The sequence below is a fragment of the Pseudomonas sp. genome, assembly GCF_033723075.1.
Classification (GTDB): Bacteria; Pseudomonadota; Gammaproteobacteria; order Pseudomonadales; family Pseudomonadaceae; genus Aquipseudomonas.
Window position 1 is genome coordinate 1 of record NZ_JAWVXU010000009.1, and the last position, 226975, is coordinate 226975.

A 226975-nucleotide genomic window follows, 5' to 3' on the forward strand; every position below is an offset into this window, starting at 1 on the left:
CGACTTCGCCAAGAAGACCCTGCTGGTCACCACCGGCTCCGAGGCGGTGGAGAACGCGGTGAAGATCGCCCGCGCCGCCACCGGCCGGGCCGGGGTGATCGCCTTCACCGGCGGCTACCACGGCCGCACCATGATGACCCTGAGTCTGACCGGCAAGGTCAATCCCTACTCGGCCGGCATGGGCCTGATGCCCGGCGGCGTGTTCCGCGCCCAGTACCCGTGCGAGCTGCACGGGGTCAGCGTCGATGACGCCATCGCCAGCATCGAGCGGGTGTTCAAGAACGACGCCGAACCGCGCGATATCGCCGCGATCATCATCGAGCCGGTGCAGGGCGAGGGCGGTTTCTATGTGGCGCCGAAAGAATTCATGCAGCGTTTGCGCGCCCTGTGCGATCAGCACGGCATCCTCCTGATCGCCGACGAAGTGCAGACTGGTGCCGGGCGTACCGGCACCTTCTTCGCCATGGAGCAGATGGGCGTAGCCGCCGACCTGACCACCTTCGCCAAGTCCATCGCCGGCGGCTTCCCGGTGGCGGGCGTGTGCGGCAAGGCCGAGTACATGGACGCCATCGCCCCGGGCGGCCTGGGCGGCACCTACGCCGGCAGCCCGATCGCCTGCGCTGCGGCCCTGGCGGTGATGCAGGTGTTCGAGGAAGAAAACCTGCTGGAGCGCTGCAAGGCGGTCGGCGAGCGGCTGGTCACGGGCCTCAAGGCCATCCAGGCCAAGCACAAGGCGATCGGCGAAGTGCGCGCCCTCGGTGCCATGATCGCCATGGAGCTGTGCGAGGACGGCGATCTGCACAAGCCGAACGCCGCGCTGACCGGCCAGATCGTCGCCAAGGCCCGCGACAAGGGCCTGATCCTGCTGTCCTGCGGCACCTACGGCAACGTGTTGCGGGTGCTGGTGCCGCTGACCGCCGAAGACGAGTTGCTCGACAGGGGCCTGGCGATCATCGCCGAGTGCTTCGCCGAACTGGCGTAAACCAGGCTGGAAAAAAGACCCGCTTTGGCGGGTCTTTTTTTGGAATTTTTTCGTCGGGCGAGCAGGCGGGAAGGCTTGACCTCCGCAGGTCGGCACCAGCTTGCGGCGCCCCGGTGATTATGGCGCCTGCCGAGGCGGTGCCGCGCCGTTAACGGCCGTGCAGGGTGCGAAGGAAAATCAGGGTGCCGACGCCCCAGGCGCCATTGAGCAGGAAACCGATCAGAAAGCGCCCCGGCAATAGCGCCGGATCAAAGCCCATGCCCTTGAGCGGGAACACCACCAGCAGCGCCACCGTGGTCAGGGCGATGCCGCCGAACAGCAGGCCCTTGAGCCAGGGCACCGGGTTACCGTCCTGCCAGCGTAATGCGGCAATCATCAGCATCCCCCAGAGACCACCCCAAAAGCACGCCGACAGCCAGGCAGGCACTTGCAGCGGCGCAGTGGCAGCGATGGAGAAGGGCGCGAAGGGCACCAGGCCGTAGGCATGCAACAGGCCGAGCAGTGGTTGATGAAAGCAGATCACCGCGAGAAAACCGGCGATAAAGGCCAATACCCAGCGTTTCATGGACGTCTTCTCCTGTGAGTGATGGAGCGCGACTAATTTGGCGTCACGCCGCCGTAGTGACCAGTCTTGGCTGCCCAGTGAATGTCCGTGCATAAGCACGGCTGGCAAGGGCCGCGCCGGGTACTATAGTGCGTCATCACGTGCGGCGCCTTGTAACGCCGGCTTCGCTCGGCACTCTAATCAAGCAGGACCACGCCACCGGCATTCGCCCAAGGAGACTCGCTGTGCATGCCATGCTGCCTCTGCTCGACCAACTGGCCTTTCCGGCGATTCGCCGCGGCCACCTGGAAGCCCTGCAGATCAACCTGACCTATCGCTGCAACCAGCGTTGCCTGCACTGCCACGTCAACGCCGGGCCGACCCGCAGCGAGGCGATGACCGACGAGAGCCTGGCGCTGCTGCATCAGGTGATCGATGCCCATCCGGTGCACACCCTGGATCTCACCGGCGGCGCGCCGGAGATGCACCCGCGTTTTCGTGAGATCGTTGAGCATGCGCGGCGCGAAGGCTTGCGGGTGATCGACCGCTGCAACCTGACCATTTTGAGCGAGCCTGGTTATGAGGATCTGGCCGTCTTTCTCGCCGAGCAGGGCGTGGAAGTCAGCGCTTCCTTGCCCTGTTATTCGCGCGATAACGTCGACAAGCAGCGTGGCGATGGCGTTTTCGATGCCAGCATCAAGGGCCTGCAACAGCTCAATGCCCTGGGTTACGGCCAGCCCGGCAGTGGCTTGCTGCTCAATCTGGTGTACAACCCGCAAGGCCCGAGCCTACCGCCGCCGCAAGCCGCGCTGGAAGCCGACTACAAACGCCATCTGGCCGAAGACTTCGGCATTCAGTTCAACCACTTGCTGTGCATCACCAATCAGCCGATCGCCCGTTTCGGCAGCACCCTGGTCAGCAAGGGGCAGTTCAATACCTACATGCAGTTGCTGCGCGACAGCTACCGCCCGGAAAATGTCGAACCGCTGATGTGCCGCAGCCTGGTCAGTGTCGATTGGCAGGGTTACCTGTACGACTGCGATTTCAATCAGATGCTCGATTTGCCCCTTGAACTGCAGGGCCGCGTGATCGGCCGTCAGCGGCCGCACCTGCGCGACCTGCTTGGCGCCAATCTGGATGGCAACCCCATCGTCACCCGCGATCACTGTTTCGCCTGCACCGCCGGACAGGGCTCCAGCTGTGGCGGCGCGCTTAATGACTAGCGCGGGTAGGGTGCGCCGTGCGCACCAAGAATCCGCGGTCTGCCCTGGTGCGCACGGCGCACCCTACGGTGTCAGGCTGAATCACACCCACGCGCCCCTGAACATTAACTAAGGATCGGTCCATGCAACCCACCAGCATCACCGGGCTGTTTTTCTGGGGTTTTCTGCTGGTCTACGGCGTATTGATGCTGGCGCTGGCGCCGCGTGCCGTGACCCTCGGCGGTTTCTTCAATGGCGAGGACAGCCAGGGCCGTAGCGCCGCACCCTGGCTGCTCACCTCGAGCATCTTTATCAGCTGGATCTTCGCCAAGTCGGTGACCAACGCCGCCAACCTGGGCGCCAGTTACGGCCTGGTCGGCGGTCTGGCCTACGCCATGTACTGGCTGTCGATCCCGCTTACCGGCTTCGTCATCTACCGCCTGCGCCGACGCTTCGCCGCCACCGGGCTGGTGAGTTTTCTCAGCAGCCACTACGGCCGTGGCGCCGCCCTGGCGTTTTCCGCGGCGATTCTGATTCGCCTGTTCAACGAGGTGTGGAGCAACACCGCGGTGGTCGGCGGCTACTATGGCGATTCCGGCAGCCTTGAATTCATCGGCGCCGCGTTGCTGTTCACCGCCGTGACCCTGGCCTACAGCCTGCGCGGCGGCCTGCGCAGCTCGATCCTCACCGATGCGGCGCAGGCGGCGATCTTTATTGTCGCGCTGGTCTGGGTGCTCGGCCTGGTGCTGCCGCAGCATTCGCCTGCCGAGCTGGCCAGCACCAGCCACTGGGCGCTGAATGGCGGCGTCGATCTGCTCCTGGTCGCCGGCCTGCAAGCCTTCAGCTACGGTTTTCACGACCCGGTGCTCACCGACCGCGGCTTTATCAGCGAAGAGAAGACCATGCGCCGCTCCTTCGTCATCGCCGGGGTGCTGGGTTTTATTGCCATCCTCGCCTTCAGCCTGATTGGCGTGCATGCCCAGCTCAGCGGCCTGGCCGCCTCGGACAACGTGCCGGCGGCCCTGGCCAAGACCATGGGCATAGGCGCGCTGCTGGTGATGACGGTGGTGATGGTCTCGGCCGCCGGTTCGACCCTGGACTCGACCTTCTCCAGCCTGGCCAAGCTGGCCGGCCGTGAACTGCCGAAGCTGGCCGGGCGCGATCTGGGGCAGAAGGCGATTGGCGTGGGTATGGCGGTGATGGTGGTCTTCGCCCTGCTCGGCAACCTGCCGATGATCGCCGGCACCGACATCCTCAAGGCCACCACCATCAGCGGCACCATGGTCATCGGCCTGGCGCCGGTGTTTATTCTGCATGGCCTTACCGTGCCGACCCGGTTGGGCTTCCACCTGAGTTTCTGGACCGGCCTGGGCCTGGGCGTGGCCCTGACCTTGGGCTGGATTCCGCAGGGCTGGGCCATCGGCGACGGCAAGTACGCTCTGCTGCTGGGCACTAACCTGTATGGCCTGGGACTCTGTGTGCTCGGTTATCTGATTCCCGGCTGGCTGCGGGGCAGAGCCTGATGCGCGCCGGTCGCGATTGTCCGCTGGATTACCGCCTGCCCGCCGATGCCTTTGCCGGCGAACCGCTGTTCGACTGCCAGGTCCTGTATGTGGTCGGCGGCCTCTATGGCAATCGCCAGGCCCTGGCGGCGCTGGAACAACGCCTGGCCGCCGAACCCCAGGCGCGCGTGGTATTCAATGGCGATGCCCACTGGTTCGACCGCGATCCGGCCATTTTTCAGGAAATAGAGCAGGGTCTGAGTGCGCACCTGGCGCTGCGCGGCAATGTCGAAACCGAACTCGGGCGTGCGCATCACAGTGGCGCCGGTTGCGGTTGTGCTTACCCGGCAAGCGTCGATGACACCCTGGTCGAGCGCTCCAATGCGATCCAGGCCGAGCTGAACAGAACCGTACAAGCCTTGCCGGGCGTGGCCGCGCGCCTGGCCGCACGGCCGGCCACGGCCCTGGTCAGTGTCGGCGGCCGGCGCGTGGCGATCAGTCACGGCGACGAACATTCCCTGGCCGGCTGGAACTGCGCCCGCGCAGCGTTGGCCGAGCCCGGACGTCAGCAGCAACTGGATCGCTGGCTGGCGGCCAACCGGGTCAGCGTACTGGCCACCAGTCACACCTGCACGGCAGTGGCGTTGAACTTGCACCACGCTGCGTTGATCAATAACGGCGCGGCCGGCTTGCCGAATTTCGCCGGCGGCCGTTATGGGCTGCTCAGCCGTATCGCCACCACGGCCCATCCGGCAGCGCTGTATCGCTGCCAGCGCGAGGGTCTGTCTATCGAGGCACTGCCGTTGAACTACGCTCACGATGCTTTTCTTGCCGACTTCGACCGTCAGTGGCCAACCGGCAGCCCGGCGGCGCAGTCTTATCGCTCACGCATTCTCGGCACCTGCGCGGATCAACCGCGGCAGGCTGTTTTGGCCGGCTTCAGCCTGTGCCAAAGCCTCTGCGCACTGGAGGCGCTTGATCTATGAATAGCCGCAAACTCGCCTTGATGGGCCTGATCCTGGCCTTGCTCGGCAGCTTCTTCGTCTTCGACCTTGGCCAGTACCTCAACCTGGAAGCGCTCAAGGCGCAGCAGGCGGCGCTGAACGCCCAGGTCGCGAGCAACCCCTGGCAGGCGGCCGGGCTGTTCTTCCTCGCCTATGTCGCCGTCACCGCCTTGTCGCTGCCCGGCGCGGCATTGATGACCCTGCTGGGCGGTGCGCTGTTCGGTCTGCTCGAAGGCTTGCTGCTGGTGTCCTTCGCCTCGACCCTGGGCGCGAGTCTGGCCATGCTCAGCAGCCGCTTCCTGCTGCGCGACTGGGTGCGGCTGCGTTTCGGTCAACGCCTGGCCGGCATTGATGCCGGGGTCGAGCGCGAAGGCGCCTTCTACCTGTTTGCCCTGCGCCTGGTGCCGGTGTTCCCGTTCTTCCTGATCAACCTGGCCATGGGCCTGACCCGCCTGCCGCTACGCACCTACTGGTGGGTCAGCCAGCTCGGCATGCTGCCGGGCACCCTGGTCTATGTGAACGCCGGCCGCGAGCTGGGCCAGCTGGAATCCCTGGCCGGGATCCTCTCGCCGGGGCTGCTTGGCGCCTTCGTCCTGCTCGGCCTGTTCCCCCTGCTGGCGCGCAAGCTGCTCGGCCTGGTGCAGGCGCGGCGGCTGTATGCCGGCTGGCTCAAGCCCGATTCTTTCGACCGTAACCTGCTGGTGATCGGTGCCGGTGCCGGCGGCCTGGTCAGCGCCTACATCGCCGCGGCGGTGAAGGCCAAGGTCAGCCTGATCGAAAAGCACCAGATGGGCGGCGACTGCCTGAACACCGGCTGCGTACCATCCAAGGCGCTGCTGCGTTCGGCAAGGCTGGCCCATGAATTGAAGCAGGGCGAGGCGCTGGGCTTCACCGGCGTGTGCGCCGCCGTGGATTTTCCCGCGGTGATGCAGCGTATCCAGCGGGTGATTGCCGACATCGCCCCGCACGACTCGGTCGAGCGCTACAGCGGTTTAGGCGTCGAGGTGATCCAGGGCGAAGCCCGGCTGACCTCGCCCTGGACGGTGGAGGTGAACGGCCAGAGCCTGAGCAGCCGCAGCATCATCATCGCCGCCGGGGCGCGCCCGCTGGTGCCGAAGATTCCCGGTATAGAGCAGGTGCAGGGCTACACCTCGGACACCATCTGGAGCCTGCGCGAGCAGCCGCGCTGGCTGCTGGTACTGGGCGGCGGACCGATCGGCTGCGAGCTGGCCCAGGCCTTTCAGCGTCTCGGCAGCCAGGTGATCCAGGTCGAATTGGCCGAGCGCCTGCTGCCGCGCGAGGATGCCGACGCCAGCGAACTGGTACTGGCCAGCCTGCAGGCCGACGGCGTCGATGTGCGCCTGCAGCACCGCGCCGAGCGCTTCGAGCTGGTCGATGGCGAGCAGCGCATGATTGCCCGCCGCCTCGACACCGGCGAGGAAGTGACCATCGCCTTCGACTGCCTGTTGCTGGCCCTCGGCCGGGTGGCCAATGTCAGCGGCTACGGGGTCGAGGAGCTGGGCCTGGTGGTGCGCCCCAACGGCACCCTGGAAACCGACGAATACCTGGCCACGCGCCTGCCCAACATCTATGCGGTGGGCGATGTCACCGGCCCTTATCAATTCACCCATGTCGCCGCGCATCAGGCCTGGTACGCCGCGGTCAACGCGCTGTTCAGTGGCTTCAAACGCTTCAAGGCGGACTACCGGGTGATTCCCTACTGCACCTTCACCGACCCGGAAGTGGCGCGGGTCGGCCTCTCCGAAGGCGAGGCCGGGGCGCAGAACATCGCCTATGAAGTGACCCGCTACGGCATCGACGACCTCGATCGGGCCATCGCCGACGAGGCCGCCCATGGCTACGTCAAGGTGCTGAGCGTGCCGGGCAAGGACAAGATTCTCGGCGTGTGCATCGTCGGCGAACACGCCGGCGAGCTGCTCGCCGAATACGTGCTGGCGATGAAGCACAACCTCGGCCTGAACAAGATTCTCGGCACCATCCACAGTTACCCGACTATGGCCGAGGCCAACAAGTTCGCGGCCGGCGAATGGAAGCGCGCCCATGCGCCGCAAGGGCTATTACGTTGGGTCGAGCGCTTCCACGCCTGGCGCAGAGGCTGATGCGCGCGCTCATGCTCGGCCTGGCGCTGCTGGCACCCCTGGCCCAGGCGCAGAATGCGCTGACGCCCTGGACCGCCGGGCCGCCGCAAGGCGAGTGGTCGGAACCCTGGCGCCTGGCGGATATCCCCAAGCTCAAGCCTTCGGCGCGCACTCTGGTCGAGCAGCAAGGCCGCCGCGTCTTGCGTATCCAGGCCGACGCGGCAGCCGGCGGCTTGCTGCATCCGCTCGACCTGCCCGGCGACCAGCCCTGGCAACTGAGCTGGCAGTGGCGCACCGAGCAACGCCTGGAGCAGGCACGCTTCGCCACCCGCGAGGGCGACGACTATGCCGCCAGGGTCTATGTACTGTTGGATTACCCGTTGGCCAGCCTGCCATTCCTGACCCGGCAGAAGCTGCGCCTGGCGCGCGCCTTCTTCGACCCCGACCTGCCGGCGGCGACCCTGAGCTACGTCTGGGATAACCGCGCGGCGCCCGGCAGCCATGCCCGCAGCGCCTACACCGAGACGGTGGAGATGCGCGTGCTGCGGGGCCCGGAAGCGCCGCTGGGGCAATGGCTGACGGAGCGCCGCGATCTGCGCGCCGACGCCATCGCCGCCTTCGGCAGCGCGCCGCGGCGCATCCTCGGGGTGGTCTTCGCCGCCGACAGCGACAACACCGGCGAGTCGGTTACCTGCTACTTCGCCGCGCCGCAGCTAGTCGAGAAACGTTAAAGCTCGCGCATCTCGAAATCGGCCTTGCTCACCCCGCAATCCGGACACAACCAGTCGTCCGGCACCTCGCTCCAGGGCGTGCCGGCGGCGATGCCCTCGTCCGGCCAGCCGGCGCTTTCGTCATAGATCAGTCCGCAGACGATGCAGATCCAGGTCTTCATGCCGGTACCTCGTTGTGCAGGGGGTGAAGGAGGCGGTCGAAGTCGGCCAGCGCCGGCATCGCCAGGAGCGGCAGGTGGTCCAGATTCGCCAGATAGTCGCGATAGTCGTCGAGTAGCTGCTGGCGCGCCGCCGCGTCGATATAGGGCACGTGGTAGGCGGCGAACGGCGGCAGCACGCCGAGGCCGACATAGGCCAGGGTGCCGCGCAGCAGCGGGCGTAGCAGCAACTCCAGCTCGCCGTGAACAGCCTGCTCGCCAGCGAACATATGCGCCTGGCCGCCGAGGGTGAAACTCAGCAGCGCGCGCTTGCCGACCAGGCCGCCGCGGTCGTAGAAGCGCCGGCCGCCGTAACAGGCGCCGGAGACCAGCACCCGGTCGACCCAGCCCTTGAGCATGGCCGGCAGCGAGCACCAGTACAGCGGGAAGTTGAGGATCAGCAGGTCGGCCCAGAGCAGCTTGTCCAGTTCGCTGGCGATATCCGCAGCCAAGGCTTGGCGAGCGTGGGCGTGGCGCTGCTCCAGGGCGTACACCAGGTAGTCGGGGTCGCTGCGTTCGGTGAAGTCGGCGGCCGTGGCCACGGGATTCCACTGCATCGCGTAGAGGTCGGAGCACTGCACGGCATGGCCGGCGGCGCCGAGGCTGGTGACGGCCAGGTCCTTCATGGCGCTGCAGAACGACTGGGGTTCGGGGTGGGCGTGGACGATCAGGACGTTCATCAGCGAGTTCGCATAAGAGTCGGGGAAGGGCGCGGCCGCTTTCAGGCGGTCTGCGACTGCGCCGCCGGCTGCTCCTGGGCCACGCGGGTCCAGCGGTTAGCGCGGGCAAAGGTGCCAAAGTCGTTGAAGCGCACGCCTGCTTCGCGCATCACCTGGTGGGCGAAGGGCACGCTGAGCTGGCGGATGTAGAAGGGCTCCTTGACCACGAAGTGGTGGATCGCGTGGCTGCTGCCGAAGTTGAAGCAGAAGGCCTGCAGCGGCCACAACCACCAGGGGTTGAGCACCTGGGTCTGCTGGATCACGTTGCCCGGCTCGACGTCGCCGTAGTAGTGCATGTTGGAGCTGACGAAGTGCAGGCAGAAGGTGCGCAGCACGTTGGGCCCGACCAGTACCACCACGGCGATATTGACGATGTGCATGGCCGCGAGGGTGCTGGCCGACCAGGCGATCGGTGCGCCCAGGGCGCCGCCAACGAAGTCGATCAGGTGGAAGCCGAGGAACACATACCAGGTGCCCCAGTTGAGCAGCGCCAGCGGTGCATAGACGCGCAGGGTGCGCCACAGGATGGCGCGCTTGTGCGCCCAGGTCTTCGCCCGCAGCGTGCGGATCAGCGAGGCCATGACGTTGTCGCCGACCATCAGCAGACGGGCGATACCCCAGGGTTCGCCGTTGGTGATGGCGCGCTCCTCCAGATCCTGCTCGCTGCCGGAGACCTTGTGGTGGTTGAGGTGCAGGTGACGGCGGATCCAAGGGTTGATGGTGCTCGGGCGCGCCAGCCAGACCAGCGCCAGCATCAGGTTGTGTGGCACCCGGCGCTTGCGGAAATACATCGAGTGGATCAGGTCGTGCTCCAGCTCGTGGGTCAGCGAGGCGAAGAAGGCATTCAGCAGCAGGCAGGCCCACCAGGCCAGATGGCCGCCAAGATACAGCGCCGCAGAGCCGAGCATGCCGGCCAGGGCCAAGGCCAGGATGCCGGCACCGAGGACATCCTGATGCTTGAGCAGGGGGAAACGTTGGCGCAATTCGACGCCATGGGCCATCACCTGTTGGCGAATATGCGCCGATCGCTGTTGATCATTCATCTGGGCAACACTTGTGGGAGAAAGGGACATGCCTGCATCCTCTGCTTGAACATGCTGCTACTGTGCCGCGAGAGTCGGCCCGCCGCCTGACCCTGAACGCCAACCTGTTGACCGGACACGCCAACCTGCATGACAGCCGAACCCACCACTCTGGCCAGCTGGACCCGCGCCCTGCGCAAGCAGCTCGACGCCTTGGGCCTGGACAGCGCCGCGCTGTGCCGCCAGGCCGGGCTGGATCCGCGCCTGCTCGACGACCCCAATGCCCGCTGCCCGCTGTCGGCCACCACGCGCCTGTGGCAGCTGGCGGTGGCGGCCAGCGGCGATCCGGCGCTGGGCTTGAAGACCTCGCAGTACGTCAGCGCCACCACCTTCCACGCCCTCGGTTATGCGCTGAACGCCAGCAGCAGCCTGCGCGAGGTGTTCGAGCGCATCGAGCGCTACCATCGGGTGGTCAGCGACGCCCTGGTGCTGGAACTGCGCGAAAGCGCCGACTGCTACGAGTTCCGCTTCCGCGTGCCGGCCGATAGCCCGCCCCCGGCACCCGAGGCGCTGGATGCCTTCGCGGCGATCTACGTGCGCAGCTGCCGCAGCCGCCTGGGCCGCGCGTTCGCCCCGCTGGCGGTGTACCTGCAGCGCCCCGAGCCGGCCGACCCGGCACCCTGGCATGCGGTGTTTCGCGCGCCGCTGTACTTCGCCGCGGCGGAGAACCTGCTGCGTTTCCCACGCGCGGCGCTGGAGCAGTACCTCGACGACGGCAACCCGGAACTGGCCGAACTCAACGAGGCGGTGCTGGAGCGCAACCTCGCCCAGCTGCAGGCGGCGACCTGGGCGCAAAAGGTGCGCGCCTGCCTGACCGCGCAGCTGCCGGACGGCGAGCCCTCGGCCGAACGCGTGGCGCAGAGCCTGCATCTGAGCCTGCGCAGCCTGCAGCGTCATCTGGCCGACGAGCAGTGCAGCTACGAGGGCCTGCTGGCTGACACCCGCCACAACCTGGCACTGCAGCATATGCGCGACCCGCGCTGCTCGATCAGCGAGATCGCCTACCTGCTCGGCTTCGCCGACACCAGCAGTTTCAGCCGCGCCTTCAAGCGCTGGACCGGGCAGACGCCTAGCCATTACCGCGACGGACTCAAACAGCCATGAGCCACTACGATTTAATCCTGATCGGTGCCGGCCATGCCCACCTGGGCGTATTGCGCCGCTGGGCACGGATCGAGCGACCGCCTGGACGGATTGCCCTGCTCAGTGCCGGGCACGAGGCGTGGTATTCCGGGATGTTGCCGGGCCTGCTGGCCGGTCGCTACAGTGCGGCGGATTGCCAGATCGAACTGGCGCCGCTGTGCCGGGCGGCCAAGGTCGAGCTGCTTGTCGGCCAGGCCGAGGCGCTGTCGGCCGTGCAGCAACAGCTGCAACTGGCCGATGGCCGCGGCCTGAATGCCGATTGGCTGTCGCTGAATGTCGGCGGTCAGGTGGCCTGCCCACCGCAGCAGGGGACCGGCATGCAGGTGCTGGCGGTGAAGCCCTTCGCCGACTTTCTCGCCGGTTGGCAGAACTGGCAGGCGGATCCGCGGCCCATGGCAATTCTCGGTGGGGGGGCGGCCGGGGTCGAGCTGGCCCTGGCCCTGGCCGACCAGGTGCCGGCGCTGGCGCTGTTCTGCCGCGGCCCCTTGCTGGCCGGGCATTCGGCCGGTCTGCGCATGCGCGCTCTCGGCCTTTTGCGCCAGCGCGGCGTGCGGGTGCGCGAGGACTGCCCGATCAGCCGCATCGACGACGACTGCCTGATCAGCGGGGCGGCGCCGGTCTGGCGGGGCCAGCGTCTGCTCCTGGCCAGTGGCGCACAGGCCTTGCCCTGGCTGGCGCAGAGCGGTTTGGCTTGCGATGCAGAGGGCTTCGTGCAGGTCGCCACGACCCTGCAAAGCCTTTCCCACCCGCACATCTTCGCCGTCGGCGATTGCGCCAGCCTGCCCGGTGCACGCAAGAGCGGGGTCTATTCGGTGCGCCAGGCACCGGTGCTGGCAGCCAATCTCAACGCGGCGCTGCGTGGCTTGGCGCTGCGCGACTATCGCGCACAACGGCAGAGTCTGGCGCTGCTCGCCACCGGCGACGGCGGCGCCTTGCTCAGTTGGCGCGACTGCAGCGCTGGTGGGAAGTTGTTCGGCCGCTGGAAGGATTACCTCGACCGCGGTTTTATCCAGCGCCACCGCCTTTCCGGCTAGCCGTGTGCGACCAAAGTGCCATGGTCTAATCCGGCATTGAATGATCGAATCAACTTCCGCTGTGCAAGATGGTGCCGGGGTAGGCCGATGTCCGTCTACAGTTAGTCAAATACCTGCCGATTCAGTGAATAAGCGAGCGATTCGCCTACATCGCGCGCACGGCTCAGCGGCTTGAGCAGCAGGTGCGCGAGCTGCGTGAGTAAGGATGCCATTGACCCTGGTTTCGCCAGAATAAAAACTATGAGGTCCGTCATGCGCTCTGCCGTTACCCGCTTCCCCACTGCCTGCGTGCTGCACGTGCTCGGGCTGGTCGCCCTGATCGTCGCCGCCGGGCAATTCCAGTTGCCCGGCTACCTGAGCATTGCCCTGTTGCTGCTGCTGGCCCTGTGGCCCTGGTTAGGTCCCTGGCGGCGCGGGGACGACGACGCTGCGGCGGTCAACCGTGCGGCAGGCGCCGAGTTCACCGAGCTGAGCCAAAGCCTGTCCCAGCACACCTGCCATAACGCCTTGTCCGCCGCCCAGGTGGCGCATGCGGTGCAGCAACTGGCCGATAAGCTGAAGTCGCAGTTGCTCGCGGTCGAGCAGATCAGCCAGGGTGCCAATGCCATCACCCACACCGAGCAGGACAGCGCCCGGCGTGCCGAACAGACCCTGAAGTCTGCGCAGACCGTGCGCCAGAGCAGTGCCGACGGCCAGCAGGCGTTGCACCAGGCGATTGCCCGCATGCAGCGCCTGAGCGCGCAGACGGCGGCCAGTCGCGAATTGATCGACGGCCTGAGCAGCCGTACCGAACAGATCGAACAGGTCACCCAGGTGATCCAGTCGATCGCCAGCCAGACCAACCTGCTGGCGCTCAATGCCGCCATCGAAGCGGCGCGCGCCGGCGAGCAGGGTCGCGGTTTCGCGGTGGTTGCCGACGAGGTGCGCAACCTCGCCGCTCGCACCGCCACGGCCACCGAAGAAGTCGGCCAGATGGTCAACGATATCCGCCAGCAGAGTTCGGCGGTGGTGGCGCATATCCAAGAACAGGCCAGCGAGCTGGATCAAGCCGCCCGGCAGATCGAGGAGACCGGCGGGCAGTTGCACGGCATCGCCGACCTGGCCGTGGATGTGGAAGATCAGGTGGCGCAGATCAGCGCCGGCTCGGCGAGCAATCACGAGCGCCTGGCCAGCCTGTTTGTCGCCGTCGAGCAATTGCGCGGCGACGTGCATGCCAGCGAGGCGCAAACCCGTCAACTGGGCGAGGCCGCCGGACAACTGGTCGGTCAGGCGGAAACCGTCAGCGAACAGCTCGCCGAAGTGGGCCTGGACGATTATCACCAGCGCATCTATGACCTCGCCCGCGAGGGCGCCGCGAACATCGCCGCACAGTTCGAGGCCGATATCCAGGCCGGTCGGGTCGGCCTCGATGACCTCTTCGACCGTAACTATCAGCCGATTCCCGGCAGCTTTCCGGCCAAGTACAAGACCCGCTTCGACAGTTATGCCGATCAGGTCTTGCCGACGCTGCAGGAACCGCTGCTGGCTCGTCACGAAGGGCTGGTGTTCGCCATCGTCAGCACCCCGGAAGGCTACGTGCCGACCCACAACAGCGCCTTCAACCACCCGCCCAGCGGCGACCGCGTGCGCGACACGGCGAAGAGTCGCAGCAAGCGCCTGTTCAATGATCGCACCGGCATCCGCTGCGGCAGTCATCAGCAGCGCTTGCTGCTGCAAACCTACATGCGCGATACCGGCGAACTGATGCACGACCTGTCCGTGCCCATTCGGGTGCAGGGCCGCCATTGGGGTGGCCTGCGCCTGGGCTACAAGCCTGAGAGCCTGTGAAAAAACACGCGCCTACTGCGCCGCCCCCTGCATCCGGGGGCTATGCCTTGGCTCTTTGGCAGTTCTGCGGCCGCATCAGCAACAGCCTGGTCCGCGCCGCGTCTGACGGTCGTATGTTTAGCCAAAGCATAACTGACTGTGTGAAAAGTCAGATTTAACCCCAGCTCGCCAGCATGCGAGTCTCAGCCCATGAGTTCACCCCTGAGTTGTCTGGTTCGCCCCCTGTTCTTCCCGTCTCGACGGGAACGCAAGTTCTTTGGCGCCGATCGGATCAACCCATTGTTGCCAGAAACCCTCGCGTTCTGGGCGTTATGGCATTGCCGTCATGCCCGCCCACCGGATAGTGCTTTCGTTCTAGTCTGAATAAGTCGGCTGCACCCGCGTGCAGCCCTTCCGATGATTGTGTCCTGCCGCCGCCCTCGCGGTGTTGCAGGCTGGACGTGCGCCCCTCGGCGCTAACGAGAGCCCCATGCCATTCGCCTCCGTGCAAGATGCCCAGGAATTCCTGGCGCAAAACCCCGATATCGAACTGTTCGAGCTGTTTATCCTCGATGCCAACGGCGTGCCGCGCGGCAAATTGCTCCACCGTGATGAGCTACTTGCCGTCTATGCCAGCGGCCGACCGCTGCCGAGCACTATCCTTGGCCTGAGCATCAACGGCGACGATGTCGAGGACACCGGGCTGGTCTGGGAGGTCGGCGACATCGATTGCCGCGCCTATCCCTTGGCTGGCAGCCTGACCCGCATGCCCTGGCGGCAGATTCCCACTGCCGCGGTACAGGTCAGCATGCACCCCAGCGAGGGCATGCCGGCCACCGTTGCCGACCCGCGGCATCTGCTGGTGCAGGTGATAGACAAGCTCAAGGCCGAGGGTTACCACCCGGTGATGGCCTGCGAGCTGGAGTTCTACCTGCTCGACCAGCAGCGCGACAGCCAGGGTCGCCCGCAGCCGGCACTCGACCGTGACGGCGGCCGTCCGCGCAGCACCCAGGTCTATGGCCTGCGCGAGCTGGAGCAGATCGAGCCGTTCCTCGCCGATCTCTACGCTGCCTGCAAGCTGCAAGGCATCCCGGCGCGCACGGCGATTTCCGAATACGCCCCGGGTCAGGTGGAAATCACCCTGGAGCATGGCGATGCGCTGCTGGCCATGGACCAGGCGGTACGCTACAAGCGCTTGGTCAAGGGCGTGGCGCACAAGCACGGGATGCAGGCCTGTTTCATGGCCAAGCCGTTCGATCATCTGGCCGGTACCGGCATGCACATGCACGTCAGTCTGGCCGATGCGCAGGGCCACAACCTGTTCGCCAGCGAGCAGCCGGCCGGTACGCCGCTGCTGGGCCAGGCGGTTGCGGGCATGCTGGCGAGCCTGCTCGACTCCTTGCTGCTGTTCTGCCCCAACGCCAACTCCTACCGGCGCTTCCAGGCCAACAGCTACGCGCCGCTGGCACCGACCTGGGGCGTGGACAACCGCACCGTGAGCCTGCGCGTGCCCGGCGGGCCGGCCAATACCCGGCATATCGAGCACCGCATCTGCGGCGCCGATGCCAACCCTTATCTGGCGGCGGCTGCCATCCTCGCCGGTATCCACCGCGGCATCCGCGAGCAGCTCGATCCGGGTGCCCCGATCGAGGGCAACGGCTATGCCCAGGCCAAGGAGTTGCTGCCTACCGACTGGCTGACCTCGATCCAGGCGCTGGAGCAGTCCACCTGGGCGCGTGAAGCCCTGGGGCAGGAGTTTCTCAAGGTCTATCTGGCGATCAAGCGCGCCGAGTACCGCCAGTTCATGGCCGAGGTCGGCGAGCAGGATTGGCGCTGGTACCTGACCCAGGCCTGAGCCGCCCCACCAAGCTTCGCGGCTAAAGCCCCTCCCACAGGAACGCTGGGATCCGGGGGAGGGGCTTCAGCCGCGAAACAATCGAGCAGGCAGCCGTGCGGACCTTTGCCGGATCGCATCCGGGCCACGCCTGAGACTCACCGAATTTCGTGGAGGGAAACGCTGCGCGGTTCCCTCCCTGGATACAAGGAACATTGCCCATGACCGCCGCTATCAATGCCGTCATCCCCGCAGCCGAGCGCTGCCCGTCGTACTACAGCGCCAGCCTCAACCAGGAAACCGACTACCCGACCCTCAAGGGTGTGGTGAATGTCGATGTGGTCATTATCGGTGGCGGTTTCACCGGGGTCGCCAGCGCCGTCGAACTGGCCGAACGTGGCCTCAAGGTGGCCATCGTCGAGGCCCACAAGATCGGCTGGGGCGCCACCGGGCGCAACGGCGGCCAGGTCACCGGCAGCCTGTCGGGTGATGCGGCCATGACCAAGCAGATGCGCAAAACCCTGGGTGAGGAGGTGGATGACTTCATCTGGCACCTGCGCTGGCGCGGACACGCCATCATCAAGAGTCGGGTCGAGAAGTACGCCATCGCCTGTGACCTCAAGCACGGCCACCTGCATGCGGCGATGAAACCGGTGCATATGCACGAACTGGAAGCGTCCTATGCCGAAGCCGTGCGCCATGGCATGGCCGGCGACGTGACCCTGCTCGATCGCGCCGGGGTGCAGAGCCATCTGGCCAGCGACCTCTACTGCGGCGCGCTGAAGAACACCCGCAACATGCACCTGCATCCGCTCAACCTGTGCATCGGCGAAGCCAGGGCCGCGGCGAGCCTGGGCGCGCTGATCTTCGAGCATTCGCCGGTGCTGGATATCGTCCACGGCGCCAACCCGGCGGTGGTCACCGCCGAAGGTCGGATCAACGCCAAGCAGGTGCTGCTGGCCGGCGATGTCTACCACAAGCTGGAGGCGAAAAAGCTCAAGGGCCTGATCTTCCCGGCCATGGGCGGCATCGTCACCACCGCCCCGCTGGGCGAGCTGGCCGAGCAGCTCAACCCGCAGGACCTGGCGGTCTACGACTGCCGCTTCGTCCTCGACTACTACCGCCTGACCGCCGACAAGCGCCTGCTGTTCGGCGGCGGCTGCAACTATTCGGGGCGCGACTCGCGTGATATCGCGGCCGAGTTGCGCCCGGGCATCGAGCAGACTTTCCCGCAGCTCAAAGGGGTGGCGATCGACTTCCAGTGGAGCTGCGCCATGGGCATCGTGATCAACCGCATTCCCCAGCTGGGCAAGCTCTCCAGCAACGTCTGGTATTGCCAGGGCTACTCCGGCCACGGCATCGCCACCAGCCACATCATGGGCGAGATCATGGCCAACGCCCTGACCGGCACGCTGCAGCAGTTCGACACTTTCGCCGCCTGCAAGCAGATCAAGGTGCCGCTCGGCGACCTGTTCGGCAACCCGATGCTGGCCGCCGGCATGTGGTACTACCAGATGCTGGAGAAGCTGCGCTAGCAGGCCGTTCGCGAAGCCGCCCTACATGCTAGGGCGTCTCGGCTGCGGTGATCTGGTCCGCTGCCGGTGCTTCCCGTTCGCCGCCGAAGGCCACTGGCGGCGAACCATCGGCGTTGTGCTGGAGGATTTCGCAGGGCTGGCCCTGCTCGTTGAAGAACACCTGGCCGATGCCGGCAGCGTTCCACAGGCGCTCGCCAGCCTTGCTGCGTGACGGGATACGTGGCTCAACCTGCATGCGTCGGCGCTTGGTCAGCCAGTTGAGCGGCGACCAGGGGGCATAGAGCCAGCGATTGAGGCGGTCGAACCAGTCGAGCAAGCGCGGCGGAAATTCGTTCTTCAAACCGCTGCTGGTGATCTGCCAGATGTGCGGCCCGCGCTTGCGCTGGCGGATCAGCACCTCGTAGACGAACGAGTAGTGCACATCCCCGGAGAGAATCACGTAGTTGCCCGGTGTGCGCGAGTGGCGAAAGATGTTGAGGATCACCTGGGCCGCGCCGCGATGGGCCATCCAGTTTTCCGCATCGACCATCAAGGGCTGCCCGACCCAGCTGAACAGCTTCTGCACGCCTTCGATCAGCTTGACCCCGAAGATCGGCGCCGGCGAGACGATGATCGCCGAAGGATGGTCGAGCAGTGCTTGTTGCAGCTCGCACAGCGCTTCCCAGTCCATCAGGCCGGAGGGCCGCTTGAGGTTGCGCTCGCTGCGCCAGCGTCGGGTGCGGGTGTTGAGCACCACCAGGGCGGGGCTGCTGGGCAGCTCATAGTGCCAGTGGTGAAAATGCAGCAGTTGATCGATCAGCCCATCCTGGGCAGCACTGTCCAGATGGTTGTTGCCGTCGCGGCCGCGGCTCATCGCCTGGATCTGTCGCAGCTGTTCGGTGAACACGTCTGGATTGTTGCCCCAGCCCTGGCACAGCAGGTAGGCGATCAGCGCATTGCCGATGATGCGCTTGGAAAACGGGTGGCCGTAGGCGGTTTGTTCCCACTGCGCGGAGAGGTTCCAGTCGTCGGTGACATCGTGGTCATCGAAGATCATCAGGGTCGGCAGGTGGGCCAGGGCGCGGGCGACCCGGCCAAGCCCGGCGCGGAACGCGTCGATGGGTACGCGTTCCCGTTGATAGCGCGCAGCCTGTTCCGCGCTGAGTGCCGGCATGTCAGTGGCGAGCAGCGTCCAGGGCGTTGGCGACCAGACCAGCAGATACATCGCCAGCACCTCGGCCAGGGTGACCAGATGATTGTCGGCGCTGTTGCTGGTGAAAATGGGCTTCTCCACGCCACCGAAGAATTTCTCGCGCAGGGTGTCGTTGTTCGCCAGCGCCGGCAGCAGGTCGGCGCGCTGGTAGTAGCTGGCCGGATGCACATAGAGCGCGTCGCTGTCGTCGACCACTGCACCTTCGAGGCGCTCGCCGAACAACCCCAGGCGTTCGATCAGCTGATGGATGGCGCGCAGCATCGGTCCGCTGACGTCGTCGGCGTACACCTGATCGCCGCTCATCAGCAGCAAGGCCGGGCGCTGGCTGGGGCTATGGGGGCGCGCCAGCAGCCGGTCGACGCAGAGCAGGCCATCTGCCGCCGCGTGGTGCGGTTTGCGGCAAGAGCCATGGAGTAACTGATCGATGCGCGAGCGCAGGACGAAATTCGGTCGCTGGGCGTTGCCATACAGCAGGTGCACGGCCCACTGCGCGATGCCTTGTGGCGGCTGGCCATCGGTGGCGATCAACAGGTCGTAGTCGATCTGCACATCGCAGGGGAGCGGGTTTTGCAGTGGCAGGTCGATCAGGTGCAGAAAGGCCCGTTCGCCAATCTGCAGCACGTGGCAGTATTCGTCCGTCAGCGGGTAGTCGCGACTTGTCGGCACGCCCTCTGCGGTAAACGCCAGTTGCAGGGTCAGCGGCAGCGGCTGTGAACCGACCAGCCAGAGCAACAGCCGATCAGGTTGCAAACGGCGTAATAGCGGCCCGGCCAGTACCTGGGGCAGGGTGGCAGTGTTGCTCAGGGTTGAGGTTACGGGCATCGGGGCATTGGGCTCTGGCTATCGGGAAGGAGGCGTACTCGGTGCAGAGGGTGGACCCTGACAGCGGGCCAGTAGTTCTGTTGCAGCCGCGACGATTATCGCGTGTTCTGGGCAGGTTGAGTCGCGTGCCGTCTACATCGCCGCCTGGCGCAGGCGCGGTAGATCGAGGATCTCGATCTCGCCGTAGGTCAGGCGCACGATGCCCTGGGCTTGCAGTTCCTGGAGGATCTGGTTGGTGGTTTGCCGGGAGATCGCCAGCATCAGCGCCAGCTGTTCCTGGGCCAGGTGGATCACCCGGCGCGGTTCGCCCTCGCCGTAGTTCTCGGCAATCATAAGCAGCCGGCGGGCCAGGCGCGGGGCGGCGGGCAGCAGGCTCATCTGCTCCAGGGCGATAAACGCCAGGCGCAGCTTGTGGCTCATCAGCAGGGCGAAATCGCGCCAGTACTGCGGCTGACGCTCAAGCAGTGTGAGCAGGGCGGCCTGGGGTACCAGCAGCAGGGTGCTGGCCCCTTCGGCGAAGGCATCGTGGGTGCGCGGCTGGCCGTCGAACAGGGAGACTTCGCCGAACCAGTAGGGCGCCTCGATCAGGGTCAGCAACGCCTCCTTGCCGCTGGCACTGACCGCGCCGATACGCATGGCGCCCTCGACCACCGCGTACAGCCCGCTGGGCGGATCGCCGCGGCGGAACAGCCGTTGGCCGGCGTCCAGTCGTTGTACCTGGGCCGTCTCGAGCAGCGCATCCTGCAGGGCTACGGGCAGGGCGCTGAACCAGTGCCCGCCCTGTAGGCAGGCACGGTAGACGCGTGGGTCTTGCATGGGCTTCTCCAGAGTTTGTCGGCTAGCTGACAGAGTGTGCCGGTGCGGCTGTTCCACCATGCACAGGCCTGCCTCGCATGAGAACGATCATAGTGAAAACCCTTGTCGATCACCTCGCCCAGTACGCCGCCTATCACCGCGACCGGCGCAATATACTCAGTCACTTCATCGGCATTCCGCTGATCGTGCTGGCCGTCGCCGTGCTGCTGTCGCGTCCAGGTCTGGAGTTGGCCGGTCTGTGGCTGTCGCCCGCGACCTTGAGCGCGTTGGCCGCCGCTGCGTTCTACCTGCGGCTCGATCTGCGTTTCGGTCTGCTGATGGCCGCGCTGCTGTGGCTCTGCCTGTGGGCGGGCGCGCTGCTGGCGCTGCAGTCGACGGCGCTGTGGCTGAGCAGCGGCCTGGCGCTGTTCATCATCGGCTGGATTATCCAGTTCGTCGGCCACTACTACGAGGGGCGCAAACCGGCGTTCGTCGATGATGTCATGGGATTGCTCATCGGCCCGTTGTTCGTTGCCGCCGAAGCGGCGTTCCTGCTGGGCCTGCGCAAGGAGGTCGAGCAGGCAGTGGTGCAGCGTGCCGGGCCGACCTGCATTCGCTGAGCGGGCTCGTTGCGCCGATTCCGTTCGGCGAGTGGTCCCGCCGAGCTACTGTATCGCCATCCACTGCTGGGTCAGCGAGCGGGTGTGGCGATACACGGTAATAGGCGCAAAGGCCCGGCCGGAGACGCTTTGCAGGGCGCTGCTCTGGCTGTTCAGGTCTTTTAGCGCGGCTTTCAGGTACTCCCAGCGGACCTTCAGCTTGCTCAAGTCGGTGGCAGCCAGGGTGGCCAGTTCGCCATCGATGGAGGGCACCAGCTTGCGTTCGTCCTGACCGAGGTAGGTATCGACCTGCTCGCGGGCGATTTCGAAGTTGCCGAGATAGGCGCGGCTCAGGTACTGCACGGAGAGGTATTCGAGCTTGGCGGCCAGCTCGCTGTCACCCTCTGGCGACAGCTGACGGGCTTCATGCAGAACGCCCAGCAGCGCCTTGCTCAGCTCTTCCGGATAGCGCCAGGGCATGTTTGCTTCGTCCGGGCCAAAGGCCACGCCCTGGCGGATCTGCAGCACCAGTTGCTGGTGCGCACTGCGCAGGGAATCGCTGCCTTGCGGCAGGCTTTGTATCGCGCCGGACAGTGCCTGCAGGTCGGCTTCGAGGGTGTTCAGGTGTTTCTTTTGGAAACCTTCTCCGCGCAACAGCATCAGGCTGCTGGTCGCCCGGCTGGCCTGAACCTGGACTTGCTCTTGCTGGCTGACCGCTTCGGCGAAGGCCAGCGGTGCGAGGCAGGCGAGGGTGCCGAACAGGCAGAGAAAAACGTGACGAAATAACGGCGTGTTGCGCATTCCGGGGTGCTCCTTGTTGTTTTTTTGAGCAATGCGGAGACAGTGGGCATATCCATCAACGGCAAGAGGGTACTGCGCCTGTGACCTGCAGGCATGCCTCGAAAGAGTGATTTCGTCGGAAATGTGCCGTCAAGGATTGGGAGCCAGGAGCCAGGAGCCAGGAGCCAGGAGCTGACTGAGCCCCGTGCAAAACGTCCGCCTGCTGCGAACGCCTGGGGGGCGGTCTCGTGACGGCGCTCGCTATGGTCAAAACCGCTGAGCCGCTGCGCTCAATCGGACGCCAGCAGCGAGACGGATTTTATCTGCACCCACAGCGCCTGCTGGGCGTGGATACCCAGCTTGTCGAAGGAATAGCGGGTGATGCGGGCGATCATCCGCTCATCGCCAACCCGCAGGCTGACCAGCATCTGCGCCTGGTTCGCCAGCGTCAGCCAGTGTTCGACCCGGGCCGGCAGCAGGTTGAGCAGGCTGGTGTCCCGGGCCTTGTCCAGACTCAGGCTCACGTCCCGCGCCTTGACCTTGACCCGCACCGGCTTGCCCGCGGCCAGAGGCGCATGGGTCAGCTGCAGCATGGCGTCGGTGCCGCCCAGGCGGATGCTCAGCAGCCGATAGTCCGGCTCGTAGTGGCTGACGATGCCATCGACCACGGCCTCGGCATCGTCCTCGAACAGGAAGGGCAGATCGCTTCTGAGCAGGGTTTCCTTGAGTGGCCCGCTGGCCTGCACCTGACCGTCTTCGAGCAGCACCAGGTGATCGGCCAGGCGCGCGACCTCATCCGGGGAATGGCTAACGTAGACAATCGGAATCTCCAGTTCCTCGTGCAGCCGCTCCAGATAGGGCAGCACTTCCTGTTTGCGCTTGAGGTCGAGAGAGGCCAGCGGCTCATCCAGCAGCAGCAGGCGCGGGCTGGTCAGCAAGGCCCGGGCGATGCCGATGCGCTGCTGCTCACCACCGGACAGGTTGCCCGGCAAACGCTGCAGCAGATGGCCAATGCCGAGCAGGTCCACCGCCTGCTCCAGGGCAATCCGTCGCTGCGCCGCGGGGATGCGTTTGAGCCCGTACTCCAGATTGCGCCGCACCGACAGGTGGGCAAACAGGTTGGCGTCCTGGAACACGTAACCCACGGCGCGTTGATGCGCCGGCACGAAGATGCCCTGGGCGCTGTCCTGCCACAGCTCGCCATTGACCTGCAGATAGCCCTCGGACGGCTGATCGAGCCCGGCGAAGCAGCGCAGGCAGCTGGTCTTGCCCGAGCCGGAATGGCCGAACAGGGCACTGACCCCGCGCCCGGGCAGGTTCAGCTCGACATCCAGGGTGAAACCGGCATGTTCAACCTTGAAACGCGCCTGGATTTCGCCCGCCCCCGCGACTGTGCGAATTGCCGCATTGCGGCGCTGCAACGGCCAGATCATTGCCACACCCGCTTGCTGCTACGCCCGGAATAGAGCGCGAGCAGCACGATAAAGGAAAACAACACCATTCCCCCGGCCAGCCAGTGGGCCTGGGCATAATTCATGGATTCCACATGGTTGTAGATCTGTACAGAGGCCACCTGGGTCTTGCCGGGGATATTGCCGCCAATCATCAGCACCACGCCGAACTCGCCCACGGTATGGGCAAAACCGAGAATCGCCGCGGTCATGAAGCCTGGTTTGGCCAATGGCAGCACCACGCTGAAAAACGCATCCCAGGGCCCGGCGCGCAGGGTTGCCGCGGCCTCCAGCGGGCCACGGCCAATCGCCTCGAAGGCGTTCTGCAGTGGCTGCACGACAAAGGGCAGGGAATAGAACACCGAGCCGATCACCAGCCCGGTGAAGGTAAACGTCAGGGTGCCCAGGCCGAGGCTCTGGGTCAGCTGGCCGATAAAGCCATGGGGCCCCATGCTCACCAGCAGGTAGAAACCGATCACCGTTGGTGGCAACACCAGCGGCAGGGCGACGATGGCGCCGATCGGCTGCTTCAACCGGGAGCGGGTGCGCGCCAGCCACCAGGCGATGGGCGTGCCGATCAGCAACAGCAGCAGGGTGGTCAGCGAAGCCAGCTCAAGGGTCAGCAGGACGGCGTCGAAGTCGGCTTGGGTGAGTGGCATCGCGACGACCTTTGTTTACAGCTGGTAACCATGGGATTTGATGATTTCAGCCGCTTTCGGGCCTTTCAGGTACTCGACCAGCGCAGTGGCCGCGGGGTTGTTCCCGCCCTGCCTGAGCAGCAGCGCGTCCTGTCTGATCGGCTCATGCAGCTCACCAGGCACCAGCCAAGCCGAGCCGCTGCTGAGCTGGCCATCCTTATACACTTGCGACAGTGCGACGAACCCTAGCTCGGCATTGCCGGTCGACACGAACTGCAGCGTCTGGGTAATGCTCTGCCCCTCGACGAGCTTGCCCCGTAGCGACTCGCTCAAACCGAGTTTAGCCAGCACCTGGGTCGCGGCCAGGCCGTAAGGCGCGGCTTTCGGGTTGGCAATGGCCAGATGCTGGAACCGGTTCGCCTTGAGCACCGCATCGCTGCCGTCGATGTAGTCGGCCTTGGCCGACCACAGCACCAGGCTGCCAATCGCATAGGTAAAGCGCGAACCGACAACCCCGTGGCCTGCGTTTTCCAGCCTGGCCGGGGTGCTGTCGTCAGCGGCGAGGAACACCTCGAAAGGCGCGCCGTTTTGAATCTGTGCATACAACTGACCGGTGGCGCCAAACGCAGCAACCAGTGTGTGGCCGGTATCTTTTGCAAATTCGCGGGCAATCGCCTGCAGCGGCGCGGTGAAGTTGGCGGCCACGGCTACCTGCACTTGCTCGGCCAGCACGCTGGCACTGCAGGTCAGGCCGGCAAGCAGTGTCAGCCAGGTGCGGGGGATACGGCAATCCATCCAATGACTCCTTGATCCATGGTTGGCGGGCAACGTCTGGGCGGTGTACGCGTGGCCTGGGTACTTTAGCCTGGGTCTAGCGCTATATATACAGAAATATAGCGCCTGGCGTCGAGCTGGCCGACGCCGTTCCGCCGTTAGCCATCAGCGCCTGTCGAAGCCAGTTGCCCAATGCGCTACAAAAAACTGCTGCTCACTTGGCTTAAGTGAGCAGCAGTACGGCGGCAGGGGAGCGCTTTTTCACCGGCGCTCAGGATTGCCGCGCGACCTCAGGCCGCCCGCTGCAGTTCGGCGCGGCTGGTCAGGCGCCGGCTCAAGGGGCTGGCCGGGCGCACGGCCAGGCGTTCGTTGCACAGCGCTGTGGCCAGATCCTTTTGCCCGGCGCGCAAGGCTGCCTCGATCAGGGTCAGGTCGAGCAGGTCGCGCTGCGCATGGCTGCCGCCGAAGCGCTGGGAGATATTGCGCACGGGTCGCAGCAGACGCACGGTTTCGCCATAGTTGCCGTCGCCGAAGGCGAAGATCGCCTTGCTCACCGGGTGGCCAACTTCGGCGGTGAAACGCGCATTGTCTGCGCCACCCCGCATGGTCTGCTGCTGGGTTTCGAGTAGCGCGCGGGCAGCCTGTGGCCGGTTGGCGCCGACCAGGGCCATCATCGCGTGGGCGTCGTTGAAGGCATAGTTGCCGGCATTGGCCAGCGGCTGCCAATGGTCGGCGACCGCCTGCCAGCGGTTGCCCAGTTCGATGCCCTGCAGGTGCAGACGCCAGAGCAGCGCCGCGGCATCGACCAGATCCATCACCACGCCGGACTGCGCGCCATAGACGGGCCCGTCGAACAGCGCCAGCACCTCGTCGATCTCGCCCAGCTCCAGGTGGTAGAGCGCCAGGTGCCACCAGTTGTGCACCTGGAAGAAGCTGTCCGCCGCCCAGGCTTGCGGGCTGGCGCGCATCCAGGCGATGCCCTCGTGCTGACGGCACTGCATCTCCAGCACATGTGCCACCGCATGCTGCGCCCAGCCGTCGTGCGGTTCGAGCTCCACCGCGCGGCGTCCGGCCGCTTCGGCCGCCGCATAGTCGGCGGTTTCCTCCAGGCCGAAGGCATGCATGCCGAGCACCGCGTGATAAGCGGGCATGCCTGCGCTCCATGCCGGCAGGGCGCGGGCGATGCGGTCGCGCAGCATGCGTGAATTGCCGCTGAAGAAGTCCACCTGATGCCCGGCTTGCAGGGCCAGGATATCGCGTGGCTGGGCGATGGACAGGTCTTCCAGGGTTTGCCCGGCGCGCCGCCAATAGCCGTCGATCAACTGGCCCACGGCCGCGATATGGCCGCGCTCCTGGGCATTGGCCGGCAGGTCCAGGGCGTTGGCGTGGCAGGCCCGTGCGACTGCCAGCCCATCCGGCTCGGTGCCGAGCAGGTGCAGGTAGGCCTTGAGTACATGGGCCATGACCAAGGTTGGGCAGGCCGTGATGGCGGCGTCGACGCTGGCCACGGGGTCGCCGACATAACACTGGAACTGGCGCAGGGCTTTCTCGTAATGCGCCAGGCTGAAGGCATCGGCCCCGGAAAGTGCAAGGCCCTGCATGTCTCTTATTGTCATTTACTCGTCTCCTGAGCTAAAACGAATGATGCAGGCGCTGCGGACTGCGCGGCAGTGGCGTGGCAGGACGTTGAAACATGTGGCGAGCGACGGTTAGGCGGGAGCGCACAGGCGAGTGCCAGGCGAAGTAACAGCTGCGCTGGTCAATCAACCGTAACCGAGGCTCGCGCGGCGTTTTTCAACGGCTTGCGCGGGCCGCCGCGAGCGTCTGACCAGCGCTAAGGTAGTCAGGTAGGTGTCCGGCGAATATGTCCAAGCCGCCGGCACTGTTGATGCAGCCGCCATCGATGCGAAGCCAAGCCCATGGACGCCCTTTCAGACGTGCTCGCCGCCGTCCGTTTTTCCGCGGTGGTCTTTCTCCACGCCGAGTTCACCGCCCCCTGGTGCATCACCGCCAAGGTGGAGCCGGAGGACTGTCGGCTGCTCGGTGCCGTGCCCGCGCATATCATTGCCTATCACTATGTGGTCGACGGCGAGCTGTTTCTCGAACTCGCCGGGGAGCCACCGCTGCGGCTGGGCGCGGGCGATATCGTGCTGCTGCCACGCAACGATGCCCACCGTCTGGCCAGCGCCTTGAAGCTGCACCCGGTGGTGGTGGACGACCTGATCCAACCGGCCGTCTGCCCCGGTCTCGCCCGGTTGCATTACGGTGGCGGTGGCGAATCGACGCATGTCATCTGCGGCTTTCTCGGCTGCGAGGTGGCGGATAATCCGCTGCTGGCGACGTTGCCCCCAGCCTTGCGTCTCCGGCTTAGCGAGGGCCTGGCCGGGGCCTGGGTCGAGCAGTCGTTTCGCCTGGCCGCGGCGGAATTCGCTACCGACACCAGCGGTTCGGCGGCCCTGCTCAACAAACTGGCCGAACTGCTGTTCATCGAGGCGGTGCGTCGTTACCTGGCGACCCTGCCGGCCGAGCAGAACGGCTGGCTGGCCGCGCTGCGCGATCCCTTCGTCGGCAAGGCCCTGGCCCTGTTGCACAGCCGCTTGGCCGAGCCCTGGACCACCGAGGTATTGGCGCGTGAAGTCGGCCTGTCGCGTTCCGCCTTCGCCGAGCGCTTCAGCCGGCTGCTCGGCCAGCCGCCGATGACCTATCTGGGCCATTGGCGCCTGCAGCTGGCGGCTACGCGGCTGTGTGATGGCGGTGTTTCGCTGGCGCAGATCGCCTACGCCATCGGCTATGAATCGGAGGCCGCGTTCAACCGTGCCTTCAAGCGCGAGTTCGGCCTGCCGCCGGCGACCTGGCGCAAACAGCATTCGGCAGGTTGACCTGTGTAGGGGACGCGGGGCCGCCTAGGCCGTGTGCACCACTGGCCAGCGTGCGCAGATTAAATTTCTATATATAAAACAACGGGTTATTTATTTTTTGATAAGAACGGCCTAGGGCCGGCGCCAGACGCTGGCCAGCCAGGGCTGTTGCGCGCGCGGCAAACCGGGCGGGCGGTAGTAGTGTTGCAGTTCGACGAAGCCGGCGGCGCTCAGCAGCACATGCCAATTGGCCAGGTCGTAGTAGGCGCCATAGCGCTCGCCGTTCCAGCCCTCCTGGTTCTCCCCGCGCGGGTTGGAGCTGAACAGCACACCGCCCGGTTTCAACGTGGCGAACAACTGATCCAGCACCCGTGGCAGTGCCTGGCTGGGGATATGGAACAGCACGGCGTTGGCGAAGATACCGTCGAACTGCGCGGTGGGCAGGTCGAGGGCGAGAAAGTCCTGCTGCCAGACCTCGCAGCCACTGTCTGCGCGGGCCATCTCGACGAAGCGCGGGCAACCGTCCAGACCGATGGCCGTATGGCCGAGGGCCTTGAAGGTGCGCAGGTCGCGGCCCGGGCCGCAGCCGAAATCGAGGATCCGGTAGGGCGGCTCGGCCTGGATATGCCCGAGCAGGGCGACGATGTTCTGGCTGACATCGTGATCGCGGGTGCCCTCGCGGAATTCTTCGGCGCACTGCTGATAGTGCTGCAGGGTGAGGGCGCTGATCCGGGCGAGTTCGTCGGCAGTTAGAGGCATCTGGGAAAACCTTGGGCGAAAGCAGAGCACTATTAAAACCTATCTGTCGGGTCGCAGTGGGTGGGAGTTTTTCCACGCGCGCTCAGTCCGTCAGCGCTGCGCGTTATAGTGCGCCAGCCCTTTCAACCCGAGTGGACACCCCTGCGATGCCTACGCCGCAAACCGAGCACGACAGCCCGCCACCCGTCAGCCTGGCCGAGGCTTTTCTGTTCTGGCTCAAGCTCGGGTTGATCAGCTTTGGCGGCCCGGCCGGGCAGATTTCGATCATGCATCAGGAACTGGTGGAGAAGCGCCGCTGGCTGTCCGAGCGGCGTTTCCTGCATGCGCTGAACTACTGCATGCTGCTGCCCGGCCCCGAGGCCCAGCAGTTGGCCACCTATATCGGCTGGCTGATGCACCGCACCTGGGGCGGGGTGATCGCCGGGGCGCTGTTCGTGTTGCCGTCGCTGTTCATCCTGATCGCCCTGTCCTGGGTGTATATCGCCTTCGGCGACGTGCCGCTGGTGGCGGGAATCTTCTACGGGATCAAACCGGCGGTCACCGCCATCGTCATGCAGGCCGCCTGGCGCATCGGTTCGCGGGCGCTGAAGAACAACTGGCTGTGGGGCATCGCCGCGGCGTCCTTCGTCGCCATATTCGCCCTCAATGTGCCGTTCCCGCTGATCGTGCTCGGCGCAGCGCTGCTCGGTTATATCGGCGGGCGCCTGCTGCCGGAACAGTTCAGCATCGGCGGTGGCCATGCGGCGGCGGACAAATCCTTCGGCCCGGCGCTGATTGATGATCACACCCCGACACCCGCCCATGCGCGGTTTCGCGCCTCGCGCCTAGCCCTGATCGTGGCGGCCGGCGCCGTGCTCTGGCTGGTGCCGATGGGCCTGCTGACCTGGCTGTACGGCTGGGAGGGCACCCTGACCCAGATGGGCTGGTTTTTCACCAAGGCGGCGTTGCTGACCTTCGGCGGCGCCTATGCGGTGCTGCCCTATGTCTACCAGGGCGCAATCGGCCATTACGCCTGGCTGACGCCAACCCAGATGATCGACGGCCTGGCGCTAGGCGAGACCACGCCGGGACCGCTGATCATGGTGGTGGCGTTCGTCGCCTTCGTCGGCGCCTATGTGCAGCAGGTGTTCGGCCCCGAGCAGGTGTTTGTCGCCGGCGCCCTGGCGGCGACTCTGGTCACCTGGTTCACCTTCCTGCCGTCATTCCTGTTCATTCTCGCCGGTGGACCGCTGGTGGAGTCGACCCATGGCGAGCTGAAGTTCACCGCGCCGCTGACCGGCATCACTGCGGCGGTGGTCGGAGTGATCCTCAACCTGGCGCTGTTCTTCGGCTACCACGTGCTCTGGCCGCAAGGCTTTGCCGGCACCTTCGACTGGCCCTCGGCGCTGATCGCGCTGGCGGCGGCGCTGGCGTTGTTCAGGTTCAAGCGCGGGGTGATCGAGGTGATCGGTGCCTGCGCGTTGCTGGGCCTGCTGGTGCATCTGTTGTTGAACTGAATGGGAGGTGTGCGATGAGCCGTATCTCGATGTGCGAACTGGCGGAATGGCAAGCGGCGGGCAGGTGTTTCACCTTGCTGGATGTCCGCCGGGCGCCTGTGCGCTTGGCCGACGCCGCAGAAATTGCGGGGGCGCAGTGGCGCGATCCACAAGCCGTGTTCGACTGGAAGGATCAGGTGCCACGGGACCGACCGGCAATCCTGTATTGCGCCCAGGGCCACGAGATCAGCCAGGGCTGCGCCGCCACGCTGCAGGCGATGGGGCTCGATGCGCGCTACCTGATCGACGGTTTCGCCGGCTGGCGCAGCGCCGGCCTGCCCATCCAGGGCCTGTCCGGCGCAACGGCCTGCTAGAGGAACCAGCGGTACTCCCGAGCGCTCAGGTCATGCATGAAGGCCAGGTGATCCTGGCGCTTGTTCTCGCAGTAGACCATGACGAACTCGCTGCCCAGGCCCTGGTTGACCACGGGGTGGTCGCGCATCGCCGCCACGGCGCTGAGCATGTCCTGGGGGAAGTCGATGCCGCTCTGGCGATTCTCGTTGAGCGGGGCGATGGGCTCGCGCTGGGCATCCAGGCCGTGCTCCAGGCCGGTGAGGATGGCGGCCAGCACCAGATAGGGGTTGGCGTCGGCGCCGGCCAGGCGGTGTTCGATGCGCAGGTTGCGGCCGTCCGACTCGGGGATGCGGATGCACGCGTCGCGGTCCTCATAACCCCAGCTGGCGCGGCTGGCGGCGTTGACCATGGCGCCATAGCGGCGGTAGGCGTTGTGGTTGGCGGCGAAGATCGGCATGCAGTGCGGCAGCAGTTCCAGGCAGCCGGCCACGGCATGCCGTAGCGGGCGCTGCTCATCCGCCGCCAGCAGGTTGTTACCCGCCGCGTCGTACAGGCTGACATGCACGTGCATGCCGCTGCCCGGCGCCTGCAGATAGGGTTTGCTCATGAAGCTGGCGCGCTGGCCGTGCTTGAGCGCCACGCCACGGGTGCTGCGGCAGAACAGGGCGGCCCAGTCGGCGGCGCGCAGGCCGTCGTCGCAGTGGCCGAAGTTGATCTCGAACTGACCGGGGCCGAGTTCGGCGGTGATCACGTTGGCGTCCACGCCTTGCTCGTTGGCCGCCTCGACGATCTCGTGGAGCACGTCGGAGAAGCGCGACAGGCGTTCGATGTGCATGTTCGGCTGGTCGTCGGCATCGCCGCACAACGGGTCGCGGGGGAATTGCGGCAGGCCGTCCTTGAGTGCGCGGTCGAACAGGTAGAACTCCAGCTCGAAGGCCACCACCGGGCGGATGTCGCGCGCCTCCAGGCGCTGTAATACCCGTGCGAGCACCTCGCGCGGCTCGAATTCGATCGGCGCGGCGGTGCCGTCCGAGCTGATCAGCATCTGCCCCAGCGGTTGGCTTTCCCAGCGCACCGGTTTGAGCGTACCGGGGATCAAGCGGCGCGGCGCGTCCGGGTCGCCGTCGTTGAAGCAGTAGTCGCCGATCGGGTGCAGACCGCCCTGGGCGCCGAGCAGCACGCAGTTCTGCGGGATCTTCAGCGGGCTGCCGGCGGCGACTTTTTCCAGCATCTCGACCGGGTAGCGCTTGCCGTAGAAATGCCCGGGAATGTCCAGGCTGATCAGGTCGACGTAGCGCACCGCCGGATTCTGGGCGCGGAAGGCGCGTACTTCGCTGAGCAGATCGGGTGTTGAGATTGTCATGTTCTTGTCCTTGATCTTCATAAATGCTGGGCGTGATCAGATCAAAACCGTAGCGAGCGAAGGACAGGCAAGGCGAAAGCAGGCGAGGACGCGGAGTGTACAAGTGGTACATGAGCAGTCCGAGCCTGCTTTCAACGCAGCATGGTCGAGCGCAGTAGGTTTTGGCTGAATCATCTGAACACCCAGAGCACCCGTGTCGGTTGCTCGGTGAGGTTGGCGTAACGGAACTGACTGTGTGGCGGCAATTGAAAACTGTCGTTGGGGCCCAGGGTCACGGCTTGCGGGTCGTCGCCTAGCCAGATGCTCAGCTCGCCCTCGAGGACGAAGCCACCTTGCTCGGAACTGTCGTCCAGGTGCCCTTCGCCGCTGCTGGCGCCGGGCGCCAGATGGCTTTCGAGCATGGAGAAGCCGGCCGACATGCTCGGCGACACCAGCACGTCGGTGATCCCGCCGGCATAGTAGAGCGTGCGTCGCTCGCCGGGGCGGGTCACCCAGCGCAGTGCGCGCGGCTTGCTCAGGCTGTAGAAATAGGTGGTCGGCACGCCCAGGGTTTCGCTGATCGCGGTGAGATCGGCCACGGTGGGGCGGGACAGGCCGCGCTCGACCTGGGAGAGAAAGCCCACCGAGCGGCCGATGCGCTCGGCCAGTTCGCCGAGGGTGAGGTTCTTGTGCTTGCGCAGGTCGCGAATCAGTATCGCCAGACCTTCGACTTCATCCTGCATATCCATGTTGAGTTCCTGTGAGGCTGTTGTAGGGCGGATGGCGCTTTTCCCATCCACCGGCCGTTGTCGGAAAACGCTTCGCAGTATTCCAGCCTGAGGATTCAGACGATATCGCGCAGCCGGTACCAGGCCTTGCCGGCGGCCTCCAGCGGTGCGGCGAGCAGCGCGCCACCGGGGAAGCGCGGGTTGCCAATGGCCTGGTACAGCGCCAGCAGTTCGTCGTCGCCGAGAATCGCGTCGCTCACGGCGCGGGCACCGGCCAGGGTTGGCAGCACGCCGTGGCCGGAGAAGCCCTGCAGCCAGTAGCGCTGGCCCTGGCGGCCGATATCCGGGGTGCGTTTCATGCTGACGTCGATGTGCCCGCCCCAGGCGAATTCCAGTTCGACCCCGCGCAGTTGCGGGAATACCCGCTCCAGGTAGGGCCGGGTGGCACTGGCCACGTCCCTGGGAATGCCGCCCAGGTAGGTGCAACCGCCACCGAACAGCAAACGCTGGTCCGGCGTCAGGCGGAAATAATCGGGCACGAACTGGTTGTCGATCACGCAACTGTTGCGCGGCAGCAGCGAGCGCGCCAGCTCGGGGTCGAGCGCCGCCGTGGCGACCTGGTAGGAACCGACCGGCAGCAGGCGGCTGGCCAGCTGGCGATCGAGCCCATCGATGTAGGCGTTGCAGGCCAGCACCAGCACATCGCTGGCTACTTCGCCCTGGGCGGTGCGGGCGACGAAGCCTGCGCTGGTTTCGTGATACTCCAGCACCTGGCTCTGTTCGAAGATCTGCCCGCCGGCCTGCTCGATGGCATCGGCCAGGCCCTGGGCCAGTTTCAGCGGGTTGAGGTGGGCGGCTTCGGGGTCATAGAGTGCGGCCAGGTAACGCGGGCTGGCGATCCACTCGGGCAGTTCCTCGCCCTCGATAAGGCGCATGTGTGGGTAGCCCCACTTCTCCACGGCGTCGTGCTGCGCCTCGCGAAGTTGCGCGATGCGCCGCTGTTGCACCGCAGCCCACAGGCTGCCGACCCGGTAGTCGACGTCGAAGCCATGGCGCCCGGGCAGTTCGCGCAGCTCCGCGGCGGCCCAGCGCATGCTGTCCCACAGCCGGCGGGTGCGTTCCTGGCCCAGGGCCTGCTCCAGCGGCGGCATATCGCAGGACCAGCCGAGCAGCGCCTGGCCGCCATTGCGCCCGGAGGCGGCCCAGGCCACCCGGCTGGCTTCCAGCAGGATCACCCGCTTGCCGGCCAGGGCCAGGCGCAAGGCCGTGTGCAGGCCGCTGAAGCCGCCGCCGACGATCAGGACGTCGCAGTTCAGCCGGTCGTGCAGGGTTGGCCGCAAGGCAAGCGGGCCGGGAAAGGTGCGGGCGTAGTAGCTGGCGACATGCTGGGCGGATTGTTTGAACACGGCGCGCCTCATGAAATTAATAATATTAAATTTCATGAAAAAATACGCTATTTAATTCATAAAGCCAAGCCGCAATTCACCACGCCGATTAGCGGCTGTGAAAATATCGAGCGCAACACCGCGGCGGGCGTTTGGCGACGGCCGCAGTAGGTAAGCGCTTTTTCACGGCCTCTCAGCCATGTGCCGACAGCGGGGCCCCATGAGTGCTCTTGGACAGGCCCAGAAGGAATTGGCTGCGGGCATAACGCCGCTTGCGTCGTCTCGACCTGCTACTCGGTCAGGATTGGCTGACCTGGTTGCGGCCGCCGTGTTTGGCCTCGTAGAGCGCGCGATCGGCCCGCTCAAGCAGTTCGTCGGCATCCTGTGCACCCTGTTCGGTCGAGGCGATACCGGCGCTCAGGGTGACCGAGAACTCGCTGTCGCCAGCGATGAAGTGCAGCTCGGCAAAGCGTTGACGTATTTCGTCGAGCACCCACAGGGCCTGGTCGGCCGGGCAGTCGGGCAGCACCACGAGAAACTCTTCGCCGCCATAGCGGCCCAGGCTGTCGACCCGGCGCAGGCGCTGGCGCAGCAGGTTGGCCAGGGCGCGGATCACGTTGTCGCCGGCGACGTGGCCGTAGCTATCGTTGACCTGCTTGAAGAAGTCGATATCCAGCATCGCCACGCTGGCCGGTTTGCCGCTGCGTTGTGCGCGCTCGAGTTCGATGCCGACCTGCTCCTTGATGTCGGCATGCTTGAGCAGGCCGGTCAGGCTGTCGCGTGACAGGGCGATGCTCAGCAGGCGGGCGCGCTGGGCGCGGGAGAACACGGTGGTGACCAGGGCGTTGTCGGCGATGGGTTTGCTGACGAAGTCGTCGCCGGCCTTGATCAGGGCGTTCATCTGCCGGGTGATGTCGGTTTCCGCCGACAGGTAGATGATCGGCACCCGCAGCCAGTCGTCGTTGAAGCGGATGATCTGCGCCAGTTCGGGACCGGTGCAGTCCGGCATGTTGACGTCGAGCAGCACCACCTCCGGGTTGAAACGGCTCATGGCCTCGAAGATCCCCGACGGCGCGTCGAGCACTTCGACCAGCATGTTGGCGCCGCGCAGGATCAGGCTGTAGCGGCTGGCCAGGTGCTGGTCGTCATCGACGATCAGCACCCGGTATGGTTCGCCCTGCTGCTGGGCGAAGCAGCGCTCCAGACGGTTTTCCAGCTGGGGAATGTCCACCGGTTTGGTGAAGTAACCCATGGCACCGACCCGTACCGCGTCCAGGTGGGTGGCGAAATCGTCCTCGGTGGTGATCACCAGCAACGGCAGCGGTTGTGCCAGGCGCTGTTGCAGGGCGGCGGCATAGGCCAGGCCGGTTTGCTCGCTGTCGCCGAGGTTGACGTCGATGATCAGGGCATCGGGCAGGCGCTGTAGCAGCGCCGCGTCGAGCTCGGTGATACGACTGAAGTGCTCGGCGTGGTAGCCGAAATTGCCCAGGGTCAGGCGCATGTTCTCGCCGGTGCTGATCTCGTCCTCGAGGATGTAGATGCAGTGGGTGTCCGTATCGGCTTTCAGGCTGGCTTGCGGGCGAGCGGGGCTGTTCGGCGCCGGTTCGCTCTGCACGCATTGCCTGGCGAACTGCTGCAGTTGCTGGATGAACTCCTCCAGGCCCTGATCCTTCAGGCGCAGGCTCTCCAGCCAGTGGATGGCCTGCTGTTCGAGTTCATGGGCGCGCTGGCCGATGCTGGCGAAGCCGAAGGTGCCGGCCGCGCCTGCCAGTTTGTGCAACTGATCGCGCAGGCTGCGCAGCTGTTGCAGTTGCGCCTGGTGGTCGCCGGCTTGCAGCAGTTCGGCCTTGTTGGCCAGTTCGGGCAGTTCCTGCTCCAGGCGCTCGGCGAATTGTTCGCTGAGCAGCTGCAAATGGCGCTGCAGTTCGCTGGTCGGGGTGTGCTGTTCAGCCATGAACACTGCTCCATATCGTTCGAACCTGGGCGGCCAGCTGCATCGGGTCGAAGGGTTTGATGATTACATCGCGGGCGCCCAGGCCGCGGTAATGCTCGATCTCGGCGGGTTGTACCTTGGCGGTCATGAACGCCACAGGGATCTGGCCGATATCCACCAGCTGGGCGATTTTCGCCAGGGTCTGCGGGCCATCCATGCCCGGCATCATCACATCCAGCAGGATGAAGTCGGGGGCGAAGCCCTGTACCTGATCCAGTGCATCCTGGCCGCACGAGCAACTCAGTACCCTGAAACCGCCGACGGCCTCCAGGGCAACCTTGGCCACCGCCTGGATCGAAGGGTCGTCTTCCACATGCAGGATGCGCGACAGTTCAGGCATTGCAGAGCTCCTTGGCGGGCAGCAGGCGCGCGCAAATAGTGAGGGCGTGTTGCATGTCCATGGGCGATCTGGCCGATGCGGCGTCCACCAGACTGAGCTGTTCGCCGGGCAGCTCCGAGCAAGAGAGTACCATCACCGGCAGGCTCGGATGCAGCTGGCGGAGTTCCTCGAGCCGCTCCGGACCGTTGCCGGCGGGTTGGCTGGGATTCCGCAGGATCAGGTCGACGCGGCCGTGGGCCAGGCCAGCAGGTCGGGGCGCGGTAACAGTTTTGAGGCACCGGTGGCGCGCGGGTCATAGCTCGGTACCGTCCGCCAGCGGCAGCTCGAACCAGAAGGTCGCCCCCTGACCTGCAACCGAGTCGAAGCCGATCTGTCCGCCCATGCGCTCGATCAGTTCCTTGCTGATGGCCAGACCCAGACCGGTGCCGCCTTTCTGCCGGCTGTCGCTGGCGTCGGCCTGGGAAAACTTGCTGAAGATACTGGCCTTGAACGCCTCGGGAATACCCGGCCCCTGGTCGCGCACGCTGATCCGTACCTGGTCGCCACGCTGTTGCACGGCGACCTCGACGACCTGTCCGGCTGGGGAGAACTTGGCCGCATTGGACAGCAGGTTGGCCATGACCTGGGCCAGGCGCTGGCTGTCGACTCGTACCCGGATCGCCGGCATGGGGTCGAGCAGTTGCAGGTTCACCCGATACTGGCTGGCATATGGCTGATTCTGCGCGATGGCCTGGGCGAGCAGCGGCTGCAGGGGGGATTCGCTCAGCTCGATCGGCATCTTGCCGGCCACCAGTTTGTCCATGTCCAGCAGGTCGTTGATCAGCTGGCTGAGGTGCTGGCTGTTGTCCTGGGCGATCGTCAGCATCTGTTGCATGCTCGCCGGCACCGCGCCGAGCACGCCGCCATTGATCAGGCCGAGGGAGCCGGCGATGGCGGTCAGCGGGGTACGCAGTTCGTGGCTGATGGTGGAGACGAACTCGTTTTTCATCTGCTCGACGCGCTTGCGCTCGCTGATGTCGCGGATCACCGCGATGAAGCGCCGCTGGCCCTGGTGGCTGATCTGCGACACGGCCAGTTCCATGGCAAAGGATTCGCCATTGCGGCGCAGGCCGGTGAGCTCGCGCACCGTGCCGATCAGCCGGGCTTCTCCGGTTTGCCGGTAACGCGCCAGGTAGCCATCGTGGGCCGACCGTACTGGCTCGGGCATCAGCTGTTTGACGTTGTGCCCTGCCACTTGGGCCAGGTTGTAGCCGAACAGTTTTTCCGCCGCATGGTTGAAGGTCTCGATACAGCCTCGCTCATCGATGGTGATGATGGCGTCCAGCACGTTGTCCAGCAGGGTGTGCAGGTAGTGCTCGCGCTCGCGGATGGCCCGCTCGGCCGCGACCCGCTCGCTGAAGTCCTGAATCTGGGCGACGAAGTGCACCGGCCGGCCCTGGCCATCGCGCACCAGCGATACGCTGAGCAGTACCCAGATGATCCGACCCTGGCTGTCCAGGTAGCGCTTCTCCATCTGGTAGCCGTTGATTCGTCCGGCCAGCAGCGCCTCGACATTCGCCAGGTCGGCGGCCAGGTCATCGGGATGGGTGATCGACTGAAAGTCGCTGGCCAACAGTTGCGCGCGGCGGTAGCCGAGCATGCGGCAGAGTTCGTCGTTGACGGCCAGCCAGCACCCCTCTGGACTGACCAGGGCCATGCCCTGGGGCGCCGTGTTGAAGGCATTGCTGAACAGTTGCTGGCTGAGTTTGAGTTCGTCTTCGATCTGCTTGCGTTCGCTGATGTCCCAGATGAAACCGTCCAGCCACAGCAGCTTGCCCTGGCTGTCGTATTCGCCGCGACCTTTTTCCCGCACCCAGACGCTGTGGCCGTTGGCATGCTGCAGGCGATAGGTCAGCTCGAACACCTGCCTGCGCGCGATTTGCGCCTGAATGGCGTAGGTGCTGGCGCGGTCGTCCGGATGGATCACGCTGGCATAGCTGCGCACCCGGTTGTCGATGAAGTCGCTGGCCGGGTAGCCGCTCAGGTGCTCCATTTCATCGCCCATGAAGCGCATGGTCCAGTCGGTGTCGTGGTGGCAGCGGTAGACCACCCCGGGCAGGTTGGCGACCATGCCGCGGAAGCGACTTTCGCTCTTTTGCAGGGCGCGGGTGGCCTGCTGCAAGGCGCTGACATCGGTGGCGATGCCCAGGTAGCCGTGGATACTGTCGTGCTCGTTGCGGATGGCGCTGAGTGTCAGGTTGACGAGGCGCGGCTCGCCGTCCTTGCGCAGATAGGTCCACTGCCGGGTTTGCGCCTCCCCGCCCTGGATAGTGGCGACGAACACCTCGAAGCCGTGGACTTCGCGGCCCAGTTCGCGGCTCAGTGCAAGGCCACGGGCACGCACTTCTTCGGGCTGGTGAAACAGCATCGGCGAGTGCTGGCCGATCACCTCGTCGGCCCGATAACCGAGGAGGCGTTCGGCGCCAGGGTTGAACAGGCTGATCACGCCGCAGGTATCGGTGGCGATGATGGAGACCCCGGTGGCCGAGTCGAGCACGGCCTGGAGGAAGGCGCGGGCTTCGTGCATCTGCTCTTCGCGCTGTTTGACCTCGCTGACGTCCTGCACGGTGCCGGCCAGCAGGGTCATGCGCCCCTGTGCGTCGGGTTGCAGGCGCGCCAGCTCATGCACCCAGCGGATCTCGCCGTCGGGCCGCACAATGCGATGCACCACGTCGTGCAAGCCGCCCGCCAGCACCCGTTGTTCGCTGGCCTCGACCAGCGCCAGGTCTGCGGGGTGCACGCAACCCTTGAACGCCTCGACGTTCGGGGCAAATACCTCGGCGTCATAGCCGAAAATGTCGAAGATGGTGCTCGACCAGTACAGCTCGCCGGTCTGCAGATTGGCCTGCCAGTGGCCCAGGCGGGCGATTCGCTGGGCCTGGTCCAGGCGCTCCAGCAGGGTCTGGCGGGTCTGCTCCTGCTGCTGGCGTTCCAGGGTCGCGCCGACCCAGCGGGCGAACAGGCGGAGGAATTCGCGGTCGGCCTCGTCGAATGGCTGGGTGCGCGCCTCGGGCGAGGCGAAGCACAGGGTGCCGAAACGCCGGCCAGCGACCCAGATGGCGATGCCGATATAGGTTTCCAGGCTAAACAGCGGGTAGCAGGGGTGGGCGGCGTGAAGCGATTGGCCCATGTGCTCGATGGCCAGGACTTCATCGCTGTGCAGGGTGAGGCTGCAGTAGGTGTCGCCCAGGGGGAAGTGCAGGCCGTCACTCAGGGCGCCCGCTGGCGAGACCTGGACCCGTACCTGGTAATCACTGCCCTCGATCTGGCTGATGATGGCCAATGGCGTCTGATAGAAGCTGGCACCCAGTTGCAGAGCCTGGCGCAGCTGCTCCTGACTGCTCAGGGTGGGCAGGGCGGCAATCTCGTTGAGCACGCGCAGGGCCGCCTGCTGGCGCTGCAGGTGCTGCTGAGCCTGCTCGCGTTGCACGTCGCGGCGCAGCGCCTCGATCACCTGGCCGAGGGTGGCGAGCAAGGGTTGTAGCTGCTCGGCCAGGGCCTGCGGATAACCGTCTGTGCGGTTGGCCAGGCCGAGCATGCCCACCAGGTGGCCATGGGCATGAATGGGCAGGCCGGCGAAGGCCAGCAGCGGCGGATGCCCCTCGGGTAAGCCACCGCTGTGCGGATGCTGCGCAGGCGCATTACTGATCAGCGCCTCGCCGCTGCGCAGGACCTGGCCGAACAGGGTGTCCAGATTGCGGAATTCCATGCCCTGGGTCAGGCGCTCGGCATAGAGCGCGGCACTGGCGCTGTCCCAGGCAATATTGCTGATGCTGTAGGTGTGCAGGTAGGGCGCACCCTGTTCATCCACGAGCACTTCGCCGATAAAACCGAATTGGCTGGCGGTCAGGTCGAGGATGCGCTCGAGCAGCGCATCGAAGGCCTCGAGCTGGTTCTGTGCGGTGATATAGGCGGCCTGGGCCTGGGCAATGACGGCCAGTAATTGTCGCGACTGCTCGCTCTGCTGGTGCTTGTGCTGCAGTTCGTCGCGGTGGCGACTGATCAGTGTCTGGCTGGCGCGGCGGGTGCTCAGCAGCAATAACAGGAGCAGGGCCTCGGCGCCGAGCCAGGCTAGCAGCCATTTGCCAAGCAGCCAGCGCTGGTCGTTGCGGTGCCGGGCGAACTGTTCGCTGACGTCGCGCCAGGTCAGGGCGACGGCCGAGGTGCTGTGGCCGGCCGTGTGCGCTGAGCGATAGTCCGGCAGTACCACTTGGGTGAGCAGGTAGGTGCGGCCCTGATCTTCGAGCAGCTTGAGGGTGTCGCCGGCGGCGGGGGCGGGCAGCAGCCGGCGGACCTGCCAGTTCTGCACCTGGACGCGCGAGTAGCCTTCCAGGTGCCAGTAGCCGGATGCGTCGCTCGGGCCGCGCAGCCCCCCGGCGCTGAACGGCTGCTGCTCGCTGCGCTCGAGCCGCAGGGCGACCCCGGCATCCAGCTCCTGATCCAGCTGTTGCAGGTCGATGAGCATTCCCTGGGTGACTTCCAGGGCGCCGATGGTCACGGGCTTGAGCGTGCCATCCACCCGCAGCGGGGTGATGGCGCGCATCACCAGACCCTCGGCGCCGAGGTCCAGGCCGGCCTTGCCCTGCTCATCCTGGAGGACATCGAGCAGCATCGGCCGCTGCGCATCGGGGCGGTCGCCGAAGCGTTCGGGCTGGTGCACGCGCAGCAGGACTTCGCTGGTGGGCGCGAGGTGGATATACAGCTTGAACGGGTGACTGTTCTGCAGGTTGCGCCAGCGCGGGGCCAGGCGGGTGTAAAGCTGGTTGCGGATGGCGTTCGCGGCAGCCTGATCCGGCTTGCCGCTGTTGTGCAGGGCATAGGCCTGGCGCACCAGTTCGATGGCCCAGGAGTCGGCGGCAATGCTTTCGGCCAGTAGCTGAACCTGATCCCGCTGGCGCCGTTGCGTGCTGTGCAGGGCCAGGCGCTGCAGATCGGCCTGTTTGCTTATCTGCAGTTGCCAGAAGGTTTCCCGTTCGCTCAGGGCCAGCCAACCCAGCGCGGCAAAGAACAGTGCCAGGCCGAGGCTGCCGAGGCCGACTATCCAGCGGATTGCCGAGGATTTACCCCCGCCGTTCATTGACGACATGCTGAGCGAGCTGTTTGCATTCAGGCCAGCCCGGCGAGGCGACGCAGGCGCGCCTGATCGTTGCTGTTGGGAGTGGGGGCCAGCTCACAGGCAGCCAGGCGCATGAGCACTGCCGCGCGTTTGACGCTGTTGTTGGGCAGGGCATAGCAGGCGCCAATCAGTTCGCGCAGGGCCATGGGCAACTGCCAGCGCGCCTTGATCGCAATCGCGAAGGGGGAACTGAATTGGCCAAGGGCTTGCATTACCTGTTCTTCGCTGAGGTTATGGCCGCGCTTCTCCCAGGCCTGGGCCAGATAGAGCACGCAAAGCTCGCCCATGCGGTGCAGCAGCGCCGCGCTATGGAAGGGTGCCGGGTCCAGATTGCACTGGCGGGCCAGGGCCATGCTGGTTTCGGCCAGCCGTTCGCTGGCATCCAGATGCACCTCGGCGAGCGTGCGCAAGAGCGGGTTATCCAGTGCACTGGGCTGGCGCAGCGCCAGGCCCATGGCCAGGTTGAGGCTGGTCGCCGCACCGAGTTTCTGCAGCGCTTCGGTCAGGCTTATGCACGGGCGTCCGGCACCGTTGTAGGCACTGCTGTTGGCCACGGTCAGCAGCCGGGCATTCAGGGCCGGGTCGTGGCGCCAGTCTTCGGCCAGCTCGCGCAGGCTCAGTTGCTCGCCCTTGAAACTTTGCAGCAGACGATCGCGGATGCCCTTGCTCAGGGGCAGGTCCAGTTCGCTGGCGGGCAGTTTTTCCAGGTAGGCAACTAAGTCTTCGTCGCTGACGGCGCGGGCCGGCTGATGCTCTGTTGCAACCGCAGGTAGCAACTTGTCCAGGCTGGCGGCTACGCGCGAGGCCTGGAAGGGTTTGCTGATGAAGGCGCTGATGCCCAGTGCGCGCACTTCCACCACGCTGTTGCGGTCGGTGCGGCCGCTGATCATTACCAGCGGCACCTCGCGGTTTTGCTGGCGCACCTGTCTGAGCAGCTGAGTGCCTTCGCCGTCCGGCAGGTTCCAGTCGCTGATCAGCAGATCGCTGGGCTGTTGTTGCCAGTCCGTCAGGGCCTCGGCGACGCTACCCAGGCAGACGATTTCGGCATGCGGGCGCAGGCTCAGCACGATCTGCTTGAGCAGATCGGCGATCCAGTGATCGTCTTCGAGAATCATTACCCGCATAGGTGTCGGCTATTCCTAGGTTCTGTTGCGCATGATGCTTGATTGATCAGGACGCCGCTACGGCTGGTGTTGGCTCTGGCTCGACCGGTTGTGGCCGGCCGAACAGATAGCCTTGGCCATAGTCGCAGCCGATCTGGCGGAGGAACTCCATCTGCTCCGGCCGTTCGATGCCTTCGGCCAGTACCTTGAGGTCCAGGCTGTGCCCCAGGGCCACCACTGCGCGGGTAATGGCGACATCGTCGCTGTCGTGGGGCAGGCCGCGGACGAAACTTATGTCGAGCTTGAGTTTGTGCACGGGCAGGCGCTTGAGTCGGGCCAGGGAGCTGTAGCCGGTGCCGAAGTCGTCGATCGCCAGGCGTACACCCAGTGCCCGCAGGCGCTCGAGCAGCGTCAGGGCCGCATCCGGGTTGTCCATTACCGCGCTTTCGGTGACCTCCAGTTCCAGGCAGGTGGGGTCCAGGCCGGTGTCGGCCAGCACCCGGGCCACCTGCAGGTCCAGCCCGCCGCGGCTGAATAGCCGGCTGGAGACGTTGACGGCGACGAAGCGCGGCGCGTGCGCCTGATTTTTCCAGAGCACCATCTGCCGGCAGGCCTGTTGCAGGACCCAGGCGTCGATGGCGCCGATCAGACCGCTGTCTTCGGCGATCGGGATGAACTCCCCGGGTGCTACCAGGCCGCGCTGCGGATGCTGCCAGCGCACCAGCGCCTCGGCGCCGATCAGTTCGCCGCTGGCCAGGTCGTGCAGCGGCTGGTAGTAGACGCGCAGTTCCTGATGATCCAGGGCATGGTGCAAGGCGCTGACCAGGTCGATGCGGTGGCGGGCGAACTCGGTCAGCTCCTGGGTATAGAAGGCATAGCCTTCGCGGCCGCTGCTCTTGGCCTTGGACAGCGCCGAGTCGGCGTTGCGCAGGACCTGCTCGAGGTTTTCGGCATCGCCGGGGAACAGGCTGATGCCGATGCTGGCGCTCATGTAGAACTCGTGTTTTTCGAGGTTGAACGGTGCCCCCAGGCTGTTCAGCAGTTGCTGGGCCAGGCTGGCGGCCTGGGGGGCATCCAGGCAGTTTTCGCAGAGCAGACCGAACTCGTCACCGCCCAGGCGCGCCAGGGTCATGCCTTCGCCCAGTTGTGCGCCCAGCCGCTCGCCGACCGCCTTGAGCAACAGGTCGCCGATGTTGTGGCCCAGGCTTTCGTTGATGTGTTTGAAATGATCGAGGTCGATCAGCAGCACCGCGCCCTGCTGTGCGGACTTGGCGCGTTTGATGGCGTTTTCGACCCGCTCGGTGAATAGCAGACGGTTGGGCAGACCGCTCAGCGGATCATGGTGGGCCAGGTGGTCCAGTTCGCTCTGCGAGCGCTTCAAGGCGCTGATGTCGGAGAACACCGCGACGTAGTGGCTGAGCTCGCCTTTGTCGTCGTGGATGGCGCGGATGCGCTGCCACTGTGGGTAGATTTCGCCGTTCTTGCGCCGGTTCCAGATTTCTCCGCTCCAGCTGCCCCGGGCTGCCAGCGCGTGCCACAGGCGTCGGTAGAACGCCTGGTCGTGGCGACCCGAGCTCAGGTGGTTGGGTCGACGGCCGATGATTTCCTCGGGATTGTAGCCGGTGATGCGGGTAAAGGCCGGATTGACGTGGACGATGTGCTGTTTGCTGTCGGTGACCAGCACCCCGTCCTGGGTCGCGTCGAATACGGCGGCGGCCTGGCGCAGGCTGTGTTCATTGGCCCGCTGCTGGCTGATGTCGCTGGCGGTGCCGATAATGCGCTCCGCTCGGTCCCAGGCGTCGAGCTGCAACTGCCCGCGTGACTGGATCCAGCGGTAGTTGCCATCCTGGTGGCGCATGCGCAGGGTCACCTCGAATGGCTCCTGGCTGGCAGTGCCCAGGATATCGGCGATGGTTTGCTCGTAATGGGCGAGGTCGTCGGGGTGCAGTTGTTGCAGCCAGCGCATCCGGCTGTTGCCCAAATCATCGGGTTGCAGGCCGAGCAGGGTGGCGTAGCCCTCCGAGAAGAACACCTTGTCGCTACCCAGATCCCAGTCCCACAGGCCTTCCCTGGCCGACTCCAGGGCCAGGTTCAGGCGATCTTCGCTGGCGCGCAGAGTCCTGCGCATGCGTGCCTGCTGGCGCACGTGCGAGCACAGAATCAGGTACAGCAGAACACTGCTGAGTAAAACAAAGCACAACCCCTTGAGCACCTGCACCTGTTCGGCACGTTCGGCAGGCAGGTGCAGCCAGGCCAGCAGGGCGTCACTGAAGATGACCCAGAGTCCGGCGGCCAGCAGGTAGATCAGGGTCAGGCGTACCGCTCCTTGGTGTAGGCTCATAAGGCGTCCATAGGCTCTCGAAGTGGGCACTGTGATAATAGTGTAGGCAGCGGCTCGGCATTGTTATCTAAAAGACCAACTGGTTTTATGATCCATGTCGGTGATAATGCACTGCGGTTCGAGTCTCTCAAACTCGCCGCGTTTTATTTTCAAGAGGCTCTCGGCTCATGTGGTACAACGGATTTCTTGACCTGTCGGTCTGGCAGTTGATTGCTGCTGTCCTGGTGATGACGCACATCACCATTGTCGGCGTCACGGTGTACCTGCACCGTTATTCTGCCCATCGCGCCCTGGAGCTGCATCCGGCGCTGAAACACTTCTTTCGTTTCTGGCTGTGGTTGACCACGGGGCAGAACACCCGCGAATGGACCGCCATCCACCGCAAGCACCACGCCAAGTGCGAAACCGTCGACGACCCCCATAGCCCGGTGATCAAGGGCCTGGGCACGGTACTGCGCACCGGCGCCGAGCTGTATCAGCAAGAGGCGAAGAACCCGGACACCCTGCGCATCTACGGCAAGAACTGCCCGGACGACTGGATCGAGCGCAACCTATATTCGCGCTATACCTTCGGCGGTGTGACCCTGATGGCGCTTATCGATCTCGCCCTGTTCGGCGTGATCGGCATCAGCGTCTGGGCGATCCAGATGATGTGGATTCCATTCTGGGCGGCCGGGGTGATCAACGGTCTCGGTCATGCCGTCGGCTACCGCAATTTCGAATGCCGCGACGCCGCGACCAACCTGCTGCCGTGGGGCATCCTGATCGGCGGTGAAGAACTGCACAACAACCACCACACCTATCCGAACTCGGCCAAGCTGTCGGTGCGCAAGTGGGAGTTCGACATGGGCTGGGCCTGGATCCAGCTGTTCAGCCTGCTTGGCCTGGCCAAGGTGCAGCGCGTGGCGCCGATTGCCCATCGCATCGAGGGCAAGCGCCACCTGGACATGGACACCGCCATGGCGATCCTCAACAACCGTTTCCAGATCATGGCGCAGTACCGCAAGCTGGTGATCGGCCCGCTGGTCAAGCAGGAACTGGCCAAGGCCGACGCCTCGGTGCGCCATCAGTTTCACCGCGCCAAGCGCCTGCTGGGCCGCGAGCCGAGCCTGCTGCACGACCAGCAGCAGGTGTGTATCGACGCCATGCTGGCGCAGAGTCAGGCGCTCAAGGTGATCTACGAGAAGCGCCTGGCGCTGCAGCAGATCTGGCTCAAGACCAGCTCCAATGGCCACGAAATGCTCGAGGCGATCAAGCAGTGGGTCCACGAAGCCGAGGCCAGTGGTATCCAGTCGCTGCGCGATTTTGCCGTACAGCTGAAAACCTATTCGCTGCGCCCGGCCGCTGTCGCCTGAGCGCGGCTGATCGGCTGCCCAAGCCCGCCGTTCGGCGGGCTTTTTGTTTTCTGCGCTGCCAACCTTCTATGCTGCGCTTATAGCTCAAACCCCCACCAGGATGGCGGTTGTTATGGACGAACACAGCAACGCTCCACTCGAACTGGAAGACCTGACCCTGGCACTGCTGCACAGTCGCGCCGAAGTCACGCGCCTGCGTGAGCGCGAGCGGCTCTTCAGCACCCTGCTCGGCAGCGTCAATGCGGTGCTCTGGGCGTTCGACTGGCAGGCGCAGCGGGTGATCTACGTCAGCCCGGCCTACGAGCGGATTTTCGGTCGCTCCGCCGCCTTGCTGCTGGCCGATTATGGCGAGTGGCGCAACAGCATCTACCCGGATGACCTCGACTACGCCGCCGAGAGCCTGGCCAAGGTGCTGGAAACCGGTGCGGTGGAAGCGCGCGAGTACCGCATCCTTCGCGCCGACGGGCAGTTGCGCTGGCTCAGCGACAAATGCTTTATCAGTCGCGCGAGTGAGGCTGGGCAAGCGCAGATCATTGTCGGTATCGCCGAAGACATCACCGAGAAGAAGCAGCTGGAAGGCGAGTTGCATCGCCTGGCGACCACCGACGTGCTGACCCAGAGCAGCAACCGCCGGCACTTCTTCGAGTGCGCCCAGCGCGAGTTCGAGCATGCCCGCCAGTTCGGCACTCCCTTGGCCTTTCTCCTGCTCGACATCGACGACTTCAAGCAAATCAACGACAAATACGGTCACCAGATGGGCGACCAGGTGCTGCAGCGCCTGGCCAGCTGTGGCGCGTCGGTATTGCGCCGTGGCGATCTGTTCGGGCGCATCGGCGGTGAAGAATTCGCCGCGCTGTTTCCGGGCTGCGAGCCGGCCCTGGCCGAACAAATCGCCGAGCGCTTGCAGCGGGAGGTGCAGCGTTTGAGCTTCAGTCACGCAGGGGTGTCGTTCGGCGTCACGGTGAGCCAGGGCCTGACCAGCCTGCGCGGGGGCGACTCGATCCTGGATATGCTGTTCGCCCGCGCCGATGCGGCGATGTATCAGGCCAAACGGCAGGGCAAGAACCAGATCGTGCTCGACTGACTGGCAGGGCGCGATTGGCGAAAATCCGCCGGGAGCGCTCTTGCGCTCGGCGAAAATCCGCCTGTTCATCCTTCTCCCAACGCCGCAATGGAATCCGTGATCTTGCGCCAAAGTAGCGAGCCAGAGGTGTTGCTGCTCGGCGCTGGGCGACTGGCACGGTATCTGCTCAAGGCTCTTCGACGCACAGACCGACCTGCAGGGCCGGCACACAATAAAAACGAAGAGAGCCGCCGATGAACTTCTTCCACCTGGCTGACGATCCGCCTATTCCCGTTCCCTTGACGTTTACTCGGTGCGGCACCGCGCACCCCTGATTTCTATTCGCCCCACGTTGGCCCGCTCGCTCTGGCGCCTGTTCGGCTGCCCGATTGGCGAGGTCCGCGGGGTGAATCAACGAATTCGGCGCGTGCCTGTTTCTTCGTGGTCGAAGCCTGCGCCCGTGCCGATGTGTCACCCATAACAACACTGGAGAAAACCATAATGAGAAAGACCTCCCTGGCGCTGGCCGTAGTCGCCGGCACCCTGGGCTTGAGCCTGAGCCAAGTCGCCAACGCCGAGTTCATCAAGGACAGCAAGGCCAGTCTGGAAGCGCGCAACTTCTACTTCAATCGAGATTTCCGCCAGGAAGGCGCCAGCCAGGCCAAGCAGGAAGAGTGGGCGCAGGGTTTCATCCTGCGCATGAACTCCGGCTATACCGAGGGCACCGTGGGCTTCGGTGTCGACACCATCGGCATGCTCGGTTTCAAACTGGACTCCGGTGGCGGCACCGCCGGCAGCGGTCTGCTGGTGCCCGACCGTTCGGGTGGCTCCCAGGACTACTCTTCCGATCTGGCGGTGGCCGGCAAGGCCAAGTTGTCCAAGAGCACCCTGCGCGTGGGCAGCATGCAGTACAAGAACATGGCCATCGCCTCCAGCGACAGCCGCTTGACCCCGCAGGTGTTCCTGGGCGGTCACCTGCTTTCCCAGGAAATCGACGGCCTGACCCTGGATGGCGGTTACGTGCGCGAGGTCAACCACCGCAACTCGGGCGATTTCGAGGACCTGTCGATGACCGCCGGTGGCCGGCGCGGCATTACCTTTACCGACGGCAATCAGACCGATTCCTTCCAGTTCCTCGGCGGCACCTACCAGCTCAGCAAGGAACTGACTGGCGCCTATTATTACTCCAACCTGGAGGACCTGTATAAGCAGAGCTCCTTCAACCTGGTGCATGTGCTGCCGTTGGGCGAAGGGCAGAGCCTGAAAACCGACCTGCGCTACACGCGCTCCACCGACGATGGCCACAGCAACGTCGACAACCAGGCGCTGGGGGCGATGCTCACCTATGGCCTGGCTGGCCACAAGTTCGGCCTCGGCTATCAGAAGATGAGCGGCGACACCGGCGCCGCCTATCTCGGCGGCACCGACCCGTACCTGGTCAACTATGTGCAGATCAGTGACTTCGCCAACAAGGACGAGACCTCCTGGCAGGCGCGCTACGACTTCAACTTCGCCAGCATCGGCATTCCCGGTCTGACCTTCATGACCCGCTACCTGACCGGCGACAACGTCGACCTGGGTGCTGCCGGCGACGGCAAGGAGTGGGAGCGCGACACCGAGCTGATGTATGTGTTCCAGGAAGGCACCCTGAAGAACTTCGGCGTGCGCTGGCGCAATGCCATGGTGCGGTCCAACTTCACCAACGACATCGACGAAAACCGCCTGATCCTCAGCTACACCCTGCCGCTGTTCTGACCGGCGCCCCGTGGTTAACGGGGCTGCCGAGCATGGCTGATCAGTTGCATCCTGTTCAGCCATGAATCATCAAAAGCCCGGACTCTGTTCCGGGCTTTTTCATGGGCTGTAACCGTTAACGTTGCATAGCGCGGCCTGGGCGAGCGCCCGCGAAATCCGGGAGTGTGTTCCTGCGGCCACCGATCGATCGTCGATGGGTATCGCTGCGCTCAAACCTACGCGGCCCGCCACATCCTACGAGAGCTGGCGTGCAATGCGCAGCACCTCTGGCGGCTGGCATCACGAGCCCGCTCTTGTCAGGAGAGCGATGGGCTGAATTCTGCTTGCATAATAATATATAAAAAAATATATTGTTTTTAGGTTAACTGAAGGCTCGCCCCATGAATGCTCCCGAACAGACACTCAATATCCAGCAGTTGCGCGCCAACGCCGATGCGGCCGGGCAGTTGCTCAAGACCCTGGCCAATCGCGACCGCCTGCTGCTGCTCTGTCAGCTCTCGCAAGGCGAGCGCAATGTCAGTGAGCTGGAAAGCCTGCTCGGCATCCAGCAGCCGACGCTGTCCCAGCAGTTGGCGGTATTGCGCCGTGAGGGGCTGGTGGAAACCCGCCGCGAAGGCAAGCAGATCCACTACCGGATCAGCAGCCCGGCCGCCTTGGCGGTGATCAATACGCTGTACCAGTTGTTCTGCACAGGAGAAACCTCATGAGTATCGACGGGGTCGCCATCGACGGGGTCGCCATCGACTGGTTGAATTTCACGCCCTGGAGCTCTCTGGCGGGCGGGGCGTTGATCGGCCTGGCCGCCAGCCTGTTCGTATTGTTCAACGGCCGCATCGCCGGCATCAGTGGCTTGCTCGGCTCGGTTCTGGAAGGTGGCGAGGGTCGGGCTGAGAAGGGCATGTTCCTCCTCGGCCTGCTGCTGGCACCGCTGCTCTGGGGGCTGTTTGCCGTGCTACCGACGATCGAGTTCCAGAGTGGCTGGCTGGGCTTGCTGGTGGCCGGCCTGCTGGTCGGTGTGGGTACCCGCTACGGTTCCGGTTGCACCAGCGGCCATGGTGTCTGCGGTGTTTCCCGGCTGTCGCCGCGTTCGCTGGTGGCGACGTTCGCCTTTATGGCCGCCGGTTTCGGCACTGTCTTTGTTCTACGTCATCTTGTGGGGAGCTGAACATGCGCAAACTGACTGCGTTGCTGGCCGGCTTGCTGTTTGGCATAGGTCTGTTGCTGGCCGGCATGGCCAATCCGACCAAGGTATTGGGCTTTCTCGATCTGGCGGGTGCCTGGGATCCGTCGTTGGCGCTGGTGATGGTGGGTGCCATCGTGGTCGCCGCAGCGCCGCTGGCCTGGGCCAAGCGCCGCGCGCAGTCGTTGCTCGGCGCGCCGATGCAGCTGCCGACCAAGCGCGAGCTGGATCCGCGCCTGATCGGTGGCAGCCTGGTCTTCGGCATCGGTTGGGGCATTGCCGGGATCTGCCCGGGGCCGGCACTGGCGATTCTGCTCAGCGGTCATTGGCAGGTCATCGTTTTCGTTCTGGCCATGCTGGCCGGGATGCTGTTGTTCACCGCGCTGGAACGCCGGCGCAGCCATTAAATCTGGAGATCATCATGAAAACCAACGTTGGCACCATCGACCGCAGCCTGCGCATCGCCGTCGGTCTGATTCTGATTGGCTTGAGCCTGAGCAGTACCATCGGCCTGTGGGGCTGGATCGGCGTCGTGCCGCTGGCCACCGGCCTGTTTCGCATGTGCCCGGCGTATTCGCTGCTGGGCATCAATACCTGCAAGCGCTCCTGAATCGGTTGGCCAATGTGGACATGACGGGCGCCTCTATGGCGCCTGTTGTCGTTCGTGAGGGGGAGGGCGTGGGCGCGGTATAGGGCGGGGCGGAAGAAGCCAAGGACTTCATATGAATAATAGTTCTAAGCATAGAACCAAAAAACAGTTACGCTAATCCTTAATTAAGTACCCCCAGGGGTATATCAAAAGAGGACCGTCACCATGCAAGCGCACGTAGAAGCTTTTTTTGATCCCGCCACCTTCACCTACAGCTATGTGGTCAGCGACCCGGCGACCCAGCGCTGCGCCATCGTCGACTCGGTGCTCGACTACGATCCGGCCGCCGGCCGCACCTCGCACAACAGCGCCGACCGCCTGATTGCCTATGTGCGCGAGCAGGACCTGAAGGTCGACTGGCTGCTGGAAACCCATGTGCACGCCGACCACCTGTCCGCCGCGCTCTACCTCAAGCGCGAGCTGGGTGGCCAGCTGGCCATCGGCGAACAGATCACCGTGGTGCAGAACACCTTCGGCAAGCTGTTCAATGCCGGACCCGAGTTCGCCACCGATGGCCGCCAGTTCGACCGCCTGTTCGCCGACGGTGAGCGCTTCCAGGTGGGCAACATCGAAGCCCGCGTCATCCATACGCCCGGGCATACCCCGGCCTGCCTGACCTATGTGATCGGCGATGCTGCCTTCGTTGGCGACACCCTGTTCATGCCCGATTACGGCACCGCCCGCTGCGACTTTCCCGGTGGCGATGCGCGGGTGCTGTTCCGCTCGATCCGCAAGCTGTTCGACCTGCCGGCGCAGACCCGCCTGTTCATGTGCCATGACTACAAGGCGCCGGGACGCGAGGAGTTTCTCAACGAAACCACGGTGGCCGAGGAGCGCGCGCACAACGTGCATGTGCACGAGGGGGTCAGCGAGGACGACTTCGTCGCCATGCGCAGCGCACGTGATGCCACCCTGGGCATGCCTACCCTGATCCTGCCATCGGTACAGGTGAACATGCGCGCCGGCCAGCTACCGCCGGCGGAAGACAACGGCACCCGCTACCTGAAAATCCCCCTCGACGTGCTTTGAGGAGACGCTCATGGATTCGCTCAAGCGCTTGACGCCGTTCATTGCCGTGGCGGCCCAGTTGCAACCCGGCGACATGGGTACCCTGGCAGCGGCCGGCTTTCGCAGTGTGATCAATAACCGTCCGGACGGCGAAGGCGAAGGTCAGCCCTGCTCGGCCGAGATGGAAGCCGCGGCCCGCGCCAGCGGCCTGGACTATCACTACCAGCCGGTAATCTCCGGGCAGATCGGCGAGGAGGATGTGGCGGCCTTTGCCGAGTTGCTCGAGCAGGTGCGCGGCCCGGTCCTGGCCTTCTGTCGTACCGGCACCCGCTCAAGCAGCCTGTGGGCGCTGAGCGAGGCCCGCCATCTCGACCCCGAAGTCCTGTTGGCCACCGCCAAGGACGCCGGCTATGACCTGTCCGGCCTGCTGCCCCGCATGCAGCAGCGCTGGCAGCAGGCGCCCCAGGCTGCCGCCGACACGGCCCCGCTGGCGCCGACCCAGCGCTACGACGTGCTGGTGGTGGGCGGCGGCGCAGCCGGCTGTGCGGTGACCGCCAGCCTGCTGCGGCGCAATCCGCAGCTGCGTATCGCGCTGATCGAGCCGCGCGAGCAGCACTACTACCAGCCGGGCTGGACCCTGGTCGGGGCCGGGGTGTTCGACCGCGCGCAGACCGAACGGCCGATGGCCCGCTGCATTCCCCATGGTGCGCAGTGGCTGCACGCGGCGGTGGCGGGCTTCGAGCCGGAGCAGCAGCGCGTGGTGCTGGAAGACGGCAACCGCGTTGGCTATCGCGCCCTGATCGTCTGCCCGGGCCTCAGTCTTGACTGGGATGGCATTGAAGGACTGAGGGACACCCTGGGCAAGCATGGCGTGACCTCCAACTACCAGTTCGAGTTGGCCCCCTACACCTGGCAGCTGGTGCAGAGCCTGCGTCGCGGTCGTGCGCTGTTCACCCAGCCGCCGATGCCGATCAAGTGTGCCGGCGCGCCACAGAAGGCCATGTACCTGTCCTGCGACTGGTGGCAGAAACAAGGCGTGCTGAAGGATATCGAGGTGGAGTTCTGCACGGCCGGAGCCGTGCTGTTCGGCGTCGCCGACTTCGTCCCGCCGCTGATGCAGTACGTCGAGCGCTATGGCGCGCAGCTCAACTTCAACAACACCCTGACCGCAGTCGATGGCCCGGGGCACAAGGCCTGGTTCAAGCAGGTGGATGCCGAGGGCAAGGCCAGCGTGGTGGAAAAAGACTTCGATTTCCTCCATGTGGTACCACCGCAGCGGGCGCCCGAATTCATTCGCCAGAGCCCGCTGGCGAATGCCGACGGCTGGCTCGAGGCCGACCATGAAACTCTGCGCCACCCGCGCTTCGGCAATATCTTCAGCCTCGGCGATGTGTGCGCCGCGCCCAATGCCAAGACCGCCGCAGCGGTGCGCAAACAGGCGCCAGTGGTGGCCGAGAACGTCCTCGCGGTGCTCGCCGGGCGTGGCCCGCGTGCGCTCTACGATGGCTATGGTTCCTGCCCGCTGACGGTGGAGCGGGGCAAGGTGGTACTGGCCGAGTTCGGTTATGGCGGCAAGTTGCTGCCGACTTTTCCCCTCGATCCCACCGTGCCGCGCTGGCTGGCCTGGGAACTGAAGGTCAAGCTGATGCCGCGCATCTATTTCGACCTGATGCTGCGGGGCCACGAGTGGCTGGCCGCGCCCAAGCGCCTGCCGCATGATCCCTTGCCGGTGGACGCGCCGGCCGCCTGCAACTTCGAACAGGAGAAAAATAAATGAGCCTGCGCCGCTGGCTGCCCTGCCTCGACTGGGGGCGGCGTTACAACCGCGCCACCGCCGCGCAGGATGGTCTGGCGGCGCTGATCGTCACCCTGATGCTGATTCCGCAGAGCCTGGCCTACGCCATGCTCGCCGGCCTGCCGCCGGTGGCCGGGTTGTATGCCAGCATCCTGCCGCTGCTGGCCTATGCCCTGTTCGGCTCCAGCCGCACCTTGGCAGTCGGCCCGGTGGCGGTGGTGTCGCTGATGACCGCTGCCGCCCTGGGGCCGTTGTTCCCCGCCGGCAGCGCCGAGTATGTCGGCGCCGCCATGCTGCTGGCGCTGCTGTCCGGACTGCTGCTCGCCGGCATGGCCCTGCTGCGTCTGGGCTTCGTCGCCAACTTCCTCAGCCATCCGGTGATCTCCGGCTTTATCAGCGCCTCCGGGATTCTTATCGCGGTGGGCCAGCTCAAGCATATCCTCGGCATTTCCGCCTCCGGCGAGAACCTCCAGCAACTGCTGCCGGCGCTGCTGCACAACCTGCCGGCGGTGCACGGGCCGACCCTGCTGATCGGCGCCTGCAGCCTGTTGTTTCTCTGGTGGGTGCGGGGCCAGCTCAAGCCCTTGCTCATGCGTCTGGGGCTGGGCGCCACCATGGCCGGCAACCTGGCCAAGGCCGGACCGGTGCTGGCGATCATCGTCTCGATTCTGGTAGTCAGCCTGCTGGGCCTGGAGCAGGCCGGGGTCAAGGTCGTCGGTGCCGTGCCCCAGGGCTTGCCGGGGCTGAGCCTGCCAACCCTGGACTACAGTCTGGCCCTGCAGTTGTTGCCGGCGGCGCTGTTGATCAGCCTGGTCGGTTTCGTCGAGTCGGTGTCGGTGGCGCAGACCCTGGCGGCCAAGCGTCGTCAGCGCATCGAGCCGGATAACGAACTGCTCGGTCTGGGCGGCGCCAACCTGGCGGCGGCCTTCAGCGGCGGTTTTCCGGTCACCGGTGGTTTCGCCCGCTCGGTGGTCAACTTCGATGCCGGGGCGCAGACTCCGATGGCCGGTGTGCTGACCGCCGGCGGTATAGCCCTCAGCGTGCTGCTGTTGACTCCGCTGCTGCACAACCTGCCGCAGGCGGTGCTGGCCGCGACCATCATAGTCGCGGTGCTCAGCCTGGTCGACCTCAAGGCCCTGGGCCGCACCTGGCGCTATTCCCGTCAGGACGGCGCAGCCCAGGCGGCGACCCTCGGCGGGGTGCTGCTGCTCGGTGTCGAAGCGGGCATCCTGATGGGCGTCGGCCTGTCGCTGCTGCTGTTCCTCTGGCGCACCAGCCGCCCGCATGTGGCGGTGGTCGGCCAGGTGCCGGGCAGCGAGCACTTTCGCAACATCGAACGCTTCGCCGTGGTGGAGAGCCCCAGCGTGCTGTCGCTGCGGGTCGACGAGAGCCTGTATTTTCCCAACGCGCGCTTTCTCGAAGAACGCATCGGCGAGCTGATCGCGGCGCGCCCGCAGGTGCGCCATCTGGTGCTGATGTGCCCGGGGGTCAACCTGATCGATGCCAGCGCCCTGGAAAGTCTGGAAGCCATCGTCGAGCGCCTGCATGCGGCCGGGGTGCAACTGCATCTGTCGGAAGTGAAGGGGCCGGTGATGGATCAGCTGCGCCGTTCGGATTTCCTCGAGCACTTCGGCGGCCAGGTATTCGTCAGCCAGTACGAGGCACTGCGCGTACTCGACCCGCTGAGCACGCGGCGCGCCCTGGCGCGAGGGTAGCAGGCCGTTGAAAATGTAGGCGAGGCAGGCAAGACAAGGCAAAAACGGCCGAGGAAGCGGAGTTTACTGGCTGTAAAAGAGCATTACTCGCTTCGCTCGCCCTTCGGGCCGCGCTAAAGCGCGTTAGCCGCAAGCGGCTTACCGAGGCCGTTTTTAACGCAGTATTGCCAACGCAGGTAGTTTTTCAACGGCCTGCTAGTGCGGCGCTCCGCCAGTTACAGCAACAGCAGCGTAGCCAGGCCGAGGAAGGCGAAGAAGCCGACGACATCGGTCACCGTGGTCAGGATCACGCTGCCGGCCAGCGCCGGGTCGATGCCCATGCGCTCGAGCAGCAGCGGGATGCCCCAGCCGGCCAGGGCCGCGCACAGCAGGTTGACCAGGATGGCGGCGCCGAGCACTGCACCTATGCCCCAGTCGCCGAACCAGAGCACGGCGAGCAAGGCGATCACCACCGACCAGAGCAGGCCGTTGAGGATGGAGATGCCCAGCTCGCGGTTGAGCAGGATGCGGATGTTGCCTTTCTGCACCTGGCCCAGGGCCAGGCCGCGGATCACCAGGGTCAGGGTCTGGCTGCCGGCGATACCGCCCATGCTCGCCACGATCGGCATCAGCACGGCGAGGGCCACCAGTTGCTCGAGGGTCGCCTGAAACAGGCCGATCACCCAGGCGGCGCTGAAGGCGGTGATCAGGTTGATGCCCAGCCATACTGCGCGGCGGCGTGAGCTGACCAGCACCGGGGCGAACATGTCGGCTTCGTCGTCGAGGCCGGCCATCTGCATCAGTGCGCGATCCGAGTCTTCGCGAATCAGGTCGACCACGTCGTCGATGGTGATCCGCCCGATCACCCGGTTGTGCTCATCCACCACGGGGGCCGAGAGCAGGTCGAGGTCCTGGAACAGCCGGGCGACGTCGCTGTCTTCGTCCGTCACCGCGATGCCGGCGATGTCGCGGTCGATCAGCTCGGCCACCGGGCGGCCCAAGTCGGCGGTGACCAGGCTGCTCAGGCGCAGGCCGCCCTGGTAGTGGCCTTTGCGGTCGACCACCATCAGCATGTCGGTCTGCGGCGGCAGTTTTTCCAGCAGGCGCAGATAGCGCAGCACCGTGCTGACTTTGACATCGGCACGGATCTGGATAGCGTCGGCGTTCATCAAGCCGCCGGCCGAGTCCTCGGGATAGGACAGCATCGACTCGAGCTGCTTGCGCTGGCTGGCGCTGCTGGCGAACAACAGTTTGTTGCCCAGTTCGCCGGGCAAGGTCTGGATCAGGTCGACCCGGTCATCGAGCTCCAGGTGTTCGGCCGAGGCGATCAGTTCCTCGAGATCCAGGTCGAGAGCCAGGGCGCCGCGTATTTCATCGTGCAGGTAGGTCAGGACTTTGCCGGCCCGCTCGGTGTCGACCATGCTCCAGACGCTACGGCGTTCCTGGGGCGGTAGCGCTTCGAGCAGCCCGGCGATCTTGGCCGGGTGCATGCGGTGCAGAATCTTGCCGACGCGCTTGAGTTTCTTCAGGTTCAACGCTTCGCGCACGGCTTCCAGGTGGTTGACTGTGCTTTGTGCGTGTTGCTGTTCCGGTCTGGCGTAGGTCGTATCCGCCGAGTCGCCAGCCAACTGGCCGATCAGTTCGAGGCTGAGGTGGGGCAGGATGCGCTCTTCGAGCGAGGGATCGATCTGCTGCCACAGTGCCATGCGTTGCTCGGCGTCGAGCATCTCGAGCATGGCGGCGATCTTGGCCGGGTGCATGCGGCTCAGCAGCTTGCGCACACGCTTGTTCTTGCCGGTGTTGAGGGCCTGAACGATATGTGCGCTCTCGGTCCGAGTGTGGCTCTCGTCGTTGAGGCTGGGGTCTGGTTTGCTCGAATTCATGGGCGCCAGAGTAACACCGGCGCAGCTGTTACCGGGTGACTAACCCTCGTCTGCCCCTCGCCTGTGTACGGGCAGACGAGGGGCATGCACGCGCCGGTCAGGCGTGTTGCGGTGCCGGCTGCTGCTGGGTGATGCAGTGGATGTTGCCACCGCCGAGCAGGATCTCGCGGCCGGGTACCATCACCACCCGGTGCTCGGGGAACAGGCGCTGGAGGATCACGCGGGCTTGCTCGTCCAGCGGATCGTCGAAGCTCGGCGCGATAATGCCGCCGTTGACGATCAGGAAGTTCACGTAGGAGCCGGCCAGGCGCACGTCCGGGCTGCGTTGCTGGCTGCCGGCGACCAGGTCGACCCCGGCGCATTCTTCTGCCGTGGCATGCAGCGGACCGGGGATCGGCATCTTGTGCACGATCAGTTGCCGGCCCTTGGCGTCGCGCGCCTGTTGCAGCACCTGCAGGGCCGCCTGGCAGCGCGGGTAATTGGGGTTTTGCGGGTCGTCGGTCCAGGCCAGCAGCACTTCACCAGGGCGTACATAGCAGCAGAAGTTGTCGACGTGGCCGTCGGTCTCGTCGTTGAACAGGCCGTCCGGCAGCCAGATCACCGTATCGATGCTCAGGTGCTCGCGCAGCATCTGCTCGATCGCCTCGCGGTCCAGGTGCGGGTTGCGATTGCGGTTGAGCAGGCATTCCTCGGTGGTGATCAGGGTGCCTTCGCCGTCGACGTGGATCGAGCCGCCTTCCAGCACGAACCCCTCGCTGCGGTAGCGCGCGCAGCGCTCGATCTCGAGGATCTTGCCGGCCACCTGGTCGTCGCGCTGCCACGGGAAGTACAGGCCGCCGTCGAGGCCGCCCCAGGCATTGAAGGTCCAGTCGACGCCGCGCACTTCGCCGTGCGGGTTGCTGACGAAGGTCGGCCCGGTGTCGCGTACCCAGGCATCGTCGCTACTGACCTCGAGCACGCGGATAGCCTCGTGGTCGAGACGGGCGCGGGCGTTCTCGTACTGCCCGGCGGAGACGCAGACGGTCACCGGCTCGAACGCGGCGATGGCCTTGGCCACCGCGGTGAAGGCGGTCTGCGCCGGCTTGCCGCCGAGGCGCCAGTTGTCCGGGCGCTCGGGCCAGACCATCCAGGTCTGGCTGTGGGTTTCCCACTCGGCCGGCATGCGGAAACCGTCGGCGCGGGGTGTGCTGGTCAGGGTGCTCATCGTATCTACCTGCATGGCGTAGGGTGCGCCGCGCGCACCAATTGCGTGGGGGCGGTGCGCACGGCCTGGGCGGCCCGGCGCACCCTACTCGATTCAGGATTCCAGCTGGCCGTCGAGGGTCTTGATCGGTCCGTAGAGGTTCGGCCGGCGGTCGCGGAAGCTGCCCCAGGCGCTGCGGATATGCTCGAGCTGGTCGAGGTCGAAGCTGTGCAGCAGCACGCCTTCCTCGGTTTCGTTGAGCTCTTCGACCTTGGCGCCGAACTGGTCGGCGATAAACGACGAGCCATAGAAGTTGATGTGGTAATCGCCCTGGTCTTCGCGACCGATGCGGTTGCTCGCCACCAGCGGCATCAGGTTGGCACCGGCGTGGCCCTGTTGCACGCGCTGCCAATGGTCGCGCGAGCTGATGGTCGGGTCGTGCGGCTCGGTGCCGATGGCAGTCGGGTAGAACAGGATCTCGGCACCGAGCAGGGCCATGCTGCGTGCGCACTCGGGGAACCACTGGTCCCAGCAGATACCCACGCCGATCTTGGCATAGCGCGTGTCCCATACCTTGAAGCCGGTGTCGCCCGGGTTGAAGTAGTACTTCTCGTGGTAGCCGGGACCGTCCGGGATGTGGCTTTTCCGATAAATCCCCAGGTTGCTGCCGTCGGCATCGATGATCGCGATGCTGTTGAAGCGCGCGCGCCCGGCCAGCTCGAAGAAGCTTATCGGCAGCACCACCTGCAGTTCCTTGGCGACTTTCTGGAAGTGGGCGATGGCCTCGTTGGCTTCCACAGTGGTGGCCAGCTGCAGGTAGTCCGGGTTGGGCTTCTGGCAGAAGTACGGGGTCTCGAACAGTTCCTGGATCAGAATGATCTGCGCGCCCTGGGCCGCGGCTTGGCGCACCAGCTTCTCGGCGTTGGCGATATTGCCGGCACGATCCCAGGAACAGGCCATCTGGGTAGCGGCGACGGTGACGATGCGGGACATGGAACACCTCGTAGGAGCAATGGACGGTGGTCGTTACACGCTAGCAGACGACCGATGACGACGCCGTGTCGGCGAGCGGATACGTGACTTTATAGTCGATAAAAATCCGTGTTTAAAGCTTTATTTTTCTATCCTGTGGTTTTTATCAGCTAAATAGCAGATAAAAATCCATGTTAGTGGCTGTGGTCACGGCCCGGCTAGGCGCCCCCGCCGCTTTTTAGCCCTGCGAGGCTGACGTATGGGCGTAGGCGTTACGCCAGCGCGGCGGCACGTTTCGGCAGATAGGGCGGCAGGTACAGGCCCAGGTAGGCGTCGAACACGCGCATGCCTTCTTCGGCCAGGCGCGGGGTGATGTTGCCGTACAGTTGCACCGAGCGGGCATAGACGCGGTCGCCCAGTTCCATGGCCAGGGCGAACACATCGACATCGTCCGGCAGTGGCGGCAGCTCGAAATGCCGTTCGAACAGCGCCTGCATCAGCCGGCCCAGTTCGAGGTCGTGCTGACGGTCGGCCTGGGTTATCTCGCTCAGGCCGTGTTGGGCCAGGATAAGCTGGCGCGCCGCGGGATCGGCCGCGTAGATCGCCAACATGCGTTGCTCGACGATGCGTGAGAGGTCGCGCCAGTCGCGCAGTTCGGCATGGGCGATGGGCGCCTGCAGGCTGGCGCGAAAGGCGGCATGGATGTCGGCGGTCAAGCCCTCGAGCAACGCCGGCACGCTGGCGAAGAAATGGTAGATCGAGGAAGCGGGAATGGCTGCGCGTTCGGCCACGCTGTAGATCGACAGATTGGCCACGCCCTGCTCGGCGAGCAGCGCACGGGCGGCAGCGAGGATCACGGTAATCCGTGCCTGGCTGCTGGCGCGGGGTTTGCGGGCGGTGGCGGTGCGCTGCATGGCGATCATCTCGGCAAGGGATGCGCTATTGGACGCCAGCCGGTGGTGCACAGGCAAGTCGGCAGGGCTTTATACGATCGCCGCACAGGCTGGGGCGGGCGGTGTTTCGTTTCAGACCGCCACTACCCTCGGTGGGCTGAAGCCCTCCCTACTGCGACGGGGCGCCGTCACGAAAGCCCGGCCATACCCGGTCGCGGGCCTGCCTGTGCTTGTCCGGAAACGCCTCCAGGGCATGCAGGCGACGCTTGGTCACGGCGTCCGGGTAGAGACCGGGCTGATCGCGTAGCGCCGCGTCGAGAAACCCCCTGGCGTCAGCGTTGCCGCTGGGGTAGAGGGTTTCCGTGGTGATCAGCGCGGCGACCTCGGGCTGCATCAGGTAGTCGATGAAACGGTGAGCCAGGTCGGCGCGGCGGGCGTTGTGCGGGATCACCAGGTTGTCGATGAACAGCACCGAACCCTCCTCCGGCACCAGGAAGCGCACCGGCTGGCCGGCATCGGCAGCAGCCAGGGCGTCGCCGACCCAGGCCATGGCGACACACAGACGGCCGTTGTTGAGGTCATCGATATAGCGTTCGCTGTCGACGTAGCGCAGGTTGGGGCGCAGGCCGGCGAGCACGCTGCCGGCGCGCTCGATGCGGCTCGCGGCGCTGCGGGTCAGGTTGCGGCCCTGATAGTTGAGCAGCAGCGACAGGGTTTCGTCCGGCGCATCCAGCACGCTGATGCCGCAACTGGCCAGGCGCGCGCTCTGTTCGGGGTCGAACAGCAGGCTCCAGCTGTCGGGCAACGAACCGCCGAACGCGGCTTCGGCCTGCGGCGTGTTGATCGCCAGGCCGACTGCGCCCCATAGGTAGGGCACCGCGTAGCGATTGCCCGGATCGACCGCGGCGAGCTTGCTCAGCAGCTGCTGGTCCAGGTGGCGGCGGTTGGGCAGGCGGCTGAAATCCAGGGGTTGCAGCAGGCCGGCCTCGATCAGGCGCGGCAAGTCGTTGTGCGAGGGCACGATGATGTCGATGGCCTCGCTGCTCGCGAGCGCCGCATGCATGTCCTCGGCACTGCTGAAGGTGTGGTATTCGATGCCGATTCCGGTGTCGGCCTCGAAGCGCTTGAGTACCTGCGGCGCGATGTAGTCGTTCCAGTTGTATACGCGCAGGCTGTCCTCGGTTTTTTCCAGCGCATCTTGCGGTGCGCCGTGAACCAGTACCGGCAGCAGCACGAGCAGTAGCGAAGCGAACAGGCGCAACATGGGTTTCTCCTTGGCGGTGCCTCCACGCCAGCTGGCGCGGCCGTTGGATTGAGTGGCGCAGGCATCCTTGACTGAAATGCACGCAGCACTGTCCCGCCGCAGGCTGGCGCGTGCGGCTAAAAGATCGTGGGTAGATTCGCCGATTAAAACGACGCCGGCATTAAGCCGGCGTCGGGTAGCGCTTACACGGTGTGCAGGTACCAGTTGTACTCGAGGTCGGAAATCGAGTTCTCGAACTCGGCCAACTCGCTTTCCTTGCAGGCGACGAAGATATCGATGTATTTCGGGTCGATATAGCGCGCCAGAATCTCGCTGTCGTCCAGCTCGCGCAGGGCATCGCGCAGGTTGTTCGGCAGGCTCTGCTCGTTCTGCTCGTAGGAGTTGCCTTCCACCGGAGCGGCCGGCTCGATCTTGTTGGTCAGGCCGTGGTGCACGCCTGCCAGCACGGCCGAGAGCAGCAAGTAGGGGTTGGCATCCGCGCCCGCGACCCGGTGTTCGATACGCACGGCATCGGCGGTATCGTTCGGCACGCGCAGGGCCACGGTACGGTTGTCGATGCCCCAGCACGGCGAGTTCGGCACGTAGTACTGCGCGCCGAAGCGGCGGTACGAGTTGACGTTCGGGCAGAGGAAGGCCATCGAAGCCGGCATGGTTTCCAGCACGCCGCCGATGGCATGGCGCAGGGCGTCGTTCTGTTCGGGATCTTCGCAGGCAAAAATATTCTTGCCGTCCTTGTCGAGGATCGAGATGTGCACGTGCAGCCCGTTGCCCGCCTGGTTCGGGTACGGCTTGGCCATGAAGGTGGTATCCATCTCATGGTCGTAGGCGATGTTCTTCACCAGGCGCTTGAGCAGCAGCGCGTAGTCGCAGGCCTTGATCGGGTCGGCAACGTGGTGCAGGTTGACCTCGAACTGCGCCGGGGCGCTTTCCTTGACGATGGCGTCGGCCGGGATGCCTTGCTCCTTGGCGCCCTCGAGAATGTCTTGCAGGCATTCGGCGTATTCGTCGAGGTCGTCGATCAGGTAGACCTGGGTCGAATGCGGACGCTTGCCCGACAGCGGCGACAGCGGCGGCTGCGGGCGACCGTTCACGTTGGCCTGGTCGATCAGGTAGAACTCGAGTTCGAAAGCGGCACAGATGGTAAGGCCCAGTTCGTCGAACTTCGCAACCACCTGGCGCAACACTTCCCGTGGGTCGGCAAAGAACGGCTCGCCTTCCATTTCGTGCATGGTCATCAACAGTTGCGCGGTAGGGCGCTTCTGCCAAGGTTCATTGCACAGGGTGTTGGGGATGGGGTAGCAGATACGGTCGGCATCGCCGATATCCAGGCCCAGGCCAGTGCTTTCCACTGTCGAGCCGTTGATATCCAGAGCGAATAAAGACGCCGGGAGATTGATGCCGCGTTCGTAAACCTTGTGCAGGCTCGCACGCTCGATGCGCTTGCCGCGCACCACTCCATTCATATCTGCAATGAGAAGGTCGACGAACAGGACCTCAGGGTGTTTCTTAAGGAACGCGTTCGCTTCGTTAAGCTGAACGGCACGCGGGGGTACCGACATGATGCAACACCTTTGTTGTTAAAAATATCAATCATTAAACTGCAATGAGCAGAGTCAATCTTAAACCTTGAGACCTGTCAAGGGTGATTTATTTTGCCCTAAAAAAGCGCGTCGTGGCCATTTTTAGGGCGTTTCAGGGCAGTGAAACCCCCGTCTGAGTCAAGCCTGGCGCGGTGCTCATCGGGGTGTGTTTAATTTTTTACATGGCTATTGTGTAAAAAAATGAACAAGGCTAAGCTCGGTTTCAACCCACTAACAGTAATAAAACGGGTGTCACATGTCGCTTCTGCCGTTAATCGGCGTTACCGCCTGTACTAAACAGGTCGGTCTGCATCTTCACCATATAACCGGTGACAAATACGTTCGTGCCGTAGCCATTGGAGCCGGCGGCTTGCCGCTGATCATTCCGGCGCTGGGCGAACTGATCGATCGGCCGACCCTGCTCGATAACTTGCACGGGTTGCTGTTCACCGGCTCACCGTCGAATGTCGAGCCCCATCATTATAGCGGCTCGCCCAGCGAGGCCGGTACTGCACACGATCCCGAGCGCGATCGCACCACCTTGCCACTGATCCGCCAGGCCATCGCGGCCGGCATCCCCGTGCTTGGCATCTGTCGCGGCTTTCAGGAGATGAACGTGGCCTTCGGCGGCACCCTGCACCAGAAGGTGCACGAGGTCGCCGGCATGCTCGATCACCGCGAGCAGGCCGATGAACCGCTCGAGGTGCAGTATGCCCAGCGCCACCCCCTGCGGGTGCAGCCGGGGGGCGTGCTCGCCGGCCTCGGTTTGCCCGACGAGTTTGCCGTCAATTCCATTCACGGTCAGGGCGTTGAGCGTCTGGCGCCGGGCCTTCGTGTCGAAGCACTGGCGCCTGACGGGCTGGTCGAAGCCTTCTCCGTCGAAGGCGCGCCGAGTTTCGCGCTCGGGGTGCAATGGCACCCCGAATGGCAGGTAGGATCCAACCCGAATTATCTCGCCATCTTCCAGGCCTTTGGTGAGGCTTGCAGGAAGAGGGCGGGGCAGCGCAGAGCCGACTATATATAAGTTGGCTCTCATCAACCCTGAGGTCTCTATGAGCACCAAACTGGACCAGCTTTCGAGCTGGCTGAAAGAACGCAAAATCACCGAAGTTGAATGCTTGATAAGCGATCTTACCGGCATTGCCCGCGGCAAGATTTCGCCGACCAACAAGTTCCTCGGCGAGAAGGGCATGCGCCTCCCCGAGAGTGTGCTGCTGCAGACCGTGACTGGCGACTACGTCGAGGACGACATTTATTACGCCCTGCTCGACGAAGCGGACATCGACATGTTCTGTCGGCCCGACGAGAACGCGGTGTTCCTGGTGCCGTGGGCCATCGAACCGACCGCCATGGTCATCCACGATACCTTCGACAAACAGGGCAATCCGATCGAGTTGTCGCCGCGCAACATTCTCAAGAATGTGCTCAAGCTGTATGCCGACAAGGGCTGGAAGCCCATCGTTGCGCCGGAGATGGAGTTCTACCTGACCAAGCGCTGCAGCGACCCGGACTTCCCGCTGGAAGCGCCGATGGGCCGTTCCGGTCGGCCGGAAGTCGGTCGTCAGTCGTTTTCCATCGATGCGGCCAACGAATTCGACCCGCTGTTTGAAGATGTCTATGACTGGTGTGAAATCCAGGGGCTGGATCTCGATACCCTGATCCACGAAGACGGCCCGGCCCAGATGGAGATCAACTTCCGGCATGGCGAGGCCTTGCACCTGGCCGACCAGATCACCGTGTTCAAGCGCACCATGCGCGAGGCGGCGCTCAAGCATGACGTGGCGGCGACCTTCATGGCCAAGCCGATCACCGACCAGCCGGGCAGTGCCATGCACATTCACCAGAGTGTGGTGGACATCAAGACCGGACAGAACCTGTTTTCCAATGACGACGGCAGCATGAGCGAACTGTTTATGCAGCACATTGGCGGCTTGCAGAAATACATCCCCGAATTGCTGCCGCTGTTCGCCCCCAACGTCAACTCCTTCCGCCGCTTCCTGCCGGATACTTCGGCGCCGGTGAACGTCGAGTGGGGCGAAGAGAACCGCACGGTCGGCCTGCGCGTACCGGAAGCCACACCGCAGAACCGGCGGGTGGAAAACCGCCTGGCCGGCGCCGATGCCAACCCCTATCTGGTGCTGGCCGCCTCGCTGCTGTGCGGTTACATGGGCATGGTGGAGCAGCTCGAACCTGGCGCGCCCGTCAAGGGCCGGGGTTACGAGCGGCGCAATCTGCGCCTGCCGATCACCATCGAGCACGCTCTGGAGCGGATGGAGGCCTGCAAGGCGGCGGAAGAATACCTGGGCGAAAAATTCATCCGTGGCTACGTGGCGGTCAAGCGTGCCGAGCATGAAAACTACAAGCGCGTAATCAGTTCCTGGGAGCGCGAGTTCCTGCTGCTCTCGGTTTGAGCGAACGGGTGTCAGGGCGCGAGACCCGCGGCACCCGCTGATGGCGTACATTTTTGAGGTGGATATGACTAAACAAGCAAGCAACCCGCAAACCCTTGAGTGGCAGGCCATGAGCCGTGACCACCACCTGGCACCGTTCAGCGACTATCAGCAGCTGAGCGAGGTTGGCCCGCGGATCATCGTCAAGGGTGAAGGCGTGTACGTGTGGGACAGCGAAGGCAACAAGATCCTCGACGGTATGGCCGGCCTGTGGTGCGCCGCCATCGGCTACGGTCGTCATGAACTGGCCGACGCCGCCAGCAAGCAGATGAAAGAGCTGCCGTTCTACAACACCTTCTTCATGACGGCTCACCCGCCGGTTCTCGAGTTGGCCAAGGCCCTCGCCGACATCGCGCCGGAAGGCATGAACCACGTGTTCTTCACCGGGTCGGGCTCGGAAGGCAACGACACCATGCTGCGCTTGGTCCGCCACTATTGGGCGGTAAAGGGCCAGCCCGAGAAGCAGGTGATCATCAGCCGCATCAACGGCTACCACGGTTCCACCGTGGCCGGGGCCAGCCTCGGCGGCATGGCTGGCATGCACGCCCAGGGCGGCATGATCCCGGGTATCGAGCATATCCCGCAGCCGTACTGGTTCGGCGAGGGTGGCGACATGAGCCCGGACGAGTTCGGTATCTGGGCCGCCGAGCAGCTGGAGAAGAAGATCCTCGAAGTCGGCGTGGACAAGGTCGCCGCCTTTATCGCCGAGCCGATCCAGGGCGCCGGCGGCGTCATCGTGCCGCCGGACAGCTACTGGCCGAAGGTCCGCGAGATCCTCGGTAAATACGACATTTTGTTTGTCGCCGATGAAGTGATCTGTGGCTTCGGTCGTACCGGGGAGTGGTTCGGTAGCGATTACTACGGCAACAAGCCGGACCTGATGACCATCGCCAAGGGCCTGACCTCCGGCTACATCCCCATGGGTGGCCTGATCGTCAGCGACAAGGTATTCGAGGTGATCAGCCGCGGTGGTGACTTCAACCACGGCTTCACCTATTCCGGGCACCCGGTGGCCGCCGCCGTGGCACTGGAAAACATCCGCATTCTGCGCGACGAAAAAATCATCGAACGGGTCAAGGCAGAAACGGCACCCTATTTGCAGCAGCGTCTGCGTGAACTGGCCGACCATCCGTTGGTGGGCGAGGTGCGCGGTGTCGGCATGCTCGGTGCGATCGAGCTGGTGAAGAACAAGGCCACTCGTGAGCGTTATCCGAGCGAAATGGGCGTAGGCATGATTTGCCGTGGCCATTGTTTTGCCAATGGTCTGATCATGCGGGCCGTCGGTGACACCATGATCATTTCGCCACCCTTGGTCATCAGCAAGGCCGAGATCGACGAACTGGTAGACAAGGCGCGTCGCTGTCTCGATCTGACGGCCGCGCAGGTGCTGGGTTAATCCACCGCGATTTATTGTTTTTGGGCTGTTATGTCTGAAAGTTGTAAAGAGTGACGCGACCTTGCCAGACTGGGCCAGTGCGTTGGCTAGGCTCACCGGAAGGTGCTGCAGCCGGGCTGCGCATCTTCCGGAACACTAAAAAAATACGACAACAGGAGCTGTACGCATGAAAATTTTCAGCAAAACCCTTCTCGCGTTGTCCCTTGCCGGGGCTGTGGCGGGCGCCGCGCAGGCTCAGGATAAAGTGCTGCATGTCTACAACTGGTCGGACTACATTGCCGAAGACACCCTGGAGAATTTCCAGAAAGAAACCGGCATCAAGGTGGTGTACGACGTCTTTGACAGCAACGAAACCCTGGAAGCCAAGCTGCTTTCCGGCGGTTCGGGCTACGACGTGGTGGTGCCGTCCAACCAGTTCCTCGCCAAGCAGATCAAGGCCGGGGTGTTCCAGAAGCTGGACATGTCGAAACTGCCGAACTGGAAGCACCTCAACCCCGACCTGATGAAGGCCCTGGAAACCGCCGACCCGGGTAACCAGTACGCCTTCCCCTACCTGTGGGGCACCACCGGCATCGGTTACAACCCGGAGAAGGTCAAGGCCGCGCTGGGCGTCGACACCATCGACTCCTGGGACGTGCTGTTCAAACCGGAAAACATGGAGAAGCTCAAGGCCTGTGGCGTCGCCATGCTCGACGCGCCGGATGAGGTCTACGCCGCTGCGCTGCATTACCAGGGCATGAGCCCCAACCCGACCAGCGTCGAGGACGTGAAGAAGGCCGAAGAATTGCTGATGAAGGTGCGTCCTTACATCACCTACTTCCACTCGTCCAAGTACATCTCCGACCTGGCCAACGGCAACATCTGCGTAGCGCTGGGTTGGTCCGGCGACGTGTTCCAGGCCCAGGCGCGTGCCGAGGAAGCGAAGAACAACGTACCGGTCGCCTATGCGATTCCGAAAGAGGGCGCTGCCTCGTTCTTCGACATGATGGCCATTCCGGCCGATGCCAAGAACGTCGAAGAGGCGCATATCTTCCTCAACTACATCCTCACTCCGGAAGTGATCGCGCCGATTTCCGACTATGTCGCCTATCCGAACGGCAACGCCACCGCCACGCCGCTGGTAGCCGAGGAAATTCGCAACAACCCGGGCATCTACCCGACCGAAGCAGCCTCGAAGAAGCTCTACACCTTCGCCGAGCTGAATCCGAAGGTGCAGCGTGCCGTGACCCGCAGCTGGACCAAGGTGAAATCGGGCCGTTAAGCCATACGCAATACCCCGTTTCTGGTGGGGCCACCCGCCAGAAACCCTAACAATAAGAAGGAAGGTTGCATGCGTTGTACAACTCTATTGGCCGCCACCGCGAGCGTGCCATGTGGCGTCTCCCAAGCATCGGTCAGATGGCTGAAGAGCACGATCCTGCCCTGTCGTCCCGGTTGGTTGGCCGCGTCGCGCTGAACGAGTATGGACTTTTCCGCTAGAAAGCCGGCCCTGTCCCGGGCCGCCCGACAAGAGAGAATTCTCGCATGCGTATTTCTTTAGCAACCAGCCTGACCGCCGGCGCCCTGAGCCTCGGCCTGGTTGCCGTGGCCCAGGCTGAGTCGACCGTACATATCTACAACTGGAGCGATTACATCGGCGAAACCACCCTGGAGGATTTCGAGCAAGCCAGTGGTATCAAGCCGATCTACGACGTCTTCGATTCCAACGAGACCCTGGAAGGCAAACTGCTCGCCGGCCGCTCCGGCTATGACCTGGTGGTGCCGTCCAATCACTTCCTCGGCAAGCAGATCAAGGCGGGGGCCTTCCAGAAGCTCGACCGCGCCCAGTTGCCAAATTGGCAGAACCTCGACCCGGCGCTGCTCAAGCAGCTGCAGAACAACGATCCGGGCAACCAGTATGCGGTGCCTTACCTGTGGGGCACCAACGGCATCGGCTACAACGCCGAGAAGGTCAAGGCGGCGCTCGGTGTCGACAAGATCGATTCCTGGGCCACGGTCTTCGAGCCGGCCAATATGCAGAAGCTCGCTAGCTGTGGCGTTAGCTTCCTCGACTCGGCCGACGAGATGATCCCGGCGGTGCTCAACTACCTGGGCCTGGATCCCAACAGCACCAACCCGGATGACTATCAGCAGGCCGAAGCCAAGTTGCTGGCCGTGCGCCCCTATGTCACCTACTTCCACTCCTCCAAGTACATCGGCGATTTGGCCAACGGCAATATCTGCGTGGCCGTGGGCTTCTCCGGCGATGTCTTGCAGGCCGCCGATCGCGCCGAGGAAGCCGGCAAGGGCATCGAGATCGCCTACGTGATCCCCAAGGAGGGCGCCAACCTGTGGTTCGACATGCTCGCCATTCCGGCGGACGCAGCGAACGTCAAGGAAGCCCATGCCTTTATCAACTACCTGCTGGAGCCGGCAGTCATCGCGGAGGTCAGCGATTACGTCGGCTACGCCAATCCTAATCCCAAGGCCGGCGAGCTGATGGATCAGGACGTGCGCAATGACGAGGCGGTGTACCCGCCGCAAGCAGTTTTGGACAAGTTATACATCTCGGCGGAGTTGCCGACCAAGGTACAGCGGCGGATGACCCGGAGTTGGACGCGGGTTAAATCAGGCCAGTAATTTAAAACGCCCGGCCGTCGGGGTTGGGCGCTACTTTTGCGGGAGTTTTGGTAATGGCAGTTGCTTCCAGTGCCTATAAAAAGGTTCTTGAGGGAGATCAGCAACCGAAAGAGGTGTTGGTCAAAATCGATCGTGTGACGAAGAAGTTCGATGAAACCATCGCCGTCGACGATGTCTCTCTGACCATCAACAAAGGCGAAATATTCGCGTTGCTCGGCGGCTCGGGCTCGGGCAAGTCAACCCTGCTGCGCATGCTCGCCGGCTTCGAGCGGCCGACCGAGGGGCGCATCTACCTCGACGGCGAGGACATCACCGACCTGCCGCCCTACGAGCGGCCGATCAACATGATGTTCCAGTCCTACGCGCTGTTCCCGCACATGAGCGTGGCTGACAACATCGCCTTCGGCCTCAAGCAGGACAAGATGTCCCGGGCCGAAATCGACGCGCGGGTCGCCGAGATGCTCAAGCTGGTGCAGATGAGCCAGTACGCCAAGCGCAAGCCGCACCAGCTGTCCGGCGGCCAGCGCCAGCGTGTGGCCCTGGCCCGTTCCCTGGCCAAGAGCCCGAAGCTGCTGCTGCTCGACGAGCCGATGGGCGCGCTGGACAAGAAACTGCGTTCGCACATGCAGCTCGAGCTGGTCGAGATCATCGAGCGGGTCGGTGTGACCTGCGTGATGGTGACCCACGACCAGGAAGAGGCCATGACCATGGCCCAGCGCATCGCCATCATGCACCTCGGCTGGATCGCCCAGATCGGCAGCCCGGTGGACATCTACGAGACGCCGACCAGTCGTCTGGTCTGCGAATTCATCGGCAACGTCAACCTGTTCGACGGCCAGGTGGTCGAGGACATGGAAGGTCATGCGCTGATCGATAGCCCGGATCTGGAGCGCAACATCTACGTCGGCCACGGCGTCAGCACCTCGGTGCAGGACAAGAGCATCACCTACGCCATCCGCCCGGAGAAGCTGCTGGTCACCACCGAGCAGCCGACCTGCGAGTACAACTGGTCGCGCGGCATCGTGCACGACATCGCCTACCTCGGCGGTCATTCGGTGTTCCACGTGCAGTTGCCCAGCGGCAAGATCGTCCAGTCCTTCGTCGCCAACGCCGAACGCCGTGGCGCGCGGCCGACATGGGACGACCAGGTCTATGTGTGGTGGGAGGATGACAGCGGGGTGGCATTGCGCTCATGAACATTTCCCGAAGCATCAGCCGCCGCCTGCCCAGGGGCCGGCACTTCGTCATCGGAGTGCCCTTCATCTGGTTGTTCATGTTCTTCCTGCTGCCCTTCATCATCGTCCTGAAGATCAGCTTTGCCGAAGCCGAAGTTTCTATTCCGCCGTACACCGACGTGTACACCTGGGCGGAGGACAAGCTCTCGGTGGTGATCAACCTGGGCAACTACATCTTCCTCAGCGAGGACGATCTGTACCTGGCCGCCTACCTCGGCTCGTTGCAGATGGCCTTCTTCAGCACCCTCCTGTGTTTGCTGCTCGGCTATCCGATGGCCTATGCCATCGCCCGCGCCGACAAGGAAATGCAACTGGTGTTCCTGCTGCTGATCATGATGCCGACCTGGACGGCGATCCTGATCCGCGTGTACGCCTGGATGGGTATTCTCAGCAACAACGGCCTGCTCAACGGCTTCCTGCAGAGCATGGGGCTGATCGACACGCCGCTGCAGATCCTCAACACCAACGTCGCGGTGTATATCGGGGTTGTGTACTCGTATTTGCCGTTCATGGTGCTGCCGCTCTTCGCCAACCTGGTCAAGCACGACCAGAGCCTGCTGGAGGCTGCGGCCGACCTGGGCTCGAGCACCTACAACAGCTTCTGGAAGATCACCGTACCGCTGTCGAAGAACGGCATCATCGCCGGTTGCATGCTGGTGTTCATCCCGGTGGTCGGCGAGTTCGTGATTCCCGAACTGCTCGGCGGCCCGGAGACCCTGATGATCGGCAAGGTGCTCTGGCAGGAATTCTTCAACAACCGTGACTGGCCGGTGGCCTCCGCCCTGGCGGTGGTGATGCTGGCGATCCTGATGATCCCGATCATCCTGTTCAATCGTAACCAAGCCAAAGAGATGGAGGGTCGACCATGAGACGTTACAGTTTCTCCACCATCATGCTGTGGGTCGGCCTGCTGTTCATCTACCTGCCGATGTTGATCCTGGTGATCTACTCGTTCAACGGCTCGCGCCTGGTCACGGTATGGGGCGGCTGGTCGCTGAAGTGGTACATCGGCCTGCTCGACAACACCCAGTTGATGAGCGCAGTGATGCGCTCCCTGGAAATCGCCTGCTACACCGCGGTGGCGGCGGTGGCGCTGGGTACCCTGGCGGCCTTCGTGCTGACCCGGGTCACTCACTTCAAGGGTCGTACCCTGTTCGGTGGCCTGGTCACCGCGCCGCTGGTAATGCCCGAAGTGATCACCGGTCTGTCGTTGCTGCTGCTGTTCGTGGCCATGGCGCAACTGATCGGCTGGCCGGCCGAGCGCGGTATCCTGACCATCTGGATCGCCCACACCACCTTCTGTTCCGCCTATGTGGCGGTGGTGGTGTCATCGCGCCTGCGTGAGCTGGACCTGTCCATCGAGGAGGCGGCCATGGACCTGGGCGCCAAACCGTGGAAGGTGTTCTTCCTGATCACCATCCCGATGATTGCGCCTTCGCTGGCGGCCGGCGGCATGATGTCCTTCGCCCTGTCGCTGGACGACCTGGTTCTGGCCAGCTTCGTCTCCGGTCCCGGCTCCACCACCCTGCCGATGGAAGTGTTCTCCGCCGTGCGCCTGGGCGTGAAGCCGGAAATCAACGCCATCGCCAGCCTGATCCTGCTGGCGGTGTCGCTGATGACCTTCATCATCTGGTTCATCGCCCGCCGCGCCGAAGACAAGCGCAAGAAATCGATCCAGCAAGCCATGGACGAAACCACCGGCACCCGGGATCAACTGGGCCCGGACAGCCGCCGCGACCCGTCGCAGGTCCACGCGACTGTTTAGCTAGCGGTTTGAGTGAACGAAAAAGGGTCACTGCGGTGACCCTTTTTCGTGGGGCTTCCCTCGGGTAGGGTGCGCCGTGCGCACCGGCTACTCCCGCCGGTCGCTGCGGGCTGGCGTTGCGATAGCGTACCCGGACGGCGTCCCGTTCGCAGTGACATTAACTGTACATCCATACAGATTAAGCTTGCCTGAGCCCGCGCCACTGCGCATGCTGTGCGCCATCGCGACAAGGAATCGATGATGGCGGCCATGCGGCTCTTCCTCTGTGAAAAACCTTCCCAGGCCAAGGACATCGCCAAGGTGCTCGGGGCCACCCGACGCGGCGATGGCTGCTGGCTGGGCAGCAACCTGACGGTGACCTGGTGCATCGGTCACCTGCTGGAGACCGCACCGCCGGACGCCTATGACCCCCGCTACAAGCGCTGGGTGCTGGCCGACCTGCCGATCATCCCCGAACGCTGGAAGATGCTGGTCAAGCCCAAGACCGCCGGCCAGTTCAAGGCGGTCAAGCGCCTGCTCGGCGAGGCTGACGAACTGGTCATCGCCACCGACGCCGACCGCGAGGGTGAGATGATCGCCCGCGAGCTGGTCGAGCATTGCCGCTATCGTGGGCCGATCCAGCGCCTGTGGCTGTCGGCCCTGGACGATGCCTCGATCCGCAAGGCCCTGGCTGCGCTCAAGCCCGGCGCCGAAACCTTCAGCCTCTACCATTCGGCACTGGGCCGCTCGCGCGCCGACTGGCTGATCGGCATGAACATGAGCCGGCTGTTCACCCTGCTCGGTCAGCAGTCCGGTTACCAGGGCGTGCTGCCGGTGGGTCGGGTACAGACCCCGACCCTGCGCCTGGTGGTCGACCGCGACCGCAGCATCGCCGCCTTCGTGCCGCTGCCGTACTGGGCCATCGAGGTGCCGCTGCTGGCCGACGGCACCGCGTTCTGCGCCCAGTGGCGCGCCGCGGCAGAGGTCTGCGACGAACAGGGCCGCTGCCTCAACCAGGCGTTGGCGCAGAAGGCGGCGACGGCCATGGCCAACGCCGCCAGCGCCCGGGTGGTGAAACTGCGCACCGAGCGCATGCGCGAGGCGCCGCCCCTGCCGTTCGATCTCGGTACCCTGCAGGAAGTCTGCTCGAAGAAGCTCGGCCTCGGCGCCCAGGAAACCCTGGATATCGCCCAGGCGCTCTACGAAACCCACAAGCTGATCACCTACCCGCGCAGCGATTGCGGCTACCTGCCGCTCAGCCAGCATGGCGAGGCGCCGGCCATCCTCGCCGCCCTGGGCCGGGCCGATCCTGCTCTGGCCGGCCTGCTCGAACACTTGCAGGCGCAGCGCCGTTCGCGGGCCTGGAACGACGCCAAGGTCAGCGCCCACCACGGCATCATCCCGACCGCCGCCGCGCAGAACCTGGAACGCCTGGTCGGCAAGCCGCGGGCGGTCTATAGCCTGATTCGCGCGCGCTACCTGGCGCAGTTCCTGCCCAACCACGAATACGACCGCACCCAGGCCGACTTCGACTGCGCCGGCCAGGCCCTGCGCGCGGTCGGCAAGGTGATAGTCGAACCCGGCTGGCGCCGCGCCCTGCCCGAGGCCCTGACGCCCGCCAAAGGCCGCGAAGCGCCGGTTGCACAAGCCCTGCCGGCCCTGCGCGAAGGGCAGGACTGCACAGTGACCGGCGTAACCCTCAAGGACCTCTGGACCCAGCCACCGAAACCCTTCACCGAGGGCGACCTGATCAAGGCGATGAAGAACGTCGCCAAGCTGGTCGACGACCCGCGCCTCAAACAGAAGCTCAAGGACACCACCGGCATCGGCACCGAAGCGACCCGCGCCGGCATCATCCAGGGCCTGCTCGACCGCGGCTACCTGCTCAAGCAGGGCAAGGCCCTGGCCGCCACCCCGGCCGCATTCAGCCTGATCGACGCCGTCCCCCGCGCCATCGCCGACCCCGGCACCACGGCGATCTGGGAACAGGCGCTGGACATGGTGCAGAGTGGCGAAATGAGCCTGGACGAATTCGTCGCCAAACAGTCGGCCTGGATGAGCAAGCAGGTGCAACGCTGCGCCGGCCTGCGCCTGACCATCAGCGGCCCCGCCAGCCCGGCCGCCGCCGCGTCCTGGAAGGGCAAACGCAAGCCCGGCAAGCGCAAGGCGGCGGGGAGCAAACGGGTGGGCAAACCGGTTGAGCGGGGGTGAGCGGGGTAGGGCGGGAGTAGTCTAGCGCTCACTACCATGCGAAAACACGCCAGTCTGTTTAACCCCTGTTAGGGCGCAGGGCGGATGTCGAGGTAAAAATATGAAGGTAATGCGCATCGTATCCAACACCGAAGTCTCAGACCTCAAGCAGGCTGAGGCATTTTATCGAGACGTTTTGGGCCTTGACCTCATCATGGATCACGGGTGGTTCCAAACCTATGGTTCGGACGCGAAAATGACGGTTCAAATCGGCTTTGGATCTGAGGGAGGCTCAGGCACTTCAGTGCCGAACTTGTCGATTGAAGTCGATGATCTGGAGGCAGCATTGGCAAAAGTCGAAAAGGCGAACATCCCCATCGAGTACGGGCCGGTCAGTGAGCCTTGGGGCGTTCGGAGATTCTATGTTCGCGACCCGTTCGGCAAACTGATCAACATCTTGCAACATGAGTGAGGCGGTGCGGCGCAAACATCGTTCCGGCCGCAAAACGCGGCCGCCACTGGATTCGCCAGCGTTCGCCGTTTAGCGGAGCGTTAGGCGCATTGTGAGCTGATTCGCAATGAAACAGAGCGACACGAAGTCTCGGTTCAAAGCAAAACTGCTGCGTCCGGCCACGTCGGGCGGCGTTACTCTGTGGGCTTTTGTAATTTTGCCCGAGAGCGCGAGCGCAAAGCTTCCTAGGCGGGGCAGGACGACGGTAGAGGGCCGCATCAACGGTCATGGTTTCCGGGCCACGCTCGAGCCGGATGGCCAATTGGGCCATTGGCTGCGGGTTGACGAGGGCCTACTCGAAATCGCCGGCGTGAACATGGGCGACATTGTCACGTTTGAGATCATGCCAGTGGCGCAAGAACCAGAACCTGAGATGCCCTCCGACCTGCAAGAAGCCCTGGCGGCTGCTCCCGAGGCTCGAGCCGTTTGGGACGATACAACCACCATCGCACGCCTGGACTGGATACATTGGATTACTTCCGCCAAGCAGTCCAAGACCCGGGCGAAACGGGTTATTGATGCGTGTGACATGCTTGCTTCTGGAAAGCGGCGGGTTTGCTGTTTCGATCCTTCCGGCTACTACAGCAAAGCCTTCAGCGCGCCCAAAGCGGCAGATTAGGGCGATCGTTTTTTGTGTTTTGACAGGAGTATTCGGGGGGCATGATTAACGCTTGAACCTGCGTAGTCGATAGTCGCCTGTCTCCTAATGTCCTGCGCGGGATATCTGCCTCCGGAGTTTACTTCTGGCGAACCCGGCCCACCCGCGGTGGTCTAAAAAACGATGGGATCGCGACCGATCAAGGCTTCTCGCCCGGGTTGAGCCAATAGCCGTTGAGGCTGAAACAGCGGATACGGCTAGGGAAACGGCATCTCCAACCTTGCAGTGGTTCATGCGGCTAATCCTTGGCGTGTTCATCCGGTCGGTGATGGTGCGAATCCAGACAAGGGTAAGGTCGCCCAGGCTTTTGCATGTGTGGAAGACGGTCGCATGACCTGCAGATGAAGCTCCGCTATGGAGCCTGTCTCACCGGTCGCCTGTATTCGTCTGCCTCATATGCCTTCGCGTGATGCTTGCCCTGCACCGCACTCACTGCCAAGGAACTTCACTTATGGTTACTCACTACAAGGTTGCCGGACATCTCGCCTGCGGCAGCCATGGCGACAATCTCCCCGCCACCACCGACCTTGCCCGGGTTAAATGTCGCAACTGCCGTGGCACCGATGCGTTCAAGGAGGCCCGGAGAGAGGCGCGCAACGCGGCGCGCAGAGCCGCGCGCAAAGCCAAGGTCGCCCACGCCGCGAATGACTGGCGCGCAGCCTGGCTGGAGAAACTTACCAACCTGCCGGGGCTGCAGCGACTGCCAAGGGGCTTCAGCGGCCAGCCCTATGTCTAGCCACACGCAACGGTATTGACCGGGATCCCGGGCTGCTGCGTGCTGCGCGAGTTGCCCACGGATCGCTGGATGATTTTTGACGTGCGCTTCGAACCGACCTCTGCCGATTATCAGTGGCAGAGGCTGACTCAGGCCTGCGGGTTGCCTCAGAGCGATGCGCTGCGTCGAATGTAGCCAAGCTTCTCTTCCGACAGGCCCGCCAGTTGCGCCTCCTGGGCGCGTCCTTCACGAATCAGCTGGCCGAACACGAAGAGCAGCTGCGAGTACCTATAGTCGTATTTGCGGTCGATCTCGCGCCGCTTGCGCTCCAGGTACTCCTCGATCGGCCACATTTCGTGTGGCTCCGTGATGGCGGCAGCTTTTGCTTTGAAATCGGCCATGATCTCGGCCAGCTCAGCTGTGAGCGCCGCCTCGAACACGCGGTGGGCGAGCTTTTTCTCGGCGGCGGACCACTTGAGGTTGTGCATGGGTGCTCCTGACAGGCGCGCTGGGCCTGTGTGGAATACGGAATACTCGGGGCGGGTCGCACTATTGCTCCTGCCCCGGCTTCAGTTCGATTAAAGCCCTCACTGCCCGGCGGTTCAATCCGGTCCGCGTCCTTGCGCCGGAATATCCAGGGGTCTTGGTTCGACTCGGCTGCTTGTCCTGCGCCTCAGGCCCCGCAGGAATCCCCGGCGCCTTGACCTAGCGTGCCGGCAACAGCGTCAGGGTGCTGCGGGTATGAGTCGCCACATCCGCTTCGCTCAGATGCTGCGGCTGGTACTGGCCGGCGATGTAGGCGGCGGCCTGGTCGCTGAAGTGGGCGTCGAAGGGCACGCCGCTCTGGCCGAGTGGGTTGCTGCCCAGGGCTGTGCTGGCGTCGGCGAGGTCGATCAGGCGCCGGGTCGAGGGGCCGTAGAGCACCGGCCAGGGCGCCGGGCCGATACGGTGCGACAGGTTGTTCGGGGTTTCGTGGCTGCCGGGAGCGGCGAAGGGGCCGACGTTGAACAGCTGATCGAGCGGCTGTTGCTGGCCCAGCGGGTGGCTGTGGGTGAGGGTGTGGGTGTTGGCCCAGGTCCAGGCGCTCGGGTCCGCGCCGAAGTTGTCCTGCAGGTGCTGCAGGCTGGCGCGCCAGGCGGCGGCGACCGTATCCGCGCGGCTTTCCACGGCCGGGGTGGTGCGGTCGTCCCACCAGGGTGAGGCGGCATCGGCGCTCAGGCGCGGCAGGGCGGCGTCCAGCACGCGGGTCGACAGCAGGTTGTCGAACTGGGCGGCGCCCAGGTCATCGGCCATGGCCCGTTCACTGAGCTGATAGAGCAATTGGTTGAACAGGGTGGCGGCGCTCGAGTCGAGGTCATGGTCGCCGTTCCAGGTGGCCAGTTGCTCGACCAGGGCGCGCTCTTGCGCGGTCGTCGCGGCGCGGCGCAGTTCCCCGAGGATCGGCGCCAGCAGGCGCAGGGCATAGCCGTTGCCGGGGTCGAGTTGCAGCGCCTGGCTGTTGTTCAGGTCCCACTTCACGCGGTTGTCGGCCAGGCGCTGGTCGAGGCGCTGGCCGCGATCGGCGAGGTTGTAGTAGCCAGGTATCTCGATGCCGCTGGTCGCCTGCGGCTGGTAGTTGGCCGAGACTATGTAGCCGCGCGCCGGGTTTTCTTCCTGAGGGTTGGCGCTGAAAGGGTGGAAACCGTGCTTCTCGGCTTCGCCATTGGCGCCGTCGAGGATGAAGCCCGGGTTGACCCCGGCCGGGCGGCGCGCCAGCTTGGCCGCGGCCCACCAGCCGATGTCGCCGCTGGCATTGGCCCAGACCACGTTGAGCCCCGGTGCTTCGATCTTCTCCACGGCGGCGCGGGCCTTGTCCAGGCTGTCGGCGCGGTTGAGCTGGTAGAAACCGTCGAGGATCGGGTTGTCGGTTTGCAGAAAGGCCCACCACATGGCAATGGGCGTGGCGCCGACGCGGTTACCCAGGGCGTCGTTGATCAGCGGGCCGTGGGGCGAGTGGCGCAGGGTCAGGGTGACGGGCGCGCCATCCTTGACTGCGATCACCTCCTCGCGACTGTGCAGGTCGACCCATTGACCGCGGTGCCGGACCTGGTTGGGGTTGTCCGGGTTGAGGGTTTCGGCGATCAGGTCGAGGTCGTCGTTCTGGAACATGGTCAGGCTCCAGGCGAAGTCGCGGTTGTGGCCCAGGGAGGCGAGCGGATTGAGCGCCTGGTGATGGCCGTACAGCTCGAAGCCGGGATAGCTCAGGTGCGCCTCGTACCACACCGCCGGCACGGCGAAGCGGATGTGCGGGTCGCCGGCCAGCAGCGGTTTGCCGCTGGCGGTGCGGCTGCCGGACACCGCCCAGGCATTGCTGCCCTCGAACTGCGGCAGACCGGCATCCTCCAGCGCGGCCTGGCTGAGCCGGGCGATGGCGTTGAGGTCCTGCCAGTCGCCGGCCGCCAGGGGCTGGCCGACCACGCCCCGGGGGTGCCAGTCGAGGTCGAAGATCTTCAGGTATGCGGCGCCCAGTTGGTCGCGCACATGGGTCAGCAGCGGCTCGGTGCGCAGGGCGGCGGCGAAGCTGTAGGCCATGTAACCGGCGACGCTGATGGTGTCGGCCACACTGAACGGCCGCTTCTGGATGCCCAGCAGGTCGAACTCCAGCGGCGCCGGGTGGCTGGCCTGGAACTGGTTGATGCCGTCCAGGTAGGCCAGCAGGGCCTGACTCGCTGGGCGCTGCAGGTCCAGCTTCTGTGCGTAGGCGTCGGCATAGGCGCGGATGCCCAGGGTGCGGAACAGCCGGTCGGTGTCGATCAGTTTGGCGCCGAGCACTTCGGCCAGCTCGCCACGGGCCAGACGGCGCAGCATCTCCATCTGGAACAGCCGATCCTGGGCATGCACGAAGCCGAGGGCGCGGTACATATCGGCCTCATGCGCGGCCTGGATATGCGGCACGCCGCGCTCGTCGTAGCGCACCGTGACCGGCGCCTGCAGGCCACCGAGCGCCAGCTCGCCGCCACGCCGCGGCTGCTTGCTGTCGACGTGCCAGGCGCCGCCGATGGCGACGGCAGCGAGGAGCAGCACGAGGAGGATGAGGCTGCGTTTCACGAAATTTTCCTTGGTAAGGCGGCGCCCGCCAGAGCGGGTTGCGCCATCATGTAGTTGCTGCGCGGCATCAGTCGCCAGGCTCCGTTGGCCACTGGCAGAAGCAGCCCACCGCCATGGTATTGCTGGCGTTGACCGGACGTCCGGCGTTCAGGGCTTCGAGGATCGGTTCGATGAAGCTGTTGCTCGAGTTGCAGGTGAGGCCTTCGCTGTAGGGGCCGAAATAGGCCAGTTGACCCTGCTGGTCCCAGATCGCCACCGCCGGGCTGGCCGGTATGCCGGCGCTGCCGGGGAGCGGGGCGAGGGCCTGCATGGCGCTCAGGGTGGCCGGTAGTTGCCCCTTGCTGCCAGGCTTCTGCACGGCATGGAAGCTTACGCCCAGGGGGCCGAAATGCTCGATCAGTTCGGCCAGGTGTTGCTGGTTGCCGACGTTGCACGGGCAGGCCGGGTCCCAGAAATGCACCAGGCGAATCGGTCCGGGGCCGGCCAGTTCGGCGGGCAGGCGCAGTTCGGCGCCGGCGAACAGCGCGGCTTGCTGGTCGAAGCTGCGCACATAGCGCGCCTCGAACCACCAGAAGGCGGCGAGCATGGCGGCTATCCAGAGCAGTGCGACGAGGCTGACGAGCAGGGTCTTGCGGCTGGGGCGGGACATGGCACGATCGGCAGGTAAACGGACGCATAGCTTGCCATGACCTGCCGGGCAGCAGAATATCTTTAACCGGCCGTGTGGTTGCCTATGCCTCGCGGGAAGTCCGCCTGATTTGATGGAAAGCTTTATGCCAGAACGTTTTCAGCCCGCCGACCTGGTCGCCAACCTGCGACCCTTGGCCGCAGCGACGGCGACCCTGCCGCATGAGCAGGCGTACCGGCGTTTCTACGGTTTCGAGGGGCTACCGACCGAGGGCAGTCTGCTGGGCTATTTTCAGGTCGGCGCTTACCGGATTGCCGCCCAGGTCTGGTGGCCGCGGGAGCCGCGGGGCACCTTGCTGTTGCTGCATGGCTATTACGATCACAGCGGCCTGTTTCGTCACGTGATCGAGTGGGCGCTCGGCATGGGGTTTGCCGTGCTGGCGGTCGACTTGCCGGGACACGGCCTGTCCAGCGGTGCGCGCGCCAGCATTGACGACTTCGCCGAGTATCAGCTGGTGCTGCAGGGCGCGCTGGAGCAGGCCGCAGCCCTCGATTTGCCGCAGCCCTGGCACCTGTGTGGGCAAAGCACCGGCGGTGCCATCCTGATCGACTACCTGTTGACCGGCAACCCCGCGCCCGAGGTGGGCGAAGCGATTCTGCTGGCGCCGCTGGTGCGTCCGCGGGCCTGGGCCTGGTCGCAGTTGAGCTATCGCCTGTTGAAGCCCTTTGTCCGCGAGATTCCGCGGCGCTTCAGCGACAACTCGAGCGACCCCGAGTTTATCGACTTCGTCCACAACCGCGACCCGTTGCAGGCGCGCAGCCTGCCAACCGCCTGGGTCGGCGCCTTGAGTCAGTGGGTGCCACGGATCGAGGGCGCGCGCCGCAGCACGCGCAGCCCGCTGATCGTCCAGGGCGAAGCGGACATGACCGTGGACTGGCCGCACAACCTGGAAATCTTGCAGGACAAGTTCGCCGCGCCGGAGATTTTGCGTCTGGCCGAGGCGCGCCATCACCTGGCCAACGAATCACCGGCCCTGCGCCAGCGCTATTTCGACTTTCTCCGCGAGCGTCTGGCCTGATCGGTCGGCTGGGCGTAGCTCCGTAGGTTGGGTTAGCGGCGCATGCAGCTGTTTGGCAGGTGCCACCGCTGTCGAGCGCCGGGTAACCCAGCGCAACGTCATCGGCCGCGGCGTGAGATCCCGTCAGATCCCCTGGGGTGGCGGCGCCAGGTTGGCGGTGCTCTGGCCTACTGCCAGGCCGGCGCGGATTGCCGCCAGGGCCGCCTGGTAGTAGGCCTGGCCTTCTGTCGATTGGGCGAAGCTGACGAATTCCTCCAGCTCCGGGTCGGACAGTTCGCGGTAGACGTGCAGCAGGGTGTTGTCCAGATCCGCGCCGATCTGCTCCATCAGGCGCTGGCGCTGGGTGTTGAGCAAACTCTGTGCACTATCGCCGCCGAACAGGCCGGGGAGCATCTGACTGAGGCTGTCGGCAGCGACCCCGGCCAGGGCCAGGCTGACTTCGGCGCCGGCCTCCTTGGCCGGCAGCGCCTGGGCCAGGTGGCGGATCAGCAAACGACGGGTGGCGCTGGCTTCGATACGCGGCAAACCATCGGTATACAGTGCCAGCTGGTCGCGGCGGGTGGAGCGTTGCTCGGCGGCGACCACCTTGCGCCCCAGTTCCGACTGGAAAAACTGCAGGGCGGGCTGCGGGTCGACGAGGTTTTGCCGCAGGCTCTGCTGGGCGCGTTGGTCGATCGCCAGCGGGGCAAAGCGCTGGTTGCTGTTGTTCACCAGCGCCTCATACACCGCTGGCGGCAGGCTGCTGCGATAGCGCGCCTGCGCGGCGCTCAGGGCATCGTTGAAATGCACGCGTTGCTGTGGCCAGCCGGCTGCCTGATAAAGCTGGATTTGCGCATCTGCCAGGCTCGGCAGGCTGAGGAACAACAGTAAAACGATGGATAAGACGCGCATACAGACTCCTGTCTAGGGCGACTATTTTCGATGGCTTGGCGGCGCTTGTCGAGGCATAGCCTGCAGGCTGATAGAATCGCCGGCATGCCTATTTCAACCGATTCCGCACCGTTAAAACGCATCGTCGACGATCTGGCCGAGCAAGGCTGGTCGTTGCAGCCCGTGTTCGCTCCTCAGACTCTGACCCTCGAACTGGCCGATGAGTGCCGCAAACGTGCCGCACAGGGTGATTTAACCCCCGCCAGCATCGGCCGTGGCGCTGGCCAGGAGGTACGCGAAGGGGTGCGTGGCGACCGTATTCAATGGCTGGATACCGGCTTGTCGCCGGCTTGCGACCACTATCTGGCGCTGATGGACGGGCTGCGTCAGGCGCTCAATCGTGAGCTCTATCTGGGCCTGGACGATTACGAGTGCCATTTCGCTCTGTATCCGCCCGGCGCCTTCTATCAGAAACATCTCGATCGCTTCCGCGATGACGACCGCCGTGCGGTGTCGGCCGTGTTCTATCTCAACCCGGATTGGCAGCCCGAGCAAGGTGGCGTTTTGCGCCTGTACCTGGCAGACGAGACGACGCGCGATGTGCAGCCGCAGGCCGGCAGCCTGCTGGTGTTCCTTTCCGCCGACATGCCCCATGAAGTGCTGCCGGCCAGCCGTGAGCGCTTGTCGCTGACCGGCTGGTTCCGGCGCCGCGGCGACGGCCCGTTGTAGAGCAAGTGGTAGCAGGCTGTGCCCTTCAAGCCACGGCCCCGGAGGATATATGCAGAAGATTCTGGTCAGTCGCTGTCTGCTCGGCCACCGCGTGCGTTATGACGGCGGCGCCCACGGCCCCTTCGCTCTGCTCCAGCGCTGGCAGGCGGAGGGCCGGGTGGTGGCGCTCTGCCCGGAAGTCGCCGGCGGCTTGCCAACGCCACGGCCGGCGGCGGAAATCCCCTCAGGCCAGGGCGCGCAGGTGCTCGACGGCCGGCTGCCGGTGCTGACCATCGAGGGCGAGGACGTCACGGCGGCCTTTGTCGCCGGCGCCGAACAGGCCCTGGCCCTGGTCCGCCAGCACGGCATCCGCCTGGCGCTGCTCAAGGCGCGCAGCCCGTCGTGCGGCAATCTGGAAAACTACGACGGTAGTTTCACCGGCCGCAAGGTTGCAGGTGAGGGCGTGACGGCGGCCCTGCTCAAGCGTGCGGGCGTGCAGGTGTTCAGCGAGGAGCAGTTGCCCGCTGCCGCGTTGGCCCTGGCGAGGCTGGAAAGCGCCGACGGTGGAACGATCAAGTCAGGCTAAGGTCGACTTCAGGGACTTTTTACCTGAGGGATCTACGATGAAAGCATTACGGACTGGCTTCGGACTTGTTGCTGCGCTGTTAAGCGCCCCAGGCTTTACCCTGGCGGCCGTGCCGTACACTGCAGCGCCCGTCGGAGCGGCGGTTTACTTTATCGAGCCTGCCGACGGCGCTACGGTCGGCCAGACGTTCACCGTCAAGTTCGGCCTCAAGGGCATGGGGGTGGCGCCGGCAGGTATTGACGCGCCGGCCACTGGGCATCATCACCTGCTGATTGACCTGGAGGATGCCCCGGCGATGAGTCAGCCGCTGGCGATGACCGACAGCCTGCGGCATTTTGGTAAGGGCCAGACCGAGACCGAGCTCAGCCTGCCGCCTGGCACACACACCTTGCAGTTGCTGGTGGGCGACAAGAACCATGTGCCGCTTGCCCCGCCGGTGATCTCGAAGAAAATCACGGTGACCGTGCAATAACATCGCAGGTATGAAAAAGGGAGGCCAAATGGCCTCCCTTTTTCGTTACCGGGCAGCGTTTAGAACAGCACGCGGCTACGGATGGTGCCGTTGACCTGTTGCAACTTCTCCAGCGCCAGGTCGGAGTAGTCGGCGTCGACGTCGATCACCACGTAGCCGACCTTGTCGTTGGTCTGCAGGAACTGGCCGGAGATGTTGATGCCGTTTTCGGCGAACACCTTGTTGATCTCGCTCATCACGCCCGGCACGTTCTGGTGGATGTGCAGCAGGCGGTGCTTGCCCGGGTGCGCCGGCAGGGCGACTTCGGGGAAGTTGACCGAGGACACCGAGGTGCCGTTGTCGCTGTACTTGACCAGTTTTTCCGCCACTTCCAGGCCGATATTGGCCTGGGCTTCGGCGGTGGAGCCGCCGATGTGCGGAGTCAGGATCACTCGATCCAGGCCACGCAGCGGGCTTTCGAACTCTTCGTCGTTGGACTTGGGCTCGACCGGGAACACGTCGATGGCTGCGCCGATCAGGTGTTCGTCCTTGATCGCGGCGGCCAGGTGATCAAGTTCGACCACGGTGCCGCGGGCGGCGTTGATCAGGATGCCGCCCTTCTTCATGGCGCGGATTTCCTTCTCGCCGATCATCCACTGGGTCGACGGCAGTTCCGGCACGTGCAGCGAGATGATGTCGCACAGGCCCAGCAGGTCGTGCAGCTTGGCGATCTGGGTGGCGTTGCCCAGCGGCAGCTTGGTCACGGTGTCGTAGAAGAACACCTGCATGCCGAGGGCTTCGGCGAGTACCGAAAGCTGGGTGCCGATCGAGCCGTAGCCGACGATGCCGAGCTTCTTGCCGCGGATCTCGAAGGAGTTGGCCGCCGACTTGATCCAGCCGCCACGGTGGCAGGCGGCGTTCTTCTCCGGAATACCGCGCAGCAGCAGGATGGCCTGGGCCAATACCAGCTCGGCCACCGAACGGGTGTTCGAGTAGGGTGCGTTGAAGACCGCGATACCGCGCTCGCGGGCGGCGTCCAGGTTGACCTGGTTGGTACCGATGCAGAAGCAGCCGACGGCGACCAGCTTGTTCGCGCAGTCGAAGACATCGGCGGTCAGCTGGGTGCGTGAGCGAATGCCGATGAAGTGCGCGTCGGCGATCTTTTCTTTCAGCTCACCGTCGGACAGTGCGCCCTTGTGGTACTCGATGTTGGTGTAGCCGGCAGCCTTCAGGGTGTCCACGGCATTCTGGTGGACGCCTTCGAGAAGAAGGAACTTGATCTTGCTCTTGTCGAGAGAGGTCTTGCTCATCGGAGTACCTGTTGTCCCACAAATAGTGATCAGGGAAAGGGCCAGCGGCGTTGCTGACGGGGCCCCGCAGATCGGCGCGGGAGCACGATTAACGGGGGGCGTATGCTAGCATAAGCGCCCCGCGAAACACCCACCCCTGGCAGATGAAGCGTGCTCAGGGTGACCATGAATCGTTTGAGAGTTCCGTAGATGACCAACCCTGCGCTGATCGAAGAGCTGAAGACCCTGGTTGAGCCCGGCAAGGTGCTGACCGATGCCGATTCCCTCAACGCCTACGGCAAGGATTGGACCAAGCATTTCGCCCCGGCCCCTTGCGCCATCGTCTTTCCCAAGAGCATCGAGCAGGTTCAGGCCATCGTCCGCTGGGCCAACCAGCATCGGGTCGCCCTGGTGCCCTCGGGCGGGCGCACCGGGCTGTCGGCCGCCGCCGTTGCGGCCAACGGCGAAGTGGTGGTGGCCTTCGACTATATGAACCAGATTCTCGCCTTCAACGAGTTCGACCGCAGCGTGGCCTGCCAGCCCGGCGTGGTGACCAAGCAGTTGCAGCTGTTCGCCGAAGAACAGGGGCTGTATTACCCGGTGGATTTCGCCTCCAGCGGCTCTAGCCAGTTGGGTGGCAATATCGGCACCAATGCCGGTGGGATCAAGGTGATTCGCTACGGCATGACCCGCAACTGGGTCGCCGGCCTCAAGGTCGTCACCGGCACCGGCGAACTGCTGGAGCTGAACAAGGACCTGATCAAGAACGCCACCGGCTACGACCTGCGCCAGTTGTTCATCGGCGCCGAAGGTACGCTGGGCTTCGTGGTGGAAGCGACCATGCGCCTCGACCGCGCGCCGCAGAACCTCACCGCCATGGTCCTCGGCGCGGCCGATTTCGACTCGATCATGCCGGTGCTGCACGCCTTCCAGAACAAGCTCGACCTGACCGCCTTCGAGTTCTTCTCCGACAAGGCCCTGGCCAAGGTCATGGCCCGCGGCGACGTGCCGGCACCGTTCGAGACCGAGTGCCCGTTCTATGCGCTGCTGGAATTCGAAGCGACCAGCGAGGCGGTGGCCGAAGCGGCCCTGGCCACCTTCGAGCATTGCGTCGAGCAGGGCTGGGTGCTCGATGGGGTAATGAGCCAGAGCGAGCAGCAGTTGCAGAACCTGTGGAAGCTGCGCGAATACATCTCCGAGACCATCAGCCACTGGACCCCGTATAAGAACGACATCTCGGTCACGGTATCGAAAGTGCCGGCCTTCCTCCACGATATCGACGCCATCGTCGGCGAACACTACCCGGACTTCGAGATCGTCTGGTTCGGCCACATCGGCGACGGCAACCTGCACCTGAATATCCTCAAGCCGGAGGATCTGTCCAAGGACGAGTTCTTCGCCAAGTGCGCCACGGTCAACCAGTGGGTGTTCGAGACCGTGCAGAAGTACAACGGCTCGATCAGCGCCGAACACGGCGTCGGCATGACCAAGCGCGATTACCTGCATTACAGTCGCTCCGAGGCGGAGATCGGCTATATGAAGGCGATCAAGGCGGTGTTCGATCCGAACGGGATCATGAACCCTGGCAAAATCTTTCCCTGAAAGCTGCTGCGGGCTTCGCGCACCATGCTGCGTTGGCGCAGCCGGAAAAATGCTCATTGGCAGCAGCGAACTCCGCTTTTTTCCGGATATGCCGCCTTGCCTGGCCTTCGCTCGTAAGGCTTCAGGCATGTAGGGTGGAAAACCGCGCAGCGTTTTCCACCATTGCTCTATTCAGGAGTCGCCCATGAGTTACCAGATCGTAGGGCGGGTGCAACCCGCCACCTGACAACGGCGGGTTGCACCCGCCCTACACGGCACGCTCCCACAAAGAGCCGCGCACCGCATTCCCATAAGGAGTTTGTGATGAGTTACCAGCACCAGTATGTCGACGGCACCCATATCCACTTTCCAATGGGCAAGGTGGTGTGCATCGGCCGTAACTACGCCGAGCACGCCAAGGAACTGAACAACCCGGTGCCCAGCGAGCCGCTGCTGTTCATCAAGGCCGGCAGCTGTGTGGTGCCGCTGGATGATGGCTTCGCCATTCCCGCCGAGCGTGGTGCGGTGCATTACGAGGCGGAGATCGCCGTGCTGATCGGCAAGCCGTTGTCGCGCACACCGAATGCCGAAGAAGTCATGGACGCCATTTCCGGCTTCGCCCCGGCCCTCGACCTGACCCTGCGCGACCTGCAGGCCAAGCTCAAGGAGAAGGGCTACCCCTGGGAAATCGCCAAGTCCTTCGACGGTGCCTGCGTGCTGGCGCCTTTCGTGCCGGGCGATGCGGTGGAGGATCTGTGCGACATCGGCATTCGCCTCTCGATCAACGGCGAAGTGCGTCAGGATGGCAACAGCCGCGACATGCTCAACCCGATCCTGCCGATGATCCAGCACATCGCCGGTCACTTCAGCCTGCAACCGGGCGATGTGATCCTCACCGGCACGCCGGTCGGGGTCGGGCCGTTGCACAAGGGTGACGAGCTGGTGCTGGAGCTGGTCGGCCACTCATGCTTCGCCAGCCGCGTGCTGTAACCGGCTAGGCTAGTCGTGTACGGGGCTCCTGGAGGCGCCCCCATCGGTAATCGAACCTTAAGCTTTGGTCGCTAGTCTGCCGGCCATGGTTTTCCCGAGTCGTGCCGATGCCTGCCAAACGCTTTCGTTTCATGCGCCCGCTCCATTTGCTCCTGCTATCCCTGGTCGTTGCCACGGCGCTGCTGGTCGACATTCTGCGCCTGGATGAACGCGCCTGGTTCTGGCTCGAGGAAGGTCGGCGCAGTGTTGCCGAACAGCAGGCGAGCATCTGGCTGCCGGGCTATCGAGTGGTCGTGCAGGGCAGGGCACTGGCCGGTCTGGAGCGGGACGAAACCTCAGGGCTGACCTATAACCCCGCCAGCGACACCCTGTTCGCCGTCACCGGCAAGAACCCGCAACTGGTCGAGTTGTCGCTGGCCGGCGAGGTGCTGCGGCGTATCCCGCTCAGCGGCTTTTCCGATCCAGAGGGTGTCGAGGTCATTTCCGGCGGGCGTCTGGCGATCATCGACGAGCGTCGGCGCAGCTTGACGGCAGTCAGAATAGACGCCGACACGCGGAGCCTGGATGCCGGGGATTACCCGTCGTTCGACCTGGGCTTTGCCGACTCCGGCAACAAGGGCTTCGAGGGCATTGCCTGGGACTCGCTCAATCAGCGTGTGTTGCTCGGCAAGGAGCGCGGTCCGTTGGGGCTGTTCAGCTTGCCGTTTCCCGGCGAGGACGGCGCCGCCGGTACGCTGCAGGCGTTGCCCTCGAAGCGCGCGTTCGTGCGTGATATATCGTCGTTGAGTTTCGATGCGCGTACCGGTCACTCCCTGGTGCTTTCCGACGAGTCGCGTCTGCTCCTGGAGCTGGATGCCCAGGGCCAGCCGGTCAGCTTCATCAGCCTGATCGGCGGTCTCAACGGTCTGCACCAGAGCATCAAGCAGGCCGAAGGCGTGACCATGGATGCGGCAGGCAATATCTACATCGTCGGCGAACCCAACCTGCTCTATGTGTTCAGCAAGGAGGCGCCGGTGGTGCTGCCCGAGCAGGTCGATTAGGCGCCCCGGCGCCCTCGAACAACCCGCAATTCGTGTCACTCGCCGCAGGCTGTGCAGCGTGGTTCATCGGCACCGCGCAACTTCGGCAGGCTGTCGCTGCGAACGGATCGGCGCATTGAAGTGGCCGAGCTGCGAGGGCGCGCGCGGGGTGCCGGTTAAGTTTGGCTTCAGCCCGGATTAAGCCTGGCTTCAGCCATGCTCGCTATTCTGCCCGAGTCATTTACCGATTAGCGAGATACGCCATGAAGCGTTGCACACTTGTTCTGCTGCTTGCCCCACTGTTCTCCGCCGCTGCCTTGGCCGAAGGTTATACCGGCCCCGGTGCCATCACTCAGGTCAGCACGGTGGCTGCTGCGCTGGACGCGGCCGACGATACCCCGGTTGTCTTGCAGGGCCAGATCGTCAAGCGCCTGCAAGACGAACTCTACGAGTTCAAGGATGCCACCGGCACCCTCCAGGTTGAAATCGACAATGAGGATTGGCCGGCGCAGGCTGTATCCGAAAAGGCCATGGTCAAACTGACCGGCGAGGTCGATCGTGACCTGACCAGCCGCGAAATCGATGTCGATATCGTCGAACTGATTAACTGAAAACCAGCCGCGCCGTGCGGCCGACCCGCACAACCACGCCAGCCCGGGGCTTCTGCTTCGGGCTGGCGTGGTTGTGCGCTGAGCAATCTGTGAGTGAAAACGCGATGCGCCCTATGGTTACCCTCAAACGTCTGGCTCTGGGGTTGTTGCTGGCGGTGCTGCTGGTGCTGGGTCTGCTGGCCCAGGACTACCGTCTGTTCGAGCGCGCCTGGTTCAATGCGCAGCAATGGCGACATGTGGCGCAATGGCAGGATAACTCGATCTGGCTGACGGATTACCGGGTGGCGATCGAGGCGCAGCCGATCATCGGCCTGGATGACGATGTCTCGGCGCTGACCTACGACCCGGATCGGCGCAGCCTGTTTACCGTCACCAACCAGAACTCGGAATTGATCGAACTGTCGCTCGACGGTCGCGTCCTGCGCCGGGTCAAGCTGATCGGTTTTGGCGATGCCGAGGCGGTCGAATACATCAGTCGCGGCCTTTATGTGATCACCGACGAGCGCCGACAGCGCCTGATCAAGGTGCGCCTGGACGAGGACACCCGCGAGCTCGACGCGGCCAACGCCCAGCAACTGTCGCTGGGCATAGAGCTGAGCGGCAACAAGGGCTTCGAGGGGTTGGCTTACGACTCGCTCGGCCAGCGCCTGTTTGTCGCCAAGGAGCGCGATCCGCTGCGGATCTACGAGATACATGGCTTTCCGCACAGCGATCCGGGTCAGCCGTTTGCCGTGCATGTGCTGGACGACCTGACGCGCGACGCCGGGCTGTTCGTGCGCGACCTGTCCAGCTTGCAGTACGACCAGCGCACCGGGCATCTGCTGGCTTTGTCCGATGAGTCGCGCCTGGTGCTGGAGCTGAACGTCGCCGGCAAGCCGATCAGCAGCCTGTCGCTGCTGGCCGGGCAGCAGGGGCTCAAGGCCTCGGTGCCGCAGGCGGAAGGGGTGGCCATGGACCACGACGGCAACCTGTACCTGATCAGCGAGCCGAATCTGTTCTATCTGTTCAAGAAGAACGCTGAGAGGCTGTGAAAAACACTCGCTACGGCGCTCGATATTTTCACAACCTCTGAGTGATTACCCGGCCTTCGCCTGCCGGGACCTCAGCTTTCGTCGTGCAGAGTCGCCGTCGGCGCATTCTTCTTCACCGACTCGACGCCGTTCTGGCAGCTGGCTTCGCTGGCATATAGCTGGCTCTGGCCGACTACCTGGCCATTGGTGGCTTTGAGCACGAAGTGAAACTTGCCGCTGGCTGCGGGTTTGACCTCGAAGGCACCCTCGCGCTGCGCGTTTTTCTGCACCGATTCGATGCCGTTGAGGGCCGAGGGTTTGCTCTTGTACAGCTCGCTGGTGAGAATGATCTCGCCGTTGCCGGCGAGCAGGTTGAAGTGAAACTGACCGTCCTTGGCTGTCTTCAGGTGAAATTTGCTGGCCATGCTGAGCTCCTGAACCTGGGGGGTACCCCAGCAAGCCTAGCTCTGATTGCGTAACTGGCCAGTGCTCAGCGGGTCAGCGTTTTTACCCCGTCGGCGGTGCCGAGCAGCAGCAAGTCCGCCGGGCGGGCAGCGAACAGGCCATTGGTGACCACGCCGACGATATTGTTGATCTGCGCTTCCAGTTCGCGTGGGTTGACGATCGACAGGTTGTGCACGTCGAGGATCTGGTTGCCGTTGTCGGTGGTCACCCCCTCGCGGTACACCGGGTCGCCACCGAGCTTGACCAGTTCGCGGGCGACATGGCTGCGCGCCATCGGAATCACTTCCACCGGCAGCGGGTAGGCGCCGAGTACCGGCACCAATTTGCTGGCGTCGGCGATGCAGATAAAGGTCTTGGCCACGGCCGCGACTATCTTCTCGCGGGTCAGGGCGGCGCCACCGCCCTTGATCAGGTTGAGGTGCTCGTCGCTTTCGTCGGCACCGTCGATATAGAACTCCAGGTCGCTGACCGTATTCAGCTCGTACACCGGAATGCCGTGGCCCTTGAGGCGCGCGGCAGTGGCGTCGGAACTGGCCACGGCGCCGTCGAACTCGGCCTTGTGCCGGGCCAGGGCATCGATGAAACAGTTGGCGGTGGAGCCGGTGCCGACCCCGACGACGCTCTTGGCGTCGAGCTGGGGGAGGATGAAGTCGACGGCAGCCTGGGCGACTGCTTGCTTGAGTTGATCCTGGTTCATCGCGGTTTGCGCCTGGGTGGAGTCGGGAGACGTTAATTATAGCCGCATGTGCGGCAAAACCTCGCCTGGCATCGGCCCTTCCGCGATTTCGTCGCCGGCAAAACCCCCTGCTTCGTATGGTCGTTCGGCGCGAGCCTGGGGTAGACTCGCTGACTCCCTCGAAAAGCCGCCTGCGATAACGCCATGCTCGAACAGTACGTCAAGATGATCCTCACCTCGCGCGTCTACGACGTCGCGGTGGAAACCCCGCTGCAAGCCGCCAGTCAATTGTCCGAGCGTCTGGGCAACCAGATTCTGCTCAAGCGCGAAGACCTGCAGCCGGTGTACTCGTTCAAGATTCGCGGCGCCTACAACAAGCTGGCGCAGCTCTCGGCCGAGGAACGGGCGGGTGGAGTGGTCACCGCCTCCGCCGGCAACCATGCCCAGGGCCTGGCCCTGGCGGCCAAGGTGCTGGGGGTCAAGGCGACCATCGTGATGCCCAAGACCACCCCGGAGATCAAGGTCCAGGGCGTGCGTTCGCGCGGTGGCAAGGTGGTGCTGCACGGCGACAGCTTCCCCGAGGCGCTGGCCTATTCACTGAAGCTGGTGGAGGAGAAGGGCTACATCTATATCCATCCCTATGACGATCCGCACACCATCGCCGGCCAGGGCACGGTGGCCATGGAAATCCTCCGCCAGCAGCCGGGCCAGCTGGACGCGATCTTCGTCCCGGTCGGTGGCGGCGGCCTGATCGCCGGGATCGCCGCCTATGTCAAATACCTGCGCCCGGAAATCAAGATCATCGGCGTCGAGCCGGACGATTCCAACTGCCTGCAGGCGGCCATGGCCGCCGGCGAGCGGGTGGTATTGCCGCAGGTCGGGCTGTTCGCCGACGGCGTCGCGGTGGCGCAGATCGGCCAGTACACCTTCGATGTCTGCCGCCAGCATGTCGACGAGGTGATCACCGTCAGCACCGACGAGATCTGCGCGGCGATCAAGGACATCTACGACGACACCCGCTCGATCACCGAGCCGGCTGGCGCCCTGAGCGTCGCCGGGATCAAGAAGTACGTCGAGCGTGAGGGCTGCCGCGGCCAGGTGCTGGTAGGCATCGACTCGGGCGCCAACGTCAACTTCGACCGTCTGCGCCATGTCGCCGAACGCTCCGAGCTGGGCGAGAAACGCGAGGCGATCATTGCCGTGACCATCCCCGAGCAGCCGGGCAGCTTCAAGGCCTTCTGCGAGGCGATCGGCAAGCGCCAGATCACCGAGTTCAACTACCGCTACCACAGCGACAAGGAAGCGCACATCTTCGTCGGCGTGCAGACCCACCCGGAAAACGACCCGCGTGCCGCCCTGGTGGAAAACCTGCGAGGCCAGGGCTTCCCGGTGGTCGACCTGACCGATAACGAGCTGGCCAAACTGCATATCCGCCATATGGTCGGCGGCCATGCGGCGCGGGTGCGCGACGAGGTGGTGTTCCGCTTCGAGTTCCCCGAGCGGCCGGGCGCCCTGTTCAACTTCCTGCAGAAACTCGGCGGGCGCTGGAATATCTCGATGTTCCACTACCGTAACCACGGCGCCGCCGATGGGCGGGTGGTTGCCGGCCTGCAGGTGCCGGAGGCCGAGCGCCATCTGGTGGCGGCGGCGCTGGACGCGATCGGCTATCCCTACTGGGACGAAAGCGACAACCCGGCTTACACACTTTTTCTGGGCTAATCGAGCGGTGGGACTGCAATGTAGGCGGCCGTACGGCGTTGCATTCTGCCCCGTCCGGCCTATGCCACTGCTCAACGACCTATTGCGTCGATAATCCGACAGGGAACACAGCCGTTATGGATTCATACCTGCTACTGCGAATCGCCCACAGCCTGCCCGCCATCCTCCTGCTGCTCGGCGTGCTGGTCCATGTCTTCATGCTGTGGAAGGCCCGGCGCGGTGGCGATGCGGCCATCCTGCAGCGCAAGCTGCGGCGTACCCGGATGATCAGTCTGCCGCTGCTGGGCCTGCTGGCGTTGAGCTTGCCGGTCAGTGGCTGGGGTCTGGTGAACATGGTCGGTTGGCCGCTGGGGCAGACCTGGCTGCTGTTCGGCAGCATCCTGTTCGCGCTGATGATGCTCTTCGGCCTGTTGCTCGCCGGTCGCCTGGCCGCCTGGCAGGCGCTCGGCGAAACGCCGGCGTCCAGTCGCCTGCTGGGATTTACCGCCGCCTATGCCGGGCTGATCGTCCTGCTGTTGCTGGTGATCATGGGCCTGATGGGCGCCAAACCGGCCTGACAGGGCAGGCGCTCATGTAGATCCGTGTATGCGCAGACCCGCTGGGTGTAGGAGCGGGCCATGCCCGCGATGCTTTTTGCCGTCCCGTAGCCCGGATGCAATCCGGGGCGGTTGTTGGAGAGCTCCCGGGATTTCATCCGGGCTACAACGGCGAGCGCGCAACATTCTTGTAGGTGGCGTGCCCGCGGCGATTGCAGCGGGCAGGGCTGTGCTCGGTCGCGGTTCAGGCTCAGCGCAGGGAAATGATCGGCCAGCCGCGTTTCTCGGCTTCGGCGCGCAGCTTCGGGTCGGGGTCGACCGCCACCGGGTGGCTGACCTGTTCCAGCAGCGCCAGGTCGTTCATCGAGTCGCTGTAGAAGCAGCTGTCGGCCAGGCTGAATCCGCTTTCCGTCAGCCAGCGGTTGAGGCGGGTGACCTTGCCTTCCTTGAAGCAGGGCACGTCGGTGGTACGCCCGGTGTAGCGGCCGTCGGCCATTTCACATTCGGTGGCCAGCAGGGTGTCGACGCCCAGGCGTGCGGCAATCGGCGCGGTGACGAAGCGGTTGGTGGCGGTGATGATCAACAGCTTGTCGCCGGCGGCGCGGTGTTCATCGAGCAGGGCTTCGCCCTTGGCCAGGATGATCGGCTCGACGCAATCGCGCATGAATTCGCGATGCCACTGCTCGAGTTGCGCCATCTCGCTGCGGCCGAGGATCGCCAGGCTGAAGTTCAGGTAGTCGCGGATATCCAGGCGACCGGCCAGGTAGTCCTGGTAGAACTCATCGTTGCGCGCCTTGTAGGCGACACCATCGAGGATGCCGCGCTCGCACAGGTAATCGCCCCAGGCGTGATCGCTGTCGCCGCCGAGCAGGGTGTTGTCGAGATCGAATAAAGCCAGACGCACAGGGCACCTTTCATCAAAACTTTAGAAGGGCCGTCAGGATAGCGACTTTTATAAGAGCTGCCCATTCGGGCGCCTGCGTTGCTGCTGTCGCGACCTTTGTGGAACAATGCCGAAACATGCGTTTACGAGGTTGTGCGCCGTGATCGATCCTGATGGTTTTCGCCCCAATGTCGGCATCATTCTGACCAATGATGTCGGCCAGGTGCTCTGGGCGCGTCGGATAAACCAGGACGCCTGGCAGTTCCCGCAAGGCGGGATCAACGACTATGAGTCACCGGAAGAAGCGCTCTACCGCGAACTCAACGAGGAAGTCGGCCTGGAGCAGCAGGATGTGAAAATTCTCGCCTGCACCCGGGGTTGGTTGAGGTATCGTCTGCCTCAGCGTCTGGTTCGCACCCACAGTCAACCGCTGTGCATCGGCCAGAAACAGAAGTGGTTCCTGCTGCGTCTGACGTCGGACGAGCAGCGGGTACGCATGGACCTGACCGGCAAGCCCGAGTTCGATGGCTGGCGCTGGGTCAGTTACTGGTACCCGTTGGGCCAGGTGGTTACATTCAAGCGCGAGGTTTATCGCCGCGCCCTCAAGGAACTCGCTCCGCGCCTGTTGGCGCGGGACTGATACGGACTAGAGCCGAGCCATGCTCAATACGCTGCGCAAGATCGTCCAGGAAGTTAATGCCGCCAAGGATCTAAAGGCGGCCTTGGGCATCATCGTACAGCGGGTCAAGGAGGCCATGGGCAGCCAGGTCTGCTCGGTCTATCTGCTTGACCCGGAGACCAACCGCTTCGTGCTGATGGCCACCGATGGCCTGAACAAGCGCTCCATCGGCAAGGTCAGCATGGCGTCCAACGAGGGCCTGGTCGGTCTGGTCGGCACCCGCGAGGAGCCGCTCAACCTGGAAGACGCCGCTGCTCACCCGCGCTACCGCTACTTCGCCGAAACCGGCGAGGAGCGTTATGCCTCCTTCCTTGGTTCGCCGATCATCCACCACCGCAAGGTGATGGGCGTGCTGGTGATCCAGCAAAAGGAACGGCGCCAGTTCGACGAGGGCGAAGAAGCCTTTCTGGTGACCATGAGCGCCCAGCTCGCCGGGGTTATCGCGCACGCCGAGGCGACCGGTTCGATCCGCGGCCTGGGCAGGCAGGGCAAGGGCATCCAGGAGGCCAAGTTCGTCGGCGTGCCGGGTTCGCCCGGTGCCGCGGTGGGCACGGCCGTGGTGGTGCTGCCTGCGGCCGATCTGGAAGTGGTACCGGACAAGCAGGTCGAGGACATCGCCGCCGAGTTGCTGCTGTTCAGCTCCGCCCTGGAAGGCGTGCGCACCGACATGCGCGCCTTGTCGGCGAAGATGGCCAGCCAGCTGCGTCCGGAAGAGCGCGCGCTGTTCGACGTCTACCTGATGATGCTGGAAGACGCCGCCCTGGGTAACGAGGTGGTCAAGCTCATCAAGACCGGACAGTGGGCCCAGGGCGCCTTGCGCCAGGTGATCAGCGAACATATCAATCGCTTCGAACTGATGGACGACGCCTACCTGCGTGAGCGCGCCTCCGACGTCAAGGACCTCGGCCGGCGCTTGCTCGCCTACCTGCAGCAGGCACGTCAGCAGACCCTGGTGTATCCCGAGAACTGCATCCTGGTCAGCGAGGAGCTGTCGCCGGCCATGCTCGGCGAAGTGCCGGAAGGCAAGCTGGTCGGCCTGGTTTCGGTGCAGGGCTCGGGCAACTCGCATGTGGCGATCTTCGCCCGGGCCATGGGTATTCCCACGGTGATGGGGGTGGTCGATCTGCCCTACTCGAAGATCGACGGCATCCAGCTGATCGTCGACGGCTACCACGGCGAGGTGTTCACCAACCCCAGCGAGCTGCTGCGCAAGCAGTATGCCGAAGTGGTCGAGGAAGAGCGCCAGCTGACCCAGGGCCTCGATGCCTTGCGTGGCTTGCCGTGCGAGACGCTGGACGGTTACCACATGCCGCTGTGGGTCAACACCGGGCTGCTGGCCGATGTGAAGCGCGCCCAGGAACGCGGCGCCGAGGGCGTGGGCCTGTACCGCACCGAAGTGCCCTTCATGATCAAGGAGCGCTTCCCCAGCGAAAAGGAGCAGCTGGCCATCTATCGCGAACAGCTGGTCGCCTTCCATCCGTTGCCGGTGACCATGCGCAGCCTGGATATCGGCGGCGACAAGTCGCTGAGCTATTTCCCGATCAAGGAAGAAAACCCCTTCCTCGGCTGGCGCGGTATCCGCGTTACCCTCGACCACCCGGAAATCTTCCTGGTGCAGACCCGCGCCATGCTCAAGGCCAGCGAAGGCCTGGATAACCTGCGCATCCTGTTGCCGATGATTTCCGGGATTCAGGAGCTGGAAGAAGCGCTGCACCTGATTCACCGTTCCTGGGGCGAAGTGCGCGACGAAGGCGTCGACATCCCGATGCCGCCGGTGGGGGTGATGATCGAAATCCCCGCCGCGGTCTATCAGGTGCGTGAGCTGGCGCGTCAGGTCGACTTCCTCTCGGTCGGCTCCAACGACCTGACCCAGTACCTGCTGGCGGTGGATCGCAACAATCCGCGGGTCGCCGACCTCTACGACTTCCTCCATCCGGCGGTGCTGCAAGCGCTGTGCAAGGTGGTCGAGGGCGCCCATGCCGAAGGCAAGCCGGTGAGCATCTGTGGCGAAATGGCCGGCGATCCGGCGGCGGCGGTGCTGCTGATGGCGATGGGCTTCGACAGCCTGTCGATGAACGCCACCAACCTGCCCAAGGTCAAGTGGCTGCTGCGTCAGATCAGCCTGGGCAAGGCCAAGGAGCTGCTGGCTCAGGTGATGACCATCGACAACCCACAGGTGATCCACAGCACCCTGCAGCTGGCCCTGCGCAACCTTGGCCTGGGCCGCATGATCAATCCGGCGTCGAATATCCAGGCCTGAATCCCAGGCGGGAGGCGCCTAGCGCTCGATCCACACCTCGTTCAGGCGTGCGCCAAAGGGCCCGTAGCTGCGCTCGACCAGGGTGCTCGAACCGTCGGCATTGACCAGCAGCACAGTGCTGGCGCGGGTGCCATAGCTGTGGGTGGCGATGAATATGCTCGAGAGTACGCGCTCGGTATTCAGGCCGACGCCGGTGTCGGGCAGGCGCGCATCCTCGACTTGTTGCCCGTCATGCAGCAGGTCCAGCAGGGACGGTATCTGCGGTGCTGCCAGGCATTCGCCGAGCAGGGCTTTGCCCTTTTCGACCTTGGGCCAGGGCGTGTCCAGATAGGCGTTGGACAGCCCGTAGAGCCCTGCAGTCAGTTGCTGTGGCATGCCCGTGCGCGAATTCAACAACCACAGTTGCTCGCGGTCGCCGAGCAACAGATTGAAGCCCGAGTAATCTCCGGCGCGCTGGGCCAGGTCGCGCAAGAACGCCTCGGGGCCGAGCGAGCCGCACAGGAATTGCACCGGCAGTTCACCGCGCGAGCGGCCTCGCGGTGGCTGGCGCGGGTCACGGATATTGGTCAGCGCGGCGAAGCGTGCGTGTGGGCCGATACCCAGCCAGGTGCCGCCGGCTTCCAGGTCCCGCCCGGCATACAGCCCCGGCGCATCTTCCCACTCGGCCAGTGGCAGGCTGGGGCGAGCATAGAACTCGTCGCGGTTGGCGGCCATGACCAGCGGCAGATCATGGCCGGGACGCCAGGCAAATACGATCAGGCACATGGGAATCCTTTCGGGGCAGGTAGCTTCAGTCCTAAGATTGAAGCGCAGCTGCCCGATTGCGCAAGTGGAGGATGCGGCTTCGCGCTTCCCGCATGCGCCTGCGACGATTACCATTGCGCTTTGTTTTCGGGGGTGGTGATGGAGCTCTTGCTGTATTTAGTGCTGGGCGCCGCAGCGGGAGTGCTGGCCGGGATGTTCGGCGTCGGTGGCGGGATCATCATAGTGCCGGTGCTGGTGTTCAGTTTCGCCGCCCAGGGCTTCGACCCGAACGTGCTGACCCACCTGGCGGTGGGGACTTCGCTGGCGACCATCGTCTTCACCTCGATCAACTCGGTCCTGGAGCACCAGCGCAAAGGCGCGGTGCGCTGGCCGGTGTTCGTCTGGATGACCCTGGGAATCTTGCTTGGGGCTGCCCTGGGGGCCATGACCGCCGCCGCGATCCAGGGGCCGCTGCTGCAGAAAATCATCGGCGTGTTCGCCATCGTCATCGCCCTGCAGATGGCCCTGGAATTGCAACCCAAGGCCAGCAGCGTTGTCCCAGGCAAGCTGGGTCTGACCGTGGCCGGCGGCTTTATTGGCTGGGCCTCGGCGATCTTCGGGATTGGCGGCGGTTCGCTCAACGTGCCCTTCTTGATGTGGCGCAGCGTGCCCATCCAGCAGGCGGTGGCGACCTCGGCCGCCTGCGGCCTGCCGATTGCCGTGGCCGGCGCGCTGACCTTCATGTGGCTGGGCTGGGACAGCCCGCAACTGCCGGACTGGAGCCTGGGTTTCGTCTATCTGCCAGCGATGGCCGGGATTGCCTTCACCAGCATGTTCTTCGCCCGTTTCGGCGCACGCCTGGCGCATCGTCTGTCGCCACGCCTGCTCAAGCGCCTGTTCGCCCTGCTGCTGTTCAGCGTGGGCCTGAGTTTTTTGATTTGAGGAGTTGAAATGCTGCCTTACCCGCAGATAGATCCGGTGGCGATTGCCCTGGGCCCGCTGAAAATTCACTGGTACGGCCTGATGTACCTGATCGGTATCGGTGGCGCCTGGTGGCTGGCATCGCGCCGGTTGAGCACCTTCGAGCCGAACTGGAGCAAGGAAAAACTCTCCGATCTGGTGTTCTGGGTGGCCATGGGGGTGATCCTCGGCGGTCGCCTGGGCTATGTGCTGTTCTACGACCTGGCGGCCTATATCGACCAGCCGAGCCTGATCCTGCAGGTGTGGAAGGGTGGCATGTCGTTCCACGGCGGCTTTATCGGCGTGATGCTGGCGAGCTGGTGGTTCGGCCAGCGCAACGGCAAGAGCTTCTTCCAGTTGATGGATTTCATCGCGCCGCTGGTACCGATCGGCCTGGGTGCCGGGCGTATCGGCAACTTCATCAACGCCGAACTGTGGGGCAAGGCCACCGACCTGCCCTGGGCCATGGTCTTCCCCACCGACCCCGAGCAACTGGCGCGCCATCCGTCGCAGCTCTATCAGTTCGCCCTGGAAGGCGTGGCGCTGTTCGCCATTCTCTGGTTCTACTCGCGCAAACCGCGGCCGACCATGGCGGTGTCGGGCATGTTCGCCGCCTGTTACGGGCTGTTCCGCTTTATCGTCGAATTCGTCCGGGTGCCGGATCAGCAGCTCGGCTACCTGGCCTGGAACTGGCTGACCATGGGTCAGGTGCTCAGTCTGCCGATGATTCTTCTCGGGGTGGGTCTGATCTGGTTCGCCTACCACCGCCAAGCCGTCCAGGGAGCCGCCCGATGAAACAGTACCTCGAGCTGATGCGCCTGGTGCGCGACACCGGCACCTTCAAGAGCGACCGCACCGGCACCGGCACCTACAGCCTGTTTGCCCACCAGATGCGCTTCGACCTGGCCGAGGGTTTTCCCCTGGTCACCACCAAGAAGTGCCACCTGAAATCCATCATCCACGAGCTGTTGTGGTTCCTTCAGGGCGACACCAATATCAAGTACCTGAAGGACCACGGCGTGCGCATCTGGGACGAGTGGGCCGACGAGAACGGCGACCTCGGTCCGGTCTACGGCTACCAGTGGCGCAACTGGCCGGCGCCGAACGGCGAGTCGATCGACCAGATCGCCAAGCTGATCGACATGATCAAGAGCAACCCGGATTCGCGGCGCCTGCTGGTCACCGCCTGGAACCCCGCACTGGTCGAGCAGATGGCCCTGCCGCCGTGCCACGCGCTGTTCCAGTTCTACGTCGCCGACGGCAAGCTCAGCTGCCAGCTCTACCAGCGCTCGGCCGACATCTTCCTCGGCGTGCCCTTCAATATCGCCAGCTACGCCCTGCTGACCCTGATGGTCGCCCAGGTCTGCGACCTGCAACCGGGCGAATTCATCTGGACCGGCGGCGACTGTCACTTGTACGCCAACCACCTCGAACAGGCCGATCTGCAACTGAGCCGCGAGCCGCTGCCACTGCCGGTGATGAAGCTCAACCCCGAAGTGAAGGACATCTTCGCCTTCAAGTTCGAGGACTTCGAGCTGCTCGGTTATCAGGCCCATCCGCACATCGCCGCGCCGGTGGCCGTCTAACAGACTAGGCCGTCAGGCTGCTGCGAAAGCGTCGCAGCGCCAGGCCGAAGAACACCAGGCCGATCGCCGTCAGCGCCGCCAGCTCGGGCCAGAGCACGCCCGGGCCGGCGTCGCGGAACAGGATCGAGGTGCTCAGGCTCAGGTAATGGGTCGACGGCGAGAGCTGCATCAGCCACTGCAGCCACACCGGCATGCTCTCCATCGGCGTGCTGCCGCCGGAGAGCATCAGCATCGGGATAATCACCGGGATCGCCAGCAGGCCGAATTGCGGGATCGAGCGCGCCAGGGTGGCGAGGAAGATGCCCAGTGCGGTGCTGGCGAACAGGTAGAGTGCGGTCACCGCGAGGAACAAGGCCAGCGAGCCGGCCAGCGGCACGCCGAGTGCACCCTTGACCACCAGTTCCAGCGAAAGCCAGGTACAGATCACCACCACCAGGGCGTTGCTCCAGATCTTCGCCAGCATGATCTCCAGTGCGGTCAGCGGCAGCACCAGCAGGTGGTCGAGGGTGCCGTGCTCGCGTTCGCGCAGCAGCGCGGTGCCGGTCAGCAACACGGCCAGGATGGTGATGTGGTTGACGATCTGCAGCAGCGCGAGGAACCAGCCGCCCTGCAGGTTGGCGTTGAACAACGCGCGGCTGGTCAGCCCGACCGGCGCCTGTGCGGCGGCGTCCGGATGGGCGTAGTCGACTAGCTCGCGCTGCAGAATCCGTCCCAGATCGCGCGCGCCCATGAACGCCTGGCTCATGGCGGTGGCGTCGACATTGACCTGCAGGGCCGGCTGGCGCCCGGCCAGCAGATCGACCTGGAAGTTCGCCGGAATGTCGATGACGAAGGTGAAGCGGCCGCTGTCCATCGCTGCGTCCAGCTGGTCGTAGGGCAGCAGCTCGGGGATCTGGAATTCCGGCGGCTGCAGCACCTCGGCCAGGCGCCGCGACAGCGGGCTGCGGTCCTCGTCGACCATGGCCACGCTGGCATGGTGCACGCCTATCACCGAGCCGGTGGCCGGCATGTAGACGGCCACGCTGAAGGCATACAGCAGGAACAGCAGCAGCACGCTGTCGTGGCGCAGGCTGGTCAGCTCCTTGAGGCCGAGGCGGAAGATATGCGCCAGCTTGTTCACCCTAGACCTCCTGCTTTTTCAGCAGCCACACGCTGAGCGCGCTGGCGACGAGGAAGAAGCCCAGCAGCGCCAGGCATTGCGGCCACAGGCTGCGCAGGTCGAGGGCCTTGGTGAAGGTACCGACGGCGATGTCGAGGAAGTGCCCGGCCGGGAACACATGGCCCATCAGCGCCGAGCCGCCTGCCAGCGAGGAGCGCGGCACGATCAGCCCGGAGTACTGGACGGTCGGCAGGGTGGTGATGATCACCGTGCCGAGGATCGCGGCGATCTGGGTACGGGTGAAGGCCGAGATCAGCAGGCCCAGGCTGGTGGTGGCGAGCAGGTAGAGCAGGCCGCCGAGGGCCAGGGTCAGGCCGCTGCCCTTGAACGGCACGCCGAACAGCAGGCGGTTGAGCGCCACCAGCATGGCCAGGTTGAGCAGGCTGATGACCAGGTACGGCAGCTGCTTGCCGAGGAGGAACTCCAGGCGGGTCAGCGGCGTGGCGTAGAAGTTGCTGATCGAGCCCAGCTCCTTCTCCCGCACCACGCCCAGGGCGGTGAGCATGGCCGGGATGAAGGCCAGGATCAGCGCCATCACCCCGGGGCCGATGGCGTGCACGCTGACCACGTCCTGGTTGTAGCGAAAGCGCGTCTCCAGGCTCGCCACGGCCGGTGCGGCGAGGGCCGGGCTGCTCTCCCGGGCCAGGCGCTCGAGGTTGGCCAGGTGCACGGCCTCGACGTAGTTGCGGCTGGTCTCGGCGCGAAACGGCATGCCGCCATCGAGCCAGGCGGCCACCTGCGGCTGGCGCCCGGCCAGCAGGTCGCGGCCGAAGCCCGGCGGGATCTGCAACGCCAGCTTCAGCTCCGAGCGTTGCAGGCGCCGGTGCAGTTCGCCGGCATCGCCGATAGGCGCGCGCTCGTCGAAATAGCGCGAGCTGCGGAAGGCCTCCAGGTAGGCGCGGCTGTGCGGCGACTGGTCCTGGTCGAGGGCGGCGAAGGCGATGTGTTCCACGTCCAGGGAGATGCCGTAGCCGAAGATCACCATCATGAACAGCGCGCCGAACAGGGCGAAGGCCAGGCGCACCCGGTCGCGCAGCAGCTCCATGCTCTCGCGCACGGCCAGGGCGCGCAGGCGGCGCAGGCTGAAGCCGGGCTGCAGCGGTGACGGGCCGGAGGTCGCAACGGCAACGGCAACAGCCGCTGGCGGCGGCGCGGGGCTGTCGCCCTGGGCCTGCTCCAGACAGCGGACGAAGGCCTGCTCCAGGTCCTGCGCGGCGAACTGCAGCTGCAGCGCGGCCGGCGTGTCGCAGGCCAGCACCCGGCCGGCATGCATCAGCGAGATGCGGTCGCAGCGCTCGGCCTCGTTCATGAAGTGGGTGGAGAGGAAGATGGTCACCCCCTGCTCGCGTGACAGCTCCAGCAGCAGGCGCCAGAAGTCGTCGCGCGCCGCCGGGTCGACGCCGGAGGTGGGTTCGTCGAGGATCAGCACCTCCGGGCCATGGATCACCGCCACCGCCAGCGACAGCCGTTGGCGCAGGCCCAGGGGCAACTCGCCGGCCGCGTCGCCGGCGTGTTCGGCCAGGCCGAAACGCTCGATCAGCGCCTGGCTGCGTGCGCGGCCCTCGGCCGCCGGCAGGTCGAACAGGCGCGCGTGCAGCTCCAGGTTCTGCCGCACCGACAGCTCGCCGTACAGCGAGAAGCTCTGCGACATGAAGCCGACCCGCTTGCGCGTGGCCAGGTCGCCGGCGTCCACCGGCTGGCCGAGCAACCGGGCGCTGCCGGCGCTGGCCGGCAGCAGGCCGGTGAGCACCTTCATGGTGGTGGTCTTGCCGCAGCCGTTGGAGCCGAGGAAGCCGAAGATCTCGCCGCGGCGGATGGCGAAGCTGACCTTGTCCACCGCGGTGAAGTCGCCGAAGCGCAGGCTCAGTTCGCGGGCCTCAATGGCGATCTCGGCGGACTGCGCGGGCAAGGGCGGGATCAGCAGCGCCTGGCGCGGCGCCGCGCCGCCCTGGAAGTGGGTGAAGGCCGCTTCTAGCCGACCGCTGGCGGTGACCCTGGCCAGCTCGGCGGTACGGCCCGCGGCGATCAGCCGGCCGCGGTCGAGCATCAGGCAGTGTTCGAACTGCTCGGCCTCCTCCATGTAGGCGGTGGCCACCAGCAGGGTCAGCTGCGGCCGGCCGCCACGCACCTGCTCGACCAGTTCCCAGAAGCGCCGGCGCGACAAGGGGTCGACCCCGGTGGTCGGCTCGTCCAGGACCAGCAGGTCCGGCTCGTGGATCAGCGCGCAGCACAGCCCGAGCTTCTGCTTCATGCCGCCGGACAGCTTGCCGGCCGGGCGTTCGGCGAAGGCGGTCAGGTCGGTGGCCGCCAGCAGGTTGGCCATGCGCGCCTGGCGCTCGGCGCGGCTCAGGCCGAACAGGGTGGCGAAGAAGTGGATGTTCTCGGCGATCGACAAGTCGGGGTAGAGGTTGTGCCCCAGGCCCTGGGGCATGAAGGCGATGCGCGGGTACAGGCTGGTGCGGTGGCGGCGCTGCTCGATCGGCCCGCCGAGCACCTCCAGGCGGCCGCGCTGCAGCTTCTTCACTCCGGCGATCAGGCCCAGCAGGCTGGACTTGCCGGCGCCGTCCGGGCCGATCAGGGCGCAGCGCGCACCGACCGCCAGCTCGAAGTCGATGCCGTCCAGCGCCAGCTGTTTGCCGTAGCCATGCTGCAGGCCTTCGGCGCGGATCGCCCAGGCGCTCATTGCAGCTCGGCCGGCCAGGCGACCTCGGCGCTGCGCACATAACCGACGCCGGGCATGCCCGGCTTGGCCTGGGGCACGGCGGCCGGCTCGCTCAGGCGCAGCTTGACCCGGAACACCAGCTTCTGCCGCTCGTCGCGGGTCTCCACCTCCTTGGGGGTGAACTGCGCCTTGGCGGCCACATAGGCGATCCTGGCCGGCAGCGGCCGCTCGGGCAGGGCGTCGAGCAGCACCCGCGCCTCGTCGCCCTGGGTCAGGCGGCCGGCGACGGCGGCGGGCAGGTAGAGGTTCATGTACTGCTCGCCGGGGTCGATCAGCAGCAGCACCCGGCCGCCGGCGCCGAGCACCTCGCCGGGCTCGGCTAGGCGCAGCTGGACCAGGCCGTCGAGCGGCGCGCGCAGGCTGCTGTCGTCGATCTCGCTGCTCAGCTGGGCGACCAGGGCCTTGGCCGCGCCGATCGCCGCGCGGGCCGCCGAGACCTGGGCCTCGGCCGCCTGCAGTGCGGCGCCGGCGGTGTCGAAGCGCGCCTGCTGCTGGTCGAGTTGCTGGCGGCTGGTGTGGCCGCGCTGGAACAGCTCGCGAAAGCGCTTGAGGTCCTGCTCGGCCAGCCGCCGCTCGCTCTCGCGCAGGCGCACATTGGCCTGGCTGGCGGCCAGGTTCTGCTCGGCGCGGCGCACCTCGGCCTCGGCCTGGGCGCGCTGGGCCTCCAGGGTGCGGGTGTCCAGGCGGGCGAGCAGCTGGCCCCGGGTCACCCGGTCGCCTTCCTGCACCGTTACTTCGGCCAGACGGCCCGGGTACTTGCTGGCGATCTGCACCTCGGTGGCCTCCAGGCGCCCGTTGCCCATGGCCAGGCCTTCGGGCAGGCGCTCCCTGAGCGACAACCAATAGCCGAACACCCCGGCGGCGAGCAGGCCCAGCAGCAGGGGCACGACGAACAGGCGGGAAGGGCGGAGGTCGCTGGACATGAAGCGCATCCTGCAGAGTGACGCGGCCAGTGTGGCAGCGCTGTCGGCGCGGATCTTGACCCGCATCAAACGGGGCGCCTGCAACCCAGGATAGTCCGCGAGCCAGGCCGTGGCCGGGCGCGGGCGGTCATTTTTGCTACCCTGGCGTTTTGCCGATAGGGAAGGAGCGTGCCAGTGCCGAGGATTCTGATCAGTCTGTTGTTGTGTCTGCTGGGGTGGCCTGCCGCAGCGCAGGAGTCGAACGCGCCGGTCTTGCGGGTAGGCATCAACGAAGTGCCGCCCTTTGTCATTCAGGAGCCGGACGGCAGCTGGCGCGGCATCAGCATCGATCTGTGGCAGGCCGTCGCCGAGCAGGCGGGTTACCGCTACGAGCTGCTGCCGATGCCGTTCGAACGTCTGCTGCCGAGCCTGGAGGACGGCCAGCTGGATGCGGTGGTCGGCGCGCTGACCATGACCGCCGAGCGCGAGGCGCGTTTCGACTTCACCCATCCGTTCTACCGCACCGGCCTGGCCATAGGCGTGCCGCACGGCGGCGAGGGTGGCGGCTGGGCCGCGGTCAAGGGCTTGCTGTCCTGGCAGTTCGTCAGCCTGATCCTCGGCCTGGCGGTCCTGATGCTGCTGGTCGGCGGGCTGCTCTGGCTGTTCGAGCGGCGGCACAATCAGCCGCAGTTCGGCGGCTCCCCGGCGCAGGGCCTGGGCTCCAGCTTCTGGTGGGCGGCGGTGACCATGACCACCGTCGGCTACGGCGACAAGGCACCGGTGACCCTGGGCGGACGCCTGATCGCCCTGGTGTGGATGTTCACCGGGCTGGTCATGGTCTCGACCTTCACCGCGGCAGTGACCAGCGCGCTCACCGTGGGCAACCTGCAGGGCGGCATCCAGGGCGTCGACGACCTGCGCCGCGCCCATGTGGCGAGCATCGACAAGACCGTCAGCGCCCGCTACCTGGACAGCCAGCGGATTCGCCGCAGCGACTACCCCAACCTGCTCGAGGCCATGCGCGCGGTGCAGCAGGGCGAGGCCGACGCGGTGGTCTACGACCTGCCGATCATGCAGTACCGCAACGGCGAGCTGGGCGGCGGCGGCCTGCGCCTGCTGCCCGGTACCTTCGACAACCAGTCCTATGCCTTCGCCCTGGCCGACGGCAGCCCCTACCGCGAACGGATCAGCCAGGAGGTGCTGCGGGTCACCGGCGGCGACGACTGGGACAAGGTGCTGGAGCTGTATCTGGGAAGGCCCTGAGAAGAGGTGAAAAAAATCTTCGTCTAATGCGGGCGTCTCCGGCAGCCCGCTGCTGATAATGCGCTATGCAAAAAATGGAGAACGGCAGCTAAATAACAGGGGGACAGGCCCTGGTTTCAGCACCGAGAATCTGGCCGGAAACCGTGGTCCCCCATTACTTTGTAGGACGGGGTGATTGAAACGATGCCCATCTTGTTTTCAGGTGGATCAAGGTGTTTAGCCGAGCTGCATGGGTATCACTGCGCTCGACCCATCCTACGAGCTGTCTATGCACAGCATTAGTCTGCCAATGATATTTCGACGCGATGATTGTGTTCATTAGTGTTAAAGGCGAAAATTCAGGGGCAGGGAAACGGCGTCTACACGCTAGCCAGGTGAGGTCGCTTTTGGGCGACTACTGCCATCTCTGTAAAACGAAGTCGGCCATCCGTTGACGGTCACTCAGAAGTTTTCCAGATATGGAGTGAGCTAGTGCTTAGCCCTGCAGAACTGAAACAAGCTAAAATGATATTTGGGTTGATCAGAGAAGCCAGCAGTCTCGAAGTCGTTCGTGATTTTTTGCGAGACCGAAAAGTCCCTATTACCGCGCCCAACTGGGATGAACTCTACAATCAAAGAATTCTGCCAGCATTAGAATCAAAAAAGCTCGCTATCGAAGACTTGTCAGTCCTGCTCCGGCAAGTGGAAGAGTATGGCAAACAGCACATCTTTCTCTTCAAGAGCGACCCAGCCGACGCGGTAAAAATCCTAGCAAGAGCCCGGGTAGAATCGGTGGCAACCGATCTAGGTGTTTTCGAGCGTATGTCTATTCCCTTACATCTCGAAATGCCAGAAGCTCCAGAAATAGTTGATATACGGCTGGAAGAGGCCTCAAATGGCTCTGGCCCAATCTCCCTAACGGTGAAGATCTGCGAGACTCGGGAAAGCAGCAAACTTGTAGAAGATAATTTGGATGCTGCAACAAGCCGGCGTATCAAAACTTATCAGATAACTAAAAAGAGGGCGATTAGTATCGCTCACTTGGACCGAGAAGGGCTTCTACAGATACGCATTGCCTCAAGAGATACTTCAACAAAATACCACGAGCAATTATCTACCGTTATAAACATGATTCTCAAGTTTGTGCCGACTGGTGTCTTCGAATCTGTGTCTCTGAGTAAAGCCAAAGACACTTTATATAGCAAACAAGAAGATCTCGCCGGCATCATTCGCTATAGTACAACTACAGCGATGAATGATTTCGGAATATCGATGAACCTCGCTTCACCAAACGTGTCTAAAAACCTTTCGGAGGACGGAGGCTCCTCGGCCGCAATGAAGGGTTTCATGGCGGAAAAAGGTTTTGTTACTGGTTCTAACATTTGGTTTATAATGCCAAGTGATGCGAGTCGGCAAATACACGTATATTTGAGCGGCGAGCGGAACGAGTTTGCAATAACCGCAACTTGCACGCCTGGAGAATATTCTTATGTTATCGAAAAGATTCTCTCCCTTAATTGAAGAAAATCCGCAAATTGCAGATGCTCTGGTTAGGGTCGCTGAGCACTTTGAAGATATCGAAAAGGCCAGCGGCGCAAAAGTTTATGATGTGACTATGAACATCAATCGCTTGTTTGATATTTCTCAAGCAGGAAGTTCTGCTCGCTTTGCGAAAGTTACAGCCGTGCTAATACAGGCAGGAATCATGGAGCGGCGGTTGGTTATCAGATCTCCGCTAGGTCCTGAAATAATGCAAGTAGATAGCTGGTATGACTGCCCCTCGCTTGTTTTCGACACTTTAAGGGGGGTCGAAATGGAAGTCAGTGATAGCGATCTTGAAATCATGTATAGCGTGGCAAAAGATGAACTCCACTGAAGTAATACAGCTGGTTCAGACGTTGTGGACTGCGACCGACCCCAAACAAAGAAAAGAAGTATTTAGTTTAGTACGATCAACTATTCCTGAAGAGCACAAGCTGCTATTCGATGGGCTCGTAGATAATAAGCGTAGTGGCATTCGCGACAGCGCAGACTCGAAAATATTGGTTCTTATCCATGGAATTCGTACGGATGGGGCCTGGCAGCGGCAGGTCCAACAAGAACTCCATGGCGTGGCGAACTTGCAAGTTCATGACTTAGGCTATGACGTAGTTACTGGAATGCAGTTAGCTGGCCCGTTCCGCTCAGGGCCTGTTAATAAGATTGTGCGTGATATTAGACGATTGAAAGATGAGGAGCCGCTGGCTCGAATATCAGTTATTGCGCACAGCTTTGGTACGTACATAGTAAGCAGAGTTCTAGAAGAGCATCCAGACATTAGCTTTGAAAAAATTGTGCTAAGCGGTTGTCTGATTAAGCGTAATTATCCTTGGGATCGTAACGCCCGAGGGATGCGGAAGAGTTCAATTATTAATGACGTTGGCGTCCGAGATATCTGGCCACTGATAGCAAGCTGCTCTACATGGGGATATGGAAGTACCGGCCGTGTCGGTTTTAAGAGCGCGACCGTAACGGACAGATATTTCGATTACTCTCATAGCGAGTTTTTTGAAAACAATGGAGTGCACATCAAGAAATACTGGCGCCCTCTATTTGAATGCGACACAATTGTTCAGTCTGATTGGGAGCTAAATCCTGAGCGTGCTAAAACTGGTTTTCTTACTCTGTTCGCTGCCCATCAGAAAACCGGCCTCGCGGGAATAATTCTTGTATCTACTGCAGTGATTTTATATTTTTCCTTTTTCTAGTTACCAGCTATAAACCTCTGTTGTTTAGCCTACTGCGACGGGAAGCAGCATTAAGGGGTCGGAGTGAATAAGAACAAATCACTCCGCCCCCTTTAACGACATTGGTATAACCTCATGATTCCGCATCTCAGGGTCGGACCCACGTAACTGATTGTCTGAAAAGGAAAACATTACCGGATAATGGCCAAGTAACCGCTTATACAGCCAATTTCGGCATCGAAAGTCATACTTTAAGCGAAGAAGGGAGGCCTGCCGGCCAGATAATTCTCAGACTTATTTATAGGGTAGACCGGCCGCTCCTAGCCGTCTCCTGCCTGTCGCGACCATCCCGTTCTGGCCGATTTCTGCCGGTGACCAAGGCCTGCTACCGGTCGGAAACCGTCCGCCGGCCATGCTCGCTAATGGCCGGCATCAACCCCCTCTGACTTGCTGCCATCGATGAGATTGAGGCCATCTGTGCTCGCGCTATATCCATCTTTCCGCCCACCGGACGCCGAGCAAGGGCCCGTCGCTCAACAAGCCGGCGCCCATTGCAGCAACAGTCCATCTACGGCTGCAAACCGGGGCGGACTGTATGGGCACGTCCCCGGCTTCTATCCGGTTAGGATGCTGTCAGCGTCGCGCTCAGCACCTCGACCTGCGCCTGGCGCTCCAGCTGTTGCAGGCGCGCGCCGGGGTTGAGGGAGGACCATTCGGGGTGGGCGCGGGCTTTGTGCAGGGCGTCGGGCAGTTTGCCTTCGCGCCATAGCGCCTCCTGCGGCGCGGGCAGCTGGATGGCCTGCACCGCCGCGTGGCCGCGGGTTTCCAGGGCTTGCAGCAACAGTTGCTGGCGCAGGGCGAGCAGGCGCAGCACGGCGTCGTCCACGGTCAGCTCGCGCTGGCCCTTGAGTTTGCCTTTCAGGCGGGCGCCGTAGCCGCGCAGGGTCTGCGCGCCGCCGCCGATCAGGGCGCCGAGGGCGGCCGCGGCGCCGAGGGTGACGCCGCCCACCAGCAGGTCGATGCCGACCCCGGTGGCCGCGCCGGCGGCCATGCCGCCGCCGAGCTTGACCCCGAGCTGTTTGAGGGTTTCCGGGTTGAACAGGTCGTCGCCCCAGCGGCCGTCGAGCAGGGGCACGGCTTCGGCCTTGGCGTCGTCCTGGCGGAAGGCATACAGGCGCAGCAAGGCTTCGACGCAACGCTGTTCGCGCTGGCGGATGGTTTCGCGCAGTTCGCGGATCGCGCCTTGTTCCAGGGTTGGCTGGGCCGCCACGCTGCGTCGGCAGGCGGCGCAGTCGATCAGCAGTTCGGCGATCAGCCGGGTGCCGCTGTGGCGGCGGGCCTGGCGTTGCAGTTCATGGTCGTCGATCAGCCGTTGCAGCTGCGGCCGGGCCTTTTCCTGCAGCAGGGCCAGGCTCTCGTAGAGCCGGCGTTCGCCATCCAGCGGCGGCGCCACGCTGTCGAAGGCGACCCGCGCATGCAGGCCGAGGCGAGCCAGGGCCTGGTACCAGTCGTCTTCGCGGTGCTGGCGGCCGGCGACGAAGTTCAGCACCGGCAGCAAGGGTCGGCCGCACATGGTGAGGATCGCCAGTTCGTCGCGGTACTTGGCCAGCACCGGCTCGCGGGCATCGATCACGTAGAGGCCGGCGTCCGAGGCGAGCAATTGGCGCAGCACCTTGGCCTCCTGCTCGAAACGCTGGCGCGCCTCGCTGCCATCGAGAAAGCGCGCCAGGCGTGCCGGGCCGTCCAGGCGTTCGCCGGGGCGCTCCAGGCGTTCCAGGTAGTCGAGCAGGGCGATGGCGTCTTCCAGGCCGGGGGTGTCGTACAGCTCGAGCAGCGCCTGGCCATCCACCGACAGGCGCGCGCCCTCGACATGGCGGGTGGTGCTGGGGCGATGCGAGACCTCGCCGAAACCGACGTCGCGGGTCAGGGTGCGCAGCAGCGAGGTCTTGCCGACATTGGTGTGGCCGACCACGGCGAGCTTCAGCGGTTGGCTCATAGTAGGCTCCGTAGGGTGGATGACGCTTTACCCATCCACCACCAACAACGATGGTGGATGAAAAAGGCGTCATCCACCCTACCCAGCTCGCGTAGCCTGGATTGAACGATGTCACTCATGGCCGCTCTCCAGCCAGCGCAGCGGGGCGCTGTCGCTGTGTGCCAGCTGCAACTGGTCCAGGGCGCTATGCCAGTCGTCGAGGCGTTCGCTGTCCAGGGCTTCGCCGGGTTGCGCCGGCAGCAGCCAGATGCGTGTGGCTGCCGCCGTGCGGGCCAGTTCGCCGAGCAGCGCCAGGCTGCCGCGATCCGGCGAGCGGCGCGGGTCGCAGGCGATCGCCAGGCGCGCCGGGGGAAAGCGGGTGAGTTGTTCGAGCAGGCGCTGGCGCTGTTCGCGGCTGTCGATCACCCCGGCGTCGCTGATGCCCTTGGCCAAGGCCGGCGGCCAGGGCCGTCGCTCGTCCAGTTCGATGGCCACCAGTACGGCGCCCTGGCTGTCTTGCGGGTTGCTGCCGGCGGTTGGCTGGGGCCACTGTGCGGGCGCCGCATCGCACACGCCGAGGCGTTCGCTGCTTGGTTGCAGGCGCTCGCGCAGCAGACTGTAGCCGGGCAGGCCGACCTCCAGGCGCAGGGCGGCGCAGCCCCGGCGCCAGCGCCACAGGCAGAACGCCCCCAGCAGCAGGCGCGGCAGCAGGCCGTAGACCAGCAGCACGCCGACCAGCCAGCCGGCCCAGGCGTGGCGCGCGGCTTCGCTGGCCAGGGCGCTGTCGCCGCTGGCGCGGATCAGCTCGGCGTCCGGCAGGCTGAAACCGAGCAGCGCCGGCAGCGCACCGAGGGCCTGGGTCAGGGCGATAAAGGTTTCGCCGCCGAGAATGGTGCTTTCCCAGACGAAGCCGTAGCGGCGGGTGGCGAGCAGCGTCAGCAGGCTCAGCAGCGCCGCCAGCAGGGCCAGCAGCCACAGGCCGTGAACCAGCACGCCCAGGCCCCAGCGGCCGAGGCGTTGGCGTTGCAGCAGCACCAGTAGCGCCGGCGCCAGTTGCGCGGCCTGGGCGTCGCGGGCGAGTTTTTCGCTGAGCCACAACCACAGCCGGCCGAGGGCGCCGGTGCTGTCGCGCGCCAGCAGCAGGCCCAGGGCCCAGCCGAGCAGCATCAGCAGGTTGAGGCCGAGCAGGCTGCCCAGGGCCCAGAACACATTGACCGGGCGCTGGCCGTCGCCAAGCGCCGCAACCGCCAGGCCGATGCCGCTGAGCAGGGCCAACAGCAGCAGCGCCGCGAGGGCCAGGCGTGCGCCCTGCAGCCAGTGGCGCAGCGCCTGCAGCTGACCGTCACGCGCGGCGAGCAGCAGGGCGCGGGCCTGGATGCGTTCGGCGAGATCGCCGCCGCCGGCCTGGGCCCGGCGATTGGCTTCGCGGTCTTCCAGCGGGCCGGCGTGCTCTTCGCGCAGGCGAATCGCTTCGCTGAGCCAGAGGCGCTGGAGTTTGTTCGGAGCAGGGTCGGTGGTCACGCGGTGTCTCGTTGGCCAGATCGAGACTGAGCATAACCCTTGGCGTGGGGTTGGGAGAAACCCTGATCCTGCTGGCGCTTCAGTCTGCGCGGTCCTCGCCGGTCGAGGGCTCCTCGCGCAAGCGCACGGCAATATCCGGCTGGTCGATAAACAGGCCGTCGATTCCGGCGTCGAGGAAGGCGCGAATTTCCGTCGCTATATCGCCCCTGGCCTGCGGGTCATCGTTGCTGCGCAGGGCGGTCGGCAGAAAGCTGTTTTCCGCGCGGAAGGTGTAAGGGTGCACCTTGAGCCCGGCGGCGTGGGCGTCCCGCACCAGGGTCGTGGCGCTGCCCAGATTGCCGTTGGCGTCGCGGGGGATGACCTGGCCCTTTTCCGGGCCGATGCCGGCAGCATAGCGGGCAATGGCGGTGAGGCCGGCGGGCGTGGTCATCTGCGCGTAACTCAGGTCGCTGCCCAGCACCTGCTGGTCATAGGGCTGGCCTTCGACCCAGAGCAGCTGCACCAGGCGTAGCGGCGTCATGCGGCGCAGGGTCTTGAGGTTCTCGACCTCGAATGACTGGATATACACCGGTGCCTGGGCGCTGTTGTAGCCGTTCTTCTTCAATAGCCTGACCAGCGGTCTTTCCAGGCCCAGGCCGAGCTGCTGGAAGTGGGTCGGGTGCTTGGTTTCCGGGTACAGTCCGACCATCCGCTGCTGGCTGAGTTGCAGGGTTTTCACCAGGTCGATGATTTCCTGCAGGGTCGGGATGGTGAAACTGCCGTCCAGACGGGCGTTGCCCGGACGAATATGCGGGATCCGCTCGATGGCGCGCAGGGTCTTGAGTTCGGCGAGGGTAAAGTCTTCGCTGAACCAGCCGTTGAGGCTGACCCCGTCGACGCTCTGGCTGCGCTGGCGGTCGGCGAATTCGGGGCGCTGGGCGACGTCGGTGGTCAGTCCCAGTTCGTTGTCGTGGCGGGCGACCAGTTGGCCGTCTTTCGTCATCACCAGGTCCGGCTCGATGTAATCGGCGCCTTGCAGAATGGCCAGGGCATAGGCGGCCAGGGTGTGCTCGGGCACATAACCGCTGGCGCCGCGGTGGGCGATGATCAGCGGCTTGGCGTCGCCCCTGGGCTTGCCGTTGTGGGTTTGCGGCTGCTGCCTGGCCCAATCGATGGCGGCCTGTACGCCGTCGGCCTGGGCCGGGGCGGCAATGGCCAGCAGCGGGGCCAGCAAGCTGGCGCAGAACAGGGTGCGGAGGGTGAGGAACATGGCGGCGTCTCCTTGCGCGGGGGGAAGTACTAGTCTGCCTGGGCAGCGGTGACGGTTCGACGACGACCTGGAAACAACTGGGTGAACGCGCTGCAGTTTGTGGCTGGGTTGGCAATGCCACAGGTGGGCTGCGACGGGCCTCGCCCCTCTGCTATGCTCGCTGCCATGAAAAATTCCCTGCCTCTCTGCCTGATCGCCGCCCTCGCGCAGAACCGCGTGATCGGCCGCGACAACCAACTGCCCTGGCATCTGCCGGCCGACCTCAAGCATTTCAAGGCGCTGACCCTGGGCAAGCCGATCATCATGGGCCGCAAGACCTGGGATTCGCTCGGCCGGCCCCTGCCGGGCCGGCTCAACCTGGTGGTCAGCCGCCAGCCCGGCTTGCAGCTCGAGGGCGCCGAAGTCTTCGCCTCGCTCGAGGCGGCCATCGTCCGCGCCGATGAATGGGCGCGGCAGCAGGGCGCCAGCGAACTGATGCTGATCGGTGGCGCGCAGCTTTACCAGCAGGCGCTGCCATTGGCCGCGCAGTTGTACCTGACCCGGGTCGAGCTGAGTCCCGAGGGCGATGCCTGGTTTCCCGCGTTCAGCGAGGCCGACTGGCAGCGTGATGCCCTCGAGGCACACCCGGCCACGGCGCAGACGCCGGCCTATGCCTTCGAGACCTGGTCGTGCAGGTGATTAGCGCTTTCTTGATCTGGACCAATTCGCTTGAGTGGTTATTGGTCTAGCTTTTCTGACTCGCCCATTGCACCTGCAGGTTTGCACCATGGCTGAAGTCAAATCCGATAGTCAGCAGATCGACACCCTGGCTGCGATCATGCGTCATCCGCTGTGGGAAGATGCCCTGGCCCTGCTGATGGGCACCGCCATGGTCGCTCTGGGCATCGCCCTCTATGCCCATGCAGGGCTGCTGACCGGCGGCACCGTCGGTGTCGCTTTTCTGCTCAAGTACCTGCTCGGCTGGTCATTCGGCTGGTCATTCTTCCTGATCAACCTGCCCTTCTATGCCCTGGCCATCTGGCAGATGGGCTGGCAGTTCACCCTGCGCACCTTCTGCGCGGTCGGCCTGGTGTCGCTGCTGGCCGAACTGACCCCGCAGTGGATCGGTTTCACCCAGTTGAATGTGCTCTATGCGGCCCTGTTCGGCGGCTTCGCCATGGGCCTGGGCCTGCTCATGCTGTTCCGGCACCGCGCCAGCCTGGGCGGGGTGAATATCCTCGCGCTGTTCCTGCAGGAGCGCTTCGGCCTGCGCGCGGGCAAGGTGCAGATGGGCATCGATGTGGCGATCGTGCTGACGGCGGTGTTCATCGTGCCGCTGGACAAGGTCGTGTTGTCGATCCTCGGTGCGGTGGCGCTGAACCTGGTGCTGGCGATCAATCACCGCGCCGGGCGTTATATGGGCGTGAGCTGAGAGGCGTGTTCGACCGGTCGTGCATGCATTGCCCAGTGCGCGCGGCGCACCCTACGGGGGTTGACCGGTAGAACGCAAAAGCCCGGCACTAGGCCGGGCTTCTGGGTGTGCGTGACGTATCAGGGCACCAGTTTGTCCAGCAGCGCCTTGTCGCGCACCGCGCCCTTGTCGGCGCTGGTGGCGAGCAGTGCGTAGGCCTTGAGTGCCGTGGTAACTTTGCGCGGGCGGTTCTCCACCGGCTTCCAGCCCTTCTTGTCCTGTTCCACCCGGCGTGCGGCCAGCTCTTCATCGCTGATCAGCAGGTTGATCGAGCGCTCGTGGATGTTGATCAGGATCTTGTCGCCTGCGCGCACCAGGCCGATGGCGCCGCCGGCGGCGGCTTCCGGCGAGGCGTGGCCGATCGACAGGCCCGAGGTGCCGCCGGAGAAGCGGCCGTCGGTGAGCAGGGCGCAGGCCTTGCCCAGTCCTTTGGACTTCAGATAAGAAGTCGGATAGAGCATTTCCTGCATGCCCGGGCCGCCTTTCGGGCCTTCGTAGCGGATGATGACGATATCGCCTTCCTGCACTTCGTCGTTGAGGATGCCGCGTACCGCGCTGTCCTGGCTCTCGAAGATCTTCGCGTTGCCTTCGAAGATATGGATGGACTCGTCCACCCCGGCGGTCTTCACCACGCAGCCGTCGACGGCGATATTGCCGTAGAGCACCGCGAGCCCGCCTTCTTGCGAGTACGCATGCTCGACGCTACGGATGCAGCCGTTCTCCCGGTCGTCATCGACCGTGTCCCAGCGGGTGCTCTGGCTGAACGCGGTCTGGGTCGGGATGCCGGCCGGGCCGGCGCGGAAGAAGGTGTGCACGGCTTCGTCGTCAGTCTGGGTGATATCCCACTTGGCGATGGCCTCGCTCATGCTCTTGCTGTGTACGGTCGGCAGGTCGGTGTGCAGCAGGCCGCCGCGGGCCAGGGAGCCGAGGATGCTGAAGATACCGCCGGCGCGATGGACGTCTTCCATGTGGTACTTCTGGATGTTCGGCGCGACCTTGCACAGCTGCGGCACCTTGCGCGACAGGCGATCGATGTCGCGCAGGTCGAAGTCGATCTCGCCTTCCTGGGCTGCGGCCAGCAGGTGCAGGATGGTGTTGGTCGAGCCGCCCATGGCGATGTCCAGGCTCATGGCGTTTTCGAACGCCTTGAAGTTGGCGACGTTGCGCGGCAGCACCGAGTCGTCGTTGTCCTGGTAATAGCGTTTGCACAGTTCCACTGCGGTGCGCCCGGCCTGCAGGAACAGCTGTTCGCGGTCGCTGTGGGTGGCCAGGGTCGAACCGTTGCCCGGCAGGGCGAGCCCTAAGGCTTCCATCAGGCAGTTCATCGAGTTGGCGGTGAACATGCCGGAGCAGCTGCCGCAGGTCGGGCAGGCGCTGCGCTCGTACTCGGCGACCTTCTCGTCGCTGGCCGAGTCGTCGGCGGCGATGACCATGGCGTCGACCAGGTCCAGGCCGTGGCTGGCCAGCTTGGTCTTGCCGGCTTCCATCGGCCCGCCGGAGACGAAGATCACCGGGATGTTCAGGCGCAGGGCGGCCATCAGCATGCCGGGGGTGATCTTGTCGCAGTTGCTGATGCAGACGATGGCGTCGGCGCAGTGGGCGTTGACCATGTACTCGACCGAGTCGGCGATGATCTCGCGGCTCGGCAGCGAATAGAGCATGCCGTCGTGGCCCATGGCGATGCCGTCGTCGACCGCGATGGTATTGAATTCCTTGGCCACGCCGCCGGCGCGTTCGATTTCGCGGGCGACCAGTTGGCCCATGTCCTTCAGGTGCACGTGGCCGGGCACGAACTGGGTGAAGGAGTTGGCGATGGCGATGATCGGCTTCTTGAAGTCCTCGTCCTTCATCCCGGTGGCGCGCCACAGGGCGCGGGCGCCGGCCATGTTGCGGCCGTGGGTGGAGGTTTTCGAGCGGTAATCAGGCATGGCGATAAGTCCTGCAAAGGCTGTTCAGGTCACGCATTCGCTGGCAGTCGCCTGGGCGAGGGCCGCGTGCGCGCAACGGGCTGTTGGGGCGTATGTTGAGCCGGGTTCAGGCCCAAGGCAAACGGAAGTGACCGATTGCAGGGCTGGGGCGGAGGTTGGCGCGGGGTCTGCGCTGGCTCGGCCTGGTACACGTCCGCCTGGGTGCGGCAGCAAAGGGACGATTCTAAGCCCAGGCGGTGTGGTGGCGAAAGCGCAGAGCGCTTAGTTAAAGCGCGGAGCGCTCAGTTAGCCAACGCGGGAGCGGGTTATTCGATCAGTTCGACGCCGCGCAGGCGCTCGGAACGCCGCCGCAGCAGTTCGAGGGTGACCAGCAAGGCGATGGACACCAGGATCAGCAGGGTGGCGATGGCCAGGATGCTCGGGTTGATCTGCTCGCGCAGGCCCGAGAACATCTGCCGGGGGATGGTGCGTTGCTGGGGGCCGGCCATGAACAGGATCACCACCACCTCGTCGAACGAGGTGATGAAGGCGAACAGCGCGCCGGAAATCACCCCGGGACGGATCAGCGGCATGATGATGTCGAAGAACACCCGCAGCGGCGTGGCGCCGAGGTTCAGCGCCGCACGCGCCAGGCTGTAGTCGAAACCGGTCAGGGTCGCGGTCACGGTGATGATCACGAAGGGCGTGCCCAGGGCGGCGTGGGCCAGGATCACCCCCAGGTAGCTGCCGGCCAGACCCAGGTTGGAATAGAAGAAGAACATCCCGGCGGCGGTGATGATCAGCGGCACGATCATCGGCGACAGCAGCAGGGCGGTGATGAAACGCCGGTAGGGCATGTCGTCGCGGGCCAGGCCGACGGCGGCGCAGGTGCCCAGCACGGTGGCGAGCACGGTGGCGAAGATGCCGATCAGGAAGCTGTTCTGGATCGCCAGGATCCATTTCGGGTCGTTGAAGATTTCCCGGTACCAGCGCAGCGAATAGGCCTCCGGCTGCAGGGTCAGCATGCCTTCGGTAAAGCTGAAGAACGGCTCGACGTTGAACGACAGCGGGATGATCACCAGGATCGGCATGATCAGGAACAGCAGCACCAGCCAGGAGCTGGTTTTCAACAGCCAGGTGCCGAAGTGGTGCCAGAAACCAAAGTAGCTGGGGATTTTCATGTCTGCTTTATCCCAGTTTGATATTGCTGGCGCCGACGAATCGGTCGTACAGCCAGTACAGCAGGAGAATCAGGCCGAGCAGCAAGGAGCCCAGCGCGGCGGCCAGTTCCCAGTTGTTCGAGCGCTGCATATGGAAGGCGATGATGTTGCTGATCATCTGTCCGTCGGTGCCGCCGACCAGCGCCGGGGTGATGTAGTAGCCCACGGAAATGATGAACACCAGCAGGGCGCCGGCACTCAGGCCCGGCAGGGTCATCGGGAAGTAGATCCGGGCGAACGCCGGAATCGGCTTGGCGCCGAGTGACATGGCCGCACGCAGGTAGCTGGGGTCGATGCCGCGCATCACGCTGTACAGCGGCAGAATCATGAACGGCAGGAGAATATGGGTCATGGCGATGATGGTGGCGAACGAGGTGTAGAGCATCTCCAGCGGCTGACCGATCAGGCCGGTGCTGAGCAGGAAGGAGTTGATCACGCCGTTGGTCTGCAGCAGGGCGATCCAGGCGGTGGTCCGCACCAGCAGAGAGGTCCAGAAGGGTAGCAGTACCAGCACCAGCAACAGGTTGGCGCGGTTTGCCGGCAGACCGGCCAGGTAGTAGGCCAGCGGGTAACCGAGCAGGGCGCAGAACAGGGTGATGACCAGCGCCATGTACAGGGTCTTGCCGAACAGCTGCAGGTAGATCTGCGTGTCTTCACGCATCTGGATACCCTGCTCCGGGTGCATTTCCAGGTCCAGGGCGGTCAGGTAGTAGTCGTAGGTGTAGACCGCGCCCGCGCGCTGGATGGCATACCAGACTTCGGGTTTGCGCCAGTTGCCGTGGGCCTTGAGCAGGGTCTCGGCGCCTTGGGTTGCCAGCTGTTCGGCTTCGATTCGGGCGATTCGTCGGGCGGTGGATTTGACCACGCTGGACATGCCGGTATAGGCGCGGTTGAGTTCCTCGGACAGCTTGCCGGACAGGCGCTCCTTGGCCAGGCCACGCAACTCCAGGGCAAAGACGTTCAGGGTCGTTTCATCGGGTACTGCTTTGCCGTCCCAGCGTTGCAGCTCCACCAGGGTCAGCGGGATCAGTTCGGCCACGGCCGGGTGGTTCACGCTGCGCCAGAGCATGCTGCCGATGGGCGCAACGAAGGTCAGCAGAATGAAGGCCAGCAACGGCACCACGAATAGAAAGGCGGTCAGGCGTTTCTTGCCGCGGGCACTGGCGGCTTGGCCGGCTTCGGTAGTGGTAAGTGAGGACAAGGTGTTACTCCGCTAATCCTGGTGAGGCCGATACCCTCACCCCAACCCCTCTCCCGGAGGGAGAGGGGCTATTACGGGTTACTTCAACAGCCACTCATTGAACTTCTCGCCGAGGGACTCGCCGTAGTCGGCCCAGAAATCCGAGCTGGCCTGGATACCTTTATCCAGGTGGGCGGTGGGCAGGTGCGGTGCGGCGGTCGGATCGGCCAGCGGCATAGAGGACTTGCGGGTCGGGCCGTAGGCGACGTCCGGCATGCCGGCCAATGGCTTGGAACCGGTGGCGTAGGAGATGAACTTGAGTGCCAGATCCTTCTTCTGCGTGCCCTTGACGATGGCCCAGGCGTCGAGGTCGTAGACGTGACCGTCCCAGACTATGACGAAGGGCTTGTTTTCCTGGCGGATGGCGTCGTAGAAGCGTCCGTTGGCCGACTGCACCAGCACTGCGCCGCCGTCATTGAGCAGTTGCGGGGCCTGCGACCAGGAGTCGAACCAGACGATGTCGTCCTTGATTGTGGCCAGTTTGTCGAAGGCGCGTTGCTGGCCTTCCGGGGTGGACAGCACGTCATAGACGTCTTTGGGCGCTACGCCGTCGGCCAGCAGGGCCCACTCCATGTTGACCTGTGGGCGTTTGCGCATGGCGCGCTTGCCGGGGACCTTGGCCGTGTCGAAGAAGTCATTGATGCTCGCCGCCTTGGTGTCGCCGATGGTCTTCTCGTTGTAGGCGAAGACCACCGACCAGACGATGTTGCCGACCGCGCATTCGCTGGCCAGGGCTTCGGGAATGAAGTCTTCTGCGGCCGGGGTGCCGTCCACGCCGGCTGGCAAGGTCTCATGCGGGATGACTTCGAGCAGGCCTTCGGAGCAGGCGCGCTCGAGGTCGATCACCTCGAAGTCGACCACGTCCCACTGGATATTGCCGGACTCGACCTGGGCCTTGATTTCGGCCACGCCGCCGGAATAGTCCTCGAACAGGACCTTGACGCCGGTGTCTTTCTGGAACGGGTCGATGACGTGCTTCTGCTGCGCCGCGCCATAGGCGCCCCCCCAGGACACGACGGTCAGACTGTCCTCGGCGCTGGCGGCGAAGCTGGTCGTGCCTAACGCTGCAGCCAAAGCGAATGCGGAAAAGCGGGTAGTCAGTGATCTAGCCATTGCTGTGCTCCATTTGCTTTTAGTTGTGGGGTTATAGCGTAGTCGCGGCGACAGGGCGGTCCAGCGCCTGGCTGTCTTCGGCCAGCCAGGCCAGAGCAACCTCGTCGCTGTTGCTGAACTGCGGAGCCGAGCTGTCGTTCATGTTCTTCACCACCAGTTCGGTGCCGTCGGCGGTCTCGAAATGGTAGCGGATGTATTCGCCGACATAGTGGCGGGTCACGAAGCGCGCCTTGACCCGGTTGCCGGCACTGCCGAGGCGGTCGGTGAAGGTGAGTTTTTCCGGGCGGATCGACACGGTGGTCGGCAGGCCGACTTCGCAACAGTTGGCCTTCAGGCTACTGACCAGGCCGCCGTCTTCCAGGCGCACATCGACGGTGTCGTCGCCGACCGACTCGATGGTGCCCTTGAGCTTGTTGCTCTCGCCGATGAAGTCGGCGACGAACAGGTTGGCCGGGCGCTCGTAGAGCACGTTGGGCGCTGCGCATTGCTGGACGATGCCGTTGTTGAACACGGCGATGCGGTCGCTCATGGTCAGGGCTTCGGTCTGATCGTGGGTGACGTAGATCACGGTGAAACCGAGCTGCTCGTGCAGGCGCTTGATCTCGAACTGCATCTGCTCGCGCAGCTTCTTGTCGAGGGCGCCGAGCGGCTCGTCCATCAAGATGATGTCCGGGGCGAAGATCAGGGCGCGGGCCAGGGCCACGCGTTGGCGCTGGCCGCCGGAGAGTTGCCCGGGAAAGCGGTTGCCGAAATCCAGCAGCTCGACCAGGGACAGGTACTCGTCGACCTTGGCCTTGATTTCGTCTTTGGGTCTCTTGCGGATCTTCAGCGGGTAGGCGAGGTTTTCGCGCAGGGTCATGTGCGGAAACAGGGCGTACTGCTGGAACACCATGCCGATGTTGCGCGCGTAGGGTGCGATGCTGGTGACCGAGCGGCCGTTGATCAGGATCTCGCCGCTGGTCACGTCCTCGAAGCCGGCGAGCATCATCAGGCAGGTGGTCTTGCCGGAACCGGAGGGGCCGAGCAGGGTGATGAATTCGCCCTTGGCCACATCCAGGTTGAAATCCTTGACCACCAGTGTCTTGTGGTCGTAGGTCTTCTTCACGTTGGTGAATTGTAGGAACGGTTTGTCCCCAGCCTGCTCAGCCATATACCTCCCCAGCTCCCATCAAAACAGGTGTCCAGCGTGTGGCGTTCACCTGACTCGCTTCAGTCAACCGTCTCGTACTCTCGTAAGTCCGAGCAGCTGTTATGGAAATAACCAAAAGCAATAAGCACGCCAGCCAGCGATAACCGCGCACGGCTGCGCTGCGCGTGTTTCTAAGCCTAGTTCAGCTTGGGGTTTGCGCTAGCCGGGTGGGGAAAGGGGTAACAACAGGGGGGGAGGGGGCTACCTGCCGAAACGCACCAGGCTGGTGCGTGGTCTTGGCAAGTCGTTGAAAACTACTGCACTCGACTGTCCGGCGATTGCCGGATCGAGAAGCGCAGCAGCAGAAAGCTGGCCCGCCGAGCGAGCGAAGCGAGTCGATCAGCCTCGAATGCGGCCCGGGCCAGCCTTCGCTCGCCGGATTTTCGGCGGCCTCTTAACTGTTGGGCAGCAAGCGGCAGGTCAGCGACTTGATGTAGCGGGTTTCGGCGATGGCCGGATGCACCGGATGATCCGGCCCCTGGGCGCCGCGTTCGAGCAGTTGGATGTTGCGATCGAGGTGGCGGGCGCTGGTCAGCAGGATGTTCTGCAGGTCGTCTTCCGGCAGGTGCATGGAGCAGGAAGCGCTGACCAGGATGCCGTCCTTGTTGAGCAGGCGCATGGCCGCCTCGTTGAGGCGGCGGTAAGCGGCTTCGCCGTTCTTCAGGTCCTTCTTGCGCTTGATGAAGGCGGGTGGATCGGCGATCACTACGTCGAAGCGTTCTTCGGCGTTCTTCAGTTCCTTGAGGGCGGCGAACACGTCGCCTTCGATGCAGGCGACCTGTTCCGACAGGCCATTGAGTGCCGCGTTGCGCTCGACACCGTCGAGGGCGAAGGCCGAGGCGTCCACGCACATCACTTCAGTGGCGCCGAACGCCGCCGCCTGCACGCCCCAGCCGCCGATATAGCTGAACAGATCGAGCACCCGCTTGCCTTTGACGTAGGGCGCCAGACGGGCGCGATTCATGCGGTGGTCGAAGAACCAGCCGGTCTTTTGCCCCTCGATCACCGGGGCCTCGAACTTCACCCCGTTCTCTTCCAGCGCCACCCATTCCGGCACCACGCCGAAGGCGGTGTCGACATAGCGCTCCAGGCCTTCGGCGTCGCGTGCGGCGGAGTCGTTCTTGAGCAGGATGCCGCTCGGCTTGATCACCTGGATCAGCGCGGCGAGCACCTCGTCCTTGTGCCGTTCCATGGTGGCGGAGGCCAGTTGCACCACCAGAATGTCGAAGAAGCGATCCACCACCAGGCCCGGAAGCAGGTCGGAATCGCCGAATACCAGGCGGTAGCAGGGCTGGTCGAACAGGCGCTGGCGCAGCGACAGGGCGACATTGATGCGGTGCACCAGCAGGGACTTGTCCAGGACGTGCTTGACGTCGCGCGACAGCAGGCGGGCGCAGATCAGGTTGTTCGGGCTCATCGCGACCACGCCCAGGGCCTTGCCGCCGGCCGCTTCGAGGATCGCTTGATCGCCTGCGGCAAAGCCGTTCAGCGGCGTGGCGGCAACATCGATTTCGTTGCTGTAGACCCACAGATGGCCGGCGCGCAGGCGTCGATCGGCGTTGGCTTTCAGGCGCAGGCTGGGCAGGGACATGGGGGCTCTCCGGAAAAAGAGCGCGATTATAGCCGTTTCGCCGAGGGCAGGCGCAGGCCTGGTGGGCTTTCCCTGTGACCGAGGTGTTTGCTGCTTGCTCGGATGGGGGGCAATCCGGCTACACTCTGGCCTTCTGCCATCCTTGTCGAACCGTCATGGCCCAGCCCCTCTCCGCCGAACAGATCCACCAGGCCCTGCAAGGCATCAGCGTGCCGCCGCAGCCACAGATCATGGTCGACCTGCAGATGGAACAGGTCATGCCCAATCCCGACCTGCAGGCCATCGCCAAGCTGATCAGCCAGGATCCCGGCTTGTCCGGGGCGCTGTTGAAGATCGTCAACTCGCCGTTCTTCGGCCTGGCCAACCGCATCGCCTCGATCCAGCAGGCAGTCAACCTGCTCGGTTGCGACACGGTGATCAACCTGATCAATGCCCAGTCGATCAAGGGCGAGCTCAGCGACGAAACCATCGTCACCCTCAACCGGTTCTGGGACAGCGCCCAGGATGTGGCCATGACCTGCCTGACCCTGGCCAAGCGCATCGGCTACCAGTCGCCGGATGAGGCCTACACCCTCGGCCTGTTCCATAACTGCGGCATTCCGCTGATGGTCAAGCGCTTCCCCAACTTCATGACGGTGCTGGAGGAGGCCTATTACAACGCCGGCAGCGAGATGCGGGTGGTCGATAGCGAGAATTGCCTGCTCAATACCAACCATGCGGTGGTCGGCTACTTCACCGCCAAGTCATGGAACCTGCCGCTGCATCTGTGCGAGGCGATTGCCAGCCACCACGACGCGCTGGCGATATTCAGCGAGGACTCCGGCCGCGATGCCCAGCTGAAGACCCTGTTGGCGATTCTGAAGATGGCCGAGCACATCTGTGAAAGCCACCGGGTGCTGGGCAACCAGGCCGAGGACCATGAGTGGCAGAGCATCGAGCAGCTGGTGCTGGAGTATGTCGGGTTGTCCGGGCACGACTTCGAGCACCTGCGCGAGAGCATCCGCGAGCTGGGCAAGGCTTGAGCGGCTGTGAAAAAGGCGACGACGTTAGGTGTTGCATGCAATGGGTGTGTGCGCCGTGCGTGCTTGGGTAGGTTGGCGCTGAGCGCAGTTCCGTAGGTTGGGTTAGCCGCCTACGCAGCATTGTGCTTATTGCCGCAGCTTTGCCGCGGCGTAACCCAACAATGGCGGTGCACTTGCGGACGCTGGGTTGGGTTACACGGCGCTCGGCAGACGCGCCGTTGGCCAACACTCGGTTTGCGCCGCTAACCCAACCTACTGTTTGCCGACGACACTAATCCTCGCCCCGTCCCGCTGGGTTAGTCCCGTTGGGTTACACGGCGCTTGGCAAGCACGCCGTTGGCCAACACGCGGTCTGCGCCGACGACATTTGATCGCTGATACGACACTACTACTGTTCCGCAGCGAGGATGGCGCTGGCCAATTCCATGTCGCTGGCCTGCAGATCTGGATGCTCGGCGCGCAATTGCTTCAGCGCGGCTTCCAGATATGGCCCGCGGATTTCTCCAGCGCTGGCGACATAGCTGCTGGCATCGTCACGTGCCGGTACGATCAGCTTCTTGTCCTTGAAGGTCAGGTAGGTCGAGGCCGTGGTTGCCCCGGACGAGAGGATGTCGCGCACCGCACTGTCAGCGAATGTCGGGGCCGTGACGGCGACGAGTACGGTAAAAATCAACGGATTTAAACGACGCATACGGGTAACTCCGAAAGGTTTGCCTATGAAGTAGGAGTCCAATTGGCAGGCAGGGGTTCAACCCGGCCGACCAAGGGAGGGCGTGCCAGATTCGGGTAGGGTGCGCCGTTCTGCGTGGGAACCATAGCGGGGCCCGTCGCATACCCGTAGGAGTTCGCTCGCCGACTTCGACGGAGCGCTGTCGCGCAACAAACTGGGGTGGCAATTGCGTCTATCGGCTTGTGGGTACCCGTAGGAGCGGGCCATGCCCGCGATGCGTTTCGCGGGCATGGCCCGCTCCTACAGAAAACGTAATAGCCAATAAAATCAATGATATGCGGGTTGTTTTATAAAAGGGTGTTGCGCTTCAGCCGCCAAGCGTTACGGGCGTCTCGATGGCCGTCACCGCTGCCGGCCTAGGCGCCGCCGCTAGCAATCCGCTTGCAGGTAGTACTGTCGCAGGCCCGGCAGCGACAGCTGACCGCTCTGGGCAAACGCGTGGCGTTGATACAGCGCCAGGTTGCGCGGCTCGCCGGTTTCCAGGGCGACACGCTGGCAGCCCTGCTGGCGCAGTTGCTGCAGCGTCTGGCTCAGCAGCAGGCTGCCGATGCCCCGGCCTTGCTGGCCGGGCGCCACGGCGATGAACTCGATGCGTGCACTGTCGGAGTGGCTCAGCTGCTGATCGAAGGCATCGATCAGCTGGTCGAGCCGGGCCAGGCAGTCGGCGCCGCACTGCTGGCGGATGGACTGGCCGATGGACTGCAAGCTGCTGGCGCTGGGGTGCTGTCCGGCCAGGCTGAAATAACAGGCACCGGCCAGTTGTTCTGCCTGCCAGACGGCGAGGGTCGGCATGCGGTTGGCCCGGTGAAAGCGTTGATAAGCCTGTAGATAGGCGCGGCGGCGTTGGGCAAAGCCCGGACGCTCGGCGAACAGGTACCAACCGAGAGTCGGGTCGCCGGCAAAGGACTGGTCGAGCAGGTCGAGCGCTGCGCCATCCTGCGCCGCCATTAGCGGCGCGAGATGCACGGCGGTCACCCGATGGCTTCGACTTTCAGCCGCACGCCGTCCTGGCCGATCACCCTGACCTGGCTACCGGCCGGCAGGTCCGGGCCGCTGACCAGCCACAGGGTGTCGCCGGCCTTGATCTTGCCGCGACCAGCGCTGATGGCTTCATGCAGGACGAACTGGCGGCCCAGCAGCTCGCTGCCGCGGCGGTTCAGCCCCGGTTGATCGGAGGGCTTGGCCGCGGTGCGCTGGCGGCGCCACCAGTACACCGCGGTGAGCACCGAGAGGGCGCCGAACAGGATGAACTGCAGGGCCCAGGGCAGGTTCGGGAGCAGGTAGGTCAGCACGCCGACGCAGGCGGCGGCGATGCCGATCCACAACAGATAACCGCCGGCGCCGAACACTTCGAGGATCAGCAACAGGGTGCCGAAGGCCAGCCAGTTCCAGAATGACAGGTGCTGCAAGTAGTCCCACATCGCTTAACCCTGCTTATCACCGAAGGTGGCTTTGACGATTTCACCGATCCCGCTGACCGCGCCGATCACCTGGCTGGCTTCCAGCGGCATCAGGATCACCTTGCTGTTGTTGGCGCTGGCCAGCTGGCCGAGGGCGTCGATGTATTTCTGTGCGACGAAGTAGTTGATCGCCTGCACGTTGCCGCTGGCAATTGCTTCGGAGACCACCCGGGTGGCTTCGGCTTCGGCGCCGGCGGCCCGTTCGCGGGCTTCGGCTTCGAGGAAGGCGGCCTGGCGCTGGCCTTCGGCCTCGAGGATCTGCGCCTGCTTCTTGCCTTCGGCGGTGAGGATGGCGGCGGCGCGCAGGCCTTCGGCTTCGAGGATCTGCGCGCGCTTGATGCGCTCGGCCTTCATCTGCCCGGACATGGCCGCCATCAGGTCGGCGGGCGGACTGATGTCCTTGATTTCGATGCGGGTGATCTTGATGCCCCAGGGCGCGGTCGCCTCATCCACTGTGCGCAACAGTTTCTCGTTGATCGCGTCGCGCTGGCTGAGCATGGCGTCCAGCTCCATGGAGCCGAGCACGGTACGGATATTGGTCTGCAGCAGGTTGCGGATCGCATGGGTGAGGTTGTTCACCTCGTAGGCGGCCTGGGCGGCGTTGATTACCTGGAAGAAGCACACGGCATCGATCTGCACGGTGGCATTGTCGGAGGTAATCACTTCCTGCGGCGGAATATCCAGCACGGTTTCCATGACGCTGAGCTTGTGGCCGATGCGGTCCATCACCGGCACTATGATGTTCAGGCCCGGGGTCAGGGTGTTGGTGTAGCGGCCGAAGCGCTCGACCGTCCACTGGGAGCCCTGGGGCACCACTTTGAAACCCATGAAGACCACGGCGACGGCCAGGCCGACGAAGAGAAAGATCACACTGCCGATTTCCATGAGGCGTATTTCCTTGCGGGGGCTTGTAAGGCGACGGGCGATTGTATGCGTATAGCTGGCGTTTTGCCCGGGCGCCAGACGGACTTGTGAATCAGTAGGTGTTGCGCTGCAGGGCGGCAAGCAATTTTCGATCCCGTGCATAGAGGTCGTTGCGCAGGATCAGCTCGCCGTCGGCGTCGACCGTGGCGGTCCAGTAGGCGAGGACGATCGGCAGGCGCTCGCGTATCGGGAATTCCGTGGTTTTGCCGCTGGCCAGCAGGCGTGCGATCTCGGCACAGTCAGCGGCCGGCAGCAGGGTGTCGAGCAGTTCGACGATGCCTTCTATGCGCACGCAGCCGGAGCTGAAGGCGCGCGGCGACTTGCCGAACAGGTGCTGGCTGGGGGTGTCGTGCAGGTACACGGAAAACGGGTTGGCAAAGCGGATGACCAATTGCCCGAGGGGGTTATTCGGCCCGGCATCCTGGCGCAGGATGATCGCCCCGGGCTTCTGCCAGTCGACCTTGGCCGGGTCGAGCGGCGTGCCGTCGCGGTCGAGCACGCGTAACTGCTGGCGCTGCAGATAGCCGAGGTCGCGGCGGATCTGCGGCAGCTTGTCCTCGCGCAGGATGGTCGGCGGCACGGTCCAGGTCGGGTTGAGGGTCAGGCGGCTGACCAATGACTTGAGCTGTGGCGTCTGGCGTGCCGGCCGGCCGACCTGGGCGCGGCCCTGCCACAGCAACTGATGGTCGCGGTAATAGCTGAGCTGGCCGCCGGCGATATCCACCAGCAGGGTTTCGGCCTCGATGTCGCCGGCCAGCCAGCGCCAGCGCTCGAGGTTGACCCGCAGTTGCTCGAGGCGTGCGGCCGCGCTGGTATTCAGGGCGGTCAGGCTGTCCGGGCCGATCACCGCGTCGGCCTGCAGGCCATGGCGGGTCTGGAAGTGCTCCACCGCGGCCACCAGGGTGGCGTCATAGTGGTCGCTGGCGGGTCGTTCATCTATATAGCCTTCCGCGGCTAGGCGGGCAGCCAGCAGAGGAACGCGCGCATCGCGCATGTCCGGGCGCAGCAGGCCACCGCCGGGAATCGACGTCCACTCGGCGAGTGGCTGGCGTCGCCGCTCGGCATAGGCCCGGCGCAGTTCCCGGTACTGGCGCAGAGCCGGCCGCGCCGTGGCGAAGGCGGCCGGCAGGTCGTCGAGCCCCTGCCAGGCCAGGCTGAGCACGCTGGGGCGTGGTGTTGGGCTGAGGCTGTCGGGGGCCCGCCAGAAGGGCTCGATCGGTTCTTGCGCCACCCGCCCGTGCGCCAGATGCTGCAGGGCTTGCAGGTAACTGTGGCTGATCAGCAGGTCGGCACAGGCGCGCTGCTGGAGATCCTTCGGCAGCGGGGCGCGCAGGTTGTCGAGCCGGTACTCGCTCGGGTCGAGGCCGTCGTCGGCCAGTTGCTCCAGTTCGTGCAGCAGCGCCACGCGCCGGCTAGGCTCTTGCCAGAGCGGGAGGAATGCCTCTTGTGCATAGAGTTCGTGGAGCAAACCGGAGCTCTGCAGCTCGGCAGCCGCGAGCGTCGAGGCGCAGGCACTGGAGGGGGCGGCGAAGCTCTGGCGGATCGCCTGGCTAGCGCCGTCGTCGACGCCGTAGGCCTGGGCCGTGAGCGCCAGCAGACAGCCGGCGGTCAGGTAATGTGCGGTTTTTTTGTACAATCGCGCCTTGCAGTCCATGATTCGCCAGTTCCGTGATTGCTCTATGCAGTCGAATGGGGTGGTCGTCGGCGGCTCGTATTACGCCCGAGGCGATTGAAACAAGCGCTCGCCGAATGTTCGCCGCAGTGTACACAGGAGCTTCCTGCCCATGATCAAATCACTCCGCCGATTCGGCCTCACCCTGACCGGATTGTGCCTGCTGGCATCGCCCTGGCTGGCGGCGGCATCCGCCCCGCCACCGCTGTTCGACAGCCTGACGCGCGTCGCCCCCGGGCTCGATCGCCAGGTCCTCGAGCATGCGCTGGCGGCCATGCAGTGTGCGCTCAAGCATGGTGCCGAACCGGCGCAGCGCCTGGCGGTGATCGACTATGCGCAGCCGTCCACCGCCCGCCGCTTGTGGATTTTCGATCTGCAGCAGCAACGCTTGCTGTTGAACGACCTGGTCGCCCACGGGCGGATGTCTGGCGAGAATCTGGCCACGCGCTTTTCCAACACCCAGGACAGTCATCAGTCGAGTCTGGGGCTGTTCCGCGCGGCGGAGAGCTACAGCGGCAAGCACGGTTACTCGTTGCGCATGGACGGGCTCGAGCCGGGGGTGAACGACCGTGCCCGCGAGCGCGCCATCGTCATCCACGCCGCCAGCTACGTCGACCCGCGCCTGGCAAAGACTCAGGGCCGGATCGGCCGCAGCCTCGGTTGCCCGGCGGTGCGTCCGCAAGTGGCGCGGATGGTGGTCGACCAGCTCAAGGGTGGCCAGTTCATCTTCGCCTGGTACCCGGACCAGGGCTGGCTGCAGAGCTCCGCCTACCTCAACTGCCCGCCACGCAAGGCAGAGGCGATCGTCGCCCAGCGCTGAGAGGTTGTGAGAAAACTCTCGCCTACTGTGACCTCCTCCACGCGTCCGCTGCGGCGTTGCGCTACGTGAAAGGCAGGGGCATTTAGCCCGTAGGTCGGGTTGGCGGCGACTGTCGCCATCCCGGCCGCAACATTGCTGCTGAACGCCGCGTAACCCGATACGGCGTCAGCAGGTTCTGGGCAATGATGGGTTGCGCCGCGCAGAGAATGCAGCCGGATCAAGTATTGCTTGAGCGGCCAACCCATCCACGGTTAGGCCACGGCTGTCGTGGGCTACTTCTGTTCGCTCTGGGGCGTGACCCGCAGCACTTCCTCGATGGTGGTCAGGCCCGCGGCGACTTTTTGCGCGCCGGACAGCCTGAGGCTGCGCATGCCTTCCTTGAAGGCATGCCGGCGCAGGGCGGTGAGGTCGGTGTCGGCATTGATCAGCGGCTTGATCGCATCGTTGAGCTGCATGATCTCGTAGACCCCGGCGCGCCCGCGGTAGCCGGTGTCGCGGCATTCCAGGCAACCCACGGCCTTGTGCGCGCCGGTCGGCAATGGCGCGTTCCAGGGTCGGGTCAGGCTCTGCCAGTCGTCTTCGCTGAGCTCATGGGGTGCCTTGCAGTGCGGACACAGGGTGCGCACCAGGCGCTGGGCCATGACCCCGAGCAGGGTGGCCTTGAGCAGATAATGCGGCACGCCCAGTTCGAGCAGGCGGGTGATGGCGCTGGGCGCGTCGTTGGTGTGCAGGGTGGACAGCACCAGGTGGCCGGTCAGCGCGGCCTGGATCGCCATCTCGGCGGTTTCCAGGTCGCGGATCTCGCCGATCATGATGATGTCCGGGTCCTGGCGCATCAGCGCGCGCACGCCGCTGGCGAAGCTCAGATCGATGTTGTGTTGCACCTGCATCTGGTTGAAGGCGCCTTCGATCATCTCGATCGGGTCTTCGATGGTGCAGACGTTGACCTCGGAGGTCGCCAGTTGCTTGAGCGTGGTGTAGAGGGTGGTGGTCTTGCCCGAGCCGGTGGGGCCGGTGACCAGAATGATGCCGTTGGGCTGACGGGTCATGTCTGCCCAGCGCTTCATGTCGTCCGGCGAGAAGCCCAACTGGTCGAAGCTTTTCAGCAGCACTTCCGGGTCGAAGATGCGCATCACCAGTTTTTCGCCGAAGGCGGTGGGCAGGGTCGACAGGCGCAGTTCGACTTCGCCGCCATCCGGAATCTTGGTCTTGACCCGGCCGTCCTGGGGTTTGCGCTTTTCCGCGACGTTCATCCGGCCCAGGCTTTTCAGGCGGCTGACCACCGCCATGGTCACCTGCGGCGGGAACTGATAGACGGTGTGCAGCACGCCATCGATGCGAAAGCGCACGCTACCCTGCTCGCGGCGCGGCTCGATGTGGATATCGCTGGCGCGTTGCTGGAAGGCGTACTGGAACAGCCAGTCGACGATGTTGACGATATGCGCGTCGTTGGCGTCCGGTTCCTGATCCTGGGCGCCGAGGTTGAGCAACTGCTCGAAGTTGCCGACCCCGCTGATCTTGCTGTCGCCGGCGCTGGCGCCGCTGACCGACTTGGCCAGACGGTAGAACTCCACGGTAAAGCGCTGGATTTCCACCGGGTTGGCCACCACCCGCTTGATCGGGCGCTTGAGCACGTGGGTCAGGTTGGCTTCCCAGCTGTGCATCAGCGGTTGCGCGCTGGCGATGGTTACCGCGTCGGGGCCGACCGCCACGGCGAGGATCTTGTGCCGTTGGGCGAAGGCGTAGGACATCAGCGGAGTGATGGCGGCGACGTCGATCTTCAGCGGGTCGATGCGCAGGTAGGGTTGGCCGGCGAACTCTGCCAGCCAGAGGGTGAGGCTTTCCAGGTCGAGCTTCTTGCCCGGATGGCTGAGGTCATCGACCTGCTGCGCGGCGAGGAACTCCAGCGGATGCTGCTGATTGTTCACCGCGCTGCGGCGGATCGCCAGGCACTGCTCGGCGCTGTCCTGGTCGACCCGGCCCTGGGCGACCAGTTCGCGCAGCAGGTCGCTGAGATCAAGGAGGCGGTCTTGGTTGGTTGCAGCAAAGGCGGACATGCGGGCTCCTGGGTCACTCTCGGCGCACGGCAGGCAGCAGTCAGGGCCCTGTTCTCAGGGTCTGTTGCCGTTTCGCGGCCGCATCGAAACGGCAACAGACCCTAGCATGCCCGAAACTGTTGGTGAGGGCGAAGCGTCAAGCGTGATCGGTTACCCAACCTGGCGCTCCGCTCGAGGCGCTCGCGGTCATTCAGGTCGCACGGGCTGGCGCACCGGCAGTTCAAGGCGGAAGGTGCTGCCCAGGCCCACTTCGCTGTCCACCCTGAGCGTGCCGTTATGCTTCTGCACGATGCCGTAGGAGAGCGACAGGCCCAGCCCGGTGCCCTGGCCGATGGGCTTGGTGGTGAAGAAGGGGTCGAAGATCCGCGGCAGGACTTGTGCAGCAATGCCCTGGCCGGTATCCGCCACCTCTATCCAGACCCGCTCGGCCGCCGTACCGGTGCGAATGCTGATCGTACCCCGCTCGGGCCCCATTGCCTGGGCGGCGTTGACCAGCAGATTGAGGACGACCTGGTTGAGTTGCGCAGGCAGGCATTCGATCTCGCCGATGCCCGCGTATTGCTTGACCACATCGGCCTTGTACTTGATCTCGTTGGCGACGATGTTGAGGGTCGAGTCGATGCCTTCTTCCAGATTGGCCCACTGCCATTCCTGGGTCGAGTCGATCCGCGAGAAGTCCTTCAGGTCCTGGACGATCTGGCGTACCCGGGCGATGCCCTGCCTGGATTCGCGCATCAGCTGTGGTATGTCCTCCTTGAGGAAATCGAGTTCCAGGCGTTCACGCAGGCTCTGCAGCTTGGCCGCCACCTCCGGTGAACCCACGGTCTGCTCCACGGCCTCGTAGGCGCTCAGCATCTCCAGCAGCCCAGCGTAATAACCTTCGAGCGTGCAGAAATTGGAGGAGATGTAGCCGATCGGGTTATTGATCTCATGCGCGACGCCGGCTGCCAGTTGGCCGATGGAGGCCAGTTTTTCGGCTTGCAGCAGCTGGCTTTGCAGCTGTTTGCGCTCGAGGATTTCCACTTGCAGTGCTTCGCTAGCTTGCCTGATCTCGAGGGTTCGCTCGACTACCTTGGCCTCCAGCTCGCTCATCTGCAGGGCCGCCTGCTGGGTCATTTCCCACTTGGCCGTCAGCGTACTGGCCAGTTGGCAGACCTCGATATTGTCGAAGGGCTTCTTCAGGATCAGCAGCCGATCGCGGCTGTCGAGTCGGTCGATAACCTCTTCCCAGGAGTAGTCGGCGTAAGCGGTACAGATCACTATCTGCAGGCGCGGGTCTTCTTGCCAGAGTTGTTCGATGGTCTCGACGCCGTCCCAGCCCAGCGGCATGCGCATGTCGACGAATGCCATGGCATATGGGCGGTTGGCACGCATGGCCTGGCAAACCATGGCCAGGCCTTCCTGACCCTGGTAGGCCGAGTCGAGTTCGAACTGTGGGGCGCCGGCCTTGACCTCCTCGCCGAACAGGGCCGCCTCGACCTCATCCAGTTCGGCCTCCGTCTGGCTATCCAGCAGGAGGATCTTGCGGAAGTCCTCATGAATCGAGGGCGTATCGTCGATCAGCAGGATGCGTCGGTTGTGCCGCGTACTCATAGGCTATCCAGTGTGGCGCTAATGGGTAATTCGAGGGTGAAGGTTGCACCTCGGTCCGGTCCCTCGCTATGGGCGGTCAGGCTGCCGCCCATTTCCATGGCCGCCAACGCGCAACTGTGCAGGCCGAAACCGTGGCCATTCTTGCGCGTGGTGAAACCGTGGGCAAAGATCCGGGTGAGGTTTTCCGCCGCGATGCCTTCGCCATCGTCCTGCACGCAGATCCGCAGGTTACCCTCGTCCAGCAGCCGTACGCTCAGGGTCAGGGTGCGCGATTGGTCCGCCGGGGCCGACAGCGCATCCTTGGCGTTGCTGATCAGGTTGACCAGGATCAGCAGCAGCCGATGCTTGTCGAGCAACAGCGGAGGCGTTGCGGCGAACGCCTTGATTACGCTGATCCGCTGGCGGCTGAGCGCCTCGGCGTGGATGCGCAGGGCATCTTCGAGCAAGTCGGCGAGCCGCACCGGTTCGACCATGCTCGACGCGCCGGCGTAGGACTGCTGGGTGGCGACTATCTCCTTGATGTGGCCGACGCTCTTGGTCAGGTGTTCGAGCTCTTCGACAATGCCCTGCTGCTCGGCGGCGATGGCCTCGACCAGCTGGTTCAGGTAAGCCGGTAGCAGCTTGCCCTTGGCGTCGTGGCTGATGAAGTCGCCGAGGTCGGCGGCGTGCTGGTTGATCAACTGGACTGCCTTGGCCAGCCCCTGGGCCTTGGAGGCGCGCACCTTGCGGCTGACCAGCTCGGCGGAGACGTTCACGCTATTGAGCACGTTGCCGACGTTATGCAGCACGTTGGTCGCAATTTCGGCCATGCCGGCCTGGCGCGCCGTGGCCACCAGTTCGCTCTGGGTCTGGCGCAGTTCATGGGTGATTTGCTCGTTCTCGCCCAGGGCCGCTTGCAGCTCCGCCGTGCGGCTGAGGACCAGCTCTTCCAGCATGATCGTGGTCTGGAACAGGTCGAAGTCCGAGCCCTGGGCATTGGCGCTGCGTTCGGCACGGTCCATCAGGGCGCGGATGATCTTGTTGAGCCGGACGATTTCGCGCTCTGCGGCTTGCTCGGTTGTTGGTTCGCGGCACGCGGCTGACTCAGGCATCGTTGGTCTCCAGGGCTTGCGGGCCTATTGCTACGCCAACCAGCGTCTGATTGACATGCACGCCGCGGAACTGTTCGCCGTAGGTGTTGAAGCCGACGGTGTTGTGCTGCACCAGGACTTCGTCGATCCGCTGTTTGTCGGGGCTCTGGGCAATTTCCAGTTTGCGCCCCATGCAATCACAACCGAGGACCAGCAGTGGCGGGCCGATCTCGGCCCGTATCCCGGCAAAAGTCTGCTCCAGGTTCTGCAGGAGGTCCGCGCCCTGTGCCAGCCGCAGTACCAGTCCGTTTTCGATGGCGCAGAAGAACGTCAGGCTGCCATCCGGGTTGGCTTTCTGGATGGCGCGCACGTAGGTCGTGCCGCCGATCGTCAGGACCAGCGGCCAGGCGGCGAAACGCGCGGAGTCAAGGTCGCAGGCATCGATGCCGAGCATTCGGGCGTATTCCTGGCTCGCCGGCAGCCCATTGATTTCCTTGACGACCCGGGAAGGGGCATCGGCCTCGGTGACAACCAGGCGCTGCTCTGTGGTCACGAAATTCTGGGTCTTGAATATCCGCAAGGGCAGGCGCGAGGTCAGCAGAACCAGGAGGGCACTGTCGGAACAGAATCGGCCCTGCCAATAGACATGGGTCTTCACAAACTTCATGGCATCACCCGCCGACCCGCCGATCAATGGGAGCTTGCCCAGCGCGCGCTGGAATGTCCGGGTTACCGGTTCCTCCCGCCGCGACAAACCATCGACCAGCAGCAAGGCGAAGCCGTTGTCCGTATCGCTGTGCGGAGCCTGGGCGTGCAGCTCTTGCAGCAACCCCTGGGCAAAGGCCTGGCCGGTGTCGGCATCGAATTGCTGCAAGTGCTCGAGATGGCCGCTGACAGCGCTGAAATGGCTCGCCGCAAAGCTTGCCCCGGTCAGGCTGTGTTCCCGGCAACCGGCCGGTCCGATTTCTCCGGCCGTGGTGCAGCCGACGACTTGCACCCCGGCGAACAGGCGCTGTATTTCGCCGGCGAGCACGTCCAGGTCGTACTCGCTGGAGCAGAAGAAGACCACCAGCGCCATATCGGGTTGCGCCACCCCGGCATGGAATTCCTGCGCGGCTTGTTGCGCGTCGGTGGCGCAAGACTGCGCTTTGCGTATGTGACTCTGCTGCTGCATGACGCACTCCTTGTGGCAATACGCATCGGCCGCCTGCGCGGCTCATTATGGTCGTCTGCGCGCCTTCGCTCGAGCCTCTTTGTCTTCGAACGGTCCCTGCCGGCGGGCAACAGACCCTAGACGAGGCATGCGGCGAGCGTGCGTGGCGGTGGCTGTCTCATGACCTGCCCGCTACGGCATGGGCAGGCAGTTCCAGGACAAAGACGGCGCCGTGGCCCGGCCCATCGCTATGGGCCGTCAGGCTGCCTTCCATCTCCATGGCCGCCAATGCACAGCTGTGCAGGCCGAAGCCGTGGCCGTCCTTGCGGGTGGTGAAACCATGGGCAAAGATCCGGGTGAGGTTTTCCGCTGCGATGCCTTCGCCATTGTCCTGCACGCAGATTCGCAGGTTGCCCTCGTCCAGCAGCCGCACGCTCAGGGTCAGCGCGTGCGCAGGGTTATCCCGGGCCGAGAGTGCCTGCTTGGCGTTGCTGATCAGGTTGATCAGGATCAGCAGCAGCCGGTGCTTGTCCAGCAACAGCGGCGGCACTTCGCTGAACGCCTTGATCACCCTGACCCGATGGCGCTGCAGCGCCCCGGCATTCATGCGCAGGGCGTCCTCCAGCAAGTCGGTGACCCGCACCGCTTCGAGCATGCTCGATGCGCCGGCATAGGACTGCTGGGTGGCGACTATCTCCTTGATGTGGTCGACGCTCCTGGTCAGGTGTTCGAGTTCTTCGATAATGCCCTGCTGTTCGCTGGCGAGCGCTTCGACCAGCTGGTTCAGGTAACCCGGCAACAGCTGGCCCTTGGCGTCGTGGCTGATGAACTCGCCCAGATCGGCGGCGTGCTGGTTGATCAGCTGGACCGCCTTGGCCAGCCCTTGCGACTTGGAGGCGCGTACCCTGCGGCTGACCAGGTCGGCCGAGATGTTCACACTATTGAGGACATTGCCGACGTTATGCAACACGTTGGTGGCGATCTCGGCCATACCGGCCTGGCGTGCCGTGGCCACCAGTTCGCTCTGGGTCTCGCGCAGTTCGCGGGTGCGCTGTTGCACCTGCAGCTCCAGCTCGTCATGGGACTGCCTCAGCGCGGCTTCGCTGTGCTCGAGCTTGTCGAGGGTGGTGCGGAATGCGCCGATGGCACTGGCCATTGCCTCGAGCACGCCCTTGCCGGCTGGACGGACCAGGTCTCCCTCCGCAGCGCGGCCTAGGTGCGTCAGGTCGAGAATATGGCCGTCGAGGGTGCGGGTGAGTTGTCGGGTCAGGCGCAGGGTAAACACCAGCGCCGCAATGCCCAGCAGCAAGGCCGCGATACTCAGCCATAGGACTCGCTTGCGGTTCTGGTCCGCGCTCTGGCGAAAACTGGTGCCCAGTGCGTCGCGGGCCTGCGCCTGGAACTCGAGGAGCTGCTCGCTGACGCGGATGAAACCGGCGTTGACGGCAACCAGCTCGCGCAAGGCCAGATCCAGGTTGACCGTCGACAGCTCGATGGCGGAGGTGGCCTGCGCGACATATGCCTGGGTGCCTTCGAGCAATGACTGGTGCAAGGCGGTGGCCGCCAGGTGCTCGTCCTCTTTGACGGCCGGCTGGTCGAGGGTCTGTTCGAACTGCTCGGAGAGGTGACGCATGACCTCGATTTGCACCTTGGCGCGCTCGTAGAGCTGCTCCTCGTCCAGTTGCTCGCGAGCGTCGTGCAGCAGGTCAAACAGCTCCGTGTGGTTGCGGGCGAGCGTGGTGGCGACGCTGGCCAGGCTTTCCAGGGCCGGTAGGTCCTCGCGCGCCAGATGCTGAAGCAAGGCATTCTGCCGCTCCGACTCCAACTCGAATGCCAGCACTATCAGGACGGCGCACGCCAGACTCAGCGCAGGCGCGATAAGGAAGCGAATATGCAGGGGCAGCGATTCGATTCGCTGACTGAGCCAATGCATGCGGACGCCCTCTAGGCCGGTGGAGGTCATTTCGCCAGGGTAGCGGACAGCTTCGCCCAGTCATCCGGCAGGACCTTGGCAACCGCAACGAACGCATCGTCACCCTTGGGCTTGAAGACATAGGCCACGCCTTCCGGCTTTGGCCAGATACCGGCGGACTCTTTGAGGTTGGCCGTGTGCGCGATGATCACCGTGTTGCTCGCCGCGGCCGGCGGCGTCGCCAGCATGCGGCGCAGCGCGAGGGTCAGGCGCTCGCGCTCGGTGGCATCCACGTTGAGGGCGAAATACAGGTCGGGATTTACCTGATAGCGTCCGAATGCCAGTTGCGCGGTTTCCTTGGTGCGGCAGTACGGGCTGGAGATCACCGCACCGACCGGGATGCCCAATGCCGCAATGGCCTTGCCAGCTTCCGTCGCCTGCGCCCGGCCCTGTTCGGACAGGTTGCGTTGGGTTTCGCAGCGGCTGAAGTCTGGCTCGAGATCATCCGCAACCTTCTGGTCGGTAGCGCCGTGGCGGAAGTAAATGACATAGCCGCCGGCCCGCAGATCGGGGAGGACCGCCGCCAGCTCGGCAAGCGCTGGCTCACCCGCTGTGGCCAGCGACAACGGTGACAAGGCAGCCAAGAGCAGACTCAGCAGCAAGCCGGGCGAGGTGAAACCTGTGTAAGAGGCACTAGGGCAATTCATGGCTGCTTCCTTCTAATTATGTCTGCGTCGGTGCAGTGGTTGAACCAGTCGCTGCGTTGCGTAGGAGGGTTCTTCGACGAAGCGCTGTCGCGCAGCAAACTGCAGGAGCCATGTGCTGGTTGAATTTCTATATATACAACAACGGGTTATCAACATGTTTTGGCCCCAAAGAGGGTTGGGTGTCCGCCTTACACGTGGCCCTGCGGCGGTTCGGGCGCAAGGTCCGCCTCGTCATCCGGCGCACTCACCAGGATGCGGCCATGACGCAGGAGTTCGCTGGCACAGGTACTGTCTACCGCTTCGCTGAAATAGAACCCTTGCGCCTGATTCGTCGAGCCGGCCGATATCAGCAGGGCACGCTGCTCATGGGTTTCCACGCCTCCGGCAATGATGCCAATGCCCAGCTCGCGGGCGAAGTTGATGATGGCGCGGATGGTCGTGGCGCTCTCTGGATCCTCGCTGGCCGAGTTGATGAAGGACTGCGCGATCTTCAGGTGGTTGACCCGGTAGGTCTTGAGGTAGTCGAACGAGGAATATTCGGCGCCGAAATCGTCGATGGCGATCTTCACCCCGAGTGCTCGCAGCTGGGGCAATACATCGTTGCGGGTCCATTTGGTCTGGGCCAGCGTGGCCTCGGTCACGTCGAACTCCAGATCGGTGGGGGCCAGTCCCCATTTGGCGATGGTTTCAGTGACATCGCGGACCAGTTCCTGCCCGCTCTTGATCTGGGCGAGCGAGAGGTTGATCGCGATCAGCGGTGGGGCCACGCCGGCGTCGCGCCAGTGGCGCATTTGCCGGCAGGCCTGTTCCAGCACCCAATGTCCGAGCGCCACTATGCTGCCGGTTCTTTCCGCGATGTGGATGAACACATCGGCGGCGAGCAGACCGCGGGTGGGGTGATTCCAGCGCACCAGCGCCTCCATGCCGAAAATCTTTCCGGACGACAGCTCGACCTGGGGTTGGTAATACAGCGCCAGCTGGTTCTGATCGATCGCTCTTTTCAGGTCATTGGCCAGGGTTACCCGCTCGAGCACCTGCTGGTCGAGATCCTCGGAGTGAAAGTGGTACTGGTTACGGCCCTCTTCCTTGGAGCGGTAAAGCGCCAGGTCGGCCTGGGTGAGCATGGCATCCGCTCCTGCACTACCCGGGGCATAGGGGCAGATGCCGATGCTGACCGAGATGCGCACCTCGTTGCCATTGAGCGAGTAGGTACATGCCAGAGTGGTCTGGATGTTTTTCGCCAGCGCGCCCGCATTCGCCGGCTCGCCCATGTTCAGTTGCAAGACGGCAAATTCGTCGCCGCCCAGGCGGGCGACCACATCGCTCTCGCGGGTACAGTTCTTGATGCGCGCGGAGACTTCTTGGAGCAGCAGGTCGCCGACCGGATGGCCGAGGGTATCGTTGACTTCCTTGAAGTGGTCGAGGTCCAGGTAGAAGATCGCGAACGAGGGGGCGCCGCGCTCGGCTGCGGCGAAGGCCTGACTCAGACGCTCGATGAAGGTCGCCCGGTTGGCCAGGCCGGTGAGTCCGTCGGTGCGGGCGAGCAGGGCGATTTTCTCCTCGGCCAGCTTGCGTTCGGTGATGTCGAGGATGATGCCTTCGATCTCGATCAGCCGGCCCTCGCTGTTGCGCACCGGGACATAGCGGTTCTCGACCCAGCGGTAAGTGTCGGCGCCGGTCAGCAGGCGGAATTCGATCGAGGCGCCTTGGGCGCTCTTCTCCAATACCCGCCCCATCGCCGCGTCGAGCATCCGCAGATCGTCCGGGTGGATCAGCTCCTGCGCCCAGTTCGGCGAGGCCACCAGGCGGGCGGCATCGTGGCCGAACTTGGTGATGTTGTGCGAGATGTACATCAGGGGAAACGCCGGCTCGCCGCGCAGGCGATACAGGATGGTCGGGCTGTTGCGCACGATGATGTTGGCGTCGGACAGCTCCCTGGTTCTTTCCTCGACCGCCTGCTCCAGGGCGCTCATCTTCATGGCCGCGTCTTGGGTCATCTGCCATTTCACGGTCAGCGCGCTGGCCAGCTGGCGGATCTCGATCGCGTCAAAGGGCTTCTTCAGGATCAGCAGGCGGTCGGCCAGGTCGAGGCGCTCGGCCATTTCCTCCCAGGAATAGTCGGAGTAGGCGGTGCAGAGGGCAACCTGCAGCTGGGGGTCGGCTTGCCACAGACGTTCGACGGTCTCGACCCCATCCCAGCCGGGCGGCATGCGCATGTCGATGAACGCCATGGCATAGGGCCGCCCCTGCTCCTGTGCGCTGGTGAGCATGGCCAGGGCTTCCTGGCCCTGATAGGCGGAGTCGAGTTCGAAGGCTTGCTCCACGCGCGGGGCGTCACCGAAAAGAGCCGCCTCGGCGGCGGCCAGCATGGCTTGGCTGTCCTGGCCGGCGCCGAGAATCTTGCGGAAGTCCTGATGGATTGCCGGGTTGTCGTCGATTACCAGAATGCGCCGGTTGCCGGCATAGGGCGGTCTGATCATTGCTGGAGCCTCCAGAGGATGGCCTGTTCAAAGGGCGGCGCTGGATCGCTGCGCTTGCCTTTGCCTCTCAGTGGCTCCGTCGGCTCCGTCATGACCAGTACTCCGCTGTTCAAGTCCCGGTCAGTGTAGGCGCTATGATCGGATCTGTCGGCGCAAACGGGTTCAATTCGCATTGACTGTGACTTGGGCCCGCTTGGTGGCCGACGAACAGGGCTGCTGCTAGACGCTTACTTCACCAGCATTCTCCAGGCTTTCAGCGATGCCACAATATGGGCCTGGGCTTGTCGTGCGGCCAGCACCTCGGCGTCGATGGGGCGATGGGCCTGTTCGCTCAGTTTGCTCAGTTCGCCATACAAACGGTCGACTTCCGCCACCTCCAGTACGCTGCGGGCCATGCGCAGCCAGACCAGCAGGCGCTCGATCCGCGGCAGTTGCTCGGCCAGGTCTTCCGGTTGCTTCTGGTAGCGGGTCAACTGCAGGTCATGGCCTTCCTCGGCCAGCAAGGTCGGCAGCCAGTTGCCCAGCGGTGCGGCGCCCTGGCGATTGCCGCGGTTGTTGCGTGCGACCGTCCAGCCCTTGGCCAACAGCCAGCGCGAACTGATCAGGGAGAACTGGCCCCAGCGCGTGCCTTGCAGCTCTGCGGCGAACTGCGCGGGTGCGGCCTGGCGCGCGGCATCGTCGAGCTGACCGGCCTGCAGCCGTGGGCGCCAGTCGTTGAGCAGGGCGTCGAGGGTCTGGCGCAGTTCGCTGCTGCTGCTGCGCGGCGCAGCCTGACCGAGGCTGCCGATCAGTGCCCGCAGGCCGACCAGTTGTTCCAGCCAGTCGACCAGCAGGCGCCAATGACCATTGAAACGGTATTGCTCGGCCAGGCGTTGGCTGCTGCCGAGCAGGTGCCAGGCAATGGCGGCAAAGCCGTCATCCAGGCTCATTTCGGCGTTCAATTCGGGGGCCGGCAGGCTGAGGCTGTAACTGCTGGCATCGAACAGGCGGTAGCCGCGCTCGGCCTTGCTGATGTCGCAAGGCATCAGTGGCAGATCGGCGGCGAGTTCGGCGGCCAGCTCCAGCAAGGCGGCAGGTTCGCCCTGGCGCAGTTCCAGTTCCAGCTCACAGATTTCTTCTTCGCCTTCGCCGGCGATGACCTTGCCGAGATCCAGGGCCGCTTCGATGACCACCTTGGCCTTGCCGCGACCCCAGGCGATGTCGGCACGCTGGCGGACGAAGTCGGTACTGAAGATCGGTTGCAGCAGGCTCTTGTCCAGTTCGGCCAGGGCCGCCGGCCAGCAGCTGTCGTCGAGCTTGCTCGGATCCAGTTCGGCCTGCTCCAGGGACCAGTCGAATTCGTTGCGCTCGGACAGGCCGGCAACGCTCTGGCCACGGGTTTTCAGGGTCTGGATAAAGGCATCGCCATCGCGGCGGATGCGCAAGGCGACCTTGGCCTGGGCCAGATCACGGGCGGGCGTGTCGTAATACTGATTGAATAGCTCGCGCTGTTCCCAGCCGCTCTTGTTGCGCTTCTTCAGCAGCGGGTGCTCGCGCAGGGCTGCCAGGGTGTCGCGGCTGACCCGCAATTTGATTTCGGTTTCTTTGACCATGATGGTGAGCTAAGCGCCTACTGTGAAATTGTGACAGTCTGATGATGCGTGCTGGCGAGCTTTTCGAGCGATCCGTATACTTGCCGCCTTCTTTAAAGCCGGGGTTCACCCTATGCCACTCAATCCATTCGCCAGCCTGTTCGGTCGCTCGCCCATCGGGCCGATGCAGAAGCACTTCGCCAAAGCCCATGAGTGCGCCGCACACCTGGTGCCTTTTTTCGACGCCGTGATGGCTGAAGATTGGGTCAAGGTCGGGCAGGTGCAACAGGACATGGCGCGGCTGGAGGACGAGGCCGACAAGCTCAAGAAAAGCGTACGTTTGCACCTGCCCAAGAGCTTGTTTCTACCGGTGCCGCGTTCGGATCTGCTTGAGCTGCTGAGTGTACAGGACAAAGTTGCCAACCGCGCCAAGGACATCGCCGGCCTGATGCTGGGTCGCGAAATGGCCATTCCACAGGCTTTACAGCCACTGATGCGGACCTTCGTGCAGCGTACCGTGGATGCCAGCGCCCAGGCGCTGAAAGCCATGAACGAGCTGGATGAGCTGCTGGAAACCGGGTTCGGCGGGCGCGAAGCCGCCCTGGTCGGCTCCATGGTCGAGGAGCTGGAGCAGATCGAGCGTGACACCGATCTGATGCAGATCGACGTACGGCGTGCCCTGTTCAAACTGGAAAAGGACCTTCCTCCGGTCGACGTGATGTTCCTCTACCAGATCATCGAATGGATCGGCGATGTCGCCGACCGTGCCGAGCGAGTCGGTAACCGACTGGAACAACTGCTGGCGCGCTAAGCGCCAGTGTCCTTTCTGGAATCTACGGATTAATTATTTATGTCTCTGATTGCGGACTACGGCCTCGTACTTCTGCTGCTTGCCTGTCTCTTCGGCTTTTTCATGGCCTGGGGCGTGGGTGCCAACGACGTGGCCAACGCCATGGGCACCTCGGTGGGCTCGCGCGCGCTGACCATCAAGCAGGCGATCCTGATCGCCATGGTCTTCGAGTTCGCCGGCGCCTATCTGGCCGGCGGCCAGGTCACCGAAACCATCAAGAGCGGCATCGTCGATGCGTCGCTGATCACCCCGGACCTGATGGTCCTGGGCATGATGTCGGCGCTGCTGGCGGCCGGCACCTGGCTGCTGATCGCCTCGACCCGCGGCTGGCCGGTGTCCACCACTCACTCCATCGTCGGCGCGGTGATCGGCTTCGCCGCGGTCGGTGTGTCCATGGACGCGGTCAACTGGGCCGGCGTCGGTCCGATCGTCGCCAGCTGGGTGATCTCGCCGGTACTGTCCGGCACCGTCGCCTTCGGCCTGTTCGTCAGCGTGCAACGGCTGATCATCGATACCGATGAGCCCTTCGTCAACGCCAAGCGCTTCGTGCCGCTGTATATGTTCGCCACCGGCTTTATGGTCAGCCTGGTGACCGTGACCAAGGGCCTCAAGCATATCGGCCTCAACCTCTCCAGCACCGAGGGTTTCTTCCTCGCCGCGGGTGTCGGGGTACTGGTGATGCTGCTGGGCATTGCCCTGCTCAGCCGGATCAAGATCGACGTCGAAGCGGACAAGGATTTCCACTACGCCAGCGTGGAAAAAGTCTTCGCCGTGCTGATGATCTTCACTGCCTGCTCGATGGCCTTCGCCCATGGCTCCAATGACGTGGCCAATGCGGTCGGCCCGCTGGCAGCCATCGTCGGGGTGATCCAGTCCGGCGGTGAGGCCGTCGGGGCCAAGGCGGCGCTGCCGGCCTGGGTCCTGCTGCTCGGCGCCATCGGTATCGTCATCGGCCTGGCCACCTACGGCTACAAGGTGATCGCCACCATCGGCAAGCAGATCACTGAGCTGACCCCGAGCCGCGGTTTCGCCGCCGAACTGGCCACTGCTACCACCGTGGTCGGCGCCTCGGCCATCGGCCTGCCGGTGTCCACCACCCACACCTTGGTCGGCGCGGTACTGGGCGTTGGCCTGGCACGGGGGATTGGTGCGTTGAACCTGGGCGTGATCGGCAAGATCTTCATGTCCTGGCTGATCACCCTGCCGGTCGGTGCCGCCCTGGCCATCGTGTTCTTCTATATCCTGCGCGGCATCTTCCTCTGAGATAGCCTCGACGGTTTCATCCGCACCGGCGTTGCCCCTATGATGGTGGCAACGTCCGCGGAGACCGCCAATGCCCCTGCCTTCCTTCAAAGAGCAATTCGCCGCGCTGATCGCCGCGCCTTCGGTGAGTTGTACCCAGGCGCGCTGGGATCAGTCCAATCGGCCGGTGATCGAGCTGCTCTCGAGCTGGCTCGGCGACCTCGGTTTCGCCTGCGAGGTGCAGGAAGTCAGGCCGGGTAAATTCAATCTGCTCGCCAGTTACGGCAGCGGTCCTGGCGGCCTGGTGCTGGCCGGACATAGCGACACCGTGCCCTTCGATGCGGCCTTGTGGCAGAGCGATCCGCTCAAGCTGACCGAGGTCGATGGTCGCTGGGTCGGCCTGGGCAGTTGCGACATGAAGGGCTTCTTCGCCCTGGTCATCGAGGCGCTGCAACCCTTGCTGGACCAGCGCTTCCGGCAGCCGCTGCTGATCCTCGCCACCTGCGACGAGGAAAGCTCGATGTCCGGCGCCCGCGCCCTGGCCGAGGCGGGGCGGCCCCTGGGGCGCGCCGCGGTGATCGGTGAGCCGACCGGGCTCAAGCCGATCCGCCTGCACAAGGGCATCATGATGGAGCGCATCGACATCCTCGGCCAGAGCGGTCACTCCTCCGACCCGAGCCTCGGTCACAGCGCCCTGGAGGCGATGCAGGACGTGATGACCGAGCTGCGCGGCCTGCGCGGCCAGTGGCAGCGCGAGTTCAACAACCCGCAGTTCGGCGTGCCGGTACCGACCCTGAATCTCGGCTGCATCCACGGTGGCGACAACCCCAATCGTATCTGCGGCCAGTGCTCGCTGGAATTCGACCTGCGCCCATTGCCGGGCATGCAGCCGGAATTGCTGCGCGCGGCCATCCGCCAGAAGCTGCAGCCGCTGGCCGAGCGGCATCAGGTCAAGATCGACTTCGCCCCGCTGTTTCCCAGCGCGCCGCCCTTCGAACAGGCCGCCGACAGCGAACTGGTGCGCCTGGCCGAGCGCCTGACCGGTCACAGCGCGGCTTCGGTGGCGTTTGCCACCGAAGCGCCTTATCTTCAGCAGCTTGGCTGCGAGACCCTGGTGCTCGGCCCCGGCGATATCGACTGTGCCCACCAGCCGGGTGAGTACCTGGAAATGTCACGTCTCGAGCCGACCGTGCGTCTGTTACGTGAATTGATTCAGCATTATTGCCTGAGTCCGGCCCCATGAGCCTGCATGCGGCCCTTGCCAACCGGAGGAGAGAACGCGTGATGCCCCAACTGCGACGATAAAGCGGGTAACGATGGCTGCTTCGTCTGGCGCGTTGCCGCGCTTTATTCATGTGTCTCTCCACGACTCACAGGTTCTCTCTGCAATGCACGACTACGTCAATTGGCTTCGCCATGCTTCGCCCTATATCAATGCCCACCGCGACTGCACCTTCGTCGTGATGCTGCCGGGCGAGGGCGTCGCCCACCCGAATTTCGGCAATATCGTCCACGACCTGGTGTTGCTGCACAGCCTCGGCGTGCGCCTGGTGCTGGTGCACGGCTCGCGCTCGCAGATCGAGGCGCGCCTGGCTGCGCGCGGGATAATCCCGCACTTTCACCGTGATCTGCGGGTCACCGACGGCGCGACCCTGGAGTGCGTGATCGACGCGGTCGGCCAGTTGCGCATCGCCATCGAAGCGCGCCTGTCGATGGACATGGCTGCCTCGCCGATGCAGGGCGCACGTCTGCGCGTGGCCAGCGGCAACTTCGTCACCGCACGGCCGATCGGCGTGGTCGACGGCATCGACTATCACCATACCGGCGAAGTGCGCCGGGTCGACCGCAAGGGCATCGGCCGCCTGCTCGACGAGCGCAGCATCGTGCTGCTGTCGTCGCTGGGCTATTCGCCGACCGGGGAAATCTTCAACCTGTCCTGTGAGGACGTGGCCACTCGTGCCGCCATCGACCTGGGCGCCGACAAGCTGCTGCTGTTCGGTGCCGAGTCCGGCCTGCTCGACGAGCAGGGCAAGCTGGTGCGCGAACTGCGCCCGCAGCAGGTGCCGCAGCACATGCAGCGCCTGGGCAACAGCTACCAGGCCGAACTGCTGGATGCCGCCGCCCAGGCCTGCAGAGGCGGGGTGCGGCGCAGCCATATCGTCAGCTATACCGAGGACGGCGCCCTGCTCAGCGAACTGTTCACCCGTGCGGGCAACGGCACCCTGGTGGCGCAAGAGCAGTTCGAGTCCTTGCGCGAGGCGACCATCGAGGATGTCGGCGGCCTGATCGAACTGATCAGTCCGCTGGAAGAGCAGGGCATTCTGGTGCGCCGTTCGCGCGAGGTGCTGGAGCGCGAGATCGAGCAGTTCAGCATCGTCGAGCGCGAGGGCCTGATCATCGCCTGCGCCGCGCTGTACCGGATCGACGACTCGGACTACGGCGAACTGGCCTGCCTGGCGGTCAACCCGGAGTATCGCCATGGCGGCCGCGGCGACGAACTGCTCGAACGCATCGAGGCGCGCGCCCGCGCCCAGGGCCTGAAGCACCTGTTCGTCCTCACCACCCGCACCGCCCACTGGTTTCGCGAGCGCGGCTTCGTGCCCAGCAGCGTCGACCGCCTGCCGGCGGCGCGCGTTTCACTGTACAACTTTCAGCGCAACTCCAAGGTGTTCGAAAAGGCGTTGTAGGCGAAGCAGCCGAACATGCCGGCGGTGCCCGGCATGGGCCTTTCGCCGGTGTGGTTGTGGTCGACGGGGTAGGCCTGTGTCCGGCGATCAGCCGGCTTTTGCAGGGCGGTGTGCCGGCTTGCGGCCGTGAGAGCGGTTTATTGCTCGGCCAACTCGGCCTCGCGCTTGGCGATGGCCAGCTCCAGCTCGGGAGAGCGTTTGGCCCATTGCGCGGGCGGTAGGGGTTTGGACCATTCGACGACTTCGGGGGCGGTGAGGTCGGGGATATGGGCGAGTTTCTTGCGCAGCAAGTGCTCCAGCAAAAAACCGTTGAAAACCAAACTGCCGAGTCCTTCCCACAAAAACGCCAGCAGCCACCCTCTGGACTTTACTGCTTGCATGAAATCGTAGGTAAAGCTCTGCCAAAGGCTCATGCCTTTGTTACGAATAACCGAGGGTTCTGGAGCCGCATCCGGCCCCGTCTCCATAAAGCTGCGAATGCATTCCCACTGCGCCATGGAGGAAATTCCGCCGCCGGGATTGACCATCAGCACCCAGCCCTTCTTGTCGGGGCCATAGGTTTCATGTTCCTGGCCCTTGAGCGGGAACCACAGCAGCAGGCTGCCATGCTTGGTCGCACCATAGGTGCCCAGGTTGGTGACACTGGGGGCGATGGCATATACGCGCTCCCAGGGCACGAACCAGTAGCTGCCGTCTGGCTCGGTAATACATACCTCGCGGCGCTGGCGATTGAAGCGAATCGGTGGAGTTAGGGGCTTGCGCCATTGCTTGATAAACAAGTACCAGAGAGGGACCATTACCCCCCCCCCCCCCCCCACAAAGGGCCAGAATCGCCAAGCCAGCCCAATAATCACCTGTTGAAGCAACCCAGATTGAAATGGCTACAAACATAACTGATAGGCAGTGCAGCGTCAGCCAGCCCGCTGCCATAGCGAAACTGCCGATATCCAGATAAGCCTCGTTCTTGCGCCAGATGATATTCATCAGGTCGCTGGCAGGTTGTCCGGTGGGAATGGGCAATGGGGCCAGGTGCTCCTGCATCCAGAGCAAGCCCCGTTCTACTTCGCCGGCGTGTTCGGTCATATCGCGTCCTTGCAAAAGAGCCGGGGGCAGGTCTTGCCTTTTGCTTGGCAAGTAGCGGCTACAGTCTGAAGGAAATAGCCGATTATTCTGGTCTGCATTATTCACGGGTCAGCCGAATGATAATGGCGAAGGCAAAAGACAAGACCTGACTCCCCTTGTTTCGGTCGGGAATGCGCGCCGGGTGGTAGGCGCTGTAGTGGGTATCGGCCCCGCGAGTGGCCGTCTCAATCGACATAGCGCACGTGCCGACTCATCGAGTTGGTGCGCCCGGTGATGTCGTAGGCATTGACCCTGGCCTGCATTTCGTCGAGCTTGGCCTCCCAGGTGGCGTCGTCCATATCGCGCCAGTAACGCGCGGAGCGATGGTTGTCTTGATCATGCGCGGCTGTGACGGGGTCTTGGTCGCGGTACTGCTCGAACAGCGGGATATCCGGCAGTGGCCGGCTGATGTCCATATAGTTCTGGATAAAGTCCCAGGCGGCGAACTGCGAGGCCATCGACGAGTCTTTCGGCACTATGGGGCTGAGGTTGATCACCAGCTCATGGTAGCGGTGAGCCAGGTACAACTGGTGCCACATCAGCCCCTGGCGGTCAGGGCCGCTACTGATATAGGCATCGAACTCGTGGAAGGGGTTGGTAAATTCGCCGATGGTGCCGCTGCGCTGGTACTCGCCCATATTGTCGTAATCGAAAATGGTGACCATACCGGTGCAGCGATTAAGCTCCCAGAGCGGGCCTTTGGAGGGGCGGACAACCCAGTTGGGCAGTTTATGGACAAAAAAGGAGCCTATGGTCCAGCAGGCCAGAGGGGGACCGAGAAATACTGGTGCGCTATCTACAATGCTATGTACTAATGCGGTTATAAACCCATCGAGAGAGGAATAAGCCTCTAGCAGCCAAGGGAAAGGTAACAAGAGGAGCATTGCCCAAAATACAAAACGCCCCCCTCCCCATAAGTAAAACCAAAACAGGCTCCGCTTGGAGAGTGATGCATACCTGTAGCGCTCATGATCGATCAGCTGGTGATAGTCCAGTTTCTCGTAGGCTTGCCGCTGCTTTTGGCCTGACGCCAACTCTTCCTCGTACTGTTCGATGGCGCGCAAGTCGGCCGGAGTCGTACCACTGAGCATACCGACAGGTACGATATCCTGAGTATGTCCCCAAGGCAGGCGCGAATTACCGAAACGCTTTAGCCAATTTCGCTTGGCCGAGGCTGGCTGATCGGGAATGCGCGCCGGATGATAGGCGCTGGAGCTGTAGTGGGCGGTCATGGGGCAGTGCATCCTTACGGCTGTATATCCTGATTGCTATTGGTTTGTTCATCGGCCCAATAAGGCTGCTCGATTGTGTCGAATTTCGGCTCGCCGTGCTCGCTGGCGTTGTAACTGAGCCGGTCAACCGGTGGCGGTGCCGGGAACACCCAATTGCGCGCCTCACCTTGCAGGTTGATCTGCGCGCGTACAACCAGCTCATGGGTCTGCCAGTTAAATGGCTCGCGACGCGGAATGACTTGAGAGGCCGGTACTTCGTAGAACAGTTCTAATGCATCCGGGAACAGGCGCTGGGCCAGAGGCTGGACGGGACTGAGGCTATGGTTGCTCAGCTGGATATGGTCCTTGTGGGTCAGGCGATGGCTGCTGCTGCGCAGCCGGCTGTGCGCCCGGATGCTGGCGCTGCCCAGACTGGCCGCCAGACCCGGCAGGTTGCTCTCGATACGCACGCGGGTATTGGCGCGGCGCACGGCCTGAAACTCGGCCGGGTCGAGCAGGCCCATGGCACCGCTGTGGCGCGCTTGTTCCGGGTTCGCGCCGATACTGATGCGGATGCCGGCGAACAGGCTGACCAAGCGATAGAAGGCCTCTTGCGGGTCATTCCACAGATGCGCCACCTTGTCGCTGCGGCTGTCACCGAAGGGGCCGTTGGTCAACCACTCCTCAAGGGGCGTGTCGTCCAGCCACCAGACCAGGGCTGCGCCGGCCAGGATAAGCAGCAGGGTGGCCCAGGCCACCGGCCCCAGGCCAAGCAGGGTGGTGCCGCTGGCGGTAAAGAAGCCCCCTGCCACCCCGACCAGGCCGCCCACGGCCATCAGCCCATAGCCCCAGGCCGCATCATCACCCAGGCAATCAGACTGAGGCTGTCCCCTGCTGGGTCTAGTAGCTCGGTTTGCGGTTGGCTTAATTTAGATTGTGCACCTACCTTCCTTTACGCTTATACGTCCAAACCGCGTTCACGCTCTAGATCGATCAGCCGGGTGGTGGGGCCGTCTGGACGCAGCCGTTCTTCCACCAATTCAGGCCACTGCTTGCGGCTACGGCGCTTGGCGACGTTATAGGTGAACTCCTGAATAACCCCCATGGGGTGGAGAACCACTGTGCCGAGCAACATGACGGCATCGCTCAAATCCAAATAATTCTTACCACCTGCGGCTTGACGCTTTTCCAGTATTCGATCCCAGGTATTACGTAGAACCTTGCTAGGGCGATAGCGGACTGCTAGCTGACTTTTGACAAATTCATCCGACTCGCTGTGATTGCCCTGCTCATCGAACCAAGGACCATTGTTCATGTAAGCACGCAGGTACTCCCAAAAACCTTGCTGCATCTCCACGCTCTTGCCCATGGGCAAGCCCAGGCTCAACAACATGCGCTGCTCAGGCTGGCCGAGACGATGAATCAACACTTCGAGGGCGGCGTTGCGGGTACCCCCAGTATATGGCCCCATCATATGGAACTCATAAGCTGCTGCGGCAATGCCATCCCAAGGCGTGTGGAACAGCTCGTTATCCTGCTGAAAGTAAACTTCACGGGTCCGGCGATTGAAAAGGATCGGAAGCGACAAAGGGCGCCATACTTCCCAAAGAAAAGGGATGAAAAATAGTGCAACTGCAATACTTGCATCAAATAAGACAGACTCGTCATACCCCCCGCTGTAAAACGATTTAGCGGCGAGTAGTGCAAAGACAAATCCTACTCCCCCTAGCACACCGGTAAGCAACCCTTTAGATGACGCATCTCCAGGTTGTATCGCCAAAAATTGCTCGGTTTGCTCTTCGATGTCAAACAGGGCCATTGGCTGCTGACTTGTAGGTTTATCAGCGCCTAGAACGGCACTAGGATTTTGCCCATTGAGTTTATCGGCCAACAGGGTTCGCAATGTATCTAGGCTCATGATCCTAGCTCTCGTCGATATTGATGGACGGCAGATACAACCCGTCGATGGGCTGATAGGTCAGAGCACCTTTAATGCCTTGAAACGACAGGGTCTCGCTGTTGTGATAGGCACAGCTTAGGCGCAGCACGCCACCAGGTTCAGGCGTGACGCGAGTGCCCGTGTCTTCATAGAGCGGAATAGGGTCGTCCTCATCCCACCGCAGCGGCTTGCTTATGCTTTCGCTAAAGCTCAACAGGCCCCGATCGAGCTCCCACTCCTCATGCCCATCGAAGCTGACCATACCTTGTCGGTACGCAGCCTGCCCAGGCAGTAACAAGATCAAGCGAATTTCATTAACCCAATCGCCAGTCATAGGATTGATATCCGTCCACCGATGGATAGCCACTTCTACCGGTAGCACCATTTGGTAGTAGGCCATCATGCTTTGTTCATAGGCCACGGCCCAGTCGGCCGGATAGGTGCCAAACCGGGTCTGCTTGACCCAACTCTCTAGCGGGGTGTCTTTGGTGTAGAGCAGGGCAACAAGGCCGCCCAATATGGTAATGGTAAGCCCTGCAGCCTGAGCTAATAGTGGCGCGGGAATTGCGGATACGCCTCGCCCCAGAGCGGTGGCCTGGCCGACGATCACCGCCGCACGGGCGACGCGCAAAGCGCGAAACATCTGCACCGACAGTCGCATCATAGCCAGGTTGGCGGCGCTGATCCCCGCCTGGGTCGCCGCGCTGTCCATATCGCCGGCCTGGAAGGAGTCGAGCGCTTCCCAACCGAAATATACGGTATCAATACCCGCAGTCACCGCCTGAAAGAGCATCGTTCTGGCACCAACGCCCAACGCATCGGCCAATAGCTTCTGCGCCCCTGAGTTCTGTTTTCCTGCTGTAAGTGCATGGCGCTCCCACTTGACCTCAGCCACTTTTTGAACCAATGCAGAAACGGCAGTGCCTGCTGCAAACATTGCACTTATACGAGCTACCCTGCTCTTCCCCGTTTCTTGCCTTTGGTAAGTCTCATTTACTTGATACAAATTCCAAACAGCAGCCAGAGCAATCAGCGACTTAAGCGGAGCTTCCTCCAACACATTGGCAAAGCTCTTCGGCATCGAGATACTTCTGTCTTGGCCTCGTAGCGGCACTAGATCGGGCTCTCTGATGCTGGGAGGTGCCGATGGAACAGGCGCCTTAGCTGGGGGGGAGGGTGGGACATCGCTGCCGTAGCCAGGCTGCGGGTGAGGCGGCGCTGGTTGGGGTTTTGGTACTATCCGCAAATGTGGTGTCGCTTCCTCAATGTGCTCTGCCAAAATTGCAGATTTAGGCGACGCTGGGGTCATTGCCGCTTGGCGGGCTAGGCGTTGCTCCTTTTGGCGCAGGCGCTCGATTTCCTTCTGCAAGCGCCGTTTCTGACCTTTATTATGCGCCCCTTGATACAAGCTACTCAGCCACTCAAGACTCTGCCGCGGGCTCATGGCCAATACATCCAAACGCTGAGCGCTTCGCGCCAAAAAAGCCTTCAGCAGCACCATCGAGGCGTGATTGACCTGTTGGGTCAGGCTTGGCATGCGCCCCCCCATAATGGGCGCAAAGACGGCGGCCAGGGGCTCGCTGATCTTGGCCAGGGTCAGCTCTTCCAGTTGATCGGCACCTAGGTTAATCGCGGCGGCCAGTGTCAGCGCCCGCACCATGCGCTCGCCATAATGCAATGCGCGCTCGCCAGCTTGCAGCAAGTCGGCCTCCACCGGTTGGAGATTCTCCACTACATGCAAGGCTTGCTTGATCTCCCCCGGCGTCAGCCGCTTGGCCACACCCAACACTGACCAAACCAGCCATGGTTTGCCATTAGCGCTGGTGTCCAGATCAAGCGCGGCCTCAATGGCCTTGATGCTGGCACCGTTGGCGCTTGGCCCCAGGCACGCGGCAGCAAAGTAGGTCTCTAAGAGTTCACGCGCCGCGGACTGGGTGATATCGAAATGGCCGCACGCAGTTTCTAGGGTCGCCGGCCCCTGCCGGCCCAGGGTTTCAAACCAGCTCACCCACAGCTCGGCCAAACGGCGCGCATCCAGTTCATGGGTCTTGGCCGCTTGCTCCTGCTCTTGCCATGTACGCTTCAGGCGCGTGTGGTCGGTAATATCTGGCAGTTGTTCGCGAACCTGTTTGTCGCTTTCGCTTAGCGATTTAAGTACGGTGGCCACTGCCCAGTCGTCGCGCTTTTCTGCGCACAACTTGTCGTAAGCTAGGCCGCGCGCGCGCATCAGGCCTGCCAAGTCGAGCAGCACTCCCCAGGGGTCGTCGATCAGCGCGTAGGCCTGCTGTTCGCAGCGCTGCATGTCATCCAATAGGCGCGGCCAGCTGGGGCGATGCTGGGTGGACGGCTCGCAACTCCAGGCATAGTGTTGCGCGTCCATGTAATCGCCAATGCGCTCATGAATACCAGAAGCCTTGCCACTAAAAGGTGCCGCACCCGGAGTGATTTCACGCATGACACGTTGGCGAACATCCGTTTTTGCCTTGGCTGCACTGAATTGCGCCTCACTCCACTGGCTAGGTGACCAGGCCAACATGGCCGGCTCGCCTGCTGGCAGCAATAGATAGGGCAAGCTACGGGTATCGATCACCCTGCCGGCACGCGGCGTTTGCGCCAAGTTGGCTTGGGTGACGCGATATTCGAGCAACCTGTTCTGCCCTGGCTGCCACACATACAACCATCCATCGCGTAACAACCGGGCGGTGTAATTCAGCGACCGTTCACCAATCAGCGGGGCGTCTTTGCCTAGGTCCGGGAACGAGCCTGTCAACGCGGGCAAATCATAGGCGCTGGTGTCGACGGCCAGCGTCGGGCCAATCGCATAACGCAGAGGCATTACCGCAGCCAGTAGGGGGCAGGCAGCTGGGGAAAGAGTACCCGTCTCTTTTTGCTGAGCGGTCATGCTTACACTTCCTGTGCGGTGTCGACTTGTGCTGCCAACGCCTGAAGCACGGGCCAGTCGAGGGTTATTTGAGCAGTAATGCCTGTTTCGGCGGGCGCCATATCGTGTCCAGGCTCGTCATTGTGCCAAGCACAGATAATGGCCTCTTGATGCCGAAGCCAAATCCGTGAAGTGCCATACCAAAACCCGTTCGGCCATTGCGCGCCCCCTAGCCAGGCTTGGCGGAGCGATCGGCCGTCGCCCAGTCGCAGCCAAAGCTCGCGGCCATCCGGTGCGAAGATGCGAAGCCGTCGCTGCAGAATCGTTACGAGCTCTTCGGCTTGCACTTCAGACTCCAGCCAAAGCGCAGAAACCAGATCACTACCTTGCGACCAGGCAGCATAGGCAAAGCTGCCTACAGGCGCATCAATCAGGATGGGGCCTGCATCTGCTATCTGCTCATAGGCTGTGCCGGCTAGCAGGGGCAGCGGCTGATGGCTGGGGTAGTGTTGGTACAACCAGGCAAATGCGTCCTCATATTGTGCGCCATCGAGTAAGAGCGCCCCCTTGTTCGTCTCTAGGGCTCTCATGCCTTACTCCTTTTGGCTGCTTCGCAGACCTCACATATGCCTGAGCTGGCACTACGAAATAACAGGTTTTGCTTCACCAGCGCCTCCAGCGGTATACCCGCCTTATCCGCATCCGCCGCCTTGACCTTGCCCGGCCGAATCGGCGCCGCCCCCGAGCCGCTGCCCGGGCCGCCGCCGGAGTTGAACTTGATGGTCGGGCCGACCAGGGTGATGCCGCTGCCGTCGAGCTTGATAAAGCTGCCGGCGGCTTTGAAGGTCAGTTCGCTGCCGGCTTCGAGCACGACTTTCTGGCCGCTGGACAGGTGGATCTCGTTGCCGGCGTTGATGAACTGGCCGGTGCCGATCTTGATGTGCTGGTTGTTGCCGACGGTGAGGTGGTCGTTGGCTTTGACTTCGCTCTTGCGGTCGAGGTGGGTGGTGCGGTGTTCTTCGGCTTTGAATTCGCTGTAGCTGTTGGCCTCGACGGTGTCGTGGCGTTGGTGGCCGATGCGGATCTTCTGGTCGTGCTCGATGTTTTCGTCCCAGTCGCGCTCGGCGTGGATATAAATCTGTTCTTCGCCCTTTTTGTCCTCGATGCGCAGCTCGTTATAGCCCTCGCCGCCCGGCGAGCTGAGGGTCTTGAATACCGTGCGGGTCTTGTTGGCCGGCAGGTCGTAGGGCACTTCATGGGCGGCGTGGTGCAGACAGCCGGTGACCAGGGGCTGGTCGGGGTCGCCTTCGAGGAAGGTCACCAGCACTTCCATGCCGATGCGCGGGATGGCGATGGCGCCGTAGCGGTCGCCGGCCCAGCTGCTCGATACTCGTAGCCAGCAACTGGTCTTGTCGTCGGCCTGACCCTGGCGGTCCCAGAAGAATTGCACTTTGACTCGACCGTACTGGTCGCAGTGGATTTCTTCGCCGGCCGGTCCCGTGACCACGGCGCTCTGGCTGCCGAGGATGCGTGGTTTCGGGTGTTCCAGACCGGGGCGGTAGGGCACCGCCCAAGGGGTGGCGGTGAAGTGGTTGCGGTAGCCCTGGATGAAATCGGTGGTGTCTGTTTGCCCCTCACCTTGCCCCTCACCCCAGCCCTCTCCCCGGAGGGGAGAGGGAGCACTGGTGATGGATTCCTCCAACACCTGCGGTTGCTTGCCTTCATGGTGGATTTCGCTGAGCAGCCAGGGGTCGTTCCAGCTGTGCCGCGGGTGGTCGGTGAAGGCGAGGAAGTGGCCGCTGACCAATAGGCTCTGGTCGCTCTCGCCCTGGGCCAGTTCGAAGTCGTGGCGGTGGCGTTCGAGGGTGCGTTGGCTGAGGTGCTTACCGCGTTCGCGGTCGACGAAGCGGCCGGGGTAGTCGTAGTCCTCGAGGTCCGGGCCGAATTTACTCTTGGCCTCGGCCTCCATCAGCAGTTTGGGCTTTTCGAAGTCGTAGTCGCGGCGGGTCACCCGGCTGGTACGGGTTTCCACGCGCACGCCGAAGCGTTTGATCACCGCCTCATCGGCGACCAGGCCGCTGTCCTGCTGATAGGCGGTGGGCGCGAGCTTGGGGAAAGGCGTCTGGTCGTCGCCGAAGACCAGCACATGGCCCTGCTCGCTGTGCTGGAAGTGGTAGTGAATGCCTTCTTCCTCGCACAGGCGCTGGACGAAGTGCAGGTCGGTTTCGTCGTACTGCACACAGTACTCGCGCTCGGGGTAGATCGAGCCGAGTTGGAATTGGTAGGCGTTGGCCTGGATGCCGTGCTCTTCGAGCACTTGGCCGATGATCTTTTCCACCGTCAGGTGCTGGAAGATCCGTTGGTTGCTGCGGTGCGCCAGGTAGGCCAGCTGCGGGCGCAGGGTCACGTGGTAGCGACTCAGACGCTTGCCGGATTCGCCCTGGGCGACGCGGTAGATCTGCCCGTGGATGCCGTTGCCGGCTTGGGATAACGCCAGGAATGCCGATTGATGCAGCAGGCTTTCCAGGTCGAGGTCGGGACGTTCGCTGACCAGCTCCAGTTCGAACACGAAGGGCTGGCTGATCGCTTCGCGGCCGCTGAACTCGAGGACCTGCAGATCGTGACTGACGCCTTCGATACTCAGGCTGAAATGGGTCTGGTTGGCAGGGGCGAACATTCGTTGTTCCTCCGTTCCATGAGCCTTGGCTCCGGGAGTTATCGTTCCATGAATAGACCAGCCATTTTACGCAAGCGTCGAGCTGACGCCTGGGCGCATTCGACGTTTTTGTAGGGCCATCGCACTGAAACGCTTCGGCCAGGACGATGCCTGGCCGAAGCGATGCTACGCGAACTCAGCCAGTACTTAGGCTGCGATCGGGGTACGCCAGTCGTCGGAGCCGGAAGTGCCGGAGACTTCGTGGGTCCAGACGATTTTGCGGTAGGTGAAGTACACGTCTTCCAGGTGAGTGAAGTGCGACATGTTCGGGTCTTGGCAGTTCGGCATGCGCGACTGCACGTCGACGATCACGGCATCTTCCAGCTCGATGGTGAAGTAGTGCTCCTGGGTACCGGTGGAGGAAGTGCGGTACCACTCCAGACGGCACTTGTTCAGACGCTCACCGGAGGTCAGGGAGTTGAAGATCAGCGGCGAGGATTTGTCGAACACCTTGGTGATCATCAGCGGCTTGTGCACGCGCTGGCCAGTCGGCTGACCGGACTGCGGATCGCGCGGGATGATGACCTGGTGGTTGAAGGCTTGAACCAGGATCTGGTCTTCATGACCTTCCTGGAAGATGTTACCGACCGAATCTTCGGTGAAGGTGCCAGCGGTGATCAGGCCTTGCTTGGTGCCTTCGAGGGAGAGATACGCGGGTGTTGGCATGAGTGCTTTCCTTGCCTTGGGTCATGGATCTGAAGCGATCCGGGAGCCCAGTAGAAAGCGATAAACGTGCCATATTTATAAATGCGATACAAATCAAGTAGTTGGCATGACCGCAAATAATATTAAAGTCACGGCGTGCGCTAGATCACGGAAAACTGCGCAACTTCTTGCGCAGTGGTGCGCAAGAAGTTGCGCACTGATCTGCAGGCCTTTACTTGTATGGCCTGCAGCGAAGTATCCACAGGCTTATCCACATTTTGCTGTGCAACAAGTTGCGCAGTGGCGACTGTGGGAAGAATGGCAAGAGGCGTGCCGAACAGGCAAATGGCAGGGCTGCGAATGGTCCTGGTTCAGGCGCTTTTCTGCTGGCGCAGCAGTTGCCCATGACCGTCGTCCCAGCCAGCCTCCCAGGCAGCAGCAAGCACCTCGGCGCGGTGGTCGTGGCGGCTATTGGGGTGGCCGGTGAGGCCCGCCATGTAGCCTTGCTGGTAAGCCTTGTTCAAGCTTTCCAGACTCCAGTGACGGTCATCCTTGGGTTTGGCGTCGAACTCCATGGGCACGGCTCATGTTGATAGCTCTGTGCCTATGCTAGTTGTGCTTGGCCCCTTTGGTCGCGCCGCCGGTCTCGGCTTTTGCCCCGCTGGTTGTTTTTGTGATCGGATCGACTAAGAGGCTGAGAAAAAATCGCTTGCCTGCTGCGACCGTCGCCGGGCGGCTGCAACTGCGTTGCGTTGCGCTCGCCCGACGGCGCTCTTGCGATGGCCTTCGATATTTTCCCAGCCTAAATCCCCGGTGCCAGGATGCTCGCCTGGTAGGCCGCGGCAAAGCTGTCGAAATCGCCCTCTTCCTGAGCTTCCAGCTCCGCCTGCTCGCGCAGTGAGCGTGCGCTCGCGGATTCGAAGGCGGTCTGCTGCTCCGCACTCAACGGCTGGCTGCGGAAGTAGTCGGCGTGCTGCTTGCTCTGGCGCAGGGCGAATTGGCTGAAGCTTTCGCCCTGCTGCAGGCGCGCCAGCACCTGGGCCGAAGGCGTCAGGCTGGCGTCGTCGACCTTGGCGCGCTGGGCCTGTAAGGCCTGGCTGTATGCGTCGTCGCCATGGCTCTGGTCGAGCAGGCTGGCCGTTTGCTGGATGCTGTCGAGCAGTTCGTGGGCCCAGGCCTGCAGCGCCACGGGCTTGCCCTGCAGCTGCAGGTGCAGGCCGGGGCGGCGGCCGTCCTTGACCACTTTGAGGAAGTTGTCGGTGCAGGCGTGGCATTCGTCGCCGCCCAGTGGCGGGCTTTCCTGCAGCGCACAGAACAGCAGGAAGGCGTCGAGGAAGCGTGCCTCGACCAGGTCGATGCCCAACGGCAGGAAGGGGTTGATGTCCAGGCAGCGCACTTCGATGTATTGCACGCCACGGGCCATCAGTGCCTGGATCGGTCGTTCACCGCTGTGGGCCACGCGTTTCGGCCGGATGTTCGAGTAGTACTCGTTCTCGATCTGCAGGATGTTGGTGTTGAGTTGCAGCCATTCGCCGTCCTTCTTGCTGCCGATTTCGACATAGGGCGGGTAGGGCGTGGCGACAGCCTGGCGCAGGCTGTCGGTGTAGCTGGCCAGGTCGTTGTAGCAGGGCGTGAGGCCGGCCTGGGCGTTGCTCTGATAACCCAGGTCGCTCATGCGCAGGCTGGTGGCGTAGGGCAGGTACAGGGTCTCGTCATCGAGTTGCTGCAATTGGTGCGGGCGGCCACGCAAGAAGCCCGCGTCCAGCGCCGGCGAGGCGCCGAACAGGTACATCAGCAGCCAGCTGTAGCGGCGGAAATTGCGGATCAGGGCGATGTAGCGCGCCGACTGGTAATCGCGCGCGTTGCGTGTGTTGCCCTCGGCCTGCTGCAGCAGTGTCCACAGGCTGTCCGGCACGGAAAAGTTGTAGTGAATGCCGGCGATGCATTGCATGGTCTTGCCGTAACGCAGCGCCAGGCCCTGGCGGTAGACGTATTTGAGCTTGCCGATATGCGAGCTGCCGTACTCGGCGATTGGAATCGTCTCCTCGTCCGGCAGGGGGCAGGGCATCGACGGGCTCCACAGGTATTCGCCGTCGAGCTGGCTGTAGACGAAGCGATGGATCTGTTCGAGATCGGCCAGGGTGGTGGCCGGGTCGGGCTCGGCCGGGGTGATGAACTCCAGCAGGGCCTCGGAATAGTCCGTGGTGATCAGCGGGTGAGTCAATGCCGAGCCGAGCGCTGACGGGTGCGGGGTCAGGGCCAGTTGGCCGTCGCCGTCGACGCGCAGGCATTCGCGCTCGATGCCGTGCAAGCACTTGGAAAGCAGGGAGAGGTTGGCGCGCTCGCCAAGCAGGGCCAGGCGGCGGGAGAACAGGTCGCTCAAAATTGCATTCCTTCACGCATCGGTCGCCTCAATATGGGGGCGAATCGATTGCTCTACAAGGGGGCCGATAACGGCGAATTGCGCCGCGGCTGTCCACTCTGGGCGCAGCACGGCCTGGTTACCCTAGCCCAGTCTGGGCGCAGGCGATTACACGCTGACGAAGGCTGCTTGTGCCTTTGCGACCCGCTTGTCGCCCAGGTGCACCTCGGCCCCCTGCACCTGGGGCCGGCGTTCGCTGTCGGCGCCGCCGGGTCTGGCGGGTCACTTGCAGATAAAAGTGGCCTGGGCCGTGGCGATCAGTTTGTCGCCCTGCTGCACTCGCGCTTCCAGCACATGCACCTTGCGTCCGGCATTCAGCACGCGGGCGTTGCAGACGATTTCGCCTTCGCTGACCGCGCGGATGTAGTTGACCTTGCATTCCAGGGTCATGCTGCCGGCCTCGCCGCCGAACAGGCTGTGACTGGCCTGGCCGAGCGCCGTGTCGATCAGCGAGAACAATGCGCCGCCGTGCATGCGTCCGTGCAGATTGAGCAGGTGGTCCTGCATGCTCATGCGCACCTGGGATTCACCATCCTCGGCTTTATCGATGGTCATGCCGAGCAGCTTGCTGAATGCGCTGTCCTGGCCGACCGGGGACGTGTTGCTCATTGGTTACTTCCTCAACTGCTTGGCGTTGGCGAACAGCGCGGCCATGGCGGCGTTGCTGGCGGGCTGCGGCTCGGCGCGTGGCGTACTGGCCGCTGGGCGAGGGCTGGCGTCGCGCTTGCCGCCGCCACGTTGCCCGCTGCGCGTGCCCTCGATTTTTTCGCCCGGGGTGTCGCCCATGCGCATCGACAGGGCGATGCGGCCCCGCGGGATATCCACCTCCATCACCTTGACCTTGACCACGTCGCCGGCCTTGACCGCTTCGTGTGGGTCCTTGATGAACTTCTCCGACAGCGCCGAGATGTGCACCAGGCCGTCCTGGTGTACGCCGATGTCGACGAAGGCGCCGAAGTTGGTGACGTTGGTCACCACACCTTCGAGGATCATCCCCAGCTCGAGATCCTTGAGGGTCTCGACACCCTCCTGGAATTCGGCGGTCTTGAATTCCGGGCGTGGATCGCGGCCGGGCTTTTCCAGCTCGGCGAGGATGTCGCCGACGGTCACCAGGCCGAAGCTTTCGTCGGTGAATTTTTTCGGGTCGAGGCGCTTGATGAAGGCCGCGTCGCCAACCAGCGAGCGGATGTCGCGACCGGTATCCACGGCGATGCGCTGCACCAGCGGGTAGGTTTCCGGGTGCACCGCCGAGGCGTCCAGGGGGTTGTCGCCGTTCATTACGCGGAGGAAGCCGGCGGCCTGCTCGAAGGTTTTCTCGCCCAGGCGCGACACCTTCTTCAGCGCGTCGCGGGTCTTGAAGGCGCCGTTGGCATCGCGGTGCGCGACTATGTTCTGCGCCAGGGTCGCATTCAGCCCGGAGATCCGTGCCAGCAGGGCGACCGAGGCGGTATTGACGTCGACGCCGACGGCGTTCACGCAATCTTCCACCACCGCGTCCAGGCTGCGCGCCAGCTTGAGCTGGGATACGTCGTGCTGATACTGGCCGACGCCGATGGATTTCGGGTCGATCTTCACCAGCTCGGCCAGCGGGTCCTGCAGGCGGCGGGCGATGGACACGGCGCTGCGAATCGACACGTCGAGGTCGGGGAATTCCTTGGACGCCAGTTCCGAGGCCGAATACACCGAAGCGCCGGCTTCGCTGACCATGATCTTGGTGAGCTTGAGCGCCGGGTGCTTCTTGATCAGCTCGATCACCAGCTTGTCGCTTTCGCGGCTGGCGGTGCCGTTGCCGATGGCCACCAGGTCGACCGAGTGCTTGGCGCACAGCTTGGCCAGGGTGTTGAGGGTGCCGTCCCAGTCATTGCGCGGCGCATGCGGGTAGACGGTGGCGGTGTCGAGCAGCTTGCCGGTGCTGTCGACCACCGCGACCTTGCAGCCGGTGCGCAGGCCCGGGTCGAAGCCCAGGGTCGCGCGCGGCCCGGCCGGGGCGGCCAGCAGCAGGTCGTGCATGTTGCGCGCGAACACCGCGATCGCCTCGTCTTCGGCACCTTCGCGCAGCTCGCCGAGCAGGTCGGTTTCCAGGTGGGTGTAGAGCTTGACCTTCCAGGTCCAGCGCACCACTTCGCCCAGCCACTTGTCGGCGGCGCGGCCCTGGTTGCTGATGCCGAAGCGCTCGGCGACCATGCCTTCGCAAGGGTGCAGGGTACCGGGCAGTTCTTCACCGATCTTCAGGCTGGCGCTGAGGAAACCCTCGTTGCGCCCGCGGAAGATCGCCAGGGCACGGTGCGAGGGGGCATTTTTCAGCTTCTCGTCGTGCTCGAAGTAATCGCGGAACTTGGCGCCTTCCTGCTCCTTGCCGGCAATCAGGCGGGCGCTGAGGGTGGCGTTGTCCTTGAGGAAGCTGCGCAGGTTGGCCAGCAGGGTGGCGTCTTCGGCGAAGCGTTCCATGAGGATGTACTTGGCGCCTTCGAGCACCGCCTTGATGTCGGCGAAGCCTTTTTCGGCATCGACGAAGCGTGCGGCTTCGCTCTCCGGGGCCAGGCTGGGGTCATTGAACAGGGCGTCGGCCAGTTCGCCGAGGCCGGCTTCCAGGGCGATCTGGCCCTTGGTGCGGCGTTTCTGCTTGTAGGGCAGATACAGATCTTCGAGGCGGGTCTTGGTCTCGGCCAGGTTGATCTCGCGAGTCAGCTCCGGGGTCAGCTTGCCCTGTTCCTCGATACTGGCAAGGATGCTCGCGCGCCGGTCGTCCAGCTCGCGCAGATAGCGCAGGCGCTCTTCGAGGTGGCGCAGCTGGGTGTCATCCAGGCTGCCGGTGACTTCCTTGCGGTAGCGGGAGATGAACGGCACGGTCGAGCCTTCATCGAGCAGCGCCACCGCGGCGGCGACCTGTTGCGGGCGCACGCCCAGTTCTTCGGCGATGCGGTTGTTGATGCTGTCCATAGAGCCACCTGACAGGGGAATGAAGGCAGGCCGGGCCTGCCGCAAAAGACCGGCATTATACCCAAGAGGCAGGCTGTGAGCGGCAAGCGAAGCTCGAGGTGAATTTATGCAGGTGCGGGCCGTGCCCGTGCAGCTGTTGCGTTGCCCGTTTCGCGGGCATGGGCATGGGCATGGGCATGGGCTGGGCGCCCGCCGCCGCTCCAACCGCCGCGTTCCCGCCCTCGGCGACAAATCTGCTAACAATGGCTGCACCGGTGATCGCGGTGGCTGAGCCATAATGCCGGCATTGGAAACTGTTCACGCCCGACGGGCGGCGCAGATTCTCGGTCAAGGAGCTTCTATGAGCAGCACTGCACTTCCGCTTGAAGGCGAGAAAATTCTGGTTGTCGATGACGATGCCCGCTTGCGGCGCCTGCTCGAGCGCTTCTTCGAGGAGCAGGGCTACCGCGTGCGCACGGTGGAAAACGTCGAGCAGATGGATCGCCTGCTGGCGCGCGAGCTGTTCCATCTGGTGGTGCTCGACCTGATGCTGCCGGGCGAGGACGGCTTGTCTGCGTGCCGCCGGCTGCGTGCGGCGAACAATCAGGTGCCGATCATCATGCTCACCGCCAAGGGCGACGAAACCAGCCGTATCCAGGGCCTGGAGCTGGGCGCCGACGACTACCTGGCCAAACCCTTCAACCCGCGCGAACTGCTGGCGCGGATCAAGGCCGTGCTGCGTCGCCAGGCCCCGCTGGTGCCGGGCGCGCCGGGTAGCGAGGACGAGAGCGTGAGTTTCGGCGAATACGAACTGTCGCTGGCTACCCGCGAACTGAAGAAGGGCGACGAGGTGCACATGCTCACCACCGGCGAGTTCGCCGTGCTCAAGGCCCTGGTCCAGCACGCCCGCGAACCGCTGACCCGGGACAAGCTGATGAACCTGGCCCGGGGTCGTGAGTGGGACGCCCTGGAGCGCTCCATCGACGTGCAGATCTCGCGCCTGCGCCGGTTGATCGAGCCGGATCCGTCCAAGCCGCGCTATATCCAGACGGTCTGGGGCGTGGGCTATGTGTTCGTGCCCGATGGCAATAAGTGAGCGCGCAATGATCCACCGTAGGAGCGGTGGGAGACAGCTTGTCCCATTCCCGCGATCCGCAGTTCAATCGCGGGCATGGCCCGCTCCTACAGATTCCTGTAAGGGCCTATGAAAACCCCGCTGTGGTTCCCGCAAAGCTTCTTCGCCCGCACCCTCTGGCTGGTGCTGATCGTGGTGCTGTTCTCCAAGGCGCTAACCCTGGTTTATCTGATGATGAACGAGGACGTGCTGGTCGACCGCCAGTACAGCCATGGCGCGGCGTTGACCCTGCGCGCCTACTGGGCGGCCGACCCAGAGGATCGCGCGACCATCGCCGAGGCGGCGGGGCTCAAGCGCACGCCCCGCGACCAGGTGCCGGCCAGCGAACAGCACTGGCCCTACAGCGAGATTTTCCAACGGCAGATGCAGGTCGAACTCGGCCCGGAGACCGAGGTGCGGGTGCGTGCGAAAAGCCCGCCGGCGCTGTGGGTACATGCCCCGGCGCTGGGCGACGAGTGGCTGCGGGTGCCGCTGTATCCGCACCCACTGCGCGGCCAGCGGATCTGGAACGTGCTCGGCTGGTTCCTCGGCATCGGCCTGCTGTCCACCGCCGCGGCCTGGATCTTCGTGCGCCAGCTCAATGCGCCCTTGAAACGCCTGGTGTTCGCCGCCCGCCAGCTCGGCCAGGGCCGCAGCGTGCGCCTGCCAGTCAGCGATACGCCGAGCGAGATGACCGAGGTCTATCGCGCCTTCAACCAGATGGCCGAGGATGTCGAGCAGGCCGGCCGCGAGCGCGAGCTGATGCTGGCCGGGGTGTCCCACGACCTGCGTACGCCGTTGACCCGCTTGCGCCTGTCCCTGGAACTGTTGAACAACGACTCCGAACTGACCGAGGACATGGTCCGCGATATCGAGGACATGGATGCGATTCTCGACCAGTTCCTCGCCTTTATCCGCGACGGTCGCGACGAGCCGCTGGAACAGCTCGACCTGCTCGAGTTGATCCGCGAAGTGGTGGCACCCTATAACCAGCAGCGGGAGCTGGTACGCCTGTGCCTGGAGCCGGTGCCGATCTTTCCGCTGCGGCGGGTATCGATCAAGCGCCTGCTGGTCAATCTGATCGAGAACGCCCTGCGCTATGGTGGCAATGCGGTCGAAGTCGCCGTGTCGGTGTCCGGCGACTGCAGCGCGCCCTACGTCGTGCTCAGCGTGCTCGACCGCGGTGCCGGCATCGATCCGGCCGAGCTGGGCAGCATCTTCAATCCCTTCATCCGCGGCGACCGCGCCCGCGGCGGCCAGGGTGCCGGGCTCGGTCTGGCCATCGTCAAACGCATCGCCGCCCTGCACGGCGGCAGCGTCGAACTGCGCAACCGTTCTGGCGGAGGCCTGGAGGCGCGGGTCTGTCTGCCGCTGGGGCTGTTGTTGCCGCGCGATGCGGTCTGACCGGCCACTCACAAGACCCTGCAGCAATCAGGTGTTGAGGGTGGCCGTAGCTTCGTTGGGTTAGTGGTGCTTTTCCCTCGCCCTAGCCCTAGCCCTGGCCCCGGGTGCGCGTGCGGTTGGGGCTGCCGTTCTTTTCCAGGTACTGGATCACCAGGCTGGCGACATCCTTGCCGGTGGTGGCCTCGATGCCTTCCAGGCCCGGGGATGAATTGACCTCCATCACCAGCGGGCCGTGGTTGGAACGCAGGATGTCGACCCCGGCGACCGACAGGCCCATTACCTTGGCCGCGCGGATCGCGGTCATGCGCTCCTCCGGGGTGATCTTGATCAGGCTGGCGCTGCCGCCGCGGTGCAGGTTGGAGCGGAACTCGCCGGGCTTGGCCTGGCGTTTCATCGAGGCGATCACCTTGTCGCCAACCACGAAACAGCGGATGTCTGCGCCGCCGGCTTCCTTGATGTACTCCTGGACCATGATGTCCTGCTTGAGACCCATGAAGGCCTCGATCACCGACTCGGCGGCCTTGGCGGTTTCGCAGAGCACCACGCCGATGCCCTGGGTGCCTTCCAGCACCTTGATCACCAGCGGCGCGCCATTGACCATCTGGATCAGGTCGTCGATATCATCGGGGGAGTGGGCGAAGCCGGTGACCGGCAAGCCGATGCCGCGCCTTGAGAGCAGTTGCAGTGAGCGCAGCTTGTCGCGCGAGCGGGCGATGGCCACCGACTCGTTGAGCGGGAATACGCCCATCATCTCGAACTGGCGTAGCACCGCACAGCCATAGAAAGTCACCGAGGCGCCGATCCGCGGAATCACCGCGTCGAAGCCTTCCAGCGGCTTGCCGCGGTAGTGGATCTGCGGCTTGTGGCTGGCGATGTTCATGTAGGCACGCAGGGTGTCGATGACCACCACCTCATGGCCGCGCAACTGACCGGCTTCGACCAGGCGACGAGTGGAATACAGGCGCGGATTGCGCGACAGCACGGCGATTTTCATGGGGCACCAGAAAGGTCAGCAAGCGAGGGTTTGTCTTGAACGTAGGTCAGCGCCGGGTTGACCACCAGTTGGCCAGCAACCAGCGCCTTGGAACCGAGCAGCACGCGGTAGCGCATGGTCTTGCGGCAGGTCAGGGTGAATTCCACCGGCCACAGGCGATCGCCCAGGACCAGGCGGGTACGGATCACGTAGCGGCTCTGCACATGGCCGGTGGAACTCTTGATGTTCTTCACCGTCACCAGCGGCGCCTCGCAGCGATGGCGGCGCTGCACCAGGGTGCCGAGGTGCGCGGTGAAGCGCACCCAGTCTTCGCCATCGCGCTGGAACGGCTGGATATCGCTGGCGTGCAGGCAGGAGGTGCTGGCGCCGGTGTCGATTTTCGCGCGCAGACCGACCATGCCCAGTTCGGGCAGGTTGATCCATTCGCGCAGGCCGATCACGCTGAGGTGGTCGAAAGTCTTCAAGTTGGGCAGGTTCCCTGATTTCCCGGCATTCTAGTTGGGCCTAATGACAACTGCATCAGGCAAAATTCACATGAGCGCAAAGGTTGTGAAAAAACGCCCGCCTGCTGTGATCGCTGCAACTTCGCAGGGAGGCTCGGGCGTCGATCCATTCGCAGCGCAGCGACAACCCGTCAGGATTGCTACCGCGGCGATAAGCCACGGTGCGCTGTGTGCGACGAGTGACTCCGGAGCGCAAAAAAAACGCCGGCTGCGGCGTTTCGTTCGATATTTTCACAACCTCTGACTGTTTCGATCGAGAGCGCAATGAGCAATAAAAAAGCAGGCGACAAAGAAGACGGCAAAGAAGACGACAAGATACGCCTGGACAAATGGCTGTGGGCCGCACGGTTCTTCAAGACCCGCGCCCTGGCCAAGGCCGCCATCGAGGGCGGCAAGGTGCATTGTCGGGGCGAGCGCTGCAAACCGGGCAAGGAGCCGCGGATCGGCGACGAACTGCTGATCCGCGTTGGCGTCGACGAGCGCACAGTGGTGATCCAGGCACTTTGCGCAGTACGCCGCGGCGCCCCCGAGGCCCAGACGCTGTACAGCGAAACCGCCGAAAGCGTTGTCCGCCGCGAACAGGCCGCCGCGCAGCGCAAAGCCGGAGCCCTGGGCATGCAGACCGACGGCCGGCCAAGCAAGAAGCAACGCCGGCAGATCCATCGTTTTCGCGACGGCCAGGATTGAGAGCAATCCGCGATCCGTAGGGGCGCCGCAGGCAGTGCACCATGGATCTCCGGTGCGGCGCAAAATTTGGCGGGTTGTCGCTACGCTCCGAGCGGATCGCCGCTCGAGCCGCCCTAGCCGCAGCCAGTGCCCCGCGGCCGCGGTATGGCAGCTAGTCTGTAAAGATGGGCATCCGACCTGTGGAGGCAAACATGACCCCGACACGCATCAGTCGCCGTCGGCTGCTGGCCGGGCTCGGCGGCGGCAGCTTGCTGCTGGCTAGCCCGGGGCTCTTCGCCGAGCTGCTGCTGACCCCGGCGCAGACGCTTGGCCCCTTCTACCCCGACCAACTGCCGCTGGATCAGGACAACGACCTGCTGCAGGTCGGCGAGCAACCGACTCAAGCCAGCGGCAGCGTGGTGCAGTTGCACGGGCAGATTCTCGATGCCCGCGGCAAGCCCCTGAAGGGCGCCCTGGTGGAAATCTGGCAGGTCGATAGCAATGGCATCTACCTGCACAGCCGTGGCGGTGACCGGGCCAGGCGCGACGCCAATTTCCAGGGCTATGGCCGCTTCGAAACCGCCCGCGACGGCCGCTACCGCTTCCGGACCATTCGTCCTGTGCCCTACCCGGGGCGCACCCCGCATATCCATTTCGCCGTGACCCTGCCCGGCCTGCCGCGCTTCGTCACCCAGTGCTACATCCGTGGCGAGCCGCTCAATCAGCGCGATGGCGTGCTCAACGCGATCCGCGATCCGCGCCTGCGCGAACGCCTGATCGTGCCTTTCGTCCCGGTGGCCGGCACGCGGGCGGGCGAACAGGTGGCACGCTTCGATATCGTCCTCGGCGTGACCCCGGCGTCTTGAGATCTTAAAGCGGCCAGACCACCAACAGCAGCGGCACACCGACCAACACCACGAGAATTTCCAGGGGCAGGCCGAGGCGCCAGTAATCGCCGAAGCGGAAGCCGCCGGGGCTGAGGATCAGGGTGTTGTTCTGGTGGCCGATGGGCGTGAGGAACGAGCAGGAGGCGCCAATCGCTACCGCCATCAACAGCGAGTCGGGGTTGACCCCAAGCTGGCTGGCAGCGCTCAGTGCGATCGGGCACATCACCGCGGCGGTGGCGGCATTATTCATGAAGTCCGAGAGGGTCATGCTCACCACCAGCAGCAGGGTCAGCACGATCACCGGGTTGCCTTGCGCCACATGTTCCATCAGTAGCTGTGCCAGCAAGTCCGCCGCACCGCTGCTGGACATGGCGCCGGCCACCGGGATCAACGCGCCGAGCAGGACGATCACCGGCCAGTCGATGGATTCGTAGACCGCGCGCAGGGGCACCACGCGCATCACCATGAATACCAGTACCCCAGCGGCAAAACTCACCGCGGCCGAGAGCAGGCCAAAGCCGGCGACCGCTACGGCCACCAGCATCACCCCCAGGGCCAGGCCCGCCTGGCCTGGGTTGGGAATGCTGATGGCGCGGTCAGCCAGCGGCACGCAGGCATAGTCGCCGGCAAACTCGGCGATATCGCCTGGTGCGCCCTGTATCAGCAGGACATCGCCACGCTCGAACAGGGTCGAGCGCAGGCGCTTGATCGACCGATGGCTCGCGCGCGAGATGGCCAGCAGATTGATGCTGTAGCGGCTACGCAGGCGGGTGCTGCTGGCCGAGCGTCCGATCAGCTGGGAGTCGGGGCGCACCAGCAGCTCCTGCAAGACAATGTCGGTGTCGCCGCTGTCTTTCTTGTTGGTGTCTGCCTCAGGGCTTTTCGCCGTGTCTTGGGCGTCGGCTGAGCTGTCCGCGTCGGCTTGCGCCTCCTGCTCGCGTTCGGCTTCCAGTTGCAGGCCCAGCTTGCCGAGTACTGTGCCGAGGGCCTCGGGCTCGGCTTCGATCACCAGCACGTCATCGACCCGCAGGATCCGCCGTGGATTGGGCGCGGACAGGCGCAGGTCGTTGCGCAGCATGCCGATCACCTGGGCGTCGGCCTCGTCGAGCAACTGCTCGACTTCGCGCAAGGTCTTGCCGGCCGCCTTGGCCCCCGGCTTGACTCGAGCCTCGGTGAGGTAAGTGCCGGTGTCGAAGCTGGCAGCGCCGGCGACCTCGCGCTTGGGTACCAGGCGCCAGCCGAGCAGGGTGATGAACAGCACGCCGGCCAGCGCCACCACGACGCCAACCGGGCTGAAGTCGAACATGGTAAACGGCCCGGCCCCGCTCTGCGCGCGGAAGCTGGAGACGATCAGGTTGGGCGGCGTACCGATCAGCGTGGTCATGCCGCCGAGAATGGTGCCGAAGGCCAGCGGCATCAGCACGCGACCGGGCGGCAGCTCCTGTTTCCTGGCGATCTGCAAGGCTATCGGCATCAGCAGGGCGAGGGCGCCGACATTGTTCATAAAGGCCGAAAGCAGCGCACCCAGGCCGGTCAGTGCGGCAATCGAGAACATTGGCCCGGCATCGCTGGGCAGTATGCGCTGGGCCATCACATCGACCACGCCGGTAATTTGCAGGCCGTGGCTCAACACCAGCACGCAGGCGACGGTGATCACCGCAGGGTGGCCGAAACCGCGAAAGGCCTGCGCGTCCGGGATCAGGCCGACCAGCACGCAGGCCAGCAAGGCGCCGAGGGCGACCACGTCGTGACGCCAGCGGCCCCAGATGAACAGTCCGATGGTGGCGGCGAGGATGGTGAAGATCAAACCTTGGTCTTGGGTCATGCGGGCGAGCGATCCTTGGACGAAAAGTAGGGGCGCCGGTGGACCATGGGGCCGTGTTTGCTTCTTGCTAGCTTTGTAGCAGAGCGCGGGCCGCCGCGTCAGTTCCATTGCCGATGCCCTGCCTGCACGTTCGCGGCCGGAGTCGTTTCTTTTCGCCCACCAGCTTGGCCTGCCAGGCCACTCGACTGGCGTGGGCTGCCGCGTCTAAGCTCGGAGCTTCGCCAAGGAGTGCCCGCGCCATGCCCGCCAAGACCGTTCTGATAGCGCTGCCGAACCGCGATTTCGATCCCAGCGAAGTCGCCGTCAGCTGGCAGCTGCTGTGCGCGGCCGGCCATCGGGTGCGCTTCGCCACCCTGGATGGCGAGCCGGCCGTTGGTGATCCGCTGATGCTCACGGGTGAAGGACTGGACCCCTGGGGGTGGCTGCCTGGATTGCGTCGCTTCAAGCTGCTCGGCCTGCTCCTGCGCGCCCGGCGTGGCGCGCGCGAGGCCTACCGCGACTTGCTGGCGAACAGCGAGTTTCGCCAACCGCTGCGCTACGATCAGCTCGCCGTGGCGGACTTCGACGGCCTGCTGCTACCCGGCGGGCACTGGGCCCGCGGCATGCGTGCCTATCTGGAGAACGAGTGCCTGCAGGCGTTCGTCGGCGCCTTTTTCGCCAGTGCCAAGCCGGTCGCGGCGATCTGTCACGGCGTGCTGCTGGCCGCGCGCAGCCGCCGGGCGGATGGTCGTTCCGCGCTCTACGGGCGGCAGACCACCGCCCTGACCTGGGCGATGGAGCAGAGCGCCTGGAACCTGACCCGCTTCTACGGCCGCTTCTGGGCGCCGAACTATTACCGAACCTACCTGGAGGCGCCGGGCGAGCCGGCCGGCCATATGAGCGTGCAGGCCGAGGTCAGCCGCGCCCTGGCCAACCCGGCGGATTTTCTCGAGGTGCCGGCGACTGCGCCGGACCACCTGCGCAAGACCAGCGGCCTGCACCGCGACAGCCCGACCGACAGCCGCCCGGCCTGGGTGGTCTGCGACGGCTACTACGTCTCTGCGCGCTGGCCGGGGGATGTGCACAGCTTCGCCCGGCGGTTTATCGAGCTGTTGGCTGAATAAGGCGGGGGGCTTCACGGTTGTTCGGCGGCGCGCTGCATCCGCAATGATCTCCGGCGCGGCCGCCAGACGCCTGCTGGGAGCGGATGTATCCGCGATGCGCGTGCCCTTGTCGTATCCGCTCGCGGCCAAGGCCCTGCCACAAAAGCGCGCTTCAGACGTACTGCGCCGCCGCATAGCCCGAGGCCCAGGCCCACTGGAAGTTGAAGCCGCCCAGATGGCCGCTGACATCCAGTACCTCGCCGATGAAGTACAGCCCCGGACTTTTCAGCGATTCCATGGTCTTCGACGATACCTCGCGGGTATCCACGCCACCCAGGGTCACCTCGGCGGTGCGGTAGCCCTCGGTGCTGGCCGGCACCAGCTGCCAGTCGGCCAGCTGTTCGGCAATCGCCTTGAGTTCGCCCGGCGTATATTGCTTCATCGGTTTGGAGGCGAACCAGTTGTCAGCCAGCAACCCGGCCATCTTCTTGGTGAACAGCTCGGCGAGCAGGGTCTTCAGCTCGCTGTTCGGCCGTTCACGCTGCTGCTCGGCCAACCACTCGGGCAGGTCGATATGCGGCAGCAGGTCGATATGCACGCTGTCGCCCGGTTGCCAGAACGAGGAAATCTGCAAAATTGCCGGCCCCGAAAGGCCTCGGTGGGTGAACAGGATGTTCTCGCGGAAACTCTGGCCGTTGCAGCTGACCAGGCAATCCTCCACCGAGGTGCCGGACAGCTCCGTGCACAGCGCCTTCAACTGCGGATCAGTGATGGTGAACGGCACCAGCCCGGCACGGGTCGGCAGCAGGGTATGGCCGAACTGCCTGGCCACCTGGTAGCCGAAGCCCGTGGCGCCGAGGGTCGGGATCGACAGGCCGCCGGTGGCGATCACCAGCGACGCGCAGCTGACCAGACCGGCGCTGGTCTGCAACTGGTAACCGGCGTCCAGCTTGGCGATCTCGCTGACCGAGGTCTCCAGGCGCAGGTCGACCCCGGCCTGCGCACATTCGTCGAGGAGCATGCCGAGGATGTCGCTGGCCTTGTGGTCGCAGAACAGCTGGCCGAGCTTCTTCTCGTGGTAGGCCACGCCATGCTTGCCCACCAGACCGATGAAGTCCCACTGGGTATAGCGTGCCAGCGCCGACTTGCAGAAGTGCGGATTCTGCGAGAGGAAGTTGTCCGGCTCGCAGTACAGATTGGTGAAATTGCAGCGCCCGCCGCCGGACATCAGGATCTTCTTGCCGGCCTTGTTGGCGTGGTCGAGCAGCAGTACCTTGCGCCCGCGCCCGGCGGCGGTCAGCGCACACATCAAGCCGGCGGCACCGGCGCCGATAATCACCACATCTGTCACTTGCACAGCCACTTCCCCACAACCCGACAGGCGCCGCGAGCGCGGCGCCAAACAGCGCGCATCTTACCCGAAGCTGCTAGGCCGATGAGGGCTGGGCGCCGGGCGGGGCCGCGAGCAGGCGCTGGTAAACCTGCAGGTCGCGCGCCGAGAAGCAGCAGAAGATCACTTCGTCGAAGTCGGCGAGCTCTTCCAGCGCCGCCCGGACCGTGCTCACCGCGACCTGCGCCGCGAGTGCGAGCGGGTAACCGTAGATGCCGGTGCTGATGCTCGGAAAGGCCAGGCTGCGGATGCCCTGGGCCGCGGCGAGTTCGAGCGAACGCCGATAACAGGAGGCCAGCAGCGCCGGCTCGCCCCGGTCGCCGCCATGCCAGACCGGGCCGACCGTGTGGATGACGTACTCGGCGGGCAAGCGATAGCCCTGGGTCAGCTTGGCGTCACCGGTGGTGCAACCGCCCAGGCACCGGCATTCCTCCAGCAGCTGCGGCCCGGCGGCGCGATGAATCGCCCCGTCGACCCCGCCACCGCCGAGCAGCGACGCGTTTGCCGCGTTGACGATGGCCTGCACCGGCAGTTGAGTGATATCGCCCTGCAGGGCGCGAACTGTGGTTGGCATGCTGGGCCTCCGGGACTGCCGGGTGTTGGCGTGCGGCTGGCCCAGGCCGCTTTCAATCGGCTCAAGCCGGACTGCACCTGTGAGTCTAGCTTCTGCGGACAGCCCTTACGCGAATCACCACGAGCCGCTACGGGACGCCGCTCGTAGCCGCCATGCCTGCCTGAGCCGCACCATGCCCCGGATAGAGCAGGGCGGCCACACAGAAACGGGCGAAACGCCGGTTGCCGCATCGCCTTCGCTGCTACGGCCGCGCGAAGTCAGGTATGCGGAAACGCTTGCGGTAGGCGCTCGGGGCGAGGCCGGTGGTGCGTTTGAACAGGCGCCTGAAGAAGGCCGCATCCTCGTAGCCGACCCGCCAGCTGATCTCGTCGATCGAGGCGTCGGTCCGTTCGAGCCGGCGCTTGGCATCTTCGATGCGCAGGCGCTGGATGTAGGCGAGCGGGGTGAGGCCGGTCGCGCTCGCGAAGTGGCGCTTGAAGGTGCGCTCGGCGTACTTCGAGCGCTTGATCATCTCTTCCACCGGGTTGGCGACCGAGAAGTGCTCGCTCAACCACTGCTGTGCGCTCTGGATCTCGCCGTCGCCGTGGTCGGCCTTGCCCTCGAAGACGATGTAGGGCGCGAGGCCGTCCTGGTGCCATTGCAGGGCGAACAGGCGCGCGATTTCCTGGGCGCTGGTCGGGCCGGCGTAGCGCGCAATGAGGTAGAGCACCAGGTCGTGCCAGCTCATCGATGCGCCCGAGCTGACCAGTTCCTCGTGCTGCCCGGAGATTACCAGCACGCGCTCCGGATGAATCGCAACGGCCGGATAGGTGGCCGCGAATGCCTGTGCGTAGCCGAAGTGCACCGTTGCCTCCTTGCCATCGAACAGCCCGGTCTCGGCCAGCAGGAACACCCCCGAGCAGGCCGAGCAGAGTATGGCGCCGCGCTCGTGCATGCTGCGCAGCCACTCGACCAGGCGGGGATAGCGGCCTTGCTCCCAGCCTTGCGGGCGCAGCAGCACCGACGGGACGATCACGATGTCGCTGGTCTCGATGCTGTCGATTGCACGTTGCACCGAGATCGGAACGCCGCTCGCCAGTTCCAGGGGGCCCACGGCCTCGCCCACGATCTCGACCAGAAACGGTGCCGGCGCGGTGATACCCATCAGCGCGATCCCGTTGATCACATCGAAGATACCGGCGAGGGTGGAAACCGCGGCGTCGGGCAGCGCCACCAGGCTGACGTGGTAGGGGCTCGATCCGCCGTGGCTGGCTGGTCCGGTCATGCTGCGTGGTCCTCCTCGGTGCAAGGCGGCTGCCAATGGCACGAACGAACCGATTCCAGGCGCTTGCGGCTCTTCAGCAGAGTGGATAGCGCGACGATCATGATCGCGACCTCTGAGTCATTCGACAGAGCAAGAACGGAGCGCAATACCATGAACTCACCTGTAATCGATCAAACCAAGTTGGAGTCTTTTGTCATGCGTGCCGTAGGCGACCTGTCCGCCGCCTACGGTGGCGTGATGGTCAGCTTAGGCAGCAAGCTCGGACTGTACAAAGCCATGGCGGGTGTCGGCCCGATCAGCGCCGGGGAACTGGCTACCCGCACGGACTGCGCCGAGCGCTACGTGCGCGAGTGGCTGAACGCACAAGCCGCCGGTGGCTACGTGGGCTACCACGCCGTCAGCGATACCTACGAACTTTCACCCGAGCAGGCGCTGGTGCTGGCCGACGAGGAGAGCCCGGTGTTCATGCCCCCCGCCTGGCAGGTGCCGGCATCGATGTGGTTCGACGAGGAGAAGACCCTCGACGCCTTTCGCACCGGCAAGGGCGTGGCCTGGGGCGAGCACGACGGCCGTCTGCAATGCGGCGTGGCGGCCTTCTACCGCAACGGCTATCGGGCCAGCCTGGTCTCGGAGTGGCTGCCCGCGCTCGAAGGCGTCGTCGAAAAACTGGAGACCGGCATTGCGGTTGCCGACGTGGGCTGCGGCCACGGCCACTCGACCGTGCTGATGGCGCGAGCGTTCCCGCGGTCGCGCTTCCATGGCTTCGATGTGCATGGGCCCTCCATCGACGAGGCGTGGCATAACGCCGCGGATGCCGGCGTCGCCGAGCGCGTGAGCTTCGACGTGGCCCGGGCGGGGGACTACCCGGACCAACAGTACGGACTGATCTGCTTCTTCGACTGCCTGCACGACCTGGGCGATCCGGTCGCCGCGGCCCGCCATGCCGCCCGGGTGCTGGCGCCCGGCGGCACGGTGATGCTGGTCGAGCCGTTTGCCCAGGATCGGGTCGAGCACAATCTTTCGCCGGTCGCGCGGATCTACTACGCGGCGTCCAGCACCATCTGCTGTGCCCATGCGATCTCGGAGGGCGGCAATCTCGTCCTCGGTGCACAGGCCGGCGAGGCGCGCCTAGCCGAGGTGTTCCGCAAGGCAGGCTTCAGCCACTTCCGGCGCGCGGCCGAGACGCCCTTCAACCTGATTTTCGAAGCGCGTCGCTGACGACCTCGGCGGGGGGCCGGGCAACCGGGCCCCTGCCTCGCCTACCTTTTTCAACGGCCTGCTGACGCAGGAATCGCGCCGCTTGCGGCTAGGCGCATGGCGCGCGCAACGCCGCGCTGATACGGCTGGCGCTGGCGACTGCGGTCAGGGGCTGGTCCCATTGCAGTTCGGCGGGTGCACCATCCAGGTACCAGAGCCGGTTGGCCAACTGGTCGGCGTCCCTGGCGTCGTGGGTGACGCAGATCATCGCCATGCGCGGGTGCGCGTCCAGCAGGCGGGTGATCAGGCTACGCAGCTCGGCGGCACGGTCGGGGTCCAGCGAGGCGAAGGGCTCGTCCAGCAACAGCAGGTCCGGCTTGACCGCCAGGCTGCGGGCCAGCGCGGCGCGCCGAGCCATGCCCAGGGACAGCTGATCCGGCAGCGCCTCGGCGACCTCGGCCAGGCCGACCTGGGCCAGCAGCCTGTCGATCTCCTCGTCGCATGCGCCGACCATGGCCAGGTTCTGGCGTACGCTACGCCAGGGCAGCAGGCGGTGTTCCTGAAACAGGTAGCCGACCCGCAGCTCGCTGCTGCGTTTGATCATCCGCTCGCTCAGGCGCCGGTCCAGCCCGGCGATGCCATTGAGCAGGGTGGTCTTGCCCACGCCGGAAGGCCCCAGCAGGCAGATGCGATCGCCCTCGGCGACCCGGGCCGTGATCGCGCCCAGGATCGGGTGGCCGCTGGCCCGGCCGTCGATCTGTAGCTCAAGCATGTTGCGCTCCCGCTTCACGCCAGCGCGAGGCCCGTCGCTCCAGCGGTTGCAGCAGCGCCAGCTCGATCAGCTGCACCACCGCGATAAAGGCCAGGCTGTAGGCCAGGATGCTCGCCACATCGAACACCTGAAAGGCCATGTGCAGCTGAAAACCGATGCCGTCGGAGCGGCCGAGCAGCTCGACCACCAGCACGATCTTCCAGATCAGTGCCAGGCCGCCGCGAGTCGCGGCCATCAGGTAGGGGAACAGTTGTGGCAGCCAGACATCCGCCAGCCGCTGCCAGCGGCTGAAGGCGTAGACCTGGGCCATCTGCTCCAGCCTGGGGTCGAGGCTGCGCGCACCCTCGCGCAGCGTCACCGCGACATTCGGCACCTTGTTGATCACCACCGCCAGGACCGCCGCCGCTTCGACCAGGCCGAACCAGACATACAGCAGAATGATGGTGACCAGCGCCGGCAGATTGAGGAACAGCACCAGCAGGGGATCGAACAGCGCATTGGCCAACGCCGAGCGGCCCATCCACACGCCCAGGAGCGCGCCGAGCAGCATGGCCAGGACGAAACTGACGAGCACCCGGCGCAGGGTCACGCCCAAGTGCTGCTGCAGGTCGCCGCTCTGCAGCGACCGCCACAGCGAGTCCAGCACGGCACTCGGGGTGGGCAGCAACGGCGTCTCCAGCGTCGCGGCGATCGCGGCCCACAGCGCCACGGTCAGCGGCAGCATGATCCAGTAGGTCCAGCGTGGCGGTTTCATGGCCCGGCCCGGAAAAACAGCGCCTCAGGCAGCAGCTGCGCCGGATCGGTTCCGCTCAGGGTCAGCAGGCGACGCAGGTCGCTGACGCGCTCGGCATCCAGCGGTTCGGCAATCCCCGCGACGAAGCCGTCCCGCAGCGCGGCAAATACCGCGTCGTCCTCGGCGCGCATCAGCGGCCGGATGGCGTCCCAATGCGCCGGGGTGGCGGCCAGCTCGCTGTTGCTCTGGCGCAGCGCGCGGTCGAACTTGCCGAGCAACTCCGGATGCTGCCCGGCCCAGGCCTGCGGGAAGACATAGCCCAGCACCGGCAGGTCGGGGTGCAGGCCCAGCGCCTGCAGCAGGTCATCCAGGGCAAAGGCGGAGCGGCTGTCGCCCTCGGCACGCAGGCGTGCGGCAAAGTGCCAATAGGTCACCAGCGCATCCACCTGGCCGCGGCGCAGGGCCTGGTTCAGCAGCGGCGGCGCGGCGTACTGGATGTCGGCAGCGTGGCCCAGATCGATGCCTTGCCGGCGGGCCGCTTGCTGCACCAGTAGCCAGCCCAAGCTGTCAGGCCCGCCGGCCACGCCGATGCGCTTGCCCGCCAGATCGGCCACCTGGTCGATGGTACTGTCGCTGGCGACCACGATCTCGCCGATCTGCGACGAAAACGGCAGATACACAAAGGGCGTACCGGCGGCATAACGCGCCTGCGTCCAGAGCAGATCGGCCACGGCACCATCGACGCTGCCACTGGACACCGCCAGCCGCGAAGCCGGCAAATCGGCGACCAGCCTGACCTTGAGTTCGAAGCCATGCGCCCGGTCCAGCTGCCGGCGCTGCAGATGCTCGAGCCCCCAGTGCGCGGTACCGAACTGCAGCACACTGAGGGTCAGCACAGGCAATCGGCTGCCGGCATCTTCAGCCGGTTCGGCAGCCGTTGCGGTTGCACAGCCGAACAGCACCAGCAGCGCAAGTGCTGCAGTCACCCCGTGCAAAGCAGTCAGGGCGCGGAGAACCGGCAGGGCGAGGAGCAGGGTTAGACGCATCATAGCCTCAGGGTACGAAGCCGAGGGCCCGGCACGAATAGTACTTTGGTGCCTGTTTGCTGCTGCGATGGTCGAGTTTGGCCTGGGTGGCCTTGTTACCTGTCCGCCACTACTCCTGAAATGGCCTTGGCCACTACCGGAGGCAACTTTTTTGGCGCCCTGATACGTAACTGCTTATTGATGTTATAGCGGCCAAAAACAACCGTTATGTCGGCAGCCGATACCGCAAATTCTTCAGCGAGAAACCTGACCATGTGGTCGGTGGCTTTGCCCGCGACCGGGCTGGCAGTGACGCTAACCTTGAGCTGAGCGCCTTTCGCCTTGCCAATGGCATCCTTCTTCGCGCCAGGTGTGCCCAGGATATTCAGCACCAGCGTTTCGCCATCCATGGCACAAAACGAAGACATTTTGAGTGCCTTGCCTGCGGGTTTGAGTGATGTAGTAGTGGGTGGTTTTTTCACTGTTCTCTCGAGTGAACTAGGTAAAAAGCCTAACCATCAGGCTAAGGCGAGGCGGGGAACACGCTCCTGAATGAGCGGAGCGAATGGCTTGACCCGTGAGCTGCTTTCATCGTGCTGCCAGCTACCAAGAATGATGACCGCCTGGGTAAATGAAGCATCCATGCGGCCAAACCTGGCGCGCCATTTGTAAACGCTCGCCGAGCTTGAGAAGGGTGATGATCTGGCTGTCGCGAACAACGCGATGTCTTCACGCAGAATTTGCTGGGTCCGATTCGGCGAAAATTCTATGTCTGACGAGCACTGATTTCAGGGGGAGTAGCGAAGGATCTCGCTAACGGCCGCTTCGGCGGATTGCAGGGCGCCCTCCATCCAACCCGAATAATCGGAGTAGTCCGATCCCGCGAGAACCAGCGGGCCTTCACGCTGCACCGGGGGCGACCCCCGCGACCCAGCGGGAACATAGGTGTAAGCCCCGCCGATCAGCGGATTGTGCTCCCAGTCTTCCCCGCGCGTCTTCACCGCTAAGGTGCGTAGCAGGGGAAGTTGCTGTCTTAGCAGCCGCTCCATGTCCTGGACGCCGCGAAACCGGGCCTCCTGGAGCCGCGCAAGGTGCCGGTTGACCGCCGTGGTGCTGAGTACCGCTTTACCGTTCGCGGAACGCTCCGGAAGTAGCCAGGTCATTCGCGGGAATTCGAACCCCATGATGTGCTGGCGGATGCCAAGCGCCGCGAACTCCCGGGCATCCACCTGCGCATGCACCTTCAATTCATGGGCGACGACCCGCGCTTCACCCCAGCGCGACAGCCAGCGTGGTCGTCCCGGCCGGTAGTCCAACGCCAGCAACGGCCCCAGCGGCAGCGCCAGCACGACCTGATCGGCGACGTGGGCCTCGCCAGCCGCATCCAGGAGCGTCGCCGTGTTCTCGCCGATCACCACGCTCCTGATTGGCGTGTTGCGCCGGATCGATTGCGCATGTCGTGCGACCAATGCCTCGGTCAGGCGATCGCTGCCGCCCGCCAGGGCCTGCGAGTTACCGCCGGTGGCCTCGCGGCGCGCAATGCGCTGGAAGTGCGCGGCGCTGATTTGCTCCGGGTCAACCGCGGCGAAGGCCCGAACGAAGGTTTCGCCGCGTCGCGAAAGCCCGAGATCCCGCAGCCACTGCAGGGCGTTGCGGGGATCGTCGTCGGCCAGCGGGTCGGCATTCACGGTATACGCAAGGTGCAGGCGGTGCGGCCAGCGGGTTTTCTCCCACGGTGACAGTCCGTCGGTCAAATCGGCGGGGAGGTCGGACGGAAGACGGAAACGAAGCATGCGGCCGCGGTGGCGGAATACCAGATCCCCTTCGAGGATCGGGTAGTCGATCAGCGGGATTCGCAAGTCGCCGGCGAGCCGGTGCACGCGTTGGTGGCTGCGCATGACCTGTTCGCCGCCGGCTTCGGCGCGAAGCCCCGGCTCCAATCCGTCACGTATCGTCAGGATGCGTCCACCGAGGCGCGCCGACGCCTCGAAAAGCACCGCTTGCCGGCCAGCGGCCTTCAGCGCATCGAGCACCGCGAGCCCGGCCAGGCCGCCTCCCACGATCAATACCGGCCGCTGAAGCGGCCCGCGGGTTTGTGCGAGCAATTTGCCTGATACCGCGAGTCCCGCGACGGTCTTGAGAAAATCCCTGCGCGATGAGGACCAATACTTCATGCAACAATCACCCGGATGACCGTCGTACCCGGTTGTACCGTGCAAGCACCGGCGGCAAAATGCTCGACAATCCGTAATGCGCCGCCGCTTTCGCGGCGATGCCTTAGAGGGTGTTTACAAAAGTAGCGAGCGATGGCCAGGCAAGGCGAAATCAGCCGAAAAAGCGGAGTGTACGAGTTGTACATGAGCATTTTGAGGCTGATTTCAACGCAGCATGGCCGAGCGCAGTAATTTGTAAACACCCTCTTACGTAGCCCAGAGGATACCTTGCATGCGTCAGGCCCGGCGACTGTCCATTATCGCGGTGTTGCTTGCCTGTTTCTTCCCAGTCGGTGTTTCGATTGCCGCGGAGGAGGCAGACCGATCCTCCACGGAAGCAGGACATCCTCAGCCGACTGTGGTCATCACCGGGGCCAATCGCGGGCTCGGTCTGGAATTCTCGCGCCAATTCGCAGCGGCCGGCGCCACTGTCATCGCCACCGCGCGGCGACCCGAAGACGCCGATGATCTGCGCAAGCTGGGGGTCCGGATCGAACAGCTGGACGTAGCCGACAGCGCCTCCGTGGCCAAATTCAGGGAACGGATCGGCGATCTGCCGGTGGACATCCTGATCAACAACGCGGGCATTGGCAGTTGGCTGTACCGGCTCGAAGAAGTCGATGCCGACGCGCTCGACCGCTATTTTCAAGTCAATACCCTGGGGCCGATGCGCGTGACCCAGGCGCTGCTGCCATCGCTTCGCCGCGGCGCCGGCAAGACCGTTGTCAATATCACCAGCGATATCGCCAGTCTCGAGCGCAACACGCGGGGAGGCGCATACGGTTATCGGGAGAGCAAGGCCGCCCTCAACATGTTCACCCGCACGCTGGCCGCAGAACTCCGTCGCGAGGAATTCATCTGCGTCGTGATAAGTCCGGGCTGGGTCCGCACCGACATGGGCGGCCCGGAAGCGACACAGAGCCCGACCGAAAGCATCGAGGCGGTCATCCGCGTGCTGCGCGGGTTGACGCCCAAGGACTCGGGGAAATTCCTGGATTATCGCGGTGAAGAACTCCCCTGGTGAATTCCCGTCTTCCTGAGATTGGGTCGTGGGGTCGGGCCTAGCCAACGGCCGTAAGCAGTAGGTAATCGCGTGACCGCGTGTTTTCACGCAACCGATACGCTGTGGATAAGCGCTTCCTGGCCAATTTCTCGCTGACGTGCCGCGAAAGCAGTGCGCAACGCCGAACCGGGACGTTATCGCGGGGCACTGCTGTGGCAAGCCTGGGCCATTCGGGTGATGGGCAACGCATACCAAGCTCCCTTTGGTAACGACGGGTAGGCAGGATGGCACCGGGCCAGCTAAGGTGTTTTGACCTTATAGCATTTGTCGTATAAGCAGCAATCCGTCTTTCTCCTGCCCCTGTGTGCAGCCGGTATACCAGCTGATGGTTATCGCAGGCTCCGCCCGCAGGGTGGTTTAGTGCGGTGATAACCAATAGGGCAGGCCCGCCGAGCGGCGGGATGACCAGTCTGGAATCTTTGCCTTATGGACAGCCCGTCATGAACGGATTGCGTGCGTTGTGCTTGTCGCTGGTGTTGCTGCCGCTGGCTGTGACGGCCGAGACCCTGCGTCTGGTGGCCGACCCCTGGCCGCCGTTCACTGACCAGACCCTGCTGAATAATGGTGTGGCCTCGGATCTGGTGAGCAGTGCGCTGGGCCGTGCCGGTTATGCCACGGAGTATGCCCAGGTGCCCTGGGAGCGGGCGGTGCGCGGTTTGCAACGCAGCGATTACGATGTGCTGATCAACGCCTGGTATACAGAAGAGCGCGCGAGCTTCGGTTATTTCTCCCAGCCCTATCTGATCAACCGCATTCGCTTGCTGCGGCGCAAGGGCAGCGCCATCCAGTTCGAGCAATTGTCCGATCTGTATATCCAGCGCATCGCCGTGGTGCGCGGCTATGCCTATTCCGCCGAGTTCAACGGCGACCCGCTGCTGTACAAGATTAGCGTCGGTAATTTCACTAGCGCTGCGCGCATGCTGCATGCCAAGCGAGTCGAGTTGACCCTGGAGGATGAGTTCGTCGCCCGCTTTCACTTCGCTCGTGAGTTGAGCGGCATCCGCGATGAGCTGGAATTCCTGCCACAGCCGTTGAGCGAGAACGGCCTGCATATCCTGATCCGCCGCAGCCATCCGGACCATCAGCAGATTGCCGAGGCGTTCGACCGGGCTATCGTCGCCATGCGTGCCGATGGCAGCTATGCGGCGATTCTTGCGCGGCATGGGCTTTGATTGCGGATCTTCCTCCTGCCTGGCCGAGGGTGGCGGGTTGCACCCGCCCTACGCGTCCGCGTTGATCGGGCGACAGGTCTTGGCGAGCTAGAGCGTCAGGGTCAGGCGCCGGAGCAGGGCGCCGGGCAGCAGGGTCGAGCCATTGTGGCGCTGGTAATAGGTGCTGGTGGACAGGCTCAGCTCGCGCTCGCGGGTCAGGGCTTCGAGCTGGCTGCCGAGCAGGTCGTAGAGGCTGTCGTCGAAACGCATGCTGGCGAGCGGGGCCTGGAGCTTGCCGTCCTCGACCCAGAAGGTGGCGAAGCGGGTCATGCCGGTCAGGCGTGCGGCCGGGCGGTCGGAGTAGTTGAGGTACCAGAGGTTGCCGATGTACAGGCCGTCGCCGAGGCGGGCGAGGATCTGGTCCTGCTCCAGGCTGCCGGCGGCCATGGCCAGCGCCTGCGGGCTTTCCCAGGGGCTGGCGCCATTGGCCGCCAGGCCGTATTCGGCGGCGCTGCGGGCGCTGACCAGTTGCTCGCCGGGCTGGCCGGCGCGGATCAGATCCAGGTCGCGGCGCGGGTAGCCTTCGCCGGAAAAGGCCGGGCTCAGCGAGGCGCTGACCTGTTCCTGCAGGTGCAACAGCGGGCTGAGGCTGGCGGCGCCGGCATGCAGGCGTTGCAGCGGGCTGTCCTTGTCGGCCAGGGCCTGGGCGGAGAAGCCGCCCCAGCCGAGCAGTTCGATGATTTCCTGTAGGGCGGCGGGCGCCAGGTAGGCGCGGTAGCTGCCGGGCGCCAGGGTGCGCACCGGTCGGCCGAGGTAGGCCAGTTGCTCGCGCGCCTGCTGCATGCGCCGGGCGAAGGCGTCGGCCTGCCAGGTCTGGCCGGCGTACTGCGCCTTGACGGCCTGGCCGTTGGCGTGGAACAGGCTCCAGTCGAAATTGAAGCTGCTCGCCTGGTGCCAGCCGAAGGCGCCACTGGAGCTGGCGAAGCCACGGCTGAGCGGGCCGGCGGCATAGAAGCCGACCAGATCCAGGCCGTGTGCGGCCAGGCCGATCTGCTCGACCACCGCGGCGCTGTCCGGCAGGGGTTCGAGTTGCAGTACCTGACTGTGCCAGGCCTCGCGATTGAGTTGCAGGTACGGGTCGGGCGGCAACAGCGGCAGGGTCTGGCGCAGCTGCGTCAGGGCGTCGGCCAGGCGCTGGCGGTCGACCTGCAGTGCGCCGCTGAGGGTGACGTGCAACTCGGCATGGCGGCCGTCGCGGATCAGTTGCAGGGTCAGGCTGGCCTGTTGCACATGGCCGGCCTGGCGCACCTTGCCCTGGTTGAAGCGGATGAACTCGGAGGACTCGGCGCTGTAGCCGAGGCTGAATTCTTCGCCGGCACTCAGGGCGCCGCGCAGCCAGGCGGCCAGGGCTTCGAATTGGTTCAGTGCGTCTGGATTGGTCATCAGGCTGCTCCGCCGAATACGTCGATCTGGCTGAATACGCAGGCCGGGGTGGCGTGGCCGACGCGGATCACCTGGTTGGGCTCGCCCTTGCCGCAGTGCGGGGTGCCGAGTACCTCGCGGGTGCTGGCGTCGCCGACGGCCGCGAGCGAGCCCCAGAACTGGCTGGAGATGCCGCGGTAGTTGGGGTTCTTGACCACGCCACGCAGTTGGCCGTATTCGATCAGTTGGCCCCATTCGCAGCCGAACTGGAATTTGTTGCGCGCGTCGTCGATCGACCAGGAGCGGTTGCTGGCCATCAGGATGCCGTGCTCGATGCCGCCGATCAGTTGCGCCAGGCTGTGGCTGCCCGGCTCGATATTGAGGTTGGCCATGCGGTCAATCGGCGGCCGGTTCCAGTTGCAGGCGCGGCTGGTGGCCACGCCCGCCAGGCCGCTGCGCCACTGCGACAGTGCTCCACCGAGGGGGCGCAACAGCAGGCCATCGCGGATCAGGTACTCGCGGCTGGCCGGGCTGCCGTCGTCGTCATGGGCGTAGCTGGCCAGCTCTTCGGGGATCTGTGGGTCGAAGGTCACGTTGAGCAGGCTGGAGCCGTACTGCAGATGGCCGAAGTCGCCGGCTTTGACGAAGCTGGTGCCGGCGAAGTTGCGTTCGTCGCCGAGGATGCGATCCAGCTCCAGCGGGTGGCCGATGGACTCGTGCAGTTGCAGGATCATCTGGTCCGGCATCAGCAGCAGGTCGCGCGGGCCGCTCGGCGCGTTGGGCGCCAGCAGCAGTTGCAGGGCCTGGTCGGCGACCTGCGGTGCGGCGCCGATCAGGCCCAGGCGCTCGATCACTTCGGCACCGCCCTGCTGGCCTAGATGGGCGCCGCCGAGGTTGCGGGTCTGGCTGTCCTGCCCATCGTAGGCGGTGACGCTGAGGTGTGGATAGGCGAAGTGCTGGGCCTGGCGCAGCTCGGCGCCGCTGTTGTTGAGGTAGAGCTGCGCGCTGCGGGTCAGGTCGAGACCGACCCGCCAATTGACCAGGCGCGGGTCGCTGGGCACGGCGGCGGACTCGGCGGCGAGCAGCTGGTAGCAGGCGGCGAGGGAGGGGAAGTTGTCTTCCAGGCCAGGAGAGCGGTATTCGCCGCGTTCGCTGGAGGGCGCCAGTGCCTGCAGCTCGAGCAGGGCCTGCGGGGCGATCCGCCGGGCCATTGCCGTGGCCCGCTCCAGCGCGGCCTGCAGGCCCTGGCGCGAGAGGTCGCTGGTCGCCGCGTAGGCCTCGACTCCGGCCACTCGCACACTGAGCATCGCGCCCTGGTCGCTGCTGAAGCGCGGCGGCTCGGCCACCTGCTTGCGCATCGCCAGGTGCTGGCTGTCCTCGCGCACATAGCGCAGCGACCAGTATTCGGCGTCGCTGTGCAGGGCGGCGAAGTGCTGCTTGAGTGTGGCGAAGGCCTCGAACATATGGCGGCTCCTGTGGTGTGGCGCCCGCGCTATGCGGGGCTGGAGGATGCCGGCGACAACCGACTGCAAACGTCATGATTGCCCAAGGGCAGGGTATGCGACAAGCGGGAGGGCGGGGGGGCGGGTTGTAGGGGCAGGGAGCGAGGGAAAAGGCATTGTCGGGTAGTGGTTAGGCGCGCAGTTATTGGCGCCTCAACCCATGGGACATGGCCTATTACCGCTTGGTGGGTTACGTGACGCACCGCTACCGCAGGCACTGCTCGAACACTGCTCGGCGTCACTAACCCACCCTTGTATCTCGCGTAACCCGCAACGAGTACCTGGTGCGCACGGCGCACCCTACGGACCGAAAGTGCAGGCTGGCGGAGCTGTGCTGCCTTACAGCGAGCGCACGCGCAGTGTGCGGCCCTTGATCTTGCCTTCGCTCAGGCGTTTCAAGGCCTGATGGGCCATGCTGCGTTCGACTGCGACATAGGCCTGGAAGTCGAAGATGGCGATCTTGCCGACCTGGCTGCCGGGGATGCCGGCATCGCCGGTGAGGGCGCCGAGGATGTCGCCGGGGCGGACCTTGTCCTTGCGTCCGCCGCTGATGCACAGGGTGATCATCGGTGGTTGCAGGGGTTCGCCGGCCTTGGCCTTGAGGCTGTTCAGCGGGTGCCAGTTGAGCGGGCTCTTCTGCAGGGTCTCGATGGCCTGGGCGCGATGGCCTTCGGCGGGGGCGACCAGGCTCATGGCCATGCCTTTCTCGCCGGCGCGACCGGTGCGGCCGACGCGGTGGATGTGGATTTCCGAATCGCGCGCCAGTTCGACATTGATCACCATGTCCAGGGCGTCGATGTCCAGGCCGCGGGCGGCGACATCGGTGGCGACGAGAACCGACAGGCTGCGGTTGGCGAACATCGCCAGCACCTGGTCGCGGTCGCGTTGTTCCAGGTCGCCATTCAGCGCCGCGGCGGAAATACCGTTGGCGGCGAGATGGTCGACCACTTCCTGGCATTGCTGCTTGGTGAAGCAGAAGGCCACGCAGGATTCGGGACGGAAGCAGGCGAGCAGCTTGACCACCGCGTCCATGCGCTCCTCGGGGGAGATCTCGTAGAAGCGCTGTTCGATCTGCGCGTCGTCGTGCATGGCCTCGGCCTTGACCTGCTGCGGGTTGCGCATGAAGGCCGCGGACAACTGCTTGATGCTCGACGGGTAGGTGGCGGAGAACAGCAGGGTCTGCCGCTTGCTCGGGGTCTGGCCGATGATGTCGGCGATGCTGTCGTAGAAGCCCATGTCGAGCATGCGGTCGGCTTCGTCGAGCACCAGGGTGTTGAGGCCGTCGAGCTTCAGGGTTCCCTTGGCCAGGTGCTGCTGGATGCGCCCCGGGGTGCCGACGATGATCTGCGCGCCGTGTTCCAGCGAGCCGATCTGCGGGCCGAAAGGCACGCCGCCACACAGGGTCAGGACCTTGATGTTGTCGGCGCCACGGGCCAGGCGGCGGATTTCCTTGGCCACCTGGTCGGCCAGTTCGCGGGTCGGGCACATGACCAGTGCCTGGCAGCCGAAGTAACGCGGGTTGAGCGGGTTGAGCAGGCCGATGCCGAAGGCGGCGGTCTTGCCGCTGCCGGTCTTGGCCTGGGCGATCAGGTCCATGCCCTTGAGCATCACCGGCAGGCTCTGCGCCTGGATCGGCGTCATCTCGGTGTAACCGAGCGACTCGAGGTTCGCCAGCATGGCGGCGGACAGCGGCAGTGAGGAGAAAGCGGTGTGGGTCACGGTTCAGGCCTGCAAATCGAAATGGCGCGCAGTGTAGCAGGCGGGGGCGCTGGCGTTACTGTTGGTGCGACCGGGGGCAGCGTTGCCTCAATCGGTCGTGGGGGCGTGCAGTTCGGCGCGCAGGGCGGCGATGCGCGCATCCTTGTCCTGCCACAGGCGGCTGACCCAGCCCTGCAGGAACACGCGGAACTGTGCATCGTTCTGGTAATCGCCCTGCCACAGCGCCGGGTCGAGGGCGTGGGTCTGGATATCGATGATGACTTTCGGCACCCGGCCGCAGAGCAGATCCCAGAAACCGGGGATGCGTTCGCTCGGGTAGACCACGGTGACATCCAGCAGCGCATCCAGCTGTTCGCCCAGCGCGGCCAGGACGAAGGCCACGCCGCCGGCCTTGGGCTTGAGCAGGTAGCGATAGGGCGAACCTTGCGCGGCGTGCTTGGCCGGGGTGAAGCGGGTGCCCTCGAGGTAGTTGACCACGGTTACCGGCAGGTCCTTGAATTTCTCGCAGGCGCGTCGGGTGATGGTCAGGTCTTCGCCTGCCCGCTCCGGGTGCCTGGCCAGGAAGGCCTTGGAGTAGCGCTTCATGAACGGGTAATCCAGGGCCCAGAAGGCCAGGCCGAGCAACGGCACCCAGATCAGTTGGCGCTTGAGGAAGAACTTGAAGAAGGGCGCCTTGCGGTTGAACGCCTGGATCAGGGCCGGGATATCCACCCAGGACTGGTGGTTGCCGATCACCAGGTAGGAGGTGTCCTGGCGCAGCTCGGCGCCGCCGCGGATGTCCCAGACGGTCGGCAGCAGGCCGGCGAAGATCAGTTTGTTCAGCTCGGCCCAGGTTTCCGCCACCCACATCACCCCGCGCGAGCTGGCGGCCTTCAGGGCCTTGCCCGGCAGGAGGAACTTGCCCAGGGCGATCAGCAGCAGCGGGCCGATCAGGCTCAGGGTGTTGAGCAGCAACAGCAGGGTGACGCTCAGGCCGGTCAGCAGGTGGCGCATGGGTACTCCTTGTCGTGCGCGGGCTGGGGCCATGATAGGCAGGCATGGTCCTGGCTCCAAGCCGAGAGGCTGTGAAAAACTTCCGTCTGCTGCGGCCGTCCTTATTAAAGCGGCGGCCCAGGCTCCGAGCCATTACCTCGAACAAGCCGCGGCCCGGGTGTACTCGCCGCAGGCAGTGCACCCTGGTTACTCGGCGCGGTACAAGGCTGGCGGGTTGTCGCTGCGCGCCGAACGGATCGCCGCCCGAGCCGCCCGACGGAGTGTCGCCGAACGCACGGAGACGGTCTCGTGACGGCGCTCGGTATTTTCACTGCAGGGTCGAGGGAAATAGTTGTGCGATGGCGGTATGCCACTATCGTGGATGGCTTATGCTTAGCGGGTTCATTCATTGCCGTCATGGTCGCCGCCGTGCTTAAGCGCATTTCCGTCACCGAGTTGCTCGAGGGTATGTACATCCATGAGCTGTGCGGTTCATGGATGGAACATCCGTTCTGGAAGACCCGCTTTCTCCTGAGCAACCCCAAGGATCTGCAGCGTATTCGCGACAGTGGCATTCGCGAGTTGTGGATCGACACCAGCAAGGGGTTGGATCTGCCGAGCGGGCAAACGGTCGAGCAGGTGGCGGAGGAAACCGCGGCGGTATTGCTCGCGGTCACACCTGTGGTGGAAGGCAAACGCACCGCGCTGGAGGATGAAATCGCCCGTGCCGCCAAGCTCTGCGACAGCGCCAAGAAGGCGGTGATGCAGATGTTCGGCGATGCCCGCATGGGCCGGGCAATTGACGTCGCCCATGTGGCCGAACTGGTCGATGACATTGCCGCCTCGGCATTGCGTCAGCCGCATGCCTTGATCAGCCTGGCGCGGCTCAAGCACGCCGACGAATACACCTACATGCATTCGGTGGCGGTCTGCGCGCTGATGATCGCCCTGGCGCGCCAACTCGACCTGGCCGAGGCCGAAGTGCGCGAGGCGGGCATGGCCGGGTTGCTGCACGACATCGGCAAGATGCGTATTCCGTCGGCACTGCTGAATAAACCGAGCAAATTGAGCGATAGCGAGTTTGCCACCATGCGCCGCCATCCCAAGGAGGGCGCGCGGATTCTGCTCGATAGTCGGCAGGTCAGCGCACTGGTGCTGGACGTGTGCCTGCATCATCACGAAAAGATTGACGGTAGCGGCTATCCAGATCACCTGGCAGGTGAGCAGATCAGTCTGTTCGCCCGCATGGGCGCGGTCTGCGACGTGTATGACGCGATTACCTCGAACCGTCCGTACAAGACAGGGTGGGGGCCGGCCGAGTCGATCCACAAGATGGCGGAGTGGAGCAAGGGGCATTTCGATGAGAGGGTGTTCCAGTCGTTTGTCCGGGCCGTCGGTATCTACCCCACCGGTTCGCTGGTGCGCCTGCAGAGCGGCCGTCTCGGTGTGGTGCTGGAGCAACACGCCACTTCGTTGCTGATGCCCAGAGTCAAGGTGTTCTTCTCGGCCCAGTCGAAGGCGCCGATTGCCGAGGCAATAGTCGACCTGGCCGAATGGGTCGGTCGCGACAAGATCGTCAGCCGCGAATCCGCCGCCGAATGGGGATTTTGCCACCTGGATGAACTGTGGACGGGCTTGTCCGCCAGGTAACTGCGCGCTGGTGAAAAAACGCTCGCTCACTGCGGCCGCCTCCAGACGCCCGCTGCGGCGCGCGATTTTTTCACCAGCGCCGTAGCGACGGCCGACAGCCGGTCGAACCATCCGCCGCCGAGCCGGTCGGAGTTTCTGACGTTTTTACGGAGCACTGACAGGTTATGAAGATTGTTGCTGCACTATTGGCCTTGGTCGCTTTGCCGGCGATGGCCAATCAACCGGCGCTCTACGGGCGCTACGAATACATCGAGTTGCCGCAAGTCGGACAAACCCTGAAAGCCAAGATGGACACCGGCGCGGTGACCGCCTCGCTGTCGGCCAAGGACATCCAGCAGTTCAGGCGCGACGGCAAGGATTGGGTGCGCTTCCGTCTGGCCACCGAGAATGCCGACGACACCCTGTTCGAGCAGCCCCTGACCCGCATCAGCGAAATCAAGAACCGCGCCGAAGAGCAAGGGGCGGCCAGCAGCCCGACGCTGGCCAAGCGTCCGGTGGTCGATATGCAACTCTGTCTGGGTAAGCAGTTGCGCACCGTCGAGGTCAACCTCACCGACCGCAGTCACTTCGATTATCCGTTGCTGATCGGCACCAGCGCCTTGCGTGATTTCGGCGTGGCGATCAATCCGGCGCAGCGCTATACCGCCAATCAGCCGCAGTGCTGAGCCGTTATTGGCCTATGCTGCAAGCAGCCGTCCGTGCTGCTTGCCTGACCTGAGAAGCTGTGAAAAAACGCTCGCTACGGCGCTTGATTTTTTCACCAGTCCTGATTCGAGTAGCCCGGCGTAATTCTTGCTAGATGATGTTCTTTGTCACACCTGCTGCAGGTGTGCATGGATGCGTTGAGGTGTCGTTATGACTGGAGTACTCAAGCCGGGTGTGCGCGTTCTGGAACGTTTCAGTTTCGCGCGTAAATTTCAGCTGCTGTTCGTGTTGTTCGTCCTGCCGTTGGGTTATGCGCTGTGGGTGATCACTAGCGATCATCTGGCCCGCCTGACGCTGATCGACCAAGAGCTGGAAGGCATGCACGGGGTGCAGGCGCTGGGTGCGGTACAGCGTGAGGTGATCGCGCAGCGTACCTTGCTGGCGCGCTGGAAGGGCACCGATAAACCGGCCAAGGCGCTGCTGGAGCAACGCGCGAGCGGTCTCGATCAGGCGCTGGAACAGGCTGCGACCCAGTTGGCGAGTGTGCCATCGAGCGCCCAGGCACGTGAGCAATTGGCCGCGCTGCAAGCTCTGCGTGCCGAATTGAATGTGGCTGCAGTGGGAAAATTGGCGCTACCGGATGCCCTGGAGCGTTACCAAAAGACCCTGTTGCAGCTGATGGCACTGCGTGAGCAGGTGGCCACCGACAGTGGTTTGATTCTCGATCCGAACCTCGACACCTACCTGATGATGGAGCAGCTGACCTTCACCCTGCCGCGCCTGCAGGAAAGCCTCGGCAGCTTCGCCAGCCACGGTTATGGTGCGGTGTTCTCGCAGTATTTCACCCTGCAGAGCCGGGTGCTGATCCGCGATTTGCGCCGCAGCCTGGACGAGTCGCGCAGCCAGTTGATCAAGGCGCGCGCGACTCTCGGTCCGCAGGCGTCGCAGTCGATGGGTGATTTGCAAGCGTCATTCGTCGAGGCCGAGCAAGGTTTCGACGGGTTTCTCCTCGAGATCGACCGCGATATGTTCGAGGCCAGCCCCATGGCCTTGAGTCCGCAACAGTTCATCGAGCGGGTCGACGTTTTACAGACGCAACTGTCGGGCCTGCAGCAGGCGTTGTACCAGCAGTTCGCCCAGAGCCTGGGCGACTACCGTCAGCAGGCGCAGCGGGAAATGTGGCAGGTGATCGCCGTGTTCGGTCTGCTGACCCTGCTGGCGCTCTACGTGCTGTTCTGCCTGAACGCCTCTATTCGGCGTAGCACCTCCGGCATTATCGAGGCCGCGCAGGGCCTGCGTGACGGCGACTTGCGCGTGCACATGCAGGTGCATGGCGCAGACGACCTGGCGAGCATCGCCACCGCGCTGAATGCCGCGGTCGCCCAGTTGCGCGGATCGCTGCAGGGTGTCGATCAGGAAAGCCAGAGCCTCGGCGGCACCGTGCAGTTGCTCAGCAGCCAGGCGCAGAACGCACTGGCGGCGGTGGAGCAGCAGCAGGGGCAGATGAGCCAGATCGCCACCGCCGCTACGCAGATGGCCGCCACCGCACAGAGTGTGGCGCAGAGCTGCGAGGAGGCCGCGGTGGAAGCCGGACAGACCCGTGAAATCGCCAACCAGAGCAACCAGCGCAGCGAACGTACCAGCGCCAGCATGCGCCAGCTCAGCAGCCGCCTGGGCGACAGCGCCGCGACCCTGCAGCAACTGCGGGTGCAGACCGAGCAGATCACCCGGGTGGTCGATGTGATCAAGGGCATCGCCGAACAGACCAACCTGCTGGCGCTCAACGCCGCCATCGAGGCGGCGCGTGCCGGCGAGCAGGGTCGCGGTTTCGCCGTGGTCGCCGACGAGGTGCGCTCGCTGTCGCAACGCACGCAGAACTCCACCGCGGAAATCGCCCAGACCGTGGCCGACCTGCACCGGGTGGTCGGCCAGTCGGTCAGCCTGATGGAGGAGGCCGTGCAGCAGGCCGAGGGCGATGTCGGCAGCGTGCTGGCCATGGGCGAGGACATGTCCGGGATCGTCGAGTCGGTGCAGCGGGTCAGCGACCGCCTGGCGCAGATCGCCACCGCTGCCGAACAACAGGCCGCCACCGCGGACGAGGTCAGCGGCAATATCCAGCAGGTCGATCAGGGCGCCAGCGCCATGCTCGACGGCGCCCAGGCGGTGAGCGAAGCCGCCGAGCAGCTGCGCCGCGGCAGCCAGGTGCTGGCGCAGAACACCGGGCGCTTCCAGTTGGGTTGAAGGCCCGATAAAGGGCTTTCATTGCGCACGACCGGGCCATCGCATCGGCGGGTTACGCGGCGCGCAGAAGGCGGAGGTGTGCTTGGGCCCGCTGTCCTGCGCCGCTAACCCGCCCTACGGCCCACGGCCGTTGCATGCCTCGGCTTGACGCTGCGCCCGCCCTGTCGCAGTCTGCCGGCCGTGACCGCCCCTGTGCAGGACGCCCATGCCGTACATTCTGATCGTTGAAGATGAAGCCGCGATTGCCGACACCCTGATCTACGCCCTGCAGGCCGAGGGTTTCGCCACCTGCTGGTTGGGCCTGGGTGGCGTGGCGCTGGAGCGCCTGGCGGGCGAGCCGTTCGACCTGGTGATTCTCGATGTCGGCCTGCCGGATATCGGCGGATTCGAAGTCTGCAAGCGCCTGCGGCGTTTCTCCGAGGTGCCGGTGATCTTCCTCACCGCACGCAGCGAGGAGATCGATCGGGTGGTGGGCCTGGAGATCGGCGCCGACGACTATGTGGTCAAGCCTTTCAGCCCGCGGGAAGTGGCCGCGCGGGTCAAGGCCATACTCAAGCGCACGGCCCCGCGTCCGCTCGCCGGCGAGGACCTGCCCGCCGTAGCGGCGCCGCTGTGCATCGACGGGCAACGCTATCAGGCCCACTACCACGGTCAGCGGCTCAACCTGACCCGCCACGAGTTCCGCCTGCTGCAGACCTTGCACGGCCAGCCGGAACGGGTGTTCAGCCGCGAGCAGTTGCTCGATGCCCTCGGCGTGGCGGCCGGCGCCGCTTACGAACGCAGCATCGACAGCCATATCAAGAGCCTGCGCGCCAAGCTGCGCCAGGTGGCCGCCTCGGCCGAGCCGATCCAGACCCACCGCGGCCTGGGCTACAGCTACAGCCCGGAGCGCTGAGATGCCGCTCGGCGTACGCATCTTCCTGGTCTACTTCCTCTTCGTCGGCCTGGCCGGCTGGTTCGTGCTGAGCACGGTGATGGACGAGATTCGCCCCGGCGTGCGCCAGTCCACCGAGGAAACCCTGGTCGACACCGCCAACCTGCTGGCGGAGATCTTGCAGGGCGAGGTCAAGGCCGGCAGCCTGCAGCAGGGTCGCCTGCCCGCATTGCTCCAGGCCTACGGCCAGCGCCAGCCCCGGGCAAGCATCTGGGGCGTGACGAAGACCCAGGTCAACCACCGCATCTATGTCACCGACGCCCAGGGCAGGGTGCTGCTCGACTCCACGGGGGCGGCGGTGGGCCAGGACTATTCGCGCTGGAACGATGTGCTGCTGACCCTGCGCGGCGAATACGGCGCGCGCTCGACCAAGGAAGACCCGAACGACCCCGACTCATCGGTGATGTACGTGGCGGCGCCGATCATGGATGGCACACGGATCATCGGTGTGGTCTCGGTGGCCAAGCCCAACCGCACCCTGCAGCCCTATATCGAGCGTTCCGAGCAGCGTCTGGCCTGGCTCGGCGGTGGCCTGATCGTGCTCGGTCTGCTGATCGGTGCACTGCTGTCCTGGTGGCTCAGCGCCGCTCTGCGCAAACTGACCCGCTATGCCCAGGCGGTTAGCGCTGGCGAGCGTGCCGAGCTGCCCAGCGTACGCGGTGGTGAGCTGGCGCAGCTGGCCCAGGCCATCGAACGTATGCGTACCGAGCTGGAAGGCAAGGCCTATGTCGAGCGCTATGTGCACACCCTGACCCACGAGCTGAAAAGCCCCCTGGCGGCCATCCGCGGCGCCGCCGAACTGCTCGACGGCGAGATGCCGGGCGAGCAGCGCCAGCGCTTCGTGGCCAATATCGGCCAGGAGAGCGCGCGCATCCAGCAACTGATCGAACGCCTGCTGCACCTGGCCCAGGTGGAGCAGCGCCAGGGCCTGGAAGAGCAGGTGGCGGTGCTGCTGCGGGCGCTGGTCGATGCCCTGCTGCAGGCGCAGATGGCGCGTATCGAGGCGGCGGGCTTGCAGATCGACAACCTGATCGATGCCGAGCTGTGCGCCCGCGGCGAAGCCTTCCTGCTGCGCCAGGCTTTGGCCAACCTGCTGGACAACGCCCTCGATTTCACCCCGCCTGGCGGGGCGATCCGCTTCAGCGCCAAGGCCACGGGCCGCCAGATCGAGCTGCTGCTATTCAACCAGGGCGAGCCGATTCCCGACTACGCCCTGGCACGTCTGTGCGAACGCTTCTACTCCCTGCCGCGCCCCGCCAGCGGGCGCAAGAGCACCGGCCTGGGCCTGAACTTCGTGCAGGAGGTGGTGCAGTTGCATGGCGGCGAGTTGCAGGTGGCCAATGTCGATGGCGGAGTCCAGGTGCGCCTGGTCGTTGGCCGCGCTTAGCTGCCCGCCGCTCCTACAGGTGCCTACAAGCCGATAGACGCGAATTCCTCCAGTTTGCTGCGCGATAGCACGGCGTCTGGACGACGGGGGATCTCCTGCCGAGCGCCCCCATGCTGGGCGCGTGGGAACCATCAACGGTCAAGCCGGCGGCCTGGCGATAGAGGCCTGCTTGGCATCCTGATCGAAACCAGCTGCGCGATAGAAACGCAGGGTAGCCGGATCCAGGCTGCTGGTCATCAGCATCACCTTGTAGCAGCCCTCCGCCCAGGCGTTGTCCAGTGCTCGGGCGAGCAGCGCCTGGCCGTAACCCCGTCGACGATAGGCAGCATGGCTCACCACGTTTTCGATAAGGCCATAGGGCCGGCAGCCGCGGGTCAGGTTGGCAATCAGGTTGAGGCAGCAACTGGCGACCAGGACGTCTTGCTCATACACGCCGAAGTAGCGGTAATCCGGGTTGCTCATGATCCTCCGCCACAGCCCCTCCAGCTGTGGGCGTGGCGGGAGCGGTGCATCCTGTGGGTGCAGGTGCTGATAGAGATCCAGCAGGGTATCCAGTTCATGGGCTTCAATAAGGCGTATTTGCATGTTCGTCAGCCTGCTGGGTGATGGCTTTCAGCGTGGTTGCCGGCGCTGCGGCTCGGCCTGATGCAAGAAGCGGCTGTAGATATCCCGCGGCGGCGCAATCGACAGCTGCGCCATGATCCGGCCCACTGCGCCGCGGTGGTAGCCGCCGTGACTGACGATATGCGCCAGCATCTCTTCGCGGCTCATGCAGCCGGCATCGCCGTCGACGAAGTGGAAGGCAATGCGCTCGCTCAACTGTTCGGCGCTTAATCCCTGCACATAGTCCAGGTACCAGCGGTCGCTGGCCTGCACCGCCTGGTAGAGCCCTTCGAGTGTCGGTGTCTCGGCGGTATTGCTGGCGCTGTAGCCGTGCTGCAGGCCCTGCAGGTTGGCGACAAAGATGCGGTCAACCACATAAATATGATTGAGGATGCGCAGGGCAGCATGCAGTTCGATCCGATGAATCTCGGGATCAAGCCGCTGCAATTCGGCGAACAGTTCCTGGTTGGCCCAGGCCTTGTACTGGAACAGTGAGGTCAGCAGGGTGGGAGTGCTCATGCAAGTCCTTAAGCAAGTCGGGGGGCATCAGCCTGTTGAAGTCGCGGTCAGGCAATCTGGCAGTCGGGTAGCGGGCATTGCAGTTGTGTTGAGGCTTAGCGTGCATACTGCGCGTGGAACATCAAAAACACGTTGAATTACTCGCCAGGAAAACGCCATGAATCTCGCACTGACTCCCCTGATTTCCCTGATCGCCGGCATCCTGATTCTGCTGGTGCCACGCCTGTTGAATTACATCGTGGCCATCTATCTGATCGTGATCGGTCTGGTCGGCATCTTCGGCGGCAACTTCAACCTGCGTTTCTAGCCGGTCGCTTTGACCCCGCTGGCGGCTTGAGTTCGTCTCAAGACCCGCCGGCGTCGTCATGGCGCGGCTCGCAGCGCACTTCGGTTCTTACCGAGTTGGCGATAAAACATTCCTCGTGGGCCTGGTGATGCATCTGCGCAATCTGCTCGCGGCTGGGCAGGCGCGTGCCGGAGAACTGCACGGCGGGGCGCAGGGTGATCCGGGCGATAAACTGCTTGCCGGCGGCATTGGCGCTCATCTGCCCGCTCGCCTGGTCGTGGTAGCGGTCTACGCAAAAGCCCTGTTTGCCGGCGATGGCGAGAAACCAGAGCATATGGCAGCTGGACAGCGAGGCGACGAAGGCCTCTTCCGGATCCACCGCCGCCGCATCCGAATACGGCACGGGCACCACATGGGGCGACGAGGAACCCGCTACTTCCGCGCCGCCATCGAAGCGCAGCAGGTGCCTTCTGCTGTAGCGGTTGTCGAGAAAGTTCTGTTCGCCGCGTTGCCAAAGCACTTCGGCACTATGTTTAGAGTGGGACATGCGGGTTCCTCGCAGGATTGAAGGCTGGGTGATGGGTGACGGTGGCCCGGGGCAGGCCGCTGCCGGAGGCCTGCGCCATAAAGTACTGCGGCGGCACAGCCTCCAGCCGTAGACCGGGCTCGGCCTTGAAGCCGAAGCGCTTGTAATAGGCCGGGCCACCCAGCACCACGCAAGCGGCCGCGCCGGCTACCACCAGCCGTTGTCGCCCAGGACCATCTTCTTGTAGTAGTCGATATTGGCGCGCACGCCGAACAGGGCGCCGACGCCATAGCCCAGGGCATTGGCGATCTTCTCGTAGCCGAAGTGATCGAGCACCAGGCCCAGGCCGATGACCACCACCGCGCAGGCGAGAAACAGCGTCAGGGCCTTCTTCCACATGCCCTTGCAGGCGTAATAGATCGGGCCGAAGAGAAAGGCCAGGATATTGAAGCTGAAGGCCGCGCGCCGTTCGGCGGCAGAGAGCTGCTTGAGGTCGGGCATTCGGGCGCCGCCGGCACGCTGGATGGCGCGAAAGCGTGTCTGCCATTTGGCCGAGACGGGCAGGGCGGCGATCAGTTCGTCCGGGGCCCGGGTCTCCAGTACGGCGGCTTGGGGTGTGGCGTAGGGGTTGTCTGGGTTCATCGGCCGGTCATCCTTGCTGGCTGGGGAGTGACGGCAAGCTAACCCGTTACCCGGTCGCTGTCCACGGGCGCCTGGGCCCGTTGCCCGGACTCTCCATAGAGTCTCCATCTGCTCTGCATAAAACCACCATCCGCACTGCCCAGACTCTCCCTACCTTAACCGCATCGGAGTGTGCACCAATGAACCGTATTCTGGGTTTCAAGCTGGGCGCCATCGCCCTGTTGATCCTGCTGTTGCTGATCCCCCTGTCGATGATCGGCGGGCTGGTCAGCGAGCGGCAGTATCAGCGCGAGGCGGTGTTGCAGGACATCGCCCGCAGTTCCAGTTATCGCCAGCAGATCACCGGGCCCGTCCTGGTCCAGCCCTACACGAAGGTCTGGCAGGAGTGGAAAACCCACGCCAAGAGCGGCGAGCGCTATCTGCAGGAGCAGCAGCGTAGCGGGCGCCTGTACTTTCTGCCGGAGCGTTTCGTGCTCAATGGCCAGGTGAGCACCGAGGAGCGCGCGCGGGGCATTTACAAGGCGTTGCTGTACCGCAGCGACAACCAGGTCAGCGGCGCCTTCAAGCTGCCGGCGCGCCTGGGTCTGGGCGATGAGCTGGAGCTGTATCGCTTCGACACGCCGTTCCTGGCGGTGGGTATCAGCGACATCCGCGGCATCAGCAACGACCTGCAATTGCGCCTGAATGGCACGACCCTGGGCTTCGCTCCGGGCAGTGGCGACAAGCACTTCGGTGCCGGTGTGCATGCGCCCTTGCCGGCGCTGGATAGCCAGGGCGGGCAATTGCTGGAGTTCGCCTTCGACCTCAAGCTGCAGGGCACCGAGCAACTGAGCATCACCCCGGTGGGCCGTGACAGCCGGGTCGAGCTGAGTTCCGACTGGCCGCACCCGAGCTTTGTCGGCGAGTACCTGCCGAGCAGCCGTGAGGTGTCGGCCCAGGGCTTCAAGGCGCATTGGCAAACCAGCTTCTTCGCCACCAATCTGCAAGAGGCGCTGCAGGATTGTGTACGCAAGGACAGTTGTCAGGGGCTGGCGGCGCGCCACTTCGGCGTGAGCTTTGTCGACCCGGTGGATCAGTACCTGAAGACCGAGCGGGCGATCAAATATGCCCTGCTGTTTATCGGCCTGACCTTCGCCGTGTTCTTTCTGTTCGAAGTGCTCAAGCGCATGGCGGTGCACCCGGTGCAGTACGCCCTGGTGGGCATGGCCCTGGCCCTGTTCTATCTGCTGTTGCTGTCGCTGTCCGAGCACCTGAGCTTCGCCAGGGCCTACGCCATTTCGGCGCTGGCCTGCGTGTCCCTGATCGCTTTCTACATCAGCCATGTGCTGCACAGCTGGCGGCGCGGCGGGGCCTTCGGGGTGCTGCTGGCGGCGCTCTATGGTCTGCTGTTCGCCCTGCTCGGCGCCGAGGACTATGCCCTGCTGATGGGCTCGCTGCTGGTCTTCGCGGTGCTGGCTGGCGTGATGGTGCTGACCCGCAAACTCGACTGGTACGGCGTCGGCAAGAACCCACCTGCCAGCCCAGCCAACAGCCTTTGACGGACGTGGCGCAGCCCTGGCTGCGCCACGCCTTGGAGCCAATCATGATGCGATTATTCGTGCGTTTGTCCGCCTGTTTCGCCCTGGGCCTGGTGGTCGCCGTGCTGGTGTTGCTGGGGCTGATGTTCGGCGGCCAGTTCACCCTGATCGACGGCCTGCTGCTGTCAGGCACACCCTTGGCGCAGTTGAGCCTGATCGCGCTACCCGAGACGTTCTGGAACGCGCTGACCGGCCTGGCAGACGCGACGCAGAACCCAGCGCTGACGTCTTTTCTCAGTCTGTGCGCCGGGCTCGGGCAGGTCGGTCTGCTGCTGGCCGGTGGCTTCTTTCGCCTGTGGTACTGGCGATGAGCGGGCATATCGGCTTGCGCGAGGAGGTGCACGCCGGGCATCTGCTGGCGCGGCGGATCGCCCGCTTATTCGCCCCGGCGCGGGGCGCTGGGCAGGCGTCGCGCAAAACGCTGGTAGCAGGTGGTCAGCCGCCCGCCCGGATGGCTCCTACAAAGAGTGGCTGATGGCCCGCCGTCGGATTTAAGCCGGCGGCTGGGTGGCCTGCATCGACGGTCGCTGGCTGACCTCGGCATACCAGTCGGCCAGTTGCGGATAGCGTTCGCGCCAGCCTAGTTGAGGCTGGCGGAAATCCAGGTAGCCGAGGGCGCAGGCGACGCCGATCGCGGCGATATCGAAGTGGCAGGCCAGTTCGGCAATCGCCTCGTTCTCGAATTGCTGCAGGGCGCGTTCGATCTTCGCCTGCTGCCCCTCCTGCCATAGTTCCCAGCGCTTGTCCGGCGGGCGCAGAAAGCTCTCGTAGCGGATCAGCACGGCAGCGTCGAGGATCGCATCGGCCAGCGAGGCGAGGCTCAGGCGCCGCCAGCGCGCCGGCCCCTGCAGCGGGATCAGCGGGTCGCCGACGTGTTGCTGGTCGAGGTAATCGAGGATCACCCGGCTGTCGTGCAGCACGCTGCCGTCGGCCAGGCGCAACGCAGGGATCTTGCCGGCCGGATTCTGCGCATTGACCGCCTCGCTCGGGCTGGTCGGGCTCAGTTGTACCTGCTCAAGGGCCACACGGTCGAGCTGGCCGGTCTCGTGCAACAGCACCATGACCTTGCGCACGAAGGGCGAGGAGGGCGAGTGGAACAGGGTCATGCTGGGGCTGGGCATGCGGTCTCCTTGATAGGTTGTTGATCGCGATCGTTGCAAGACTACTGCGTTCGCTCTGCCGCTGCATGGCTCAGTAACGAACGACCACCAGCCTGTCGGTACCCGATTCGGCGCCCCAGGCTTCGCCGGGGCGGCCGAGCATCTGCCGCACGTTGGCGTTGGCTCGGTCACTGGGGAAACTCTGGAAGCGTTCCCGGAGCGGATCGAAATGGACGATGGCATTGGCCGAGAAATCGGTCAGCCAGACCTGATCCCGCTCATCGACATACACCGAGTAGGTCCGCGGCGCGCTGCCCGGAAGCTTCCAGCTTTGCCAGCTGTGCTGGTCAGGGTCGTAGCGACTGACCTGGCCGCTGTTCCACTCGCTGATCCACAGCTGACCTTGCGAGTCGCTCCAGATCCGCCGCGCACCCTGGCGCTCGGTGGGCGGCTGAATCACCGTGGCCACGCCGCTGGCGGGATCGATACGGGCGATATGGTTGCCGGCCAGCGAGGCGTACCAGATGCTGCCGTCGGGGGGCGCGGCGATGCCATAGGGGCCGCGGCCGAGTGGTGCCGGCCAGACCTCGATCTGCCGGGTGGTCGGGTCGAGGCGCCCGTAGAAACCGCGCTGTCCGGTAAACCAGAGGCGTCCCTGCGCATCGAATACGGCGGTATTCAGGTTGGCCCGGGCCGCGCTGGCCGGCAGGGGAAAGACCTCGATGGCGAGGTCGGTGCCGTCGACCCGGACGATGGCGTTGAGCCCGCTGTCGGTGACCCAGGCCGCACCTTGGCCATCGACGATTACCCCGTGCGGCGCCGAGCCCGGGCCCAGCGGCACCTGTTCGGTCGCACCGCTCTGCGGGTCGAGGCGGCCCAATGCGCCCTGGCGTTGCGCGGTGTACCAGACCCGGCCATCCGCGGCCGGCGCCACGTCATGCGGGCCGGCGCCCGCCGGCAGCGGGTAGTACTGCACCTGCGCGGCCTGTGGCGCGGTGCCGGCCAGGCTGAGCAGGACGATCAGGCCGAGGAAGACGAGACTGTTCATGGCGGGCTCCCGAAACAGAGGTGCATAGCGATATGGACTCGAAAACCGGCCGAAGGTTACCGCTTGCTGGCACAACCGCGACGGCAGCCGCCGTTTTGCCCGCGAATCCCGGACTTGAGCGGCTCCCGCGCATTCGACCTTGGTAGGGGCGGCAGTGCCGGGCTTCCCCGGTTTTGTGCCTGGACGTCGCGCAATTGGGGGCTTGCACGCCTGTTGCAAGTGGCAGTGCGCGGGCACTCGACCAAAGTCTCACTGGCGGTGGCCACTGGGACTGCTAACTTGCAAGGGTCAAAACAACAAAAACGAGGAGCTCCTCACATGTCCGTATCCAAGCAAGAGGCCGCCAAGGCCTATTGGAAAGATAACCTGCGACTGATGTTGATCCTGCTGGCCATCTGGTTTGCAGTGTCATTCGGCGCGGGGATTCTGTTTGTCGAACAGCTCAACAATATCCAGTTCTTCGGGTTCCCTCTGGGCTTCTGGTTTGCCCAGCAGGGGTCAATCTATGTGTTCGTGGCGATGATTTTCTTCTACGTGTGGAAGATGAATCAGTACGACCGCAAGCACGACGTCCACGAAGAATAAGGCGCCGAACATGGATACCCAAACTCTGATCTACCTGTTCGTCGGCGCGACTTTTGCGCTCTATATCGGCATCGCAATCTGGACCCGTGCGGGTTCCACCAGCGAATACTACGTCGCCAGCAAGGGCGTACACCCGATCCTCAACGGCATGGCCACCGGCGCCGACTGGATGTCGGCGGCGTCGTTCATCTCCATGGCGGGGATCATCTCCTTCGTCGGCCTCGACGGTAGCGTATACCTGATGGGCTGGACCGGCGGTTACGTGCTCCTGGCCATGTGCCTGGCACCCTACCTGCGCAAGTTCGGCAAGTTCACCGTGCCGGACTTCATCGGCGAGCGTTACTACTCGCAGACTGCGCGACTGGTTGCCGTTGTGTGCGTGATATTCATCTCGTTCACCTACGTGGCCGGGCAGATGCGCGGCGTCGGTATCGTCTTCTCCCGTTACCTGGAAGTGGACATCAACACCGGCGTGATCATCGGCATGTGCATCGTGTTCTTCTACTCCGTGCTCGGCGGTATGAAGGGCATCACCTACACCCAGGTGGCGCAGTATTGCGTGATGATCTTCGCCTACATGGTGCCAGCGATCTACATCTCGATGATGATCACCGGTAACCCGATCCCGCAGCTGGGCTTCGGCAGCGACGTGATCGGTACCAGCACCTCGGTACTCGAACGCCTCAATGGCCTGAGCACCGAACTGGGCTTCGACACCTACACCGATGGCAAGAAGTCGACCATCGACGTGTTCTTCATCACCATGGCGCTGATGGTCGGTACTGCCGGTCTGCCGCACGTGATCGTACGCTTCTTCACCACCCCGACCGTGCGTGCAGCCCGTCTGTCCGCCGGTTACGCCCTGCTGTTCATTGCCATTCTCTACACCACCGCTCCTGCTATCGCGGCTTTTGCCCGGATCAACCTGTTGACCAGCATTCCTGAGCTGCAATACAGCGAAGCGCCGCAGTGGGTGAAGAACTGGGAGAAATCCGGCCTTATCGCCTGGATGGACAAGAACGGTGACGGCAAGATCCAGTACGGCCCGGGTGCTCCGTTCGTGGGTGCGCCGACCTTCTCTGCCGAAGCTGGAGCGAGTGGTGAGCGCGTGGTGACCAACGCGGCAACGCCGGCTGCCACCGAGTTCTACGTCGACCGCGACATCATGGTGCTGGCCAACCCGGAAATCGCCGGTTTGCCGGGTTGGGTGATCGCCTTGATCGCTGCCGGTGGTCTGGCGGCTGCACTGTCGACTGCTGCTGGCTTGCTCTTGGTGATTTCGACCTCGATCTCGCATGACCTGCTCAAGAGCAACCTGATGCCCAACATCAGCGAGAAGAAGGAACTGCTCGCCGCACGTCTGGCGGCAGGTGTGGCGGTACTGGTGGCCGGCCTGTTCGGTATCTACCCGCCGGCCTTCGTGGCGCAGGTGGTGGCGTTCGCCTTCGGCCTTGCCGCGGCCTCGTTCTTCCCGGCCATCGTCATGGGGATTTTCTCCAAGAAGATGAACAAGGAAGGCGCGATTGCCGGCATGGTGGTCGGTCTGGCCTTCACCTTCAGCTATATCGTCTACTACAAGTTCATCTTCCCGACTGCCGGGCCGGCTGACTGGTGGTTCGGTATCTCGCCTGAAGGCATCGGTACCCTGGGCATGATCTTCAACTTCATCGCTGCCATCGCAGTGGCCCAGGTCACCGCTGCACCGCCGGAGCATATCCAGCACATCATCGAAGATATCCGCATCCCCCGTGGTGCAGGTGCTGCGATCGAGCACTGAGTGCTAAAGCGCTAAACACAACGCCCCGGAAACGGGGCGTTTTGCTGTGTGCAGGATTCCGGCTTTTTATAGATGCAGATCAAGGCTGGGCGGCCGGCGCGCCCCTAGAATCGCGACCCCCTGGATTTTCGAGTGCGCGGCATATGGCCTCTTCACCCCGTTACCCCGAACTGCTGTCCCCGGCCGGCACCCTGAAGAACATGCGCTACGCCTTCGCCTACGGCGCCGATGCGGTCTATGCCGGGCAGCCGCGCTACAGCCTGCGGGTGCGCAACAACGAGTTCGACCACGCCAACCTGGCCCTGGGCATCGCCGAGGCCCATGGCCAGGGCAAGCAGTTCTATGTGGTGGTCAATATCGCGCCGCACAACGCCAAGCTGAAGACCTTCCTCAGGGATCTTGCGCCGGTGATCGAAATGGCCCCGGATGCGCTGATCATGTCGGACCCCGGCCTGATCATGCTGGTGCGCCAACACTTCCCGCAGATGCCGATCCACCTGTCGGTGCAGGCCAACGCGGTGAACTGGGCCAGCGTCAAGTTCTGGCAGCAGCAGGGCCTCTCCCGGGTGATTCTCTCGCGCGAATTGTCCCTGGAGGAGATCGGCGAGATCCGCAGCGAAGTCCCGGGTATGGAACTTGAAGTCTTCGTCCACGGCGCGCTGTGCATGGCCTATTCCGGGCGTTGCCTGCTGTCCGGCTATATCAACAAGCGCGACCCCAACCAGGGCAGCTGCACCAACGCCTGCCGCTGGCAGTACAAGGCCGAAACGGCGCAGGAGAACGAGCTGGGCGACATCGTGCGCATCGTCGAGCCGACCCTGGGCGCCGGCGCGCCGACCGAGCAGGTGTTCCTCCTCGAAGACGGTAGCCGCCCCGGCGAGCAGATGGCCGCCTTTGAAGACGAGCACGGCACCTACATCATGAATTCCAAGGACCTGCGCGCGGTGCAGCATGTCGAGCGCCTGGTGCAGATGGGCGTGCACTCGCTGAAAATCGAGGGTCGGACCAAATCCCATTACTACGTGGCGCGCACCGCCCAGGTGTACCGCAAGGCGATCGACGATGCCGTGGCCGGGCGGCCGTTCGACAAGTCGCTGATGGGCACCCTGGAATCCCTGGCCCATCGTGGCTACACCGAGGGGTTTCTGCGCCGTCACGTGCATGACGAATACCAGAACTATGAGCGTGGCAGCTCGGTTTCCGAGCAGCAGCAGTTCGTCGGCGAACTGACCGGCGAACGCCGCGGCGAGTTGGCCGAAGTGCGGGTGAAGAACCGCTTCGCCCTCGGCGATGGCCTGGAACTGATGACGCCCCAGGGCAACCTGCGCCTGCGCCTGGCTGCCCTGGAGAATCGCCAGGGCCAGGCGATCGACGTAGCGCCGGGCGACGGCCATGTGGTCTACCTGGCGCTGCCGGCCGAGGTGGAGTTGGAGTACGGCTTGTTGATGCGCGATCTGTAGGCAGTGTGCGTCCATGGTGGATGAAAAGAGCGTCATCCACCCTGCACGGCTACAGACGATCAACCCGTAGCCCGAATAAGCCTTGGCGCAATCCGGGATCGCCCCCGGATTGCGCCGCGTTCCGCGGCTTATCCGGACTACGGGACTGTTGTCGTGTTGCGGTGCGCGCGGCGCACCCTACGAGGTGCGGCTGGATGTCGGGTAGGGTGCGCCATGCGCACTAATGACTGTGCGCTGGCCAGGCCTTACAGCGAATGGGCGCGCTGGCGCCGGCGCCAGTTGGCCAGGCGCTGGTGCAGGGCCAGCAGGCTGTCGAGTTGTTGCTGGCGCGCCTTGCTGAACAGGATCAGGGCCAGCTCGGCAGTGACCAGGGCGTCGGCGCTGGCGTGATGGCGCTGCTGCGCCTGCAGGCCGAAATAGCGGGTCCAGTCGTCCAGGCCGCCGCGCGGGATCTTCGCCTGCGGGCAGAGCAGCGGTGCCAGTTCGGCGACATCGAAGAAGCGATGGCGCAGGCTGTAGCCCAGGCTCTGCTTGAGGGAGCGCGCGAGCATGCGCTGGTCGAACCCGGCGTGGAAGGCCAGCAGCGGGCTGTCGCCGAGGAACTCCATAAAGGCCAGCAGGGCTTCGGCCGGCTCGCTGCCGGCGGCGATCTGGCTGGGCGCCAGGCCATGGATCAGCACGCTGGGGCCGACCTTGTGGTCGAGGCGTTGCAGGGTGCATTCGAACTGCTGGCCGAGGTCGATGGCGCCCCGTTCGATAGCCACCGCACCGATCGACAGCAACTGGTCGCGCTTCATGTCGAAGCCGCTGGTTTCCAGGTCGAGCACCACCAGGCGCTGTTCGTCCAGCGGCCGGTGATCGAGGGCGGCCGGCGCGGCCAGACCGATGCGCCGATCCAGTTGCGCTTCGAGCAGGGCGGGGCCGCGGCCGCTGAACCAGGTGAACTGACTCATAGCTGGTAGCGCAGCGTCAGGCTGCTTTGCAGGCGCTGGGCCTGGCGGAAGGCTTCGCGCAGGATGCGTCGGTCCAGCTGGTTGAGGCTGTCGGGATCGATGCGGTTGGAGTAGGGCCGATCCAGTTTGGCTTGCAGCTGATGTTGCTGCATGCGCGTCTGCTGGATGAAGTGGTAGGCCTCTTCATAGGCCGCGCCGTCGAGCGGCTCGATCACGCCCCTGGCGATCAGCTCGCGCAGACGCTCCAGGGTGTTGCAGGTTTCGACGCCGTGGGCCAGGGCCAGCAGGCGGGCGCCATCGACGAAGGGGGTCAGGCCTTGCACCTTGAGGTCGAGGGTGTCCTTCTCGGCGCCCTTGCGAGCCACCACGAAATCACGAAAACGCCCAACCGGCGGGCGCTGGCGCAGGGCATTTTCGGCCATCATGCGTTGGAACAGGCTGTTGTTGGCGACCTGCTTGAGCAGGCCCTGGCGCACCAGGTCACAGCCGTGAGCATCGCCCCAGACCACCCGCAGGTCGAAGTAGATGCTCGATTTGAGCAGGTTCTCCGGGGTCGCCTCATCGATAAAGCTGTTGAAGCGCCGCGTCCACTCGTGGCGTGACAGGCACAGTTCCGGGTTGCCGGCCATGATGTTGCCCTTGCACAGGGTGAAGCCGCACTGGGCCAGGCGCTGGTTGATCTCGACGGCCAGCGGCAGGAGGCGGCGGCGCATGTCGGCGGCGGTCACCGAGTCGGCGGCCTCGAACAGGATGCCGTTGTCCTGGTCGGTGTGCAGGGTCTGTTCGCGGCGGCCCTCGCTGCCGAAGCACAGCCAGGTGAAGGGCACGCCGGGATCGCCGAGGTCTTCCAGGGTCAGTTCGATCACCCGGCATACGGTATGGTCGTTGAACAGGGTGATGATGTGGGTGATCTGGGTCGAGCTGGCGCCGTGGGCGAGCATGCGCTCGACCAGTTGCTGGATATCGCTGCGCAGCGCGGCCAGGGTCGCAACCGTACCCGCATGGCGGATGGTGCGGGCCAGATGGACCAGGTCGACCCGCTGAAGGGAAAACAGGTCGCGCTCGGAAACCACGCCGCACAGGCGCTCGTGGTCGACCAGGCAGATGTGGGCGATATGCCGCTCGGTCATGGCGATTGCCGCTTCGAAGGCACTGGCGTCGGTCGGCAGGTAGAAAGGGTCGAGCGTCATCAGGCTGTCGATCGGCTGATCCAGCGAGCTGCCGTCGGCGATCACCCGGCGCAGGTCGCGCAGGGTGAAGATACCCAGGGGTTTGTGCGCCGGATCGACGATGACGATGCTGCCGACGTGCTGCTCATGCATCAGTTGCACAGCCTTGCGCAACGGTGTGGCCGGCGAGCAGCTGATCGGCTGGCGCATGGCCAGTTCACCCAGGCGGGTGTCCAGCGAGTACTGCTCGCCGAGGCTTTCCACCGCGCGCATCTGTACCTGCTGGTTGACCTGGTCGAGCAGGCTGCTGACCCCACGCAGGGCAAAATCGCGAAACGGATTGGACAGCGAGAACAGCTTGACGAAGGCCGGCTTGTTCAACAGCAGGCAGAAGGTGTCCTCGGCCGCCAGGTGTTCGGTACGGGTGGCGCGCTCGCCGATCAGCGCCGCCAGCGGGAAGCATTCGCCGCTGGTGATTTCGAAGGTGGTTTCGCTGCCGCGTTTGGCCGAGTGCGGACGCTCGCCATGCACATGGCCCTGCTTGACGATGTAGAAATATTCGACCGGACCATCAGTCGGTTTGATGATGGTCTCGCCGGCGCTGTAGAAGCGCAGCTGGCAGTTTTCCACGAGGTAGGCCAGGTGGGCCATGTCCATCTGGTTGAACGGGGGATATTTCTGCAGGAACTCCACGGTGCCGTGGATGTTCTGCAACACCGCTGTCTTGCCCGCCTGGGTGTAAGCGTCCGATTTGCTCATGCCGCGCGGCCTCGAAGCAACTGTGAATGACTATGGTCTGCCGCAACGGCCAGGGTGCCCATTGGACGTAAGTCTAGAAGGCTGGTGCTCAGGCACAAAAAAACCGCCCCGGAGGGCGGTTTCTCGGTGTTGCGGCAACCTGTTACAGGCCGTTCTTGGCCTTGAACTCGCGACGACGGCGGTGCAGCACCGGCTCGGTGTAGCCGTTGGGCTGCTTGGTGCCTTCGACTACCAACTCCAGGGCCGCCTGGAAGGCGATGTTGCTGTCGAAGTCCGGCGCCAGCGGGCGGTACAGCGGGTCGCCGGCGTTCTGCCGATCGACCACCGGGGCCATGCGCTTGAGGCTCTCGATCACCTGTTCTTCGGTGACCACGCCATGCCGTAGCCAGTTGGCCATGTGCTGGCTGGAGATGCGCAGGGTGGCGCGGTCTTCCATCAGGCCGATGTCGTTGATGTCCGGCACCTTGGAGCAGCCGACGCCCTGGTCGATCCAGCGCACCACGTAACCGAGGATGCCTTGCGAGTTGTTGTCCAGTTCGTTCTGAATTTCCGCGGGCGTCCAGTTGGTCTCGGCGGCCAGCGGGATGCTCAGGATCTCGTCCAGCGAAGCCGGGGAGCGCTTGGCCAGTTCGGCCTGGCGGGCGAACACGTCGACCTGGTGGTAGTGCAGCACGTGCAGTGCGGCGGCGGTCGGCGAGGGGACCCAAGCGGTGTTGGCGCCGGCCAGCGGGTGGGCGATCTTCTGCTCGAGCATTGCCGCCATCAGGTCGGGCATGGCCCACATGCCTTTGCCGATCTGCGCACGGCCCTGCAGGCCGCAGGCCAGGCCGACGTCGACGTTGTTGTCTTCGTAGGCGGCGATCCACTTCTGGCTCTTCATGGCCGCCTTGCGCACCATGGCGCCGGCTTCCATCGAGGTGTGGATCTCGTCGCCGGTGCGGTCGAGGAAGCCGGTGTTGATGAACACCACGCGCTCGGACGCCGCCTTGATGCAGGCCTTGAGGTTGACCGTGGTGCGCCGCTCTTCGTCCATGATGCCGACTTTCAGGGTGTTGCGCGGCAGGCCGAGGACGTCCTCGACGCGGCCGAACAGTTCGCTGGTGAAGGCGACTTCTTCCGGGCCGTGCATCTTCGGCTTGACGATGTAGACCGAGCCGGTGCGGGTGTTCTTGCGGCTGGTGTTGCCATTCAGGTTGTGGATGGCGATCAGGCTGGTCAGCAGACCGTCCATGATGCCTTCCGGAACCTCGAAGCCCTGACTGTCGACGATGGCGTCGATGGTCATCAGGTGACCGACGTTGCGGATGAACAGCAGGCTGCGCCCGTGCAGGGTCAGCTCGCCGCCGTCGGCCTGGGTGTAGACCCGGTCCGGGTTCATGGTGCGGGTAAAGGTCTGGCCGGCCTTGGACACGCTCTCGGCCAGGTTGCCTTTCATCAGGCCCAGCCAGTTGCGGTAAACCACTACCTTGTCATCGGCATCGACGGCGGCGATCGAGTCTTCGCAGTCCATGATGGTGGTCAGCGCTGCTTCCATCAGCAGGTCTTTGACGCCGGCTGGGTCGGTCTGGCCGATCGGGGTGCTGGCGTCGATCTGGATTTCGAAGTGCAGGCCATTGTGCTTGAGCAGCACGGCGATCGGCGCCTGGGCATCGCCCTGGAAGCCGGCCAGCTGGCTGTCGTCGAGCAGGCCGCTGTTGCTGCCGCCCTTGAGGCTGACCAGCAGTTTGCCGGCTTCGATGCGGTAGCCGGTGGCGTCGACGTGGGAGCCGGCGGCCAGCGGTGCAGCCTGGTCGAGGAAGGCGCGGGCGAAGGCGATGACCTTGTCACCGCGAACCTTGTTGTAACCCTTGCCTTTCTCGGCGCCGCCTTCTTCGCTGATCGCGTCGGTGCCGTACAGGGCATCGTACAGCGAGCCCCAGCGGGCGTTAGAGGCGTTGAGGGCGAAGCGCGCGTTCATCACCGGTACTACCAGCTGCGGGCCGGCCAGACGGGCGATTTCTTCGTCGACGTTCTCGGTGCTGGCCTGGAAGTCAGCCGGCTGCGGCAGCAGGTAGCCGATTTCCTCGAGGAAGGCTTTGTAGGCCACGGCATCGAAGGCCTGACCGGCGCGGGCCTGGTGCCAGGCGTCGATCTGCGCCTGGATCTGGTCGCGCTTGGCCAGCAGGGCGCGGTTTTTCGGGGCCAGTTCATTGATCACGGCCTCAACGCCGGTCCAGAACTTGTCGGCAGCGACGCCGGTACCGGGGATGGCTTCGTTGTTCACGAAGTCGAACAGCACTTTGGCGACCTGAAGGCCACCTACTTGAACGCGTTCAGTCATCACTTGCCTCACTCTGCTCAGCTCTTCAGCTCTACTCGATAGCCGCTTCAGACCTGGGGTTTAAGTCTTGTAGTCCGAGGCGCGGCATACTACATCAAGATTATTGGAAAATCAGTGGGTGCGCGTCCTTGTACGACCAAGAGACGCTCTGCAGTCACGGCGAGGACGTTGTGTTCTCAAAAATGGCAATTATTGTTTCATGAAATCGTAAAATTGGTACACAAAATTAAGCCGGCTGTTCGGCGGGTGTTTGTCAGGCTGCCTATACTGCGACGACCGCAGTGGTCGCCAAGCGCAAATGCCGACGCTGCGCGATCTGAGTTAGTGGAGGAACTGAACGATGCGCATACACCCGGCCAGCTCGGCCGATCTCGACGATTTGACGCAGTTGTTTGCCGGCTACCTGCTGTTCTATCAGGAGGATAGGACGGCAGCGGCGATCCGCGTTTTTCTCGCGGCGCGTCTCAGTAGCGGCGACTCGCAATTGTTCCTGGCGCGTGACGCGCAGGGGGTGGCGCTTGGCTTCGTCCAGCTCTACCCGTTTCAGGCTTCCCTGGCGCTGCAACCGGCCTGGCTGTTGAGCGACCTCTATGTGGCCGAGGCCGCCAGGCGCCAGGGGGTTGGCGAAGCCCTGATGAACACCGCCCGCGCCCATGCCGAAAGCACTGGGGCCTGTGGTTTGCAGTTGCAGACGGCAAAGAGCAATCTGGCCGGGCAGGCGTTGTACGAGCGGCTCGGCTATGTGCGCGACGAGCTGTTCCACACCTACTGGCTGGCATTGCCGCCGGATGACTGAACGCGCAGCCGCTGCCGTGCGCGCGGCTCTCCACAACCTGACTGCTGAACAACAACGAGAGGCTTGCCATGGATCATCTGGTACTAACCGTCATCGCCAAGGACCAACCCGGGTTGGTCGAGCGGCTCGCCCAGTGCGTGGCCGACCACGGCGGCAACTGGCTGGAAAGTCGTATGTCGCGCATGGCCGGACAGTTCGCCGGGATTTTGCGTGTCGCGGTGCCGGCCAAGGCCCATGCCGAACTGGTCGAGGCGTTGCAAGGTCTGAGCGCCGAGGGGATTCGCGTGCTACTGGAGCAAGGTGGCGCCGAACCCTCCGGCAACTGGAAGCCGATTCATCTCGACCTGGTCGGCAATGACCGTCCGGGCATCATCCGCGACATCACCCGCTTGCTCGCCGAGCACGGGGTCAACCTGGAAAGCCTGAGCACCGAAGTGACACCGGCACCCATGAGTGGCGAATTGCTGTTCCATGCCGAAGCACAGTTGGCGGTACCACTCGAGTTTTCCCTCGATGCGTTACAGGCCAAGCTGGAAACCCTCGCCGACGACCTGATGGTGGAGCTCAATCTGCGCACCGATGTGGGATAAGGGCTGCCGCTGTGCACATATCCACGGCTGGCGTGGGTATAGCTGTGGATAAGCTGGGGAGTCCCGGCGCCCTGGCTAGTGCCCCGCAGCTCTCCGGGTGTTGGTCAAAAAATCAGCTATTTCAATAACTTGTGCACACAGGCCGGGGATGCTTCTGTGGATAAGGTCGGGATGGATGGCTGCACGCCAGGATTGACGCGGCATGCAGGTGGCTGAGCATTTTTTGTACAGCATGGCGCCGATGTAGGCGCGGGGGGGACGCCGAGTCCCATGCCCGCGATCCTCGCCCTGCCGAGCAATTTTGCGGGCATGGCCCGCTCCTACGGGATTGTGGTCGTTGCCAAGGGGTAGGTTGGCGCTGACGCAGGAAGCCCGGCATCGCGGTCGAGCGGTCATGCCTCATTCGGGCTGCGCGGAGTTCGGTCTGCGTCTAGATCGACCCGCCCTGCGGGATCAGCCTTGACCGCGCTTGCGCAGGGTCAGCCAGGCATCGACGCTGTACAGCGCCAGACCGGCCCAGATGCAGATAAAGGCCAGCAGCTTGCTCGGGTCGAAACGCTCGCCGAACACCGCGACCGCCAGGATCAGGATCAGGGTCGGTGCGATGTATTGCAGAAAGCCCAGGGTGGTATAGGGCAGGTGGCGCGCGGCGGCGTTGAAGCACAGCAGCGGGACCAGGGTGATGGGCCCGGCCGCCATCAGCCAGAGTGCTTCGGGCGTGCTCCAGAATGCGCTTTGGCTGCTCAGCGCGGCCGGATGCCAGAGCAGCCAGCCGATCGCCAATGGCAGCAGCAGCCAGGTTTCCACCACCAGGCCGGGCAGTGCGGCGACCGGCGCCTGTTTGCGGATCAGCCCGTAGAAGCCAAAGGTCAGCGCCAGCACCAGCGACACCCACGGCAGGCTGCCGAGTTGCCACACCTGCTGCGCGACGCCCACGGCGGCCAGGCCGACTGCCAGCCATTGCAGGCGGCGCAGGCGTTCGCCGAGCAGCAGCAGGCCGAGCAGCACATTGACCAGCGGATTGATGTAGTAGCCGAGGCTGGCTTCGAGCATGCGCTCGTTATTCACCGCCCAGACATACACCAGCCAGTTGCTGGCGATCAGCAGGCCACAGAGCGCCAATACGGCCAGGCGCTTGGGATTGGCGCGCAGTTCGCGCAGCCAGCCGGGGTGTTTCCAGACCAGCAACAGCGCGGCGCCGAAGACTGCCGACCAGAGTGCGCGGTGGACCACGATCTCCAGCGCCGGGACGTTCTGGATGGCTTTGAAATAGAGCGGGAACAGGCCCCAGATGCTGTAGGCGGTCAGGCCCAGAATGTACCCGCGGCGCGGGTTGGCGGTGGCCATGCAGAATCCTTGCTTGGGCGACTGACGAAAGCCCAGGATTCTAGTCGCGGCACCTGGTACTTGTCTGCAGGTTCAGGTTTTTCCTGCCATGGAGAAAAGCAGATTTGCGTAAGGAAGGCTTTACAGTCGTTGTCCGGATGCAATCCGGGAAGCGCGATCCCCGGACTGCATGGGCATTTCGTAGGAGCGGCCCATGGCCGCGATAGATCGCGCCCACAAAAAGCATCGCGGGCATGGAGCTAGGCGTCCCGCCGCTCCTACGTCCGGTGAGGCTTGCGCATGAACACAGGATTCGCGGGACGGTTGCTCTTGCTTGCCGCTGCTGCTCAGAACAGCCTGAGCGGCTCCTCGTCCAGCGCGGCCAATTGCTCGCGCAGCATCAATACCTGTTCGCCCCAATAACGTTCGGTGCCGAACCAGGGGAAACTGTGGGGGAACGCCGGGTCGCGCCAGCCAGGCGCTGTAGTGCATCAGGCGCAGGGAGCGCAGGCCCTCGATCAGCGGCAGTTCGCGGGGGTTGAAATCGTGGAACTCCTGGTAGCCGTCCATCAGTTCGGACAGCTGGCTGAGGCGTTCATGGCGCTCGCCGGCCAGCATCATCCACAGGTCCTGCACGGCGGGACCCATGCGGCAGTCGTCGAGGTCGACCATATGGAAGGTGTCGTCGCGGCACAGCAGGTTGCCGGGGTGGCAATCGCCGTGCAGACGAATCGCCTGCACCGGGTTGTCGGCGAACAAGGTATCGAGGCGTTTGAGCAGGTCACGGGCCACCGATTCGTAGGCCGGCAACAGGCTGCGCGGAATGAAGTTGCCTTCGAGCAGGGTGGCCAGCGAGGCGTGGCCGAAGTTCTCCACCTGCAAGGCTTCGCGGTGGGCGAAGGGTCGCAGCGAACCGACCGCGTGCAGGCGGCCGAGCAACTGGCCGAGGCGATAGAGTTGTTCCAGATTGCCCGGCTCGGGCGCGCGGCCGCCGCGCCGCGGGAACAGGGTAAAGCGGAAGCCGGCGTGCTCGAACAGGGTTTCGCCATCGCGCACCAGTGGTGCCACCACCGGCACCTCGCACTCGGCCAGCTCGAAAGTGAAGCTGTGCTCCTCGCGAATCGCCGCGTCGGTCCAGCGCTGCGGCCGGTAGAACTTGGCGATCAGCGGCGTTTCGTCCTCGATGCCCACCTGGTAGACGCGGTTCTCATAGCTGTTGAGCGCCAATATGCGGGCATCGCTGAGGTAGCCAATGCTCTCCACGGCATCCAGTACCAGGTCGGGGGTCAGTGCGGCAAATGGGTGGGACATGATCGGCTCCGGTCTCTGGGCCGAAGAGTGTAGCGCTTCTGCATGGCCGGGCGGTGCTTGGCAAGCTGCGGCCGAAGTGCTTGCGTCGGTTTTAGACCTCAGGGAGGGGAGGGATGCACCCTACGCGGCGATCAGCGTAGCCCCTAGCCCGGCTGCAATCGGTGGCGTCAGTCCCCGGGTTTCGGTGTGCGCGCCAGGCAATAGATGTCGACTCGCGCCGCGCCGGCCTGTTTCAGCAGGCGCGCCAGGCTCTCGGCGGTGGCGCCGGTAGTCAGCACGTCGTCGACCAGGACCAGGTGCAGGTCGCCGACCTGGCTCCCGGGCGCCAGGGCAAAGGCGCGGCGCAGGTTGCGTTTGCGGGTGGCGGCATCCAGTTGTTGCTGCGCCGGGGTGTCGATCAGTCGTTGCAGCCAGTGTTGCTGCACCGGCAACTGCAGCTGTTCGCTCAGCCACTGCGCGAGCAGCGCCGCCTGGTTGAAGCCGCGCTGGCGTTGCCGGCGTTCGGCCAGCGGCACGGGCAGCAACAGGTCGGGCTTGGCCAGGCCTTCGTCGAAGGCATGCTGCAGGTGCTGTGACAACAGTTCACCGAGCAGACGTCCCAATGGCCACTTGGCCTGATGCTTGAAGCGGGTGATCAGGCTGTCGATGGGGAAGGCATAGCGCCAGGGGGCCTCGACCCGGTCGAAGCGCGGCGGCCGGCGCAGGCAGCCGCCGCAGGTCAGGCCCGCGTGCGGCAACGGCAGGGCGCAGACCTGGCAGCGTGCGCCGAGCCACGGCAGTTCGCTTTCGCAGCTGTCGCAGAGGCTGTGTGCGCTGTCGGCAGGCTCGTCGCAGAGCAAGCAGGCCTGTTTATTTTTTAACCAGTTGTAAACCTTGTGGCGGTCATCTGGTTGACAGCGCATGTGGCTTCCTTAAATATGCCGGACATCCGTGTATGCCTGCTGACTCTAGCAGCCGTCGCCACTAACAAGGAATCACCGATGAGCGCCACTACCGCTGCCCACCTGCGTCACGATTGGACCCTCGCCGAGGTCAAGGCGCTCTTCGAACAACCCTTCAACGACCTGCTGTTCCAGGCGCAGACCGTGCACCGCGCGCATTTCGACCAGAACCGCGTGCAGGTCTCGACCCTGTTGTCGATCAAGACCGGCGCCTGCCCGGAAGACTGCAAGTACTGCCCGCAGTCCGGCCACTACAACACCGGCCTGGAAAAGGAAAAACTGCTGGAAGTGCAGAAGGTGCTGGAGGCGGCCGCCGAGGCCAAGGCCATCGGTTCCACCCGCTTCTGCATGGGCGCGGCCTGGAAGCACCCGTCGGCCAAGGACATGCCCTACGTGCTGCAGATGGTCAAAGGCGTGCGCGCCCTGGGCCTGGAAACCTGCATGACCCTGGGCAAGCTGGACAAGGAGCAGACCGCCGCCCTGGCCGAGGCCGGCCTCGATTACTACAACCACAACCTGGACACCTCGCCGGAGTTCTACGGCAACATCATCACCACCCGCACCTACGCCGATCGCCTGGAAACCCTGGCCTACGTGCGCGACTCGGGGATGAAGATCTGCTCCGGTGGCATCCTCGGCCTGGGCGAGTCGCTGGACGACCGCGCCGGCCTGCTGATCCAGCTGGCCAATCTGCCGGAGCATCCGGAGTCGGTGCCGATCAACATGCTGGTCAAGGTCAAGGGCACGCCGCTGGCCGACGAACAGGACGTCGACCCCTTCGACTTCATCCGCATGCTCGCCGTGGCGCGGATCATGATGCCGCAGTCCCACGTGCGCCTGTCCGCCGGCCGCGAGGCGATGAACGAGCAGATGCAGGCCCTGGCCTTCTTCGCCGGCGCCAACTCGATCTTCTACGGTGAGAAGCTGCTGACCACCGCCAACCCGCAAGCCGGCAAGGACATGCAACTGTTCGCCCGCCTCGGCATCAAGCCGGAAGAGCGCGAAGAGCACGCCGACGAAGTGCATCAGGCGGCCATCGAGCAGGCACTGGCTGAACAGCGTGATGCCAGCTTGTTCTATAACGCTGCGGTCTGATGGCTCGCACAGTGGATGGGTAAGTTGCCCACCACCCGAGGTTTGATTTTTTCCGGGTAGGAGCGGGCCAAGCCCGCGAAGGCCGCTTGCGGTTCGCGGGCATGGCCCGCTCCTACATCGCTGCTATTGCCGAGGCTTGCATGCCCTTCGACCTTGCCGCCCGTCTCGCCGAACGCCGCGCCGCCAATCTCTACCGGCAGCGACCCTTGCTCGACTCGCCGCAAGGCCCGCTGGTGCGGGTCGACGGCCGCGAGCTGCTGGCCTTCTGTTCCAACGACTACCTCGGCCTGGCCAATCACCCGCAGGTGATCGAGGCCTGGCGCGCCGGCGCTCTGCGTTGGGGGGTCGGCGGCGGCGCCTCGCACCTGGTGATCGGCCACAGCACCCCGCACCACGAGCTGGAGGAGGCCCTCGCCGAATTCACCGGGCGACCGCGGGCGCTGCTGTTTTCCACCGGCTATATGGCCAACCTCGGCGCGGTCACCGCGCTGTTGGGCCAGGGCGATACGGTGCTGGAAGACCGCCTCAATCACGCCTCCTTGCTGGATGCCGGTCTGCTCAGCGGTGCGCGCTTTTCCCGCTATCTGCACAACGACGCGGCCAGCCTGAGCAACCGCCTGGACAAGGCCGGCGGCAATACCCTGGTGGTGACCGATGGCGTGTTCAGCATGGACGGCGACCTGGCCGACCTGCCGGCGCTGTGTGCGGCGGCCAAGGCCAAGGGCGCCTGGGTGATGGTCGACGATGCCCATGGTTTCGGCCCGCTCGGCGCCAGCGGTGGCGGTATCGTCGAGCACTTCGGCCTGGGCCAGGACGATGTCCAGGTGCTGGTCGGCACCCTGGGCAAGGCCTTCGGCACCGCCGGGGCCTTCGTCGCCGGTAGCGAGGAGCTGATCGAAACCCTGGTGCAGTTCGCCCGACCCTATATCTACACCACCAGCCAGCCGCCGGCCCTGGCCTGCGCCACCCTGAAGAGCCTGGAGCTGCTGCGCAGCGAGCACTGGCGGCGCGAGCACTTGAACGCCTTGATCAAACGCTTCCGTGAAGGAGCCCGGGCTATTGGTCTTGAGTTGATGGACAGCGCCACGCCGATCCAGCCGATCCTGATCGGTGACAGCGCTCGGGCCATGCACTTGTCGCAGCTGCTGCGCGAGCGCGGTCTGCTGGTCACCGCGATACGTCCGCCCACGGTGCCGGTCGGCAGTGCGCGCCTGCGGGTCACCCTGTCGGCGGCGCACAGCAGTGCTCAGCTCGAATTGCTGCTGGAGGCGCTGGCCGAATGCTGGACGCAGCTGGAGTGCTGCGATGCGTGACCGTTTGATTCTGCTGCCCGGCTGGGGCCTCGGCAGTGCCCCGCTGGAACCGCTGGCCGAGGCCCTGCGCGGGCTCGACTCGCACCTGCGGGTCGAGATCGAACCCTTGCCGTTACTGGACTCCAGCGACCCCGCCGATTGGCTGGACGAGTTCGATGCGAACCTGCCCCAGGACACCTGGCTCGGCGGCTGGTCGCTCGGCGGCATGCTCGCCGCCGAACTGGCGGCGCGGCGTGGCGAGCGCTGCGCCGGCCTGCTGACCCTGGCCAGCAATCTGCGCTTCGTCGCCGAGCCAACGTGGCCCAGCGCGATGGCGGCCGAGACCTTCGGTATGTTTCGCCAGGGCTGCGCGGCGGATGTGCGCGCCACCTTGAAGCGCTTTGCCCTGCTCTGCGCTCAGGGTGCGGCGGATCCACGCGGCCTGTCGCGGCTGCTGCTGGGCGCGGCACCGCAGGCGGGTGCAGAGAGTCTGCTGGCCGGGCTGGATGTACTGGCGGCGCTGGACACCCGCGCCGCCTTGCAGGCCTTTGTCGGTCCGCAGCTGCATCTGTTTGCCGGCGGCGATGCACTGGTGCCGGCGAGCGCCGCGGCCGCGCTGTTGGCATTGCTGCCGGATGTCGAGATCGGCCTGATCGACGCGGCCAGCCACGCCTTTCCGTTGGAGCGTCCCCATGAAGTGGCGGCGGCGATCCAGGCTTTCCTGCACGAGGCCGGCGATGATTGACGCAACCCGTAGAGAGCGCTGTGCGCACCAATGGCGTCGGATCTATGGTGCGCACCGCGCACCCTGCGCCGGGGCCTGGACATGAGCGAGCTGTTTCAAACCGGCGGCCTGCCGGACAAGCGCCAGGTGGCTGCGTCCTTTTCCCGCGCTGCCGATAGCTACGACAGCGTCGCGGCCTTGCAGCGCAAGGTCGGCAGCGCGTTGCTGGCGCGCTTGCCGGCCACTCCGAATCCGCAGCGCTGGCTCGATCTGGGCTGCGGCACCGGCCATTTCAGTCGGGCCCTGGGCCAGCGCTACGGCGCCGCCGAGGGTGTGGCCCTGGATATTGCCGAGGGCATGCTGCGCCACGCCCGGCCATTGGGCGGCGCGCAGCAGTTTGTCGCCGGCGATGCCGAACGCTTGCCGCTGCGCGACGCATCCTGCGACCTGCTGTTTTCCAGCCTGGCGCTGCAATGGTGTGCGGACTTTGCCGCGGTGCTCAGTGAAGCCCGGCGCGTATTGCGCCCAGGCGGAGTGCTGGCCTTCAGCAGCCTGTGCGTCGGCACCCTGCAGGAGTTGCGCGACAGCTGGCAGGCGGTGGACGGCTTCATCCACGTCAACCGTTTTCGCCGCTTCGACGATTACCAGCAGCTCTGCGCGGACAGCGGCCTGCAGGTGCTCAGTCTGGAAACCCGGGCCGAGGTGCTGCACTACCCCGATCTGCGCAGCCTGACCCACGAACTCAAAGCGTTGGGCGCGCACAACCTCAACCCCGGTCGTCCGGGTGGCCTGACCGGGCGCGCCCGCATGCTGGCGTTGCTTGCCGCCTACGAGCAGTTCCGTCAGGCGCAAGGACTGCCGGCGACCTATCGAGTGATCTACGGCCTTTTGCGCAAAGAGAATTGAGATGACTGCAGCGTTTTTCGTCACCGGTACCGACACCGAAGTTGGCAAGACCACCATTGCCGCCGGCTTGCTGCATGCCGCGCGCATGGCCGGGCTGTCAACCGCTGCGGCCAAGCCGGTAGCCTCCGGTTGCAGCAAGACGCCTGCAGGCCTGCGCAATGACGACGCCCTGGCCCTGCTTGGCGAATGCAGCCTGGCGCTGACTTACGAGGAGGTCAATCCACTGGCCTTCGCCCCGGCGATCGCCCCGCATCTGGCGGCCCGCGAAGCCGGCGTGCAGCTGGATCTGGAGGCGCTGCGCGGGCCGGTGCAGGCGATTCTCGACAAGGGCGCGGATTTCACCCTGGTGGAAGGCGCTGGCGGCTGGCGCGTACCGCTGGCCGGTCAGGCCGCGCTGTCGGATCTGCCGATCAGCCTGGATCTGCCGGTGATTCTGGTGGTCGGGGTGCGCCTGGGCTGTATCAATCACGCCGTGCTGACCGCCGAGGCGATTGCCCGCGACGGCCTGACCCTGGCCGGCTGGGTGGCCAATGTGGTCGACCCCAAGACGTCGCGTCTGGAGGAGAACCTGGCGACCCTCGCCGAGCGCTTGCCGGCCCCCTGTCTGGGACGGGTGCCGCGCCTGGCCAAGGCGACGCCGGCGGCGGTGGCGGAGCGTCTCGATCTGGCACTGTTGGGGTTGGCGCTATAAGCAGGCCTTGTGCCATAGCCATTTGCCGGTACGTATCGGGCGGATTATCTGCTTCAATGCAAGGCATCTATGGAGTTCACCTGCGGGAGCTGGTTTATGGAAATCTCCGCTAACGCCTTCAGTTCAGGCATCAGCACCATTCAGTCGGGGCAACGCCGCGTCGATCAGGCTGCCGCCGAGATCGCCGGCAATGCCGTCGCTGCGCCGTCACAATCGGCGCAGACGCCTGCGCCGAATCAAGTCAATCCGTCGCCCGAGGTGGCCGGGCAAGGTCGTGCGGACCTGGCCGAGAGCCTGGTGGCGTTGCGTGTCGGCCAGCACGAAGCACAGGCCGGTGCGCGCGTGGTGCGCACCGCCGACGAAGTGCTGGGCACGTTGATCGACACCAAGGCCTGAAACGCCGCGCGCCTATTGCGCTTGCGCCAAGCGCCCGGCAACTGCCGGGCTAGGGCGCGCGATTGTTTCACGGCCTCTGACGGTCGCGGAGGCGACCTGCAGCTGCGGGACAAGGAGGGGACTGCATGCAGATCGGCACGGTATCAAGCTATCTTGCGCCTGCAGTGTCGTCACTGCCGGTTCGCCCGGTTGCGCCCGCCGCCTCGGTCGATGTTTCCCTTGACCTGACCCGCGCTACCCAGGCCCCTGCTACGCCTCCCCATGCCCTCGGCGACGAACAAGCCGCCTCTGCCCGCGAAGAGGCGGATCAGTCCCCCGAGCCCTCGACCCGGTCCGCCGGCGAGCAGGGCAAAGTCGAACCCAGCCCGCAGCAGCAACGCCTCGAACAGCTGGAAATCGCCGAGCTGGCCACTCGTGACCGCGAAGTGCGCACCCACGAGCAGGCCCATGCGGCGGTCGGCGGCAGCTATGCCGGTGCGCCGAGCTACACCTACACCCATGGTCCGGATGGCCAGCGCTATGCCGTCGGGGGTGAGGTCAGTATCGACACCAGCGCCGTGGCGGGCGATCCGCAAGCCACCCTGAGCAAGATGGAAATCGTCGTGCGCGCCGCCCTGGCGCCGGCCGAACCCTCCGCCCAGGACCTGCGAGTGGCGGCGCAGGCCCAGGCGCAGATGGTCCAGGCGCGCGGCGAACTGGCCGAGCTGCGCCTCAGTGAAGCCGACGAAGGGCGCGCCGAGCGTGCGCAATCGAGCGAGGCGGCTGAGCCTGCGCTGCAGGGCGAGGATCCTGAGGCGTCACGGCCGCCGCCGCGTTCGTCTGCAGCCGATCTCGGTCTGTATCGGCGCACCGCCGAATCAGCAGACTCTGTGCCGTTGATCGATCTGCTGGGCTGAGAGTTTGTGAAAAGCTCTCGCCCACTGCGACCGCCTCCAGGCGGTCTAGACGCCGAATAACCCCGAGCAATCCGCGATCTGCAGGGTGTCACTCGCCGCAGGCAGTGCACCATGGCTCATCGGCACGGCACGCATCTCGGCGGGTTGTCGCTGCACTCCGAACGGAGCGCCACCCGAGCCGCCCTACCCGCAGGCAGTGCACCATGGTTGCCCGGCGCGGCACAAAACTGGAGGGTTGGCGCTGCACCGCTAGCGGAGTGCTGCCCGACGTGCCGTGCGCGCCTGGAGGCGGCCTGTCGACGGCGCCCGATATTTGTACAACGCTGATCGCCGGTCCCGCGGTGCTTGACAAGGTCGGGGCGTAAACGTATGTTTCAAACACTTGTTTGATTGCTCGGTGGCCAAGACGTCGCCAGGCAGTCGGGAGCGATGCCCCAAGCGACCGCTGAGTCGGTCACCCAAACACACTAATGAGTCCACCGCAGAGGTTAACCGCTATGCCTGACTACAAGGCCCCCTTGCGTGATATTCGCTTCGTCCGTGACGAACTGCTTGGCTATGACGCGCATTATCAGAGCCTGCCTGGCTGCCAAGACGCTACCCCGGACATGGTCGACGCCATCCTCGAAGAGGGCGCCAAGTTCTGTGAGCAGGTACTGGCACCGCTGAACCGTGTGGGTGACACCGAAGGTTGCACCTGGAGCGAGTCCGGTGTTAAAACCCCGACCGGCTTCAAGGAAGCCTACAAGCAGTACGTCGAAGGTGGCTGGCCGAGCCTGGCCCATAACGTCGACCACGGTGGCCAAGGCCTGCCGGAGTCGCTGGGTCTGGTGGTCAGCGAATTGATAGGTACCGCCAACTGGTCCTGGGGTATGTACCCCGGCCTGTCCCATGGCGCGATGAACACCATTGCCGAGCACGGCACCGACGAGCAGAAGCATGCTTATCTGACCAAGCTGGTTTCCGGCGAATGGACCGGCACCATGTGCCTGACCGAGCCGCATTGCGGCACCGACCTGGGCATGCTGCGCACCAAGGCCGAGCCCCAGGCCGATGGCAGCTACAAGGTTTCCGGCACCAAGATCTTCATCTCCGCTGGCGAACACGACATGGCCGACAATATCGTCCATATCGTCCTGGCCCGCCTGCCCGATGCGCCGCAGGGTACCAAGGGTATCTCGCTGTTCATCGTGCCCAAGTTCCTGCCGAACGCCGATGGCGCAGCCGGCGAGCGCAACGCCGTGTCCTGTGGTTCGCTCGAGCACAAGATGGGTATCCACGGCAACGCCACCTGCGTGATGAACTTCGACGGCGCCACCGGCTACCTGATTGGCCCGGCGAACAAAGGCCTGAACTGCATGTTCACCTTTATGAACACCGCCCGCCTGGGCACCGCGCTGCAAGGCCTGGCCCATGCCGAAATCGGCTTCCAGGGTGGCCTGAAATACGCTCGCGAGCGTCTGCAGATGCGTTCCCTGACCGGTCCGAAAGCACCGGAAAAAGCCGCCGACCCGATCATCGTGCATCCGGACGTACGGCGCATGCTGCTGACCATGAAGGCCTTCGCCGAAGGCAACCGCGCCATGGTCTACTTCACCGCCAAGCAGGTCGACATCGTCAAGTACAGCCAGGACGAAGCCGAGAAGAAGCAGGCCGATGCATTGCTGGCCTTCCTTACTCCGATCGCCAAGGCGTTCATGACCGAAGTCGGCTTCGAAGCAGCCAACCACGGTGTGCAGATCTATGGTGGTCACGGCTTCATCGCCGAGTGGGGCATGGAGCAGAACGTTCGCGACAGCCGCATTTCCATGCTGTACGAAGGCACCACCGGCATCCAGGCCCTCGACCTGCTCGGCCGTAAGGTGTTGCAGACCCAGGGCGAAGCACTGAAAGGCTTTACCAAGATCGTGCACAAGTTCTGCCAGGGCAACGAAGGCAACGCCGCGGTCAAGGAATTCGTCGAGCCTTTGGCCCAGCTGAACAAGGAGTGGGGCGAACTGACCATGAAGGTCGGCATGGCGGCGATGAAGGATCGCGAAGAAGTCGGCGCTGCGTCGGTGGACTACCTGATGTACTCCGGTTACGTCTGCCTGGCCTATTTCTGGGCCGACATGGCGCGCCTGGCTGCCGAGAAGATTGCTGCCGGTACTGCCGACGAAGCCTTCTACAAGGCCAAGCTGCAGACCGCGCGTTTCTACTTCGCGCGCATCCTGCCGCGTACCCGCACCCACGTGGCCACCATGTTGTCCGGCGCCGGCAACCTGATGGACATGCACGAAGACGACTTCGACCTGGGCTACTAAGCCCGGCCGCGACATCGCCTGGAAAAGCCGCCACCCCTTGGGGTCGCGGCTTTTTTTCGTATGAGGGTAGGGTCGCCTCGCAGGTCAATCAGAGGTTAAACCGCCTCTCGTGGGTTAGGCGTACGTTGCCGATAGCGATGAGCCCGCAAACGCCAGCGGCTGGGCGAAGCCCGGCACCTGGATCTGGTCCAGCTGGCCCGCATTGGATTGATTCCAGCGCCTTATTTATTGGCCATCGATAGCTATCGATGGGTATCGTGCTTGATCGTTCGAGGATGGCGCCGCTAATCCACCCGCTGGCCGCGCACCGGCTATTTATGGCGCTGCATTCAGCGGGCGTACGGTTGTTGTGGAGCAGTCCGCTCGGCAGTAGCGTAGGGGCTATCGACCCGCGCCTTGCGCGCCTGCCTGACGGAGAACGACCATGCCCGAGTACAAGGCCCCCCTGCGCGATACGCGCTTCTTGATCGACGAAGTCTTCGACTTTCCCAGCAGCTACGCCGCGCTTGGCGCCGTCGATGCGACCCCGGACATGGTCGGGGCGATCCTCGAGGAAGGTGCCAAGTTCTGCGAGCAGGTGCTGGCGCCGCTGAACCGTTCCGGCGACGAAGAAGAATGCCAGTTCGACAATGGCGTGGTGACAACGCCCAAGGGCTTCAAGGAAGCCTTCGCCCAGTATGGCGAGGGCGGCTGGATGAGCCTGGCCGCCGACCCGGCCTACGGCGGCCAGGGGCTGCCGCACTCGCTCGGTTTGCTGATCAGCGAGATGGTCGCTGCCAGCAACACCTCCTGGGGCATGTACCCGGGCCTGACCCAGGGCGCGATGTCGGCGATCCATGCCCACGGCACGGAAGAGCAGAAGCAGACCTACCTGACCCGGATGACCGAAGGCCGCTGGACCGGCACCATGTGCCTGACCGAAGCGCATTGCGGCACCGATCTGGGCATCATCAAGACCCGCGCCGTGCCCCAGGCCGACGGCAGCTATGCGATCAGCGGCAGCAAGATCTTCATCTCTGCCGGCGAGCACGATATGAGCGAGAACATCGTCCATCTGGTGCTGGCCAAACTGCCGGGTGCGCCGGCCGGGACCAAGGGCATTTCGCTGTTTATCGTGCCCAAGTTCCTGCCCGCCGGCGACGACGGCGTCGGCGAACGCAATGGCGTGTCCTGCGGCTCGATCGAGCACAAGATGGGGATCAAGGCCTCGGCCACCTGCGTGATCAACTTCGACGACGCCACCGGCTACCTGATCGGCGAGGCCAACAAGGGCCTCAACTGCATGTTCACCATGATGAACCATGCCCGCCTGGGCACCGGCATGCAGGGCCTGTGTCTCGGTGAGGCCAGCTACCAGGGTGCGCTCAAGTACGCCAACGAGCGCCTGCAGATGCGCGCCCTGACCGGGCCGAAGGCACCGGACAAGCCGGCCGATCCGATCATCGTGCATCCCGATGTGCGGCGCATGCTGCTGACCATGAAGGCGTTCAACGAGGGCAACCGCGCCCTGGCCTACTTCACTGCGCAGCTGCTCGATGTGGCTCATCTGGGCGCCAGCGCCGAACAACGCGAAGAGGCGGAGAACCTGCTGGCCTTGCTCACCCCGATCTGCAAGGCCTTCATGACCGACACCGGCATGGAGGTGACCAACCACGGCATGCAGATCTTCGGTGGCCATGGCTATATCCGCGAGTGGGGCATGGAGCAGCTGGTCCGCGATTGCCGCATCGCACCGATCTACGAGGGCACCAACGGTATCCAGGCCCTCGACCTGCTCGGGCGCAAGGTGCTCGGCAGCCAGGGCAAGCTGCTGCGCGGCTTCACCAAGATCGTCCACAAGTTCTGTGAGGCCCAGGCCGAGCACCCGCAGCTCAAAGGCTACGTGGCGCAGCTGGCCGGCCTGAACCAGCAGTGGGGTGAGCTGACCCAGAAGATCGGCCTGGCGGCGATGAAGAACCCCGACGAGGTCGGCGCCGCTTCGGTGGATTACCTGATGTATTCCGGTTACATCATCCTGGCCTACTTGTGGCTGCGCATGGCCGTGGTCGCCCAGGACAAGCTCGACGCGGGTGCCGGCGAGGCGGCGTTCTATCAGGCCAAGCTGGCGACCTGCGCCTTCTACTTCAAGCGTCTGCTACCGCGCACCGCCGCCCACCTGGCTGCGGCCGAGGCGGGCAGTGAGTGCATGATGAGCCTGCCAGCCGAGCATTTCGGCGTCTGACCGGCGCTTGAAGCCCGGCAAAAGCCCGCCAGTTGGCGGGTTTTTGCTATCTGGGATCTGGCGAGCAGGTGGAGACTTATTGGTCATAACACGACCCTATGTGTCTGAAATGTTGCTCGGTTAAACTCCCACGCCTGATTTAACCCTGTTGCTTCGTTCGAGGATTTTCCATGGCTGACTACCAAGCCCCCCTGCGCGACATGCGCTTCGTGCTCAACGAAGTGTTCGAAGTATCCAAGCTGTGGGCCCAACTGCCGGCCCTGGCCGAAGTGGTGGACGAAGACACCGCCAGCGCCATTCTCGAGGAAGCCGGCAAG

At 64.4% G+C, this 226975-nt stretch carries 193 protein-coding genes and 2 pseudogenes; 96 read left to right on the forward strand and 99 right to left on the reverse strand.

Features of this window, described 5'->3' with window-relative positions:
• On the forward strand, positions 1–982 hold a 982-nt coding region (locus tag R3355_RS12140), incomplete at its 5' end, for an aminotransferase class III-fold pyridoxal phosphate-dependent enzyme (protein ID WP_318961414.1).
• A gap of 148 nt (positions 983–1130) precedes the next feature.
• Here the strand turns inward: R3355_RS12140 and R3355_RS12145 are convergent.
• On the reverse strand, positions 1131–1547 hold the full coding sequence (locus R3355_RS12145) for a hypothetical protein (RefSeq protein ID WP_318961415.1): 417 nt from the start codon (positions 1545–1547) through the stop codon (positions 1131–1133).
• A gap of 233 nt (positions 1548–1780) precedes the next feature.
• On the opposite strand from R3355_RS12145, the gene arsS reads away from it, so the two are divergent.
• The 5 genes from arsS to R3355_RS12170 all read left to right on the forward strand — a co-directional run bounded on the left by arsS (position 1781) and on the right by R3355_RS12170 (position 8064).
• Positions 1781–2749, forward strand: coding sequence for an arsenosugar biosynthesis radical SAM (seleno)protein ArsS (gene arsS / locus R3355_RS12150; RefSeq protein ID WP_318961567.1), 969 nt, complete (start codon positions 1781–1783; stop codon positions 2747–2749).
• A gap of 122 nt (positions 2750–2871) precedes the next feature.
• The gene (locus R3355_RS12155) at positions 2872–4251 is read left to right on the forward strand and encodes a sodium:solute symporter family transporter (protein WP_318961416.1); all 1380 of its coding nucleotides are present in this window, start codon (positions 2872–2874) and stop codon (positions 4249–4251) included.
• Positions 4251–5216, forward strand: coding sequence for a hypothetical protein (locus R3355_RS12160; protein ID WP_318961417.1), 966 nt, complete (start codon positions 4251–4253; stop codon positions 5214–5216). Before R3355_RS12155 ends, R3355_RS12160 begins: the two co-directional genes overlap by 1 nt.
• On the forward strand, positions 5213–7354 hold the full coding sequence (locus R3355_RS12165) for an FAD-dependent oxidoreductase (protein WP_318961418.1): 2142 nt from the start codon (positions 5213–5215) through the stop codon (positions 7352–7354). The genes R3355_RS12160 and R3355_RS12165 overlap by 4 nt, the downstream gene beginning before the upstream one ends.
• Complete coding sequence (locus tag R3355_RS12170; protein ID WP_318961419.1) at positions 7354–8064, forward strand: DUF3047 domain-containing protein; 711 nt, start codon at positions 7354–7356, stop codon at positions 8062–8064. Before R3355_RS12165 ends, R3355_RS12170 begins: the two co-directional genes overlap by 1 nt.
• Here R3355_RS12170 and R3355_RS12175 read toward each other — a convergent pair.
• Genes R3355_RS12175 through R3355_RS12185 form a run of 3 tightly spaced genes read right to left on the reverse strand, consistent with a single transcriptional unit; the run spans position 8061 to position 10023 of the window.
• Positions 8061–8225 carry a rubredoxin gene (locus tag R3355_RS12175; protein ID WP_318961420.1) on the reverse strand — a complete coding sequence of 55 codons (165 nt, stop codon included), beginning with the start codon at positions 8223–8225 and terminating at the stop codon, positions 8061–8063. The two genes, R3355_RS12170 and R3355_RS12175, sit on opposite strands and share 4 nt — an antisense overlap.
• A complete protein-coding gene (locus R3355_RS12180; protein ID WP_318961421.1) occupies positions 8222–8941 on the reverse strand; it encodes an NAD(P)H-dependent oxidoreductase in 720 nt (239 codons plus the stop codon). Before R3355_RS12180 ends, R3355_RS12175 begins: the two co-directional genes overlap by 4 nt.
• Before the next feature lie 41 nt (positions 8942–8982).
• A complete protein-coding gene (locus R3355_RS12185; protein ID WP_318961422.1) occupies positions 8983–10023 on the reverse strand; it encodes a fatty acid desaturase in 1041 nt (346 codons plus the stop codon).
• Between the two features lie 129 nt (positions 10024–10152).
• Here R3355_RS12185 and R3355_RS12190 point away from each other — a divergent pair, with 129 nt between their 5' ends.
• The 5 genes from R3355_RS12190 (at position 10153) to R3355_RS12210 (ending at position 17414) form a co-directional block, all read left to right on the forward strand.
• Positions 10153–11166 (forward strand): AraC family transcriptional regulator, encoded by a 1014-nt coding sequence (locus tag R3355_RS12190; protein WP_318961423.1) that lies wholly within the window; start codon positions 10153–10155, stop codon positions 11164–11166.
• Positions 11163–12239, forward strand: coding sequence for an FAD-dependent oxidoreductase (locus tag R3355_RS12195; RefSeq protein WP_318961424.1), 1077 nt, complete (start codon positions 11163–11165; stop codon positions 12237–12239). Before R3355_RS12190 ends, R3355_RS12195 begins: the two co-directional genes overlap by 4 nt.
• Positions 12240–12491: 252 nt before the next feature.
• Positions 12492–14066, forward strand: coding sequence for a methyl-accepting chemotaxis protein (locus tag R3355_RS12200; RefSeq protein WP_318961425.1), 1575 nt, complete (start codon positions 12492–12494; stop codon positions 14064–14066).
• Between the two features lie 469 nt (positions 14067–14535).
• The gene (locus R3355_RS12205; RefSeq protein WP_318961426.1) at positions 14536–15900 is read left to right on the forward strand and encodes a glutamine synthetase family protein; all 1365 of its coding nucleotides are present in this window, start codon (positions 14536–14538) and stop codon (positions 15898–15900) included.
• Between the two features lie 212 nt (positions 15901–16112).
• Positions 16113–17414 carry an NAD(P)/FAD-dependent oxidoreductase gene (locus R3355_RS12210; RefSeq protein WP_413243508.1) on the forward strand — a complete coding sequence of 434 codons (1302 nt, stop codon included), beginning with the start codon at positions 16113–16115 and terminating at the stop codon, positions 17412–17414.
• Positions 17415–17442: 28 nt separating this feature from the next.
• Here R3355_RS12210 and R3355_RS12215 read toward each other — a convergent pair whose 3' ends face one another.
• Positions 17443–19428 (reverse strand): alkaline phosphatase D family protein, encoded by a 1986-nt coding sequence (locus tag R3355_RS12215; RefSeq protein WP_318961428.1) that lies wholly within the window; start codon positions 19426–19428, stop codon positions 17443–17445.
• Between the two features lie 132 nt (positions 19429–19560).
• Positions 19561–20244, reverse strand: a complete 684-nt coding sequence (locus tag R3355_RS12220; protein ID WP_318961429.1) for a Crp/Fnr family transcriptional regulator — start codon at positions 20242–20244, stop codon at positions 19561–19563.
• 92 nt (positions 20245–20336) lie between these two features.
• On the opposite strand from R3355_RS12220, the gene R3355_RS12225 reads away from it, so the two are divergent.
• On the forward strand, positions 20337–20843 hold the full coding sequence (locus R3355_RS12225; protein WP_318949126.1) for a DUF962 domain-containing protein: 507 nt from the start codon (positions 20337–20339) through the stop codon (positions 20841–20843).
• Between the two features lie 45 nt (positions 20844–20888).
• Here R3355_RS12225 and R3355_RS12230 read toward each other — a convergent pair whose 3' ends face one another.
• The 5 genes from R3355_RS12230 to R3355_RS12250 all read right to left on the reverse strand — a co-directional run bounded on the left by R3355_RS12230 (position 20889) and on the right by R3355_RS12250 (position 26081).
• Complete coding sequence (locus tag R3355_RS12230; RefSeq protein ID WP_318961430.1) at positions 20889–21623, reverse strand: hypothetical protein; 735 nt, start codon at positions 21621–21623, stop codon at positions 20889–20891.
• Between the two features lie 269 nt (positions 21624–21892).
• Entirely contained in the window at positions 21893–23035 is a 1143-nt protein-coding gene (modC, locus tag R3355_RS12235; protein ID WP_318961431.1) for a molybdenum ABC transporter ATP-binding protein, read from the reverse strand.
• On the reverse strand, positions 23032–23712 hold the full coding sequence (gene modB / locus R3355_RS12240; protein ID WP_318949115.1) for a molybdate ABC transporter permease subunit: 681 nt from the start codon (positions 23710–23712) through the stop codon (positions 23032–23034). Before modB ends, modC begins: the two co-directional genes overlap by 4 nt.
• A gap of 15 nt (positions 23713–23727) precedes the next feature.
• Positions 23728–24486: a molybdate ABC transporter substrate-binding protein gene (gene modA / locus R3355_RS12245; protein ID WP_318961432.1), complete on the reverse strand. Its 759-nt coding sequence runs from the start codon at positions 24484–24486 to the stop codon at positions 23728–23730.
• Positions 24487–24755: 269 nt separating this feature from the next.
• Complete coding sequence (locus R3355_RS12250) at positions 24756–26081, reverse strand: tetratricopeptide repeat protein (protein WP_318961433.1); 1326 nt, start codon at positions 26079–26081, stop codon at positions 24756–24758.
• 303 nt (positions 26082–26384) lie between these two features.
• Here R3355_RS12250 and R3355_RS12255 point away from each other — a divergent pair, with 303 nt between their 5' ends.
• Complete coding sequence (locus tag R3355_RS12255) at positions 26385–27344, forward strand: AraC family transcriptional regulator (RefSeq protein WP_318961434.1); 960 nt, start codon at positions 26385–26387, stop codon at positions 27342–27344.
• Between the two features lie 111 nt (positions 27345–27455).
• Here the strand turns inward: R3355_RS12255 and R3355_RS12260 are convergent, their stop codons facing one another.
• Positions 27456–28082 (reverse strand): class I SAM-dependent methyltransferase, encoded by a 627-nt coding sequence (locus R3355_RS12260; protein ID WP_318961435.1) that lies wholly within the window; start codon positions 28080–28082, stop codon positions 27456–27458.
• Positions 28083–28228: 146 nt separating this feature from the next.
• On the opposite strand from R3355_RS12260, the gene chrA reads away from it, so the two are divergent.
• Both chrA and R3355_RS12270 read left to right on the forward strand, forming a co-directional pair.
• Positions 28229–29578 carry a chromate efflux transporter gene (gene chrA, locus R3355_RS12265; RefSeq protein WP_318961436.1) on the forward strand — a complete coding sequence of 450 codons (1350 nt, stop codon included), beginning with the start codon at positions 28229–28231 and terminating at the stop codon, positions 29576–29578.
• A gap of 14 nt (positions 29579–29592) precedes the next feature.
• Positions 29593–29931, forward strand: coding sequence for a rhodanese-like domain-containing protein (locus R3355_RS12270; RefSeq protein ID WP_318961437.1), 339 nt, complete (start codon positions 29593–29595; stop codon positions 29929–29931).
• Here R3355_RS12270 and R3355_RS12275 read toward each other — a convergent pair.
• From R3355_RS12275 to R3355_RS12310, 8 genes are all read right to left on the reverse strand, one after another.
• A complete protein-coding gene (locus tag R3355_RS12275) occupies positions 29928–31274 on the reverse strand; it encodes a glutamine synthetase family protein (RefSeq protein ID WP_318961438.1) in 1347 nt (448 codons plus the stop codon). The genes R3355_RS12270 and R3355_RS12275 overlap by 4 nt on opposite strands.
• Positions 31275–31444: 170 nt before the next feature.
• Entirely contained in the window at positions 31445–32002 is a 558-nt protein-coding gene (locus tag R3355_RS12280) for an XRE family transcriptional regulator (RefSeq protein ID WP_318961439.1), read from the reverse strand.
• A gap of 95 nt (positions 32003–32097) precedes the next feature.
• Positions 32098–33387, reverse strand: a complete 1290-nt coding sequence (locus R3355_RS12285) for an FAD-binding oxidoreductase (protein ID WP_318961440.1) — start codon at positions 33385–33387, stop codon at positions 32098–32100.
• A gap of 277 nt (positions 33388–33664) precedes the next feature.
• Positions 33665–35320 (reverse strand): diguanylate cyclase, encoded by a 1656-nt coding sequence (locus tag R3355_RS12290; protein WP_318961441.1) that lies wholly within the window; start codon positions 35318–35320, stop codon positions 33665–33667.
• Positions 35313–35699, reverse strand: coding sequence for a response regulator (locus tag R3355_RS12295; protein WP_318961442.1), 387 nt, complete (start codon positions 35697–35699; stop codon positions 35313–35315). The genes R3355_RS12290 and R3355_RS12295 overlap by 8 nt, the downstream gene beginning before the upstream one ends.
• Before the next feature lie 292 nt (positions 35700–35991).
• A complete protein-coding gene (locus tag R3355_RS12300; protein ID WP_318961443.1) occupies positions 35992–40824 on the reverse strand; it encodes a PAS domain S-box protein in 4833 nt (1610 codons plus the stop codon).
• Positions 40825–40844: 20 nt separating this feature from the next.
• The gene (locus R3355_RS12305; protein WP_318961444.1) at positions 40845–41978 is read right to left on the reverse strand and encodes an HDOD domain-containing protein; all 1134 of its coding nucleotides are present in this window, start codon (positions 41976–41978) and stop codon (positions 40845–40847) included.
• A gap of 46 nt (positions 41979–42024) precedes the next feature.
• On the reverse strand, positions 42025–44298 hold the full coding sequence (locus R3355_RS12310; RefSeq protein ID WP_318961445.1) for a putative bifunctional diguanylate cyclase/phosphodiesterase: 2274 nt from the start codon (positions 44296–44298) through the stop codon (positions 42025–42027).
• A 167-nt stretch (positions 44299–44465) separates the two neighbouring features.
• On the opposite strand from R3355_RS12310, the gene desA reads away from it, so the two are divergent.
• The 10 genes from desA to R3355_RS12360 all read left to right on the forward strand — a co-directional run bounded on the left by desA (position 44466) and on the right by R3355_RS12360 (position 54818).
• On the forward strand, positions 44466–45653 hold the full coding sequence (gene desA, locus R3355_RS12315) for a delta-9 fatty acid desaturase DesA (RefSeq protein ID WP_318961446.1): 1188 nt from the start codon (positions 44466–44468) through the stop codon (positions 45651–45653).
• A 112-nt stretch (positions 45654–45765) separates the two neighbouring features.
• Positions 45766–46737: a sensor domain-containing diguanylate cyclase gene (locus R3355_RS12320; protein ID WP_318961447.1), complete on the forward strand. Its 972-nt coding sequence runs from the start codon at positions 45766–45768 to the stop codon at positions 46735–46737.
• 480 nt (positions 46738–47217) lie between these two features.
• Positions 47218–48471 carry an OprD family porin gene (locus tag R3355_RS12325; protein ID WP_318961448.1) on the forward strand — a complete coding sequence of 418 codons (1254 nt, stop codon included), beginning with the start codon at positions 47218–47220 and terminating at the stop codon, positions 48469–48471.
• 380 nt (positions 48472–48851) lie between these two features.
• Positions 48852–49178, forward strand: a complete 327-nt coding sequence (locus R3355_RS12330; RefSeq protein ID WP_318961449.1) for a metalloregulator ArsR/SmtB family transcription factor — start codon at positions 48852–48854, stop codon at positions 49176–49178.
• Positions 49175–49636, forward strand: a complete 462-nt coding sequence (locus R3355_RS12335) for a YeeE/YedE family protein (RefSeq protein WP_318948916.1) — start codon at positions 49175–49177, stop codon at positions 49634–49636. Before R3355_RS12330 ends, R3355_RS12335 begins: the two co-directional genes overlap by 4 nt.
• 2 nt (positions 49637–49638) lie before the next feature.
• Positions 49639–50058: a YeeE/YedE family protein gene (locus tag R3355_RS12340; protein WP_318961450.1), complete on the forward strand. Its 420-nt coding sequence runs from the start codon at positions 49639–49641 to the stop codon at positions 50056–50058.
• Between the two features lie 14 nt (positions 50059–50072).
• Entirely contained in the window at positions 50073–50261 is a 189-nt protein-coding gene (locus tag R3355_RS12345; protein ID WP_318948914.1) for a DUF2892 domain-containing protein, read from the forward strand.
• 204 nt (positions 50262–50465) lie between these two features.
• Positions 50466–51329, forward strand: coding sequence for an MBL fold metallo-hydrolase (locus R3355_RS12350; RefSeq protein WP_318961451.1), 864 nt, complete (start codon positions 50466–50468; stop codon positions 51327–51329).
• A gap of 10 nt (positions 51330–51339) precedes the next feature.
• Complete coding sequence (locus R3355_RS12355; RefSeq protein WP_318961452.1) at positions 51340–53085, forward strand: bifunctional protein tyrosine phosphatase family protein/NAD(P)/FAD-dependent oxidoreductase; 1746 nt, start codon at positions 51340–51342, stop codon at positions 53083–53085.
• The gene (locus tag R3355_RS12360) at positions 53082–54818 is read left to right on the forward strand and encodes a sulfate permease (RefSeq protein WP_318961453.1); all 1737 of its coding nucleotides are present in this window, start codon (positions 53082–53084) and stop codon (positions 54816–54818) included. Before R3355_RS12355 ends, R3355_RS12360 begins: the two co-directional genes overlap by 4 nt.
• Positions 54819–55033: 215 nt before the next feature.
• Here the strand turns inward: R3355_RS12360 and mgtE are convergent, their stop codons facing one another.
• From mgtE to R3355_RS12390, 6 genes are all read right to left on the reverse strand, one after another.
• Entirely contained in the window at positions 55034–56680 is a 1647-nt protein-coding gene (gene mgtE / locus R3355_RS12365) for a magnesium transporter (RefSeq protein WP_318961454.1), read from the reverse strand.
• A gap of 97 nt (positions 56681–56777) precedes the next feature.
• Positions 56778–57884: an agmatine deiminase gene (gene aguA, locus R3355_RS12370; protein WP_318961455.1), complete on the reverse strand. Its 1107-nt coding sequence runs from the start codon at positions 57882–57884 to the stop codon at positions 56778–56780.
• Positions 57885–57977: 93 nt separating this feature from the next.
• A complete protein-coding gene (aguB, locus tag R3355_RS12375) occupies positions 57978–58856 on the reverse strand; it encodes an N-carbamoylputrescine amidase (RefSeq protein ID WP_318961456.1) in 879 nt (292 codons plus the stop codon).
• Between the two features lie 251 nt (positions 58857–59107).
• On the reverse strand, positions 59108–59749 hold the full coding sequence (locus R3355_RS12380) for a TetR/AcrR family transcriptional regulator (protein WP_318948533.1): 642 nt from the start codon (positions 59747–59749) through the stop codon (positions 59108–59110).
• A gap of 148 nt (positions 59750–59897) precedes the next feature.
• Positions 59898–60992, reverse strand: a complete 1095-nt coding sequence (locus R3355_RS12385; RefSeq protein WP_318961457.1) for a polyamine ABC transporter substrate-binding protein — start codon at positions 60990–60992, stop codon at positions 59898–59900.
• Between the two features lie 182 nt (positions 60993–61174).
• Complete coding sequence (locus R3355_RS12390) at positions 61175–62551, reverse strand: glutamine synthetase family protein (protein ID WP_318948531.1); 1377 nt, start codon at positions 62549–62551, stop codon at positions 61175–61177.
• Between the two features lie 277 nt (positions 62552–62828).
• Here R3355_RS12390 and R3355_RS12395 point away from each other — a divergent pair, with 277 nt between their 5' ends.
• The 12 genes from R3355_RS12395 (at position 62829) to R3355_RS12450 (ending at position 76111) form a co-directional block, all read left to right on the forward strand.
• Positions 62829–63596: a gamma-glutamyl-gamma-aminobutyrate hydrolase family protein gene (locus tag R3355_RS12395; RefSeq protein ID WP_318961458.1), complete on the forward strand. Its 768-nt coding sequence runs from the start codon at positions 62829–62831 to the stop codon at positions 63594–63596.
• 28 nt (positions 63597–63624) lie between these two features.
• Positions 63625–64983, forward strand: coding sequence for a glutamine synthetase family protein (locus R3355_RS12400; protein WP_318948529.1), 1359 nt, complete (start codon positions 63625–63627; stop codon positions 64981–64983).
• 64 nt (positions 64984–65047) lie between these two features.
• Positions 65048–66418: an aspartate aminotransferase family protein gene (locus R3355_RS12405; RefSeq protein ID WP_318961459.1), complete on the forward strand. Its 1371-nt coding sequence runs from the start codon at positions 65048–65050 to the stop codon at positions 66416–66418.
• A 166-nt stretch (positions 66419–66584) separates the two neighbouring features.
• Entirely contained in the window at positions 66585–67679 is a 1095-nt protein-coding gene (locus R3355_RS12410; RefSeq protein ID WP_318948527.1) for a polyamine ABC transporter substrate-binding protein, read from the forward strand.
• 263 nt (positions 67680–67942) lie between these two features.
• Positions 67943–69037: a polyamine ABC transporter substrate-binding protein gene (locus tag R3355_RS12415; protein ID WP_318948526.1), complete on the forward strand. Its 1095-nt coding sequence runs from the start codon at positions 67943–67945 to the stop codon at positions 69035–69037.
• Between the two features lie 53 nt (positions 69038–69090).
• A complete protein-coding gene (locus R3355_RS12420) occupies positions 69091–70233 on the forward strand; it encodes an ABC transporter ATP-binding protein (protein WP_318961460.1) in 1143 nt (380 codons plus the stop codon).
• A 26-nt stretch (positions 70234–70259) separates the two neighbouring features.
• Positions 70260–71141 carry an ABC transporter permease subunit gene (locus tag R3355_RS12425; RefSeq protein ID WP_318961568.1) on the forward strand — a complete coding sequence of 294 codons (882 nt, stop codon included), beginning with the start codon at positions 70260–70262 and terminating at the stop codon, positions 71139–71141.
• Entirely contained in the window at positions 71138–72037 is a 900-nt protein-coding gene (locus R3355_RS12430; protein ID WP_318948524.1) for an ABC transporter permease subunit, read from the forward strand. Before R3355_RS12425 ends, R3355_RS12430 begins: the two co-directional genes overlap by 4 nt.
• A gap of 249 nt (positions 72038–72286) precedes the next feature.
• Positions 72287–74227, forward strand: a complete 1941-nt coding sequence (locus R3355_RS12435) for a DNA topoisomerase III (protein ID WP_318961569.1) — start codon at positions 72287–72289, stop codon at positions 74225–74227.
• 100 nt (positions 74228–74327) lie between these two features.
• Positions 74328–74678, forward strand: coding sequence for a VOC family protein (locus R3355_RS12440; protein WP_318961461.1), 351 nt, complete (start codon positions 74328–74330; stop codon positions 74676–74678).
• A gap of 106 nt (positions 74679–74784) precedes the next feature.
• A complete protein-coding gene (locus tag R3355_RS12445; protein WP_318961462.1) occupies positions 74785–75336 on the forward strand; it encodes a YdeI/OmpD-associated family protein in 552 nt (183 codons plus the stop codon).
• Positions 75337–75826: 490 nt separating this feature from the next.
• Positions 75827–76111 carry a hypothetical protein gene (locus R3355_RS12450; RefSeq protein ID WP_318961463.1) on the forward strand — a complete coding sequence of 95 codons (285 nt, stop codon included), beginning with the start codon at positions 75827–75829 and terminating at the stop codon, positions 76109–76111.
• A 146-nt stretch (positions 76112–76257) separates the two neighbouring features.
• Here R3355_RS12450 and R3355_RS12455 read toward each other — a convergent pair whose 3' ends face one another.
• The 3 genes from R3355_RS12455 to R3355_RS12465 all read right to left on the reverse strand — a co-directional run bounded on the left by R3355_RS12455 (position 76258) and on the right by R3355_RS12465 (position 79826).
• The gene (locus R3355_RS12455; RefSeq protein ID WP_318961464.1) at positions 76258–76578 is read right to left on the reverse strand and encodes a hypothetical protein; all 321 of its coding nucleotides are present in this window, start codon (positions 76576–76578) and stop codon (positions 76258–76260) included.
• 217 nt (positions 76579–76795) lie between these two features.
• Positions 76796–79177, reverse strand: coding sequence for a penicillin acylase family protein (locus tag R3355_RS12460; protein WP_318961465.1), 2382 nt, complete (start codon positions 79175–79177; stop codon positions 76796–76798).
• A gap of 67 nt (positions 79178–79244) precedes the next feature.
• On the reverse strand, positions 79245–79826 hold the full coding sequence (locus R3355_RS12465; protein ID WP_318948518.1) for a DUF6436 domain-containing protein: 582 nt from the start codon (positions 79824–79826) through the stop codon (positions 79245–79247).
• A gap of 124 nt (positions 79827–79950) precedes the next feature.
• Between R3355_RS12465 and R3355_RS12470 the strand changes: the two genes are divergently transcribed.
• A complete protein-coding gene (locus R3355_RS12470) occupies positions 79951–80883 on the forward strand; it encodes an alpha/beta hydrolase (protein WP_318961466.1) in 933 nt (310 codons plus the stop codon).
• 123 nt (positions 80884–81006) lie between these two features.
• Here R3355_RS12470 and R3355_RS12475 read toward each other — a convergent pair whose 3' ends face one another.
• Positions 81007–81774, reverse strand: a complete 768-nt coding sequence (locus R3355_RS12475) for a hypothetical protein (RefSeq protein ID WP_318961467.1) — start codon at positions 81772–81774, stop codon at positions 81007–81009.
• Between the two features lie 84 nt (positions 81775–81858).
• On the opposite strand from R3355_RS12475, the gene R3355_RS12480 reads away from it, so the two are divergent.
• The 3 genes from R3355_RS12480 to R3355_RS12490 are packed head-to-tail and all read left to right on the forward strand — an operon-like array spanning position 81859 to position 83519.
• A complete protein-coding gene (locus R3355_RS12480; RefSeq protein WP_318961468.1) occupies positions 81859–82482 on the forward strand; it encodes a 2OG-Fe(II) oxygenase in 624 nt (207 codons plus the stop codon).
• Positions 82483–82531: 49 nt separating this feature from the next.
• Positions 82532–83047: a DUF523 domain-containing protein gene (locus R3355_RS12485; protein WP_318961469.1), complete on the forward strand. Its 516-nt coding sequence runs from the start codon at positions 82532–82534 to the stop codon at positions 83045–83047.
• Between the two features lie 37 nt (positions 83048–83084).
• Positions 83085–83519, forward strand: coding sequence for a DUF4399 domain-containing protein (locus tag R3355_RS12490; protein ID WP_318961570.1), 435 nt, complete (start codon positions 83085–83087; stop codon positions 83517–83519).
• 59 nt (positions 83520–83578) lie between these two features.
• Here the strand turns inward: R3355_RS12490 and serA are convergent, their stop codons facing one another.
• Positions 83579–84808, reverse strand: a complete 1230-nt coding sequence (gene serA, locus R3355_RS12495; protein WP_318961470.1) for a phosphoglycerate dehydrogenase — start codon at positions 84806–84808, stop codon at positions 83579–83581.
• 189 nt (positions 84809–84997) lie between these two features.
• On the opposite strand from serA, the gene R3355_RS12500 reads away from it, so the two are divergent.
• The 5 genes from R3355_RS12500 (at position 84998) to R3355_RS12520 (ending at position 90019) form a co-directional block, all read left to right on the forward strand.
• Entirely contained in the window at positions 84998–86389 is a 1392-nt protein-coding gene (locus R3355_RS12500; RefSeq protein ID WP_318961471.1) for an FAD-binding oxidoreductase, read from the forward strand.
• 303 nt (positions 86390–86692) lie between these two features.
• Positions 86693–87358, forward strand: a complete 666-nt coding sequence (locus R3355_RS12505) for a fumarylacetoacetate hydrolase family protein (protein WP_318961472.1) — start codon at positions 86693–86695, stop codon at positions 87356–87358.
• A gap of 107 nt (positions 87359–87465) precedes the next feature.
• Positions 87466–88398: an SdiA-regulated domain-containing protein gene (locus R3355_RS12510; RefSeq protein WP_318961473.1), complete on the forward strand. Its 933-nt coding sequence runs from the start codon at positions 87466–87468 to the stop codon at positions 88396–88398.
• Between the two features lie 242 nt (positions 88399–88640).
• The gene (locus R3355_RS12515) at positions 88641–88988 is read left to right on the forward strand and encodes a NirD/YgiW/YdeI family stress tolerance protein (protein ID WP_318949185.1); all 348 of its coding nucleotides are present in this window, start codon (positions 88641–88643) and stop codon (positions 88986–88988) included.
• A 104-nt stretch (positions 88989–89092) separates the two neighbouring features.
• Positions 89093–90019: an SdiA-regulated domain-containing protein gene (locus tag R3355_RS12520; protein WP_318961474.1), complete on the forward strand. Its 927-nt coding sequence runs from the start codon at positions 89093–89095 to the stop codon at positions 90017–90019.
• 71 nt (positions 90020–90090) lie between these two features.
• Here the strand turns inward: R3355_RS12520 and R3355_RS12525 are convergent, their stop codons facing one another.
• Positions 90091–90423: a YegP family protein gene (locus tag R3355_RS12525; protein WP_318949183.1), complete on the reverse strand. Its 333-nt coding sequence runs from the start codon at positions 90421–90423 to the stop codon at positions 90091–90093.
• A 65-nt stretch (positions 90424–90488) separates the two neighbouring features.
• On the reverse strand, positions 90489–91160 hold the full coding sequence (gene rpiA, locus R3355_RS12530) for a ribose-5-phosphate isomerase RpiA (RefSeq protein ID WP_318961475.1): 672 nt from the start codon (positions 91158–91160) through the stop codon (positions 90489–90491).
• 183 nt (positions 91161–91343) lie between these two features.
• On the opposite strand from rpiA, the gene ilvA reads away from it, so the two are divergent.
• Entirely contained in the window at positions 91344–92858 is a 1515-nt protein-coding gene (ilvA, locus tag R3355_RS12535) for a threonine ammonia-lyase, biosynthetic (protein WP_318961476.1), read from the forward strand.
• 116 nt (positions 92859–92974) lie between these two features.
• On the forward strand, positions 92975–93415 hold the full coding sequence (locus R3355_RS12540; protein WP_318961477.1) for a DUF2269 family protein: 441 nt from the start codon (positions 92975–92977) through the stop codon (positions 93413–93415).
• A 229-nt stretch (positions 93416–93644) separates the two neighbouring features.
• Here the strand turns inward: R3355_RS12540 and R3355_RS12545 are convergent, their stop codons facing one another.
• Positions 93645–94298 carry an HAD family hydrolase gene (locus R3355_RS12545; RefSeq protein WP_318961478.1) on the reverse strand — a complete coding sequence of 218 codons (654 nt, stop codon included), beginning with the start codon at positions 94296–94298 and terminating at the stop codon, positions 93645–93647.
• 139 nt (positions 94299–94437) lie between these two features.
• On the opposite strand from R3355_RS12545, the gene R3355_RS12550 reads away from it, so the two are divergent.
• A complete protein-coding gene (locus tag R3355_RS12550; protein ID WP_079203695.1) occupies positions 94438–94917 on the forward strand; it encodes an RNA pyrophosphohydrolase in 480 nt (159 codons plus the stop codon).
• Positions 94918–94936: 19 nt separating this feature from the next.
• Positions 94937–97216, forward strand: coding sequence for a phosphoenolpyruvate--protein phosphotransferase (gene ptsP / locus R3355_RS12555; RefSeq protein WP_318961479.1), 2280 nt, complete (start codon positions 94937–94939; stop codon positions 97214–97216).
• Positions 97217–97234: 18 nt separating this feature from the next.
• Here ptsP and R3355_RS12560 read toward each other — a convergent pair whose 3' ends face one another.
• The gene (locus R3355_RS12560; protein WP_318961480.1) at positions 97235–97981 is read right to left on the reverse strand and encodes an NRDE family protein; all 747 of its coding nucleotides are present in this window, start codon (positions 97979–97981) and stop codon (positions 97235–97237) included.
• Positions 97982–98119: 138 nt separating this feature from the next.
• Between R3355_RS12560 and R3355_RS12565 the strand changes: the two genes are divergently transcribed.
• From R3355_RS12565 to R3355_RS12575, 3 genes are read left to right on the forward strand one after another with little or no spacing between them, the layout of a single operon-like run.
• The gene (locus R3355_RS12565; protein ID WP_318949176.1) at positions 98120–98902 is read left to right on the forward strand and encodes a sulfite exporter TauE/SafE family protein; all 783 of its coding nucleotides are present in this window, start codon (positions 98120–98122) and stop codon (positions 98900–98902) included.
• 9 nt (positions 98903–98911) lie between these two features.
• Positions 98912–99715 (forward strand): prolipoprotein diacylglyceryl transferase, encoded by an 804-nt coding sequence (gene lgt / locus R3355_RS12570; protein WP_318961481.1) that lies wholly within the window; start codon positions 98912–98914, stop codon positions 99713–99715.
• Positions 99712–100506, forward strand: a complete 795-nt coding sequence (locus R3355_RS12575; RefSeq protein ID WP_318961482.1) for a thymidylate synthase — start codon at positions 99712–99714, stop codon at positions 100504–100506. The genes lgt and R3355_RS12575 overlap by 4 nt, the downstream gene beginning before the upstream one ends.
• Before the next feature lie 4 nt (positions 100507–100510).
• On the opposite strand, the gene R3355_RS12580 is transcribed toward R3355_RS12575, so the two are convergent.
• From R3355_RS12580 to R3355_RS12590, 3 genes are read right to left on the reverse strand one after another with little or no spacing between them, the layout of a single operon-like run.
• A complete protein-coding gene (locus tag R3355_RS12580; RefSeq protein WP_318961483.1) occupies positions 100511–101626 on the reverse strand; it encodes an ABC transporter permease in 1116 nt (371 codons plus the stop codon).
• A 1-nt stretch (position 101627) separates the two neighbouring features.
• Entirely contained in the window at positions 101628–104348 is a 2721-nt protein-coding gene (gene rbbA, locus R3355_RS12585) for a ribosome-associated ATPase/putative transporter RbbA (protein WP_318961484.1), read from the reverse strand.
• Entirely contained in the window at positions 104345–105310 is a 966-nt protein-coding gene (locus R3355_RS12590; protein WP_318961485.1) for an HlyD family secretion protein, read from the reverse strand. Before R3355_RS12590 ends, rbbA begins: the two co-directional genes overlap by 4 nt.
• 174 nt (positions 105311–105484) lie before the next feature.
• Between R3355_RS12590 and R3355_RS12595 the strand changes: the two genes are divergently transcribed.
• The 4 genes from R3355_RS12595 to R3355_RS12610 all read left to right on the forward strand — a co-directional run bounded on the left by R3355_RS12595 (position 105485) and on the right by R3355_RS12610 (position 109278).
• On the forward strand, positions 105485–106552 hold the full coding sequence (locus R3355_RS12595) for a transporter substrate-binding domain-containing protein (protein WP_318961486.1): 1068 nt from the start codon (positions 105485–105487) through the stop codon (positions 106550–106552).
• Positions 106553–107023: 471 nt separating this feature from the next.
• Positions 107024–108052: a hypothetical protein gene (locus R3355_RS12600; RefSeq protein WP_318961487.1), complete on the forward strand. Its 1029-nt coding sequence runs from the start codon at positions 107024–107026 to the stop codon at positions 108050–108052.
• Entirely contained in the window at positions 108021–108407 is a 387-nt protein-coding gene (locus R3355_RS12605) for a hypothetical protein (RefSeq protein WP_318961488.1), read from the forward strand. Before R3355_RS12600 ends, R3355_RS12605 begins: the two co-directional genes overlap by 32 nt.
• The gene (locus R3355_RS12610; RefSeq protein ID WP_318961489.1) at positions 108394–109278 is read left to right on the forward strand and encodes a hypothetical protein; all 885 of its coding nucleotides are present in this window, start codon (positions 108394–108396) and stop codon (positions 109276–109278) included. Before R3355_RS12605 ends, R3355_RS12610 begins: the two co-directional genes overlap by 14 nt.
• A 601-nt stretch (positions 109279–109879) precedes the next feature.
• Here the strand turns inward: R3355_RS12610 and R3355_RS12615 are convergent.
• The 3 genes from R3355_RS12615 to R3355_RS12625 all read right to left on the reverse strand — a co-directional run bounded on the left by R3355_RS12615 (position 109880) and on the right by R3355_RS12625 (position 114002).
• Positions 109880–111253 carry a GTPase/DUF3482 domain-containing protein gene (locus tag R3355_RS12615; protein ID WP_318961490.1) on the reverse strand — a complete coding sequence of 458 codons (1374 nt, stop codon included), beginning with the start codon at positions 111251–111253 and terminating at the stop codon, positions 109880–109882.
• A gap of 111 nt (positions 111254–111364) precedes the next feature.
• Complete coding sequence (locus tag R3355_RS12620) at positions 111365–112753, reverse strand: DUF2868 domain-containing protein (protein WP_318961491.1); 1389 nt, start codon at positions 112751–112753, stop codon at positions 111365–111367.
• Positions 112754–112832: 79 nt separating this feature from the next.
• Positions 112833–114002 carry a glycerophosphodiester phosphodiesterase gene (locus R3355_RS12625; protein ID WP_318961492.1) on the reverse strand — a complete coding sequence of 390 codons (1170 nt, stop codon included), beginning with the start codon at positions 114000–114002 and terminating at the stop codon, positions 112833–112835.
• Between the two features lie 153 nt (positions 114003–114155).
• Between R3355_RS12625 and R3355_RS12630 the strand changes: the two genes are divergently transcribed.
• Complete coding sequence (locus R3355_RS12630) at positions 114156–114680, forward strand: dihydrofolate reductase (protein WP_318961493.1); 525 nt, start codon at positions 114156–114158, stop codon at positions 114678–114680.
• Positions 114681–114768: 88 nt separating this feature from the next.
• A complete protein-coding gene (locus R3355_RS12635; protein WP_318950670.1) occupies positions 114769–115413 on the forward strand; it encodes a YitT family protein in 645 nt (214 codons plus the stop codon).
• Between the two features lie 119 nt (positions 115414–115532).
• Here the strand turns inward: R3355_RS12635 and ilvD are convergent, their stop codons facing one another.
• The 6 genes from ilvD to R3355_RS12665 form a co-directional block, all read right to left on the reverse strand.
• Complete coding sequence (gene ilvD, locus R3355_RS12640) at positions 115533–117380, reverse strand: dihydroxy-acid dehydratase (RefSeq protein ID WP_318961494.1); 1848 nt, start codon at positions 117378–117380, stop codon at positions 115533–115535.
• Between the two features lie 305 nt (positions 117381–117685).
• Positions 117686–118540: an ABC transporter permease gene (locus R3355_RS12645; RefSeq protein WP_318950422.1), complete on the reverse strand. Its 855-nt coding sequence runs from the start codon at positions 118538–118540 to the stop codon at positions 117686–117688.
• Positions 118541–118547: 7 nt separating this feature from the next.
• The gene (locus R3355_RS12650) at positions 118548–119780 is read right to left on the reverse strand and encodes an ABC transporter permease (RefSeq protein WP_318950420.1); all 1233 of its coding nucleotides are present in this window, start codon (positions 119778–119780) and stop codon (positions 118548–118550) included.
• Between the two features lie 78 nt (positions 119781–119858).
• Positions 119859–120932, reverse strand: a complete 1074-nt coding sequence (locus R3355_RS12655) for an ABC transporter substrate-binding protein (protein WP_318961495.1) — start codon at positions 120930–120932, stop codon at positions 119859–119861.
• 31 nt (positions 120933–120963) lie between these two features.
• Positions 120964–122082, reverse strand: a complete 1119-nt coding sequence (locus R3355_RS12660) for an ABC transporter ATP-binding protein (RefSeq protein ID WP_318961496.1) — start codon at positions 122080–122082, stop codon at positions 120964–120966.
• A gap of 433 nt (positions 122083–122515) precedes the next feature.
• Complete coding sequence (locus R3355_RS12665; RefSeq protein WP_318961497.1) at positions 122516–123712, reverse strand: class I SAM-dependent rRNA methyltransferase; 1197 nt, start codon at positions 123710–123712, stop codon at positions 122516–122518.
• Positions 123713–123921: 209 nt separating this feature from the next.
• Between R3355_RS12665 and R3355_RS12670 the strand changes: the two genes are divergently transcribed.
• Positions 123922–124734 (forward strand): HDOD domain-containing protein, encoded by an 813-nt coding sequence (locus R3355_RS12670; RefSeq protein ID WP_318961571.1) that lies wholly within the window; start codon positions 123922–123924, stop codon positions 124732–124734.
• Positions 124735–125122: 388 nt separating this feature from the next.
• Here the strand turns inward: R3355_RS12670 and R3355_RS12675 are convergent, their stop codons facing one another.
• The 5 genes from R3355_RS12675 to R3355_RS12695 form a co-directional block, all read right to left on the reverse strand.
• A complete protein-coding gene (locus R3355_RS12675) occupies positions 125123–125425 on the reverse strand; it encodes a DUF2388 domain-containing protein (RefSeq protein ID WP_318961498.1) in 303 nt (100 codons plus the stop codon).
• A gap of 408 nt (positions 125426–125833) precedes the next feature.
• The gene (locus tag R3355_RS12680; RefSeq protein WP_318961499.1) at positions 125834–126439 is read right to left on the reverse strand and encodes a GNAT family N-acetyltransferase; all 606 of its coding nucleotides are present in this window, start codon (positions 126437–126439) and stop codon (positions 125834–125836) included.
• Positions 126436–126885, reverse strand: a complete 450-nt coding sequence (locus tag R3355_RS12685; RefSeq protein WP_318950409.1) for an NfeD family protein — start codon at positions 126883–126885, stop codon at positions 126436–126438. The genes R3355_RS12680 and R3355_RS12685 overlap by 4 nt, the downstream gene beginning before the upstream one ends.
• A 3-nt stretch (positions 126886–126888) precedes the next feature.
• The gene (locus R3355_RS12690) at positions 126889–127809 is read right to left on the reverse strand and encodes an SPFH domain-containing protein (protein ID WP_318961500.1); all 921 of its coding nucleotides are present in this window, start codon (positions 127807–127809) and stop codon (positions 126889–126891) included.
• Between the two features lie 91 nt (positions 127810–127900).
• Positions 127901–129484: a L,D-transpeptidase family protein gene (locus tag R3355_RS12695; protein ID WP_318961501.1), complete on the reverse strand. Its 1584-nt coding sequence runs from the start codon at positions 129482–129484 to the stop codon at positions 127901–127903.
• A gap of 148 nt (positions 129485–129632) precedes the next feature.
• On the opposite strand from R3355_RS12695, the gene R3355_RS12700 reads away from it, so the two are divergent.
• Positions 129633–130340 carry a murein L,D-transpeptidase catalytic domain family protein gene (locus R3355_RS12700; protein WP_318961502.1) on the forward strand — a complete coding sequence of 236 codons (708 nt, stop codon included), beginning with the start codon at positions 129633–129635 and terminating at the stop codon, positions 130338–130340.
• Between the two features lie 272 nt (positions 130341–130612).
• Here R3355_RS12700 and R3355_RS12705 read toward each other — a convergent pair whose 3' ends face one another.
• The 8 genes and pseudogenes from R3355_RS12705 to R3355_RS12740 all read right to left on the reverse strand — a co-directional run bounded on the left by R3355_RS12705 (position 130613) and on the right by R3355_RS12740 (position 142904).
• Positions 130613–132397, reverse strand: coding sequence for a GspE/PulE family protein (locus R3355_RS12705; protein ID WP_318961503.1), 1785 nt, complete (start codon positions 132395–132397; stop codon positions 130613–130615).
• A 186-nt stretch (positions 132398–132583) separates the two neighbouring features.
• Positions 132584–133990 carry an ATP-binding protein gene (locus tag R3355_RS12710; protein WP_318961504.1) on the reverse strand — a complete coding sequence of 469 codons (1407 nt, stop codon included), beginning with the start codon at positions 133988–133990 and terminating at the stop codon, positions 132584–132586.
• Positions 133987–134865: pseudogene (locus R3355_RS12715) on the reverse strand (sensor histidine kinase); the annotation flags it as partial. The pseudogene R3355_RS12715 and the gene R3355_RS12710, both read right to left, overlap by 4 nt.
• Before the next feature lie 208 nt (positions 134866–135073).
• Positions 135074–136234, reverse strand: coding sequence for a nitric oxide-sensing protein NosP (gene nosP, locus R3355_RS12720; protein WP_318961505.1), 1161 nt, complete (start codon positions 136232–136234; stop codon positions 135074–135076).
• A gap of 157 nt (positions 136235–136391) precedes the next feature.
• Positions 136392–138146 carry an ATP-binding protein gene (locus tag R3355_RS12725; protein ID WP_318961506.1) on the reverse strand — a complete coding sequence of 585 codons (1755 nt, stop codon included), beginning with the start codon at positions 138144–138146 and terminating at the stop codon, positions 136392–136394.
• A 26-nt stretch (positions 138147–138172) separates the two neighbouring features.
• Positions 138173–138787, reverse strand: coding sequence for a histidine phosphatase family protein (locus R3355_RS12730; protein WP_318961507.1), 615 nt, complete (start codon positions 138785–138787; stop codon positions 138173–138175).
• Between the two features lie 233 nt (positions 138788–139020).
• A complete protein-coding gene (locus tag R3355_RS12735) occupies positions 139021–141312 on the reverse strand; it encodes an EAL domain-containing protein (RefSeq protein ID WP_318961508.1) in 2292 nt (763 codons plus the stop codon).
• A gap of 227 nt (positions 141313–141539) precedes the next feature.
• A complete protein-coding gene (locus R3355_RS12740) occupies positions 141540–142904 on the reverse strand; it encodes an inorganic triphosphatase (protein ID WP_318961509.1) in 1365 nt (454 codons plus the stop codon).
• A gap of 112 nt (positions 142905–143016) precedes the next feature.
• Between R3355_RS12740 and R3355_RS12745 the strand changes: the two genes are divergently transcribed.
• The 4 genes from R3355_RS12745 to argA all read left to right on the forward strand — a co-directional run bounded on the left by R3355_RS12745 (position 143017) and on the right by argA (position 147662).
• Positions 143017–143694 carry a TIGR00153 family protein gene (locus R3355_RS12745; RefSeq protein ID WP_318946144.1) on the forward strand — a complete coding sequence of 226 codons (678 nt, stop codon included), beginning with the start codon at positions 143017–143019 and terminating at the stop codon, positions 143692–143694.
• A 39-nt stretch (positions 143695–143733) separates the two neighbouring features.
• Positions 143734–144996, forward strand: coding sequence for an inorganic phosphate transporter (locus tag R3355_RS12750; RefSeq protein ID WP_318961510.1), 1263 nt, complete (start codon positions 143734–143736; stop codon positions 144994–144996).
• Positions 144997–145066: 70 nt separating this feature from the next.
• Positions 145067–146218: an acetylornithine deacetylase gene (gene argE, locus R3355_RS12755; RefSeq protein ID WP_318961511.1), complete on the forward strand. Its 1152-nt coding sequence runs from the start codon at positions 145067–145069 to the stop codon at positions 146216–146218.
• A 145-nt stretch (positions 146219–146363) separates the two neighbouring features.
• On the forward strand, positions 146364–147662 hold the full coding sequence (argA, locus tag R3355_RS12760) for an amino-acid N-acetyltransferase (RefSeq protein ID WP_318946147.1): 1299 nt from the start codon (positions 146364–146366) through the stop codon (positions 147660–147662).
• A 137-nt stretch (positions 147663–147799) separates the two neighbouring features.
• Here the strand turns inward: argA and R3355_RS12765 are convergent, their stop codons facing one another.
• The 12 genes from R3355_RS12765 to R3355_RS12820 all read right to left on the reverse strand — a co-directional run bounded on the left by R3355_RS12765 (position 147800) and on the right by R3355_RS12820 (position 163538).
• Positions 147800–148339 carry a hypothetical protein gene (locus R3355_RS12765; protein ID WP_318961512.1) on the reverse strand — a complete coding sequence of 180 codons (540 nt, stop codon included), beginning with the start codon at positions 148337–148339 and terminating at the stop codon, positions 147800–147802.
• A 630-nt stretch (positions 148340–148969) separates the two neighbouring features.
• Positions 148970–150016 carry a hypothetical protein gene (locus R3355_RS12770; RefSeq protein ID WP_318961513.1) on the reverse strand — a complete coding sequence of 349 codons (1047 nt, stop codon included), beginning with the start codon at positions 150014–150016 and terminating at the stop codon, positions 148970–148972.
• Between the two features lie 14 nt (positions 150017–150030).
• Positions 150031–150831 (reverse strand): hypothetical protein, encoded by an 801-nt coding sequence (locus R3355_RS12775; protein ID WP_318961514.1) that lies wholly within the window; start codon positions 150829–150831, stop codon positions 150031–150033.
• A gap of 122 nt (positions 150832–150953) precedes the next feature.
• The gene (locus tag R3355_RS12780) at positions 150954–151913 is read right to left on the reverse strand and encodes a hypothetical protein (RefSeq protein WP_318961515.1); all 960 of its coding nucleotides are present in this window, start codon (positions 151911–151913) and stop codon (positions 150954–150956) included.
• Positions 151914–151917: 4 nt separating this feature from the next.
• Complete coding sequence (locus R3355_RS12785; RefSeq protein WP_318961516.1) at positions 151918–154836, reverse strand: toxin VasX; 2919 nt, start codon at positions 154834–154836, stop codon at positions 151918–151920.
• Positions 154837–154838: 2 nt separating this feature from the next.
• Positions 154839–155405: a DUF4123 domain-containing protein gene (locus R3355_RS12790; RefSeq protein WP_318961517.1), complete on the reverse strand. Its 567-nt coding sequence runs from the start codon at positions 155403–155405 to the stop codon at positions 154839–154841.
• Positions 155402–157492 carry a type VI secretion system tip protein TssI/VgrG gene (gene tssI / locus R3355_RS12795; RefSeq protein WP_318961518.1) on the reverse strand — a complete coding sequence of 697 codons (2091 nt, stop codon included), beginning with the start codon at positions 157490–157492 and terminating at the stop codon, positions 155402–155404. Before tssI ends, R3355_RS12790 begins: the two co-directional genes overlap by 4 nt.
• A 186-nt stretch (positions 157493–157678) precedes the next feature.
• Positions 157679–158197: an Hcp family type VI secretion system effector gene (locus R3355_RS12800; RefSeq protein ID WP_318946153.1), complete on the reverse strand. Its 519-nt coding sequence runs from the start codon at positions 158195–158197 to the stop codon at positions 157679–157681.
• Between the two features lie 350 nt (positions 158198–158547).
• Positions 158548–158751, reverse strand: a complete 204-nt coding sequence (rmf, locus tag R3355_RS12805; protein WP_318946154.1) for a ribosome modulation factor — start codon at positions 158749–158751, stop codon at positions 158548–158550.
• Between the two features lie 227 nt (positions 158752–158978).
• Entirely contained in the window at positions 158979–160559 is a 1581-nt protein-coding gene (gshA, locus tag R3355_RS12810; protein WP_318961519.1) for a glutamate--cysteine ligase, read from the reverse strand.
• A 261-nt stretch (positions 160560–160820) separates the two neighbouring features.
• Positions 160821–161207, reverse strand: a complete 387-nt coding sequence (locus R3355_RS12815) for a PaaI family thioesterase (RefSeq protein ID WP_318946156.1) — start codon at positions 161205–161207, stop codon at positions 160821–160823.
• A 3-nt stretch (positions 161208–161210) separates the two neighbouring features.
• A complete protein-coding gene (locus R3355_RS12820) occupies positions 161211–163538 on the reverse strand; it encodes a Tex family protein (RefSeq protein ID WP_318946157.1) in 2328 nt (775 codons plus the stop codon).
• A 340-nt stretch (positions 163539–163878) separates the two neighbouring features.
• Between R3355_RS12820 and ompR the strand changes: the two genes are divergently transcribed.
• Positions 163879–164613 (forward strand): two-component system response regulator OmpR, encoded by a 735-nt coding sequence (ompR, locus tag R3355_RS12825; protein WP_318946158.1) that lies wholly within the window; start codon positions 163879–163881, stop codon positions 164611–164613.
• 108 nt (positions 164614–164721) lie between these two features.
• Positions 164722–166035: an ATP-binding protein gene (locus R3355_RS12830; protein WP_318961520.1), complete on the forward strand. Its 1314-nt coding sequence runs from the start codon at positions 164722–164724 to the stop codon at positions 166033–166035.
• Positions 166036–166123: 88 nt separating this feature from the next.
• On the opposite strand, the gene rimK is transcribed toward R3355_RS12830, so the two are convergent.
• Complete coding sequence (gene rimK, locus R3355_RS12835) at positions 166124–167029, reverse strand: 30S ribosomal protein S6--L-glutamate ligase (RefSeq protein ID WP_318946160.1); 906 nt, start codon at positions 167027–167029, stop codon at positions 166124–166126.
• Positions 167026–167460 carry an ATP-dependent zinc protease gene (locus R3355_RS12840; RefSeq protein WP_413243509.1) on the reverse strand — a complete coding sequence of 145 codons (435 nt, stop codon included), beginning with the start codon at positions 167458–167460 and terminating at the stop codon, positions 167026–167028. The genes rimK and R3355_RS12840 overlap by 4 nt, the downstream gene beginning before the upstream one ends.
• Positions 167461–167796: 336 nt before the next feature.
• On the opposite strand from R3355_RS12840, the gene R3355_RS12845 reads away from it, so the two are divergent.
• Together R3355_RS12845 and R3355_RS12850 are read left to right on the forward strand one after the other, a co-directional pair.
• A complete protein-coding gene (locus tag R3355_RS12845; RefSeq protein WP_318961521.1) occupies positions 167797–168219 on the forward strand; it encodes an RNA-binding S4 domain-containing protein in 423 nt (140 codons plus the stop codon).
• A gap of 191 nt (positions 168220–168410) precedes the next feature.
• Positions 168411–169064 (forward strand): protocatechuate 3,4-dioxygenase, encoded by a 654-nt coding sequence (locus tag R3355_RS12850; protein WP_318961522.1) that lies wholly within the window; start codon positions 168411–168413, stop codon positions 169062–169064.
• A gap of 4 nt (positions 169065–169068) precedes the next feature.
• On the opposite strand, the gene R3355_RS12855 is transcribed toward R3355_RS12850, so the two are convergent.
• Positions 169069–170910, reverse strand: a complete 1842-nt coding sequence (locus R3355_RS12855; protein ID WP_318961523.1) for an SLC13 family permease — start codon at positions 170908–170910, stop codon at positions 169069–169071.
• Between the two features lie 239 nt (positions 170911–171149).
• On the opposite strand from R3355_RS12855, the gene R3355_RS12860 reads away from it, so the two are divergent.
• The gene (locus tag R3355_RS12860) at positions 171150–172013 is read left to right on the forward strand and encodes a type 1 glutamine amidotransferase domain-containing protein (RefSeq protein ID WP_318961524.1); all 864 of its coding nucleotides are present in this window, start codon (positions 171150–171152) and stop codon (positions 172011–172013) included.
• A gap of 151 nt (positions 172014–172164) precedes the next feature.
• Here the strand turns inward: R3355_RS12860 and R3355_RS12865 are convergent, their stop codons facing one another.
• From R3355_RS12865 to R3355_RS12875, 3 genes are all read right to left on the reverse strand, one after another.
• Positions 172165–173349, reverse strand: coding sequence for an NAD(P)/FAD-dependent oxidoreductase (locus R3355_RS12865; protein WP_318961525.1), 1185 nt, complete (start codon positions 173347–173349; stop codon positions 172165–172167).
• A 70-nt stretch (positions 173350–173419) separates the two neighbouring features.
• Entirely contained in the window at positions 173420–173956 is a 537-nt protein-coding gene (locus tag R3355_RS12870; RefSeq protein ID WP_318961526.1) for an O-acetyl-ADP-ribose deacetylase, read from the reverse strand.
• A 241-nt stretch (positions 173957–174197) separates the two neighbouring features.
• Positions 174198–175220, reverse strand: coding sequence for a GlxA family transcriptional regulator (locus R3355_RS12875; RefSeq protein WP_318961527.1), 1023 nt, complete (start codon positions 175218–175220; stop codon positions 174198–174200).
• Positions 175221–175385: 165 nt separating this feature from the next.
• On the opposite strand from R3355_RS12875, the gene R3355_RS12880 reads away from it, so the two are divergent.
• Positions 175386–176438, forward strand: coding sequence for a class I SAM-dependent methyltransferase (locus R3355_RS12880; protein WP_318961573.1), 1053 nt, complete (start codon positions 175386–175388; stop codon positions 176436–176438).
• A gap of 88 nt (positions 176439–176526) precedes the next feature.
• On the opposite strand, the gene R3355_RS12885 is transcribed toward R3355_RS12880, so the two are convergent.
• From R3355_RS12885 to R3355_RS12905, 5 genes are all read right to left on the reverse strand, one after another.
• The gene (locus R3355_RS12885; protein WP_318961528.1) at positions 176527–177189 is read right to left on the reverse strand and encodes an ATP-binding cassette domain-containing protein; all 663 of its coding nucleotides are present in this window, start codon (positions 177187–177189) and stop codon (positions 176527–176529) included.
• Positions 177182–177943, reverse strand: a complete 762-nt coding sequence (locus tag R3355_RS12890; protein ID WP_318961529.1) for an ABC transporter permease — start codon at positions 177941–177943, stop codon at positions 177182–177184. Before R3355_RS12890 ends, R3355_RS12885 begins: the two co-directional genes overlap by 8 nt.
• Positions 177940–178971, reverse strand: coding sequence for an ABC transporter substrate-binding protein (locus tag R3355_RS12895; RefSeq protein WP_413243507.1), 1032 nt, complete (start codon positions 178969–178971; stop codon positions 177940–177942). The genes R3355_RS12890 and R3355_RS12895 overlap by 4 nt, the downstream gene beginning before the upstream one ends.
• Positions 178972–179063: 92 nt before the next feature.
• Positions 179064–179429 (reverse strand): DUF167 family protein, encoded by a 366-nt coding sequence (locus R3355_RS12900; RefSeq protein ID WP_318961531.1) that lies wholly within the window; start codon positions 179427–179429, stop codon positions 179064–179066.
• A 306-nt stretch (positions 179430–179735) separates the two neighbouring features.
• Positions 179736–181121 carry a flavin monoamine oxidase family protein gene (locus R3355_RS12905; RefSeq protein ID WP_318961532.1) on the reverse strand — a complete coding sequence of 462 codons (1386 nt, stop codon included), beginning with the start codon at positions 181119–181121 and terminating at the stop codon, positions 179736–179738.
• Positions 181122–181392: 271 nt separating this feature from the next.
• Between R3355_RS12905 and R3355_RS12910 the strand changes: the two genes are divergently transcribed.
• Positions 181393–182184, forward strand: a complete 792-nt coding sequence (locus R3355_RS12910) for an SDR family oxidoreductase (protein ID WP_318961533.1) — start codon at positions 181393–181395, stop codon at positions 182182–182184.
• A gap of 479 nt (positions 182185–182663) precedes the next feature.
• Positions 182664–183395 (forward strand): substrate-binding periplasmic protein, encoded by a 732-nt coding sequence (locus tag R3355_RS12915; RefSeq protein WP_318961534.1) that lies wholly within the window; start codon positions 182664–182666, stop codon positions 183393–183395.
• Between the two features lie 87 nt (positions 183396–183482).
• Here R3355_RS12915 and R3355_RS12920 read toward each other — a convergent pair whose 3' ends face one another.
• The 4 genes from R3355_RS12920 to R3355_RS12935 form a co-directional block, all read right to left on the reverse strand.
• On the reverse strand, positions 183483–184799 hold the full coding sequence (locus R3355_RS12920; protein WP_318961574.1) for a TldD/PmbA family protein: 1317 nt from the start codon (positions 184797–184799) through the stop codon (positions 183483–183485).
• Between the two features lie 17 nt (positions 184800–184816).
• Positions 184817–186259 carry a TldD/PmbA family protein gene (locus R3355_RS12925; RefSeq protein ID WP_318961535.1) on the reverse strand — a complete coding sequence of 481 codons (1443 nt, stop codon included), beginning with the start codon at positions 186257–186259 and terminating at the stop codon, positions 184817–184819.
• Positions 186260–186637: 378 nt separating this feature from the next.
• Positions 186638–188017, reverse strand: coding sequence for an ATP-dependent RNA helicase DbpA (dbpA, locus tag R3355_RS12930; protein ID WP_318946178.1), 1380 nt, complete (start codon positions 188015–188017; stop codon positions 186638–186640).
• Positions 188018–188104: 87 nt separating this feature from the next.
• Entirely contained in the window at positions 188105–189010 is a 906-nt protein-coding gene (locus R3355_RS12935) for an acyltransferase (RefSeq protein ID WP_318961536.1), read from the reverse strand.
• 408 nt (positions 189011–189418) lie between these two features.
• On the opposite strand from R3355_RS12935, the gene R3355_RS12940 reads away from it, so the two are divergent.
• From R3355_RS12940 to creC, 5 genes are all read left to right on the forward strand, one after another.
• Positions 189419–190639 carry an HD-GYP domain-containing protein gene (locus tag R3355_RS12940; RefSeq protein ID WP_318961537.1) on the forward strand — a complete coding sequence of 407 codons (1221 nt, stop codon included), beginning with the start codon at positions 189419–189421 and terminating at the stop codon, positions 190637–190639.
• Positions 190640–190803: 164 nt separating this feature from the next.
• Positions 190804–191304, forward strand: coding sequence for an ATP-dependent zinc protease (locus R3355_RS12945; RefSeq protein ID WP_318961538.1), 501 nt, complete (start codon positions 190804–190806; stop codon positions 191302–191304).
• Positions 191305–191494: 190 nt separating this feature from the next.
• A complete protein-coding gene (locus R3355_RS12950) occupies positions 191495–193525 on the forward strand; it encodes a methyl-accepting chemotaxis protein (RefSeq protein ID WP_318961539.1) in 2031 nt (676 codons plus the stop codon).
• A 205-nt stretch (positions 193526–193730) separates the two neighbouring features.
• Positions 193731–194420, forward strand: coding sequence for a two-component system response regulator CreB (gene creB / locus R3355_RS12955; protein WP_318961540.1), 690 nt, complete (start codon positions 193731–193733; stop codon positions 194418–194420).
• 1 nt (position 194421) lies between these two features.
• The gene (gene creC, locus R3355_RS12960; protein ID WP_318961541.1) at positions 194422–195846 is read left to right on the forward strand and encodes a two-component system sensor histidine kinase CreC; all 1425 of its coding nucleotides are present in this window, start codon (positions 194422–194424) and stop codon (positions 195844–195846) included.
• A gap of 138 nt (positions 195847–195984) precedes the next feature.
• Here the strand turns inward: creC and R3355_RS12965 are convergent, their stop codons facing one another.
• Both R3355_RS12965 and R3355_RS12970 read right to left on the reverse strand, forming a co-directional pair.
• Positions 195985–196431, reverse strand: a complete 447-nt coding sequence (locus tag R3355_RS12965; RefSeq protein ID WP_318961542.1) for a GNAT family N-acetyltransferase — start codon at positions 196429–196431, stop codon at positions 195985–195987.
• A 27-nt stretch (positions 196432–196458) separates the two neighbouring features.
• Positions 196459–196968, reverse strand: a complete 510-nt coding sequence (locus tag R3355_RS12970; protein ID WP_318961543.1) for a DinB family protein — start codon at positions 196966–196968, stop codon at positions 196459–196461.
• A 157-nt stretch (positions 196969–197125) separates the two neighbouring features.
• On the opposite strand from R3355_RS12970, the gene R3355_RS12975 reads away from it, so the two are divergent.
• Complete coding sequence (locus tag R3355_RS12975; RefSeq protein WP_172152688.1) at positions 197126–197275, forward strand: DUF3096 domain-containing protein; 150 nt, start codon at positions 197126–197128, stop codon at positions 197273–197275.
• A gap of 37 nt (positions 197276–197312) precedes the next feature.
• Here the strand turns inward: R3355_RS12975 and R3355_RS12980 are convergent, their stop codons facing one another.
• Both R3355_RS12980 and R3355_RS12990 read right to left on the reverse strand, forming a co-directional pair.
• Positions 197313–197801: an OsmC family protein gene (locus R3355_RS12980; RefSeq protein ID WP_318961544.1), complete on the reverse strand. Its 489-nt coding sequence runs from the start codon at positions 197799–197801 to the stop codon at positions 197313–197315.
• 186 nt (positions 197802–197987) lie between these two features.
• The gene (locus tag R3355_RS12990; RefSeq protein WP_318961545.1) at positions 197988–198422 is read right to left on the reverse strand and encodes a DUF2628 domain-containing protein; all 435 of its coding nucleotides are present in this window, start codon (positions 198420–198422) and stop codon (positions 197988–197990) included.
• Positions 198423–198601: 179 nt separating this feature from the next.
• On the opposite strand from R3355_RS12990, the gene creD reads away from it, so the two are divergent.
• On the forward strand, positions 198602–199960 hold the full coding sequence (gene creD / locus R3355_RS12995; RefSeq protein WP_318961546.1) for a cell envelope integrity protein CreD: 1359 nt from the start codon (positions 198602–198604) through the stop codon (positions 199958–199960).
• Positions 199961–200004: 44 nt separating this feature from the next.
• Complete coding sequence (locus tag R3355_RS13000; RefSeq protein ID WP_318961547.1) at positions 200005–200310, forward strand: hypothetical protein; 306 nt, start codon at positions 200005–200007, stop codon at positions 200308–200310.
• 180 nt (positions 200311–200490) lie between these two features.
• On the opposite strand, the gene R3355_RS13005 is transcribed toward R3355_RS13000, so the two are convergent.
• Together R3355_RS13005 and R3355_RS13010 are read right to left on the reverse strand one after the other, a co-directional pair.
• Complete coding sequence (locus R3355_RS13005) at positions 200491–201120, reverse strand: glutathione S-transferase (protein ID WP_318961548.1); 630 nt, start codon at positions 201118–201120, stop codon at positions 200491–200493.
• Between the two features lie 70 nt (positions 201121–201190).
• The gene (locus tag R3355_RS13010) at positions 201191–202147 is read right to left on the reverse strand and encodes a lyase (protein WP_318961549.1); all 957 of its coding nucleotides are present in this window, start codon (positions 202145–202147) and stop codon (positions 201191–201193) included.
• A gap of 318 nt (positions 202148–202465) precedes the next feature.
• On the opposite strand from R3355_RS13010, the gene R3355_RS13015 reads away from it, so the two are divergent.
• From R3355_RS13015 to yegQ, 3 genes are all read left to right on the forward strand, one after another.
• Positions 202466–202732 carry a DUF4212 domain-containing protein gene (locus tag R3355_RS13015; RefSeq protein ID WP_318961550.1) on the forward strand — a complete coding sequence of 89 codons (267 nt, stop codon included), beginning with the start codon at positions 202466–202468 and terminating at the stop codon, positions 202730–202732.
• Positions 202733–202742: 10 nt separating this feature from the next.
• Positions 202743–204509, forward strand: a complete 1767-nt coding sequence (locus R3355_RS13020) for a sodium:solute symporter family protein (protein ID WP_318961551.1) — start codon at positions 202743–202745, stop codon at positions 204507–204509.
• Positions 204510–204652: 143 nt separating this feature from the next.
• On the forward strand, positions 204653–205969 hold the full coding sequence (gene yegQ / locus R3355_RS13025; protein ID WP_318961552.1) for a tRNA 5-hydroxyuridine modification protein YegQ: 1317 nt from the start codon (positions 204653–204655) through the stop codon (positions 205967–205969).
• Positions 205970–206214: 245 nt separating this feature from the next.
• Here yegQ and R3355_RS13030 read toward each other — a convergent pair whose 3' ends face one another.
• From R3355_RS13030 to R3355_RS13040, 3 genes are all read right to left on the reverse strand, one after another.
• Positions 206215–206922, reverse strand: a complete 708-nt coding sequence (locus R3355_RS13030) for a 3'-5' exonuclease (RefSeq protein WP_318961553.1) — start codon at positions 206920–206922, stop codon at positions 206215–206217.
• Positions 206919–208850 carry a putative nucleotidyltransferase substrate binding domain-containing protein gene (locus R3355_RS13035; protein ID WP_318961554.1) on the reverse strand — a complete coding sequence of 644 codons (1932 nt, stop codon included), beginning with the start codon at positions 208848–208850 and terminating at the stop codon, positions 206919–206921. Before R3355_RS13035 ends, R3355_RS13030 begins: the two co-directional genes overlap by 4 nt.
• Positions 208851–208992: 142 nt before the next feature.
• Complete coding sequence (locus R3355_RS13040; RefSeq protein WP_318961555.1) at positions 208993–211170, reverse strand: malate synthase G; 2178 nt, start codon at positions 211168–211170, stop codon at positions 208993–208995.
• Between the two features lie 340 nt (positions 211171–211510).
• Here R3355_RS13040 and R3355_RS13045 point away from each other — a divergent pair, with 340 nt between their 5' ends.
• Complete coding sequence (locus R3355_RS13045) at positions 211511–211966, forward strand: GNAT family N-acetyltransferase (protein ID WP_318961556.1); 456 nt, start codon at positions 211511–211513, stop codon at positions 211964–211966.
• A gap of 68 nt (positions 211967–212034) precedes the next feature.
• On the forward strand, positions 212035–212556 hold the full coding sequence (locus R3355_RS13050; protein ID WP_318961557.1) for a glycine cleavage system protein R: 522 nt from the start codon (positions 212035–212037) through the stop codon (positions 212554–212556).
• Positions 212557–213009: 453 nt separating this feature from the next.
• On the opposite strand, the gene rarD is transcribed toward R3355_RS13050, so the two are convergent.
• The 3 genes and pseudogenes from rarD to R3355_RS13065 all read right to left on the reverse strand — a co-directional run bounded on the left by rarD (position 213010) and on the right by R3355_RS13065 (position 216095).
• Positions 213010–213903 carry an EamA family transporter RarD gene (gene rarD, locus R3355_RS13055; RefSeq protein ID WP_318949491.1) on the reverse strand — a complete coding sequence of 298 codons (894 nt, stop codon included), beginning with the start codon at positions 213901–213903 and terminating at the stop codon, positions 213010–213012.
• Positions 213904–214229: 326 nt separating this feature from the next.
• Positions 214230–215193 (reverse strand): annotated as a pseudogene (locus R3355_RS13060) (serine/threonine protein kinase).
• A 167-nt stretch (positions 215194–215360) separates the two neighbouring features.
• A complete protein-coding gene (locus R3355_RS13065; protein ID WP_318961558.1) occupies positions 215361–216095 on the reverse strand; it encodes a ComF family protein in 735 nt (244 codons plus the stop codon).
• A gap of 78 nt (positions 216096–216173) precedes the next feature.
• Here R3355_RS13065 and bioB point away from each other — a divergent pair, with 78 nt between their 5' ends.
• From bioB to R3355_RS13115, 10 genes are all read left to right on the forward strand, one after another.
• Positions 216174–217229, forward strand: coding sequence for a biotin synthase BioB (gene bioB, locus R3355_RS13070; protein WP_318961559.1), 1056 nt, complete (start codon positions 216174–216176; stop codon positions 217227–217229).
• A 140-nt stretch (positions 217230–217369) separates the two neighbouring features.
• A complete protein-coding gene (gene bioF / locus R3355_RS13075) occupies positions 217370–218542 on the forward strand; it encodes an 8-amino-7-oxononanoate synthase (RefSeq protein WP_318961575.1) in 1173 nt (390 codons plus the stop codon).
• Positions 218535–219266: an alpha/beta fold hydrolase gene (locus tag R3355_RS13080; protein ID WP_318961560.1), complete on the forward strand. Its 732-nt coding sequence runs from the start codon at positions 218535–218537 to the stop codon at positions 219264–219266. The genes bioF and R3355_RS13080 overlap by 8 nt, the downstream gene beginning before the upstream one ends.
• 81 nt (positions 219267–219347) lie before the next feature.
• On the forward strand, positions 219348–220151 hold the full coding sequence (gene bioC / locus R3355_RS13085; protein WP_318961561.1) for a malonyl-ACP O-methyltransferase BioC: 804 nt from the start codon (positions 219348–219350) through the stop codon (positions 220149–220151).
• 1 nt (position 220152) lies between these two features.
• On the forward strand, positions 220153–220842 hold the full coding sequence (gene bioD / locus R3355_RS13090) for a dethiobiotin synthase (RefSeq protein WP_318961562.1): 690 nt from the start codon (positions 220153–220155) through the stop codon (positions 220840–220842).
• 96 nt (positions 220843–220938) lie between these two features.
• Positions 220939–221238, forward strand: coding sequence for a hypothetical protein (locus tag R3355_RS13095; protein ID WP_318961563.1), 300 nt, complete (start codon positions 220939–220941; stop codon positions 221236–221238).
• Between the two features lie 125 nt (positions 221239–221363).
• The gene (locus R3355_RS13100; RefSeq protein ID WP_318961564.1) at positions 221364–222134 is read left to right on the forward strand and encodes a putative metalloprotease CJM1_0395 family protein; all 771 of its coding nucleotides are present in this window, start codon (positions 221364–221366) and stop codon (positions 222132–222134) included.
• 497 nt (positions 222135–222631) lie between these two features.
• Positions 222632–224437, forward strand: coding sequence for a phenylacyl-CoA dehydrogenase (locus tag R3355_RS13105; protein WP_318961565.1), 1806 nt, complete (start codon positions 222632–222634; stop codon positions 224435–224437).
• A 424-nt stretch (positions 224438–224861) separates the two neighbouring features.
• Positions 224862–226658, forward strand: a complete 1797-nt coding sequence (locus tag R3355_RS13110) for an acyl-CoA dehydrogenase C-terminal domain-containing protein (protein WP_318961566.1) — start codon at positions 224862–224864, stop codon at positions 226656–226658.
• Between the two features lie 170 nt (positions 226659–226828).
• Positions 226829–226975: acyl-CoA dehydrogenase N-terminal domain-containing protein (locus tag R3355_RS13115; RefSeq protein ID WP_318961576.1), on the forward strand; the 147-nt coding region annotated here is incomplete at its 3' end.

Excerpts from the sequence above, each read along its gene's own strand:
- R3355_RS12145 (WP_318961415.1), bottom strand. The coding sequence starts at position 1,547 with ATGAAACGCTGGGTATTGGCCTTTATCGCCGGTTTTCTCGCGGTGATC.
- arsS (WP_318961567.1), top strand. The coding sequence starts at position 1,781 with ATGCTGCCTCTGCTCGACCAACTGGCCTTTCCGGCGATTCGCCGCGGC.
- R3355_RS12155 (WP_318961416.1), top strand. The coding sequence starts at position 2,872 with ATGCAACCCACCAGCATCACCGGGCTGTTTTTCTGGGGTTTTCTGCTG.
- R3355_RS12160 (WP_318961417.1), top strand. The coding sequence starts at position 4,251 with ATGCGCGCCGGTCGCGATTGTCCGCTGGATTACCGCCTGCCCGCCGAT.
- R3355_RS12165 (WP_318961418.1), top strand. The coding sequence starts at position 5,213 with ATGAATAGCCGCAAACTCGCCTTGATGGGCCTGATCCTGGCCTTGCTC.
- R3355_RS12170 (WP_318961419.1), top strand. The coding sequence starts at position 7,354 with ATGCGCGCGCTCATGCTCGGCCTGGCGCTGCTGGCACCCCTGGCCCAG.
- R3355_RS12175 (WP_318961420.1), bottom strand. The coding sequence starts at position 8,225 with ATGAAGACCTGGATCTGCATCGTCTGCGGACTGATCTATGACGAAAGC.
- R3355_RS12180 (WP_318961421.1), bottom strand. The coding sequence starts at position 8,941 with ATGAACGTCCTGATCGTCCACGCCCACCCCGAACCCCAGTCGTTCTGC.
- R3355_RS12185 (WP_318961422.1), bottom strand. The coding sequence starts at position 10,023 with ATGAATGATCAACAGCGATCGGCGCATATTCGCCAACAGGTGATGGCC.
- R3355_RS12190 (WP_318961423.1), top strand. The coding sequence starts at position 10,153 with ATGACAGCCGAACCCACCACTCTGGCCAGCTGGACCCGCGCCCTGCGC.
- R3355_RS12195 (WP_318961424.1), top strand. The coding sequence starts at position 11,163 with ATGAGCCACTACGATTTAATCCTGATCGGTGCCGGCCATGCCCACCTG.
- R3355_RS12200 (WP_318961425.1), top strand. The coding sequence starts at position 12,492 with ATGCGCTCTGCCGTTACCCGCTTCCCCACTGCCTGCGTGCTGCACGTG.
- R3355_RS12205 (WP_318961426.1), top strand. The coding sequence starts at position 14,536 with ATGCCATTCGCCTCCGTGCAAGATGCCCAGGAATTCCTGGCGCAAAAC.
- R3355_RS12215 (WP_318961428.1), bottom strand. The coding sequence starts at position 19,428 with ATGCCCGTAACCTCAACCCTGAGCAACACTGCCACCCTGCCCCAGGTA.
- R3355_RS12220 (WP_318961429.1), bottom strand. The coding sequence starts at position 20,244 with ATGCAAGACCCACGCGTCTACCGTGCCTGCCTACAGGGCGGGCACTGG.
- R3355_RS12230 (WP_318961430.1), bottom strand. The coding sequence starts at position 21,623 with ATGCGCAACACGCCGTTATTTCGTCACGTTTTTCTCTGCCTGTTCGGC.
- modC (WP_318961431.1), bottom strand. The coding sequence starts at position 23,035 with ATGATCTGGCCGTTGCAGCGCCGCAATGCGGCAATTCGCACAGTCGCG.
- modB (WP_318949115.1), bottom strand. The coding sequence starts at position 23,712 with ATGCCACTCACCCAAGCCGACTTCGACGCCGTCCTGCTGACCCTTGAG.
- modA (WP_318961432.1), bottom strand. The coding sequence starts at position 24,486 with ATGGATTGCCGTATCCCCCGCACCTGGCTGACACTGCTTGCCGGCCTG.
- R3355_RS12250 (WP_318961433.1), bottom strand. The coding sequence starts at position 26,081 with ATGACAATAAGAGACATGCAGGGCCTTGCACTTTCCGGGGCCGATGCC.
- R3355_RS12255 (WP_318961434.1), top strand. The coding sequence starts at position 26,385 with ATGGACGCCCTTTCAGACGTGCTCGCCGCCGTCCGTTTTTCCGCGGTG.
- R3355_RS12260 (WP_318961435.1), bottom strand. The coding sequence starts at position 28,082 with ATGCCTCTAACTGCCGACGAACTCGCCCGGATCAGCGCCCTCACCCTG.
- chrA (WP_318961436.1), top strand. The coding sequence starts at position 28,229 with ATGCCTACGCCGCAAACCGAGCACGACAGCCCGCCACCCGTCAGCCTG.
- R3355_RS12270 (WP_318961437.1), top strand. The coding sequence starts at position 29,593 with ATGAGCCGTATCTCGATGTGCGAACTGGCGGAATGGCAAGCGGCGGGC.
- R3355_RS12275 (WP_318961438.1), bottom strand. The coding sequence starts at position 31,274 with ATGACAATCTCAACACCCGATCTGCTCAGCGAAGTACGCGCCTTCCGC.
- R3355_RS12280 (WP_318961439.1), bottom strand. The coding sequence starts at position 32,002 with ATGGATATGCAGGATGAAGTCGAAGGTCTGGCGATACTGATTCGCGAC.
- R3355_RS12290 (WP_318961441.1), bottom strand. The coding sequence starts at position 35,320 with ATGGCTGAACAGCACACCCCGACCAGCGAACTGCAGCGCCATTTGCAG.
- R3355_RS12295 (WP_318961442.1), bottom strand. The coding sequence starts at position 35,699 with ATGCCTGAACTGTCGCGCATCCTGCATGTGGAAGACGACCCTTCGATC.
- R3355_RS12300 (WP_318961443.1), bottom strand. The coding sequence starts at position 40,824 with ATGTCGTCAATGAACGGCGGGGGTAAATCCTCGGCAATCCGCTGGATA.
- R3355_RS12305 (WP_318961444.1), bottom strand. The coding sequence starts at position 41,978 with ATGCGGGTAATGATTCTCGAAGACGATCACTGGATCGCCGATCTGCTC.
- R3355_RS12310 (WP_318961445.1), bottom strand. The coding sequence starts at position 44,298 with ATGAGCCTACACCAAGGAGCGGTACGCCTGACCCTGATCTACCTGCTG.
- desA (WP_318961446.1), top strand. The coding sequence starts at position 44,466 with ATGTGGTACAACGGATTTCTTGACCTGTCGGTCTGGCAGTTGATTGCT.
- R3355_RS12320 (WP_318961447.1), top strand. The coding sequence starts at position 45,766 with ATGGACGAACACAGCAACGCTCCACTCGAACTGGAAGACCTGACCCTG.
- R3355_RS12325 (WP_318961448.1), top strand. The coding sequence starts at position 47,218 with ATGAGAAAGACCTCCCTGGCGCTGGCCGTAGTCGCCGGCACCCTGGGC.
- R3355_RS12330 (WP_318961449.1), top strand. The coding sequence starts at position 48,852 with ATGAATGCTCCCGAACAGACACTCAATATCCAGCAGTTGCGCGCCAAC.
- R3355_RS12335 (WP_318948916.1), top strand. The coding sequence starts at position 49,175 with ATGAGTATCGACGGGGTCGCCATCGACGGGGTCGCCATCGACTGGTTG.
- R3355_RS12340 (WP_318961450.1), top strand. The coding sequence starts at position 49,639 with ATGCGCAAACTGACTGCGTTGCTGGCCGGCTTGCTGTTTGGCATAGGT.
- R3355_RS12345 (WP_318948914.1), top strand. The coding sequence starts at position 50,073 with ATGAAAACCAACGTTGGCACCATCGACCGCAGCCTGCGCATCGCCGTC.
- R3355_RS12350 (WP_318961451.1), top strand. The coding sequence starts at position 50,466 with ATGCAAGCGCACGTAGAAGCTTTTTTTGATCCCGCCACCTTCACCTAC.
- R3355_RS12355 (WP_318961452.1), top strand. The coding sequence starts at position 51,340 with ATGGATTCGCTCAAGCGCTTGACGCCGTTCATTGCCGTGGCGGCCCAG.
- R3355_RS12360 (WP_318961453.1), top strand. The coding sequence starts at position 53,082 with ATGAGCCTGCGCCGCTGGCTGCCCTGCCTCGACTGGGGGCGGCGTTAC.
- mgtE (WP_318961454.1), bottom strand. The coding sequence starts at position 56,680 with ATGAATTCGAGCAAACCAGACCCCAGCCTCAACGACGAGAGCCACACT.
- aguA (WP_318961455.1), bottom strand. The coding sequence starts at position 57,884 with ATGAGCACCCTGACCAGCACACCCCGCGCCGACGGTTTCCGCATGCCG.
- aguB (WP_318961456.1), bottom strand. The coding sequence starts at position 58,856 with ATGTCCCGCATCGTCACCGTCGCCGCTACCCAGATGGCCTGTTCCTGG.
- R3355_RS12380 (WP_318948533.1), bottom strand. The coding sequence starts at position 59,749 with ATGCAGCGCACCGCCACCGCCCGCAAACCCCGCGCCAGCAGCCAGGCA.
- R3355_RS12385 (WP_318961457.1), bottom strand. The coding sequence starts at position 60,992 with ATGTTGCGCCTGTTCGCTTCGCTACTGCTCGTGCTGCTGCCGGTACTG.
- R3355_RS12390 (WP_318948531.1), bottom strand. The coding sequence starts at position 62,551 with ATGTCGGTACCCCCGCGTGCCGTTCAGCTTAACGAAGCGAACGCGTTC.
- R3355_RS12395 (WP_318961458.1), top strand. The coding sequence starts at position 62,829 with ATGTCGCTTCTGCCGTTAATCGGCGTTACCGCCTGTACTAAACAGGTC.
- R3355_RS12400 (WP_318948529.1), top strand. The coding sequence starts at position 63,625 with ATGAGCACCAAACTGGACCAGCTTTCGAGCTGGCTGAAAGAACGCAAA.
- R3355_RS12405 (WP_318961459.1), top strand. The coding sequence starts at position 65,048 with ATGACTAAACAAGCAAGCAACCCGCAAACCCTTGAGTGGCAGGCCATG.
- R3355_RS12410 (WP_318948527.1), top strand. The coding sequence starts at position 66,585 with ATGAAAATTTTCAGCAAAACCCTTCTCGCGTTGTCCCTTGCCGGGGCT.
- R3355_RS12415 (WP_318948526.1), top strand. The coding sequence starts at position 67,943 with ATGCGTATTTCTTTAGCAACCAGCCTGACCGCCGGCGCCCTGAGCCTC.
- R3355_RS12420 (WP_318961460.1), top strand. The coding sequence starts at position 69,091 with ATGGCAGTTGCTTCCAGTGCCTATAAAAAGGTTCTTGAGGGAGATCAG.
- R3355_RS12430 (WP_318948524.1), top strand. The coding sequence starts at position 71,138 with ATGAGACGTTACAGTTTCTCCACCATCATGCTGTGGGTCGGCCTGCTG.
- R3355_RS12435 (WP_318961569.1), top strand. The coding sequence starts at position 72,287 with ATGCGGCTCTTCCTCTGTGAAAAACCTTCCCAGGCCAAGGACATCGCC.
- R3355_RS12440 (WP_318961461.1), top strand. The coding sequence starts at position 74,328 with ATGAAGGTAATGCGCATCGTATCCAACACCGAAGTCTCAGACCTCAAG.
- R3355_RS12445 (WP_318961462.1), top strand. The coding sequence starts at position 74,785 with ATGAAACAGAGCGACACGAAGTCTCGGTTCAAAGCAAAACTGCTGCGT.
- R3355_RS12450 (WP_318961463.1), top strand. The coding sequence starts at position 75,827 with ATGGTTACTCACTACAAGGTTGCCGGACATCTCGCCTGCGGCAGCCAT.
- R3355_RS12455 (WP_318961464.1), bottom strand. The coding sequence starts at position 76,578 with ATGCACAACCTCAAGTGGTCCGCCGCCGAGAAAAAGCTCGCCCACCGC.
- R3355_RS12465 (WP_318948518.1), bottom strand. The coding sequence starts at position 79,826 with ATGTCCCGCCCCAGCCGCAAGACCCTGCTCGTCAGCCTCGTCGCACTG.
- R3355_RS12470 (WP_318961466.1), top strand. The coding sequence starts at position 79,951 with ATGCCAGAACGTTTTCAGCCCGCCGACCTGGTCGCCAACCTGCGACCC.
- R3355_RS12475 (WP_318961467.1), bottom strand. The coding sequence starts at position 81,774 with ATGCGCGTCTTATCCATCGTTTTACTGTTGTTCCTCAGCCTGCCGAGC.
- R3355_RS12480 (WP_318961468.1), top strand. The coding sequence starts at position 81,859 with ATGCCTATTTCAACCGATTCCGCACCGTTAAAACGCATCGTCGACGAT.
- R3355_RS12485 (WP_318961469.1), top strand. The coding sequence starts at position 82,532 with ATGCAGAAGATTCTGGTCAGTCGCTGTCTGCTCGGCCACCGCGTGCGT.
- R3355_RS12490 (WP_318961570.1), top strand. The coding sequence starts at position 83,085 with ATGAAAGCATTACGGACTGGCTTCGGACTTGTTGCTGCGCTGTTAAGC.
- serA (WP_318961470.1), bottom strand. The coding sequence starts at position 84,808 with ATGAGCAAGACCTCTCTCGACAAGAGCAAGATCAAGTTCCTTCTTCTC.
- R3355_RS12500 (WP_318961471.1), top strand. The coding sequence starts at position 84,998 with ATGACCAACCCTGCGCTGATCGAAGAGCTGAAGACCCTGGTTGAGCCC.
- R3355_RS12505 (WP_318961472.1), top strand. The coding sequence starts at position 86,693 with ATGAGTTACCAGCACCAGTATGTCGACGGCACCCATATCCACTTTCCA.
- R3355_RS12510 (WP_318961473.1), top strand. The coding sequence starts at position 87,466 with ATGCCTGCCAAACGCTTTCGTTTCATGCGCCCGCTCCATTTGCTCCTG.
- R3355_RS12515 (WP_318949185.1), top strand. The coding sequence starts at position 88,641 with ATGAAGCGTTGCACACTTGTTCTGCTGCTTGCCCCACTGTTCTCCGCC.
- R3355_RS12520 (WP_318961474.1), top strand. The coding sequence starts at position 89,093 with ATGCGCCCTATGGTTACCCTCAAACGTCTGGCTCTGGGGTTGTTGCTG.
- R3355_RS12525 (WP_318949183.1), bottom strand. The coding sequence starts at position 90,423 with ATGGCCAGCAAATTTCACCTGAAGACAGCCAAGGACGGTCAGTTTCAC.
- rpiA (WP_318961475.1), bottom strand. The coding sequence starts at position 91,160 with ATGAACCAGGATCAACTCAAGCAAGCAGTCGCCCAGGCTGCCGTCGAC.
- ilvA (WP_318961476.1), top strand. The coding sequence starts at position 91,344 with ATGCTCGAACAGTACGTCAAGATGATCCTCACCTCGCGCGTCTACGAC.
- R3355_RS12540 (WP_318961477.1), top strand. The coding sequence starts at position 92,975 with ATGGATTCATACCTGCTACTGCGAATCGCCCACAGCCTGCCCGCCATC.
- ptsP (WP_318961479.1), top strand. The coding sequence starts at position 94,937 with ATGCTCAATACGCTGCGCAAGATCGTCCAGGAAGTTAATGCCGCCAAG.
- R3355_RS12560 (WP_318961480.1), bottom strand. The coding sequence starts at position 97,981 with ATGTGCCTGATCGTATTTGCCTGGCGTCCCGGCCATGATCTGCCGCTG.
- R3355_RS12565 (WP_318949176.1), top strand. The coding sequence starts at position 98,120 with ATGGAGCTCTTGCTGTATTTAGTGCTGGGCGCCGCAGCGGGAGTGCTG.
- lgt (WP_318961481.1), top strand. The coding sequence starts at position 98,912 with ATGCTGCCTTACCCGCAGATAGATCCGGTGGCGATTGCCCTGGGCCCG.
- R3355_RS12575 (WP_318961482.1), top strand. The coding sequence starts at position 99,712 with ATGAAACAGTACCTCGAGCTGATGCGCCTGGTGCGCGACACCGGCACC.
- rbbA (WP_318961484.1), bottom strand. The coding sequence starts at position 104,348 with ATGAGCGCCTGGGCGATCCGCGCCGAAGGCCTGCAGCATGGCTACGGC.
- R3355_RS12590 (WP_318961485.1), bottom strand. The coding sequence starts at position 105,310 with ATGTCCAGCGACCTCCGCCCTTCCCGCCTGTTCGTCGTGCCCCTGCTG.
- R3355_RS12605 (WP_318961488.1), top strand. The coding sequence starts at position 108,021 with ATGTTATCGAAAAGATTCTCTCCCTTAATTGAAGAAAATCCGCAAATT.
- R3355_RS12610 (WP_318961489.1), top strand. The coding sequence starts at position 108,394 with ATGAACTCCACTGAAGTAATACAGCTGGTTCAGACGTTGTGGACTGCG.
- R3355_RS12615 (WP_318961490.1), bottom strand. The coding sequence starts at position 111,253 with ATGAGCCAACCGCTGAAGCTCGCCGTGGTCGGCCACACCAATGTCGGC.
- R3355_RS12625 (WP_318961492.1), bottom strand. The coding sequence starts at position 114,002 with ATGTTCCTCACCCTCCGCACCCTGTTCTGCGCCAGCTTGCTGGCCCCG.
- R3355_RS12630 (WP_318961493.1), top strand. The coding sequence starts at position 114,156 with ATGCTCGCTGCCATGAAAAATTCCCTGCCTCTCTGCCTGATCGCCGCC.
- R3355_RS12635 (WP_318950670.1), top strand. The coding sequence starts at position 114,769 with ATGGCTGAAGTCAAATCCGATAGTCAGCAGATCGACACCCTGGCTGCG.
- ilvD (WP_318961494.1), bottom strand. The coding sequence starts at position 117,380 with ATGCCTGATTACCGCTCGAAAACCTCCACCCACGGCCGCAACATGGCC.
- R3355_RS12645 (WP_318950422.1), bottom strand. The coding sequence starts at position 118,540 with ATGAAAATCCCCAGCTACTTTGGTTTCTGGCACCACTTCGGCACCTGG.
- R3355_RS12655 (WP_318961495.1), bottom strand. The coding sequence starts at position 120,932 with ATGGCTAGATCACTGACTACCCGCTTTTCCGCATTCGCTTTGGCTGCA.
- R3355_RS12660 (WP_318961496.1), bottom strand. The coding sequence starts at position 122,082 with ATGGCTGAGCAGGCTGGGGACAAACCGTTCCTACAATTCACCAACGTG.
- R3355_RS12665 (WP_318961497.1), bottom strand. The coding sequence starts at position 123,712 with ATGTCCCTGCCCAGCCTGCGCCTGAAAGCCAACGCCGATCGACGCCTG.
- R3355_RS12675 (WP_318961498.1), bottom strand. The coding sequence starts at position 125,425 with ATGCGTCGTTTAAATCCGTTGATTTTTACCGTACTCGTCGCCGTCACG.
- R3355_RS12685 (WP_318950409.1), bottom strand. The coding sequence starts at position 126,885 with ATGTGGGACTACTTGCAGCACCTGTCATTCTGGAACTGGCTGGCCTTC.
- R3355_RS12690 (WP_318961500.1), bottom strand. The coding sequence starts at position 127,809 with ATGGAAATCGGCAGTGTGATCTTTCTCTTCGTCGGCCTGGCCGTCGCC.
- R3355_RS12700 (WP_318961502.1), top strand. The coding sequence starts at position 129,633 with ATGATCAAATCACTCCGCCGATTCGGCCTCACCCTGACCGGATTGTGC.
- R3355_RS12705 (WP_318961503.1), bottom strand. The coding sequence starts at position 132,397 with ATGTCCGCCTTTGCTGCAACCAACCAAGACCGCCTCCTTGATCTCAGC.
- R3355_RS12710 (WP_318961504.1), bottom strand. The coding sequence starts at position 133,990 with ATGAGTACGCGGCACAACCGACGCATCCTGCTGATCGACGATACGCCC.
- nosP (WP_318961505.1), bottom strand. The coding sequence starts at position 136,234 with ATGCAGCAGCAGAGTCACATACGCAAAGCGCAGTCTTGCGCCACCGAC.
- R3355_RS12725 (WP_318961506.1), bottom strand. The coding sequence starts at position 138,146 with ATGCATTGGCTCAGTCAGCGAATCGAATCGCTGCCCCTGCATATTCGC.
- R3355_RS12735 (WP_318961508.1), bottom strand. The coding sequence starts at position 141,312 with ATGATCAGACCGCCCTATGCCGGCAACCGGCGCATTCTGGTAATCGAC.
- R3355_RS12740 (WP_318961509.1), bottom strand. The coding sequence starts at position 142,904 with ATGGTCAAAGAAACCGAAATCAAATTGCGGGTCAGCCGCGACACCCTG.
- R3355_RS12745 (WP_318946144.1), top strand. The coding sequence starts at position 143,017 with ATGCCACTCAATCCATTCGCCAGCCTGTTCGGTCGCTCGCCCATCGGG.
- R3355_RS12750 (WP_318961510.1), top strand. The coding sequence starts at position 143,734 with ATGTCTCTGATTGCGGACTACGGCCTCGTACTTCTGCTGCTTGCCTGT.
- argE (WP_318961511.1), top strand. The coding sequence starts at position 145,067 with ATGCCCCTGCCTTCCTTCAAAGAGCAATTCGCCGCGCTGATCGCCGCG.
- argA (WP_318946147.1), top strand. The coding sequence starts at position 146,364 with ATGCACGACTACGTCAATTGGCTTCGCCATGCTTCGCCCTATATCAAT.
- R3355_RS12770 (WP_318961513.1), bottom strand. The coding sequence starts at position 150,016 with ATGACCGCCCACTACAGCTCCAGCGCCTATCATCCGGCGCGCATTCCC.
- R3355_RS12775 (WP_318961514.1), bottom strand. The coding sequence starts at position 150,831 with ATGGCCGTGGGCGGCCTGGTCGGGGTGGCAGGGGGCTTCTTTACCGCC.
- R3355_RS12780 (WP_318961515.1), bottom strand. The coding sequence starts at position 151,913 with ATGAGCCTAGATACATTGCGAACCCTGTTGGCCGATAAACTCAATGGG.
- R3355_RS12785 (WP_318961516.1), bottom strand. The coding sequence starts at position 154,836 with ATGACCGCTCAGCAAAAAGAGACGGGTACTCTTTCCCCAGCTGCCTGC.
- R3355_RS12790 (WP_318961517.1), bottom strand. The coding sequence starts at position 155,405 with ATGAGAGCCCTAGAGACGAACAAGGGGGCGCTCTTACTCGATGGCGCA.
- tssI (WP_318961518.1), bottom strand. The coding sequence starts at position 157,492 with ATGTTCGCCCCTGCCAACCAGACCCATTTCAGCCTGAGTATCGAAGGC.
- R3355_RS12800 (WP_318946153.1), bottom strand. The coding sequence starts at position 158,197 with ATGCCAACACCCGCGTATCTCTCCCTCGAAGGCACCAAGCAAGGCCTG.
- rmf (WP_318946154.1), bottom strand. The coding sequence starts at position 158,751 with ATGGAGTTCGACGCCAAACCCAAGGATGACCGTCACTGGAGTCTGGAA.
- R3355_RS12815 (WP_318946156.1), bottom strand. The coding sequence starts at position 161,207 with ATGAGCAACACGTCCCCGGTCGGCCAGGACAGCGCATTCAGCAAGCTG.
- R3355_RS12820 (WP_318946157.1), bottom strand. The coding sequence starts at position 163,538 with ATGGACAGCATCAACAACCGCATCGCCGAAGAACTGGGCGTGCGCCCG.
- ompR (WP_318946158.1), top strand. The coding sequence starts at position 163,879 with ATGAGCAGCACTGCACTTCCGCTTGAAGGCGAGAAAATTCTGGTTGTC.
- R3355_RS12830 (WP_318961520.1), top strand. The coding sequence starts at position 164,722 with ATGAAAACCCCGCTGTGGTTCCCGCAAAGCTTCTTCGCCCGCACCCTC.
- rimK (WP_318946160.1), bottom strand. The coding sequence starts at position 167,029 with ATGAAAATCGCCGTGCTGTCGCGCAATCCGCGCCTGTATTCCACTCGT.
- R3355_RS12845 (WP_318961521.1), top strand. The coding sequence starts at position 167,797 with ATGAGCAATAAAAAAGCAGGCGACAAAGAAGACGGCAAAGAAGACGAC.
- R3355_RS12850 (WP_318961522.1), top strand. The coding sequence starts at position 168,411 with ATGACCCCGACACGCATCAGTCGCCGTCGGCTGCTGGCCGGGCTCGGC.
- R3355_RS12855 (WP_318961523.1), bottom strand. The coding sequence starts at position 170,910 with ATGACCCAAGACCAAGGTTTGATCTTCACCATCCTCGCCGCCACCATC.
- R3355_RS12860 (WP_318961524.1), top strand. The coding sequence starts at position 171,150 with ATGCCCGCCAAGACCGTTCTGATAGCGCTGCCGAACCGCGATTTCGAT.
- R3355_RS12870 (WP_318961526.1), bottom strand. The coding sequence starts at position 173,956 with ATGCCAACCACAGTTCGCGCCCTGCAGGGCGATATCACTCAACTGCCG.
- R3355_RS12875 (WP_318961527.1), bottom strand. The coding sequence starts at position 175,220 with ATGACCGGACCAGCCAGCCACGGCGGATCGAGCCCCTACCACGTCAGC.
- R3355_RS12885 (WP_318961528.1), bottom strand. The coding sequence starts at position 177,189 with ATGCTTGAGCTACAGATCGACGGCCGGGCCAGCGGCCACCCGATCCTG.
- R3355_RS12890 (WP_318961529.1), bottom strand. The coding sequence starts at position 177,943 with ATGAAACCGCCACGCTGGACCTACTGGATCATGCTGCCGCTGACCGTG.
- R3355_RS12895 (WP_413243507.1), bottom strand. The coding sequence starts at position 178,971 with ATGATGCGTCTAACCCTGCTCCTCGCCCTGCCGGTTCTCCGCGCCCTG.
- R3355_RS12905 (WP_318961532.1), bottom strand. The coding sequence starts at position 181,121 with ATGAAGTATTGGTCCTCATCGCGCAGGGATTTTCTCAAGACCGTCGCG.
- R3355_RS12910 (WP_318961533.1), top strand. The coding sequence starts at position 181,393 with ATGCGTCAGGCCCGGCGACTGTCCATTATCGCGGTGTTGCTTGCCTGT.
- R3355_RS12915 (WP_318961534.1), top strand. The coding sequence starts at position 182,664 with ATGAACGGATTGCGTGCGTTGTGCTTGTCGCTGGTGTTGCTGCCGCTG.
- R3355_RS12925 (WP_318961535.1), bottom strand. The coding sequence starts at position 186,259 with ATGTTCGAGGCCTTCGCCACACTCAAGCAGCACTTCGCCGCCCTGCAC.
- R3355_RS12935 (WP_318961536.1), bottom strand. The coding sequence starts at position 189,010 with ATGCGCCACCTGCTGACCGGCCTGAGCGTCACCCTGCTGTTGCTGCTC.
- R3355_RS12945 (WP_318961538.1), top strand. The coding sequence starts at position 190,804 with ATGAAGATTGTTGCTGCACTATTGGCCTTGGTCGCTTTGCCGGCGATG.
- R3355_RS12950 (WP_318961539.1), top strand. The coding sequence starts at position 191,495 with ATGACTGGAGTACTCAAGCCGGGTGTGCGCGTTCTGGAACGTTTCAGT.
- creB (WP_318961540.1), top strand. The coding sequence starts at position 193,731 with ATGCCGTACATTCTGATCGTTGAAGATGAAGCCGCGATTGCCGACACC.
- creC (WP_318961541.1), top strand. The coding sequence starts at position 194,422 with ATGCCGCTCGGCGTACGCATCTTCCTGGTCTACTTCCTCTTCGTCGGC.
- R3355_RS12965 (WP_318961542.1), bottom strand. The coding sequence starts at position 196,431 with ATGCAAATACGCCTTATTGAAGCCCATGAACTGGATACCCTGCTGGAT.
- R3355_RS12970 (WP_318961543.1), bottom strand. The coding sequence starts at position 196,968 with ATGAGCACTCCCACCCTGCTGACCTCACTGTTCCAGTACAAGGCCTGG.
- R3355_RS12975 (WP_172152688.1), top strand. The coding sequence starts at position 197,126 with ATGAATCTCGCACTGACTCCCCTGATTTCCCTGATCGCCGGCATCCTG.
- R3355_RS12980 (WP_318961544.1), bottom strand. The coding sequence starts at position 197,801 with ATGTCCCACTCTAAACATAGTGCCGAAGTGCTTTGGCAACGCGGCGAA.
- R3355_RS12990 (WP_318961545.1), bottom strand. The coding sequence starts at position 198,422 with ATGAACCCAGACAACCCCTACGCCACACCCCAAGCCGCCGTACTGGAG.
- creD (WP_318961546.1), top strand. The coding sequence starts at position 198,602 with ATGAACCGTATTCTGGGTTTCAAGCTGGGCGCCATCGCCCTGTTGATC.
- R3355_RS13000 (WP_318961547.1), top strand. The coding sequence starts at position 200,005 with ATGATGCGATTATTCGTGCGTTTGTCCGCCTGTTTCGCCCTGGGCCTG.
- R3355_RS13005 (WP_318961548.1), bottom strand. The coding sequence starts at position 201,120 with ATGCCCAGCCCCAGCATGACCCTGTTCCACTCGCCCTCCTCGCCCTTC.
- R3355_RS13010 (WP_318961549.1), bottom strand. The coding sequence starts at position 202,147 with ATGAACAGTCTCGTCTTCCTCGGCCTGATCGTCCTGCTCAGCCTGGCC.
- R3355_RS13015 (WP_318961550.1), top strand. The coding sequence starts at position 202,466 with ATGTCCGTATCCAAGCAAGAGGCCGCCAAGGCCTATTGGAAAGATAAC.
- R3355_RS13020 (WP_318961551.1), top strand. The coding sequence starts at position 202,743 with ATGGATACCCAAACTCTGATCTACCTGTTCGTCGGCGCGACTTTTGCG.
- yegQ (WP_318961552.1), top strand. The coding sequence starts at position 204,653 with ATGGCCTCTTCACCCCGTTACCCCGAACTGCTGTCCCCGGCCGGCACC.
- R3355_RS13030 (WP_318961553.1), bottom strand. The coding sequence starts at position 206,922 with ATGAGTCAGTTCACCTGGTTCAGCGGCCGCGGCCCCGCCCTGCTCGAA.
- R3355_RS13035 (WP_318961554.1), bottom strand. The coding sequence starts at position 208,850 with ATGAGCAAATCGGACGCTTACACCCAGGCGGGCAAGACAGCGGTGTTG.
- R3355_RS13040 (WP_318961555.1), bottom strand. The coding sequence starts at position 211,170 with ATGACTGAACGCGTTCAAGTAGGTGGCCTTCAGGTCGCCAAAGTGCTG.
- R3355_RS13045 (WP_318961556.1), top strand. The coding sequence starts at position 211,511 with ATGCGCATACACCCGGCCAGCTCGGCCGATCTCGACGATTTGACGCAG.
- R3355_RS13050 (WP_318961557.1), top strand. The coding sequence starts at position 212,035 with ATGGATCATCTGGTACTAACCGTCATCGCCAAGGACCAACCCGGGTTG.
- rarD (WP_318949491.1), bottom strand. The coding sequence starts at position 213,903 with ATGGCCACCGCCAACCCGCGCCGCGGGTACATTCTGGGCCTGACCGCC.
- R3355_RS13065 (WP_318961558.1), bottom strand. The coding sequence starts at position 216,095 with ATGCGCTGTCAACCAGATGACCGCCACAAGGTTTACAACTGGTTAAAA.
- bioB (WP_318961559.1), top strand. The coding sequence starts at position 216,174 with ATGAGCGCCACTACCGCTGCCCACCTGCGTCACGATTGGACCCTCGCC.
- bioF (WP_318961575.1), top strand. The coding sequence starts at position 217,370 with ATGCCCTTCGACCTTGCCGCCCGTCTCGCCGAACGCCGCGCCGCCAAT.
- R3355_RS13080 (WP_318961560.1), top strand. The coding sequence starts at position 218,535 with ATGCGTGACCGTTTGATTCTGCTGCCCGGCTGGGGCCTCGGCAGTGCC.
- bioC (WP_318961561.1), top strand. The coding sequence starts at position 219,348 with ATGAGCGAGCTGTTTCAAACCGGCGGCCTGCCGGACAAGCGCCAGGTG.
- bioD (WP_318961562.1), top strand. The coding sequence starts at position 220,153 with ATGACTGCAGCGTTTTTCGTCACCGGTACCGACACCGAAGTTGGCAAG.
- R3355_RS13095 (WP_318961563.1), top strand. The coding sequence starts at position 220,939 with ATGGAAATCTCCGCTAACGCCTTCAGTTCAGGCATCAGCACCATTCAG.
- R3355_RS13100 (WP_318961564.1), top strand. The coding sequence starts at position 221,364 with ATGCAGATCGGCACGGTATCAAGCTATCTTGCGCCTGCAGTGTCGTCA.
- R3355_RS13105 (WP_318961565.1), top strand. The coding sequence starts at position 222,632 with ATGCCTGACTACAAGGCCCCCTTGCGTGATATTCGCTTCGTCCGTGAC.
- R3355_RS13110 (WP_318961566.1), top strand. The coding sequence starts at position 224,862 with ATGCCCGAGTACAAGGCCCCCCTGCGCGATACGCGCTTCTTGATCGAC.